The sequence below is a fragment of the Mucilaginibacter sp. OAE612 genome (genome assembly GCF_041806395.1).
GTDB classification, from domain to species: Bacteria; Bacteroidota; Bacteroidia; order Sphingobacteriales; family Sphingobacteriaceae; genus Mucilaginibacter; species Mucilaginibacter rubeus.
Genome location: NZ_JBGMUW010000001.1, coordinates 2,940,665 through 3,171,350, shown reverse-complemented (window position 1 = coordinate 3,171,350; position 230,686 = coordinate 2,940,665). Strand labels below are relative to the sequence as shown.

174 protein-coding genes (2 of these 174 cut by a window edge) are annotated in these 230,686 nt (G+C 42.0%); 115 read left to right on the top strand and 59 right to left on the bottom strand.

Annotated elements, in window-relative coordinates:
* Nucleotides 1-1,017, top strand: the final stretch of a protein-coding gene (pta, locus tag ABID99_RS13150) for a phosphate acetyltransferase (RefSeq protein WP_373613964.1). 1,089 nt of this gene lie to the left of the window's left edge; only the last 1,017 of its 2,106 coding nucleotides appear in the window; the start codon falls outside the window, past its left edge; the stop codon is at nt 1,015-1,017.
* Nucleotides 1,018-1,025: 8 nt separating this feature from the next.
* Nucleotides 1,026-2,237, top strand: a complete 1,212-nt coding sequence (locus ABID99_RS13145; RefSeq protein WP_373613963.1) for an acetate/propionate family kinase — start codon at nt 1,026-1,028, stop codon at nt 2,235-2,237.
* A 48-nt stretch (nt 2,238-2,285) separates the two neighbouring features.
* On the opposite strand, the gene ABID99_RS13140 is transcribed toward ABID99_RS13145, so the two are convergent.
* On the bottom strand, nt 2,286-3,098 hold the full coding sequence (locus ABID99_RS13140) for a universal stress protein (RefSeq protein ID WP_373613962.1): 813 nt from the start codon (nt 3,096-3,098) through the stop codon (nt 2,286-2,288).
* A gap of 489 nt (nt 3,099-3,587) precedes the next feature.
* On the opposite strand from ABID99_RS13140, the gene ABID99_RS13135 reads away from it, so the two are divergent.
* The 18 genes from ABID99_RS13135 (at nt 3,588) to ABID99_RS13050 (ending at nt 20,426) form a co-directional block, all read left to right on the top strand.
* The gene (locus tag ABID99_RS13135; RefSeq protein WP_373613961.1) at nt 3,588-4,403 is read left to right on the top strand and encodes a DUF2249 domain-containing protein; all 816 of its coding nucleotides are present in this window, start codon (nt 3,588-3,590) and stop codon (nt 4,401-4,403) included.
* 2 nt (nt 4,404-4,405) lie between these two features.
* Complete coding sequence (locus tag ABID99_RS13130; RefSeq protein ID WP_139159927.1) at nt 4,406-5,692, top strand: hypothetical protein; 1,287 nt, start codon at nt 4,406-4,408, stop codon at nt 5,690-5,692.
* Nucleotides 5,685-5,822 carry an iron-sulfur cluster assembly protein gene (locus tag ABID99_RS13125; protein ID WP_373613960.1) on the top strand — a complete coding sequence of 46 codons (138 nt, stop codon included), beginning with the start codon at nt 5,685-5,687 and terminating at the stop codon, nt 5,820-5,822. The genes ABID99_RS13130 and ABID99_RS13125 overlap by 8 nt, the downstream gene beginning before the upstream one ends.
* Complete coding sequence (locus tag ABID99_RS13120; protein WP_373613959.1) at nt 5,797-6,018, top strand: metal-sulfur cluster assembly factor; 222 nt, start codon at nt 5,797-5,799, stop codon at nt 6,016-6,018. Before ABID99_RS13125 ends, ABID99_RS13120 begins: the two co-directional genes overlap by 26 nt.
* On the top strand, nt 6,018-7,229 hold the full coding sequence (locus ABID99_RS13115; RefSeq protein ID WP_090525211.1) for a hypothetical protein: 1,212 nt from the start codon (nt 6,018-6,020) through the stop codon (nt 7,227-7,229). Before ABID99_RS13120 ends, ABID99_RS13115 begins: the two co-directional genes overlap by 1 nt.
* Before the next feature lie 41 nt (nt 7,230-7,270).
* Nucleotides 7,271-7,639 (top strand): response regulator, encoded by a 369-nt coding sequence (locus ABID99_RS13110; RefSeq protein ID WP_090525213.1) that lies wholly within the window; start codon nt 7,271-7,273, stop codon nt 7,637-7,639.
* A 233-nt stretch (nt 7,640-7,872) separates the two neighbouring features.
* Nucleotides 7,873-8,835 (top strand): iron-sulfur cluster repair di-iron protein, encoded by a 963-nt coding sequence (gene ric, locus ABID99_RS13105; RefSeq protein ID WP_090525215.1) that lies wholly within the window; start codon nt 7,873-7,875, stop codon nt 8,833-8,835.
* Nucleotides 8,836-8,920: 85 nt separating this feature from the next.
* Nucleotides 8,921-9,130, top strand: a complete 210-nt coding sequence (locus ABID99_RS13100; protein WP_254780056.1) for an Rrf2 family transcriptional regulator — start codon at nt 8,921-8,923, stop codon at nt 9,128-9,130.
* Nucleotides 9,131-9,488: 358 nt separating this feature from the next.
* Nucleotides 9,489-9,995, top strand: coding sequence for a cytochrome c family protein (locus ABID99_RS13095; protein ID WP_229701493.1), 507 nt, complete (start codon nt 9,489-9,491; stop codon nt 9,993-9,995).
* Nucleotides 9,996-10,015: 20 nt separating this feature from the next.
* Complete coding sequence (gene nosZ, locus ABID99_RS13090; protein ID WP_090525217.1) at nt 10,016-11,992, top strand: Sec-dependent nitrous-oxide reductase; 1,977 nt, start codon at nt 10,016-10,018, stop codon at nt 11,990-11,992.
* A 53-nt stretch (nt 11,993-12,045) separates the two neighbouring features.
* Nucleotides 12,046-12,675, top strand: a complete 630-nt coding sequence (locus ABID99_RS13085; RefSeq protein ID WP_217633107.1) for a hypothetical protein — start codon at nt 12,046-12,048, stop codon at nt 12,673-12,675.
* On the top strand, nt 12,611-13,030 hold the full coding sequence (locus ABID99_RS13080) for a nitrous oxide reductase accessory protein NosL (protein ID WP_175489926.1): 420 nt from the start codon (nt 12,611-12,613) through the stop codon (nt 13,028-13,030). The genes ABID99_RS13085 and ABID99_RS13080 overlap by 65 nt, the downstream gene beginning before the upstream one ends.
* Before the next feature lie 8 nt (nt 13,031-13,038).
* A complete protein-coding gene (locus tag ABID99_RS13075) occupies nt 13,039-14,274 on the top strand; it encodes a nitrous oxide reductase family maturation protein NosD (RefSeq protein WP_373613958.1) in 1,236 nt (411 codons plus the stop codon).
* On the top strand, nt 14,262-14,981 hold the full coding sequence (locus ABID99_RS13070) for an ABC transporter ATP-binding protein (RefSeq protein ID WP_373613957.1): 720 nt from the start codon (nt 14,262-14,264) through the stop codon (nt 14,979-14,981). The genes ABID99_RS13075 and ABID99_RS13070 overlap by 13 nt, the downstream gene beginning before the upstream one ends.
* The gene (locus ABID99_RS13065; protein WP_090525226.1) at nt 14,974-15,741 is read left to right on the top strand and encodes an ABC transporter permease subunit; all 768 of its coding nucleotides are present in this window, start codon (nt 14,974-14,976) and stop codon (nt 15,739-15,741) included. The genes ABID99_RS13070 and ABID99_RS13065 overlap by 8 nt, the downstream gene beginning before the upstream one ends.
* Nucleotide 15,742: 1 nt before the next feature.
* On the top strand, nt 15,743-16,138 hold the full coding sequence (locus ABID99_RS13060) for a hypothetical protein (protein ID WP_176624384.1): 396 nt from the start codon (nt 15,743-15,745) through the stop codon (nt 16,136-16,138).
* 38 nt (nt 16,139-16,176) lie between these two features.
* Nucleotides 16,177-18,492: a TonB-dependent receptor domain-containing protein gene (locus ABID99_RS13055; RefSeq protein WP_373613956.1), complete on the top strand. Its 2,316-nt coding sequence runs from the start codon at nt 16,177-16,179 to the stop codon at nt 18,490-18,492.
* 194 nt (nt 18,493-18,686) lie between these two features.
* Nucleotides 18,687-20,426, top strand: a complete 1,740-nt coding sequence (locus ABID99_RS13050) for a thiamine pyrophosphate-dependent enzyme (protein ID WP_373613955.1) — start codon at nt 18,687-18,689, stop codon at nt 20,424-20,426.
* Between the two features lie 153 nt (nt 20,427-20,579).
* Here the strand turns inward: ABID99_RS13050 and ABID99_RS13045 are convergent, their stop codons facing one another.
* Together ABID99_RS13045 and ABID99_RS13040 are read right to left on the bottom strand one after the other, a co-directional pair.
* Nucleotides 20,580-21,107, bottom strand: a complete 528-nt coding sequence (locus tag ABID99_RS13045; RefSeq protein ID WP_139159928.1) for a hypothetical protein — start codon at nt 21,105-21,107, stop codon at nt 20,580-20,582.
* 62 nt (nt 21,108-21,169) lie between these two features.
* The gene (locus ABID99_RS13040; protein ID WP_373613954.1) at nt 21,170-21,664 is read right to left on the bottom strand and encodes a hypothetical protein; all 495 of its coding nucleotides are present in this window, start codon (nt 21,662-21,664) and stop codon (nt 21,170-21,172) included.
* Between the two features lie 94 nt (nt 21,665-21,758).
* Between ABID99_RS13040 and ABID99_RS13035 the strand changes: the two genes are divergently transcribed.
* The 6 genes from ABID99_RS13035 (at nt 21,759) to ABID99_RS13010 (ending at nt 26,666) form a co-directional block, all read left to right on the top strand.
* The gene (locus tag ABID99_RS13035; protein WP_373613953.1) at nt 21,759-23,087 is read left to right on the top strand and encodes an MFS transporter; all 1,329 of its coding nucleotides are present in this window, start codon (nt 21,759-21,761) and stop codon (nt 23,085-23,087) included.
* A 47-nt stretch (nt 23,088-23,134) separates the two neighbouring features.
* On the top strand, nt 23,135-23,479 hold the full coding sequence (locus tag ABID99_RS13030) for a hypothetical protein (RefSeq protein ID WP_090525244.1): 345 nt from the start codon (nt 23,135-23,137) through the stop codon (nt 23,477-23,479).
* An 86-nt stretch (nt 23,480-23,565) separates the two neighbouring features.
* A complete protein-coding gene (locus tag ABID99_RS13025; protein ID WP_373613952.1) occupies nt 23,566-24,090 on the top strand; it encodes a DinB family protein in 525 nt (174 codons plus the stop codon).
* A 118-nt stretch (nt 24,091-24,208) separates the two neighbouring features.
* Nucleotides 24,209-24,541 (top strand): YnfA family protein, encoded by a 333-nt coding sequence (locus ABID99_RS13020; RefSeq protein WP_373613951.1) that lies wholly within the window; start codon nt 24,209-24,211, stop codon nt 24,539-24,541.
* A 60-nt stretch (nt 24,542-24,601) separates the two neighbouring features.
* Nucleotides 24,602-25,924 carry an MFS transporter gene (locus tag ABID99_RS13015; protein WP_373613950.1) on the top strand — a complete coding sequence of 441 codons (1,323 nt, stop codon included), beginning with the start codon at nt 24,602-24,604 and terminating at the stop codon, nt 25,922-25,924.
* 13 nt (nt 25,925-25,937) lie between these two features.
* Nucleotides 25,938-26,666 (top strand): (Fe-S)-binding protein, encoded by a 729-nt coding sequence (locus tag ABID99_RS13010; protein WP_373613949.1) that lies wholly within the window; start codon nt 25,938-25,940, stop codon nt 26,664-26,666.
* Between the two features lie 7 nt (nt 26,667-26,673).
* Here the strand turns inward: ABID99_RS13010 and ABID99_RS13005 are convergent, their stop codons facing one another.
* The gene (locus tag ABID99_RS13005; protein ID WP_373613948.1) at nt 26,674-27,780 is read right to left on the bottom strand and encodes a hypothetical protein; all 1,107 of its coding nucleotides are present in this window, start codon (nt 27,778-27,780) and stop codon (nt 26,674-26,676) included.
* A gap of 3 nt (nt 27,781-27,783) precedes the next feature.
* Nucleotides 27,784-28,392 carry a hypothetical protein gene (locus ABID99_RS13000; protein WP_188831834.1) on the bottom strand — a complete coding sequence of 203 codons (609 nt, stop codon included), beginning with the start codon at nt 28,390-28,392 and terminating at the stop codon, nt 27,784-27,786.
* Between the two features lie 502 nt (nt 28,393-28,894).
* Between ABID99_RS13000 and mtaB the strand changes: the two genes are divergently transcribed.
* Genes mtaB through ABID99_RS12980 form a run of 4 tightly spaced genes read left to right on the top strand, consistent with a single transcriptional unit; the run spans nt 28,895 to nt 32,650 of the window.
* Nucleotides 28,895-30,214, top strand: coding sequence for a tRNA (N(6)-L-threonylcarbamoyladenosine(37)-C(2))-methylthiotransferase MtaB (gene mtaB, locus ABID99_RS12995; protein WP_373613947.1), 1,320 nt, complete (start codon nt 28,895-28,897; stop codon nt 30,212-30,214).
* Nucleotides 30,215-30,242: 28 nt separating this feature from the next.
* Nucleotides 30,243-31,412: a prolipoprotein diacylglyceryl transferase gene (locus ABID99_RS12990; RefSeq protein ID WP_090525260.1), complete on the top strand. Its 1,170-nt coding sequence runs from the start codon at nt 30,243-30,245 to the stop codon at nt 31,410-31,412.
* Complete coding sequence (locus ABID99_RS12985; protein ID WP_090525262.1) at nt 31,405-31,893, top strand: GtrA family protein; 489 nt, start codon at nt 31,405-31,407, stop codon at nt 31,891-31,893. Before ABID99_RS12990 ends, ABID99_RS12985 begins: the two co-directional genes overlap by 8 nt.
* On the top strand, nt 31,859-32,650 hold the full coding sequence (locus tag ABID99_RS12980; RefSeq protein WP_090525263.1) for an inositol monophosphatase family protein: 792 nt from the start codon (nt 31,859-31,861) through the stop codon (nt 32,648-32,650). The genes ABID99_RS12985 and ABID99_RS12980 overlap by 35 nt, the downstream gene beginning before the upstream one ends.
* 13 nt (nt 32,651-32,663) lie before the next feature.
* Here the strand turns inward: ABID99_RS12980 and ABID99_RS12975 are convergent, their stop codons facing one another.
* From ABID99_RS12975 to purB, 4 genes are all read right to left on the bottom strand, one after another.
* Nucleotides 32,664-33,308, bottom strand: coding sequence for a hypothetical protein (locus tag ABID99_RS12975; RefSeq protein ID WP_090525265.1), 645 nt, complete (start codon nt 33,306-33,308; stop codon nt 32,664-32,666).
* A 102-nt stretch (nt 33,309-33,410) separates the two neighbouring features.
* A complete protein-coding gene (locus ABID99_RS12970; protein WP_139159932.1) occupies nt 33,411-33,593 on the bottom strand; it encodes a hypothetical protein in 183 nt (60 codons plus the stop codon).
* A gap of 242 nt (nt 33,594-33,835) precedes the next feature.
* Complete coding sequence (locus ABID99_RS12965; protein ID WP_090525267.1) at nt 33,836-34,387, bottom strand: NifU family protein; 552 nt, start codon at nt 34,385-34,387, stop codon at nt 33,836-33,838.
* 188 nt (nt 34,388-34,575) lie between these two features.
* Nucleotides 34,576-35,919 carry an adenylosuccinate lyase gene (purB, locus tag ABID99_RS12960; RefSeq protein ID WP_090525269.1) on the bottom strand — a complete coding sequence of 448 codons (1,344 nt, stop codon included), beginning with the start codon at nt 35,917-35,919 and terminating at the stop codon, nt 34,576-34,578.
* A 211-nt stretch (nt 35,920-36,130) separates the two neighbouring features.
* Between purB and ABID99_RS12955 the strand changes: the two genes are divergently transcribed.
* The 5 genes from ABID99_RS12955 (at nt 36,131) to ABID99_RS12935 (ending at nt 43,382) form a co-directional block, all read left to right on the top strand.
* Nucleotides 36,131-36,742, top strand: a complete 612-nt coding sequence (locus ABID99_RS12955) for a TetR/AcrR family transcriptional regulator (protein WP_090525271.1) — start codon at nt 36,131-36,133, stop codon at nt 36,740-36,742.
* Between the two features lie 80 nt (nt 36,743-36,822).
* Nucleotides 36,823-38,172, top strand: a complete 1,350-nt coding sequence (locus ABID99_RS12950; RefSeq protein WP_090525273.1) for a TolC family protein — start codon at nt 36,823-36,825, stop codon at nt 38,170-38,172.
* A 30-nt stretch (nt 38,173-38,202) separates the two neighbouring features.
* The gene (locus tag ABID99_RS12945) at nt 38,203-39,306 is read left to right on the top strand and encodes an efflux RND transporter periplasmic adaptor subunit (protein WP_373613946.1); all 1,104 of its coding nucleotides are present in this window, start codon (nt 38,203-38,205) and stop codon (nt 39,304-39,306) included.
* A 25-nt stretch (nt 39,307-39,331) separates the two neighbouring features.
* Nucleotides 39,332-42,754: an efflux RND transporter permease subunit gene (locus tag ABID99_RS12940; protein ID WP_373613945.1), complete on the top strand. Its 3,423-nt coding sequence runs from the start codon at nt 39,332-39,334 to the stop codon at nt 42,752-42,754.
* A 124-nt stretch (nt 42,755-42,878) separates the two neighbouring features.
* Entirely contained in the window at nt 42,879-43,382 is a 504-nt protein-coding gene (locus ABID99_RS12935; protein WP_373613944.1) for a DUF4126 family protein, read from the top strand.
* Here ABID99_RS12935 and ABID99_RS12930 read toward each other — a convergent pair.
* On the bottom strand, nt 43,361-44,488 hold the full coding sequence (locus tag ABID99_RS12930) for a mechanosensitive ion channel family protein (protein WP_354482529.1): 1,128 nt from the start codon (nt 44,486-44,488) through the stop codon (nt 43,361-43,363). The genes ABID99_RS12935 and ABID99_RS12930 overlap by 22 nt on opposite strands.
* Nucleotides 44,489-44,666: 178 nt before the next feature.
* Between ABID99_RS12930 and ABID99_RS12925 the strand changes: the two genes are divergently transcribed.
* The gene (locus ABID99_RS12925; protein WP_091163733.1) at nt 44,667-45,284 is read left to right on the top strand and encodes a TetR/AcrR family transcriptional regulator; all 618 of its coding nucleotides are present in this window, start codon (nt 44,667-44,669) and stop codon (nt 45,282-45,284) included.
* 220 nt (nt 45,285-45,504) lie between these two features.
* On the opposite strand, the gene ABID99_RS12920 is transcribed toward ABID99_RS12925, so the two are convergent.
* The 3 genes from ABID99_RS12920 to ABID99_RS12910 all read right to left on the bottom strand — a co-directional run bounded on the left by ABID99_RS12920 (nt 45,505) and on the right by ABID99_RS12910 (nt 47,787).
* Nucleotides 45,505-45,918, bottom strand: coding sequence for an OsmC family protein (locus ABID99_RS12920; RefSeq protein ID WP_176624422.1), 414 nt, complete (start codon nt 45,916-45,918; stop codon nt 45,505-45,507).
* 132 nt (nt 45,919-46,050) lie between these two features.
* Nucleotides 46,051-46,470 carry a hypothetical protein gene (locus tag ABID99_RS12915; RefSeq protein ID WP_373613943.1) on the bottom strand — a complete coding sequence of 140 codons (420 nt, stop codon included), beginning with the start codon at nt 46,468-46,470 and terminating at the stop codon, nt 46,051-46,053.
* A 69-nt stretch (nt 46,471-46,539) separates the two neighbouring features.
* The gene (locus ABID99_RS12910) at nt 46,540-47,787 is read right to left on the bottom strand and encodes a nucleoside recognition domain-containing protein (RefSeq protein WP_354482532.1); all 1,248 of its coding nucleotides are present in this window, start codon (nt 47,785-47,787) and stop codon (nt 46,540-46,542) included.
* A gap of 83 nt (nt 47,788-47,870) precedes the next feature.
* On the opposite strand from ABID99_RS12910, the gene ABID99_RS12905 reads away from it, so the two are divergent.
* The 6 genes from ABID99_RS12905 (at nt 47,871) to ABID99_RS12880 (ending at nt 53,070) form a co-directional block, all read left to right on the top strand.
* Complete coding sequence (locus ABID99_RS12905; protein ID WP_373613942.1) at nt 47,871-48,305, top strand: DinB family protein; 435 nt, start codon at nt 47,871-47,873, stop codon at nt 48,303-48,305.
* Complete coding sequence (locus tag ABID99_RS12900; protein WP_373613941.1) at nt 48,305-48,721, top strand: DUF3052 family protein; 417 nt, start codon at nt 48,305-48,307, stop codon at nt 48,719-48,721. The genes ABID99_RS12905 and ABID99_RS12900 overlap by 1 nt, the downstream gene beginning before the upstream one ends.
* 91 nt (nt 48,722-48,812) lie before the next feature.
* Nucleotides 48,813-49,241: an OsmC family protein gene (locus ABID99_RS12895; RefSeq protein WP_090525291.1), complete on the top strand. Its 429-nt coding sequence runs from the start codon at nt 48,813-48,815 to the stop codon at nt 49,239-49,241.
* Between the two features lie 28 nt (nt 49,242-49,269).
* A complete protein-coding gene (locus ABID99_RS12890; RefSeq protein WP_373613940.1) occupies nt 49,270-50,109 on the top strand; it encodes a maleylpyruvate isomerase N-terminal domain-containing protein in 840 nt (279 codons plus the stop codon).
* 310 nt (nt 50,110-50,419) lie between these two features.
* Nucleotides 50,420-51,796, top strand: a complete 1,377-nt coding sequence (locus ABID99_RS12885; RefSeq protein ID WP_090525295.1) for an OmpA family protein — start codon at nt 50,420-50,422, stop codon at nt 51,794-51,796.
* A gap of 506 nt (nt 51,797-52,302) precedes the next feature.
* Nucleotides 52,303-53,070 carry a hypothetical protein gene (locus tag ABID99_RS12880; RefSeq protein WP_090525297.1) on the top strand — a complete coding sequence of 256 codons (768 nt, stop codon included), beginning with the start codon at nt 52,303-52,305 and terminating at the stop codon, nt 53,068-53,070.
* 66 nt (nt 53,071-53,136) lie between these two features.
* Here the strand turns inward: ABID99_RS12880 and ABID99_RS12875 are convergent, their stop codons facing one another.
* The 5 genes from ABID99_RS12875 to ABID99_RS12855 form a co-directional block, all read right to left on the bottom strand.
* Complete coding sequence (locus ABID99_RS12875) at nt 53,137-54,000, bottom strand: alpha/beta hydrolase (RefSeq protein ID WP_373613939.1); 864 nt, start codon at nt 53,998-54,000, stop codon at nt 53,137-53,139.
* 4 nt (nt 54,001-54,004) lie between these two features.
* Nucleotides 54,005-55,621, bottom strand: a complete 1,617-nt coding sequence (locus ABID99_RS12870) for a carboxylesterase/lipase family protein (RefSeq protein WP_373613938.1) — start codon at nt 55,619-55,621, stop codon at nt 54,005-54,007.
* Between the two features lie 210 nt (nt 55,622-55,831).
* Nucleotides 55,832-56,635, bottom strand: coding sequence for an MBL fold metallo-hydrolase (locus ABID99_RS12865; protein ID WP_176624438.1), 804 nt, complete (start codon nt 56,633-56,635; stop codon nt 55,832-55,834).
* Between the two features lie 32 nt (nt 56,636-56,667).
* Nucleotides 56,668-57,711 (bottom strand): EamA family transporter, encoded by a 1,044-nt coding sequence (locus tag ABID99_RS12860; RefSeq protein ID WP_373613937.1) that lies wholly within the window; start codon nt 57,709-57,711, stop codon nt 56,668-56,670.
* 33 nt (nt 57,712-57,744) lie between these two features.
* Nucleotides 57,745-58,230 carry a DoxX family protein gene (locus ABID99_RS12855; protein ID WP_373613936.1) on the bottom strand — a complete coding sequence of 162 codons (486 nt, stop codon included), beginning with the start codon at nt 58,228-58,230 and terminating at the stop codon, nt 57,745-57,747.
* Nucleotides 58,231-58,312: 82 nt separating this feature from the next.
* Here ABID99_RS12855 and ABID99_RS12850 point away from each other — a divergent pair, with 82 nt between their 5' ends.
* The 5 genes from ABID99_RS12850 (at nt 58,313) to ABID99_RS12830 (ending at nt 66,695) form a co-directional block, all read left to right on the top strand.
* Complete coding sequence (locus ABID99_RS12850) at nt 58,313-59,806, top strand: PLP-dependent aminotransferase family protein (protein WP_373613935.1); 1,494 nt, start codon at nt 58,313-58,315, stop codon at nt 59,804-59,806.
* A 1,097-nt stretch (nt 59,807-60,903) separates the two neighbouring features.
* Nucleotides 60,904-62,163 carry a DUF5009 domain-containing protein gene (locus ABID99_RS12845; protein WP_188831852.1) on the top strand — a complete coding sequence of 420 codons (1,260 nt, stop codon included), beginning with the start codon at nt 60,904-60,906 and terminating at the stop codon, nt 62,161-62,163.
* 752 nt (nt 62,164-62,915) lie between these two features.
* A complete protein-coding gene (locus ABID99_RS12840) occupies nt 62,916-64,760 on the top strand; it encodes a glycoside hydrolase family 9 protein (RefSeq protein ID WP_373613934.1) in 1,845 nt (614 codons plus the stop codon).
* 18 nt (nt 64,761-64,778) lie between these two features.
* A complete protein-coding gene (locus tag ABID99_RS12835) occupies nt 64,779-65,912 on the top strand; it encodes a redoxin family protein (RefSeq protein ID WP_373613933.1) in 1,134 nt (377 codons plus the stop codon).
* Between the two features lie 24 nt (nt 65,913-65,936).
* A complete protein-coding gene (locus tag ABID99_RS12830) occupies nt 65,937-66,695 on the top strand; it encodes a ThuA domain-containing protein (protein WP_373613932.1) in 759 nt (252 codons plus the stop codon).
* A 102-nt stretch (nt 66,696-66,797) separates the two neighbouring features.
* Here ABID99_RS12830 and ABID99_RS12825 read toward each other — a convergent pair whose 3' ends face one another.
* The 4 genes from ABID99_RS12825 to ABID99_RS12810 all read right to left on the bottom strand — a co-directional run bounded on the left by ABID99_RS12825 (nt 66,798) and on the right by ABID99_RS12810 (nt 72,676).
* The gene (locus tag ABID99_RS12825; protein ID WP_373613931.1) at nt 66,798-69,719 is read right to left on the bottom strand and encodes a triple tyrosine motif-containing protein; all 2,922 of its coding nucleotides are present in this window, start codon (nt 69,717-69,719) and stop codon (nt 66,798-66,800) included.
* Nucleotides 69,720-69,985: 266 nt separating this feature from the next.
* The gene (locus ABID99_RS12820; protein ID WP_373613930.1) at nt 69,986-70,960 is read right to left on the bottom strand and encodes a YeiH family protein; all 975 of its coding nucleotides are present in this window, start codon (nt 70,958-70,960) and stop codon (nt 69,986-69,988) included.
* 96 nt (nt 70,961-71,056) lie between these two features.
* On the bottom strand, nt 71,057-71,911 hold the full coding sequence (locus tag ABID99_RS12815; RefSeq protein ID WP_373613929.1) for a pirin family protein: 855 nt from the start codon (nt 71,909-71,911) through the stop codon (nt 71,057-71,059).
* Between the two features lie 75 nt (nt 71,912-71,986).
* The gene (locus ABID99_RS12810; protein ID WP_373613928.1) at nt 71,987-72,676 is read right to left on the bottom strand and encodes a class I SAM-dependent methyltransferase; all 690 of its coding nucleotides are present in this window, start codon (nt 72,674-72,676) and stop codon (nt 71,987-71,989) included.
* 60 nt (nt 72,677-72,736) lie between these two features.
* Here ABID99_RS12810 and ABID99_RS12805 point away from each other — a divergent pair, with 60 nt between their 5' ends.
* Both ABID99_RS12805 and ABID99_RS12800 read left to right on the top strand, forming a co-directional pair.
* Entirely contained in the window at nt 72,737-73,444 is a 708-nt protein-coding gene (locus tag ABID99_RS12805; protein ID WP_373613927.1) for a TIGR00297 family protein, read from the top strand.
* A gap of 18 nt (nt 73,445-73,462) precedes the next feature.
* A complete protein-coding gene (locus ABID99_RS12800) occupies nt 73,463-74,245 on the top strand; it encodes a zinc-dependent peptidase (RefSeq protein WP_176624459.1) in 783 nt (260 codons plus the stop codon).
* On the opposite strand, the gene ABID99_RS12795 is transcribed toward ABID99_RS12800, so the two are convergent.
* Nucleotides 74,246-75,055 carry an MBL fold metallo-hydrolase gene (locus ABID99_RS12795; protein WP_373613926.1) on the bottom strand — a complete coding sequence of 270 codons (810 nt, stop codon included), beginning with the start codon at nt 75,053-75,055 and terminating at the stop codon, nt 74,246-74,248.
* 112 nt (nt 75,056-75,167) lie between these two features.
* Between ABID99_RS12795 and ABID99_RS12790 the strand changes: the two genes are divergently transcribed.
* Nucleotides 75,168-75,827 carry a YceH family protein gene (locus ABID99_RS12790; protein WP_373613925.1) on the top strand — a complete coding sequence of 220 codons (660 nt, stop codon included), beginning with the start codon at nt 75,168-75,170 and terminating at the stop codon, nt 75,825-75,827.
* A gap of 116 nt (nt 75,828-75,943) precedes the next feature.
* Here the strand turns inward: ABID99_RS12790 and ABID99_RS12785 are convergent, their stop codons facing one another.
* The 3 genes from ABID99_RS12785 to ABID99_RS12775 form a co-directional block, all read right to left on the bottom strand.
* On the bottom strand, nt 75,944-76,480 hold the full coding sequence (locus ABID99_RS12785; RefSeq protein WP_373613924.1) for an NADPH-dependent FMN reductase: 537 nt from the start codon (nt 76,478-76,480) through the stop codon (nt 75,944-75,946).
* Between the two features lie 110 nt (nt 76,481-76,590).
* Nucleotides 76,591-77,937, bottom strand: a complete 1,347-nt coding sequence (locus ABID99_RS12780; RefSeq protein ID WP_090525332.1) for a PAS domain-containing sensor histidine kinase — start codon at nt 77,935-77,937, stop codon at nt 76,591-76,593.
* Complete coding sequence (locus ABID99_RS12775) at nt 77,927-79,285, bottom strand: sigma-54 dependent transcriptional regulator (RefSeq protein WP_090525334.1); 1,359 nt, start codon at nt 79,283-79,285, stop codon at nt 77,927-77,929. Before ABID99_RS12775 ends, ABID99_RS12780 begins: the two co-directional genes overlap by 11 nt.
* A 511-nt stretch (nt 79,286-79,796) precedes the next feature.
* Between ABID99_RS12775 and ABID99_RS12770 the strand changes: the two genes are divergently transcribed.
* The 24 genes from ABID99_RS12770 to ABID99_RS12655 all read left to right on the top strand — a co-directional run bounded on the left by ABID99_RS12770 (nt 79,797) and on the right by ABID99_RS12655 (nt 131,755).
* On the top strand, nt 79,797-81,053 hold the full coding sequence (locus ABID99_RS12770) for an efflux RND transporter periplasmic adaptor subunit (protein ID WP_091163814.1): 1,257 nt from the start codon (nt 79,797-79,799) through the stop codon (nt 81,051-81,053).
* A 132-nt stretch (nt 81,054-81,185) separates the two neighbouring features.
* The gene (locus ABID99_RS12765; protein ID WP_090525339.1) at nt 81,186-81,863 is read left to right on the top strand and encodes an ABC transporter ATP-binding protein; all 678 of its coding nucleotides are present in this window, start codon (nt 81,186-81,188) and stop codon (nt 81,861-81,863) included.
* A 464-nt stretch (nt 81,864-82,327) separates the two neighbouring features.
* Nucleotides 82,328-84,694: an ABC transporter permease gene (locus tag ABID99_RS12760; protein ID WP_373613923.1), complete on the top strand. Its 2,367-nt coding sequence runs from the start codon at nt 82,328-82,330 to the stop codon at nt 84,692-84,694.
* A gap of 251 nt (nt 84,695-84,945) precedes the next feature.
* Complete coding sequence (locus ABID99_RS12755) at nt 84,946-87,336, top strand: ABC transporter permease (RefSeq protein WP_373613922.1); 2,391 nt, start codon at nt 84,946-84,948, stop codon at nt 87,334-87,336.
* Nucleotides 87,337-87,435: 99 nt separating this feature from the next.
* Nucleotides 87,436-89,856 (top strand): ABC transporter permease, encoded by a 2,421-nt coding sequence (locus ABID99_RS12750; protein ID WP_373613921.1) that lies wholly within the window; start codon nt 87,436-87,438, stop codon nt 89,854-89,856.
* 76 nt (nt 89,857-89,932) lie between these two features.
* Complete coding sequence (locus ABID99_RS12745; RefSeq protein WP_373613920.1) at nt 89,933-92,356, top strand: ABC transporter permease; 2,424 nt, start codon at nt 89,933-89,935, stop codon at nt 92,354-92,356.
* Between the two features lie 105 nt (nt 92,357-92,461).
* Nucleotides 92,462-94,837, top strand: coding sequence for an ABC transporter permease (locus tag ABID99_RS12740; RefSeq protein ID WP_373613919.1), 2,376 nt, complete (start codon nt 92,462-92,464; stop codon nt 94,835-94,837).
* A gap of 190 nt (nt 94,838-95,027) precedes the next feature.
* Complete coding sequence (locus tag ABID99_RS12735) at nt 95,028-96,062, top strand: DUF4097 family beta strand repeat-containing protein (RefSeq protein ID WP_373613918.1); 1,035 nt, start codon at nt 95,028-95,030, stop codon at nt 96,060-96,062.
* 201 nt (nt 96,063-96,263) lie between these two features.
* Nucleotides 96,264-98,684 (top strand): ABC transporter permease, encoded by a 2,421-nt coding sequence (locus tag ABID99_RS12730; protein WP_373613917.1) that lies wholly within the window; start codon nt 96,264-96,266, stop codon nt 98,682-98,684.
* 76 nt (nt 98,685-98,760) lie between these two features.
* Nucleotides 98,761-101,178, top strand: a complete 2,418-nt coding sequence (locus tag ABID99_RS12725) for an ABC transporter permease (RefSeq protein WP_090525355.1) — start codon at nt 98,761-98,763, stop codon at nt 101,176-101,178.
* Nucleotides 101,179-101,271: 93 nt separating this feature from the next.
* Nucleotides 101,272-103,740: an ABC transporter permease gene (locus tag ABID99_RS12720; protein ID WP_373613916.1), complete on the top strand. Its 2,469-nt coding sequence runs from the start codon at nt 101,272-101,274 to the stop codon at nt 103,738-103,740.
* Between the two features lie 108 nt (nt 103,741-103,848).
* On the top strand, nt 103,849-106,245 hold the full coding sequence (locus ABID99_RS12715; protein ID WP_373613915.1) for an ABC transporter permease: 2,397 nt from the start codon (nt 103,849-103,851) through the stop codon (nt 106,243-106,245).
* Nucleotides 106,246-106,403: 158 nt separating this feature from the next.
* The gene (locus tag ABID99_RS12710; protein WP_373613914.1) at nt 106,404-108,818 is read left to right on the top strand and encodes an ABC transporter permease; all 2,415 of its coding nucleotides are present in this window, start codon (nt 106,404-106,406) and stop codon (nt 108,816-108,818) included.
* A gap of 320 nt (nt 108,819-109,138) precedes the next feature.
* Nucleotides 109,139-111,556 carry an ABC transporter permease gene (locus ABID99_RS12705; protein WP_373613913.1) on the top strand — a complete coding sequence of 806 codons (2,418 nt, stop codon included), beginning with the start codon at nt 109,139-109,141 and terminating at the stop codon, nt 111,554-111,556.
* 138 nt (nt 111,557-111,694) lie between these two features.
* The gene (locus tag ABID99_RS12700) at nt 111,695-114,055 is read left to right on the top strand and encodes an ABC transporter permease (RefSeq protein ID WP_373613912.1); all 2,361 of its coding nucleotides are present in this window, start codon (nt 111,695-111,697) and stop codon (nt 114,053-114,055) included.
* Between the two features lie 95 nt (nt 114,056-114,150).
* Nucleotides 114,151-116,538, top strand: coding sequence for an ABC transporter permease (locus ABID99_RS12695; protein ID WP_090525368.1), 2,388 nt, complete (start codon nt 114,151-114,153; stop codon nt 116,536-116,538).
* 114 nt (nt 116,539-116,652) lie between these two features.
* Nucleotides 116,653-119,031 carry an ABC transporter permease gene (locus tag ABID99_RS12690; protein WP_373613911.1) on the top strand — a complete coding sequence of 793 codons (2,379 nt, stop codon included), beginning with the start codon at nt 116,653-116,655 and terminating at the stop codon, nt 119,029-119,031.
* Between the two features lie 96 nt (nt 119,032-119,127).
* Nucleotides 119,128-121,494 carry an ABC transporter permease gene (locus ABID99_RS12685; protein ID WP_373613910.1) on the top strand — a complete coding sequence of 789 codons (2,367 nt, stop codon included), beginning with the start codon at nt 119,128-119,130 and terminating at the stop codon, nt 121,492-121,494.
* A gap of 94 nt (nt 121,495-121,588) precedes the next feature.
* Nucleotides 121,589-123,985 (top strand): ABC transporter permease, encoded by a 2,397-nt coding sequence (locus ABID99_RS12680; RefSeq protein ID WP_354482629.1) that lies wholly within the window; start codon nt 121,589-121,591, stop codon nt 123,983-123,985.
* Between the two features lie 99 nt (nt 123,986-124,084).
* Nucleotides 124,085-126,487: an ABC transporter permease gene (locus ABID99_RS12675; protein ID WP_373613909.1), complete on the top strand. Its 2,403-nt coding sequence runs from the start codon at nt 124,085-124,087 to the stop codon at nt 126,485-126,487.
* A 362-nt stretch (nt 126,488-126,849) separates the two neighbouring features.
* Complete coding sequence (locus tag ABID99_RS12670) at nt 126,850-127,527, top strand: ABC transporter ATP-binding protein (RefSeq protein WP_176624504.1); 678 nt, start codon at nt 126,850-126,852, stop codon at nt 127,525-127,527.
* Between the two features lie 13 nt (nt 127,528-127,540).
* Nucleotides 127,541-128,971, top strand: a complete 1,431-nt coding sequence (locus tag ABID99_RS12665) for a TolC family protein (RefSeq protein ID WP_373613908.1) — start codon at nt 127,541-127,543, stop codon at nt 128,969-128,971.
* Nucleotides 128,972-129,143: 172 nt separating this feature from the next.
* On the top strand, nt 129,144-129,734 hold the full coding sequence (locus ABID99_RS12660) for a porin family protein (protein WP_176624508.1): 591 nt from the start codon (nt 129,144-129,146) through the stop codon (nt 129,732-129,734).
* Between the two features lie 251 nt (nt 129,735-129,985).
* A complete protein-coding gene (locus tag ABID99_RS12655) occupies nt 129,986-131,755 on the top strand; it encodes a glycoside hydrolase family 9 protein (RefSeq protein WP_373613907.1) in 1,770 nt (589 codons plus the stop codon).
* Nucleotides 131,756-131,875: 120 nt separating this feature from the next.
* Here the strand turns inward: ABID99_RS12655 and ABID99_RS12650 are convergent, their stop codons facing one another.
* The 6 genes from ABID99_RS12650 to proB all read right to left on the bottom strand — a co-directional run bounded on the left by ABID99_RS12650 (nt 131,876) and on the right by proB (nt 144,854).
* Complete coding sequence (locus ABID99_RS12650; protein WP_373613906.1) at nt 131,876-137,482, bottom strand: alpha-2-macroglobulin; 5,607 nt, start codon at nt 137,480-137,482, stop codon at nt 131,876-131,878.
* 65 nt (nt 137,483-137,547) lie between these two features.
* Nucleotides 137,548-137,952: a hypothetical protein gene (locus ABID99_RS12645; RefSeq protein ID WP_090525388.1), complete on the bottom strand. Its 405-nt coding sequence runs from the start codon at nt 137,950-137,952 to the stop codon at nt 137,548-137,550.
* Between the two features lie 95 nt (nt 137,953-138,047).
* Nucleotides 138,048-140,441, bottom strand: coding sequence for a type I DNA topoisomerase (gene topA, locus ABID99_RS12640; protein ID WP_373613905.1), 2,394 nt, complete (start codon nt 140,439-140,441; stop codon nt 138,048-138,050).
* A gap of 234 nt (nt 140,442-140,675) precedes the next feature.
* The gene (mnmA, locus tag ABID99_RS12635) at nt 140,676-141,764 is read right to left on the bottom strand and encodes a tRNA 2-thiouridine(34) synthase MnmA (RefSeq protein WP_090525391.1); all 1,089 of its coding nucleotides are present in this window, start codon (nt 141,762-141,764) and stop codon (nt 140,676-140,678) included.
* A gap of 757 nt (nt 141,765-142,521) precedes the next feature.
* Entirely contained in the window at nt 142,522-143,769 is a 1,248-nt protein-coding gene (locus tag ABID99_RS12630) for a glutamate-5-semialdehyde dehydrogenase (protein ID WP_373613904.1), read from the bottom strand.
* Nucleotides 143,770-143,774: 5 nt separating this feature from the next.
* Nucleotides 143,775-144,854: a glutamate 5-kinase gene (gene proB / locus ABID99_RS12625; RefSeq protein ID WP_090525396.1), complete on the bottom strand. Its 1,080-nt coding sequence runs from the start codon at nt 144,852-144,854 to the stop codon at nt 143,775-143,777.
* Between the two features lie 340 nt (nt 144,855-145,194).
* On the opposite strand from proB, the gene ABID99_RS12620 reads away from it, so the two are divergent.
* Complete coding sequence (locus ABID99_RS12620; protein ID WP_373613903.1) at nt 145,195-148,143, top strand: TonB-dependent receptor; 2,949 nt, start codon at nt 145,195-145,197, stop codon at nt 148,141-148,143.
* A 332-nt stretch (nt 148,144-148,475) separates the two neighbouring features.
* Here ABID99_RS12620 and ABID99_RS12615 read toward each other — a convergent pair whose 3' ends face one another.
* The 7 genes from ABID99_RS12615 to ABID99_RS12585 form a co-directional block, all read right to left on the bottom strand.
* On the bottom strand, nt 148,476-149,186 hold the full coding sequence (locus tag ABID99_RS12615) for a phosphoadenylyl-sulfate reductase (RefSeq protein WP_373613902.1): 711 nt from the start codon (nt 149,184-149,186) through the stop codon (nt 148,476-148,478).
* A gap of 1 nt (nt 149,187) precedes the next feature.
* A complete protein-coding gene (locus ABID99_RS12610; RefSeq protein ID WP_373613901.1) occupies nt 149,188-150,651 on the bottom strand; it encodes a TSUP family transporter in 1,464 nt (487 codons plus the stop codon).
* 22 nt (nt 150,652-150,673) lie between these two features.
* Nucleotides 150,674-151,459: a uroporphyrinogen-III C-methyltransferase gene (gene cobA, locus ABID99_RS12605; protein ID WP_090525404.1), complete on the bottom strand. Its 786-nt coding sequence runs from the start codon at nt 151,457-151,459 to the stop codon at nt 150,674-150,676.
* Entirely contained in the window at nt 151,459-153,549 is a 2,091-nt protein-coding gene (locus ABID99_RS12600) for a HEPN domain-containing protein (protein WP_090525406.1), read from the bottom strand. The genes cobA and ABID99_RS12600 overlap by 1 nt, the downstream gene beginning before the upstream one ends.
* Nucleotides 153,550-153,789: 240 nt before the next feature.
* Nucleotides 153,790-154,224, bottom strand: coding sequence for an Rrf2 family transcriptional regulator (locus ABID99_RS12595; protein WP_090525408.1), 435 nt, complete (start codon nt 154,222-154,224; stop codon nt 153,790-153,792).
* A gap of 117 nt (nt 154,225-154,341) precedes the next feature.
* Nucleotides 154,342-154,626, bottom strand: a complete 285-nt coding sequence (locus tag ABID99_RS12590) for a SelT/SelW/SelH family protein (protein WP_373613900.1) — start codon at nt 154,624-154,626, stop codon at nt 154,342-154,344.
* Nucleotides 154,623-155,468, bottom strand: coding sequence for an MOSC domain-containing protein (locus ABID99_RS12585; RefSeq protein WP_373613899.1), 846 nt, complete (start codon nt 155,466-155,468; stop codon nt 154,623-154,625). The genes ABID99_RS12590 and ABID99_RS12585 overlap by 4 nt, the downstream gene beginning before the upstream one ends.
* A gap of 191 nt (nt 155,469-155,659) precedes the next feature.
* Between ABID99_RS12585 and ABID99_RS12580 the strand changes: the two genes are divergently transcribed.
* Together ABID99_RS12580 and ABID99_RS12575 are read left to right on the top strand one after the other, a co-directional pair.
* Nucleotides 155,660-157,369: a GMC oxidoreductase gene (locus ABID99_RS12580; RefSeq protein WP_373613898.1), complete on the top strand. Its 1,710-nt coding sequence runs from the start codon at nt 155,660-155,662 to the stop codon at nt 157,367-157,369.
* 140 nt (nt 157,370-157,509) lie between these two features.
* Nucleotides 157,510-158,223 (top strand): ThuA domain-containing protein, encoded by a 714-nt coding sequence (locus ABID99_RS12575; RefSeq protein ID WP_176624535.1) that lies wholly within the window; start codon nt 157,510-157,512, stop codon nt 158,221-158,223.
* Nucleotides 158,224-158,357: 134 nt separating this feature from the next.
* On the opposite strand, the gene ABID99_RS12570 is transcribed toward ABID99_RS12575, so the two are convergent.
* From ABID99_RS12570 to ABID99_RS12555, 4 genes are all read right to left on the bottom strand, one after another.
* The gene (locus ABID99_RS12570; RefSeq protein ID WP_373613897.1) at nt 158,358-159,617 is read right to left on the bottom strand and encodes a nucleoside permease; all 1,260 of its coding nucleotides are present in this window, start codon (nt 159,615-159,617) and stop codon (nt 158,358-158,360) included.
* A 212-nt stretch (nt 159,618-159,829) separates the two neighbouring features.
* On the bottom strand, nt 159,830-160,429 hold the full coding sequence (locus ABID99_RS12565) for a bifunctional nuclease family protein (RefSeq protein WP_091164922.1): 600 nt from the start codon (nt 160,427-160,429) through the stop codon (nt 159,830-159,832).
* A 23-nt stretch (nt 160,430-160,452) separates the two neighbouring features.
* The gene (locus tag ABID99_RS12560; protein WP_090525418.1) at nt 160,453-161,430 is read right to left on the bottom strand and encodes an electron transfer flavoprotein subunit alpha/FixB family protein; all 978 of its coding nucleotides are present in this window, start codon (nt 161,428-161,430) and stop codon (nt 160,453-160,455) included.
* Nucleotides 161,431-161,459: 29 nt separating this feature from the next.
* Entirely contained in the window at nt 161,460-162,197 is a 738-nt protein-coding gene (locus ABID99_RS12555) for an electron transfer flavoprotein beta subunit/FixA family protein (RefSeq protein ID WP_373613896.1), read from the bottom strand.
* Between the two features lie 45 nt (nt 162,198-162,242).
* Here ABID99_RS12555 and ABID99_RS12550 point away from each other — a divergent pair, with 45 nt between their 5' ends.
* Both ABID99_RS12550 and chrA read left to right on the top strand, forming a co-directional pair.
* Nucleotides 162,243-162,584 carry a tetratricopeptide repeat protein gene (locus ABID99_RS12550; RefSeq protein WP_090525421.1) on the top strand — a complete coding sequence of 114 codons (342 nt, stop codon included), beginning with the start codon at nt 162,243-162,245 and terminating at the stop codon, nt 162,582-162,584.
* A gap of 139 nt (nt 162,585-162,723) precedes the next feature.
* The gene (gene chrA, locus ABID99_RS12545) at nt 162,724-163,923 is read left to right on the top strand and encodes a chromate efflux transporter (protein ID WP_373613895.1); all 1,200 of its coding nucleotides are present in this window, start codon (nt 162,724-162,726) and stop codon (nt 163,921-163,923) included.
* Between the two features lie 428 nt (nt 163,924-164,351).
* Here the strand turns inward: chrA and ABID99_RS12540 are convergent, their stop codons facing one another.
* The gene (locus ABID99_RS12540) at nt 164,352-164,747 is read right to left on the bottom strand and encodes a hypothetical protein (protein ID WP_354482677.1); all 396 of its coding nucleotides are present in this window, start codon (nt 164,745-164,747) and stop codon (nt 164,352-164,354) included.
* A 435-nt stretch (nt 164,748-165,182) separates the two neighbouring features.
* On the opposite strand from ABID99_RS12540, the gene ABID99_RS12535 reads away from it, so the two are divergent.
* The 6 genes from ABID99_RS12535 (at nt 165,183) to ABID99_RS12510 (ending at nt 175,166) form a co-directional block, all read left to right on the top strand.
* Nucleotides 165,183-165,713, top strand: a complete 531-nt coding sequence (locus ABID99_RS12535) for an RNA polymerase sigma factor (RefSeq protein WP_176624545.1) — start codon at nt 165,183-165,185, stop codon at nt 165,711-165,713.
* A gap of 37 nt (nt 165,714-165,750) precedes the next feature.
* Nucleotides 165,751-166,896 (top strand): FecR domain-containing protein, encoded by a 1,146-nt coding sequence (locus ABID99_RS12530; RefSeq protein WP_354482679.1) that lies wholly within the window; start codon nt 165,751-165,753, stop codon nt 166,894-166,896.
* A gap of 239 nt (nt 166,897-167,135) precedes the next feature.
* Nucleotides 167,136-170,648: a TonB-dependent receptor gene (locus tag ABID99_RS12525; RefSeq protein WP_188831877.1), complete on the top strand. Its 3,513-nt coding sequence runs from the start codon at nt 167,136-167,138 to the stop codon at nt 170,646-170,648.
* A gap of 19 nt (nt 170,649-170,667) precedes the next feature.
* Nucleotides 170,668-172,644 (top strand): RagB/SusD family nutrient uptake outer membrane protein, encoded by a 1,977-nt coding sequence (locus ABID99_RS12520; protein WP_188831878.1) that lies wholly within the window; start codon nt 170,668-170,670, stop codon nt 172,642-172,644.
* 37 nt (nt 172,645-172,681) lie between these two features.
* Nucleotides 172,682-173,887 (top strand): DUF5000 domain-containing lipoprotein, encoded by a 1,206-nt coding sequence (locus ABID99_RS12515; protein WP_373613894.1) that lies wholly within the window; start codon nt 172,682-172,684, stop codon nt 173,885-173,887.
* Between the two features lie 34 nt (nt 173,888-173,921).
* A complete protein-coding gene (locus tag ABID99_RS12510; protein ID WP_373613893.1) occupies nt 173,922-175,166 on the top strand; it encodes a DUF4998 domain-containing protein in 1,245 nt (414 codons plus the stop codon).
* A gap of 70 nt (nt 175,167-175,236) precedes the next feature.
* On the opposite strand, the gene ABID99_RS12505 is transcribed toward ABID99_RS12510, so the two are convergent.
* Together ABID99_RS12505 and ABID99_RS12500 are read right to left on the bottom strand one after the other, a co-directional pair.
* Nucleotides 175,237-176,445, bottom strand: coding sequence for an MFS transporter (locus ABID99_RS12505; protein ID WP_373613892.1), 1,209 nt, complete (start codon nt 176,443-176,445; stop codon nt 175,237-175,239).
* A gap of 77 nt (nt 176,446-176,522) precedes the next feature.
* Entirely contained in the window at nt 176,523-176,798 is a 276-nt protein-coding gene (locus ABID99_RS12500; protein WP_176624557.1) for a helix-turn-helix transcriptional regulator, read from the bottom strand.
* Between the two features lie 229 nt (nt 176,799-177,027).
* Here ABID99_RS12500 and ABID99_RS12495 point away from each other — a divergent pair, with 229 nt between their 5' ends.
* Nucleotides 177,028-177,336 carry a hypothetical protein gene (locus tag ABID99_RS12495; RefSeq protein ID WP_091162842.1) on the top strand — a complete coding sequence of 103 codons (309 nt, stop codon included), beginning with the start codon at nt 177,028-177,030 and terminating at the stop codon, nt 177,334-177,336.
* A gap of 10 nt (nt 177,337-177,346) precedes the next feature.
* On the opposite strand, the gene ABID99_RS12490 is transcribed toward ABID99_RS12495, so the two are convergent.
* Nucleotides 177,347-177,820: an Lrp/AsnC family transcriptional regulator gene (locus ABID99_RS12490; protein WP_090525447.1), complete on the bottom strand. Its 474-nt coding sequence runs from the start codon at nt 177,818-177,820 to the stop codon at nt 177,347-177,349.
* Nucleotides 177,821-177,968: 148 nt separating this feature from the next.
* Here ABID99_RS12490 and ABID99_RS12485 point away from each other — a divergent pair, with 148 nt between their 5' ends.
* The 8 genes from ABID99_RS12485 (at nt 177,969) to ABID99_RS12450 (ending at nt 188,696) form a co-directional block, all read left to right on the top strand.
* Nucleotides 177,969-178,967 carry an NAD-dependent epimerase/dehydratase family protein gene (locus ABID99_RS12485; protein ID WP_373613891.1) on the top strand — a complete coding sequence of 333 codons (999 nt, stop codon included), beginning with the start codon at nt 177,969-177,971 and terminating at the stop codon, nt 178,965-178,967.
* Nucleotides 178,968-178,978: 11 nt separating this feature from the next.
* Nucleotides 178,979-179,833 (top strand): RNA polymerase sigma factor RpoD/SigA, encoded by an 855-nt coding sequence (locus tag ABID99_RS12480; RefSeq protein ID WP_373613890.1) that lies wholly within the window; start codon nt 178,979-178,981, stop codon nt 179,831-179,833.
* A gap of 279 nt (nt 179,834-180,112) precedes the next feature.
* Entirely contained in the window at nt 180,113-181,969 is a 1,857-nt protein-coding gene (locus ABID99_RS12475; RefSeq protein WP_373613889.1) for a beta-galactosidase family protein, read from the top strand.
* 297 nt (nt 181,970-182,266) lie between these two features.
* Complete coding sequence (locus ABID99_RS12470; RefSeq protein ID WP_373613888.1) at nt 182,267-184,636, top strand: response regulator; 2,370 nt, start codon at nt 182,267-182,269, stop codon at nt 184,634-184,636.
* 241 nt (nt 184,637-184,877) lie between these two features.
* A complete protein-coding gene (locus ABID99_RS12465) occupies nt 184,878-185,483 on the top strand; it encodes an RNA polymerase sigma-70 factor (RefSeq protein WP_090525458.1) in 606 nt (201 codons plus the stop codon).
* 1 nt (nt 185,484) lies between these two features.
* Nucleotides 185,485-186,447, top strand: a complete 963-nt coding sequence (locus ABID99_RS12460; protein WP_373613887.1) for a FecR family protein — start codon at nt 185,485-185,487, stop codon at nt 186,445-186,447.
* Nucleotides 186,447-188,180 carry a carboxypeptidase-like regulatory domain-containing protein gene (locus ABID99_RS12455; RefSeq protein WP_373613886.1) on the top strand — a complete coding sequence of 578 codons (1,734 nt, stop codon included), beginning with the start codon at nt 186,447-186,449 and terminating at the stop codon, nt 188,178-188,180. The genes ABID99_RS12460 and ABID99_RS12455 overlap by 1 nt, the downstream gene beginning before the upstream one ends.
* A 45-nt stretch (nt 188,181-188,225) precedes the next feature.
* Nucleotides 188,226-188,696 carry a RidA family protein gene (locus tag ABID99_RS12450; protein WP_090526214.1) on the top strand — a complete coding sequence of 157 codons (471 nt, stop codon included), beginning with the start codon at nt 188,226-188,228 and terminating at the stop codon, nt 188,694-188,696.
* A gap of 253 nt (nt 188,697-188,949) precedes the next feature.
* On the opposite strand, the gene ABID99_RS12445 is transcribed toward ABID99_RS12450, so the two are convergent.
* A complete protein-coding gene (locus tag ABID99_RS12445; protein WP_229701496.1) occupies nt 188,950-190,257 on the bottom strand; it encodes a sorbosone dehydrogenase family protein in 1,308 nt (435 codons plus the stop codon).
* Nucleotides 190,258-190,533: 276 nt separating this feature from the next.
* On the opposite strand from ABID99_RS12445, the gene ABID99_RS12440 reads away from it, so the two are divergent.
* Complete coding sequence (locus ABID99_RS12440) at nt 190,534-191,337, top strand: hypothetical protein (protein ID WP_373613885.1); 804 nt, start codon at nt 190,534-190,536, stop codon at nt 191,335-191,337.
* 191 nt (nt 191,338-191,528) lie between these two features.
* Entirely contained in the window at nt 191,529-192,542 is a 1,014-nt protein-coding gene (locus ABID99_RS12435; RefSeq protein ID WP_373613884.1) for a LacI family DNA-binding transcriptional regulator, read from the top strand.
* A gap of 57 nt (nt 192,543-192,599) precedes the next feature.
* Here ABID99_RS12435 and ABID99_RS12430 read toward each other — a convergent pair whose 3' ends face one another.
* The 5 genes from ABID99_RS12430 to ABID99_RS12410 form a co-directional block, all read right to left on the bottom strand.
* Nucleotides 192,600-193,286 carry an arylesterase gene (locus ABID99_RS12430; RefSeq protein WP_373613883.1) on the bottom strand — a complete coding sequence of 229 codons (687 nt, stop codon included), beginning with the start codon at nt 193,284-193,286 and terminating at the stop codon, nt 192,600-192,602.
* Nucleotides 193,287-193,306: 20 nt separating this feature from the next.
* A complete protein-coding gene (locus tag ABID99_RS12425; RefSeq protein ID WP_373613882.1) occupies nt 193,307-195,865 on the bottom strand; it encodes an ABC transporter permease in 2,559 nt (852 codons plus the stop codon).
* A gap of 4 nt (nt 195,866-195,869) precedes the next feature.
* Entirely contained in the window at nt 195,870-196,559 is a 690-nt protein-coding gene (locus tag ABID99_RS12420; protein WP_373613881.1) for an ABC transporter ATP-binding protein, read from the bottom strand.
* Nucleotides 196,560-196,664: 105 nt separating this feature from the next.
* Nucleotides 196,665-197,264, bottom strand: coding sequence for a GNAT family N-acetyltransferase (locus ABID99_RS12415; protein WP_373613880.1), 600 nt, complete (start codon nt 197,262-197,264; stop codon nt 196,665-196,667).
* 27 nt (nt 197,265-197,291) lie between these two features.
* On the bottom strand, nt 197,292-197,924 hold the full coding sequence (locus tag ABID99_RS12410) for a MarR family winged helix-turn-helix transcriptional regulator (protein ID WP_090525477.1): 633 nt from the start codon (nt 197,922-197,924) through the stop codon (nt 197,292-197,294).
* A 247-nt stretch (nt 197,925-198,171) separates the two neighbouring features.
* Here ABID99_RS12410 and ABID99_RS12405 point away from each other — a divergent pair, with 247 nt between their 5' ends.
* The 7 genes from ABID99_RS12405 to ABID99_RS12375 all read left to right on the top strand — a co-directional run bounded on the left by ABID99_RS12405 (nt 198,172) and on the right by ABID99_RS12375 (nt 208,713).
* Complete coding sequence (locus tag ABID99_RS12405; protein WP_090525478.1) at nt 198,172-199,926, top strand: ABC transporter ATP-binding protein; 1,755 nt, start codon at nt 198,172-198,174, stop codon at nt 199,924-199,926.
* A 34-nt stretch (nt 199,927-199,960) separates the two neighbouring features.
* Nucleotides 199,961-201,721, top strand: a complete 1,761-nt coding sequence (locus ABID99_RS12400; RefSeq protein ID WP_373613879.1) for an ABC transporter ATP-binding protein — start codon at nt 199,961-199,963, stop codon at nt 201,719-201,721.
* 174 nt (nt 201,722-201,895) lie between these two features.
* Nucleotides 201,896-202,600 (top strand): NUDIX domain-containing protein, encoded by a 705-nt coding sequence (locus ABID99_RS12395; protein WP_090525482.1) that lies wholly within the window; start codon nt 201,896-201,898, stop codon nt 202,598-202,600.
* 645 nt (nt 202,601-203,245) lie between these two features.
* Nucleotides 203,246-206,779, top strand: a complete 3,534-nt coding sequence (locus tag ABID99_RS12390; protein ID WP_373613878.1) for a PKD domain-containing protein — start codon at nt 203,246-203,248, stop codon at nt 206,777-206,779.
* Between the two features lie 2 nt (nt 206,780-206,781).
* Nucleotides 206,782-207,798 carry a type IX secretion system membrane protein PorP/SprF gene (locus ABID99_RS12385; protein ID WP_373613877.1) on the top strand — a complete coding sequence of 339 codons (1,017 nt, stop codon included), beginning with the start codon at nt 206,782-206,784 and terminating at the stop codon, nt 207,796-207,798.
* A 261-nt stretch (nt 207,799-208,059) separates the two neighbouring features.
* Nucleotides 208,060-208,461: a hypothetical protein gene (locus ABID99_RS12380; RefSeq protein WP_090525488.1), complete on the top strand. Its 402-nt coding sequence runs from the start codon at nt 208,060-208,062 to the stop codon at nt 208,459-208,461.
* 18 nt (nt 208,462-208,479) lie between these two features.
* Nucleotides 208,480-208,713: a hypothetical protein gene (locus ABID99_RS12375; protein ID WP_090525490.1), complete on the top strand. Its 234-nt coding sequence runs from the start codon at nt 208,480-208,482 to the stop codon at nt 208,711-208,713.
* 57 nt (nt 208,714-208,770) lie between these two features.
* On the opposite strand, the gene ABID99_RS12370 is transcribed toward ABID99_RS12375, so the two are convergent.
* The gene (locus ABID99_RS12370; RefSeq protein ID WP_090525492.1) at nt 208,771-210,165 is read right to left on the bottom strand and encodes an arginine decarboxylase; all 1,395 of its coding nucleotides are present in this window, start codon (nt 210,163-210,165) and stop codon (nt 208,771-208,773) included.
* A 230-nt stretch (nt 210,166-210,395) separates the two neighbouring features.
* Nucleotides 210,396-211,376 carry a GlxA family transcriptional regulator gene (locus ABID99_RS12365; RefSeq protein WP_176624592.1) on the bottom strand — a complete coding sequence of 327 codons (981 nt, stop codon included), beginning with the start codon at nt 211,374-211,376 and terminating at the stop codon, nt 210,396-210,398.
* A 157-nt stretch (nt 211,377-211,533) separates the two neighbouring features.
* Here ABID99_RS12365 and ABID99_RS12360 point away from each other — a divergent pair, with 157 nt between their 5' ends.
* From ABID99_RS12360 to ABID99_RS12350, 3 genes are all read left to right on the top strand, one after another.
* Entirely contained in the window at nt 211,534-211,956 is a 423-nt protein-coding gene (locus tag ABID99_RS12360; RefSeq protein WP_373613876.1) for a DoxX family protein, read from the top strand.
* A 66-nt stretch (nt 211,957-212,022) separates the two neighbouring features.
* A complete protein-coding gene (locus tag ABID99_RS12355) occupies nt 212,023-212,598 on the top strand; it encodes a dihydrofolate reductase family protein (RefSeq protein ID WP_373613875.1) in 576 nt (191 codons plus the stop codon).
* A gap of 94 nt (nt 212,599-212,692) precedes the next feature.
* On the top strand, nt 212,693-213,016 hold the full coding sequence (locus ABID99_RS12350; protein WP_090525502.1) for an HTH domain-containing protein: 324 nt from the start codon (nt 212,693-212,695) through the stop codon (nt 213,014-213,016).
* Here ABID99_RS12350 and ABID99_RS12345 read toward each other — a convergent pair.
* Nucleotides 212,998-213,783: a hypothetical protein gene (locus ABID99_RS12345; protein ID WP_373613874.1), complete on the bottom strand. Its 786-nt coding sequence runs from the start codon at nt 213,781-213,783 to the stop codon at nt 212,998-213,000. The two genes, ABID99_RS12350 and ABID99_RS12345, sit on opposite strands and share 19 nt — an antisense overlap.
* On the bottom strand, nt 213,741-214,277 hold the full coding sequence (locus tag ABID99_RS12340; protein WP_373613873.1) for a hypothetical protein: 537 nt from the start codon (nt 214,275-214,277) through the stop codon (nt 213,741-213,743). The genes ABID99_RS12345 and ABID99_RS12340 overlap by 43 nt, the downstream gene beginning before the upstream one ends.
* A 156-nt stretch (nt 214,278-214,433) precedes the next feature.
* Between ABID99_RS12340 and ABID99_RS12335 the strand changes: the two genes are divergently transcribed.
* The 5 genes from ABID99_RS12335 to ABID99_RS12315 all read left to right on the top strand — a co-directional run bounded on the left by ABID99_RS12335 (nt 214,434) and on the right by ABID99_RS12315 (nt 221,532).
* Nucleotides 214,434-214,805 (top strand): hypothetical protein, encoded by a 372-nt coding sequence (locus tag ABID99_RS12335; RefSeq protein ID WP_090525506.1) that lies wholly within the window; start codon nt 214,434-214,436, stop codon nt 214,803-214,805.
* A gap of 410 nt (nt 214,806-215,215) precedes the next feature.
* The gene (locus ABID99_RS12330) at nt 215,216-216,271 is read left to right on the top strand and encodes a hypothetical protein (RefSeq protein ID WP_373613872.1); all 1,056 of its coding nucleotides are present in this window, start codon (nt 215,216-215,218) and stop codon (nt 216,269-216,271) included.
* Nucleotides 216,271-217,371, top strand: a complete 1,101-nt coding sequence (locus ABID99_RS12325; protein ID WP_373613870.1) for a S8 family serine peptidase — start codon at nt 216,271-216,273, stop codon at nt 217,369-217,371. The genes ABID99_RS12330 and ABID99_RS12325 overlap by 1 nt, the downstream gene beginning before the upstream one ends.
* A gap of 47 nt (nt 217,372-217,418) precedes the next feature.
* The gene (locus ABID99_RS12320) at nt 217,419-219,518 is read left to right on the top strand and encodes a hypothetical protein (protein WP_373613869.1); all 2,100 of its coding nucleotides are present in this window, start codon (nt 217,419-217,421) and stop codon (nt 219,516-219,518) included.
* Between the two features lie 277 nt (nt 219,519-219,795).
* On the top strand, nt 219,796-221,532 hold the full coding sequence (locus ABID99_RS12315; protein ID WP_373613868.1) for a phospho-sugar mutase: 1,737 nt from the start codon (nt 219,796-219,798) through the stop codon (nt 221,530-221,532).
* A gap of 83 nt (nt 221,533-221,615) precedes the next feature.
* Here ABID99_RS12315 and ABID99_RS12310 read toward each other — a convergent pair whose 3' ends face one another.
* Nucleotides 221,616-222,032, bottom strand: a complete 417-nt coding sequence (locus tag ABID99_RS12310; RefSeq protein WP_090525518.1) for an RNA-binding protein — start codon at nt 222,030-222,032, stop codon at nt 221,616-221,618.
* A 259-nt stretch (nt 222,033-222,291) separates the two neighbouring features.
* Nucleotides 222,292-222,801 (bottom strand): hypothetical protein, encoded by a 510-nt coding sequence (locus tag ABID99_RS12305; protein WP_373613867.1) that lies wholly within the window; start codon nt 222,799-222,801, stop codon nt 222,292-222,294.
* A 479-nt stretch (nt 222,802-223,280) separates the two neighbouring features.
* Here ABID99_RS12305 and ABID99_RS12300 point away from each other — a divergent pair, with 479 nt between their 5' ends.
* The 4 genes from ABID99_RS12300 to ABID99_RS12285 all read left to right on the top strand — a co-directional run.
* Entirely contained in the window at nt 223,281-224,891 is a 1,611-nt protein-coding gene (locus tag ABID99_RS12300; protein WP_090525521.1) for a DUF6377 domain-containing protein, read from the top strand.
* Between the two features lie 508 nt (nt 224,892-225,399).
* On the top strand, nt 225,400-228,441 hold the full coding sequence (locus ABID99_RS12295; protein WP_188831898.1) for a SusC/RagA family TonB-linked outer membrane protein: 3,042 nt from the start codon (nt 225,400-225,402) through the stop codon (nt 228,439-228,441).
* A gap of 10 nt (nt 228,442-228,451) precedes the next feature.
* Nucleotides 228,452-229,990 carry a RagB/SusD family nutrient uptake outer membrane protein gene (locus ABID99_RS12290; RefSeq protein ID WP_188831899.1) on the top strand — a complete coding sequence of 513 codons (1,539 nt, stop codon included), beginning with the start codon at nt 228,452-228,454 and terminating at the stop codon, nt 229,988-229,990.
* A gap of 70 nt (nt 229,991-230,060) precedes the next feature.
* Nucleotides 230,061-230,686: the start of a VCBS repeat-containing protein gene (locus tag ABID99_RS12285; protein ID WP_188831900.1), read on the top strand. 2,677 nt of this gene lie beyond the right edge of the window; 626 of the gene's 3,303 nt are visible here — the first part of the coding sequence; its start codon is at nt 230,061-230,063; its stop codon lies beyond the right edge, outside the window.

The window sequence follows — 230,686 nt, the reverse complement described above, 5'->3', positions numbered from 1 at the left end:
CATTCCAATGTGATGACGCCGCACATGTTTCAATACCAGCTCACTCAATGGGCTAAGCGGGAACGCAAAACAATTGTACTGCCCGAAGGGAATGACGACCGCATCCTGCAGGCGAGCGCAAGGCTGATTGCCCAGCAGTTGGTTAACATCATCCTGCTTGGCGATCCTGCAGAAATAGCCGCGTCGGTGAAACGGTTGGGCATTGACCTTGATCTCAATAAGGTAACCGTTATACCCCCGGCCAGTTCGCCTCATTACGAAGATTATGTTCAAACACTGTATGAGCTGCGTAAAAGTAAAAACGTAACCCTCGAAATGGCGAGGGACCTCATGACGGATGTATCTTATTTTGGAACGATGATGGTTTATAAAGGGCATGCCGACGGAATGGTTTCCGGGGCCGTTCATACCACTCAGCATACCATACGCCCCGCCCTGCAGTTTATCAAAACAAAGCCGGGCATCTCTACGGTGTCATCTGTTTTTTTTATGTGCCTGGCCGACCGTGTTTCTGTATTTGGCGATTGCGCGGTAAATCCCGACCCTACTGCCGAAGAACTGGCAGAAATAGCTATCTCGTCGGCAGATAACAGCCTGCGTTTTGGCATTGAACCGCGTGTTGCAATGCTTTCATATTCATCGGGTACATCAGGTTCAGGTGCCGATGTGGAAAAGGTTAGGCGAGCTACCCAATTGGTGCGTGACAGACGGCCCGATATTAAAGTAGAAGGGCCTATACAATATGATGCCGCTGTAGACCCGGTAGTTGGCAGCCAGAAAATGCCCGGTTCAGAAGTTGCCGGCAAAGCAAGCGTATTGATCTTCCCTGATCTGAATACCGGGAATAACACTTACAAAGCGGTACAGCGGGAAACGGGAGCCCTGGCCATTGGGCCGATGCTGCAGGGGTTGAATAAACCGGTTAATGACCTTAGCCGCGGTTGCACTGTTGATGATGTTTTTAATACCGTTATTATCACTGCTATACAAAGTCAGGATAGCCCGGCCTCATTATAATTTTACATATGGAAATATTTGTTATCAATTCGGGCAGCAGCTCTATCAAATACCAGTTATTTTCTCAGGATTCAAGCAGCCCGCTTTGCAGTGGCCTGGTTGAACGCATCGGTCAGCCAGATGCGCTGGTCACTCATAAATACAGGCATCATGACGAAGAAAAAGTGTTGTACATTCAACAACAGGTACCCGATCACGAAGCCGGCATGCAGGCTGTGGGCGAACTGCTCATCAGGGATGGTATCGCGGTGATCCGCGATTCGGGACAAGTGGGCGCGGTTGGCCATCGTGTAGTTCATGGCGGCGAAAAACTTACCGGTACCACAGTCATTACGCCCGGGGTAAAAGACAAGATCAAAGCACTGTACCCACTGGCGCCTTTGCATAATCCGGGGCATATAAAGGGTATCGAAGTGTCAGAAAAGATTTTCCCCCAGGCTGTACAGATTGCTGTATTTGATACCGCGTTTCATACATCGCTACCCGAAAAAGCTTTTAGGTATGCTATACCCGACTCTTTTTATAAAAACCACGGCATTCGTGTTTATGGCTTTCATGGCATAAGTCATCAGTATGTTAGTGGTGAAGCAATGAAATATCTTAATCATACAGATGCAAAACTCATTACCATTCACCTTGGTAATGGCTGCAGCATGGCCGCTGTTAACGGCGGAAAGAGCGTGGATACAAGTATGGGGCTTACTCCACTTGATGGGTTGATCATGGGAACAAGAAGCGGAAGCATTGATGCCTCGGTATTATTATACCTTTCAGAACAAGAAAATTACAGTACAGAACAGCTTACTACGTTGTTAAACAAACAAAGCGGCATGCAAGGGCTTACCGGTCATAACGATATGCGGGATATCAGCGCGCTTTATAATAATGGGAACGCCCGGGCGGAGCTTGCTTATGAGATGTATGCCTACCGGATTAAAAAATTTATTGGCGCTTATGCCGCTGCAATGAACGGGCTTGATGCAATTGTGTTTACGGCTGGGGTTGGTGAAAATGATGCCCTGGCACGCGACCTCGTTTGCCGGAATATGGATTTTTTAGGCATTAAACTGGATAACGCAAAAAATTCGGAAAAAGGCAATGGGATTCGTGATCTTAGTGCACCGGCTGCCCGTGCCAGAATATTGGTGGTGCCCACCAATGAAGAATTGGAAATTGCGCGGCAGTGCAGGCAATTGCTCGGTGAAACCACCGGGCGGTAACTGATCCCCAGGCAAATATTTTATAATTCTGGGGATCATTACTTAAGTTCATGAACTCATCGGAACAGCAAGTAACGGTATGTTCAGCCCGGTAGCCATTTGGCGGGTTTTACTTCGGTGAAGAAGTGAAGACCAGAAGCCGTGCTTTTTGGGGATCATGATCAACAACTCGGCGCCACAAGTTATAAGCTCTTTTTTTAATTCGGTAACGATTTTAGTTGAATTAGTTTCTCTATAAACACAATCAATACCAGCAGCCTGGAAATTATGCGGTACTGTGTCCTGAACAGGTTTTATTTCAGCTGCTTCTTTATTAACATAAAAAATCTCCACCGGCGATTCGAAAGCAATAACTTCATTCCGAATCATGGAAAGTAACTGTACGGGCTGGTCATTAGCCACATCACATGCCAGCAGGATTTTCTTTAACCCTTTGAACCGGGCGCCAATGGGGACGACCAGCACAGGGAAAGCCAAATTTTTGATGGCAGTTGTAGTTGTATTGCCTAAAACCCATTCCTGGCTTTCAGGGGCCATGCCAAGCACTACCAGCGAAGCATTGTGCTTTTTTACCAGGTTTTGTAATTCGTCGGTAACCGGCGTATAACTGGTTTCACAACTGACAGTGATGTCGTGAATCAGTGCAGTTATTGCTGCTTGTTGTGCAAGCCGGTCTTGATTTTTTGCTTCCAGGTCGCTTACAGTTGAAGCTGGCAGGAGCGTATTCGATTCGTGCAGGGACAAGCTGAAGGCATTAAAAAGCAGGAGCCTGTAGTTGAAATGTTTGGCCAAAGCGGCGGCATAGGTTACCGCGTTTTCAGCAGCCGGCGAATAGTCCGTTGCAGCAATTATAGTTTTCATATGGGTGACTGGTTGTTTTGTTAATATTCATAAAACCATTAAATACGGGCTCGTAAAAGTAGAAGACGCTTTGTACCATAAATAGCTCAGTTATACAGTGCAACCTGTTTTGCTTTTTTATCGGTGGTTTCTTAAAAACAAAGATCAAGAATGGCTTTAAACTTCAACATGACGTTGATCAGCTTAAAAAATGATCACAATTACTAACAACTGCAGGGAAACCAGAAGGCAATCAGGGAGAAGATCAACTGCCATAGCGCCGGGCCATTTTGAAAAGTTTATTTTAGGAGATAGGGCTTTTTAAAAATAGCGTAGATAATGTGGGCAGAAAGAGAACAGGAAACCAATTGTTGGCAGCCATTTGATCGATGGGTGACTGACGCAAAAAATATCGCAGCAGGGTAAACGTAATCTTTACGTCACCTTTCTAAATAATAAAAGATAATTTTATCTTTTATTATTTACATTTGTCCATCAACTCATAAAAAAATGGAACCGTCAGAAATACACATTGTATTGAATGCTAATAGCCTAATAAGTGATCTGCTGAAGTATAACGAAGAGCTGATAATCCAAAAACTTACCGAACTCAATAAAAATTTTAACCGGCTGAAAAACCCTGTGCTCAGAAAGGTTTTAGCCAAACGGGTATCCGTTGCTCAGGCTTGCAGGATAACAGGCTGCTCGCTGAATGAATTTTTTGACGTCCTTAAACCGCTTGGATTTAAAGCGGCGCACGAAGCTGTTGAAGTTGACAGGTTACCGCTTTCGCTTGCTGCTTCTTTTAATAAAATTATCGACCTCGATGTCAGACCGATTTTGGCGGCAGGAAATGACCCTTTAAAAATGATCCTTACTACGGCGGCCGGGCTTAAAAATGGCGAGGTGCTTAAAGTGATCAATACTTTTGAACCTGTGCCGTTAATCAACCTCCTGGAAAATAAGGGATACCGTTCGTTTATTGACATCGCGGGACCGGAACTTGTGAATACTTATTTCCTAAAGAAAGAGGCCCAACCTGATGAGCTTATAATGGATATATCGGAATTATCGGTTGAAGCAGATGGGCTCACGGAACTTATGAAAGCCTATCAATTGCACATTATGGATGTCAGGCCTTTCCAAATGCCTAAGCCTATGACTATGATCCTTGACAAGCTGGAAACGCTGAAGACCACTGAAGCCTTGTATGTCCGGCATCGAAAAGTCCCAGTTCATCTGCTCCCGGTATTAAAAGAAAGAGGTTTTGACTTTCGCGTCATGGAAACAGCGGAAGCAGTTATCCTGTTTATCTATAGGCCATGAATATGATCACTAAACAGCATCCCGAATTATACCCTATTGTAAGGGCTCACTACCTGGCTTCAGCGGTTTGTTTTGTGCTTATCGGCGTCTTGTTTTTCTTTGCCTCGGCAGATTTTGCCGGGCACTATTTTCAGCCGAAATTATTAGCCATTACCCATCTTGCCGCGTTGGGCTGGGTTACCATGGTTATTTTCGGTGCAGCGTATCAACTGGTACCGGTCATACTTGAAACAGGTTTGTCAGGCTATCGTTTGCCCTGGTTATCATTCGTCGCTTTTTTGAGCGGGCTTGTCCTGTTGGTTTGCTCTTTCTGGCGTTTTGAACCAGGTTTATGTATGCAGGGAGGGGCTCTGCTGCTGCTAACCGGCATGCTTGGCTTTTCCATTGTTATTTTTCTGACTGGAAAAAGGTTAAAGAACAAAAAGGAGAACATTCATCAGGAAATGATCAATACTTCTTGTATCTGGTTGCTGGCCACCGGTGTTCTTGGGGTTTTGCTGGTATTCAACCTCCATTACGCCTTTCTGCCACAGGATCACCTTCAGTTTTTAAGGCTCCATGCGCATATGGGAATGGGAGGCTGGTTTTTATTGTTGGTGATAGGGGTAAGCAGTAAATTGGTACCGATGTTCTTGGTGTCCCGCAAACAGAATTTGCGGCTGCTTGATTGGGTTTATTATCTGTTGAATGGCGGCCTGCTTGCATTTGTGATTGATACATACCTGGAAGGTATCAATAACCGGACCTATCTCATCGCACTGCTTCCAGCTGCAGCGTTTATCATATATTTCATTTATTTAATCCAGTGTTACCGGTCAAGAATGAAAAGAAAGTTGGATTTGCCCATGATGTACACTATGTTGTCTTTTATATTGCTGCTGGCTGCATTGCTGATACAGCCGCTCATTATTAACGCGCATGTTCAAAATACCGCACAAGGCATTGCGCTTACTAAACTATACGGGCTATTGGTGCTAATGGGCTGGCTTTCTTTACTGATCCTGGGGCAGGCGTTTAAAACTTTGCCTTTCCTGGTTTGGCTAAAAATTTATGGCCCAGGCACCGGCAAAGAACCTACGCCTTTACCTTCGGATCTATACAGTCAAAAATTACTGATCATCCAGGGTATTGCCTTTACCGGTTTTATATTATCCATGATCACTATGGCGTTATCCGGCCTGGCTGCGCCTGCGCGTATTGCCTCAGGTTGCCTGCTGTTAACGGCGCTTTGCTATCTTTTAAATTTAACCAGGGTCCTTACCCACAAAAAAACAACCGGCCATGCATAGCTTTGACATTACCGATCCTGATACCTACATAGAAATGGAAGCATGGGAGCGCTTACGATCCATTATTGACCCTGAACTTCATGTCAATATCATTGATTTGGGACTTGTTTATACTATCAGGGCTAAATAGCACAGTGAGGATGCTGGTGGTGGTAATGACCTTATCGTCACCCAGTTGCCCGGTGGGTGAAGCCATTTTGCAGGGGGTGGCCAATTGCCTTCAAGCCAGATTTGTGGACTACAAGATAGATGTGCAACTCACCTGGGAACCAGCATGGGGCTTTGACAATATTACCGAAGAAGGCAAAAAACAGTTGTGGGGATAATGGACTGGATAAGTAAAGGCAGGTATCATTATTGGGCAGGAGGCAGCTTTGTGGTGCTTGCTGTTTTTGGCGTGGTGCTCAGGCTGATGCATATCGCCTTTGTGCCTCATTTAAACTATATTTTTTTGCTGCATGCTCACTCGCATTTCGCTTTTGCCGGGTGGGCCTTTCTTGGATTGGCCATGCTATTGGCCGGACGGGTTTCGCCTGTTCAAAGACGCCGGAAGTTCCTGTATGCCCTTAATGCAACACTCGTAAGTGCTTATGGCATGCTGGTTAGTTTCTCCTTTCAGGGCTACAAAACAGTCTCTATTATTTTTTCGACGTTTTTTATTTTAAGTACTTATTATTTTACCCGGCAGTTCCTGAAAAGTTTAAAGGAAACACGGCAACTTTCAAAAGGCGCGCGCCAATTGACCCTTGGCGCTTTGTTTTTTCTCTGCTTTTCCTCACTGGGCCCTTTAGCCCTGGAGCCGCTTATGGTTATGGGATTAAAAGGCACGGCAGTGTACCAGGATGCAATTTATGTTTACCTGCATTTTCAGTTGAATGGCTGGATGCAGTTGGCGGCCATTGCGTTGGTTGAAATCACCTATTTTAATATGTGCCCAACCAATCCGCGGCGTTGGGTATATCAACTATTAATCTGGTCGAACCTGCCGCTGTATTTAATTTTTACCTTGTGGAGCAACCCTGCCGGTTGGGTTTTTCTGATAGCCGGAATTGCGGCTACGGGTAATCTTACCGCGTGGTTTATGATATGCCGGGGTCGGAAAGCGCGGCTGCTGAAACTGCCTTTGCTGTTAAAAGTTGCATTTTTGGCCATCACCTTAAAAACCGTTTTCCAAACCCTGGTATGTATTCCCGTCATTGGCAGATGGGCTTTCAGTGACCGTAATATCATCATTGGCTATATTCATTTGCTGACATTGGGCATCGTGACACCAGTCATACTCGATCAGTTTAAGCAAGCCGGCTTTTTCGGCGCCGGAAAAAAATTGCAGATCATAAACGGAAGTTATATAGTGTTGACTTTCGCATATCTCGTGATATTATTTGTTGAACCCGCCTTAAAACTTGTCGGAATAATAGTTCAGGATGTCGAGCCCCAATTATTGTTGCTATCCATACTGTTGCTGCTATGCGGGGTCGGCTATTTTGGGCTGCTAATTTTAGGTAGTTCAAAAAAAAGCGAGGCAGTTAGCGTATAAAATCAGATTCAAATATTTATTTTTGGATTAACACGCCGGATATGAAAAACAAAGTTCTCCTAATCGAAGACAACCAGGACATTCGGGAAAACGCAGCAGAGCTGCTGGAGCTTTACGGTTTCGAAGTGCTGGTTGCCGACTGCGGCGAGGCAGGATTGGACCTAACTGATTTACACCCGGACTTGATTATTTCGGATGTAGTTATGCCGGGTATTAGTGGATACGATGTGTTCAATCAGCTTCAACAGGATTCCCTTAAAAAAAACATCCCCTTTATCTTTACCACTGCACTTTCCGAAAAGAGGGACCAGGACATAGCAAAAGTGATGGGAATACAAAACTATCTCATTAAACCATATGACGAAGCTGAGCTTATCAACTGTATCCGGAAGTGCCTGGACATAATCTGATTTCTCTTCGGTTGAACGCCCGGTAATTTGCCTCAAATATCGGGTTAACGTGCCATGACTATTTTTTACTGAATTTACGGCAATGCTTTTCAAAGTTTCAGCCGTAGCTAATGAGCGCGGTCACTTTTGCGCTTTAAAAATTGATTGTTATCACATTTACGAAAAAAGAACAGCCTAAAATATACAAGAACAATAATAAAGGATAAATTTGTCTTCTATTAAATTAATAACAAATGGAAACACAAATTTTGGATGTAACGGTCATTGAACCAAAACTAAAACATCCCACTATTTTTAAGAGATTCGATGAACTGACCGGCGGTGAGGAATTGATCATTCACAATGATCATGACCCCAAACCGCTTTATTATCAGTTGCTGGCAGAGCGCGGACAGATCTTTAACTGGGAATATCTGATGAGCGGCCCGGAGGTTTGGAGGGTTCTGATTGGTAAAAAGAACCCGCATAACCAGGAAGAGACAATTGGTGAGATTGTTGCTAAAGACTATAGGAAGGCGATGGTTTTCAAAAAACTCGGCATTGATTTCTGCTGCGGCGGCAAAAAAACATTAACAGAAGCCTGCGTGAAAAAAGGGCTTGCCGTTGAAGAAGTGAAGCTCGCACTGCAGTCGGCGGATAACGGAGAATATGTAAATGCGCATAATTTTCAGGACTGGGCTCTTGATTTTTTAAGTGACTACGTAGTAAATGTCCATCATAAATATGTACGTGACAATATTCCCTTTATTGGTGAACTTGCAACAAAAGTGGCGCGTGTACATGGGGACAAACACCCCGAACTGGTTAGGGTGGCTAACGTATTCGCTACGGTGGCACAGGAACTGAGCATGCACATGATTAAAGAGGAGCGCATCCTTTTTCCTTATATCAGGGATATGGTGACAGCCCGGGAATTAGGTACCGCTGTGTTGCCGGCGCCGTTTGGAGGGGTTATGAATCCCATTCAAATGATGGAGATGGAGCACGAAGGAGCGGGAGAAGAACTCGAAGAGATCAGGCAAATGACAAATAACTATACGCTTCCGGAAGATGCCTGTACCTCGTATCGTATCCTTTTCCAAAAGTTGCAGGAGTTTGAAAATGACCTGCACACACATGTACACCTCGAAAATAATATTTTGTTTCCGAAGTCGGTTCAACTCGAACAGCAGTTAAAAGATAATTCTCAATTATAGGTTTTAAGTTGAAAGGATAGTAGTGTTATTATCTAAATCATGTGAATATGCCATCAGGGCGGCAGTATATGTTGGTTATAAGACCTTGACCAAAGAAAAGACCGGCATCTCAGAGGTCGCTGAAGCGATAGGTGCACCTGTCCATTTCACTGCCAGGATCCTGCAGGGGTTATCCCGAAAGCGCGTCATTTCCTCCAGCAAAGGTCCGCACGGTGGTTTTTATATTGAAAACTCCGCCAAGGTTTACCTGATTGATATTATCCGGGCTATTCAATGCCTGCATACTTGGACTTAAAAACTGTTCCGACACGAAGCCTTGTCCGGTGCATGACGAAATCAAGACGGTACGGACACAACTGCTCCTCGAATTTAACAAAAAATCCCTTCGAGACCTGGTAAGCGATTACCAGCAAAATAAGTTCGTTTTAAAATAAAAAAAAATTATTCAACAAACAGGAGGGGACAAGTTTAAAATAATAAAAGATAAAAATGTCTTTATTTATAGGGGTGCTTTGGGGCAGAAGCTATATAGATATATTATATATCATATAAAATGCTATTTAAATGAGATATATCACTAAAAAAACATGATTTGAATCATGAAATAGTCAAGATTAATAAAGCAATTTCGAAGTATTATAAATATGAAAATAATGAAAATTTCAACCAGCTTTATCCGGGCCGCCTTTATAGGAGGTATGGCCCTTTTGGCCGCTTGCGGCCCTTCCAATGGGGGTGATAAACAGGCAACGGAATCTGCTCCGGCTGCCAATGCCGAAAATAGTTCGGCCGCATCTTCAGCAGATGTTGACCCCGCCGCCAAAAGTGACAGCAAGGGCGTAGGTAAATTCACAAGCGTGGAGATCGGCACAATTGACAATGCAATGGCCGACAAAGGCAAAGGAGTTTTTACTGCCAAGTGCTCCGCCTGTCACCAGATCACCGATCAGAAGGTGGTTGGGCCCGGTCTGAAAGGGGTAACCAAACGCCGTACGCCGGAATGGATCATGAACCAGATCACCAATCCGGTAGAAATGGAACAAAAAGACCCCGTGGGTAAAGCACTTTTAGCAAAATATCTGACTCAGATGAGTTTTCAGAATGTAAGTGACGATGAAACCCGACAGATACTTGAGTATTTGAGAAAAAACGATCAATAACCTCTTTATATGTTTAAACCATGAAACGAATTACACAAACTACCCTGTTGTTAGCGGGACTGGGGGCGATTGCCATTGCCAGCGGTTGTAAAGCAGGTAAAACGGGGCAGGCAGCCACCGATGAAGATGCTGCCAAAAAAGTATACGTAGCGCCCGGCAAGCATGATGAATTGTACATGTTCGCTTCCGGTGGCTTCAGCGGCCAGATTGCAGCGTATGGCATTCCTTCCGGCAGGTTGCTTAAAGTGATACCTGTGTTTTCCCAGAACCCGGAAAATGGTTATGGCTACTCAGAAGAGACCAAACCAATGCTCAACACCTCGCACGGATTTGTGCCCTGGGACGACACGCACCATCCTGAATTTTCCAAAACCAATGGCGAAGATGATGGCCGCTGGCTTTTTATCAACGGTAATAACACGCCACGCATTGCCCGTCTCAACCTGGCAACTTTCAAAACGGAAGAAATTCTGGAGTTACCAAACGTTGCCGGTAACCACGCCTCTCCATTTTGTACAGAAAATACCGAGTATATAGTAGGTAACACTCGTTTTAGCGTACCGCTTGATGGAGATAAGGATGTATCGATAGGTGATTTCAAAAAGAAGTTCAAAGGTGCCGCGACTTTTATCAAGGTAGATAAGAACACGGGCCGCATGAACATTGCCTTTCAATTGATTGTTCCTGGCTTTAACTATGACCTGGCACATGCCGGCAAAGGCCCCTCACATGATTGGATCTTCTTTACCTGTTATAATACAGAGCAAGCTAATACCTTACTTGAAGTTAATGCCAGTCAACGTGATAAGGACTTTATCATGGCGGTGAACTGGAAAAAAGCAGAAGAGTTGGTGGCCCAGGGCAAGGGGCATAAAGCGCCTGCTAAATACGCGCATAATCTCTATAACGAGCGCACCCACTCAGCTACTTCAACCATGGAAAACGACGTGACCATGCTGGATGTAAAAGATTATCCGGGACTAATCTATTATATTCCCTGCCCAAAATCACCTCACGGTGTTGACGTGGAACCCAACGGCGAATACTTTGTAGCCAGCGGTAAACTGGCCGCGGTGATTCCTGTATTTTCGTTTAAGAAGATGCTTGGTGCTATTGACCAAAAACAATTTGAAGGGGACTTTGACGGTATTCCGGTATTGAAATATAATACTGTATTGGAAGGTGAAGTGCAAAAGCCGGGTTTAGGTCCGCTGCATACCGAATTTGACGGTAAAGGTTATGCTTATACGTCCATGTTCGTGTCTTCAGAGATTGTAAAATGGAAAGTGGACACACGTGAGATCATCGATCGTATTCCAACTTATTATTCTATTGGCCACCTTTCTGTACCGGGCGGCGATTCCAGGCATCCATATGGTAAATATGTGATTGCATTGAACAAGATCACCAAAGACCGTTATCTGCCCACCGGTCCTGAGCTAACGCAATCTGCCCAGTTGATTGACATTACCGGCAACAAGATGAAACTATTGCTTGACTTCCCGACCATTGGTGAGCCGCACTATGCACAGACCATACCGGCGGAGAAAATAGAGAAAAATTCTGTGAAGTTTTTTAAACTGGAAGAGAATGATAATCCATACGCTGCCAAATCAGAGAAAGAAGCCCGCGTAGTAAGAAAAGGCAACCGGGTGGATGTATACATGACTGCTATCCGGTCTCACCTGGCCCCGGACAATATAGAAGGCATAAATCAGGGTGATGATGTGTATGTGCATGTGACCAATCTGGAGCAGGACTGGGACGTTCCGCACGGCTTTGCCATCAAAGGTTCCAATAACTCAGAATTATTGATCATGCCGGGCGAGACCGCCACACTGAAATGGACACCTGACCGGACTGGTATTTTCCCATTCTATTGTACCGACTTCTGCTCTGCATTGCACCAGGAGATGTCTGGTTACTTTAGGGTATCGCCTAAAGGCTTAAACGTACCACTTACTTTCCACCTGGGAGAAAACCTCGCGGCAAGGTAATAGATCTTTTATTCAACGGGAGGGCCCTGTGTCCTCCCATTAATACCAATAATATGAAAACCGGTTCAAGAATAGCAATAGCTGCAGCCATGGTGCTGCTGCTAACAGCGTATTTTCTTCCTTTATGGGAGATTACCTTGTCCGCACCACAATACCCTGAGGGCCTGAGTATGGATATATGGCTGAATGGTATCACAGGAAACGTGCTGCAGATCAATGGGCTTAACCATTATATCGGCATGCAGCATATCGACCCGCAGAACTTTGCCGAATTTAAGATTGCCCCCTATGTGTTCGGGTTACTAATCCTGATCGGGTCGATTGCTTCAGTAAAAGGCAGCAGAAAACTGCTGATTGGCTTGCTGGCGCTGATGATCGTTTTTGCCGCCGCCGGATTTATTGATTTTTACCTATGGGAATACAACTATGGGCACAATCTTGATCCTCATGCAGCCATTAAAGTTGAAGGCATGTATTATCAACCTCCGCTGATTGGGTATAAACAACTTCTGAACTTCCTGGCAGGGTCTTTTCCTGCTACGGGGGGGATGCTGATCGGCCTGGCCGGAATAATTACCGCCGCTACATTATACATCGAAATAAGAAATGGTAAAAGAAATGAAAAAGAGAGGAATGATCGTGCTGCTGGCACTTTGGATCACCGCCTGCAGTCAAAAGCCTGAGGCCCTGCAATATGGAAAAGATGCCTGCGTACACTGTATGATGACAATTATGGACCGTAAGTTCGGTGCAGAGATCGTAACTTCCAAAGGCAAGATTTATAAGTTCGATTCTGCAGAGTGTATGCTGGGTTACATCAGCGAAAAACGTGGGCAGTTTGGCGATGCAGATACTTACCTTGTTGTAAACTACAAGTCAGGCGGTACACTTATGGATGCCCGCAAATGTGCCTATATACATGACCAAAAGATCAGTTCTCCGATGGGCGGTAACCTCGCGGCCCTTGCTTCCGAACAAGAGGCGAAAACCTTTCTTGGAAACGGGAAACTGCTGACCTGGAATGAACTTGTTAAATAAAAGATTGCATGAAAAGGGTCTCACTCATTTGTCTTTTTGCCGTGGCGGTAACTGTTGTTTCGCATGCACGTACACTTGTAGTGGCCGTGGATACTGCCTTGCCTGATTTAAAGGCAGCTGTTGCTGAGGCTGCCGATGGTGATACGATCAAGGTGAAGAAGGGGTATTATTATTCGTACAATACACTTATCACCAAAAGACTGACCATCATTGGCGATGGGTATCCTGTGCTGGACGCAAATTATAAAGAAGAGGTAGTGACTATCCTGACGAATGGTGTTACGTTCAGCGGCTTTGTGCTCAAAAACTCTAGAACCGGTTCGATGCGCGACTATGCCGGTATCCGCCTGCATAAGGTACACAATGTTACAATCAGTAATAACAGGTTAATCAATAACTTTTTTGGGATTTACCTGTCCGATTGCGATCATGTGTCTGTTATTGGTAATACAACCAGTGGCACTGGTACCGAGCTTACGGCCGGTAACGGCATTCATGCCTGGCAATGTCATGATGTTATCATTATGAATAATTATTCTACCCGCCACCGCGACGGTATCTACTTTGAATTTGTGAAAAAGAGCAGGATCATCAGTAATACCAGTGAACGGAACTTTAGATATGGGCTGCACTTCATGTTTTCGGACGATGATCTGTATCAAAAAAACACTTTTCGCGATAACGGATCAGGTGTCGCGGTGATGTATTCCAAACGGATACGAATGTTTGATAATTTGTTTATTGAAAACTGGGGAAGTTCCATTTATGGTTTGCTGCTGAAAGATATTACCCGGTCCCAAATTGTTGGCAACCGTTTCGTTAGGAATACGACGGGTATTTATATGGAGGGTTGCAACCTCATGACCGCTAACGATAATACCTTTATCAATAACGGTTGGGCTATGCGTATACTGGCCAATTGTGAAAACGGCACGTTTGAGCGGAATAATTTCGAGTCGAACTCTTTTGATGTGACAACCAACGGGGTGCTCAACCTTAATAAATTTGATCAGAACTACTGGGACAAGTATGAAGGTTATGATTTGAATAAAGATGGCACCGGTGATGTACCCTACCGCCCGGTTAGCCTCTATGCGCAGATAATGGAGCAAATTCCGCAAAGCGTGATGTTGATGCGGAGTTTTATGGTCAATCTTTTAGATAAGGTTGAACGGGCTATCCCATCTCTTACCCCTGAATCTGTTAAAGATATAAACCCTAAAATGAAACCATGGACACGTTAATTGAACTAAGCCACATTAAAAAGGCATTCGGCAAATTACAGGTGCTAAAAGATATTAGTTGTCATTTTGAAAGCGGCAACATTGTGTCTGTTTTGGGGCCAAACGCCTCCGGAAAAACAACCATGATCAAAAGTATACTCGGTATGGTTATACCTGACGAAGGCGACATCCGGTTTCGCGGGGCCAGAGTCAACAAGACTTTTGATTACAAAAAATATATCGGCTATATGCCACAGATCGGGCATTACCCGGATAATATGAAGATTGGCCAGTTGTTTGACATGATGCTTGATATTCGTAACTGCAACAAAATACCTGATACAGACCTGATTGAGGCTTACCGGCTCAAAAGTATGTACCATAAGCCTATGAGGACACTTTCCGGAGGTACCAGGCAGAAAGTGAGCGCCGCCCTTGCTTTTATGTTTAATCCTGACGTGCTGATACTCGACGAACCCACAGCGGGCCTTGATCCCTTTGCCACCGAAATTTTAAAACAAAAGATCCTCGCCGAAAAAGCAAATAACAGGCTTGTGATCATTACCTCACATATCCTTTCAGAGTCGGAGGAGTTAGCCGATACCGTGATGTACCTTTATGAAGGCAAGATCAAATTTTATGAGCCGCTGACTGCGCTGCAAATGGAGACAGGTGAGCAGAAACTGGGTAAAATATTGACCCGATTATTAACTGAAGAACATGTTTAAGATAGCCAAATATATTATTCTCGACATCATACGCAGTAAGGTACTCATTGCCTACACGTTGTTGCTCGCTACCATTTGTACAGTGATCTTCCTGTCAGACAGCGATGTGATTAAAGGACTGGTAAGTATTACAACCATTGTGATGATCATTGTGCCGCTGGTCAGCATTATCTATGCAACCACCTATTATTTCAATGCAGCGGAGTTTACCGAATTGCTTGTTTCCCAGCCTATCAAACGCAGGGACATTTTATTGGGAGAATACCTCGGCATCAGCAGCTCTATCCTCGGGGCTTTTGTGCTCGGAGTTTGCCTGCCGGTTGCTTTGTTTGCACTCTCAGCTACAGGCATCACCTTAATGGTTGCGGGAGGTTTGGTAACCTTAAGTTTTACTTCACTCGCTTTCTGGGCTTCCACCAAAACCAGGGATAAATCAAAGGGGATTGGGCTTGCGCTAATGATTTGGTTCTATGCGGCCATTATTTATGATGCTTTGGTGCTGTTGTTCCTGTTCACCTTTAGCGATTATCCGTTGGAAAAAGCCATGATTGTGCTCACGGCTTTAAATCCCGTAGACCTGGCAAGGATCATGATCTTGTTAAAACTGGATATTTCTGCTCTGATGGGTTACACCGGCGCGCTTTACCGACAGTTTTTCGGAAGCGGTACAGGCATTGCCTTCAGTGTTTCGATGCTATTTATCTGGTCTGTTTTACCCGTACTACTGGCGCTTAAAATTTTCTCCAAAAAAGATCTGTAAGATGTTCCGCCGTTTCACCGCCATATTACTCCTGTTCTCGGTACTGGTTATGAACCTGAACTCGCTATGGCTTTATGCGGGGTTCCGGCTCAACCAGGATTATATTGCGGCAAAACTTTGCGCCAATAAGTCAAGGCCCATGCTACACTGCAACGGCAGGTGTTTCCTGAGCAAACAGCTTAAAAAGGCTAATAGTGAAGAGAAAAGCAACGAAAACCGAACCACTAAAGAAATCATTTTTGAGGCTTATTATCACGGCGTTAATCAATTTACTGTACACATCAAACTGCTGGCCATTTTTACCTCCCTGGTAAGCTTCGCCCTGCTGCTTCGCCCGCTCGGAGCTATCTTTCGGCCCCCCGCTACGTCTTCAGTTTACCGCTACATGCTCTCCTGAGCAAATTCAATTTTGGTTTAACAAGAAGATGTTTAAAAATGAAATACTTTATCGTGTTCTGCTTTGCTATTGCCTTTACTTTACAGGCATCAGCGCAAAAAATATGGGGTGTTGTTGTCGATGCCCAAACCCAGGCACCCGTTGTCGGTGCCAGTATCCGTGTCAAAGGAAGCAAGCTGGGTACCTCAACTGATTTATCAGGCAAATTTATATTGGCGCATAAAAATAAAGCTGACTCCCTGATGGTTAGCTGTACCGGTTATGGTACTTGCTGTATCAGGTGCGATAGCTCGCTCACTGTTCAACTAAAACCGGTGATTGCCGGCCTGGAGGAGGTGGTGGTAACGGCGGGCCGCCAGGAGCAGCCCCGCAAGGATATACCGGCCGCAATCAGCAAGATAAGTTCAAATACTATCCGCGAAGCGCATGCAACCGCTCCTTATCAATTGTTGAATAAAGTTGCGGGGGTATATATGGTGAACCTCGGTAATGAGCAGCATACCATGGCCATTCGCCAACCGATTACTTACAATGCGCTTTATCTTTACATGGAAGATGGTATCCCGATCCGACCAACGGGCATATTCAATCATAACGCTTTGTACGAGATCAATACCGATGGTGTCCGGGATATTGAGGTGATTAAGGGGCCAGCTTCGTCTTTATATGGCAGTAACTCAATAGGTGCGGCTGTTAACTTCAATACGGCAAAAGAGTCCGTAACCCCGGCAGGGCAAATCAATGTACAGGGAGATAAATACCATTACCTGCGGGCTGGTATTCAGGGAGGCCTCACGGCAGGAAAAGTTGGGTTTTATATGGCAGGTTATGCCACACACCAGGAAAAAGGCTGGCAGGATTATACTGATTTTGATAAGTATTCGCTTTCTGCTAAAGTTAGCTATCCGCTGGGGGCCGACAGTAAGCTAACAGTATATGGTACCTATAATTATCTTAACACACAAACACCCGGAAACCTTGACAGTGCACGTTTCTATAACCGATCTTACAGTAGTAATCAGCGTTTTGCCTACCGTAGGGTGAACGCATTCCGGGCCAGCAGTCGTCTTGATCATAATTGGAATGATGATAATCACACCTTTCTAACGCTTTTTTACAGAAACAATTCCACCGGGCAATTACCCAGCTATTACATTTCTGATGTCCGCAACAATAAGGGTCAATACATAAAGTCAGCAGGTCAGTTAAATGAGCTGAGTTTTTACAGCTTTGGCTTGCTTGCCCAGCATACCGTAAAGTTAAATTTTATGCACTCACAATTGATCGCAGGCATTTACCTGGATAATAGCCCAAGTTCGTTTTATGCTAACTTCCTGAATATTAAAAAAGATAATACCGCTCAGTATTATACCGGTTATATCAATACTGATTCGCTGATTGATAATTATAAGATTCACCTGTTTAATGCCGCATCCTATGTACAGTATATGGCAGAGCCGGTTAAGCGGATAAAAATTACTACCGGACTGCGTTATGACCTGCTCGTTTACAATTTTGACAACCAGCTTCCTCCTTTAAAAACCAAGTACAAACAACAGGAGCATAATCGATATGATGTATTGGCGCCCAAGCTTGGCGTAACTTATGACCTGCAGAAGGGGCGCGGCATTTATGCCAATTTCAGTATGGGCTTTCAGCCGCCTGAAACTAATACCCTTTACAATTCCAGGCAATTAACACCGCTTAAACAGGCCACTTACAACAATTATGAACTGGGCGGCTGGACATCATTGTTCTCTCAAAAGATCAGGTTTGAGCTAACTGCTTATTACCTGCAAGGGAAAGATGAGATCATCAGCTTGCTCCAGGCAGACAATACTACACAATATGCCAACGCTGCTGCTGCTACCCACAAAGGCTTAGAGTATAACCTACTGGTTGGCTCCGTAAAAAACCTTGCCTTTCGCATCGGTGGAACGTTTGCGTCCCATACCTTTAATAAATACAGTGAAATTAGTGGCGGAAAATCCATCGGCTATAACGGTCATCAAATGACCAATGCACCAAAATGGATTGCTAATTCGGAGATTACCTGGAAACCCACTTTTATCGCTGGCTTCAGAACCGGTGTTGAATGGCAACATTTGGGTAAATATTTTACAAATGCAGCTAATACCAAAACCTACAGTGGTTATGATCTTTTGAATTTACGCACTGCCTATCGCATCAGCAGCGGCAGCGCGAAGGGACTGGAGGTTTGGTTCAATGTTATGAACCTGACCAATAAACTATATGCAACTACTGTTACTGGAAATAGCTATGGGGATACTTATACGGCGGCCCCTCCGCGCACCTTTTCATTAGGTATCAGTCATTCTATTTCAAAACTATGATCATGAAAAAAACATCCATTGCGAATCCGGTTAGATTGCGATATATCATTCATTATCGTGAAATCACGATATATCAAAAAGCTTAAAAAAACATGTTAATTACAAATATTTGACGGTTAATTCCTTAACAAATGGCATGAGTTTGGTGTTATGGATAGTAAATTACAACATCCCTAACGCTAAACAACCATAACATGTCAAAAAAAGTAGCCGAACAACTTGTTGAAATGTTGATACAGGCCGGTATCAAACGTATTTACGCCATTACCGGCGATAGTTTAAATGAGCTTAATGATGCGGTACGCAGAACGCCCGAATTAAAATGGATCCATGTACGGAACGAAGAAGCAGGCGCTTTTGCAGCTTCGGCCGATGCGCAACTGAGCGGGCTTGCCTGTTGTGCAGGAAGCAGTGGTCCCGGGCATGTGCACCTGGTGAATGGCCTTTATGATGCTCACCGGTCAGGAGCACCTGTTTTAGCCATAGCATCTACCTGTGCTACTAAAGAGTTTGGCAGTAACTACTTCCAGGAAACCAATGTTATCAAGCTTTTTGATGACTGCAGTTACTATAACCAGGTGGCTGCCAACAACAAGCAAGTACCCCGTATGGCACAGGCGGCTATCCAAACCGCTATTCAGCGCAAAGGGGTTGGCGTATTGGGTTTACCGGGCGATGTGGCAGGGGAGGATGCTGTTGAAATCGACTCGTCGGTAAATAACTTTTTTTGCAAGGCCAACATTACCCCGGTATGGGAAGAGTTAGTAAAACTGGCCGACCTGATTAACCGATACCCCAAAGTTTGCATTTTTGGCGGGATAGGCTGTGCCGATGCTCATGATGAAGTGGTTGAACTGGCGGCACTGATCAAAGCGCCGGTTGGTTACTCGTTCCGTGGTAAAATGTTTTTGGAGCATGATAACCCATACGAGGTAGGCATGACCGGCCTGCTTGGCTTGCCTGCTGCGTATCATAGCATGCATGAAAGCGATTTGGTTATCCTGCTTGGCACCGATTTTCCTTACACGCCTTTTTATCCCCAGGATAAAAAGATAGTGCAGATTGACATCAAGCCCGAAAATCTTGGTCGCCGCGCAAAACTAACGATGGGGCTTTACGGTGATATAAAATCTACAATTAAAGCGTTGATCCCTTTAATTAAAGAAAAAACCGACAGCAGCTTTTTAGATGCGCAACTTCATGTACATGCTAAAGTAAAAGAACAGCAGCAAGCTTACATTAAGGATTTTGGTGAACATGATGCTATTCATCCCGAAGCTTTAGCAGCTATCGTAGACGAATATGCATCTGCTGATGCCATTTTTACCTGCGATACCGGGATGTGTAATGTTTGGAGTGCCAGGCATATCAGCGCTAATGGGCGGCGTTCTATGATCGGCTCGTTTGTTCATGGATCTATGGCCAATGCTATGCCGCATGCTATCGGCGCGGCGCTGGCTTGCCCCGAAAGGCAGGTTGTGGCTATGTGCGGCGATGGCGGTATTTCTATGTTGTTGGGTGACTTAGCCACTATTAAACAATATGATCTGCCTATAAAGATCATTGTATTTAATAACAGGAGCCTTGGCATGGTAAAGCTGGAAATGGAAGTAATGGGCCTGCCCGATTTTGAAGTGGACATGCACAATCCTAATTTTACCATGGTCGCGGAGTCAATGGGTATAAAGGGGATCACTATTAATGACCCGCAGGACCTTGAGCAGGGCATAGCCGAAGCTTTTGCACACACAGGACCAGTTTTAGTAAATGTTTATACCGACGGAACTGCCCTTGCCATGCCGCCGCATATCGAACTTAAAATGGTTAAAGGAATGGCCGTCTCCATGACCAAAATGATGCTTGGCGGTAAATTTGATGAGGTTTTGGCTACCGTAAAAGGTAATTATAAGCATCTGCCCGAAATATTTGATTGAATTATTATACGAATACCTTGCAAATTCAACACAATTAAAACGAATTACACGAATTCCTAATCAATTCGTGTAATTCGTTTTAATTAGCGAAAATTAGTGTGGAAATTATTTTGCCCCCGAATGCCTGATTACCATAATGGCCCGAAAGTGATACTACCTGTTACGAATTGATTTTTGATTGATTTTTTTTACTATACCCATCGTAAGGTTGATGATAAATAATAGCTGCCCCAGTATAAAAGCAGCTGTCATTATTAAAGCGCCCTGCTGCTTTTTTTGAAATTCTGAAACCGCGTAATACCTGCGTGGGACACCATCCAATCCTATAAAATGTATTTGCTTACTTAGTAAAAGAATAACAACGGTTGTGGTGATCAATATATGCGCCCAGCTTAACCAAAGGGATGGCAAAGCATTCATCGCCAATGTATAAATTGTCCATATCAAAATAAGTATAAGCGCTATTAGCCGGTAAACTACAGGATATGAGATTACAAAATATGTATCATGCAGATTAATATCCAGGGAGCCGTTTGTAAACAGGAACGAAATTACAACTGATAGCAATGCAGTAATGGGCAGTAAGTGATATGGCTTAGTTCTAATATTAAAAAAAGTATAAGGTTTCAAGGCGTTGGTAATATTTGTTGCTGCTATAAAATTATAGATAAGTTGAAGCATCTCCATACTTATTTTGAAGTTAATTTAATAGCAAGTCCTTTTTTTTGTGCAATGCTTGATACTTACAATTTCAAATGCGCTATGATATTATTATCCCTGAGCTGTATAAAGTTGATATGTTCATCCAGCGGATCGTAATCGATACTTAATACAAGATTGCCTATCTTGAAATGATCTACCAGGAACGGTTTATCCAAAATGAGAGAATCTCCGTGTTTGGTTTGTGTTGGCTCACCTGCTTTTTTGAAGACTTCTTCACGGGTATCGTCGAATGAAATCTCAAATGGGAGTATATATTGCAGATCCGGGTTAGGGTAAATATTCAAATGAGAAAATACCGGTTGGCCGGGTTCCAAAACGATCAGCTCATCTTCGTCAATAACCGCATCTTCGTTAGTGAAACCTAAATCAATATGCAATAATTCTGATCGCATATAATCGCTTTTCAGGATATCGTATGAGCTGAGATCAGTAAATGTATCGGCTAAAAACGCCTGGAAATTATCATCATAGAGATAGGAGCCGAATTGATTTGTAAAATGGAGGTGGGTGAACATACTATAATCTTCTGTTCTTAAAGCTACAATAAATTTTATAATGATGTTTCCCTGATATGCAACTCAACCAAATTTCCCTACTTTTAAGCCCGTAATGGAAGCAAAAAATAACAAAAAAACCATTTGGGCCTGGTGCATGTTTGACTGGGCCAATCAGTCATATAACATCGTTATCACCTCTACTATTTTCCCGGCATACTTTGTGGAGGTTACCAAGTTCAATTCAAAAAATACCCAAATGGTAACCTTTTTGGGGCACAGGTATGTTAATACGGTTTTATCAAATTATATATTGGGTTTGTCATATCTTGTGGTGGCCGCCATCCTGCCTATCCTTACTTCCATAGCCGATTACCGGGGCAATAAAAAATCATACCTGCAATTATTTACCTGGTTGGGTAGCCTGGCCTGTGCCGGTTTGTTTTTCTTTAAGCCTGGCGGTGGATTGGAAATTCCGATGCTTTGCTTTGGATTGGCTTCTATAGGTTATTGCGGTGGCTTTGTATTTTATAACTCTTATCTCCCTCAAATAGCCACGCCCGATAAGCAGGACGCTGTAAGCGCCAAAGGGTTTATTTATGGTTATGTAGGCAGTATTGTAGTGCAGGTATTATGCTTTATCGTAGTGCTTGAACCTAATTGGTTTGGCATTACCGACGACTGGCTGCCAGCCCGGATCTCGTTCCTGATGGTTTTTGTATGGTGGATAGGTTTTTCTATTATCCCGTTCCGCATGTTGCCGAAAGGGCAGCCCAATGCGGGCAAGCATAGTTATAACGTGCTTACCGGCGGCTTTAAAGAACTGGCAAAGGTTTTTGGCAAAGTGCGCAAAATGCCGCTTCTCAAACGCTTCCTGGTGTCGTTTTTCCTTTACTCGGTTGGTGTACAAACCATTATGCTGGCTGCGGCTAACTTTGCTGCCAAAGAATTGCACATGCCCGATGCTGCCCTGATCTCTATTGTGCTCATCATCCAGGTGGTTGCTGTGCCGGGGGCATTGATCGCCTCCAAATCATCGGAGAAATTCGGGAATGTGCGTACGCTGGTAGGTTTGGTGGCAATCTGGTCGGCCATTTGTTTGTATGCTTACTTCATCACCAATTCTACCCAGTTTTATGTTGCCGCGGTGATCATTGGTATTGTAATGGGAGGGGTACAATCCTTGTCGCGTTCAACCTATTCCAAATATTTGCCCGAAAACATCCCGGATACGGCTTCATATTTCAGTTTTTATGACGTTACCGAAAAGCTGTCGATTGTGGTAGGCCTGTTTTGTTTTGGCTTTGTGGAAGCTGTGACTAATGAGATGCGCGACTCGACACTTGCCCTTGATGGTTTTTTTGTGTTGGGCCTTATTATGCTCATCGTGCTGATGTTTAAAGAAAATAAACTTAGCAAACAGCGGGTTGAAGTGGAGGCTTAAACAATTTGGCGGCAGGCTTGTACTATCAATAAATAAAATCATAAGCCATGATCCACACAGTTAACCACAACGTTACCGGCGATAACGGCACACAAAGAAATATCATTATTGAGCCGGTACTGCATCAATCAACAAATCATGAATTAAATGCCACCGGCTTGTACAAACTTTATAAAGGTGGGGCCGATGGGGAAGCTACGCTTTTTGAAATTCAGGAGATAGCTCCCGAAATTGGTGAAAGCAAGCCGCTGCTGGATGACAATAAGAACCCGGACTATTTAGGACAGATCCGCTTTGAGGGTGATGTTACTTCTAAATGGCATTATTCGGAAGGCACTTTATCGAATTATGAACAGCAACAGGTGGTAGAGTTTATCCAAAATACAAATTAGTTAGTTTTTCTTTTTTCCTGCTGACATAGGGCTGTCACCACGGTGTGGTTACTTTGTATTGTAATCAAAAACAAAACATCAAAACAATGGAAACTAACACAAATCAACAGTCAACAGAAACTGCAGCAGCATCTGTTTATACACCCGATCAACTTTTACAAAGCTGGCTTGGCCAGCGCCGGGTAACCCGCAGGGTTATAGACGCTTTTCCGGAGGAAGCCTTATTTAATTATTCGATAGGTGGTATGCGCCCCTTTGCCGATATGGTAAAAGAATTTATTAGTATGGGCGGGCCTTGTGTAAGAGGCGTTGTAACAGATAACTGGACACCAATTGCAGGTCTGGATCACCATACAGGTAAAATAGCAGCAACTACAAAGGCCGAACTGCTGCAACTTTGGGATGAGGCCACTGAGGAAATCAAAACCTATTGGCCCCAGATTACGCCCGAGCGTTTCCAGGAAACAGTACTGGCATTTGGCCAATATGAAGGATTGGTCAATTATATTTTACAGTACGTTATTGATAACGAGATCCATCACCGCGGCCAGGGCTATGTTTACCTTCGCACTTTGGGTATTGAGCCACCCGCGTTTTATGACAGGAGCTAAACCCGTTTTATAAAAAATAATCAAGGCTTTCCGAAAGGGAGGCCTTTTTTTATAATTGCCCCGGGCCAATATTGGCGTTTTTATATCTTTAACGAAGTGGTTACTTCAAATTTTAATAATGGCAATTATCCGCTCTTTTGCTCTTTTTTTGCTGGCCGGTTTATTTGAAATAGGCGGCGGCTATTTGGTTTGGCTTTGGTTAAAAGAAGGTAAGCCGCTTTGGTTTGGTATAGCGGGCGGGGTGATCCTGGCGCTTTATGGTATAGTAGCAACGTGGCAAACCGCCAATTTCGGCAGGGTGTATGCGGCTTATGGCGGTATTTTTATTGTAATGGCATTAATCTGGGCCTGGAAGGTGGATGGATTTAAGCCCGACCGTTATGATATTATCGGTGCTTTGATTGCATTGATAGGCGCTTGTATCATTGTTTATGCACCGCGCGGGCATTGATAAAGTACTATTGTTGGACTTTTTTGCAGTTTGTAAAATTTGCATACATTTAGTGAGCAAATGGAAAATAAAAACAACAAAAAAACCATCCGCGCCTGGGCTTTCTTTGATTGGGCCAACTCAGCGTATAACCTTGTCATCACTTCAACCATTTTTCCGGCATACTATGTAGCCATCACAACTAACCATGCCAACGGCGATAGGGTCAACTTTTTTGGTAAAAGCTTTGTAAATACTGCCCTTTCTGATTATGCCTTATCTGCTGCTTACCTGGTGATGGTATTGCTGCTGCCTATATTGTCATCAATAGCCGACTATAAAGGCAATAAGAAGATCTTCATGATGTTTTTTACCCTGCTTGGTTCGGCCGCCTGCTGTGCTTTGTTCAATTTTGACAAAGACCACCTGGAGTTAGGTATCATTTGCTTTGCGCTGGCGGCTATAGGTTATAGTGGTGGCTTTGTGTTTTATAATTCATACCTGCCCGAAATCGCCACTGTTGATATGCAGGATAATGTGAGTGCCAAAGGTTTCACCTATGGCTACATCGGCAGTGTACTGCTTCAGCTTATTTGTTTTTTATTTGTGCTGAAAGGGGAGTGGTTTGGTATTGTTGACAAAACCTTCGCGCCCCGATTGTCGTTTTTGCTGGTAGGCTTATGGTGGATAGGTTTTGCTATGATCCCGTTCAGCGTGTTGCCTAAGGGCAGCCCAAATGCGCAAAGCCACAATCATCATATTATAAAAGGCGGTTTTATCGAATTAGGGCACGTTTGGAAAAAGGTTAAGGAAATGCCGTTGTTAAAAAGGTTTTTACCATCGTTCTTTTTTTATTCCATGGGTGTGCAAACTATTATGCTGGTGGCAACCGGTTTTGCTGCCAAAGAGCTTAAAATGGAAACCCCGCAGTTGATCACTATCATTTTAATTATTCAACTGGTTGCTATTTTGGGTGCTACGCTGATGTCACGCCTGTCGGGTAAATATGGTAACGTAAGGATTTTAATTAGTGTAGTGATCCTGTGGATCGCGGTTTGTATAGCTGCTTACTTTACCTATACACAAACACAGTTTTACATCATAGCAGTGGTTGTTGGTTTGGTGATGGGCGGTATCCAGTCCATGTCGCGCTCAACGTATTCAAAATATCTGCCCGAAAATATCCCCGATACGGCATCTTTCTTCAGTTTTTATGATGTTACCGAAAAGCTGGCCATAGTAGGCGGGGTATTTAGCTTTGGCTTTTTTGAAGAAATAACCGGCAGCCCCCGCAATTCTGTTTTAGTATTGGGAGTATTTTTCATTATCGGCCTAATTTTATTGTTTTCTTTATTGAAGGCCGAACAAAACATTAATAAAAATTCGGATTTTAGCGCCCGTTAACTAATTTGTGCCGATGAAGGTTGAGTTGTTCATACCGTGTTTTATAGATCAGTTGTTTCCGGCAACTGCTTTTAATACCGTAAAATTGTTGGAGAAAGCAGGCTGTAAGGTTAGTTATAACCCGGCGCAAACCTGCTGCGGTCAGCCGGCTTTTAATGCCGGTTTTTGGGATGATGCCAAAGAGGTGGGAAGCAAGTTTTTAAGCGATTTTTCGGAAGACAGCGTTATTGTTTCGCCCTCAGCTTCATGTACGGGCATGGTAAAAAATTATTATAACGATCTGTTTACCAATACGGCTGTACACAATAAATGCAGGGCCATTCAAGGAAATATCTACGAGCTATCAGACTTTTTGGTAAATATCCTGGAGTTTGACTATTTCGGTGCCGAGCTTGATGGCAAGGCTGTGTATCACGATAGCTGTGCCGGCCTGCGCGAGTGCAAAATAAAGGATGAGCCGCGCCAGCTGCTCTCCAAGGTACTTGGTCTCGAACTGCTTGACCTGAAAGACGGTGAAACCTGCTGCGGTTTCGGCGGTACCTTTGCCGTTAAGTTTGATGGCATTTCAACCGCCATGGCGCAGCAAAAAGTAAATAACGCCCTTGATGCCGGTGCGGAATACATCATATCTACTGATGCCTCATGTTTAATGCACATGCAGGGGTATATCGACAAAAATAACCTGCCCATCCAAACCATGCACATTGCCGATGTTTTGGCTTTGGGCTGGGGGAATGTGTAAGAAGCAGCTATTCTTTGATTAGTTTCAACTTCAAGGTATCATCATATACTTTGGTATCCCATTGCATTTGCTTACCGTTGTAGTTGCTGATCTTTACCTTTGTTGTATCTCGTTTTGTACCTCCGTCAAAAACAATGTCGAACTTTTTTTCTCCTGTCTGGTATATGTATTGACCAAACCATGCGCGGTTAGCCTCAAAAACATAAGGGTTGGCACAAAATGCAATCCGGCCGCCGTCTTCTATATAAACGTAGCACCAGTTTTGCGCACCGTTCATCCATTCGTTTTTACCCACGAGTTTGCCGTTCCTGATAAGCTCATCTATTTTCCATTTTCCTGTAAGGGCCGATGGAGGGACGGCTGCTACATAACGGTAAATACTATAAAACGCAAGACCGATTACTAAAAGTTTTAAAACTGGTTTTGCAAAACTTAGCCTTAAGGGCGGTATTGTTACGTCTTTAAATAAAACAGGTTTAATATCCGGCCATCGTAGTAGTAAAAGGTATAACAATCCGGTAGTTATAATGATTGAGTTCATAAATGCTCCCACGGCTATATTATAAAAAGCATTGATTAGTACAATGTTTAACATTATGGGTAATAATATGCAGGTGCCCAGCAAGGTAGTACGCCTGAATAAAAGCATGATGGCGCCACCAATCTGAAGTAAACCGAGTATGACCGCGAAAGTGTAAGAGTGGCCAAAATAATTCCAGGTGAGGTCGAAGCCGTTTAACTTGCCTACAGGCGTGTTATCCCTCATGTAAACGTGTCCAAACTGCGTTTTCAGGATCTTGGCAAAGCCATAAGCCGACACTTGGAAGGCAAGGAAGTACCGCATAACGCCCCGCAGAAACGCGTGCCTTATTCCTGAATTAAATCCTTCCTTTTTACTTTTTTGATGCCAATAAATGGAATAAATCACCGAAAGGATGCATATTCCAATAATGATCCAGGTGAAAATCATTGCGAAGGACAGGTCACCAAAAGAACTAAACAGCTTATAAAGCAAAGTGCCCCACATTATCATTAAACAATCGTAGATAGCTACGAGCAGATACAGGCATTCAAGGAACTTGGCAAACCAATAGGAGCGGGGTGTGGTATTCATAGCTTATTTGCGTTCAATATCCAGGATAGATCCTTCTTTGGCCATCTCTACAAGAAATGGTTTGGCAATACCTTGCTGGGCGTTATCATAGGCGGTATCACCCTTTGCCGCGATATCATCAAGGCCCTCTTCACGGTCCGATTCATATTTGTTTAAGGCCAGGTAAACAGAATCGCCGGAAACCTTATTTACCCTGTAAAGGGTATAGTGATCGTTTTTAAGTTTGATATGAAATATATCGTTCTTTTGTGGCGATAAAACCCATTGGTTTACTTTTTTTGCTTTCTGCTTTTCGCTGATATAAAAAAATATCGAACCAATAACGATCAGGAAACAGCCTGCAAATGTCCACACAGGTATTGTAGTTTGAGATTTTATATTATCATAGCTTAATTTAAGCGAGGCGGGCATTTCCTTAAGCTTCAAAACCTGCCTGCAATGGAGGCATTGGGATACGCCTGTTTTACCTATCGGGAAAAACGGGATCCAGAAAATATGCGCCCAGCGTTGAAATACATTCATCTGGATACTGTTGGTTGTATTGCAGTTTGGGCAGATGTCGCTTGTTATTTCAGCTTTTAATAGTTTCGCTTTGGTGCCGTATATGATCATGGTATGGGTGGTTTAGGGTTTACGTTTATCCGCACTGAAAATAGGTAAATTACCAGGATTATGAAAATACCGGGACTATAAGAGGCTCTTGTTTATAGAAAAACTAAAGCAACGATGGTGGCACTGTTTTGTCAGCGGGTATTGGCAATAGGCCCTGCAGGTTAAAAAAACTCAAAAAAACATCAAAAAAAAGCCGAAAATAAATGCACGTTCTTAAGTGTTGATTTCGTACTCCTTAAAGTTTTAATTGTTGATAATCAAATATTTATCGATGTTTCAGGTGAAATGTTAAAGCTTTGATTATCAATATGTTTCATAAAAAGCATGTTTTGCGTTTCAGTCTCAAAAAATGGGACATTTTAAAAAATCGGCAAAGACAAAACCAATTTTATTTGGGGAATCGCGATTTTGGGACACCCATAATTTTACAATTACTTTTTACCTTGAAGTGAAATTGCTGAAATAGGCATTTCTTTAAAAAACTGTATCTTTGCCGTTTGAAATGAACAAGAAAGTCGCTTTTTACACTTTAGGCTGCAAGCTGAATTATTCAGAGACCTCATCCATTGGTCGGCTGTTTAACCAGGCCGGTTACGATACGGTAAATTTTACCGAAACACCGGATGTTTTTGTGATCAATACCTGCTCGGTAACTGATAATGCCGATAAAAAGTGTAAGAAGATCGTTAAAGAGGCCCTTAAGATTTCGCCTAACGCCTATGTAACTATAGTAGGTTGTTACGCACAGTTAAAACCACAGGAAATTGCCGAGATTCCCGGCGTTGACATGGTGCTTGGCGCTGCCGAAAAATTCCAGATAGTTGATCATATTACCGACTTAACTAAAAGGCCAAAGGCATTGGTGCTTAATCAGCCCGTGTCTGAAGCTAATGAGTTTGTGCCCGCATATTCTTTTGGCGACCGTACCCGTACTTTCCTGAAAGTACAGGATGGCTGCGATTATTCATGTACTTTTTGTACCATTCCGCTGGCCCGCGGTGCCAGCAGGAGCGATACCATTGAAAACGTTGTTGCTCAGGCAAAGCAAATTGCTGAGTCGGGCGTAAAAGAAATTGTGCTTACCGGCGTAAACCTTGGCGATTTCGGCATCCGCAATGGAAAGCGTGAGGATAAATTTTTTGATTTGGTTAAGGCCCTTGATGAGGTAGAAGGTATCGACCGTTTCAGGATCTCATCCATAGAACCTAACCTGCTTACCGACGAGATCATCGCTTTTGTAGCTGCTTCAAAACGTTTCGTACCGCATTTTCATATCCCGCTGCAATCGGGTTCGGATAAGATCCTGGGCTTGATGCGCCGCCGTTACAAACGCGATTTGTATGTTAACCGTGTTGCCAGGATAAAAGAGCTGATGCCCGATTGCTGCATTGGCGTGGATGTTATTGTTGGTTTCCCCGGCGAAACAAGGGAGGATTTTATCGATACCTATAACTTCCTCAACGAACTTAATATATCGTACCTGCACGTATTTACTTATTCGGAAAGGGAAAATACTTTGGCCGCTCAGATGACGGGCGCGGTACCCGGCTCGGCAAGGGGCGAGCGGAGTAAAATGTTGCATATCCTGTCGGATAAAAAACGCCGTGCTTTTTATGAAAGCCAACTCGGTAAAAACCAGGAAGTTTTGTTTGAGGGTGATATCAAAGATGGCTTCATGCACGGCTTTACCCGTAACTATGTAAAGGTACGTACCAAGTATGATCCTGTACTGGTTAACGAATTGAAAACGGTGCACCTAACAAATATTTCACCTGATGGTGATGTTGAAATAACAGAAGGCGAAGAAATATTAGTGCATTAAATTCTATATTCGCCTTAAAATATAACCTATGTTTCCAACGCTTACATCGTTATTGAAATACCTTTTTGGTTTTAATCTTCCTTTGCCTATACAAACCTTCGGCTTTTTTGTGGCGATAGCTTTTGTTGGCGCTTATTGGGCATTTGGCCAGGAGTTTAAACGTAAAGAAGCGTTAGGCGTAATCCATACTTTTAAAAAACGTGTTACTATCGGGTTGCCGGCTTCAAATGCCGAGCTTGCGGGAAATGGTGTTTTTGGCTTCATATTAGGCTATAAAATTGTTGACTGTATCCTTAATTACCAGGCTCTTATAGATAACCCGCAGGAGTTTTTGTTATCCCTGCGAGGCAACTGGATAGGTGGGATCCTTGGAGCTGCAGCGTTCGCGTACTGGGCATGGCATGAAGCTCAAAAACAAAAGCTTGATAAACCGGTGACCAAAGATGTAGATGTACATCCCAATGAATTGATGGGTAGTATATTGTTATGGGCAGCCGTGTTCGGCTTTGCTGGTGCCAAGCTGTTTAATGCGTTGGAAAACTGGGGCGACTTTATGAAAGACCCGGTTGGCATGCTGATAGGCTTTAGTGGTTTAACCTTTTATGGCGGTCTGATCTGCGGTGGCGCGGCAGTACTCTATATTGCTAACAAACACGGCATTAAACCGCTGGATATGCTTGATATCGGTGGCCCGGGCATGATGCTGGCTTATGCTTTAGGCCGTATCGGATGCCAGATGAGCGGCGATGGTGATTGGGGTATAGTTAACCTGGCGCCGAAGCCTCATTGGTTAAGCTGGGCACCTGATTGGATGTGGAGCTTCAAATTTCCGCACAACGTGAACGACGAAGGTGTGCAGATGATGGATTGCGTGGGTAAATTTTGCCATGAACTTCAATATCCGGTTTATCCAACCTCGTTTTACGAATCTGTAATTTGTTTATTACTGTTCTTTGTATTGTGGAAAATAAGGCACATTTTTAAAGCTCCGGGCGTTTTGTTTGGTATATACATGATATTAGCAGGCGTTGAGCGTTTCTTTATTGAGCTCATCAGGGTTAATACAAAGTATGTTGTTGCGGGTGTTTCATTTACCCAGGCCGAAATGATCTCTGTGATCATGGTTTTAGGTGGTATTACACTTATTGTAACCGGATTAAACAAAGAAAAGAAAGCGCTGGGCACAACAAATGGCTGATAACAAATCAAAAGGCAGTTTAATTCATAACCAGGTATTCAGATTTGTAGTTTCGGCCGGTGCCGGTTTTTTGGTGGATGTTTCGGCATTTTATCTTTTTTACCACAACCTTTTAATACAGCATACTTATAGGATATTCGGGCTTACCGTTCGTAACTATACCGTATCATTGGCATTATCGTTTTTTATGGGCGTAGTAGTTAATTTTTTAATTACCCGTTACATGGTGTTCAATGAATCTAAATCCGCGCCGCGCAAGCAGTTTTTTCGCTTTGTAACGGTGGCTATAATCGGTTTCTTCGCCAACTTATCAGTTGTAAAAATATTGATCCAAACTTGCAGCTTTAACCCTACAGTAGCACGGATCTCGGCTGCATTAAGCTTGTTCTTCGCCAGCTTTTTTATCCATAAAGTTTTTTCATTTAGCTTATCATTAAAACGTAACCATGCAAACAGCGAACATCATAAACCAGGTAATTGAAGTTTCAAAACAGGCGGGTGATTTCATCAGGCAGGAACGTAAAGCATTTGATCCTGATAAGATAGAATATAAAGGCCTCAACGATATGGTATCCTACGTTGATAAAACCGCCGAAGAAACTATAGTAAAAGGCCTGAGCAAGATTTTGCCTGAAGCAGGGTTCATCACCGAAGAAAAGACAACAACCAAAATAGGCGAGCGTTACAACTGGATCATTGACCCTCTGGATGGTACTACCAATTTCATTCATGGAGTACCCGCGTTTTCGGTAAGTATTGCTTTGAAAGAATATGATGAACTGATAGCCGGTGTTATATATGAAATAAACCTTGATGAATGCTTTTACGCCTGGAAAGATGCGCCCGCATATCTGAATGGCAAAGAAATCAGTGTAAGTAAAAACAAAACAATAGGCACCAGCTTATTGGCAACCGGGTTCCCATATTACGATTTTACCAAGCAGGCCGCCTATATCGAATTGTTTACGGAACTGATGCGCAGCAGCCATGGCTTACGCCGTTTAGGTTCTGCAGCAGTAGACCTGGCTTATACCGCCTGTGGCCGTTTTGATGCTTTTTATGAGTATAACCTTAACGCCTGGGATGTGGCCGCCGGTATTGTGATTGTAAAACAAGCAGGAGGCGAAGTGGTGAACTTTAAAGGCGGCTCTGAGGTATTGGATACCCGGGAACTGTTAGCTACCAATGGGAAGATCACGGGGGAGATGTTGGGGGCGATACAGAAGTATTTCAGGTAATACTTTTACACCTTTATTCCTTAGCATATCCCAAAAGCAATCCTTTATAAAATTGCAATTGCCTCTTAAGCGCATGTTGCTGATCTTTTGGTAATATTATTTGATCGTGGCCTTTGTTACCGTTAAAACGAACAATGACCTTATCTGCTGTTACAAGTTTTAATAATATTGAGATTTTGTCGTCGTAAATCGTCTCCTCGCTGTATTCGTTTATCCAATGCTGTAAAGAGTCTGTCGCAAAATCGGGTTTGTACAGGAGACGTTTACCATTTATAACAAATGTCAAACTCTGTAATCCTAAAGGTTTTTTATTTATATGTTGACAACCAAAATAAATGTTGCAGCCTGTTATGTCATAACAATTTATATAGGCGTATAAACCGGTGACTGGCTTACCGACTATTGAATTTTTATCTTTGAAATACGTTGCCTGAACCGCAGACTCTCTTGTGATATTGCTTGAATCTTTAATTAACTTTTTAAAGAGTTTTTTATCCACATTGATTGCGGCTAATTTTTTGAGACTCGCTTGCGCTGTTTCTGACAATTCAACAGATTGAGTTGGAGTGTTTAATATTGAGGTGTCAATAACCATGCTACCACTATAAGTAGTCTTCTGCTCCGATCCAATCATTTTAGCTATGAATATTACCACCATGATGGCGACCGAAGCTATCAGAGCGATACTACATCCAAGATTTGTATTTTGCTTATCGGTAGGAAAATCATCTGACTGGAGTGTTTCATTGGCATCACCATTTTACATGCCTTCCAATTGATTTTCTGCATATTCTGTTACGATTTCTGTAGATGATAACGTATTATTTGTCTGCGGTTTTTGATGGTAAGTTGTTCCGCAGTATGCGCATTGAATTGTTTGATTTGCGCTTGCAGTTAATATTGCACCGCAATTCTTACAATTTAGTAATTCATTAACTTTCATAATTTAGAAAGTTAGAGTAAACCAAGCATTTATCGACTGAAATTAAAATGTGGCAGTTGGGAATATCAATCAAATTAGGCATTGTGGTAACGTTTAAAGATTGGGTAGCTAAAATAAAAACTTATAGACAGATAACCTCATTTAATTATAAACAGGATTGGGGGTAAAAAAGCAAAAAGCCTCTCATTTTCATGAAAGGCTTTCGGGTAAGCAATGGGGCTCGAACCCCAAAATCAATATCATTATAACGCTTCAGAAACCACCTCGGTAACTTCAGGCACCATTCGTTTAAGCAAGTTTTCGATACCGGCTTTAAGGGTTACGGTTGATGATGGGCAGCCGCTGCACGAACCGCGAAGTTCAACAGTTACAACACCCTCGTTAAATGAGCGGTAAGAAATAGCGCCGCCGTCCTGCTCTACAGCCGGGCGAACGTAGTCATGCAGGATCTGCTGAATTTTAACTTCAGTTTCAGTGCCTTCAAAGTTTCCGGCTTCGGCTTCTTCCTCTAACTGGATCTTTAATTCTGACTCGATTGCACCTTTAACAAACTCTTTCATTATCGGTTCAACATCTGCCCATTCGCTGCCTTCAGTTTTGGTAATGGTAACAAAATTGCTGGCAAAGAAAACGCCGTTTACAAATGAGAACTTATACAGTTCCTTTGCAAAAGGTGAATGTTCGGCACTTTCCTTAGTAGGAAAGTCAACACTGCCGTTAATAAGCAGTTTGTTAACTATGAATTTCATAGTTGCCGGGTTAGGCGTTAATTCGGTATATACGTTGATATTCATCGTTTCGTGTTTTTATTCAATCTAATTAACAAATTTAACTACCTTTTTTATTAAAAGCTACCCTAAACTTTGTTATGACATTTCTTTGATGTGCAGATTTTAAATTTCAGATGTGCGGATGTGCAGATATGAAAATTGCTTGGACAATTAAAGCATCAAAAAATCATAATAAAATTCGCACATCTAACTCAAATCCCTGTATAGTTCAACGGCGTTATCTTTTTAATCTCTTCTTTAATGGCCGCACTTACATTTAACGTATCAACAAACTCGGCTATTGTGTTGGCGTTGATTTGGTGGTTGGTTCGGGTAAGGTCTTTCAGGGCTTCGTAAGGATTAGGGTAAGCTTCACGCCTTAAAATGGTTTGGATAGCTTCTGCAACAACAGGCCAGTTAGCTTCTAAATCAGCATTGATAGCATCAGTGTTTAGCAATAGTTTGTTTAATCCCCTTACGGTTGATTTAATGGCGATCAATGTATGTGCAAAAGGTACACCGATGTTCCTTAATACGGTCGAGTCGGTAAGGTCGCGCTGTAACCTTGAAATCGGCAGTTTGGCTGCAAGATGCTCAAATAAAGCATTAGCGATACCCAGGTTGCCTTCCGAATTTTCAAAATCGATAGGGTTAACCTTATGCGGCATGGCCGATGAACCAACTTCGCCGGCTTTGATCTTTTGTTTGAAGTAATTCATGGATATGTAAGTCCACATATCACGGTCAAGATCAATCAGGATATTGTTAATGCGTTTCAAAGCATCACATTGTGCGGCAAAATTATCGTAGTGCTCAATTTGGGTAGTAAACTGCGAGCGTTTTAAACCCAATATTTCGTTCACAAAATGATTACCGAATGATTTCCAGTCCTTATCAGGATAGGCGATAAAGTGAGCGTTAAAATTACCGGTAGCGCCACCAAACTTGGCTGAATTTGGAATAGGTTTTAGCAACTCAAGCTGGGCTTCCAAACGTTCAACAAATACCAGGATCTCTTTGCCTAACCGGGTTGGAGAAGCTGGCTGGCCATGCGTATGCGCCAATAACGGAACATTTTCCCACTCGGCAGCAAATGCTTTCAGGATACTAATCAGGTTATTAATGGCAGGGTAGTAGCTGTTATTCAGAGCAAGCTTAAAGGTATATGGAATAGCAGTGTTGTTGATATCCTGAGAAGTAAGGCCAAAGTGGATAAACTCTTTGTAGGGCTCCAAACCTAATTTATCAAACTCTTTTTTAATGAAATATTCAACCGCTTTAACATCGTGATTTGTCGTTTTTTCAATCACTTTAATGCTTTCAGCGTCATCTTCCGAAAAATTCCTGTAAATATCGCGTAACTTTTCTGATAGATTTTTATCAAATGATTGTAACTGAGGTAGTGGGTATTCGGCCAGTGCTATGAAATATTCTATCTCAACAAGTACACGGTACTTGATAAGGGCAAATTCTGAAAAGTATCCGGCAAGATCGCCGGTGGTGTTTCTATAACGGCCGTCAATAGGCGAGATCGCTGAAAGTGAAGTAAGCGTCATATATTAAAAAGAGAGTGGGTAATAATTTTTTGCAAAGGTAATCATTTTTGGGGTGCCAGCGGCAGATTAAAAGCTTCACAATTAAACCACAGGATAAAAAGCATAAATTAAATGGATTTTAAAAATGAACAAGTATTTGTAATGAAAAAGTAAAAATGAATGGAAACTTTTTATTCAAAAAATGTTTCCTTAGTTTTGACCCGGAAAGTCAATGAGTCAAACAGAAAGAATTATAAAAGGTGCTGAAGACCTGTTTTTAACCGCAGGTATTAAAAGTATCACCATGGATGATATAGCCAGGCACCTTGGCATGTCAAAAAAAACGATCTATCAATTTTTCAAGGACAAAAACGAATTAGTTGTTGCCCTTACAAAAAAGAAATTGAAGGAAGATGAGGATCAAATGAATGAGATTATCAGTAAATCAGCTAATGTGATTGAAGAGATGATCAACATGACCAAATGCTCAGAAGAGATATTTTCAAGGATCAACCCGATTGTTATTCATGATTTGCAAAAATATCATGCTGAAGCCTGGGAAGACTTTCAAAGATTCAAGGCCGGGGTACTGATCCAAAAAATGGAAGAACTTTTAACTAAAGGCATGGGTCAGGGTTACATTCGTAAGGATATTGACGTAAAGATAATGGCACGGATGCGGGTTAACCAGGTGGAGTTGGGTTTTAATACTTCAATATTCCCGGTAACTGAATTTAGCCCCTGGAAGGTACAAGTTCAGTTTTTAGATCATTTTAACTATGGCATTTGTACGCTTGAGGGCTACAAGCTGCTTAACGAATATAAAAATATTAATAATGAATAACCGGCTGCTGACACAAGGTTGTCAATAGCTAAAAGAAATTTGTATCAGTTTAAGTAAATCACTCAACCACAATATATATAATGAAATATCTATTTTTTACGGCAACTGTATTTTGTGCCGTAGCCTTTAAAAGCTACGCGCAGGAGGCAACGTCAAATGGACAAACCTATAACTTTACAGTTCAGGATTGTGTCAATTATGCTTACGAGCACCAAAGCGCAGTTGTGAACTCGGGTCTTGATATCAAAAGTGCGGAGTATAAGGTTAAAGAAACAACCGGCATTGGCTTACCACAAATCAGCGGCTCAGCCTCATTCCAGGATTATCTTAAAATACCAACCACGTTATTACCGGGTGAGTTTTTTGGAGCCCCTGGTACCTTTGTGCCGGTTAAATTTGGCGTAAAGTACCAATCAAACCTTGGTGTTAGTTTAAACCAGATCCTTTTTAACGGGAGTTATCTTGTTGGTTTAAAGGCTTCAAGAACATATCGTGAGCTTTCACAGCGTAATTATACCCGCTCAAAAATTGAAGCCAACGTTGCTGTCACCAAAGCATATTATCAGGTTTTGGTTAGCGACGAACAAATTAAACTATACGATGCTAATATAACCCAGTTAAAACAGCAGGTTGACCAAACCGTAGCACAAAATAAGCAAGGCTTTGTTGAAAAAATTGATGTAGACCGCATTACTGTGCAATACAATAATTTAATAACTAACCGCGAAAACGTTGTACGTTCATTGGCTTTGAACTATCAAATGCTGAAGTTTCAGATGGGAATGCCTGTTGATGAAAACCTTGTGTTGAAAGATAAGCTAAGCGACGTTAGCCTTGATAATAACGTTGCAGAAATGTCGGTAGATACAGGCTTTTACCATAATCGTATAGAGTACTCCTTGCAGGAAACTCAGAAAAAACTAAATGAGCTTGATCTGCAAAACAAAAAAACAACTTATTTGCCAACATTAAGCGCGAATGGCAGCTATGCGGCATCATATCAGAATAATAATTTTAGTAAGCTTTACAGCCAGGTTTTTCCTTCAAGTTATATCGGTTTAACGCTCAACGTTCCTATTTTCAGTGGCGGGCAAAGACTAAACCAGGTAAGACAGGCAAAAATTGAGGTGCAAAAATCAACAAACGACCTCGTAAACCTTAAAAATACGATAAATCTTGATGCAAAGGTGGCAACTGTGTCATACATTAATGGCTTACAATCACTTAATAATCAAAAACGTAACCAGGAGCTTGCACAGGAAGTACTGCGTGTATCAAAAGTAAAATATCAGCAGGGGGTAGGCTCAAGCATTGAGGTTACACAGGCTCAAACATCTCTTGAAGATGCCGATAACAAATATATACAAGGTCTTTATGATGCCCTGGTTAGTAAAGTTGACCTTGACAAAGCTTACGGACGAATTAAATAACAACACTAAACTCACTATATAACAATGAAAATGAAAAAACTCATATACATACCTTTCCTGGTTTTACTGGCTGCATGCTCAAGTAAGCCCAAAGATAAAAAGGCCGAACTGGCCGATCTGCAAAAGCAACAATCGGATATCAATTCAAAAATAGCGAAGCTGCAGGCTGAAATGGGTACTACCGATTCGGCTAAAACAACTGATGTAAGTGTTAAAGAAGTGAAAAACGGCAGTTTTACTAACTATGTACAGATCCAGGGTAAAATAGATGCGCAGGATAACGTTACTGCCTATCCGCAGGCATCGGCTGTTATTACTGCGATTTACGTGAAACCAGGCCAGCATGTAACTAAAGGCCAGGTGTTAGCACAACTGGATAATAGTGTTATGCAACAAAATATAGCACAAGCCGAAGCACAGGTTAGCTTAAGCCAACAGTTGTTTAATCGTCAAAAAAACCTTTGGGATCAGAAAATTGGCACTGAAGTACAATATCTGCAAGCTCAAACCGCATTGCAAAGCAATCAGAAAGCTTTGGCTTCATTAAAAAGGCAATCGGGTTTATACCGCATCATATCGCCAATTTCTGGTACGGTAGATCAAATGGACCTGAAACTCGGACAGGGTGCCACGCCGGGGCAAACAGGGATCCGTATTGTGAATGCCGACGTTTTAAAAGTTAAGGCCGATGTCCCCGAATCATATGCAAGTAGCGTAAATACCGGTAACGATGTTAAAATATTAATTCCGGATGCTAAGGACTCGTTGGTTACTAAAGTTACTTTTGCGGCCAAAGCCATCGACCCAACATCGCGTAGTTTCGGTGTGGAGGTCAAATTACCTCAGCGCAGCACACTTCGCCCTAATATGACTGCAATTTTAAAAATTGCTGATTATTCAAAAACAAATACCATAGCAGTACCGGTTAAAGCTATACAGAAATCAGAGAATGGCGACCACGTTTTTGTTAATCAGAATGGTATTGCCAAACAGGTGAATGTAAAATCGGGTGTTACCTATGGTGGCCAAACAGAGATATTATCAGGCTTAAAAGCCGGCGACCAGCTGGTTGTTGAAGGTGCAACTGAAATAGAAGACGGCGATAAGATCAAAGTTGTTCAGTCGGCCAATTAGTTATTAATCAATTGATCTGTTCATTATGAAAGATGTAAAAAAAGAATTTGGCCCTTCAAGCTGGGCCATTGATAACAAAACAGCCATTTATGTGCTCATGTTCCTGATCACAGCGCTTGGCCTGATAAGTTATAATCGCTTGCCTAAGGAAAACTTTCCGGACATAGCACAATCAAAGGTGTTTATAACTACAACCTTTGCTGGTCAGTCTCCCCAAAATATTGAGAACCTGGTAACACGCCAGATTGAAAAGCAACTGAAATCTTTAAAGGGATTAAAGAAAGTAACCTCAAACTCGGTTCAGAACGTTTCTATTATCACAGCTGAGTTTCAAGCCAATATTGATATCAAGGATGCAAAAATAGACGTAAAGGACAAGATTGACCAAGCTAAGAAAGATCTCCCGCAAAATGATAATAATTATACCGATCCCGTTGTTTCGGATATCAATGTTGCGGATCTTCCTATTTTATATATAAATATATCCGGTAATTATGACCTGAAAAAGCTAAAGGAATATGCTGATATATTAAAAGATGAAATTGAAAGTTACAAGGAGATTTCAAAAGTTGATGAAGTTGGCGCTTTAACACCTGAAATTCAGGTTAATGTTGATATGAACAAAATGGCTGCCGCACAACTCAGCTTGCCAGATATTAGTACGGCTATTGGTTACGAAAATATTTTATCGTCAACGGGTACCGCTAAAACTGATGGCGTTCGCAGGACTATCGACATTAAGCAGGATTTCAAAAATGCCGATGAGGTAGCTGCGATGGTGATCCGCAACCCAAAAGGGCAGGCTGTTTATTTGAGGGATATTGCTGAGGTTAAAGATTCATTTTTAGAACAGGAAAGTTACGCAAGATTGAAAACCAATGATAATCCTAACTTCAAAAATGTAATTACCCTCAACGTTAGTAAGAGGGCCGGAGAAAACCTGATTGAGGCTTCTGATAAAATCAATGAGCTGATTAAACTAAAACAGAGAACAGTATTCCCTAAAGGCCTGGATATTGTTGTTACAGGCGATCAATCAGATAAAACGCGTACAACGCTTAACGACTTGATTAACACCATCGTTATTGGCTTCTTGCTGGTTACCGTTATCCTGATGTTCTTTATGGGCACAACCAATGCCATTTTCGTAGCATTGTCGGTACCATTGTCGTGTTTTATCGCGTTCCTTGTGATGCCCGCAATTGGCTTTACGCTTAATATGATCGTGTTATTTTCGTTCCTGCTGGCACTTGGTATTGTGGTGGATGACGCCATCGTGGTTATCGAAAACACACACCGTATTTTTGCAAATGGAAAGGTGCCTATTAAGGAGGCAGCTAAAATGGCTGCAGGAGAAGTGTTCCTTCCTGTATTTTCGGGTACCATGACCACTTTGGCTCCTTTTGTGCCGCTGGCTTTCTGGAACAGTTTGATCGGGCATTTCATGTTCTTCCTGCCAATCACATTAATCATTACCTTACTGGCATCGCTGGTAGTTGCTTATATCATTAATCCCGTATTCGCGGTTGATTTTATGAGGCCTCACCATGATGGTGAACATGATAACCCGAAATTTGACAGACCGACAAAACGCGCCATGATATTTTTGGCGATTGCTACAGTTATCGGTTATTTGATTAACGTGGGCTTTGGTAACCTGATGGTGTTGATCATGGTATTATACCTGATTAACCATTTCTTTCTGTTGCGTGTTATCGATAGGTTTCAGAAAAATGCCTGGCCTAAATTTCAAAACTGGTATGCCAAATGGCTTGAACGTGCCGTACACCGACCAATAACCGTTTTGGCAGGTACTATAGGCTTATTTATTTTTGCAATTTTTCTGATGGCTGTGCGGGGTAAAACACCAGAGTTTTTCCCATCGGGCGATCCTAACTTTGCTTATGTGTACATTACTTTACCTATCGGTACCGATCAGGCTTATACCAACGAAGTAACTAAACAGATAGAAAAGCGCGTTGCCCAGGTAGTTGAACCCGACAAAGATATTGTGTCGTCAGTTATTTCAAACGTAACAAAAGGCGTTACCGATCCTACTGATGAAGATCAGGGCGATTATGAAAATAAAGGTAAGGTTACAGTAGCGTTTGTAGAGTTTGGTAAGCGTAACGGTAAGGATACAAAAAAAGTATTGGCCAATATTCGCGCGGCGGTACAGGGAATTCCAGGGGCCAAAATAGCTGTTACGCAGGAAAATAGCGGTCCGCCGGTACAAAAGGACATCAGCATTGAAATTGTAGGCGATAACCTGGATACACTGGTGGCTACCGGTAACAGGCTTAAAAGCTACCTGGCTAAACAAAACATTGCAGGTATTGAAAACCTGATTGCCGACGTACAAAGTGATAAGCCGGAAATTGTGTTTGATGTAGATCGTGAACGTGCCAATCGAGAGGGGGTGTCTTCTCAGCAAATCAATCAAAACCTGTTTACCGCTATTTATGGTTGGAAAGCGGCTGACTTTCGCAATACACGCGAAGATGATTATAAAATTATGGTAAGAACATTGCCAAGTCAGCGTAGTAATATTGACGAGATCAAAAACCTGAAGATCACCTACCGTGATATGGCGATGAATGGTGCTATACGCCAGGTGCCTATTTCAGCCTTTACCGATGTTCGCTACACAACAACTTACAGCAACATCAAGCGTAAACAACAGCGCAGGGTATTAACACTTGGTTCAAATGTTATCAAGCCTAATAATCCCAATGAGGTTAATGCTAATATCCTGAAAGCGATAAATAATTTTAAAAAACCGGATAATGTTATCATAAGGCAGGGAGGTGGCCAGGAAGACCAAATGGAAGCCATGACCTTCCTCCTTTCTGCCCTTGGTGTGTCATTCGGGCTTATTCTTGTTATTTTAATGATCCAGTTTAACTCTATCGGCAAAACGCTTATTATTATAAGCGAGATCCTCTTTAGTATTATTGGTGTATTGCTGGGCGTTACCGTATTCGGCATGACAATGTCTATTGTAATGACAGGTATCGGTATCATCGCGTTGGCAGGTGTGGTTGTTCGTAACGGGATCTTATTGGTTGAGTTTACCGATATGTTGTTGGAGCAGGGAGTGAGCATCCACGATGCAGTAGTTGAAGCTGGGCATACCCGTATGACTCCTGTATTGTTAACCGCAACAGCTGCTATTTTAGGTTTAATACCTTTGGCAGTTGGTTTCAATATCGATTTCGTTGGCTTGTTTACCCATTTTGAACCGCATATCCACTTTGGTGGTGATAACGTTGCTTTCTGGGGCCCGCTGGCCTGGACAATGATCTTCGGTTTAGGTTTCGCTACCATTATTACCCTGATCCTTGTACCGTGTTTATACCTGATCCGCTATAACCTGAAAGCAAGGTTGTTCGGCAAAAAATCGGTTGAAGCTAAACATGTTGAGGTATTAGAAACTGAAACAGTTTAAAATAAAGAGCCATTAGTAACAAACAGCCGCTGTCGAAAGATTGCGGCTGTTTGGGTTTATGACAGTTTTTAAATAAAACATAATAATGTATTTATGGTTCTTTAGGCAAACGTTTATCACAGCCATGAAACTTAAAATATCAAAACCGTTTTGGCCGGTAATAGGCCTCGGTACGTTAGCCGGTATGCGTACCTTATCTGCCCCTGTTGTAACCACGCATGTATTAAGTCATCATCCATCAAAGCAACTGGAAACATCACCGTTAAGGCTCATGCAATCAACAACGGTGGCTGCTGTTTTAAAGATCGTATCCGTTACTGAACTCATTGCAGATAAATTACCCTCCACTCCAAACCGTATAGAACCCGCAGGGGTAGCGGCAAGGTGTTTATCTGGTGCCCTGGCCGGCGCCAGTATTTATAAAGCGGTTGGCGGCAAAGCATTAACCGGAGCGTTGATAGGAGGGGCAGTGGCAATAGCAGCCGCCTACGGAAGCTACTTTTTACGAAAAAATACGGTTAAGGCAAATCATATCGCCGACCCGGTAATTGGCGCAATTGAAGATGCTTTGGTAATAGGATCGGGCTTTGGCTTAAGTAAGCTAACCTATGCCCCGGTTGCAGGCTGAACATATTTTTCAAGTTCGCCCAGGTTGCTGATCTCATTACGCGACCGGGGCAGGCTGTCAGGATAGTTCTTTTGAATAAAGGTTACCAGGTTTTCGCGGATATAGCAGCGCAGGTCAAAAGCATCTGATGAGGTTCGGGAGCTCATTAACACCCTGATCTCAATGGTATGTTCTTTAACATCAGTTACCTGTACTACTTTAACCCGTTTATCCCATAAGTTTGATTTAACTATCAGACGTTCAAATTCTTCGCGTATAGCATCAATAGGGGCGGTATGGTCCATGTATAAAAATACGGTGCCCAAAATGTCGGCAGATGTCCTTGTCCAGTTCTGAAAGGGTTTTTGAATAAAGTAATTGATGGGAAGTATCAGCCTACGTTCGTCCCAGATCTTTAAAACCACATAAGTAAGCGTGATCTCTTCTACGCGCCCCCATTCGCCCTCTACAACCAAAACATCATCAATACGAATAGGCTGAGTAAACGCTATCTGGAAGCCGGCCAGCAAATTACCTAATGAGCTCTGTGCTGCAAACCCAACTATGATACCGCCTATACCAACGCCGGTAAGTAAACCGGTACCTATCTTGCGCATACTTTCAAAACTGAGCAAGATAATGGCAATTGTTAAAAAGATGATGGTCACTACAATGATCTTACGGATAAACTGGATTTGGGTGCGTACCTTACGTTCCTTCAGGTTATCCACTTTATTAAGGTCGTAAGTGTGATAGATGTAATCTTCCAGGATCCTTACCGAACGTACAAGCAGGCCCGCGAAAGATATGGTAAGTAAAATCTCAAAAGTTTTGTCAAGAGGTTTGTAATAAACCGGATTCATTCGCATTAATGGCGAAAGGATATTGAATAGAAACAGTGGGATGAAATAAGCTACAGCCGGCCCAAGGTTAACCAGTATCGATCTTAAGATTGAGTAGGATGTATCTGCTTTTTTTGCATAAAATTTAAATAGACGGGTTATTATGAATTTTATAATAAGGCCAACAAGTACGGCTACCAGCGCGATGATCAGGTTCCAGGCAAATGACGGTATGCGCTGTGAAAATGTAAGCAGGTCGGGGGGTAAGCTGTTTTCAATATTCATAGCAAGGCAAATGTTTTCTACAGTAAAATAGTTGGAATGTAAAATTGTTTTAGCAAATGCCGCGGTACCGGGTGTTGTTACATATGTTTAATGAATTTTTGATAGTTTTGTTAAAAAAGTCAGGAAATCGATTGTCTTAACTTTTTGTTTACCTGTTTAAATAAAACTTAACGAGCACATGGCAGCAGTGAATGACCAGCAGGATATTAAAAGAGAGAAAATTTTAGAAGCCTCGCACCAACGCTTTTTACATTACGGTTATTCAAAAACTACCATGAACGAAATAGCCGGCGACCTCTCTATGTCAAAGGCCCTGCTTTATTATTATTTCCCGGATAAAAGCCAGTTGTACATTGCTGTAATGCGTAAGCTTGCTACTGATTATCTTAAAACACTTGAAAACAGGCTAAATACATTTACCAATTTAAAAGAAGCTTTCACCTTCCAGGTAAATACCCATCATGAGTTTATAGTAAACAATTATAACTTTTTTGATTTTTTCAGGCTTAACGAACAAAACCTCCCCGAAACCATTTGGCAAATAGTTAGCGAAGTTCACAGTGCCGAGCTAAACTTGTTAAGCAATGCTATTAAATCGGAAGTTGAAAAAGGAGCCATTAAGCCTGTAGAAAATCCTGACGAAGTTGTTGATGTATTGATGGATGCTTTGCACGGCATCAGGGTGGGGGCGATATCTCAAAAGAAAACTAACTTTCCGCGCAAGGAACACCTGGAAGAAATTCATCATAAAAAACTACTCCTGCTTGATATTTTTATCAAAGGATTGATGTACTAAAGTCATCTTAAGGTATAAATACTCCATACTGTCAGTTAGCCGTCAAATGAATTGGCTGTTAAATATTATGGCTATTATTTATGGGTACATTTGTACTTACAAATAATTTAATAGCCAGGTAATTACCTCCCTGTTTAGTTGTTTATAAAATACTTCTTTTTTAAGAGGTGATTGTTTTAGAGTGATTTAGCCTGCATAGCTTTTTGCCGTGCGGGCTTTTTTATGGGTTGATATTTGTACGGATAGCAATATTGCCGGTCAATATTTTATGTACCGGGCATGCATTTGCTATTTTCAATAACCGGTCTCTTTGTTCGTCATTTACTTCACCTTTAAAGCTAATTTTAGTTTCAATGCGTGTACCACTTAAAGTCTTAAACATTTCAACATCGGCTTTAATTTCCTCTATAGGCCACATTTTACGGTTAATGTACATGCGCAGGGTGATTGCAGTGCAGCTTGCGAGGCTCGCCAGTAACAAACTAAATGGGTTCATGCCTGTATTGCTGCCTTCGGCCTCAAGGGGTTCATCGGTTATAAGGCCATGCCCACCGCTGTTAACTACTGTTTGATATTGAGTGAGTCCTATAAGTGCAGTAGCTGTTTCTATCAATTCAATTCCGGTTTCTTCCATAAGGCGTTTAAATAGAGTATTGTTATTAATAAATTAAGCTTAGTCCTTAGTCCTAAGGCATGAGTTCTAAGTATAGAAAAGCAAAAAAACAGATTGGCGACTTCCGACTCAATACTATCGACTTAATTTTCTTTATTCGGGTGTTTCATTAATATCAACCAGGTTCCAGTTCTTTTTCAGAAATTTGGGGCCGCCATTATATTTCAGTATCACTTCAAAATTGGTACGGTTTGTTTCACCCTGGCTATCTGTTGAAAGAACATACGATTTGATAATAAAAACAGAGTCGGCCTTTTTGCCAAATTGGTATCTGCCGTCAGGAAAAGAGGTATTTCCCGAACGTATGGTTGGGATTACAAATTCCTTCGCAATTTTATAAGCATCATCGGCATTAGGCATTTTGCTAAATGAAAGCACCTCCGTAACATCACCGGATATGGCAAACTTTACCATAATAAAAATAAATACTACACCAGCGATGATAATAGCGTAGACGCCTTTCATAGCGCGCTTTTTTTTTAGCTGCTTTTCTTTAAGATAAGTTTGAGTCATTAGTTTATAAAGGGTGCGATAAAATTAGCAATTAATTTGATGAATAAACACCCCTTTGTTAAGCGGTAATTATGGCTGATGGCCGAAGAACAAATAAGCAATAAAAATAGCCGCAATAACGCCGGCTAAATCGGCAATAAGTCCTGCCGGAATAGCATAACGCGATTTTTTAATACCCACCGAACCAAAGTATAAAGCAACGATGTAAAAAGTAGTATCGGCCGAACCGTTAAAGATCCCGGCAAGCCGCCCCGCAAATTTATCGACACCAAAATTTTGCATTACCGTTATCATCATACCTTTTGAGCCCGAACCGCTAAGTGGTTTTAAGTAAGCCACGGGCATAGCATCTACAAAGCGTGTATCTAAATTAAACTGAACACAAACCCAGCGTAAGCCTTCATTCATATAATCCAACGCGCCGCAATTCCTGAACACGCTGATCCCAACCAGCATAGCTACCAGATAGGGAATTATCTTTACTGAGGTTTCAAAGCCGCCTTTAGCGCCCTCTACAAAAACTTCAAATACGTTTACCTTTTTTATAAGGCCGCCCACGATAAATATTACCGGTATGGTAAACAACATCACATTGCTTATAACTGATGATACCGTACTGATCTGCTCTTTGGTTAGCTGCGTGGTAAAGTACCATACCACCAATGTAATGAAAGCGGTAACGCCGCCAAGCCAGCCAATAATAACCCTGTCAAAAAGATTGATTTTTTGCTTAATAGCCACTGCCATTAAGCCAACTACCGTGGCTACATAGGTAGCAATGATACAAGGTAAAAATACTTCGGCCGGATCTTTTGAATTAAGGATGGCCCTTTGTGCGATGATGGTAACGGGTAATAACTGCAAGCCGGATGTATGCAGCACCAGGAACATGATCTGGGCATTTGAAGCTGTTTCTTTATCTGGATTCAGCTCCTGCAGGCTGCCCATCGCTTTTAAGCCAAGCGGTGTAGCTGCGTTATCGAGGCCCATTAAATTGGCCGAAAAGTTCATCATCATCTGGCCCGTAGCGGGGTGATCTTTAGGTACATCGGGAAACAATCGGCTAAAGAAAGGTCTTACTATCCGTGATAAAAAATTAATAGCTCCAGCTTTTTCGCCAATGTTCAGAATGCCGAGCCAGAATGCCATAGAGCCAATCAGCGGCAAAGCGATATCCATTACCGACGATTTTGACGAATTAAATAATCCTTCAACCAATAATTTGAAAGCTTCTGTATCGCCAAAAAAAACTAATTTTATGAGTGAAACTACAAATGCAATTACAAAAAAAGCTATCCAGATATAGTTAAGCGCCATAGTAATGTTTAAGGCTTTGAAGTTAGTGCTTTTGCTGTTTAATATGAAATACTGATACTTTTATACTATCGATAAACCAATAAATGAACGACACTATCCATAAACTCAACGGAATTATAGATAATGTAAGGCAACTAAAAGGCCGCGACATTGACTGGGCCTATAAGGTATCGCCCGCTAAATGGTCAAAAAAAGAAGTGATTGGCCATTTGATTGACAGTGCTCAAATTAACCTGCAGCGTTTTGTGCGTTGCACCTATGAAGAAAACTTCAGACTTACCTACCAACAGGTAGAATGGGTTGCTGCCGCACGTTACCAGGATGCTGATATTAACGAATTGATTGAACTTTGGGCCTTGCTGAACCTGCAGATTGTACGGGTGTTAGAGAATTACCCTGCCGACAGATGGAGTGCCCGCTGTGACAACAGCAAACAGGAACCAAACCTGCAAACTGTAGAATGGCTTGCCGCCGACTATGTTGATCATATGCTGCATCATCTAAAAGATATATTGTAATGGCTGGCTATTCGGGTACACCACTGGCAAAGAAACTGGGTATAAAAGCAGGCGGGAAGCTGTTGCTTGTTAATGCCCCTGACCATTACCTTGATCTGTTTAGCGACATGCCTCCTGATGTTTATTTTACAGATGATATTTCATTTGAAATTGATGTGATCCATTTCTTTAGCAAAAGTGCGGATGAATATCGAGTTAAGCTGCCTGAACTGATAAAGCAAATTAAACAGGACGGCATGATTTGGGTATCCTGGCCCAAAAAGGCTTCAAAAGTAGTTACTGATATTACAGAAGATTTGATCAGGAACTTTGCTTTGCAAATGGGGTTGGTTGAGATCAAGGTTTGCGCGGTTGATGAAGTGTGGTCGGGTTTAAAGCTGGTGATCCCCGTTAAAAACAGGAAATATGTGGTATAGGTCATTTTTGGTTAAAACCAGTTAAACAAACGGCACTGCGTTTTAGCATAAGCACTTAATTGTATAACTTAGCGCAATAATACCCGATAATATGGCTCAGATTGAATTAAAACGTGTACATGGCGATTTTGGCTTTGAAGCTGTTGACGCTAACGGTCACACCGTAAAAATGGACAGCAGTCCGGAAAGTGGCGGCCAGGATTTTGGCATTCGCCCAATGCAAATGCTTTTAATGGGCCTGGCTGGTTGCTCGGCAATTGATGTGATCAGTATCCTGAAAAAACAGCGCCAGGAAATTACCGACTATAAAATGGTGGTTAATGGCGAGCGGGAAGCCGGTAAAGAACCTTCATTATGGGAGGATGTGGATATTGAATTTCATATTTACGGCAATGTTGATGAGGATAAAGCTGTACGGGCTGCCGAGCTTTCTATCAATAAATACTGCTCAGTTGCTGCAACACTTGCAAAAGCCGGTGCTGAAATTAACTGGAAAGTAATTGTTCACCCTGCTCAATAACATAGTTATTACTCGTTGAAAATACCAGATGGCGGAACAGGAAGTACCTATTAAAACAGTTCACCTGTTCCCCCTGTTGGACCAAAAGCTAATAGAACTGCTTAGATCCTTATCGACCTACGACTGGAACAGGCCTACATTAGCAAAGCTTTGGACTGTAAAGGATATTGCCGCTCATTTACTTGATGGTAACATGCGCGTCATTTCTTCCGCTCACCAGTTTGCCGGCGACCCTCCTTCAAATCCCATTAATAACTATAGTGATTTAGTTGATTTTTTGAACGGATTAAACGCCACCTGGGTAAACGCTATGAAGCGTGTAAGCCCGCAGTTGCTTACTGATCTTTTAGAAACTACAGGCAAACAATACAGCGAAATAATGACTGCTGCTGATTTGTTTGCGCCTGCACCATTTTCAGTAGTCTGGGCAGGTGAAGATGAATCTGTTAACTGGTTTCACATAGCCCGCGAATACACCGAAAAGTTTCATCACCAACAACAGATCCGTGAAGCGGTAGGCAAACAAGGTATCCTAACTGCCGAATTATTTTATCCCTGCATCGATACCTTTATGTGCGGACTGCCGCATGCATATCGTACGGTCAGCGCAAACACAGGTACGCTAATTCAAATTACTGTAACTGGCGAAGCCGGCGGTAACTGGTACCTGTTTAAAATGGCTGATGGCTGGACACTCATAAAAAATGCCGAATCTGTGCCGGATACTATAGTAACTTTATCGCCTGATATTGCCTGGAAGGTTTTCACCAAAGGCATCGATCCGCAAACAGCATTGGGGGCATCTAATATCAGCGGCAATATTAACCTTGGCGAAAACTTGTTTAATATGGTTGCCGTGATGGCTTAACAACTATTTTGTTTAATTACTCTTTAACTGTACAAAACTGTATTCTTTTTAACTCATTAACCAGTTTGTACAAAAGGTTAAAAATTTGGCTGTTATTGCTTGTTTAAAGCAACCTTAATCGCATTATAAAAACATAAGCGCTTGACTTAGTTAATCAGCATTTTATCTCAAATTTCATATGCTTTTCTTGTTTGATTAGCCTGCCTTTTGGCCATGGGCTTTCTGGATTAACAAATATTGATGGCATCAATGTTGGATTAACCAGTGTACGTTTTACTTGAATGTTAAACGTATAATTAAACATATAAATATGAAAACAAATTTAAAAAAAGCCTCATTGCTTCTTACGGGAGTTATGATTGGCAGTAAATTATTCGCTCAGTCAACAGATACCTCAGCTACAGCAAAAGATTACGTGAGGCCCTTTTCGGGTGGTGGTGAATTGCGCACATGGTCAATAGGTGTACATGGTGGTTTGTTAACCCCTTTTACCATATTTGGACGCAATAACAGGCAGGATTTTACCAGCCCAACCGAACAGTTTGGTTACGGCGGATACATTAAAAAACAAATATTGCCATCCTTGGGCTTACAGGCCGACTTCCTTCGCGGTAAATTAACTTCATCAAACAGTCAACCTAACGCAGCAGGTACTTCTCCCTATGATTCATACTCTACTAAATTAAACTGGTCGGCAGCTTTAAGTGCTAATATTACGCTGGCTAACATCAATTGGCGCCATGAAAAGCCGTTTATTCAGCCTTATTTAACCGCAGGTGTTGGTAATTTGAACTACACACCAAGGATTACCCCGGTTGGCGGGCAACAGGAAAACTTTAAGAAAACCGATAACGGCCATATCAACGAATTGTTTATCCCGGTTGGCTTAGGTTTGAAATTTGACCTTGCACCAGGTATAAACCTTGATTTAGGTTACCAGGTTAACTTTGTACAGGCCGATAACCTTGACGGATATAAGTATGGGGCGGGTGATGACAGGTTTTCATACGCGCATATTGGTTTAGAGTTTGCCCTTGGTAATAAGAAAAAACACCAGATGGCAACTCATAATCCCGTATCGTCAATGCGTACAGAGTACCAATGGGAAAACCAGCGTACCCGCGCCGAACTACAGCAACAGATTGATGCTGAAAAAGCAAAAAATGCGCAGCTGGCCAGCGACCTTGCAACAACCAATGCCAATCTTGCTAAGTTAACTGCCGACAGCGACGGTGACGGTGTTGTGGACGTAAACGATAAATGCCCTAACACACCAGCAGGCCAAAAAGTTGATGGCTCAGGTTGTCCTTTGGCTAAACCGGTAGTTTATGTTACTGAAGAAGATAAAAAAGTGGTTAAAGACGCTATCAAAAACCTTGAGTTTGATTTGGGTAAAGCTACCATTCGTGCGCATTCATATCCAAGTTTGGATAGGGTAGCACAGTTATTAGTTGATAAAAACTTTAGCCTGAAACTTGCTGGCCATACTGACAATACAGGTTCGGCTGATTTAAACATGCGTTTATCAAAAGATCGTGCTGAATCGGTTAAATCATACCTCGCAAGCAAAGGTGCAAATCCATCGCGTATTGAAGCAACCGGCTATGGTCAAACACAGCCAATAGCTACAAACAAAACAGCTGCAGGCCGTCAGGCTAACCGCAGGGTTGAATTTACCTTGTATTAACAAAGGTTGTTAAACCTTAAATAAGTAAAAAGCTGCTCAATTGAGTGGCTTTTTTGCTTTCATATTTAGCAACCAAACCAGGGATTGGTTGAATAGGCAGGATTTTAATCGATTCGCCAATACCATCATCCCGTGTAATTTCTTGTAGCAGGAGCGGGTAACGGTTGTGATACGAGGGAATCGTTAACAGCGATCAAGTGTTGAGTATGTGCGCTCAATTTTGTTGCAAATTGATCTGTATTTATTTATCCGTGACATTTATAAGCAACGTTATTTAATATCAGTGTAAATTAAAACAAAGTAATTTTAAAGATTACTCAACATAACCGTTTATTGCAGCGGGTGGTGAATAATATCCGCTTTTTAGTTAAGGTTAAAGGTTATATGCTGCCGGTAACTCTTGAGCGTATCAAACTGACTTTTTTATGACTTTTTTAATTACAAATTAAGAAACAGCTCTTGTTATCACTTGTTCAAATCATACATCTCATTATTATAAATTAGCTATGAAAGCAATCCTGGTAGTTCACAATCTCAAAAAAGAAAGCAATTATGCACTTACTTACGCCGGTAATTTAGGTGATAAATTAAAAACCAAAGTAATTGTTATGAACACGGTACCGGAGCCGATGAGTGTTCAGTTATCTGATACTACCAAGCAGGATATATTTGATAATGAGGAATTCAGTTTTAAAGATCAAAATAAAGGCATCGAAAAGATAGTTTTCCTTAACTATCTGGATACTTTGGGGATGTCGCTCCACGCAATTATAGCTAAATATGATATAGGTTTAATTATCAAAGGGGTTGGCGGAACTGCAAAAGAAATTAATGAACAGCTTGTGCCTGTTTTAAATCATTCATGCTGCCCCTTACTGGCCGTTCCGGAAGGTGCCTCATTCAATATTACGAATATGGGATACCTTGCCGATCTTCGTTATGCCAAAAAGGATATCGTAAGCCTTTTAAGTAAAATGAGTGAAGCAATGGATGTAAAGGCATCACTTTTTAATATAACTGAATCGGGATTACCCCATATGCATAATGATTATGCTGATGCTGTGTTCAGGCAATTGTTCTCCGGTTCAAGGCTGAACCTGGTGAATATCAAGGAGCGGGATATCATGAAAACCGTTGATGTACTGGCCAATATAATGCGGGTTGATTTTTTTGTATTGAGCAACCGCAGCTCACAATTAAATGGGTTATGGGATTGGGAGAATATGGAGAATGAAGAACATGCCCATCTACCGGCGCTTATCTTTCCATGCTGAAAATAGCGTAAATATAAAGGGAAGATACTGTGATCGATCTTCCCTTTATATATTCAATTTGGTCTTTTATAAAACGTAAACACCATTTGCTTTCAGAACTTTGCTGAAAAACAACAAATGCCCCGGCAAGGCGTTTTGCCAAAACTCCCAGGTATGGCCTCCTGGTTGTTCGGAATAATCATGTGGAGTATGGTTATAAACCAATCTGCGGTGTAATTCACGGTTGGGCTCAAGCAAAAAGTCATCAACTCCTATATTAATAACCAATGGCAGCCCGTTTTTACGGATCTGATCTGCCATGTTCACAACAGAATATTGCAGATAAGTATCGGGCGTCATAGGCCCCCAAATCTTATCAAGCATTTTGCTAAGCATCTCAAACCTGTCGGGCGGAAGTTTCCAGGTTGTCATGTTGGGGTCAAGGGCTCCGCTCATGCTCCCTGCTGCTGCGAAAAGGTCAGGATGCCTGGTTGAAAGATACAACGAACCAAAGCCCCCCATGGATAAACCTGTGATAAGCCTGCCTTTTTTATCATTGATAGTGCGGTATTTGCTATCGATAAAAGGGATCACCTCTTTAATAATATAAGTTTCAAACTTGCTGTTAGGATCAATCGGGCTATCAACATAGTAGCTGAAGATTTCACCTTCCGGCATTACAATAATGATATTATACTGATCGGAGAGATCTTTCACCAGTGATTTATCCGGTGTTTTCGACAGCCAGTCGTCAAAATGGCCGTAGCCGCCATGCAGAAGATAGAGTACCGGGAAACTGGCTTTACTTTTTGCATATGCCTTCGGAAAGACAATCGCCGCTTTGTAAGTTTTGTTCATAGCTGCGCTGGGGATTTGTACCGTGTCAACTTTGGCAGCAAATACCCATACGCAGCAAAACAACAGCGTAAATGTTAGAACTATTCTTTTCATATACTTAGGGTTTAGGGGCAGCTGCTACTATTTTTAATAATTCATCATCAGGGTGGTTTTTAACTACGCATTGGTTGTCCAATATCATTGTTGCACCATTTTCGGCAGTATATGCCGGCCAGTTAGGTAATGATGGCGTATTCGGGTTGCCGGTTTTGGCAAAATTTATCCATGCGCTGCTTATTTTATCGGCAAGGGCATATGCTTCCTTACCGCCGCCGGTCATTTCCTGGCAACGGGCTATGTTATTAAACTGAAAAGCAATATCCATACAGTGCATGGCTTTATACATACCTCCATTTACGGGCGATTGCCAGGTAAACAGGTACATATACACCGGGGCCGCGCCACTAACAGCCTTTTCATTGGCCTGTTTAATGGCTAATGAGCGGAAGTTAAATTCAATGTCGGTATATTCTGATGGTTTTGAGATTGTTGGATACGCTTTTTGAGCAGCAGCGATATAAGCGTCGGTTTTATCGCCGTATTTCTTTTGCAGGGCAGTCTTTAACTCATCCATTGTTTGGCTTTTGGGGCCGGGAACAAATGGAGCAAACTCGTTTTTGGTAGTGCCTACCAGCAGCGGAACATTTTTAGACAATGCCTTGGCGGCAGCATCAGAGGGCTGATAAGGCAGAAAATTGCCGTCTAAAGCAGGGCCCCAGCCGTTCATGGTTCTGCCTTCTTTCTTTAAATCGGCTGAAACCTTGCGCATTGCTTTTTTACCCGCTTCGTTCAGTACATCATAAGGCAGTTTTTGAAGAGAATCAACCTGTGAAGGCTGCAGGTGAAGTTCTTCCAATAATGCAGCGGCAATTTTTTGGGTAACCGGTTTTTCATTAAAATCGGTGATATAGCTGCCGCTTTCAACAATGGCATTTTTAAATAAACCTTTTACTGATGGCGCGTTCATTAAACAGGTAACCTTGCCGCCGCCGCCCGACTGCCCAAAGATGGTCACATTATCAGGATCGCCGCCAAACTGGGTTATATTTTGTTTTACCCATTCCAGGGCCAATTTCAAATCGAGCAGGCCCGCGTTTGCAGAGCCCTTATATTTATCACCATAGGCTGAAAGATCAAGAAAGCCCAAAATGTTTAACCGGTGATTTACCGACACCAGTACCACATCTCCCTTTTTAGCCAGGTTTTCACCATCATACGATGGAAGCTCAATTGATGAACCGGCAGTAAAGCCGCCACCATGCAGCCAAACCATTACCGGGCGTTTTTTGCCATCGTTCAGTTTCTGTGTCCATACATTGAGCGACTGGCAGTGTTCATTTGAATAACCCAGATCATGCTGAAAGGCAAATTCAAATTCGTCGTTAACAGTTGTAGTTGGATCGGTAGGACAAACCGGACCGTAAGTTTTTGAACTGCGTACATCTGTCCATGGCGCAGGTTTTTCGGGCTCCATAAACCGGTCGGCTTTGGCGTAGGGGATACCTTTAAATGTAAAAATGCCATTGTGAAGATAGCCTTTTACTTTTCCGCTTTCGGTTGATGTTACAGCCACATCGTTCCCGGCGACAACTGGTTCGTTGCTGCTTTGGCAAAACGCCGTTACGGGTAAAAAGCAAATGAGTAAAAGCAGCATGAGGGTACTGTTTTTTTTCATGATTGTATTTGGTTAAATTGGTTTAAACTTCGTGATCCGAAACTGGCTTCCGGAATTGAAAGATAGCTAATTACCAATAATTGGCGAGGATCTTTATCCACTGGTAATAGCTATTGTGTAAATATAACACAATGGATTAGCCAAATACAACTATATCATACTTTTTACTTTAAAAAAATTTCAGCTGAAAACGTAGTTAATTTAATATAATTATAATCCATAGCTATCCTTATACCGCTGCATCGAAGTTTCAAATATTTCCATCGCGTTGCCCTCGATATCCTGGTTTTCAAATGCTCCATACACAGTATCAAAATTAAGCATGGATGCTTTTTGATATGCTTTGACAAATTCTTCCTTGGCGAGTAATATAATATTAGGATAGCTGTACATAATAGCCATATGCCGTTTGCTTCTGGCTATATTAAATGTATCACCACAAAGCATAGTTCCATTAGGTGTAAAGCCTGCAATGTGCAACACACAGCTGCCCGCAAAATGACCGCCGATATGTACTACGCTTATGCCATCCCAAAGTTGTGTGGTGTTACCACCCCATAAGTAGATATACGGAGAATTAAAAGGTATCCATTCGGCGTCATTTTGGTGTATATAGATTGGGCAGCCAAATTCGGCGGCCCAGTCATTCATATTACTATAATAATGCGGATGTGAAAACGCGATAGCTTTTAATCCGCCTTTAGCCCGGATAAATTCAATTGTAGCATCATCCAGGTACGGAATACAATCCCACAAAATGTTACCTCCCGGAGAGATAAGGAGCAGGGCCCTTTGGGCAATTGCAAAGTCTGGTTGTATTTTGAGTGCATACAGATGTTTATTTAACTGTGTTATTTTAATGGTGCGGTTCTTAAGTTCGGCTGGCGTATTCCATTGCTGTCCACTCTCCGGAACGTATTGTCGATCATCGGTACAAATTGGACAAAATTGGGGTGTTACCGGCCCGGCTAAAAGCTGGGTGCCGCATGTGCTGCATATGATGGTTTTATTCATTGTTTTATAAAGTGTTATTTAGGGAGATGATTTTAGATCCGGTAAGCTATTTTAGCCAATGCTTTGATCTGTTCCAAATCGGAAGCAGGGTTGAGGTGGTTGCAGTTACCTGTTTGTTCAACTGTTTCGGTCACAGGTTTTTTAAACGTAAGCTTCCCATACTTTGAAAGATTTACAAGCAATACGCTGAGCAAGATCACAATTAACCCCAAAAACTGCATTAACGAAATACTTTCATGTGCAAAGCAAACCCCAAGTAATACGGCGATAACCGGATTTACATACGAATGGGTGCTCACCTGCGTTGCAGGCCTTACCTGCAGCAGCCATACATAAGCGCTGAATGCCCCAATTGATCCGAATATGATAAGGTAAACGATAGCCATCCATGACTGAGCCGGAACAGTAGCGAGATCAAATCCGTTAAACTCCTGGTGAATAATGGCAGCCGGTACAAAAGCCAAACCGGCAATGATCATTTGCCAGGAAGTATTTACCCTTGCCGGAGCTGTACCGCCCCGCTTTTTTGAATATAATGATCCTGCCGACCATGCGACAGGACCAGCCAGTAACAATAGTAATCCTGTTAATTTTGCATGGTCCATAGTACCGGTAACTGATTTTAGGAAGGCTTCACCAAAAAGGAGCAGGATTCCTGCAAAGCCGATGATGAGGCCGAATATGGTCGATTTATTTTTTAGGTTTACCCGCCAGTTAGCTTTATCTAATATGATGAACCATATCGGGTTCACGGAAACCATAATGGCAACCATGGCACTGGGGATATTGCGCTCGACCCAGATCACTATACCTGTAGCTATGAATAGGGTAAGCAGCCCGCAGATACCGGAGGTAATGATATCGCGCTTAACAAATATGTTGTCGCCCTTAATGTAGCACCAGTCAAGTAATAAAATACCCGCGGTAAAAAAACGAAATGCACCCATCAGCATGGGAGGGAAGCCCTGAATTGCCATTTGTATAAAGAAATAGGTTGACCCCCATACTATATAAACAGTAGCAAAGGCTATGATCACTAAAAGGGGGGATGCTTTTGTATTTGCTGTAATTGCCATGATTATTTTATTGGTTAAAGATGTTTGCTGATTTTAATTGGTTTGCAATGATTGGTAAGCCGTAAGCTTTTTGTTCACAATACGTGAGGCGAACCATTTATCCAAGCTCCATGAATATTGGGACGTCCCGGCCAGCAGAAAACTTGCGGCGCTCAAAGTAAACACTGAGTAACCTAAAGGCGATTCGACGCCGAAGGAAATTGCCATCGCGATAGCAAAACATAAACTAAGGATACCGCTGCCGATAGCTGCCACGCGGGTAAATAAGCCAAGGATGAGTAATATGCCAAAACCGCCTTCGCCAATGGTTGCAATAGTTGCCAGCGGATTTATGATGTCATTGGGCAGGAAACTCATTACCTGTTTGGCATAGGCAATAAAATGTTTCCAGTCGCCCCAGCTAACGTGTGCGTGACCGTTTGGGCCAAATAAGCCGAGGCGGTCGGCTACTTCCCACAGGTAGCTTACTCCAATGGCTAACCTTAGGTATATGGATGATATTTTTTGATTGAGTTGCATAAGTTTTATTTTTTGATGATCAAAAATACCATGCTTTTGGACTATACTTGTAGTCCAGAAAATAGATTAAAGATAGTCCAGTATGATGCTCATCGAAAGTTTACTAAGTATAAATAAAAGCAGCCAGGTGCCCGTCTATTTACAAATTAGCAACGGTATTATTAATTATATCAGGCAGGGGACCTTAAAACCAGGCTCTGCGCTTCCTGCCAGTCGTGCATTGGCGGCATCGTTAAACGTACATCGTAAAACAGTAGTAGCAGCTTATGACGAACTTTATGCGCAAAGCTGGGTTGATGTTATAGCGCGTAAGGGGATTTACGTAGCTAAAAACCTGCCCGATGTTGCACCCCGGCCTATTGAAAAAGCTGTTCTGAAACATAGCCTGGCAAATGAAACTTCGTTCAATGTTGATGATAACAGGATCAACCCTCAGCGCATGTTTGTGGATATGCCTGATGGCAATATTACGTTTACCGAAGGGTTTCCAGATACCCGCATTGCGCCTGTCGACCTGATGGTGCGCGAATACAGACGGATGGCAGGTTATCATTTTACGCATAAATACCTGATGTACGGGCTGGAGCAGGGTTCCGAAAATTTAAGGAACGAACTTGCCCGTTTTTTGGGTGAAACCCGTGGCCTGCATGTAACACCTAATGATATTTTAATAACCAAAGGCGTTCAAATGGCACTTTACCTGTGCGCACAGGTACTGATTAATAAAAATGATATTGTAATTGTAGGTAACCCAGGCTACAGTGGTGCAAATGAGGTGTTTGAGCAAGCGGGCGCCAGGTTGGAATTTGTTCCTGTGGATGACTACGGTATTGATATTAATGCTGTTGAGACTATTTGTAAAGCACAAAAGGTACGTATGCTTTATGTGGTGCCGCATCATCATCAGCCTACTACAGTAACGCTGAGTTCGGAGAGGCGTATGCATTTACTCGAACTGGCAGCAAAATACCAGTTTGCCATTATTGAAGATGATTATGACTTTGACTTTCACTATACAAGCGGCCCTATTTTACCGCTGGCCAGTGCCGATTATTATGGAAACGTAATATATGTAGGTTCATTTTGCAAAACCATTGCGCCGGGCATCCGCATTGGTTTTATGGTTGCGCCGGCAAATTTTTTACGCCAGGCCACCCGCTTACGCAGACTGATTGACCGCCAGGGGGAGCACCTGTTAGAAGAAGCTATGGCAAGTTTATTAAAGAACGGAGACATTAGCAGGCACCTGAAAAAAGCCAATAAGCTGTATCACGAACGGCGGGATATTCTTTGCAAATTACTGCAGGAGCAATTAGGCGATTATATTTCCTTTAAAATACCATGTGGCGGTTTTGCCATATGGGTTAAATACCTCCATGATCTGGACACTGCCGTTGTTTCAGAAAAAGCTAATGAACTGGGGCTGTCTATAGGTGCGGGACATGATTATTATTATGATAAAACATTTAAACACAGCTTTGTACGAATAGGGTTTGCCTCATTAAACGAAAAAGAAATGCATGAAGCGGTAAATATCTGGAAAAAGGCCATTCTTAAATGCCTTCCAAAAGTTTAAAAGTTTGGCATAGGGGGTTAAACGCCATAATAGGATGAATTTGTTAATATCATGTTATGCTTTGGCAGTTACTGTCATGCTTTTAAGTTAGAGATTTTCTGCCAAAATTTGCGTTTGTCATGCCGGTGACAAATTGTCGGTTAATTTTTTTAAAAAAGCTAAGACCTATAATATGTAAAAATCAGGGAATAGTTTTTTTACAAAAAAAAGTTTGGCGATGAGTTTTTATAGCCGCAAAGCAGGCTAAGAAATTAATGAGCGAAATAATTTTCTCCAAAAATAAATTTGTGCTTGTTTGCCCGCTTTTTTTTAAATAATTCGGCAAAAAACAATTTTTCGGCTTTTTTTGCCTCGATTTAAGCCCATTTTTTTTCGTTATGCGCAAAACTCTGGGTTAAATTTAATAAACACCAGTTTTTGAAGGTAGTTTCAAAGAAAAAATCCATTTTGAAAATGACGTTTTTGAGCTTAAAGTATTGATTTATAGGGCTTATTTTTTAATGGCATGTTTTTAGCCGAACCGGTGACAGGAATGATACAATTGTTCTTGCATCCCTGCCACAGCATACCTGTAGGAACGGTTGTATTTCCTGAAAACATTGTTAGTTCAGTAATTAAAACATTAAAAAAATTAAAGTTATGTTAACCGTATTAGAAGTTGCCCTTTTCTTAGCTGTTATTATCGTTCCATTAATCCCTGCAAGAAAAACTGCAAAATAATTGGACATTAAAACCAGTTAATGAATGGGCGGCCTTTGGTTGCCCATTTTCGTTTTTATAACATTTGTGATCAGTCGTACTCATTGCTAACCAATCTGCTCCGCGTTTTTTCCGTCGCTTCCAAAACCCCCTTCTTTCCCAATTTGCTGAATTTTTTATTTATATATAATGTTACCTGTGGTAGTAGTGATGTAGTGCTATAATAAAAGCATCAGATCATGCTATCGGATAGATTTGTGCATCAATGATCCATTGGATTTATACCAGTGCTTTATAAACGAGGTTGGCATTTGGCATGCACGGCGATAATATTTTATATACCGCAAGCCATAATTCACTATTTTCCAGAAAAATTAAATGAAAACTCTTAAATAAGCATGCAGCAATTACCCAAACGCCTTTTATCAATAGATGTATTGCGTGCGATTACTATGCTCCTGATGATATTTGTTAACGATGCGGGCGGTGTACAGCATATTCCCGAATGGATAGACCACGCCAAAGGTCTTGAAGACAGGATGGGTTTTGCTGATACTATTTTCCCGGCGTTTTTGTTCATTGTGGGCTTGTCGTTACCATTTGCCATTAATAACAGGATCAAAAAGAGTGATAGTACGAGACAGGTGTTATTTTATATCCTGGTGCGCAGTGCGGCGCTGCTCATTATGGGTTTTTACCATGTAAACCTTGAAGAATATAATTCATCGGCGGCATTAATTCCGAAGGCTGCATGGGCACTGGTTATTACTATGGCATTCTTCCTGATCTGGCTTGACTATCCGGAATCTATGGCAAAGACTAAAAGATATGCCTTGCAGACATTGGGAATTGCTATGCTGATAGGCATGGCGGTGATTTATAAAGGTGGCGAAGATGGCGAGGTACGGGGTATGGAGCCTTCATGGTGGGGGATATTGGGTTTGATAGGATGGGCATATTTGGTTTGTGCTTTGATATTTTTCGCAGTTAAAGGCAAATTGAATAGCCTTATCGTAGCATGGATAATGTTTGCCGCCATTAATATTTTGGCACACTCTATATTAAAGATAGAGGTGTTGCACGACGAAACGATGGTAGCCATCGCAGGAAAAGATGTTACAGGCGGTTTCCTCGGCAATGCTATTATCTTTTTAAAACCGTTTTGGATAATCAACGACGCGTCAACAATGACTTTAACTATGGGAGGCGCGGTAATATCGGGGATCTACGCCAAATTGGTTGAGCAGGGTAAAACGCAACATATTTGGGGCACACTGATTGTCGTCGTTATTTTATTCCTGATAGCAGGTTTTGCTTTAAGGCCTTATACCGAAGGTGTTTCCAAGATCCGTTCAACACCTGCATGGGTATTCATTTGTTCCGGAATTACCACGTTAGTTTTTTTGATGCTGATATATATGGTAGATGTTAAAGGAAAAATAGATGCCTTTAACTGGATCAAACCGGCAGGTACCAGCACACTAACCTGCTACCTGATCCCGTATTTTCAGGTGTTTACACTGGAACTGTTCCAAATTAACTATCCCGGCGTTATCAATAACGGATTTCCGGGACTATTGCGCTCTTTTCTGACGGCTGTGATCATCGTTTTATTTGTTGGATTACTTGAAAAGAAAAGATTGCGCTTAAAAATTTAATTATTATACATACCTAAAATGTCATGGCAACAATTTCATCATTATTGTAACCATGGCTGGTGAAATATGCCGGGAGATGTTGGTGAAAAAATGAGTGCTTACTTGATGCGGCTATCAGAAACTTGGATTAAAAGAACCTTGAAAGCATCTTCAAAAGAGGCCCCCTGAAATCAGGCGGCCTCTTTTAGGTTTAGGCTGATTATAATAAAAGCTACTAATTATAATTGCGTTCTTTGGCATAATCGGCAATCAATGTGCCCGCATTGGCGTCAGGCAAAACCTCGCAATTACGCTGCAGCTATACTAATGATGTAGGGATGTCCGTACTTACACGGCCGGGAATAGCCTGTTTAACAATTTTAATTTTACGGCAGTCCGGTAGACTATATTTCATGTTGGATTTATATAAGAGATGAAATTTTATATTCTGCAATTATCAGGCAAACCTTACTCAATTGCTATTTTAAAGCCACTACAAAACCACTACTATCGTGTTATCGATAAAGTGCTACGTGGTCATTAGCCCCAAGTCGTAGTTTCTAAGCACAGAATATTAAAAACGACCTTGTACACCTCACTTAGCATTTGACGGGTAATCGGCGAAGGTAAGTTTGTAACAAATTGAGGTGTTTAATCACGGTAGAGCTAATGTAGTGGCACAAAAATATCTGGCCGAAAATTAATCTTTTAGCTTTGACCTGCATTGCAAAACCATCATGCTTAAACCGCAGGGCAATTCCTTAACTTTATATATGAGTCGGAAAAAACACATCAATATCCTGTTTAAGGTCACTGCCTTGTTTTGGTTCGGTCTGCCGTTTTTTGCACAGGGACAAAATATTAAAGTGGTAACCAATCATGTTGGTTATGAAGATAACAAGGCAAAACATGCCGTTATAGTTGCCGACAACCGTCTTACATTTACATCATTTAACCTCATTGATGCAGATAAGGGTAAAGCTGTATTTACCGGAAAGATCTCTTACAGCGGCCCGGTTGGCAAATGGAAAAAATTTGAGTTTTGGACGCTTGATTTCAGCAGTTTTACCGTGCCGGGGACTTATAAAATTCAATTCGCTTCACCTAAAGGAATAATTTCATCATACCCTTTTACCATTGGCAAAAATGTGCTTGAAAAAGCAACTATATCCGATGTAGTATATTATTTTAAAGGGCAGCGCAGTTCGGGCCTGCTGGATAAGGCCGATCATCATCTGGTATTACCGGGCACAACGGATACTATTGACGCGCACGGTGGCTGGTATGATGCCACCGGCGATTATGGCAAGCATTTGTCGCATTTATCATTTTCCAATTATTTTAACCCGCAGCAGATCTGTTTAACAGCCTTTAGCCTGTTTAAAACATATGAGCTGCTAAACGCCCGCCCGGGAACTGATTTCCGCCAGTTTAACCGGAGAATTTTGGATGAAGCCATGTATGGCGCTGATTATTTAGTGCGGATGCAGGCTAAAAATGGCTCATTTTATCGCTCTGTGTCATCGCCCGGCCCCGGGAAATTGCCTAAGGATAGGGTGATCCAGGCAGATGAAGGCAATTACCGGATTAAACAAACCAAAGACCAGTCGTTTACCAAAACCACCGGGGGCAAAAACTGGCGTGCTTATCAGGTCAGTTACCGATCGGGCGGGGGGATTGCTATTGCGGCGCTGGCTATGGCTTCGGCTTATCAAGCGTCGGGTGAGTTTAGTAACGCCGATTATCTGAAAGCTGCCGAAAATGCCTTTGCTTTTCTGGAAAAGGAAAACCCGCAAATGGACTATGATAAAAAAGAAAATATCCTTGATGATTATTGTGCGCTGAGTGCCGCTACCGAATTATACAAAGCAACTCACAAGGATATATATAAAGCTGCTACAGAAAAGCGTGCTAACAACCTGCTTAACCGCCTAACCTCATGGAATAAATACCAAAATTTTTGGCGCGCTGACGATCGCGACTGGCCTTTTTTTCATCCATCAGATGCTGGCTTGCCTGTAGTAAGCCTGTTGTATTATTATCCCTATGCTTCTGCGGATCTGCAGGCAAAGATCAAAACAGCAGTAAGAAAGTCAATGGAATTTGAATTGGCTATTACCCACGAAGTGAACAATCCCTTTGGTTACAGCCGCGAACTGGTGCAGGATACATTGGGCAACCGGCACAGCGCTTTCTTTTTCCCGCATGGCAGTGATGCTTCACCCTGGTGGCAGGGCGAAAACGCGAGATTAGGTTCAGTAGCCACTGCTGCACGAATGGCTGCCAGCCTGTTTAAAGATGATAAGACTTTCCATGACCAGCTCTCCGGCTTTGCGATAGATCAGTTGAACTGGATCCTGGGCCTGAACCCCTTTGACGCCAGTATGCTGCAGGGCACAGGACATAACAATCCGGCGTATGGCTTTTTTGGCACGTTTGAATATACCAACGCACCGGGCGGTATTGTAAATGGCATTACTTCAGGGTTTGATAATGAGGATGATATTGATTTTAATATCCCTTATGTAGTGTCAGGTAAAGATTCCGACTGGCGCTGGGCCGAGCAATGGCTTCCACACACGGCCTGGTACCTGCTGGCAGTATCGACGAGTGATTAATTGTAAACCATATCTACTATGAAGGAGTTTAAGATCAGTTTGTGTTTCATCTTCGGGTTACTGTTGGTTTTGCCGATGTTTTCTTTCGCCTTTGATGAACATAAAACACTGGCGATAGGAGCAGCGGCACCCGATTTTAGTCTGCCCGGTATTGATGGCAAAACTTATACTTTGCAGTCGTTCAGAAATGCTAAAGTGTTAGTTGTGGTTTTTATGTGCAACCATTGCCCTACCTCGCAGGCTTATGAAGACAAGGTAATCAAACTAACCAGCGACTATGCACCAAAGGGAGTTGGTGTGGTAGCAATCAATCCTAATAATCCTGCCTCATTGCGCTATGATGAATTGGGCTACAGTGATTTAGGCGATTCATTTGAAGAGATGAAAATACGTGCGAAAGATAAAGGCTTTAACTTCCCATATCTGTATGATGGCGAAACCGAATCAGCTTCCAATAAATATGGCCCGGTTGCTACCCCTCATATTTTTGTTTTTGATAAAGACAGGAAGCTGCGTTACAATGGACGAATAGATGATATGGAAAACCCTGCCAAAATACCTAAATCATTGGATGCTCGTAATGCTATTGATGCGGTACTTGGAGGCAAAGAAATAGCAGTACCGGTTACCAAAACCTTTGGCTGCTCAGTTAAATGGGCGGAGAAAATGAATTGGATAGATAAGGCGCAAATTCAATGGGCAAAGGAGCCGGTAAAACTTGATACCATTAGCGCCAGCGGAATTGCAATAGTGGTAAAAAATCATTCGGATAGGTTAAGGCTTATCAACCTTTGGGCTACCTGGTGCGGCCCCTGCGTTGCGGAGTTTGACGATCTGGTTACCCTAAACAGGCTTTACCGCGACAGGGGACTGGAATTTGTAAGCATCAGCGCTGATGACCCGGCTAATAAAGATAAAGCTCTGAAGTTTTTACAACGCAAGCAGTCATCAGGTATCAACTACATTTATACAGGCGATGACAAATATAAAATGATAGAGGCAGTAGACCCTAAATGGGATGGAGCTTTACCTTATACCATGCTGATTGACCCGGATGGGAAGGTTGTATACAGCCATCAGGGCGCTCTCGATCTGGAGGAAGTTAAGAAAGTGATCTGGAATAACCCGATGATGGGCAGGATCTATAAATAAATCATCAATGCAGAAATTATCGATATGAAAAAAATAGCCCTGATCTTCAATTTTTGCCTGTTAACTGTCATCAGCGCGTGGGCACAAAACGCCCCGCGTTTTAAAGTAATAGCTCTGTATGAAAACGGGGGGCATCATATTGAGTATTCAAAAGTGGCAAAAGTATGGCTGGATAAGCTGGCTGCTGACAGTAATTTTACTGTCGATTATATTCAAAGTGCTGATGGGATTGATGATGCTTTTTTATCTAATTATCAATTATTTATCCAGTTGGACTACCCTCCGTATGCCTGGAAAAAAAAGGCCGTAAAAGCCTTTGAAAAATACATTGATGAAGGCAAGGGAGGCTGGATAGGTTTTCATCACGCAACCCTACTGGGCGAGTTTGATGGTTACCCGATATGGAACTGGTTCTGGAATTTTATGGGGGGGATCCGCTATAAAAACTACATAGCTACCTTTGCCAAAGGTACCGTCAATATTGAAGATCAAAGCCATCCGGTAACGCGAGGCGTTTCACCGTCTTTCCTGATTCAGAAAGAAGAGTGGTACATTTATGACAAAGATCCAAGGCCTAATGTACATGTGCTGGCCTCGGTAGATGAATCAACCTATGAACCTAAAGACGGTATTACCATGGGTGACCATCCTGTTGTGTGGACTAACCCCGGGAAAAAAGCCCGTAACGTTTACATCTTTATGGGACATTCGCCTGCGCTTTTTGATAGTAAGGATTACACCAGGCTTTTCAGCAATGCTATATTCTGGGCCGCCGGAAAATAAATACAGAGTTAGCCGGGATTGAATAAAACAAGATGCCTATGGGGGCAGCACTTTGTTCGATGTTTGATAGTAGCTGGAAAGTAGTGAAATCTGGATGCAATTTTACCCGGATTGTTTAGTAACCTCCATCAAAAAGTCGTATAGATTAGTTTCGGTACTTAATTGCAGTTTTTTGCGTACCCGATAACGGCTGATTTCCACGCCTTTCAGCGAAATATTAAGTAGCTGCGCTATCTCCTTTGATGAAAGGTTTAACCGCAGGTAAGCACACAGCTTCAAATCGGTTGAGCTTAAACCGGGGAATTTGGCTTTCATGGTGACTAAAAAGTTATTATGCACCTGATCAAAATATATAGAAAAGTTGTCCCAGTCATCATCACTTTTCCCAGTATCGCTCAATAATTTAAACACACTCCTGAATTGGTATGATGCGTCAGGAATGTTAAGTTTTTTGATTAATACCATCAGCTCGTCCTTAATATTGAGCAATAGTTTTCCCCTGTCAACCATTTGCATGGTTAAGGTAGCCAGCTCCTTATTTTTATAAGATAGTTCGGCTTCAAGTTTTTCGTTTTTAAGAGCTATGATCTCTTTATCATTCCTGTCAAGTTCAAGGCTATGGAGGTAGCTTAGTCTTTTTTGCTCATCTGCATGGCGTTGCTGATATAGCTTGAAACGTTTTTGCTGTGCCTTTATGCCGATATACACAGTGCAGGCAATGATCAGGAAATAAGCCAGGTAGGCCCAAACAGTTTGATACCATGCCGGTTCAACAATAAAACTATAATTGACAGGAGAAGATGCTGTGCCCAAATTATTACGGGCCTTTACCGAAAACGTGTATTTGCCATAAGGAAGGTTGGTGTAATCCTTCTCTGTTTTAGCCGACCATTGCGACCAATCTTTATCAAAACCTATCAATTTATAGCTAAACTCCTCGTTGCTTTTTTGTGCAAACAGGGTAGAGGTATATTCAAAATGAAAGGAATTCCAGTGGTTGGGCAGCGAGGCAATAAGTTGCGTGTTTTGTGCTGATGCGATCCGGTTGTTTTTAACAAAATATCCTCCAAAAATAAGGCTATCTTTTTCGGCTATGGCTTTTACTGTAGTAAGTAATACATTGAGTTTGTTCTCCGATGAAACGTATTGGCGATAATTTAAATGGAAAACACCATTATTTGAGCCGATAAAGATGTTCTCCATATCGTGCGGATAAATATACTCTGCCCCCTTTACCGTTTGCCCGGCCAGTTCAGGGAAATAGATCACCTTATAGGACGCGTTAGATGATCTTTTGCCAAAATCAATTACGCCAACCCGCTGGTTGCTGATAAACCATATATTGCCCTTACCGTCTTCTGTAAGGAACTCGATTTTTGCTTTGCCAAATATAGGTTCGTAAAAAACAGACCGGGTAAAGTCACCTTCGGTGGCATTATACTCATAAACACCTTTTTCGGTGGCAGCTATTACTTTGTTTTTAATAGAATATATACGATTATTCAGCGCCGATGGCAAACCACTTTTTTCGGTATATTGCGTATAACTAACTATCTTTTTTCTATCAGCGGATAGTTGCACTTTAAAAATACCCCTGTAGGGGTGCGTTGCCCACACAAAATTACTCTTATCTACCGCGAGGTTTCCTAATGATTCATAAATACCATTTATTTTTCCTTCAAAGCTAAATCCGGCACCATTGTATTTTAAGAGCTGAAAGCCGGTGTAAGTCCCCGCTATCACATCCTGCGAAGCAGGGAAAGCTTTCATCATCCACGCCCCCGGGCCGGGAGTAATCAGTTTAGCCTGGTTATCGTCTACCTGTAAAACACCATCCTGATGACCGGCCAATAAATGCCCGTTAATTTGCGTTAGGCTTAAAACCTGTCCTTTAGTGTTTGGCACTTCTGTAAAAGCACCTGTGGCCGTGCTGATATCTTTTTGCTGCGCGCCTATCGGTACAGTATATAAGCCGTTTGATGTTCCGATGTACAACTTGTTGTTAAAAATGCTTACCGAATTACTTTTTACCAGGTTTTCGCGATTAGGATAAATATTTTTAACGGACGTGTTATAATTGATAAAATCGAGCCCGTTTTCCAGTCCAAGCCATAAATTATGATCTTTGTCTAACAATATACCATGCACATTATTGTTTTGTAACCCCTGATTGTTGGAGAACTGGCCTATCGGCTTGCCTTTGCCATCAATAATAATCAGCCCTTTTGCTGATGTGCCAACGGCGTACCTGTCGGCACCAATTTTTTGAATGAAGTTTATCAGGTCCGTGAACAGGACGCCATCAATAGCTGTAGTTTTTTTTACCAGTGATGAGCCAGTCATGATAAAGAGGCCATTTTTGCGGGTGCTTACCAGTAAGGTGTCTTTATTAAACTCCGTGATGCTGGTGACGCTCAGCGCCGTTGTGAGTTGTTGAACGGAGGCTTGCCAGCGTGAATCTTTAAAAATAACCAGTCCAATAGCTTTATCATAAGCAAACAATTTACCGCCGGCCTGGCTTAGCAGCATCCAGCCCCCGGGTGCATCGAAAGTGCGCATGGTATTATTCTTTAGCTGAAATATGCACTCTATGGTCCTGAAGAATACCTCATTATTATGGATAACAATATCCCAGATATCGGCAAACTGCCTTGCTTTTTTGGGCAGGAGTTGTTTAAGCGAATGAAATTTGAGGATGCCTGCATCGTTGGGAAAAAAGTATCCAATTTCATCCTGTCCGCCAACATAAATACGACCCCAGGCGTCAATAGCCACAGACTTTATAGCGCTTTTGTTAGGAAGCGCATACGTTTTCCAATAACTCCCGTCGAATGTCAGCAGGCCTTCATCATTGGCAAAATAAAGAATCCCATTCTTATCTTGTTTAATATTCCAAATCTCGCTCCCTGCATTATATTCATTATGCGTGTAGCTTTTGATAGCGGGTGTCCCAATGGTTGTTTGAGCAGAAGATGCGCAGATCGACATGCGCAGAACAATAACAAATAGTATACTTTTTTTCATTAACGGTTTTCCTGGCGAGGGTTAAAACCCATTGATAATTAGTATTGCCCGGCAAATGCGAGCCTAATTAACAGCCGTAAATTAATCAACATTTTACATATAATATGTAGTTCGCTAATATTGCTAAGCGAAAAAAACGCATATGTGGTAAACCTGCAATAGATTGCGTAGTGGTATTGTAGAGGCATAGACTATCTATAAAACCAAAATAGCATTGCTCCATTGTGTGGCTGTCAAACATCTGCAGCGGCATAGAATAGCATGACCTAAGCTAAATGCATAACTGCATACAATGCTGCCCCTGATATCGCAATCCAAAGCGCTACTCCCTGCAGAAGTGGCTTCAACCCAACCGATGCCAATACCATGCGTGAAAGGCCCGCACCTATTAAAAACAAGGTAAGTGTTAAACCAGCCTTTGCTATGTTGATTATAAACGGGCTTACCAACTTTATAACAGGCACGTAAGTATTAGCAATCATTGCCAATATAAACAAACCGATAAAATAGGGGATACTCACTTTTTTTGATTTGTTTTTGAACAGAATGGTAGATAGAAATGCTACCGGGATGATCCACAGGGCCCGGGCCAGCTTGACAGTAGTTGCTACTTCCAACGCATGAGCACCATATTTACTTGCTGCACCCGCTACTGAGCTGGTATCATGTACGGCAATCGCACACCATAAACCAAATTGCGTTTGTGATAAATTAAAATAACTACCAATCACTGGGAAAACGAATAAGGCTATTGAATTGAGAATGAATACGCAACCTAACGCTACGGAGATCTGCTTTTCTTCAGCTTTGATAACCGGTGATATGGCTGCAATTGCGCTTCCTCCACAAATAGCAGTTCCTGATGAGATCAAAAATGAAGTCTTTTTTTCGATGCTCAACCATCTGCCCATCAGCGTGCCAAATAGCAGTGTTCCGGTGATGGAAGCAATGGTAAACAGGACACCTTCTTTGCCGGCTTGCAATGCGCTGTGCACATTCATGCCAAAGCCTAAGCCTACCACTGAAACTTGTAATAAAATATGGGTTGCCCTGTGATTAAGGTGCAGATAGGGATGACCGGAACATTGCGCTACTATTAAGCCTAATAATAAGGCAACGGCCGGGCTCATGAAGGGCATTAAACATAGCACTATACAAATTGCGAATATAACCTTGCGGGCGTTTTCATTGATGTTTAATAAAAGGCCGCCGGTATTGTTTAGTTGATGTTGGGTATTCATTTTTCCTTTGTTTTAATGATACAAAGGTGTGAGGAATTACCGCTGGTTTTTTATCATAAAACGCAATCTGTGATAACTAAAAGTTATTATGAACTCTTAATAATTTAATGTGCCAAATACGCCGTTTTGATAATCGGATAATGCCTGCTCAATTTCTTCGGGTGTGTTCATCACAAAATTATCCTTAGCTGATACGGGTTCGTCAATAGGTTCTGCTGAGAGGAATAATACCTGCGAATCTTCGGTAGCCATCACTGAAATCTCTTCGTTATTTTTTTCAAATACGATTAGATTATATTGGTTGATGGTTTGTTCATTTACATTAACACAGCCATTTATAATATAAAGTAATGCCCAGTAGCCGGGTATGGCTTCAAAGTTTGCCTTTTTACCTTCGGCTATTTTTCCAACTATAGAAATAACCGGGGTGAAGTTTTTGATAGGTCCGGTTTTGCCCTCATAATCTCCGCTGGCCAAACTGAAGCCGAGGCCTTCACCAATAAGTACTTTCGGTAGTTCGCTTGCTTTGGCCGACTGGTAAAAAGGCTCATCCCACTTTTTACTTTTAGGCGCATTGATCCAAAGTTGAATAAGTTCCTGAACGCCACCCTGCTGCAGTAATTCGGCAGTGGGGCCCTCGCTGTGCATAATACCTTTGCCTGCAAACATCCATTGTACATCGCCGGCTTTGATGATCTCATCGTTACCCGCATTGTCTTTATGGTAACCTTCGCCCTGCAGCATAATGGTATATGGGCTAAAACCACGATGCGGATGCGGATGGATCCGTAAGGTTTGGCCGGCTTCTATTACTTCGGGACCCATGTGGTGCAATACAATAAAGGGATTTGCAAAGCGGAAATCCTTGTGCGGTAAAGGCTGGCGAACAGTTTCTTCGGCAGTGATCTTCTTTTCCCTGCCGGCAAGAATATGGGTGATGGCTTTTTTCATTGGAGAATATTGATGGGATAAAATTAGTTTATTCTGCAATGCGTAGGGGCTGCCAATAAGAAAATTACGATTACTTTATTTACTAAGCGTTAATCTAACCAGGTATTGTTTAAACTCATCCTCCAACAAAACTTCCATGTCAAAGCCAGCTTGGTTGACAATGGGCTCCAATGTTTTTTCATCAACATATAACCAATGGAACCAGTCCGTTTTTTGACGGTTGTATTGGTATTGGTAAAGCAGTTCTCCGTAATAGCCTTTCTCGGGCAAGCCATCTTCGTACAAATAAGCAATATCCGATGAGTCAAACATGATCAGCCCGCCAGGATTAAGCAATAGTTTAATATGTTGTAAAAATACTTTCAGGTTTTCAAGTGTTCCGGTAAGGCCTATGCCGTTCATGAGCAAAAGCAAGGTATCGTACTTGTTTTCGTCATAAACAAAAATGTCACCTTTGATTACTTTGTTCACATTGCGCAGTTTCATTACCTCACAGGCTAACGGGGAAATATCAAGCGCGGTGCAATCAAATCCACGTTGCTGCAATACTAAAGCATGGCTGCCTGCACCTGCGCCAATATCTAGCACCCTTCCGCGGCATTCGTTCATAGCCAGCCATTCAATATCGGGCATATCATCCTCATCCCTGAAATAAACGTCAATTGGCATTTCTTCTTTTGGGCCATATTGATTATTGATCCAGAGCTTGTGATTAGCTGATTTATGATAATGATCATGTATGGCCTGGCCCAGTATGTCTTTCATGTGCCCAAAAGTATGAATTGAAAGTTTAATTTAGCGCTACATTAATCCCTTTGATCGACTATGTGGTTAAGTTATGGTTTGCTGGCACTTATTTTAGTAGCTGGTGTAGCATACAGTATATCGGCCCGTAAGCTAACTGTTATAGCAGCATTAACCGGTGCCGCAGTTGCCATCCTGGTATTTGCCGGTGCCGGCTTTACAGGTTTGGCCATGATGACTACCTTTTTTATTTTAGGTTCGGTGGCTACCTCAGTGCAAAGCAAAGTTAAGCAGGATTTAAATGCGGCGGAAAAAGGTGGAAGAACAGCCGGACAGGTTTTGGCCAATGCAGGTACCGCTGCCTTATGCGGAATTTTGATCCTCGTTTTTCCGGCCCAAACTCAAGTTTTACGATTGATGATTGCCGCCAGCTTCGCTTCGGCAACAGCCGATACACTGTCATCAGAGTTAGGGATGGTTTACGGAAAACGTTTCTTCAATATTATAACCCTAAAGCCGGATTTACGCGGACTTGATGGGGTGATCAGCTTAGAGGGTACTTTAATTGGCGTAATTGGCTCAGTTATCATTGCTGTTGTTTATGCCATAGGAATGGGTTGGACAGCGGACCTCATCTTGATAGTTGTTGCCGGCATATTGGGGAATGTAGCCGACTCTGTTTTAGGTGCTGTATTAGAAAGAAAAAATCTGATCAACAACAATACCGTTAATTTTTTAAATACCCTGATAGCCGCTTTGTTTATGTTGTTGTTGTACTTTGTTTTATAATTTAATCTCTAAATAAAAATGGTTCCTATCCTGATATTGATCGTTGTTGCGTTGGTGGTGTTCGTTTTCCTCAATAAAAAGAAAATGGTAAATGAAACGCCTGCTGCCACATTGAATTATAAAGCGCTTTTAGAATTGCACATTCCATATTATCAGCACCTTGATGCTGATCGAAAACTGTTGTTTGAGAGAAAGGTTGCCGGACTTTTAGCGGATATTACTATCGAGGGTGTTGGTACAACGGTAAGCGATGCTGATAAAGTAATGATAGCTGCCAGTGCCGTGATCCCGATATTTGGCTTTAACGATTGGAAATACCGTAACCTCACCAACGTGATCCTTTACCCAGATACTTTCGACAGCGAGTTTCAGTTTGAAGGAGAAAACAGGAACATTTTAGGAATGGTAGGCTCAGGATATATGAACGGGCAAATGATCCTGTCGAGAGCGGCGTTGACAAAAGGTTTTAGTAAATCGGCAGGGAAAGGGAACACGGCTATTCATGAGTTTGTACACCTGCTTGATAAATCGGACGGGGCTACTGACGGTGTGCCCGAAAATCTGCTTGCTCATGAATATGTAATGCCGTGGCTGAAGATGATTCACCAGGAAATTCACAAAATAGAAGCGGGTCGTTCTGATATTAATCCATATGCAATAACCAATGAAGCCGAGTTTTTAGCCGTTGTTTCCGAGTACTTTTTTCAAAAGCCAAACGAGTTGAAACATAAACACCCCGAACTTTATGATATGTTAAGCACCATCTTCTTGCAGGACCTGGCTGATAATGATGTTGCCTGATCAAAAGCCCAGGCCAAGCTGCCCTAACGGCTCATGTTGAACAACCGTACTGCTGATATAGTAAACCGGAGTTTCTTCATGTCTTGACGCCACAATAATATTGATCCCATCGGCACAATTGGTAAACAAATCCTCTACCAGCTTGGGGTCGTTGTTGTTTTTGGAAAGATGCGAAAGTAGCAAGTGGGTCATGTGCGGCGGGCGGTGCGTAGTAAATAAACCCAAAGCTTGTTTGTTTGATAAATGCCCTTTTCCCCCGCGGATGCGTTGTTTTAAATAATAAGGGTAACCGCCTTTATCCAGCATGTCATCATCGTAATTGGCTTCCAAAAAAGCGGCGTGGCACTGACTAAAGTAGCGGATGAGTTGGTCGCACACTATTCCCAGGTCGGTAAACACGCCTACCTTAACATTGCGGCAACTTACAATAAAGCTATGCGGCTCAGATGCATCATGCATTTTAGGGAAGGATGTTACTTCGAGATCTCCAATAACAACTGTTTGAAATGCGCTAAGGTGATGGACTTTAAAATGATCAACACCGCTAAGGTGCATCAACGTGCCGGGGGTGATGTAAACCGGCAGCTGATATTTTTTGGCTAGTACCGGTATACCACGAATATGATCAGAATGTTCATGCGATACAAAAATGGCTTTTACCTTTTGCATGGACAAGCCCAGCCGGGTCATGCGTTTTTCAGTCTCGCGACATGAAATGCCTACATCAACTAATACCGCTTCCTGATCGTTCCCCACGTAATAGCAATTGCCATTACTTCCCGAATTTAATGATGTAATGAATAAAGACATTGAAATGCAAAGTAAACTATTTTGGCGTTATTATTTTAATCCTAATGATTTTAGCATTTAGAAAATTAGCAATTTTTTTTGACGCTATAAAAACCTGCTTATATTTAGCCCCATGGATTCACCGCAAACTTTACCCGTACTTGATGCCGAAGAACTACGCGTGCTCGGTACTTTAATGGAAAAGGCCAAAACCACGCCCGATTATTATCCTATGACCCTTAACGGATTGGTGGCCGCCTGTAACCAGAAAACATCGCGCAAACCTGTTGTTAATTATAATGATGATACGGTTATCAATGCCCTAAATTCCTTGAAAAGGCGCGGTTTGATCTCTACCGCTACCGGTGGTTCTATTCGTAATATTAAATACAAACATAATTTCGCCATAGTTTTCCCGGTAATACCTTCGGAAGTAGCTTTGATTTGCCTTTTGATCCTTCGTGGGCCTCAAACGCCAGGTGAATTGAATACCAACAGCGGTCGCATGTACGAATTTGATTCGATAGAAGATGTACAGGAGATCCTGGATAAACTGGCCGGAGGTGAAATGCCTTACATTTTACAACTACCTAAGCGCCCCGGCCAAAAAGAAGTTAGATATGCCCATCTATTAAGCGGAACACCCGAAATTAACGATGATGATTTTGCAGATGAGCCAAGCGGTCGCCCATCTTCATCAGTAATGGAGGCCCGTTTAACAAAAGCCGAACAGGAAATTGCCGAATTGAAAGAAACCGTGGGCAGGTTGATGAGGGAATTGGGAGTGGAGTGAAAATTATGGTTTATGGAACTTGTTTCAACACCTCATTTGCTAAGCCGCCTGCTAATCTGGGCGTCTGCCTGTCCTGTGTGGTGCTGAAATAAATTCAGCATGACGTGCTGTTTTTTTCACGACGGAATCTCCGTTAAAAACACATTCATCACCTCCCGCAAAGCCCTTTCAGTTTCCTGATCGGTAATATTTCCATCTGCGTCTATTTTGCTCCTGATAAAAGGAATAAGCAAAGTTGCTCCTTCAGTTACTTTTGCCGAAAGCGCCCCAAGTGTCAGGAGCAATGCCTCATGTGCATGACTGCCAACTGATGACGCGGTAACTAAAGCTACAGGTTTATCAACCAACGAACCGCTCGAAACCATCCAATCCAACATATTTTTAAGCTGACCGGGAACTCCAAATGCATACTCAGGTGTACAAATGATAATGCCTGATGCATTTTTAATTAATTCTCGCAATTCTGCAATTGCTTCTGGTGGATGTTCATGATCCAATCCCGGATCAAATGGCGGGATATCTGCCAGTTTACCGTACACAAAAAAGCTTATATTAGTTGGAACCAATCCGCTTAAAAATTGAAGGATTTTATGATTAGATGATCCCGACCTTAAACTGCCGGAAATGGCGAGGATATTACCTTTATAATTCATGAAGCAGGCGTTATTAAACCAAACTTACGAAGTTTTGGAAACTTCGTAAGTTTTCGGAATGTCATATAAAGGATGCTAATCAAAAGCTCCCCCTTCAGGGGGCTGGGGGGTTATACGAATGACAAAATAAACGCCGAACCTTTACCTTCGGTTGATTGTACCTGGATATTGCCCTTGTGCAACAGCATGATCTGTTTACACAGGCTTAGGCCAATACCGCTGCCTGTTTTACGAGTACTGAAGAAAGGGATAAAGATTTTGTCGAGCAGTTCGGGTGGCATGCCTAATCCGTTATCGATAACTTTTACAAAGGTTTTTCCACCCTGAATCTCAGCTGTAAGCGTTATGCGCGGTGTTTCGCGGTCTTTTACAGCTTCAATAGCGTTGACCAGCAAATTGATCATCACCTGTTCGATGAGGTTAATATCGGCTTCAATGGCAAGTGTCGGATCGCGCAGGATGATCTCCAGTTCTATCTTCTTTTTCTCCAGTGTAGGCGTCATCAAGCTGTTGAGGTTTTCAAAGATATTACGCACCATGATCTTGTTCAGATCAAGTTTGGTGATCTTATTGAGGCTGCGGTAGCTTTCGGTAAACTTAAGCAGGCCTTCGCTGCGGCGCTTGATGGTATCGATACCGAGCTCAATATCTTCCAAATCGCTATGAGGCAGGCTTTCGGCAATATCAGGGCTTTGCAGGCGGTTCTTGAGCGTATCCGCCAGTGAGGAAATAGGAGCTACGGAGTTCATGATCTCATGCGTCATTACATTAAGCAATTTCGACCACGCTTTCGACTCCGTTTCATCCAAGGCTTCGTTTACGTTTTGAAAAGCGATGAGTTTGTATAGTTTATCATCGCTGCGCATCAGGCTGGCGTTCACCAGTATTTTAACCTGTTGTTGGTTACGGGTTACAGTGATGATCTTACTATCGCCCGGCTTAAGTTTAATCAGTTCGGCATATAATGATGGCTCTCGTTTTTCGAGAGAGTGTACAGTCTTAAGATAAGGTACACCTATAATGGTTTTAAAAGCTTCATTGATCCAGCCGGTTTCGCCGGTTTCCTCTTCGTAGGATAAAATACCGGTATCAACCAGTTCAAGAATCTTTTGCAGGTAGTGATATTGTGTTTCGCGTTCGCGGCTTATTAGTTTGAATGTGGTATTGATGTCGTTAAAGCCTTTACGCAAGGGCTTAAGCTCATTGGGTGCCTTGCGTACATCAAAATGGCGGGAAAAATCACGGTAATGGATCGACTCTACAAATTGATTTACTTCGTCCTGTGCTTTTTTCTGAAAACGGATCATATCCACCACCGAGTAGGCAACCAGCGGCAACAGGATCACGAGATACAACAGCTGATTAAGGCTTACTATAACAAAAGCCGTAACGGTAAGTACAATCAGCAATAAAAATACACGCAGCAAAAGCCGCCACTCGTAACGGTTAAATATCATATTTGCTTAGTCTTCGGTATAAGGCGGTGCGGGTGAGGCCAAGTTCTTTGGCTGCGCGGGTAATGTTGCCATTGTGTTTTTCAATAACCCTTAATATAGCGTTCTTTTCAAGGGCGCTTAACGGAATATTGTCGGCATCAACCACGCTCTCTGTTGATGTTTCCAGTATTGAAAAGATCAGGTCGTCGGGCCTTAAGGTATTGTCGTCGGCCATAATCACTGCACGTTCAATAGTATATTGTAATTCACGAACATTGCCCGGAAAATTGTATGATTTAAGCTTGTTAATAGCTGCCGTATCAAAGTCCATTGATGGCTTAAGATATTTACTCGCGTACAATTTCGCAAAATGGCGAGCCAATATTACAATATCCTCATTACGACGGCGTAGCGGTGGCATATTGATCTCGACAGTATTGATACGATAGATCAAATCCTTACGGAACTTGTTTTCGTTTGCCAGTTCGCTCAAAGGCACATTGGTAGCGCAAATGAGCCTGATATCCACATCAACAGGTTTGTTGGTGCCCAAACGGGTTACCTGGCGGTTTTGTAAAATGGTAAGCAGCTTGGCCTGTTGCTGCAAACTGATGTTGCCAATTTCATCTAAAAATAAAGTACCGCCCTGGGCTTCTTCAAAACGCCCCATACGGTCTTCCCGGGCATCGGTAAAGGCGCCTTTCTTGTGGCCGAAGAGCTCACTTTCAAACAGGGTATCTGTTAACGCGCCAACATCTACTTTAATAAAAGGTTTATCAGCGCGGAGCGAACGTTCGTGGATAGCCTTTGCCATAAGATCTTTACCGGTACCGTTCTCTCCAAGGATCAGGATATTGGCATCGGTAGGGGCTATCTTGTTCACCTTATAAAAAATATCCTGCATCACGTCCGATTCACCAAGGATAGAAGTGTCTCCCGCGGTGCTTTTTACAGGGGTTTTGGTGGTTTTTGTTCCACCTTCTTTTTTATCCAAAAGATCTTTTATCGTATTTATGAGCTTTTCGTTGTGCCATGGCTTTACCACAAAGTCATTTGCTCCTTCTTTAAGCGAACGGACAGCCAGGTCAATATCACCATAAGCCGTTATCATAATAACACAAACGTCAGGCTTCCATTCTTTTACCTTGCGCAGCCAGTAAAGCCCCTCATTGCCTGTGTTAATTGCGCTGTTGAAGTTCATGTCAAGTAAAATCAGATCAACCTCGTTACGTTGCAGCAGCCAGTTCAGGTTTTCGGGGTTCTTTTCGGTGATGATTTCACGGGCTTCGGGTTTTAGCAAGAGCTTAACCGCGGTAAGTACATCCGGATCGTCATCAACAATTAAAACGGTGGCTTTTTTTAGTATCATTTATTTTTAGTTAATAGTTCATAGATAATTGTTCATGGCCTTCAAAACGATGACACATGATCATTTAAGTTCAAAATAAAAATAGCATCTTATTTATTGACGATGTCAATTTAATAAAAGTTATAAATTTAAATTAAATTGTATCTCTTTACCGAAGCTGCCTAAATAAACTTTTAGCATTGTTGCCATCAATTATGAACTATACGCTAAAACCATTTAACTATGAACAATAAATTAAAGACTCGCTAATTATGCCACATGTTACAATTTTTGTGCTAAATACCCGCACTTTATGCAGTATATGATATAAACACTTCACAATGAAGTGCTAACCTGTATTTGCATATAACAGGCTATTAATACGTAAAAAAACATTGTATCAATACCGTACACCTGATGTAACAGAAGCGTACGCTCAAATATGGTGTTTTGTGTTTAAGTTATTGAAAAACAGTATCTTAATTTGTGGCATATCTTTTTGTTATAACATTCAAAATATTATAGAAATACAGTGGACAGAAAAATTGAGAAAAAGACCTGGAACAGCAAAAAGATACTTACCATTGCAGGTATTACAGGCATTATTTTACTAATAGGCGGCAGTATTTATCTTACATCGGGTAAAAGCAAGCTTGATGTTGATACTGAACGCTTAACTATAAGTACTATTACTAAAGGTCCTTTCCAGGAGTTTATACCGGTTAACGGCGTGGTTATGCCGCTAACTACCATATTTCTTGATGCATCTGAAGGCGGTGTTGTTGAAGAAAAATACGTTGAAGACGGAGCTAACCTTAAAAAAGGCGACCGGATTCTGAGAATGTCTAATACCGATCTTGAGCTTACTTTAGCTAACCAGGAAACCGCCGTTTATGCCGAGCAAACCCAAATGCAGATCTCCCATAACAATGCACAGCAAAACACTATCAGCAAGCTAAATACTATGGCCGATGTGGAGAACGCATATAAAGAGGCTGAAAGGATTTACAAGTTGGACAAACATTTATATGATCAGAAAGCCATTGGCCTGCAGGAATATCAATCAGCGAAAAATACTTATGATTATCAGGTAAATCGTTACAAACTGGCTAAACAGATTCTTAGGCAGGATACAGCGCTGGTTAAGCAACAGGCTTCACAATCACAGGAACAATACGCCCACATGAAAACTACGCTTGAACTGATGCGAAAAAAAGTGGCCGGTTTGGTATTGGTGGCGCCTACCGATGGCCAGTTAACCTCAATGGATGCCGAAGTAGGTCAGAGCAAAAATAAGGGCGAGCATTTGGGGCAGATAGACGTACAATCGGGCTTTAAAGTTAGGGTTGATATTGATGAGCACTATCTGTCGCGTATTTACACAGGCCTGAAAGGTGATTTTCAGTTTGCCGATCAAACATATAACCTGGTCATAAAAAAGGTATATACCCAGGTTAAAACAACAGGTAGTTTCCAGGTTGATATGCAATTTGTTGGTAAAGTGCCTACAGGGATCCGTAAAGGGCAAACACTGCAGGTGAGGTTGGCGTTGAGTGATCAGATGCAGGCGGTATTGGTGCCTAAAGGTGGTTTCTTCCAGCAAACAGGGGGTAACTGGATCTTTAAGGTAAGTGAAGATGGTTCAAAAGCATACAGGGTAAACATCCAGCTTGGACGCCAGAGCCCTGATTACTTCGTGGTAACAGAAGGCTTAAATCCGGGCGATAAGGTTATTACCTCAAGTTATGAAACCTATGGTGATATTCAGGAGCTTGTGCTAAAAAAATAACGTAACCAAGCTGCAACGCCTGGCACTGTTTAAGCGTCATATATAATATATAACAGAGCTAATTAATAAATTAAAATAAACAAAAAATAAAATCATATCGCCATAAAGGCGGGATGAATAACGGAGGCACCAATGATAAAAATTTCTAATCTTGAGAAATTCTACCGTACCGAAGAGGTAGAAACCATCGCATTAAACAAGCTATCTATGGAAGTGGCTACAGGTGAGTTTGTAGCCATTATGGGCCCATCGGGCTGCGGTAAATCAACCCTGCTTAATATTTTAGGAATGCTTGATGACCCGGATGCCGGCAGCTATGTTTTTAATGAAATTGAAGTAGCGCATTTTAATGAGCGTAAACGCGCCGATCTGCGTAAACACAACATCGGTTTCGTGTTCCAGAGCTTTAACCTTATTGATGAACTTACTGTGTTTGAAAACGTTGAATTGCCGTTGATTTACACAGGAGTGGCTGCTTCAGAGCGTGTTAAAAGGGTGGAAGAGGTGTTAGACAAAATGCAGATCATGCACCGTCGCAACCACTATCCGCAGCAGTTATCAGGTGGTCAGCAACAGCGTGTGGCCATTGCCCGTGCAGTTGTTAATAAACCCAAACTGATCCTTGCGGATGAGCCTACCGGTAACCTGGACAGCAGCAATGGTAACGATGTGATGGAACTGCTTACCGACCTGAACGAACAGGGAACTACCATTATCATGGTTACCCACTCTGAACATGACGCCCGTTACAGTCACCGCATTATACGCCTGCTTGACGGACAAACGGTTATGGAAAATATCATGGTGTAGTTTGTTGAGTTCATAGCTGATGGTTTTATAGCTCTCTTGGTAAGAAAAGAACTTCCGGTTTAAAACTGACGATTTTGACTTAGACCAACGCCCCCGAAATCAGTTTATAGATAAGTTAATAATTGCCTCTGCTGCCCTTCTCTGCATTTGTAGAGAAGGGCATGTTAGAGAATTTTTTTATTCAGAGCTATTCCTATGTTTAAAAACTACTCGAAAACCACATAGCAAAATTTAGTTAACGCCAAGCTTTAGCGCCTTAAGTATCACCGGCCTTACCGTTATTATAGCTTTTGTTATATCAGTTTCCAAGCATTGAAGGCGGCGTTGACTAACCCGGTGAAGAGTTTACGATCTGAATAATTATTATTAAGTCATTAGCTACGCGTCATAAAGTCATTTTGATTGGCTAATTGCGCAAGTGACAGGTAATGACTTAATGGCCAATGACTAATGAAATAAAACATATGTTTAAGAACTATTTAAAAATCGCGTGGCGAAGTTTGATTAAAAACAAACTTTATTCGACCATCAACATTGGAGGTTTGGGTGTAGGCATGGCAGTGAGCTTTATGTTGCTGTTATATGTTTATAATGAATTTACTTACGATGGGTTTCATGAAAATAAAGACAGGTTGTATAAGGTAATGCGTAACCAGCCTTCAAATGGCGAAATAAACACGGGGGATGCCACGCCCGTGCAGATTGCTGCCGCGCTGCAAAAAGACTATCCGGAGGTTGAGTATGCAGCCCGTGCAAACTGGTCATATGATCAACTGTTTAATTACAACAACAAACCGTTAAAAGTTAATACAATTGCGGCCGACGAGTCATTTCTGAACATGTTTACACTTGATTTTGTGAAGGGTAACAAAAAAGATGCTTTTAGGGATATGTCGTCAGTTATCATGTCCGAATCGGCAGTAAAGGCCGTTTTTGGCGATGTCGATCCTATAGGTAAAACTGTTAAGTTAAATGGTTCGCGGCTGGTAAAAGTGAGTGCTGTTTACAAAGATCTGCCCCGGAATTCTACGTTCAGGTTTAATGCACTAATTCCATGGAAACTTTATGAAGCTGATAATGGTTGGGTGAAAACATCGGGCTGGGGTAATTATTCATTTAAAACTTATGTTATGCTTAAGCCCGGCGTTAATGTAGATAAGCTTAATCTGGAAATCAAAAAGTTAATTGGTCACTATGACGATCATAATAAAGAAAATCAGCTGTTTTTGTTTCCATTTGCTAAATGGCACCTGCACAGCGAGTTCAAAAATGGAGTGAATACAGGTGGCGCAATCGAATACGTGCGTTTATTCCTTTTTCTGGCAATAGGTATTTTGCTTATTGCCTGTATCAACTTTATGAACCTTTCTACCGCGCGGTCTGAGCGCCGCTCCCGTGAAGTTGGGATCCGTAAAGTTGTGGGTGCACGGAGAATAGCCATTGTCCAGCAGTTTTTAGGCGAATCAATCCTCACCGCTATAATTTCGCTTGTTGTTGCACTGGTAATAATAGCATCAACGCTTGGTTATTTTAACGAAATCATACATAAGCAACTGACAATTCCTTATAACAATGCGTGGGCATGGGGTGCCGCTATATTGGTAACGCTGATAACTGGTTTATTGGCAGGTAGTTACCCGGCTTTATTCTTGTCATCGTTTAAACCGGTAAAAGTTTTAAAGGGCGCTAACAAAATGGGAAGAAAGACACTGCACTCAAGACAGGTATTAGTTATTGTACAATTTGTATTTGCTACATGTCTTATACTTTCAAGTATCCTGATTTATAAACAAATCAACTACATTAAAGATCGCCCGGTAGGTTATTCACAAAATGGACTTATCGAAATCTCATTAGATGGAAATTTATATAAAGAGTATGAAAACTTCAGAACGGATATAATTAACGCGGGAGCCGCTGTTGATGCTGCAGAAACATCGGGCAGTATAGCCAGTAATGGCAGCAGCAGCTGGGGCATTAACTGGCCCGGACAACTACCTGGCGAGGATAAAATACCTATCGACCAGATTGTTACTTCATTTCATTTTATTTCAACTTATAAGCTTGAATTGATAAAAGGGCGTGATTACATACCTGGTCGTATGGCCGACTCATTGTCGCTCATTATGAACGAATCGGCTGTTAAACTGATGCGGTTAAAAGATCCGCTTGGGCAGATAGTGAAATGGCAGGGCCGTAATTGTACCGTGGTTGGTATTGTTAAAGATTTTGTTTGGGGATCGCCATATGAGCCTGTCAAGCCTGCCATTATTGGTTTTGATAAAGGTTGGGCAGGTCAGCTTGGTATTCGTTTAAATCCGAATGCTCCTGTATCAAAAAGCCTTGCAACAATTGGCGACATTTACAAAAAATATAACCCCGAATATCCTTTTGAATACAAGTTTGTTGACGAAAACTTCAGCGGCAAATTTGAGAATGAAAAGCTGCTTGGTACGTTGTCGAGTTCGTTTACTGTGTTGGCCATTATTATATCCTGCCTCGGCTTGTTTGGTTTAGCTTCGTTCTCGGCCGAGCAGCGTAAAAAGGAGATCAGTATCCGTAAAGTATTAGGCGCAAGCATCAGTAGTTTGTGGTTCAACCTGTCGAAAGAGTTTTTAATACTCGTGTTTATTTCATTTATTATTGGTTCGGCTCTGAGCTGGTACAACATGAGCAAATGGTTACAGCACTATACGTACCGTACAGATATAAACGCCTGGGTATTTATAGCTACCATCAGCATTAGTATGATAGTTTGTTTACTCACCGTGAGCTGGCAGGCTATCAAAGCAGCGTTGAGTAACCCGGTTAAGAGCCTAAAAAATGAATAAATCTGCATTGGGTCACTGAGTCATTAAGCCATTGAATGCTGAATAATGACTTAATAATATAAAGTCTAAAGTAAAGAATAACTTTGATTCTCTACTTTAGACTTCTGACTTAAACAAACGTTCACATTCGCACTGTAAGTGTTCCATTACCGAACGGTTTTATATTGATTGTATTTTGTTAATTGATTGATATTTAATTAATTGTGTAATTGGTATGGGTTTTAATATTTTAGTGGTATAAACCATTTGCCATGTTACGTAATTACATCAAAATAGCCTGGAGAAACCTTATCAAACACAAGGTTTTTTCGTTTATCAATATCTTCGGTTTAGCTACAGGTATTGCTGCTTTTTGGCTCATTAGCCTTTATGTGGTTGATGAATGGAGTTACGACCGTTATAACCTTAAAGCCGATCGTATTTTTCGCGTGGTACAGCACGGCACATGGAACGGCGGCAAATTCAATCTCGCGGTTACTTCACCGCCATATGCCCCCGCTTTAAAAAATGATTATGCCGAGATAGAAGACGCTATCCGCATTGATGCTGAAGGTGGCGGTAAAATCACTTATGGCGAAAAGCAGATTAACGAGGGTGCGATGTTGTTTACAGATAAAGGCTTCTTTAATCTTTTTACCCATCACTTTTTATCCGGCGATCCCAATACTGCTTTAACCAAGCCACAAAGCATTGTACTTACTAAAACCCTATCCGAAAAAATATTCGGTAACGCTGCGGATGCACTCGATAAAACTGTGCTCATCGAAAATAACCCAAGCACAGTTACCGGTGTAATTGATGATATAACTGCAAATTCGCATTTTACTTTCAGCGCCCTTCGCTCATTGCCTGATGGGTATACCGATGGTTGGGCTAATTCACACGTTTATACCTATGTGCTGCTGAAAAATCATGATGATTTTAAAAAGGTCCAGGCTGGCTCCGATGTGTTTTTTAATAAATACCTAAAAGGGCCGCTTGGAGCTATACAATACAGCATGGAACTGCAGCCGCTTACATCAATTCACCTTAACTCTAATCTTGATTACGAGCTGGGCAGCAACGGCAACATAACCTATGTATATGTATTTGGCATTGTAGCACTACTGATACTGGCTATCGCAGTTATTAATTACGTAAATCTTACAACAGCACGTTCATCCATAAGGATTAGGGAGATAGGTGTGCGCAAGGTAATTGGCTCCAGCAAAAAACAGCTGATCATAATGTTTTTTGCCGAATCAGTTTTGTTTACACTCATCGCTGCCTTGATAGCATCAGTGATGGTGCAATTTTTATTGCCTTATTTTAACCTTCTCTCCGGTAAAAGCCTTGTACTTATGCAGTTTGGATTTAGCAAAACGCTTATCTTATTCAGTCTGTTTGCGTTTGTTACCGGTATTTTAAGCGGTTTATATCCCGCATTGTTCTTATCGGGGTTCCGCACCATTGCTGCTATGAAGGGGCAAATGGGCAGTCAGGCTGCTACTATCATGTTCAGGAAATCATTGGTAATATTTCAGTTTGTTATTACCATTGTTATGATAGCCGGTTCATGCATCATTTACAGGCAACTACGTTATGTGATGAATAAGGACCTCGGCTTTAATAAAGCCCAAACGCTTACCTTTCATATTAGCGATAAATCGGCACGGACAAAAATTGCCGCTATTAAAAGTCAGCTTTTACAAAATCCGGCTGTTGAAGCCGTGGGTGTAGCCGGCAATCCAATTGGCAATAATGATATCGGTTCAAGTAATTTCAATATCGGCGCCGATGGGAAAGCCAATTCCGATTCAAAAATGGTGGAGAACCTTATAATCGATGAGGATTTTATACCAACCTTGCAGGTAAAGCTCGCCAAAGGGCGTAATTTTTTATCAGAGATGAGTACCGACCGGCTTGAATCCATTATTGTAAACCAAACGTTGGTTAACGAAATGGGCTGGAAGGATGCCATCGGCCGCTCTGTGAGGGTTGGAGTAGATGATAAGGGCAATGTGATCAGCCGGAAAATAATTGGTGTGGTTAAAGATTTTAACACCTATTCGTTACAGCACAAGGTTGCACCAATGATGTTGTACCTGCCTTTTACAGCCAATGATGAGGATAATATGTATATCCGAATTGGCAGGAATAATATTCCAGCCACGCTCGACTATATCAGCAAAGTTTACAGCCGTTTTGATATCGAAAACAAAGTTGAGTTTCATTTCCTCGATCAGAATTTTGCCAAACAATACCAGTCCGAACAAAAGCAGGGCAACATCCTGCTTATATTCACCATACTGGCTATCAGCATTGCTTGCCTGGGCTTGTTTGGTTTGGTGACCTTCACTGCAGAGCAAAGGGTAAAGGAAATTGGCATCAGGAAAGTTTTGGGTGCAAGTGTAACCTCTATAGTTACCCTGTTGTCAAAAGATTTGATGAAACTGGTGTTGATTGCTACACTGATAGCGTCGCCGCTGGCCTGGTATGGCATGCGGAAATGGTTACAAAGCTTTGCTTATCGCGTAGATATTAACTGGTGGATCTTCGCTATAGCAGGTGTTCTTGCAGTAATTATTGCCTTTGTAACGGTGAGCATACAATCGGTAAGGGCGGCAAATGCTAACCCGGCTAAAAGTTTAAAAAACGAATAAACCTCACCAACCCTCTCCAAAGGAGAGGGCTTAATGTGGGGACTATGATATAAAATAATTAATTAAAATTCCTCCCCTTGGGGAGGTTAGGAGGGGTTTATGTTTAAAAATTACTTAAAAACAGCATTCCGTACCCTGCGTAAAAACGTGGGGTTTACGGTTATAAATATATTGGGGCTGGCCCTTGGCCTGGCTACCTGCCTTATGATTGTGCTATATGTAGCTGATGAACTGAGCTATGATCGGTTTAATGAGAAAGCCAGCCGCACCTATCGGGTTAATGAAGACCTTAAATTTGGTAATAATAATGTACTTTATGCCGTTGCGATGCCACCGTTGGCTCAGGCTTTAAAGACGGATCTCCCTGAGGTGGAAGAAGCGGCCCGGCTTAAAGCAGCGGGAGGGTTTCATGTTAAAAAAGGTAATGAAAGCATCCTTGAGTACGGTACCGTTTATGCCGATCCATCGGTTTTTAACGTGTTTACGCTGCCCATGATTAATGGTAACCCGGCTACGGCTTTGAAGGAGCCTAACACCGTGGTTATTACCGAAACTATCGCCAAAAAGTACTTTAACAGTACCAATGTTGTAGGACGAACACTTACCATCGATAACAATCAACTATTAAAGGTTACAGGGGTGATCAGGGATTTACCGAAGCAATCGCACTTTCGTTTTGATTTTTTAATGTCGATGATAAGCTGGCCTGATAGCAAATCTTCTGAATGGTTGAGAAGTGATTATAATACTTACGTGGTGTTGAAACCGGGCACAGATTACAAGTTATTTGAGAAGAAATTAACTGCCCTCCTAAAAAAATACAGCGAAGGGCAAATGCAAACGGCCTTACACGTCAACATTGCCGATTTTGAAAAAAGCGGCAGTTATTTCAGGCTTAACCTAACTCCGTTAACCGATATCCATTTACACTCAAACCGTACCGGCGAGTTAAGCAGCAACAGTTCGGTGCAGTATGTTTATATATTTTCGGCCATTGCCATATTTATATTACTTATAGCAGGCATCAACTTTATGAACCTGTCAACAGCACGTTCGGCCAACAGGGCAAGAGAGGTAGGAGTACGTAAAGTTTTAGGTTCCCCACGTAAATATTTAATAACTCAGTTTTTAACAGAATCGGTATTGGTGACCCTGGCATCAGCAGTTATCGCTTTTTTTGCCGTTTTACTTTTATTGCCGCTATTTAATCAAGTGTCCGGAAAAGAATTGGTTGTAGATTCGCAAACCTTAACCTGGTTGTTGCCGGCCTTACTATTAATTGTACTGGTGGTAGGTTTTGCTGCCGGATCATATCCTGCTTTTTTTCTTTCAGCATTTCAGCCAATTAATGTGCTTAGCGGTAAACTGGCCGGTGGTTTCAAAGGCAGCTGGCTCAGGAGTGTACTGGTTGTCTTCCAGTTTTCTATTTCAATATTCCTCATCATTGGCACCATTGTTATTTATAATCAGCTCAATTATATTCAAACCAAAAACCTGGGTTATAACCGTAACCAGGTGCTTATTATTAATAATGCGTTTGAGTTGGGCAGCCATGCCAAAACCTTTAAAAATGAGGTGAAGCAATTACAAGGCGTGGTTAACGCTACATTGACGGGTTATTTACCAACCGGTAAAAACAGGGGAACGTCCATTTTTTACAAAGAAGCGGCAGCCGATCAAAAAACTGCTTTGTTTCCACAAAGCTGGCGGGTAGACGCAGATTACATCAATACCCTGGGTATGAAGATCTCAGCCGGGCGCGATTTTTCCGCAGGCATGCCAACGGATTCCACCGGATTAGTGATAAACGAAACAGCGGCCAAGTTTTTAGGCTTTACCAATCCCGTTAATAAAATCCTGTACCGCAATATGGATGGCAATCGTGATCATGTAAAAGCTTATCACATCATTGGCGTGGTTAAGGATTTTAATTTCAATTCGCTGAGAGAAAATATCAGTCCGATGATTTTTTTAATGGACGAAGACAGTGGAAATCTGAGTATCAGGGTAAACACAACTAATTTACCGGCTCTCGTCGATCAGATAAAAAGCAAATGGCAGGGCATGACCCAAAGCCAGTTTAGCTACTCTTTTATGGATCAGGACTTTGACGCTAACTATCGGGCCGAGCAGCGTACCGGCACCATATCTATCATATTTACCGTATTAGCCATCTCCATTGCCTGCCTTGGCCTATTTGGCTTAGCTGCGTATGCCGCCGAGCAACGTACCAAAGAAATCGGGATCCGTAAAGTACTCGGTGCAAGTGTATCTGCCATAGTAAATACCTTATCCAAAGATTTTATAAAGCTGGTATTGATCTCCATAGCCATTACAACCCCTTTAGCCTGGTATTTAATGAACAAATGGCTGCAGGATTTCGCTTACCGCATCAGTATACAATGGTGGGTGCTGGTGCTGGCAGGTGCAGGCGCCATGTTAATAGCTATTGTGACAGTAAGTTTCCAATCTATAAAAGCAGCATTGGCAAACCCGGTTAACAGCCTTAAAAATGAGTAGGCAGTTTGTAGTGGCAGTTAGCAGTTATGTAACAGGAGGATACCAATGAACTAACGAACAATTGAACCAATGAACCATGTTTAGAAATTACCTTAAAACTGCATTTCGCACATTGAAAAAAAATGTGGGTTTCACCGCAATTAATGTATTTGGTTTGTCCCTTGGGCTGGCCACATGTTTACTCATTATATTTTATGTGGTTGATGAGCTAAGTTATGACAAGTTCAATGTTAAGGCCGACAGGATCTATCGCGCCAATATGCAGATTAAATTTGGCGGTATCGATCAAAGCTATGCATCGTCTCCGGCGCCGCTGGGGGCTGTATTTCAAAACGATTATCCCGAGGTTGAACGTGCCTGCCGTTTGTTGCAACGCGGCGGTTATAACGTGAAAAAAGGTAACCAAACCATTCACGAAAACAGAATGGTACTTGCAGATTCGACATTGTTTGATGTATTCACTCTGCCTATGATAGCCGGCGATCCCAAAAAGGCGCTGGTTGAACCGAATACCGTGGTTATCACTGAAAGTACGGCCAAACGTTATTTTAACAACACGCAGGTAGTGGGCAAAACCTTTACGTTTGATGAAAAGCTGCTTTATAAGGTTACGGGTGTAATGAAAGATCTGCCCAGGCAATCGCATTTTCGTTATGATTTTTTCCTGTCGATGGCATCAAATGCCGAAAGCAAAGATGGGGCATGGTTTAGCAATAATTTCAATACCTATGTGCTGCTAAAACCTGGTGTGGATGCCAAAAAATTTGAAGCAAAGTTTCCTGCATTGATGCACAAATATGCGGGTCCGCAATTGCAGAGTATCTTACATCTTACTTTTGATTCGTTTGAAGGTTCCGGCAACAAATACCAATTGAGCCTTATGTCATTGAAGGATATCCACCTTAAATCAAACCTCGTGTCGGAGCTCGACCATAACGGGAATATCCAGTATGTGTACATTTTTGGCGCGGTGGCAATTTTTATCTTATTGATAGCCTGTGTAAACTTCATGAACCTTTCAACCGCCCGTTCTGCAAACCGTGCCCGGGAGGTAGGGGTACGCAAGGTGCTTGGTTCAAGGCGTCGGTCGCTCATTGCCCAGTTCCTGTCCGAATCTATCATAGTAACATTTATTGCTACGGTGATAGCTATGCTGATGGCATATTTTCTGCTGCCGGTATTCAATAATATTGCGGGTAAAACCATGGAGCTTAATATGGGGTCATTGGTTTGGCTGATTCCCGCTTTGCTTGTTATAGTTTTGGTGATAGGCTTCATGGCCGGTTCGTATCCTGCATTTTTTCTTTCGGCATTTCAGCCAATTGATGTTTTGAAAGGCAAGCTTTCCTCTGGCTTTAAGGGTGGTATGTTAAGGAGCTCGTTAGTTGTGTTCCAGTTTTTTATATCGATAGTGCTCATCATTGGTACGCTGGTGATCTATAATCAGCTTAAATATATTCAGAATAAAGACCTTGGTTATAATCGCAGCCAGGTATTGGTGATTCATGGCGTGTATGACCTTGGCGACAAGAGCAAAGTGTTAAGAGATGAAGTAAAGCAGTTGCCCGGCGTAATAGGTGTAACCATGACAGGCTTTTTGCCAACTTCTGATTACCGGAACAGCAGCAGCGTTTTCCAGGAACGTGCGCTCGACCCCAAAAAAGCAGTGCTTGCACAAACCTGGGTAGTTGACGACAACTACCTGCCAACCCTCGGCATAAAACTGACCAAAGGCCGTAATTTCTCAAACCAGATGCCTACCGATTCGGCGGCTATGATCATTAACGAAACGGCGGCGAAACTGATGGGCGTACGTGACCCGCTTAACAAATCCATGTTTTTACCTATGGACAATATGGCCAAAACGTTTAAAGAATATCATATAGTAGGCGTTATTAAGGATTTTAATTTCGCTTCGTTGCGTAATAATGTAAGCCCGGTGATATTGATGTACGGGCAGGATACCGGCGCCTTAAGTGTAAAAGTAAATACCGCTAATATTACCGCACTTATGGCCATGATCAGCGACAAATGGAAATCCATAAAACCGGGTAAGGAGTTTGAATATTCGTTTATGGATGACGATTTTGATTCATCGTACCGTGCGGAACAGCGGATGGGCACCATATTCATCATATTTACAAGTTTAACAATTGTGATAGCCTGTTTAGGTTTGTTTGGCCTTGCTGCATATGCGGCCGAACAGCGCACTAAGGAGATAGGCATCCGTAAAGTACTTGGCGCTAATGTAGGCGCTATAGTAGGTATGCTGTCAAAAGATTTTATCAAACTGGTAATGATAGCAATAGTAATAGCCATTCCGGTTGCCTGGGTCGCCATGCAGCAATGGTTGCAGGGCTTTGCGTACCGGCAAAACATACAATTGTGGGTGGTAGTATTGGCTGCGGTTTTGGCCGTGTTGATCGCTTTTGTAACCATCAGCTTTCAATCCATCAAGGCGGCACTGGCCAACCCGGTTAGGAGTTTGAAAAATGAATAATTGTCATTAGGTCTTTAGCTTCGCCTCATTAGGTCATTAAAAAGAAAATGACAAAAGTGGCCAAATGACTTAATGACTATGCAGTAATGACACAATGATATAAATATGATACGTAACTACATAAAAACAGCATGGCGAAACCTTTATCGGAATAAGGGATTTTCGCTGATCCACATTTTGGGGTTAACCATGGGGATAACCGTTTGCCTCATGATATTCCTGTACATTATGAATGAGTTTAGCGTGGATAATTTTCATAAGCAGGGCAAAAATATTTACAGGGTAATGCGCGGTTTTGATAAGTCGAAAGCGCCTACATCTTACCTCTCGGGGCCTTACGGTCCTGCCATGCTGAATGATTATCCGCAGGATATCAAGATGGCAGTGCGGGTTTCTCCGCGAAATAACCTGGTTTCTTTTGGCGAAAAATCGTTCAATGAGAAAAAGGTTTACGCGGTTGACTCCAACTTTTTTAGCCTCTTTACCTTCCCGTTACTGAGGGGGGATGCTACTTTGGCACTAAACCATCCGGGCAGCGTGGTGCTAACTGAAACCACGGCCAAAAAGTATTTCGGCAATATTGATAACGCTATGGGCAAAGTGGTACAGATGGATAAACGCCTGCAGTTAAAGGTAACCGGTATTGCCAAGGATGTGCCTTCCAACTCGCACCTTGATTTTGATTTGGTGATGCCAATAGCCAATTACACCCACGACCAGGGTTTTAATGTATGGATTAACAATAGCCTGTTTGTTTACCTGTTGTTGAATGAGCATAGCAACCCTGCTGCATTGGAAAGCCGCTTTCCGCAATTTATGGATAAATACATGGGCAAGGATATGCAGCGTTTTGGTACTAAATTTAACCTGAGTTTAAGACCGTTAAAGGATATCTATTTTGAAAATGCCTCGTCGTTTGATAATGTAAAACATGGGGATAAAACCGTGGTATTCATCTTTATTTCGATAGCAGTGCTCATCATGATCATTGCCTGTATCAATTTTATGAACCTGGCCACTATCCGCGCTGTCGAACGTTCAAAAGAAGTAGGGATGCGCAAGGTTTTAGGCGCGTTAAGAAACCATTTGGTATGGCAATTCATAGGCGAATCTATTTTGCTGGCGCTAATTTCATGCGCGCTTTCTATTGGTTTGTTACTCCTGCTGATGCCATCATATAACAGCCTGCTGGGGTATGAACTCACTGTATCATGGAACAGTGTGCCGATTTACCTTTTTCTTTTAGGAGTTATTTTATTTGTAGGTTTCCTTGCCGGAAGCTACCCGGCTATATTCATGTCGGCGTTTTCGCCCATTGAGGCTTTAAAGGGTAAGCTTAAATTAGGCAAAGGCGGGTCATTTTTCAGGCAATCGCTGGTGGTGTTCCAGTTCAGTATTTCGGTGTTGCTTATTATTGGCACTATCGTGATAGTTAACCAGATGCGGTATGTCAAAAACAAATCATTAGGTTATGACAAAGAGCAAACGGTTATTGTGCAGATTGATAATAACGATATCTATGATCACAGGCAAACATTTAAACACCAGCTGCAAAATTCGGACTATGTGAAGTCGGTATCCCTGATGTCGGGCGAACCGGGCGGCTTTTTTGATATGCAGGGCTTTGAGGTTGAAGGCCAGCACGAAACGTTCAAATCCAGGTCGGAATTTGCCGACTTTGAATATGTAAAAACATTTGGCCTGAAAATTATTGCCGGCAGGGATTTTTCATCAGGGTTTGCTACTGATACTACGAACTCGGTATTGATCAACCGTACAGCGGCTAAAGAACTGGGCTTTACGCCGCAGCAGGCTATCGGTAAATGGATTAAAAATACAGTGCGTGATAGTAGCCGCCGCACTATCATTGGTGTAGTTGAAGATTTTAACTTCCTTTCACTTAAAGAAAACATGGATGCCCTGGTGATATCGCCAAGCGAAGACAGGCGTGTAGCAGTAATCAAATTAAAATCCGGGAATATCCAGGCTGGTTTGGCGGCTATCAAAAACATTTATGCCGAAGTTGCGCCCGTTTATCCGTTTGAATACAGCTTTCTTGATCAGCAGTTTGATACTACCTATCGCAACGATGTCAGGCAGCAAACCATGTTAAGTATATTTTCAGGCTTGGCAATCTTTATAGCCTGTTTGGGCTTGTTCGGTTTAGCCTCATTTACCGCGGCGAAACGTACCAAGGAGATCGGGGTCCGTAAAGTATTGGGTTCATCGGTACAAAATATCCTTATCCTGATATCAAAAGATCTACTTAAACCGGTGTTATTAGCTACAGTGATTGCTATCCCCCTGGGTTATTATAGCATGGATAAATGGTTGCAAAGTTTCGCTTACAAAACACCTTTGCATTGGTGGATCTTTGCTTTGGCGGCTTTGCTTACATTTGTTATAGCAGTGGTTACTATTAGCTTTCAATCGTTAAAGGCGGCACTTGCAAATCCTATCCGGAGTTTGAGAAGCGAATGAGATCAGTTTGCAGATAGCAGTGGCAGTTTGCAGTAGCAGTTGAAGAAATAGAATATACCCTGAGCCCGTGTCCCCACGGGCTTTTTTATGACGTTCTGTCATTATTAGGTAGCCTGAATTTATTTTCAGCACCATGCAACGTATTTGCTAAACGCCTGGTCTTATTATATATAAACCAAAGATCATTATTATGAAAAAGTATTTACTCGTGTTATTTGTTGCCTGTGCAGGCAGCGCTTTTGCGCAAAATAATCAGAAAACACCATACCTCACCAAATCATTGTCAGGACAGGCTGTGAAAAATGTATTTGTTAATACATCGGGCGGCAGTATTACTGTTAGCGGCGCATCGGGCGAAGAACCGAGAGTTGAGGTTTTTATACAAGGTAATAATGGTAATAATGACCTTTCCAAAGAAGAGATCAAAAAGCGCCTCGACGAAAATTACGACCTGAGCATTGATGTTAACGGCGGGGAGCTGCATGCCAAGGCTAAAAGCAAGCACGATGGCAACTGGGACTGGAAAAAATCGTTAAGTATCTCGTTCCGTGTGTATGTACCCGGCAGTGTGGCAACTAATCTAAATACCAGCGGAGGCAGTATCCATTTGGATAATCTAACAGGTGCACAGCAATTTGAAACCAGCGGCGGCAGTTTACATCTTGATAAAATTACTGGTATAATTAAAGGCCGTACTTCTGGCGGCAGCATTCATGTAAGCGATTCAAAAGAAAATATCGATCTGCAAACCTCAGGCGGCAGTATTGAAGCCCGTAATTGCATGGGGCATATCAGACTTGAAACATCTGGCGGTTCGTTGCATCTCGATGGTTTAAAGGGAGATATCAAAGCTACAACCAGCGGCGGCAGTATCAGCGGCAGTAAAATTGATGGCGATTTCATTACCGGCACATCAGGTGGTAGCATTAACCTTACTGATTTGTCGTGCAGCCTCGATGCTTCAACAAGTGCCGGCAGCTTTCATGCGCAATTTGTAAGCGTTGGTAAATCTGTTAAAATTGATGTAAGCTCGGGTCATATCGATCTGCAGTTACCGTCAAAACAAGGTCTTAACCTCGATTTGCGCGCCAACAAAATAGAAAGTAACCTTGCAGATAACTTCTCTGGTAACAAGGATAAAGAAAGGGTAGAAGGCAAACTTAACGGCGGCGGATCCCTCGTTGAAGTACGTGGTAATGGGCGAGTTAATCTTACCGTCAATTAATATAAGTGTAAGGAATATTACAAAGGCCTGTTGCTCAAATAGTGACAGGCCTTTTGTGTTGCCTGGGGTGTATCATAACCGAACACATGGTGTTACGTCTTCGTACAGTTTTTATATGAAATAAATCGTAATTGATTGATACTTAGAGATTTGATTTATTGGTATGGCTTTTAAACCTGTATTAAGGTTAATCGTACACTCATGTTCAGAAACTACATCAAAACCGCCTGGCGAAACTTAAGGCGGAACAAAATATTCTCTTTTATTAATGTGTTTGGCCTGTCTGTAGGCTTAGCATGCTGTATGCTCATTTGTGCTTATGTATATAGTGAATTAAATTATGATCAATATCCGGCACAGGCCAAACAAATGTATCGTGTTGGTTTACGTTCCATTGAAAATAATGGCGTAAGCGAATACCCGATGGTTGACATAGCGGTAGGACAGGGGATAAAAAATATGTTTCCTGAAGTTCTTGAAACCACAAGGCTTGCCGGTCGTGGTCCGGTTTTTATAAAATATAACGACAGGCAGTTTAAGGAAGAGCATGTGCAGATGATAGATGCCAATTTCTTTCGCCTGTTTTCGATACCATTGGTTGATGGTGATAATAAAACCTGCTTTACTGAGCCTAACAGCATGGTAATCACGAGGGCCATGGCTACCAAATATTTTGGCAACCAGGAAGCTGTAGGAAAAGCTGTTACAATAGACGGGAAGCCTTATAAAGTAACAGGAGTAATTGACAAAATACCCGATGATTCGCACTTTCATGGCGATGCATTTTTAAATATGGCCCCTTTTGTTGAAAAAGCAAAGCAAAGCTGGAGCAATATTGGTTATTTTACTTATGTGGTATTAAATAAAAATGCCGACGCAAAAAAACTGGAGGCTGCTTTCCCTGAAATGGTGCGGAAATTTGTTGTGCCCGAAATTGCCCATGATATGGGTACGAGTTTGGCACAGGCAAGCAAATCGGTGAACACTTTCCTGTTTTTCCTGCAGCCTTTAAGCGATATCCACCTGCACTCGGCAACTAAATACGAATTGGAGCCCAATGGCGATATTCATTATGTATATATATTTGGTGCATTGGCCGCTTTTATATTGATATTGGCCTGCATTAATTTTACTAATCTTTCAACGGCAAGTTCGGCCAGGCGCTCAAAAGAAGTGGGCATCCGTAAGGTGCTTGGTTCTGAAAAGAGCGGACTGGTTTCCCAGTTCCTCACCGAATCGGTTATGCTAACCTTAGGGGCTTTATTATTGGCATTAGGTATTGTATATCTGCTGTTACCGCTGTTCAATAATTTGGCGGGGAAACATATCGAACTTAGGTTTTTCCTGAGCCCTATGGCTTTGCTTATCGAACTGTTTACAGCTTTTGGCGTTGGAATTCTCGCAGGTATTTATCCGGCATTCTTCTTGTCCTCGTTCCAGATCATCGCTGTGTTAAAAGGCAACAGCGCTACCAAAGCAGAAGGAAAAGGGATTTTACGTAGCGGATTAATCATTTTTCAGTTTGCGGTATCTACAGCACTTATTATATCAACTTTTGTAGTGTACCAGCAATTACACTATATGCAGAACAAAAAGTTGGGTTATGATAAAGATCAGGTATTGGTAATTAATGATGCCTATACCCTAGGTCATAATATTGATGCTTTTAAAAATCAGCTTCTGCGTAATCCACTGGTATTAAATGCCACCATATCAAGTAGTGTGCCGGGCAAGTTAACAGGTGTTGACGGCACCCAGATAGATGCTAAAGAATTTGATGACAAGGGCGGCCATGCCGAGATTCACACCAATATTTACCACGTGGATGAAAGTTATATACCTACTTTAGGGTTACAGGTCATCAACGGGCGTAATTTCTATCAGACCTTCCCCGGCGATTCGATGTCGGTTGTCGTGAACGAAGCTTTGGTAAAAGGTTTGGGATGGGAGAACACTAACCCGATAGGTAAAACCATCGTGCGCTCGGCCCGTACGCAATATAAAGTTGTAGGTGTGGTTAAAGATTTTCACTATGCTTCGGCCAGGCAAAAAATAGCGCCATTGATGCTGTTATCGGGGCATAGTACAGGGACACTAATTTTAAAGGTTAAAACTGCCGATGTAAAATCGGTTATTGCCGGCATCAAAGCCGAATGGGATAGTTTCAGGCCGGAAGCGCCTTTTAGCTACTCGTTCCTTGATGAGCAATACGCATCACTTTATGCGTCCGAACAGCAAACGGGTAAAATATTCACCGTGTTTTCATGCATCGCCCTCATTATAGCAAGCCTGGGCTTGTTCGGTTTAGCCGCGTTTATGATCAGGCTAAGGGTTAAAGAAATAGGTATCCGTAAAGTATTGGGTGCATCGACAGGCAGTATTACGGTGATGCTATCAAAGGAGTTTTTGCGGTTGATTGTGATTGCTTCGATCATATCGTTCCCGGTAACATGGCTTGCCATGAACAAGTGGCTGCAGGATTTTGCATACCGGATCAGTATCCAATGGTGGGTATTCCTGTTAGCAGGTGGCATTGCCCTGCTGGTAGCGGGTATCACAATAAGCTTTCAATCGGTTAAAGCGGCTTTGGCTAACCCGGTGAAAAGCTTCAGAAGTGAGTAGCAGTTGGCAGTGGCAGTTTACAGATCATTGCCCAGGGACTAATAATTAATGAATAAGTGAACTAATGAACTAAATCATGATAAAGAATTATTTACGAAGTGCCTTTCGCAATATTGCCCGGCATAAATTTATTTCGTTCATCAACATATTTGGCTTAACCATAGGGTTAACCTGTTGCCTGCTTATTTTAACTTACATAGTTAAAGAGCTCAGTTATGATAAATTTAACCATAATGCGCCCAATATTTACAGGGTGAGCCGGAGTTTTAATACAGCTGATGGTATAGTCAACCTGCATTTGGGGGCCGTGGCGCCCCCCTTCGGTCCGCTGCTGAAAAACGAATTTCCGGATATAAAAAAGGTTACCCGTTTATTCCCCAACGGCGATGTGGTTTTGCGTTATAAGGATAAATTATTAACCGAAAAGGGCTCTTATTTTGCTGATGAAAACTTCCTTAGTTTCTTTGATCTTAAAACAGTAGCAGGCGACCCCAAAACTGCCCTTAGTGAGCCGTATACAGTAATGATGACCGAGGATATGGCGCGCAAGTACTTTGGTAACGAAGATCCTATAAATAAAGAAATCAGGCTTGATAATACAGCCAATTTTAAAGTTACAGGTATTTTTAAGCCATTTCCGGCTAACTCGCAGATGCACCCTCAAATGTTGCTGTCATTCAATACACTGAACGATGACAAGGTTTACGGACGCAATCAACTGGCAACCAATTGGGGGAACAACTCATTTTTTACCTACCTGCTATTGCCCGATCATTATAATATTGATCGAATCAGCTCACAGTTTCCGGCTTTTATAGATAAATACATGAATTCTCCCGGGCAACCCCGGCAGTCAAAATTTACCCAGCTGCATATTCAAAGATTCCTGGATATTCACCTGCATTCACATCTTGATGATGAAGTAGAGCAAAATGGCGATATTAAAAGGGTTTACATTTTTTCGGCTATCGCCCTGTTTATTTTGCTGATCGCCTGTATCAATTACATGAACCTATCTACTGCCCGCTCAACGCTTAGGGCTAAAGAGATCGGTATCCGCAAGGTGATCGGCGCACAACAAAAAGAGATTATTACCCAATTTTTAAGCGAATCTGTGTTGATCACTTATTTTTCGCTTGTACTGGCCTTGACTTTGACGTGGTTGCTGCTGCCACTTATTAACCGGCTTTCAGAACTTAGTCTTTCTATCAATAGTTTATTTCAACCGATAATTTTAATATCGGTGTTATTGCTGCCGCTGATTATCGGACTTATCAGTGGTATTTATCCGGCTATTTTTATGTCGTCATTTAAACCGATAAAAGTTTTAAAAGGTATCCTTAAAGTTGGATCTGGAAATATCTCGTTCCGTAAGGTATTGGTGGTGGTGCAGTTCTCCATCTCCATCATCCTGATTGTTGCTACGACGATAGTTTTTCAGCAATTGAGGTATATTCAAACCAAATCACTTGGCTTTAATAAAGATCATTTAGTAACATTGGGCGGTATCCCTGCTAACCAGTTTGAAGCTTTCAGGGCAGAGGTATTACGGGATCCTGCTGTAAAAGATATCGGCCGTTCATCGCGGATTCCGTCGGGGAGATTGCTGGATGATCAGGGTGTTTCTGTTTTTGACGGGGATAAACCGCTGCCGGTTAAAGCAGATATCAAATGCATCAATGCCGATTATGGCTTTATTCCAACCTACGGTATAAAAATGGCAGCTGGCAGAAATTTCAGTCGCGAGTTCGCCACCGACAGTAATAATTTTGTGATCAACGCATCGGCAGTAAGTGCATTAGGATGGAAATCGCCTGAAAACGCTATAGGCAAGGATATGAGCTATGGTGGCGTTAAAGGAAAAGTGATAGGGGTGGTTAATGACTTTCATTTCGAGTCATTACATCAAAATATCATCCCGCTTTTAATGGAGATGCCCTCATTCGTCAACAATAGTTATAGAAGAATAACGGTTAAGATCGATGGTAATCGCATCAATTCGGCATTGGCAACCCTTGGGCAAACCTGGAAAAAATATCAACCCGAAACACCTTTTGAGTACAGCTTTTTAGATGAACGCTTCCAAAAGCTATACAACAGCGAACAGGAGCAGGGTAACCTGTTTACCATATTCTCGTGCCTGGCCATATTCATTGCCTGTTTAGGCTTATTCGGGCTTTCGGCCTTCACCATATCACAACGGGTAAAAGAAATAGGTGTGCGCAAAGTACTTGGCGCAAGCATACCGCAAATTGTTACCGAACTATCAAAAGACTTTTTGAAGCTGGTGATCATAGCATCGGTAATTGCTTTACCAATAGCGTGGTACGCAATGAGTAAATGGCTGCTTGATTTTGCCTTCAGAATTAACATACAATGGTGGGTTTTTGTGATGGCCGGCGTAATAGCGCTGATCATCGCTTTTGCAACCATAAGCTATCAATCAATAAAAGCAGCTATGGCTAACCCGGTGAAGAGTTTACGTTCTGAATAAATTCGTCATTATGTCATTTTGCTTCGCGTCATAAAGCCATTTTTTGATTAGCGCGAGGCAAAAATGACTTAATGACCTAATGATGACTTGACAATGTTTAAAAACAATTTCAAAATCGCGCTGCGTAATTTTTGGCGGCATAAATTTTTTACATTCATCAATGTAATCGGTTTATCTATAGGGATCAGTTCGGCGCTGGTTATTTACCTGATAGTTCATTTTGATTTTACTTTTAATCAAAACTTTGATAACGGCGACCGCATTTACCGGGTAGTATCAAACTATACCTTTTCCGGCGAAGAAGCGCATAACCGCGGCGTATCAGGCCCGGTGCCCGAAGCTGTAAGAAATGGCGTGAGTGGGGTGGAACTTACCGCGCCATTTTTCTTGTTGAATCAGCCTAATGTGTTTATTCCCGAAAAAGGGCGCGTTCCTGTTAAGTTTAAACTACAGGATAATGTGATCCTTGCTGATGGCAGGTATTTCAGCATGTTTAAATATAACTGGCTTGCGGGCTCGGCCAACACTGCTTTGAATTCTCCCAATCAAACGGTGCTCACTTCAGATCAGGCAAAAAAATATTTCCATCAACTGTCATATAGCCAGATGATGGGCCGGGTAATCACTTATGATACTATTAGTGTGGCCGTTAGTGGCATTGTTGAACCATTAAAGGGGAATAACGATTTTACTTTTCACGATTTTATCTCTTATTCAACGGCAAAAGCTAATAAAGCGCTGTCTGACGAACTAAGCCTTACCAGTTGGGGAGGTACTACTTCATCATCTATACTTTTTGTTAAGCTGGCGCCCAATGCCACTGCAGCTAATTTTGAAAAGCAACTAAATATTATTCTTAAAAAGAATGATCCTCCAAAACCCGAAAACAAGGGCAACACACGTGATTTTGCCTTACAGCCTTTGAGCGATCTGCATTTTAACAGTATATACGGAACATTTGATTCCGGTAATCCGGCTAATAAAACAACACTTTACGGTTTACTGGTTATAGCTGCCTTCCTGTTGTTATTAGGCTGTATTAATTTTGTTAATTTAACTACCGCGCAGGCTACCCAAAGAGCCAAGGAAATTGGCGTACGTAAAACAATGGGAAGTAGCCGTACCCAGCTTATTACGCAGTTTCTGAGCGAAACATTCATCATAACCCTTTTGGCAGTTATCATTTCGGTGGCGTTGGCACCCGCTATATTAAAGCTGTTTAAAGATTTTATATCCGCAGGTGTTAAACTTGACCTGCTGCACCAGCCCCATCTTTTTGTGTTCCTGTTTTTATTGATAATAGTGGTAAGCTTATTGTCGGGCTTTTACCCCGCAGCTTTGCTATCAGGCTACAAACCTGTTTTAGTGCTTAAAAATCAGGCATCGTCAAACACGGGTAAAACACGTAATGCGTGGCTACGTAAATCATTAACAGTAACTCAATTTGTTATTGCCCAGTTTTTTATAATGGCTACTGTGCTGGTAAGCAAACAGATTCATTATGCGCTCACAAAAGACCTGGGTTTTAAAAAGGATGCCATCCTGATCATTAACTCGCCCTGGAAAAATAGAACGCTTAGTAAGAACCAGGTATTTATGGACAAACTCAAGGCAATACCACAGGTTGAGTTGGTAAGTGCAGGTAAGGCCGCTCCATCATCAACCAGTACCAATTCAACGGAAGCTACGTATATCGATGGCAAAAAGGAAATAAAGATTGAGTTGTACGAAAAGTACGGCGACCCTAATTATATTAATGTATACAAGCTTAAACTTTTGGCCGGACGTAATATACAATATGGCGATAGTACCAGGGCATTTTTAATTAATAATACTTACGCAAAACTAATGGGGTTTAAAAATCCGGCTGATGCTGTAGGTAAATACATTGATAAATTTAATGGCGATAAAAGAATGCAAATCATAGGTGTAGTGGCCGACTTTTATTCTGAATCATTGCATTCGGCAATTAAACCTACCTGCATTCATATAAGTAACAGTTATTACAACAATGGTACCTTTCATATAGCGCTTAAGCCGCAAACTGCCGGAGCCAACGAATGGAAAAAAGCTATCGCATCGATGGAAAAAGCGTGGAAAGAGATTTATCCTGAAGACGATTTTGAATATAGCTTTTTTGATGAAAGTATCGCCAAATTTTATGATTCCGAGCAACATACATCAACGCTGTTAACCTGGGCAACGGGCCTATCCATATTTATCAGCTGCCTTGGTTTGTTAGGCTTGGCCATTTACAATACCAATCAGCGTACTAAGGAGATAGGCGTACGGAAAGTACTTGGTGCTACGGTAACGCAGATAGTAACCCTGCTTTCAACTGAGCTGGTAATGCTCATTGTGCTGGCCTTTGTTTTGGTAACTCCACTGGCCTGGTATGCCATGAACAAATGGATGGAAAGCTTTGCCGACCGTACAACCATCAGTTGGTGGATATTTGTAGTAAGCGGCGGCGGAATGTTGCTAACTGCGCTGATCACTTCAAGTTTTCAAACTGTTAAAGCTGCGTTGGCTAATCCAACGAAGAGTTTACGTTCTGAATAATTGGTCATTTGAGTCAGTTGCTTCGCGTCATTAAGTCATTTTGATAAATGATTTAGAAAAGCAAAATGACTTAATGACCATGCAATAATGACTAGATGACTAATTAATATGCTCAGAAATTATTTTAAAATAGCATTTCGTAATTTAGGCAAGCACCGCACTATCAGTATCATTAATATTGCCGGACTTACTATTGGCATTACCGCAGCGGTATTTATAATGTTGTGGGTACAAAATGAGTTTAGCTTTGACAATTACCATCCTGATGTTGATAACATCTACAGGGTAAAAACCAAACTAAGCCTGACTAAAGACGAAGTGTGGGACTGGGAATCATCTCCCTATATGTTAGGCCTGGTTGCCAGGCAGGAAATACCGGGTTTAAAGAATTATACGTTTTTGTGGCCGGGTTATATGATGACGGTGCATCATAATAACCAACTGATATCGGAAAAAAAGTATGCATATATAGATGCTAATTGGTTCAAAGTATTCCATTACGATTTTATCGACGGAAGCGCCGATAGCTTTTCGAAAAATCCATTTAGTTTAATCCTGACAGAATCAACAGCAAAGAAATATTTTGGTAATGGCGAAGCTGTCGGCAAAATGCTGAAAGTTGACTCCATGAACTACCAGGTGCAGGCAGTAGTTAAGGATAATCCTGCAAATTCAAGCTTTCAGTACGATATATTGATGCCGGTAGAGGCTAAACTCAGCAATGCACATGAAAAAGAACAGGCGAGCAATTGGGGTAATTACAGCGGCCTCACATTTTTAAAGCTGCAGCCGGGCGTAAATATTAAAGAGGTAGGCCAAAAGCTAACCCAAATTATCAGGAAAAATAACAAGGGCAGCGAAAACACAACCATGAGTGTGATAGGCCTCAAGGATATCCATTTTGAAAGTGGTTTGCTAAGTACTTCATTTGAAAACGGCAACCGAAAGTTGGTTAACATCTTCCTGATCCTGGCTTTTTTACTTTTATCAACGGCATGCATTAATTATGTAAACTTAACTACGGCAAGGGCAAGTGTGCGTTCAAAAGAGGTGAGCGTACGTAAAATTGTTGGTGCCGGCAGGAGGCAGCTTTTCGCCCAGTTTATGTCCGAATCATTGGTTGTTAGTTTCTTATCATTATTATTTGCCATTTTATTTATCCAGATCTGCCTGCCCTGGTTTAACCAGGTTACCGAAAAGCACTTTGTACAGCCACTAACATCCAGCACAACATGGTTGATATTGTTGGGCACACTGGTTGTTTGTTTTGTTTTTAATGGCATATATCCTGCTGTATTATTATCATCATTTAAGCCATTAAGTGTGTTTAAGGGCAGGACGTTATTGAGTTTTAAGGACGGCGGCATTCGTAAAGCCCTGGTTGTTTTGCAATTTGGTATCTCGGTGATGCTTATCATTAGTACAATGATCATTTACCGTCAGCTTAATTTTATGAAAAATGCTGATTTGGGGTATAAGCGCGAACACGTTTTTGTAATGACTATACCATGGCAGGTGCTTGGCTTAGACGATAAGATAAGGGAGTCGAAATTAAAAAGTATCGCCAGCGAGTTAACACAGCAAAGCGCGATAGCTGAGGTCTCTCAATCGGCCAACGATGCCTTTTTTAATAATAGCAACAAGGTTTCAGGATCAATGGATTGGGAAGGTCGGCCACTGGATTATAAACCTTCGGTTTCCACCATATCGGCCGACGAAAAATTTCAACATATACTAAGCCTTAAAATGGCCGACGGGCATTGGTTTGATAAAAATGGCTCCGATCAGCATAATGTAGTTTTGAATGAAACCGCAGTAAAACAGCTTGGTATCCATAGGCCTGTTATAGGGCAGCGGTTTAAGTTTAATGGGGATTCGGGCGTTGTTGCCGGTGTGGTGAAAGATTTTAACTTCAGGAGCCTGCATGAAAAGATAGGTCCTATGGTTATAAATAATCATACTGATTGGGCGCGTAGTTTTTATATCAAAACTGCTCCCGGCAATACGGCGGCAGCCATCAGGATAGCCCAAAATGTATGGAATGAATTTGTTCCCGACCAGCCGTTTGATTATAGTTTTATTGATGACGGTTATAATAAACTTTACCATGCCGAACAGCGTTCGTCAACATTGATAGCCGCTTTCGCCATTATAGCCATTGCAATATCGGCCATGGGTTTACTCGGCCTGGCCGCCTTTGCCGCCGAACAGCGGGTAAAAGAAATAGGTATTCGTAAAGTGCTTGGCGCCAGTGTCCAAAATATAATAGGATTGCTATCTGCCGAGTTTTTAAAAACAGTTGTCATAGCCAACGTCGTTGCTTTCCCGGTGGCTTGGTACATGATGAACAAATGGCTGCAGGATTTCGCATACCGTACAAATATCACATGGTGGATCTTTGCTGTTGCCGCGTGCATAGCACTTTTAATAGCATTGATAACCGTAAGCATCCAATCTATTAAAGCTGCACTGGCCAACCCGGTAAATAGCTTAAGAAGCGAATAGATTTTTGAGGTGAAAGGTTAAAGGCGAAAGCTAAAAGGTAGTTGTCAATTTATGAAAACGTCCGATGTTAGAGACCTTCCGCCTTTCACCTTTCACCTTTAACATATTTTAACTACTCATCTACAGGGTTTTGCGTATCATCGTATAAAGTATTTGATATGATAAAAAACTACTTTAAGATAGCCTGGCGTAACCTTTGGAAGCATAAGTTTTACACCTTTATCAATATGTTTGGCCTGGCGCTGAGCATAGGCTGCAGTATTATACTTTTTCAGTTTATTACCTATCATTTGAGTTTTGATACTTATCACCATGATGCCAAACAGGTATATAGGGTTGTTCACCAGCTTACTTTTGATGATGGCATGCCGTTATATGACCAGGGAGCCCCTTTGGCTTTGGCAAGAGATGTGAAAGCGAACAATGCGCAGGTGAAAGATGTAGGTGTGTTATTACGAATGCATGATATCAATGTCAGCATTCCTCAAAATGATGGGGCTGGTAAAAAAATGTTTGCTGAGCATGAAAATATCAGCATAACCGATGGCCATTTTTTTAATTTATTTGATTACGGGTGGGAGCAAGGCAATCAGAATATCGCTCTTACCGAACCTAATACCGTAGTTTTAAGTCACCATCTTGCCGAAAAATATTTTGGCGGCCAGGACGTTATCGGAAAAACCATCAGGGTTGATAATAAGAATACCTTCCGGGTGACAGGTGTTGTTAAAGATCACCCGGCTAATACTGATATCAAAGCAGATCTGTTTCTTTCTCTCGCCACATTAAAAAATATCTATCCCGATGTTGCCAATGGCCTTCAAAATGACTGGGGCTTTATCAATTCAACTAACTCAATTTATTTAGAACTTAAGGATGGAGCAAATCCGCAATCGGTAGAAAAAGATATCAATCGGTTGAATGTGAAATTACATGGTGCGGAAGTCGCAAAACCATACCATTTTATGATGCTTCCGCTAAGCGAAGTGCATTTCGACGGTCGCTTTGCGGGTGTTATCCAACGCTCTTTATTGGTAACCCTTGGTATAACTGGTTTACTGCTCATTATTATTGCTTGCGTTAACTTCATCAATATGGCTACAGCCCAAAGCTTTAAGCGGGCCAAGGAGATAGGTACCCGCAAAGTTTTAGGCAGCTCACCGCGGGCAATATTCATTCAGTTTATTTCCGAAACATCATATATCGTAGTTTTTGCGGCATTGTTATCATTTGTAATGGTGATTACAGCCATCCCGGTGTTGAATAATTGGCTGCAAACTCAACTGAGCTTTAAGCTTTTTAATGACTATCGCCTTGCTGGTTTTACTGTAGTTGCTTTAGTCATTATCATAATAGCTGCCGGTTCATATCCCGCACTGATATTAAGCAGGTTAAAGCCTGTAAACGCTTTGAAAAACCAGCTTGGCGGTAAAACGCACGCTGCTGGTTTTACCCGTAAAGGTTTAATTGTGGTTCAAAACATAATAGCCCAGGTGCTTATCATTAGCACGATATTGATAACCATGCAGGTTAAATATCTTAAAACTGCTGACCTCGGTTTTAATAAAAATGCCGTTGTAATGATTCCGGTGCCAGATAATGATAAAAGTAAAACCAATTATTTGCGTAACCAGTTGCTGGCCGATCCAGCGATAAAAAGTATTTCATTTTGTTATCGCGCGCCATCTTCTACAGCTGATAAAGGCGGATCAATTAAATTTGATACCCGCGACTGGGAAAAATTTGTTGGGTATACGCAGATAGGTGATGCCGACTATGTTAAAACTTTTGGAATGCAGTTAATTGCGGGCCGCAATATTGTTGAAGCCGATACCGCCCGTGAATACCTGGTTAACGAAGTGTTGATACATAAATTAGGTTTAAAAGACCCGAAACAAGCTATCGGCAGGTTTTTTACCGCCGGGGATTTATCCAACAATCCGGGAATTATAGTAGGTGTGGTTAAAGACTTTCATGCCAAATCATTATATACAGCTATAGCACCTGAATATATTTCCACCTTCAGAAAAGGATATCAATATGCAGGCGTAAAAATCGGTTCGAATAACCCTTCAGCTGTTATCGACCGTATTAAGAAAGAGTGGCAGGAGATTTATCCGGATAATGTATTTGAATACCGCTTTCTCGACCAGCAAATAGCCGACTTTTATCAAAAGGAAGATTTGTTAAATAAGCTGATCACCTCAAGCGCGATAATCGCCATTTTTATCAGCTGCCTCGGTTTGCTTGGCCTGATATCGCTGTTAACGCTTCAGCGTACCAAAGAGATTGGCATCCGTAAAGTGCTTGGTGCATCGGTAACCAATATAACAGGTTTGCTTTCTGTTGATTTTCTGAAATTGGTACTGATTGCTGTTATTGTGGCATCGCCTATTGCCTGGCTTATGATGAGCAAATACCTTCAAAATTTTGCTTACCGCATAGATATTCAATGGTGGGTATTTGTGCTGGCTGCTTTTGTAGCGCTGCTGATAGCATTTATCACAGTAAGTTTTCAATCCATTAAGGCAGCGATGGCAAACCCGGTTGAAAGTTTGAGGAGTAGAGATTAGAGATTAGTTTATGATGATATATGAATAAACTAATAATGTGTTGAAGGCACAAGTGAGCCTTACAATTGCTCACACACAACACTTGCGCCTGCCGGGCGCAGGAAACAAACTTCTAAATCCGAAATCGAACTTCCGAAATTCGAGTTATAACTAATCTCTAACCTCAAACCACTAATCTCCAAAACCACTGTATCAATACCGTACACAAGGTGTTACACTTACGAACAGTTGATGTTTTTTATTTGATTTAAATAATTGATATTCAGTTGATTTTGGTTTTGGTATAGCTTTTACATCAATTTCGAAAATTACTGTACGATATGCTTAAAAATTACTTCAAAATAGCCTGGCGCAATATCGTGCGTCATAAAGGCTATTCTGCTATAAATGTTGCGGGTTTAACAGTTGGCCTGGCTGCCTGCCTGCTCATTTTTGTGATTATTCAGTTTGAACTTAGTTTTGACACTTTCAATCCTAATTATATAAGCATTTATCGTATAGTTACCCAGGAAAAGCACGAGTCGGAAACTACCACCAATCCAGGAGTTGCTGTTCCTGCTACAGATGCCCTTCGTTTGGATATACCTCAGGCTAAAGTGGCAGCTTTGAACAGCAGTTATGGTAGCCAGATAACAGTCCCGCAAACTGCAGGAAGTAATGGCAGCGATAAGAAATTTACTGAAAATATTGGCGTGCTATTTATTCAGCCTCAATTCTTCGATATTTTTAGCTACAAATGGCTGGTTGGTAATCCTGCTGTACTGGCGAGTCCGGATATGGTCGTGTTGGATAAAAGTTCGGCCATTAAGTATTTTGGCGACTGGACAAATGCTGTGGGCAAAATTCTTAAAATGGATAATGTTTTGACGCTGAAAGTATCCGGCATTGTAGAAGATGCCCCGGTTAACAGCGATTTTCCATTTAAGGTAATGGTATCTTTTGATACCTGGAAACAGCATCCGAAAGATTACAACTACAGCGCCGAATGGGGATCAACCAGCAGCAGCCATGAGGTGTTTATGTTGTTCCCGGCAAGCATGTCAAAAAACAGTATCGACGCACAGTTAAAAGCATTTTCGACCAAGCATTTTAAAAAGGGATCGGCACAAACTACGCTGTTACCACAGCCGCTTGCTGATATGCATTTTGATACCCGGATAGGTAACCCGCTTGGTGATCATAGCACCAGCAGGGCTACCTTGCGTACCCTGTCATTCATAGCTTTGCTCATCATCATTATGGCTTCTATCAATTTCATCAACCTTTCAACAGCACAATCTGTCGGACGGTCAAAAGAAGTTGGTATCCGCAAGGTGTTGGGCAGTACCCGTCCACAATTGATTTTTCAGGTAATTGGCGAAACAACAATCATCGTTATTGCTTCGGCTTTAATTGCCTTGGCAGTTGCCCGGCTGGCCATGCCTCAATTGAAAAATATAGCCAATGTGCCTGATAGTATCAGCTTATTTACTACTGGGAGCTTATTTTTTTTAGCGGCCAGTACAGTTACTATCGTTTTATTATCGGGCATTTATCCTGCATTGGTAGTATCAGGTTTTAAACCTGTGCTTGCACTTAAAAATAAAATAACAGCAGCTTCTATTGGCGGTATCCCGCTTCGCCGGGGATTGGTGATTGCACAGTTTGCCATATCACAATTGCTCATTATTGGTACCATCGTAGCGGTAAACCAGATGGACTTTGTAAATAAAGCCGATCTCGGTTTTAACAAAAATGCGTTGCTCATTATTCCCGGCTATACCGATAGTTTAAGTCTCCGTAAAATGGAATCATTCAAACAACAGGTGTTGCAGGACCCTAATGTTAAAGCAATCAGTTTCTCTTCGGATGTACCATCATCAGAAAATAACTGGGGTACAAATTTCGATTTCAATAACTCAACCAAGGACGTTGGCTTTAATACCTACCTTAAATTTGGAGATGTTGATTACTTCAAAACTTATGGGTTAAAGTTTGCAGCGGGCAAAGGATATGACGTAAGCGATACCGCAAGGCAGTACGTGGTTAACGAAACATTTATCCATAAATTAGGTATCCAGAATGCTAATGATGCCATTGGCAAAACACTACGTTTGGGCGGCGGCAAATGGCTGCCGATAGTGGGGGTAGTTAAGGATTTTAAAACCAACTCACTTCGTGAGGCTATAAAACCAATAGTAATCTCGCCCGCGAAGAAGTTTGAAGGGCAGATAGGCATCAAGATCCAAACTGCTGATTTGAGCAAAACTGTATCTCAGTTGCAAAAACTATGGGAGAATACTTATCCCGAATATGCTTATAACGGTTATTTTCTGGATGATAATATTGCTAAATTTTACGAGCAGGAGAACAAGATGGCCCTGGTGTACAAAGTATTTGCCGGGATAGCCATTTTTATATCATGCCTTGGTTTGTACGGACTCGTATCATTCATGGCTGTTCAGCGCACAAAAGAGGTTGGCATTCGGAAGGTATTAGGTGCATCGGTAAGCAGCATCGTATTCCTGTTTTCAAAAGAGTTTATGATACTTATCGGTATCTCGTTCCTGATAGCCATGCCCGCCGCATGGTATATTATGAACGGATGGCTGCAAAACTTTGTATACCGTATTTCGATGAGCATCTGGATCTTTTTACTGGCAATAATATCATCGCTGATAATAGCCTGGGTGACAGTAGGGTATAAGGCTGTTAAAGCGGCACTTGTTAACCCGGTTAAAAGCCTGAGGTCGGAATAGTATTTCATTAGGTCATTTGCTGCGCGTCATTGCGTCATTGACAAATACGCAAAGCAAAAAATGACGTAATGACCCTATGATGTAATGCAAATGACGCGAAGCAAATGGCACAACGTAAATGACCTAATGACTAAACCTATGATAGGAAATTACATTAACACCACAGTGCGCGGCCTGATGAAAAACCGGGCCTACAGTTTCTTGAACATTGCCGGTTTGGCTATTGGCGTTGCTTGTGCATCCATGATATTTTTGTGGGTGCAGGATGAGCTTACGTTTAATCAAAATTTTGTAAAGCGCGATAATCTGTACACAGTTCGTGAAAATCAAACCTATGATGGTAAAACCTCCACATTTCGCGCTACGCCGGGGCCAATGGCCGCTGCACTAAAAGCAGATATTCCCGGTGTAAAAAATGCGGCACGTATGGCCGGCTCTGATAATATAGTATTTGCATTGGGCGACAAAGTGATCAACGAAGATGGCTCCTATACTGATGCTGAGATTTTTCAGATGCTGAAACTGCCGTTTTTACAAGGTGATGAGGCCAATGTTTTTCATGAACTGCATTCGGTAGTAATCAGCTCTACTATGGCTAAAAAGTTTTTTGGTGATGTTAACCCGGTAGGTAAGGTCCTGAAGATGAACAATGAGCAGGATTTTGCAGTTACCGGGGTGTTTGCAGATTTTCCCAAAAATTCAACATTCCAAATGCAATGGTTTGCACCATTGAAAAATATCGATCACATGCAGCCCTGGATGCAGGACTGGGGAGCAAACTGGGCTCGTACCTATGTGGAGCTGGAACCATCAGCAGACGTTAATGCCGTTAACAAAAAACTGGCTAACTACATCGGTACTAAGAAAAATGGTAACAAAACCGTTTCGTTCCTGTTCGGAATGAACGACTGGAACCTTCGTGATAAATTTATTGATGGTAAAATGAATGGCGGTCGCATTGAGTATGTTCGTCTGTTTTCGGTAATTGCCTTTATTATACTTATTATAGCTTGCATAAATTTCATGAACTTGTCAACCGCAAGATCTGAGAAAAGAGCTAAGGAGGTTGGGGTACGCAAAGTGATGGGAGCCGGTAAAGGTAAGCTTGTAGCCCAGTTTATAGGCGAGGCGGTGATTATGGCGTTTATAGCGGTAATTGTAGCTGTGTTTTTAGTTTACGCAGTTCTGCCATCGTTCAATAATATGGTTCAAAAAGAGCTTACTATCGACCTTTTGCAACCACTCCATTTGTTTTATTTACTGTCGATAGGTTTGGTTACCGGTTTGCTGGCTGGCAGCTATCCTGCGTTTTACCTGTCGTCATTTAACCCCATTGCCGTATTAAAAAATATCAAATTACCATCTGCAGCTGGCGCGGGCTTTATCAGGCAAAGTTTGGTGGTGATCCAGTTTTCAATTTCGATAATATTGATCATCGGTACGGTGATTATCTACCAGCAAATTCAACACGTTAAAAATCGTGAGCTGGGTTATCAAAAAGATAACCTTGTTTATATCGATACTAAAGGCAAACTGACAGATCATTTTGCTGCGGTAAACAATGAATTAAAACAAACCGGGGTTGTAGCCGATGCTTCATTGAGTGAATATCCAATTTTACAAATTTGGAGTAACACGGATAATTTTTCATGGGACGGAAAAGATGCCTCAAAAAATCCACTGATCACTATCGAAAGCGTAAGCCCTCAGTTTGTATCAACTATGAATATGAAACTGCTTGCCGGCAGGGATTTTTATGCCAATGCAAAGCTCGATAGCAGCAATGTGATTATTAATGAAGCCTTTGCCAAACAAATGGGAAAGGCTGGTCACGTAGGTGGCATTATCAGGGATGGTGGCAGTAAACCATACCAAATTGCTGGAATCATTAAAGATTTCCTTTATAATGATATGTATGTTTCTGGCGCACCGCTGATGCTGTTTAGCCGTCCACAAAACAATAACATTTTAACTATCCGCTTTAAAGAGGGCGTTAATTTAACCGAGGCGCTGGCAAAAGCAGGCGAAGTTTATAAACGCGCCAACCCCGGTTATCCATTCGAATACAAGTTTGTTGATGCTGATTTTGATGAGCTTTTTAAAACGGAGGCCCTTACCGGTAGGCTGTCGGGCATATTTGCATCGCTGGCTATCGTTATTTCATGCCTTGGTTTGTTTGGCTTAGCAGCTTATACTGCCGAAAGAAGGATCAAAGAAATAGGCATTCGCAAGGTACTTGGTGCTTCGGTAGCTGGTTTAACCGGGTTGCTATCCCGTGATTTTTTAAAGCTGGTTGCAGTTTCATGCCTGATTGCCTTTCCGGTTGCCTGGTATGCAATCAATAACTGGCTGCAAAGTTATCAGTACCGGGTAACTGTACAATGGTGGGTATTTGCTGTCGCCGGCATTGCCGCTATTGTTATAGCGCTGGTAACTGTGAGTTTTCAGGCTGTTAAGGCGGCATTGAACAACCCGGTGAAAAGTTTGAGGTCTGAATAGCCTCGCCCAACCCTCTCCAAAGGAGAGGGCTTTAAATGAAATTGAAACAATAATATAAAAAGGTCCCTCCCCTTTGGGGAGGTTAGGAGGGGTTTATGATTCGTAACTATTTAAAAATCGCGTGGCGCAACATCCTGAACAATAAGGTTTATAGCGCAATTAATATATTGGGGCTTGCCGCAGGCATGGCGGTTGCGCTGATTATTGGTCTTTGGGTAGCCAATGAATATTCATACGACAGGTTTTTACCCAACTATGAGCAGCTTTACCAGGTTGAACAGCATTTTACTACCCAGCATGATGGGGAGCACACACAAACGGCGGTTTCATTGCCATTGGCCGGGGTTTTGCGCAAGGAAATTCCGGGCATAAAACGCGTGGCCGAAACAGATTGGGTAGGCATGCAATGGCACGATCTGTTAGTAGGTGATAAAAAGCTCTACGTTGCCGGAGGCGCAGCTAACCCCGATTTTTTACAGATCTTTAAATACGCCTTTGTAAAAGGTAATGCTAAAGATGTGTTTACACAACCAAATTCCATCATCCTTAATGAATCTACCGCGAGAGCACTTTTCGGCGATGCCGATCCGATCAATAAAGTAATACGTTACGATAATAGTCAAAATTTGAAGGTTACGGGCATAATAAAAGACATCCCTAAAAATGCCACGCTGCAATTCAGCTTCCTGACTCCTTTCAGCTTTAAAGAAGCAACCGAGGGCTGGATGAAAGGAGCCCGCACTACATGGACCAACAACTCCTTTAACATGTACCTGGAGCTGCAACCCGGTGTTACTATGGAGCAGATTGCACCAAAAATTAAAAACATAGTATATGATCATAACGAACAGATGCGCCCGGCAAAACCTGAAGTAATTATTCATCCATTAAAAAAATGGCATTTGTATAATGATTTCAAAAACGGTAAGGCTGTTGGCGGTTTTATTGATTATGTGCGTATGTTTAGCGTGATAGGTGTTTTGGTGTTGCTTATTGCCTGCATCAACTTTATGAACCTTTCAACCGCCAGGTCTGAAAAACGGGCTCGCGAAGTAGGGGTACGCAAAGCCATTGGTTCGCAACGCGGCGATCTGATAGCCCAGTTCCTCGCGGAGTCGATAATGATCACTTTCATTTCATTTTTGTTGTCGATAGTGATGGTGCAGCTGGCTATCCCGTCTTTTAATGCTATCGTAGGTAGCGCTATTAGTATCCCATATACCAATGTTTTGTTTTGGGCTATGATGATAGCCTATGTGCTGCTTACTGGTTTGTTAGCAGGTAGTCGTCCTGCATTTTATCTATCGTCATTTAACCCTGTGCAGGTATTAAAGGGTACTATTAAGGTTGGCAGGTCGGCTTCATTGCCGCGCAAGGTGTTGGTAGTAATGCAGTTTAGCTGTTCTGTTGCTTTGATTATCAGTACTGTTATTGTTTATCAGCAAATACAATATGCTAAAAACAGGCCTACCGGTTATAGCTCAACCCGTTTAATGATGACCGACATGAGCGGCGATCTTGAAAAAAACTACAGCGCTTTAAAAAACGACCTGATAGCCAGTGGAACGGTGGAGGGCGTGGCCTCTGCGTCAAGCCCGGTTACCAATATTTATAGCCATATGGGTATTGATAACTGGCCCGGAAAAGGAGGGGGTGAAACAGGGATAAACGTTGGAGCTATCTCTGTATCTCCTAATTACTTCAAAACAATGGGCATGACCATGAAAGAAGGCCGTGATTTTTCGGCCGAATGGGCATCTGATACAACAAATGTTATCATCAACGAAGCTGCCGTAAAACGCATGGGCTTAAAAGATCCGATTAACAAAGTGATAAATTATAGCTTTATGGGTCGGGTTCATATTATAGGTGTGGTTAAAGATGCCCTAATGGAATCGCCATTTACACCTGTGCAGCCGGCTGTATTTAATCATGGCAGGGGAGGTAATAACATCATGTATCGCCTGGCACCTAACGTAAATATGCAGGATGCCATTAAGAAGATAGGGAAGATCTTTGATACCTATAACCCGGCGTATCCTTATATCTATCAGTTTGTTGATGAGGAATACAATCGCAAGTTTAGCCTCGAAGCCTTAGTTGGCAAACTTGCCGGCGTTTTTGCCGGATTAGCTATTTTCATTTCATGCCTTGGTTTGTTTGGGTTAGCTGCGTACGTAGCCGAGCAACGCACCAAAGAAATTGGTATACGAAAAGTATTGGGTGCTTCAATAGCACAAGTGTGGCTGCTGCTATCAAAAGAATTTATTTTACTGGTGATGTTAAGTTGCATAATAGCAACGCCTGTAGCTTTTTATTTTTTGAAAGACTGGCTGCAGAAATATGATTACAGGATAACAATAGGTCCGGGAGTGTTTGTGCTTTCGGCAGTGGCAGCAATCGTTATCACACTGGTTACGATAAGTTTCCAGGCTATAAAGGCAGCGTTGACAAATCCGGTGAAAAGTTTGAGAAGTGAGTAACCTCACCCAAACCCTCTCCAAAGGAGAGGGCTTTAAGAAGATTAAAATACATAACTAATAACTAAATATATCACAAGTACAATTCCTCCCCTTTGGGGAGGTTAGGAGGGGTTTATGATCAAAAACTACATAAAAATTGCATGGCGAAATTTGGTGCGTAACAAGGCTTACGCAACCATCAGTGTTATTGGTTTGGCTTTGGGTATAGCCTGTGGCGTACTAATATTTACGCTGATCACTTACCACCTGAGCTTTGATACCTTTCATAAGGATAAAGACAGGATCTACCGTTTTTATACCGAGTTTCACGATCAGGGTGTAGACCGGGTAGGCGCTATTCCGCAACCGATGGCCAAGGGTTATCGAAATGACTTTGCTTTTAGCGAAAAAACGGCGAGATACATCAGCTTTAATAAAACGCTGATCACGATTACCAAGGGAAGTGAAGTGAAAAAATTTGGTGAGGATGATGGCGTTGCGTTTGTTGAGCCCGAGTATTTCAATATCCTGAATTTTCCGTTGCTCAAAGGTGATAAGAAAACCATGCTTGTTAACCCCAATGAAGCTTTAGTTACCGAAAAAGTGGCCCAAAAATATTTTGGTAATGATAACCCCATAGGCAAAGTTTTCAAGCTGGATAACAACATCAACGTTACTATAACCGGTGTACTGCAGGATTTGCCAAATAACACCGACCAAAAGCAACAGATTTTCATTTCGTATGCAAGTATGGAAGCGTACGCAGGTAAAGGCCGTGAAAATAACTGGGGCGGCGTTTACAGCGGCTGTCAGGGCTTTACCCGATTAAAGCCAGGCGTAACAAAGGCACAGGTTGAAACTGCCATGCTGCAATTGGTTAAAAAGAATTACACCGGTCGGGATTTGCAGGTTTGGCGCTTTAAATTACAGCCTATTGCCGAAATGCACTTTGACCGTGAACTCGGCGGCTACGCTGATAAGAGCTATTTATGGGCACTGTTCTTTATCGGCGTGTTCCTGATCATTACTGCTTCGGTGAACTTTATAAACCTAGCTACGGCTCAGGCACTAAACCGCTCAAAAGAGGTAGGCATCCGTAAAGTATTGGGTAGCCAGCCTTTTCAATTATTTTGGCAATTTATTGCCGAAACGGCTATCATCAGCATTATTGCTGTGGGAGTTGCTATTGGCTTATCAGAGATTGCTTTGACGCCATTAAACAATCTCTTCCATGCAAGGATGACCTTTAACTGGGCCGAATTGAGCGCTTTTATAGTTGTTATTACTATTGTTGTTGTATTTCTTTCGGGTTCATATCCTGGTTTGGTACTGGCAAGGTTTCAGCCAATTAAAGCGCTTAAAAGTAAACTGTCCCAAAAAGATGTAGGTGGTTTTTCGTTGCGCAGGGTACTGGTAGTTACCCAGTTCACTATATCGCAGGTACTTATCATCGGTACTATCATCGTAGTATCGCAATTACATTATTCACAAACTGCCGATCTGGGCTTTAATAAAAATGCCGTAGTGCTTGTGCCGCTTCCTCAAAACGATAAGATGAAAATGAGCACGATGCGTAATCGCCTCAGCGAAATTAAGGGTGTTGAAAATGTATCTTACTGTTATAACCCGCCGGCGTCGCGTTCAAATAGTAATACCGGTATTCAATATGATAATCGTGCCGAAGACGAGCATTGGAGCATCAACACCAAACAGGCCGACGAAAATTACATTTCCACTTTTGGCATTAAACTGATTGCAGGCAGAAACTTCTTCAAAGGCGATTCGGTTAAAGAGTTTTTGGTGAACGAAACCTTCGTTAATAAACTGCACCTTAAACCGCAGGATGTGATAGGTAAACAAATGGCAGTTAATGGCCGCGACTATAAAGGCACCATTGTAGGGGTGATGAAAGATTTTTATAATTACTCTTTCCATTCGGAAATTTCCCCATTGTGTGTGATGCCTAATTACCAGGATTTGGGTACCGTTGCTGTGAAAATAGACATGCGTAATGCTAAGGCTACGTTAGCTGCAATTGACAAGATCTGGAACCAAACCTTCCCGGAAGAATTATATTCATACCAGTTTTTGGACGATACTATTGCCCATTTTTACGAAATGGATAATATCCTGTTAACATTGGTTGAAGCGTTTGCCGGTATAGCGATCATCATAGGTTGCCTCGGTTTATACGGCCTGGTATCGTTTATGGCCGTGCGTAAAACCAAGGAGATTGGTGTGCGCAAAGTATTGGGAGCAAATATCAGCAGTATTCTTTGGTTGTTCGGTAAAGAGTTCAGCATATTGTTGCTTGTTGCATTTGTAATTGCCTCTCCGCTGGCCTGGTGGGCAATGCATAATTACTTAAAGGATTTTCAATACCGGATCAGTATCGGCCCTCAGATATTTGTAATGTCCATACTATCCACATTTATAATAGCCTGGATTACGGTAGGTTACCGCGCTGCAATGGCGGCGCTCGCCAACCCGGTTAAAAGTTTGCGTTCCGAATAAATAGTCATTGAGTCATTTGCTTCGTGTCATTAAGTCATTGAAGAATGAGCAAAGCAAAAAATGACCTAATGACGCATTGACCTAATGATATAGAATATGATTAGAAATTATCTGAAAATAGCCTGGCGAAATATCGCAAACAACAAAGCTTATACAGCTATCAACGTTTTAGGATTGGCAGCTGGGATGGCTGTTGCCTTGATGATAGCGCTTTGGGTTGCCCATGAATATTCATATGACAGATTTTTGCCCGATGCCAACAGGGTATACCAGGTTCGCCGTAATTTTAATAGTAATGGCGAAACATTAACGTTTAGTTCAACCTCGCTAAAACTGGCAGATGTATTGAAAACTATGCCAGAGGTAGAATATGTAGCACCCACGGATTGGGGTGGCACACACGGGTTAATGGTAGGCAATAAAAAGTTATCTATTGATGGTGTGCAGGCAGGTAGCGATTTCCTGAAAATTTTTCAATACAATTTTTTACAGGGAAGCCGCACAACAGCTTTGAATGATCCATATTCGATTGTATTGACCAAAGCTACTGCTCTCGCTTTATTTGGCACTGGGAATGTAATCGATAAGGTAGTTAAGGTTGATAATAACTACAATTTAAAAGTTACCGGCGTGATTCAGGATGTACCGTTGAATTCTTCGCTTCAGTTTAAATATGTTATTCCATTCAGTTTGATGGAGCAACAGCCTTACATGAAAGGCGCGCACGATAGCTTCGGTAACAATAGCTTCGAGCTATTTGCAAAGCTAAAACCAGGTGTAACGTACGCACAACTGGCCCCAAAGATCCTTCATATCGAAAAAGGCGAAAAAAATATAAATGCCGAAAACTCTGACGTAATTATGCAGCCGATGGTCGACTGGCATCTGTTGTCCGATTATAAAAATGGAGTTGCTGCAGGTGGTTTTATTGATTATGTACGCACCTTTAGTATTGTTGGTGTACTGGTACTACTGATAGCTTGTGTGAATTTCATCAACCTCACAACTGCCCGGTCTGAAAAACGCGCGCGCGAGGTCGGCATCCGTAAAGCTATCGGATCACAACGTCAGCATCTGATATTCCAGTTCTTGACAGAATCTACATTGATCACACTGATCTCCTTTATATGCTCAATGCTTTTTGTTCAAATAGCGCTCGGGCCGTTTAACTCGCTCACCGGTACTACTATTGCCATCCCTTTTAACAGCGCAATTTTTTGGCTGATTGCCATAGTGTGTGTGTTGCTTACAGCCTTGGTGGCTGGTAGCCGTCCTGCATTTTATCTTTCGTCATTTAATCCGGTTAAGGTATTAAAAGGTGCTATTCAGGTTGGCCGCTCAGCATCGTATTCGCGTAAAGTTTTAGTAGTGATGCAGTTTAGCTGTTCAATAGCCTTGATCATAAGCACAGTTGTTATTTACAGGCAAATTCAATATGCAAAAAACCGCCCGGCGGGATACGATATTAATAGGTTAATAGCCACTAATGCCAATGAAGATTTGGGTAAGCACTATTCAGCTTTTAAAAATGAATTATTGCAAAGCGGCGTGATTGAAAGTATCTCCACAGCATCAAGCACCATTACAGATATTAACATGCACAACAACCTTGACCAATGGCCTGGTAAATTTGCCGGCGAAACCGTTGAAATGGGCGTAATAGCTGTAGCTAATGATTATTTCAAGACTGTGGGCATGAAAATGCTTGCCGGCAGGGATTATAATAACGTTGTGTCCGATTCATTGAATATCATTTTTAATGAAGCGGCGGTTAAGCGCCTGCGCCTTAAAGGTGATCCGATAAGCCAGGTAATAACTTATGGAGGTAAGCAGCGCAAGATAATTGGTGTAGTTAAAAACGCGCTGATGTTATCGCCGTTTGCACAGGCCGACCCAACCATGTTTGTGTATAATAATGATCCGCATCAAAACATGATTTACCGCCTCTCGCCCAAAGTGAACCCGCATGATGCTATTGATAAAATTGGGCAGGTGTTTTCAAAATATAGTCCGGCCTATCCCTATACCTATCGTTTTGTAGATGATGATTATAACCGCAAGTTTGGTCAGGAAGTGTTGGTGGGTAAGTTGTCGGGCATATTTGCCGGTTTGGCTATTTTTATATCCTGCCTCGGTCTCTTTGGCTTGGCTGCATATATCGCCGAACAACGCACCAAAGAAATTGGTGTGCGCAAGGTATTGGGTGCAACTGTAAGTCAGCTATGGTTTTTACTGTCGAAGGATTTTGTGCTGCTGGTGCTCATCAGTTGCGTGATAGCATCACCTATAGCATTTTACTTTTTGCAGGGATGGCTACAAAAATATGATTACAGGGTAAGCGCAGAGCCAGGTGTGTTTATCATATCGGCAATAGTTGCGATAGTGATTACGCTGGTAACTATCAGTTTTCAGGCTATTAAAGCGGCAATTGCCAACCCGGTTAAAAGTTTAAGAAGCGAATGACCTCACCCAACCCTCTCCAAAGGAGAGGGCTTTAAGTGATACTAATTAATCAATATTAATAATTCCTCCCCCTTGGGGAGGTTAGGAGGGGTAAATGATAAAAAATTACTTCAAAACCGCCTGGCGGAATATCTGGAAAAGCAAGGTTTTTTCGGCTATTAACATTTTTGGATTGGCTGTAGGTATGGCAGCTTGTATCGTCATCGTGCTGTTTGTTTATTACGAAAAAAGCTTTGATAGCCTGCATACTAAAAACATCTATCGCTTAAACGAGGTGCAAAAGTTTGAGGGAATGGGCGCCACACAAAAAGTTGCCTTATCTATGTTCCCTATGGGGCCAACGCTTAAAGCCGATTTCCCGGAAATAAAAAACTTTACGCGTGTCCGCTGGCAACAAAAGTTTCCGCTCAACAACGGCCTTAAACGTGTGTACATGCCACAGGTGTTCTTTGTAGACTCGGTTTTTTTAAAGATGTTTGATTTTAAACTGTTAAGGGGGGACCGGGCGACCGCTTTGTTAAAACCCCGCAGTGTTTTATTAACAGAAGATGCAGCCAAACGCATGTTTGGTAATGACGACCCGATAGGTAAAACCGTAACCAATTACGGACAGGATACCATAACTTATTCGGTTACCGGTATATTAGCTAATGTGCCCAAAAACTCACAATTGCAGTTTGACTGCCTGTTTTCATTCAGCAGTATTTATAAGAAATGGATGTTTACCAACTGGGGCGGCAACTGGTTAAATACCTATCTTGAACTGGCCCCTGGTACCAACGTAGCGGCGCTTGAAAAGAAGTTTCCAGCCTATCTTCAAAAATATAAAGGTAAAGACGGCCCTAAAAATTATGAGCTATTCTTGTTATCCCTGAAAGATGTTCACGCTAACTCGGCTGATATAGGGCTGGATTATATCAACTATCAAAAATTTGATAAACATATCACCAACCTGTTTACAGTTATAGGGATCATTGTTTTGGTAATAGCCTGTATTAATTTCATTAACCTTTCAACCGCGCGGTCATCGGAGCGGGCAAAAGAAGTTGGCGTACGCAAGTCTATTGGTGCAGGGCGTATTCAGCTGGCCATGCAGTTTTTGGGCGAAACGGTGTTACTTTCCCTGATAGCTTTAGTTTTTGCATGTGTTTTGGTGACCCTTGCCATTCCGTTTATCAATAGTTTGAGCCAGCGCGATATCAGTTTGCCGCTGCATGATAACAAAATGCTTATCGGAGTGGTGTTTATAAGCACAGTGCTTGTCGGTATTATATCCGGTATATATCCTGCACTCTTTCTGTCGTCATTTCAGCCGGTCAAGGTATTAAAAGGGGCTTTAACTTCAGCAGGAGGTAATAAGGTGCCACTGCGTAATATTTTGGTTGTTGGCCAGTTTACGAGTGCTGTAATCTTAATGATAGCTACGGTTTTGGTTATCAGGCAACTTAAGTTTATGCAGAAAAAAGATCCCGGTTTTAATCGCGATCAGATTGTTAATGTTCCTTTGGGTTTGATCCCGCAAAACAAATATGATTTGTTTAAACAGGAGTTGCTTTCCAACTCGATGGTGCAGGGAGTTACTGCATCGCAGGATATTTTGGGTAGCCACCTTGACCAAACAGGTATCTCATTTAAACTTGGTGATTCGCCGTTGCGCCAGCTTACTTCAACATTGCTGGTGGTTGATAATAACTACCTTGATCTGTATAAGATCAAACTGCTGATGGGTAAAAATTTTTCTACCGATACTTCTGCGGTTTGGAAACAATATATCATCAATGAAGCGCTGGCTAAGGAGTTGTTGAAAGATCATAAAGGGAAAAATATGGAATCCTTATTGGGGCAAAGATTTGGTTTTGATTCGTTGGGCGTGATTACCGGAATAGCCAAGGATTTCAATTTCAATTCCCTGCATTATAAAATTGAAACGCTGTTCCTGGTAAATGGTAAAGGGTTTAACCAAATGTCAGTTAAGATCAACGGCGGCAGGGCTAAGGAAGCGGTAGCATTCATCCAGTCAACCTGGAATAAAGAGTTTCCGGGTGTGCCTTTTGAATACCAATTCCTTGATGATCATTTTAAAGAAGTTTACAGCGTTGACAACCAAATAAGTACCGTAGTAAGTATCTTAGCTGGACTTATCATTATCATATCCTGTTTGGGGCTGTTCGGCCTTGCATCTTACTCAGCCGAAAAACGAATCAAAGAAATCGGAGTACGCAAAGTATTGGGGGCATCGGTACAAAACATTGTGATGCTGCTTTCGGGCCATTTTGTAAAACTAGTGTTGATTGCCAATGTCATTGCCTGGCCTATCGCATTTTATGTCATGAGCAAGTGGCTGCAGGACTTTGCCTATCGTATTGATATCAGTTGGTGGATATTTGGTATTGCCGGGCTTACTTCGCTGGTTATTGCCTTTGCAACGGTAAGTTTCCAGGCAATTAAAGCGGCGGTAGCTAACCCGGTTAAGAGTTTAAGGAGCGAGTAACCTCACCCAAACCCTCTCCAAAGGAGAGGGCTTTAAAAAAAATCAAAGCTTATAAAAGATATAACAATTCCTCCCCTTTGGGGAGGTTAGGAGGAGTTTATGATAAAAAACTATATAAAAACAGCATGGCGTAACCTGGTTGTTAACAAGGTTACTTCACTCATAAGTATTGCGGGATTGGCAGTTGGAATAGGCTGCTTTATATTGCTGGCTACCGACCTGTTAAATGAATTACGGTACGATAGATTTCATGTAAAAGCCGATAGGATAGTCCGTGTGGTTTATAATTATAAATCATCAGACGATGCTGAAGCTAAATCAGTATCGGTAACGCCAACTGCGCCTGTGCCCGTATTTAAACAGCAATTACAGGAAATTGAGGATGGTGTACGGATTTACCGGTATAACAACCCGGTGCAATACCAGGACAAATTATTTAACGAAAAACGGTTCTTTTTAGCTGATGAGCCTTTCTTTAAGATCTTCAGCTTTAAGTTTTTGAAAGGTAATGCCGCTACCGCGCTTAGAGACCCGTCGGCTGTGGTGATCACCGCTTCTACGGCAAAAAAATATTTCGGCAACGAGGATGCCGTAGGCAAGGTTTTGAAGGTTAATAACAAGCAAAACATGATGGTTAGCGGTGTGGTGGAAGATGTGCCCGAATACTCGCAGATCAAATTTGATATGATCGGCTCCTATGCCGGCTTAGAACATGCTAAAACACGCAAATGGGATTCGGCTAATGATTATTCGTACCTGCTGTTAAAACCGGGTGTTAATATGGCCTCGGTTGAGCAAAAAATGAACAACTACGTAGCCGAGCTGTTTAAAGATGATTTTAGGCAGGGGCATAAAATGTGGTTCAAGCTTGAACCTTTGACTAATGTTCACTTGAAATCGGCGGCTACATACCCGCTAACACCATCCGGCAATATCAAATACATTTACATTTTGGGTGCGGTTGCTGTTATTTTATTGCTGCTGGCTTGCGTAAATTTCCTGAACCTGGTAACTGCTAAAGCTATAGAGCGTGGCCACGAAATAGGGGTAAGAAAGGTAATGGGCGCAGCCCGTACCCAGCTTTTTGTTCAGTTCATTATTGAGTCGGCGATGATCACCCTGGTATCGCTGTTAGGTGGTTTGTTTTTAGCCGATGTAAGTTTTAAATGGTTCAGTGATTTTTCGGGGCAGCAATTGGGTTTTCAAACATGGAACATTTCATGGCTTGTCATGGCCGTGGCCGCCCTGTTTGTAGCGGTAACTTTTTTAGCTGGGACATATCCATCGCTATATTTATCTTCATTTAACCCCATCGTCACTTTAAAGGGAAAACTTACAAATACAACTGGTGGTAAAGCTTTACGCAGATCGTTGGTTATAGTTCAGTTTGTTGTATCTGTGTTCTTTATGATCTGTACGGTTATAGCCGGCAGCCAGCTGCGATACATTCAGCATTTGAATATTGGTATCGACCGGTCGCAGGTAATGGTACTGGATCTTGGTGGCGAATCGTTAAAAGAGGTCCAATCATTTAATAATGCGGTAACTCAATTGCCGGGAGTGCTTGGTGCTACCGCGTCGTATGACTCGCCGGTTGATGTTCACGGCGGATATAGTATTAACAAGGCCGATGGCAAAAACAGCGACTATAATCTTTCGGTAACCGCGTTGCCGGTAGAAAAGAATTTCTTGAAAACACTCGGCATCAAACTGGTTCAAGGCATAGATTTTACTAATGCCGATGAAACACGCGCTACCGATCCCGATCAAAACAAGCGCTATTATGGTTTTATCATCAATGAAAAGGCTGCTGAAGCTTTGGGCTGGAAAGCCGAAGAAGCGATAGGCAAACACATTGGGCTAAACGGCCGTACTGGCGAAGTCAGGGGCGTTGCACAAAATTTCAACTTTGCATCCCTGCATCAGGAAGTTACCCCAATTGTAATGTTTACTGAAGATTATTTTGGTAAAATACTCGTCAAAACCTCTGGAAATAATATTGGTAAAACCATAGCTGCAGTAAAAGAGAAATGGGCCGCCTTTAACCCGGCCACACCGTTTGAATATCACTTCCTCGACCAGGAATTTGATGACATGTATAAGGTTGAGCAGCGCATAGGTTCAATACTAACTGCGTTTACTTTGGTTACAATTTTTATTTCCTGTTTGGGTTTATTTGGCCTGGCGGTATTTTCAACCAGGCAAAGGGTAAAAGAAGTTGGGGTACGTAAGGTTTTAGGTGCAAGCGTTTTCAGTATAGTGAAACTTGTTTCAGGCGATTTTTTGAAACTGGTAATTATATCGGTTATCATCGCCTCACCAATAGCCTGGTATGTCATGCACAAGTGGCTGCAGGACTTTGCTTATAAGATCAGCATACAAATATGGGTATTCATAGCTGCAGGCACAGTGGCCATACTTATCGCCTTTATTACCGTGAGTGTGCAATCACTTAAGGCCGCGCTTGCTAACCCGGTTAAGAGTTTGCGGTCTGGAGATTGATTATTTAGGTGAAAGGTAATAGGCGAAAGCTGAAAGGTTTATTAACGTTGATGTAATGTTAAAAGTACCTTTTCAGCTTTTTGTTTTAATTAAGCCCTGTAGAGCACCGAAGTTTTGGATCCCGCGGCCACTACCTGGTTACGATAAAAAAAAACCTTTAACCTTTCGCCTCAAAAAAACACTGTATCATAACCGAACGCATCTTGTTACATAAGCGTACAGTCATGTTTTGATAAGATGATTTAATATGTTGATAATTAATTAGATATAACTTTGGTATGTTATTGATATGTTAATCGCAAAATGATGAGTATTATTGTTTAACTCATTTATTTACTAACAAACTAATTCAATAACTAAAAATGTTATCACTGCAGCATATTTCAAAGTATTTCCAGGTAGGGGGCAACAGAAACATCATTCTTAATGATCTTAGCCTTGAGGTTGACGAGGGCGAATTTATTTCGATCATGGGCCCTTCAGGTTCGGGCAAATCAACATTACTTAATATCATAGGTATGCTCGACGAACCATCAGACGGTTACCATTATTTTGAAGGTCATGCGGTGCATCAGCTTAAAGAAAAACAACGCTCGGCTTTATACAAGCAATATATTGGTTTCGTTTTCCAGGCTTATCATTTAATTGACGAGCTTACCGTTTATGAAAACATTGAAACCCCACTTATTTACCAGGATTTTAAAAGCGCTGAGCGTAAAGCCATGGTTGCCGATATGCTCGACCGCTTTAACATTGTTGGCAAAAAAGATCTTTTCCCGGCACAGTTATCGGGCGGACAGCAGCAGCTTGTGGGCATAGCGCGCGCGCTTATTGCAAAACCAAAATTGTTATTGGCCGATGAACCAACCGGTAACCTCAACTCAAAACAAGGGGAGGAGATTATGGAACTGTTCCGTAAGCTGAATAAGGAAGATGGTGTGACCATTATACAAGTTACCCACTCCGAAAAAAATGCCGAATACGGTTCGCGCATTATCGATCTGCTGGATGGCAGGATCGATTCATCAAGAAAACTCTGAACTCAATAATAAAATGCGATACTATAAATTACTATTTCTCGGTCTTGTTACGTTGTCGTCGGCAAAAGCGTTTGGCCAGTCTGATACATCCCTTTCGTTGCAGAAATGCATTGATATTGCTATAAAAAATAACCTTGATGTAAAGCAAAGCGAATTAAAGGCCCAAAGTGCCCGCATTGATTTTATGCAGGCTAAAGAAAACATGCTGCCAACTTTAAATGCTAATATAAACCACGGTATAAACCAGGGGCGTAATATTAACCCCTTTACAAATACCTATGTAAATCAATCATTAACTTACGGCAACTACAGTCTCGAATCAAACCTTACGCTTTTTGGTGGTTTACAAAACGTAAATGCTATCAAACAAACTTCGCTGGCTTACCAGGCCGGTAAAATGGATTTGCAGCAGGCTAAAGATCTGGTTACTATAAATGTGATTACTGCCTATTTGCTTGTACTGGATAATACGGAATTGTTGGCACAGGTTAAAAACCAGGTTGATGTTTCGGCAAAGCAGGTTGAAAGGCTAACTGTTTTAGAAAAGGATGGTGCTAATAAATTGCCATCTGATCTATATGATTTGCAGGGTACACTGGGCGATAACAAGTTGAACGTTGTTGCGGCTAACAGCGCGTTGGAAAGTGCCAAACTGAGCTTATTACAAATACTTAATATCCCATATAATAAAAATATTGTATTGCAGCCCATTAACGCACAGGACGTTTCAAATCAAACTGCGCTCACGTCCGATCAGGTTTACGATACAGCGTTGCAGCAACTGGCCTTAGTTAAAGCCGCCACGCTTCGCCGGCAAAGTGCCGAAAAGGCTGTTAGTGTAGCTAAAGGGGCTTTGCTGCCAAATGTTTCGTTATATGGCGGTTTGTATACCAATTACTCAAGCGCTGCGCAAAGCTCAGTGTTCACCGATTCATCGACTGTAAATACCGGTAACTTTATAAATACGCCAGGTGGTAAGCAACCAGTTTTAACTACGCAGGCCAATTATGTAAATAAAGATATCGGCTACTATGACCAGTTTAAAAATAATTACAGTACACAGTTTGGTGTAAGCCTAAAGATCCCGATCTTAAATTATTTCCAAAATCACAATAAAGTGGCGAAAGCAAAGATCGATTTGCTCAATTATAAATACATAGAAGAAAATACTAAAATTAAGCTAAAGCAAGATGTTGAACAGGCTTATCTTAACATGACATCGGCCTATAACAGGTATACTGTGCTCCTTGAGCAGGTTAAAGCTTATGCCGAATCATTTCGTACTGCCGAAATACGGTTCAATGCGGGTGTTTTAACCTCGGTTGATTATGTAGTAGCGAAAAATAACCTTGATAAATCAAAGATAAACATGATCAATGCCCGGTATGACTGTTATATTTATAACAAAATACTTGATTATTACCAGGGCAAATTAGCGTTGTAAATGCGATAAGACTACCAAAGCTTATACTTTTATTAAAGATTATAAGTTAAATATCCGGTTATACTTTACTGAATTATCAGTTGGGTTTAGCCGGATATTTCTAATTTAGCAGCGGTTTTGCAAACAATAAGGTTTGCCGACACTTAATACCTCATTCAAACACCTAAAAAAAATGAAAAAAGCAATTTTACTCTCCTTATCTATTTTTTTACTGTCAGTCGGCGTTTCAAAAGCCCAGGTAATCCCGAGCTTTTCTTTCGGCCTTAAAGGCGGTTTAAACTATTCAACATTTCCCTCAAACGGCGTTTTTAACAACGATAATAAAGCAGGCTACCAGGCCGGTGCATGGGCACGGATAGGTGGCCTGGGCTTAATTTTTCAACCCGAACTTTATTATACTAATAAAAGCGTAACTGTAAATAATGGAGGTGTTTCAAATAAACAAAGCTTTAAAAGTTTTGACGTTCCATTGCTTGTAGGTGCTAAAGTTGGTGCCTTAGGTTTAGGTGGAAGGTTTTATGGTGGGCCGGTGCTTTCATTTACTACCGGAAGAGATAGGGATGCATTTAATGATGCAACAGCGTTAAGATATAAAGATGCGAACTACGCAATACAGGTAGGTGCAGGTGTTGATATCAGTAGCCTGTCTATCGATCTTCGTTACGAAGGTGGTTTAAATAAGATAGCTTATGGCAACGATAATTCACACACACGTGTTAGCTTGTTCAGCCTTGCTGTAGCTTATAAATTGTTCTCGTTATAATTTCCCAGTCCCTCAAAAAATACTGAAAGACCTGCCGGTAACAGCGGGTCTTTTTTGCGTTAGATCGGAGTATAAACTTTCCTATTATTCAAGTTACGCAATCGATTGCATATATAGTATTATATTTTAGCTTTTATTTGATAGAATAGTATTATACTTATTGTACAATTCACACCTATATTTATCTGCCATTTATGCGCCAGTTATCTGGTTAAACGCGGGTTTCGGACGTTTCCTAAAATTCAGGGCAGATGAAAAAATACCTTTCAATCTCATTTTACAAATTTTTGTTTGCGCTATCGCTGATAGGAAACAATGCTTCTGCTCAAACCGATACAACTTCGAGGCCTATCCGCCTCAATCAAATTGGCTTTTACCCCGGTGCCATTAAAAAGGCCATTGTTTTAAGTGACAGAGGGGGGGATTTTTTTATCCAAACCATTCAAAAGCAAACAGTATTTACCGGTAAGCTTAAGCCATCGCTTAAACCAAACTTCGCCGGTCATATTGTTCAATTTGCCGACTTTACCACGTTCGGCAAACCCGGCAGGTATGTGCTTTATGTCCCTTCTGCAGGTTATTCTTATCCCTTTCAAATTAAAGTCTCGGTTCATAAAGCTGTGGCAGCCGCTGCTCTCAAAGCCTATTATTTTATGCGCTCGGGCACACCATTACCCGAAAAGTATGCCGGCAAATGGCAGCGGGCCGAAGGTCATCCCGATACTGTTGTACTAATCCATCCATCTGCCGAAAGTGAAGGGCGGAAGGCTGGCTCAATAATCTCATCACCGCGCGGTTGGTATGATGCCGGCGATTATAACAAGTATATTGTGAACAGTGGTATTACAACAAGTACGTTGCTTTCTTTATATGAGGATTTTCCCGCTTACATGAAAACAGTTAACCTTAATATCCCCGAAAGCAGCAACAAAATTCCGGATGTTTTGGATGAGGTGCTTTGGAACCTGCGTTGGATGCTGACTATGCAGGATCCCGCCGATGGCGGCGTATACCATAAGCTTACCAATGCTGCTTTTGATAAGTTTGAAATGCCCGATAAAGACACATCGCCACGTTATGTGGTACAAAAAGGTACTGCGGCCACGCTTGATTTTGCCGCTGTTATGGCGCAAGCTTCCCGCGTTTTTAAACAGTATCCTAACGAGCTACCGGGCTTAGCCGATTCATGTATCAATGCTGCTCAAAAAGCCTGGAGTTGGGCTGGTAAAAATCCGATGGTCGCCTACCGGCAGGATGAAATGAACCAAAAGTTTGAACCGAAGATCACTACAGGCGGTTATGGCGATAATAACTTTACCGACGAGTTTATCTGGGCGGCATCCGAGCTGACAGTCAGCACCGGTGAGGTTGACTATCTTAAAAATATTAATCTTTTGCCTGATAGCCGGATGCCGGTAGCTACATGGTCGCAGGTTAGGCTGTTGGGGTATTATACGCTGATCAAAAATTATATAACAGGGAAAACCGTCCCCGCGTTACCGGAAATAAGGAAGCGGCTTATCAACACGGCCGATGATATGATTAATGGGGTTGATTCAAACGCTTATCAGACAGTGATGACTAAATCCGCCAGGCGTTTTGGCTGGGGCAGCACATCCGAGGCCGCAAACGAGGGAGTTCTGCTTATCCAGGCTTACAAGTTATCGGGCGATAAAAAATACCTGGATTATGCTTTAGCAAATCTTGACTACCTGCTTGGCCGTAACGGCACGGGTTATTCCTTTGTAACAGGGTATGGTACTAAAACGCCAATGCATCCGCACCACAGGCCTTCTGCAACTGACGGTATAGTTGACCCAATACCAGGCCTGCTTGTTGGCGGCCCCAATCCTGGTATGCAGGATGGTGTCAAAGTGCCGTCAAAAGTGCCCGATGAGGCTTATATTGATGATGAGCACGCTTACGCCGCCAATGAAATAGCCATAAACTGGAATGCGCCGCTGGCTTATCTGGCTAATGCGTTAGAGGCTTTGCAACAAAAGTTAGCAAGCCAACCTTAGAGATAATGAAACATTAGCCCATATCTGTAAAAAGAAAGCGCTTCCAGAATTAAATAGAAGCGCTTTTTGTTTTTTAAGAACTTACGAGGTCTCTAAAACTTCGTAAGTTTGAATTTATCGTTACTTCACCACCTCAACCCATTGTCCTTTCAATAAGCTGCTGATTTGGTTATTATACATCGCCTCGCAATAAATAGCCGGTAAATAATATTTACCGGTGTATGCTGCATTAAGCATTACATAATAGGTTGATTCCTGCCCTTCGTATAAACTGAAATATGTGTTCACCCTGTCATCACGGATGTCGCGGTAATCAGATGGTGATGATTTAAACGCTTCGTCGCCAAGCAGCCGGGTATTCAGGATCTCCCAGCCCGACGGAAAAATCTGGGTGAGGGCCAGGTTATCGTACCTGCCGCGTTTACCGGGGTTTTTGATGTTTACCTGTGCTACAAAATCGGTCCCTTGTTTTAATGATGATGGGTCAATAGGCTTACCTTTAAGCGAGAAATAACCGACACGCATCTGTAATACATCCAGGTTAAGGATTGATTTGGTATCCTGCCCTGATGATGGCTGTCCTTTTTGTATCAGCCTAATGTACAGTTTGTTATTGCTGTTATTCTTAAGGTATACTTTACTGCCATTGCCGGCCAGCGCCCCTTGCCATAAATATGAACTTGTACTAATGGTGGCTTTGGCGCTTCCTGCTGCATAGTTAAATTCAAGTTTGCCTGCAGGTTTGTTTTGCCCGTAAAACTGGGCCAATGCTATCAGCGAGTATGCTGTAGTTTGGGTGCTGTACCAATCATCCTGTGACAAACGCGCAGCAACGGTGTGCACCAATCCGGCCGCTTTTTGTTTTTGGCCTAACAGGGTAAGGGTTTCCAGTATCATTGCCTCATCCCTTAAATCAGATCCATAAGTGCCATAAAGACTATTGTATGGTTTAACGGTAGTTGATAATCTCGCAATCATTCTTAAACCAACTTCGGGCTGTCCTGCAAGCTTATAAGCCGCTGCAAGTCGCCAGGCCGCTGCATCACTCAGCAACGCAAACTCACGCAGTCGGTTCATTGCGCCCATTTCGGGCGAGCGGGCCAGTGCCAGCAGATATAAGCGGTAGGCTTGGGTAAGGTCATCCTCGTAATAATATGGTTGCTTGCGTGGCGCCCAGCTAAGGGCCTTTTCTTTCTGGTATTTCTTCCAGCGGTCAATAAAGCTTATCGGCATGCTGAAGCCTTTTGCCTGTGCCGCTAACATGAAATGCCCCGCATAATTGGTTCCCCACTCATCGGCTTCGCCGCCATAAGGCCAGTAGCTTAAACCACCACCCTGTACCTGGAAGCCATTGAGCCTGTTAATGGTAGATTTAATATTCCGGTCGGTTTCGGCCCTTTGTTTTGGTGAAAGGTCAAGCAACTGGTTCAGGTATAACTGGGGGAACGCCGATGATGTGGTTTGTTCCACACAGCCATGCGGATATTCAATCAGGTACTCCAAACGTTTTGAAAGGTTCAATGGCGGGATGTAAGCTACTTCAAGCGTGGCTTTATTAGTACCGTTGATGCCAACCGGCTGATAATCGGTATTCCATACTTCGCCCGGCGCAAGCTCTTTCTGAATAATGCGGGTAACCGGCGGATTAGGGTTGCGAACGTTAAGATCAACATCATAAGCAGCTGTTTCCGAAGCGCTTTTGGCAATTATTTTTACTTTACCTACGCCAACAAAATCCTTAACATTTAAATCAAAAGTTACCATTTGGTCACCGGGCTTGTCAAAAGTGAGAGTCTTTTGATTATTACCGCCCAAATTGCTGAAGGCATTACTTTGCACCTGTATGTTAACGGTTTTGATATTGTTCTCCATAGCAAATACTGTAACCGGCAATTGAATGCTTTCGGATGGGCCAAGTACGCGCGGTAGGGTAGCCAGGATCATCAAAGGCTTTTTAACTGCTACAGCTTTTTCGGCAATGCCATAAGCACCGTTATGCCCGGCTACTATCATTGCCTTGACAGAACCCACGTATTGCGGCAATATAAAGCGTTGTGTTTGCTTTTCACCAGCATCGAGGTGGAAAGGCCCAAGGAATTTCACAACAGGCTTAAAACGGTTTACAGATACATTTTTGTTGGTACCGAGGTTTCCGTCGCCGCCGATGCTTAAAATGCGCTCCAGTCCTCCGCCAAACGCGCCTATCACATAGTCGAACAGGTCCCAGGTTTTTACGCCTAAGGCTTCATGAGCATAAAAGGTATCATGTGGATTCGGCGTTTTGTAATTGGTGATATCAAGCAGGCCTTCATCAACAATAGCAATGGTATAGGTCATTTCCTTGCCCGATGCTTCGGATACGGTAATGGCCGACTGTGTTTCCGGCCTGATCTTATCAGGCATGCTGATGATCGGTTTCAGGACCGTTTCTGGATCTTCGACCTGCAGCGGAATGGCGCCGTACATACGGATAGGAAGGTCATTAACCGTTTGCGAATGTTTTTGAAGCAGGGTAACGTTAACAAAAACGTTCGGTGCCATTGTTCCATCAACAGTAAATGTATATCGGGTTTGTCCCTTTTTCGTATCTATCCAGGTTGTTTTTAAAACCTTGCTGCCGTTTTCAAAACTAATCAGTGCTCGACCCGCTTCTCCTGTTGGAATGGTCAAAGTTGCCTCTTCTCCAACTTTATAAGCAGGTTTATCTGAAGTGAAAGATAACATCGCGGCCTCGGTAGGATTGGTGGATTGTAACCTTTCCGACCAGTTTGGCCAATCCACATAAATGATTTTACCGGTTGAATGTCCGGTTTGTTCGTCTTTAACTTTAATGAGGTAGCGGCCCCAGTCGGCTTTGTTGATATGCAGCTTCCATTTCCCTGCGCCATTGGTCAGATTTACACTTTCGGTTTTAATGAGCTTGTTGTATTTATCCTGCGTAAAGTTGCTCATTTCATTGCCGGTTTGGTCCCACCACCAGCGCCATTGTACCTTATATAGTTCAACCTGCACATCGCGGCTACCCGGCAGGGCGTTTCCATTCACGTCCACATCGGCAATGTCAACTAAATGATCTTTATCGGTAACAAGCATACCTGATAAGTCACTGCCTTCAGGTGTCTTGATCCCTACGTAGCCTGGGTAAACGTTGTAAGGCATGCTCACCTGGTTGATGCTGAAATTACCGCCCGGCTCAAATACCTTAACCAGGAAATTCGCACGAAGCTGCCCAGGGGCCTGTTTCTCCACATTTACATTGGCATCGACATCGGCCGTGCCTGTTTCGCTTAGCTTGCCATCAAAAACGGTTTGAACCTGCGTATTAAAGGCCAGTGTAGGATCATCAAAAACATAATCCTTATATTTTTTGAAGTTGGTATTCTGTGCCGATAAATAAGCATCAACTTTGGCTTTTAAGTTTTGGGCCGCACCACCAAAAAGCCATTGTGCACTTAGTTTTCCATTGGCGTTGTTTCCTTTGGTCAATTCAGCAGCCCCGCCGAAAGACAAGCTAAGCTTAAGCCGGTTAGGCATTATGGTTTCAACTTTTATTTTTTTCTCAAAAGTAGCGCCTCCAACTTTAACCTTAGCTGTCCAGTTACCGGTAGGGGACGAGGTTTCCGTCGCTGTATGGAAACTGTAAAATCCATCTAAGCTTTTGGTTTGGGTAATGCGCCTGTAAAGCTTATCACTTGGGTCATATAATTCAAACTCAACAGGGTGATCGGCAGGAAGAGTTTTTAATTTATCCTCCAGAATAAAGGATGTATAAATAGAATCACCAGGGCGCCAAACGCCGCGTTCGCCATAAATAAATCCTTTGAGGCCATTCTGCACTTCTTCACCGCCAACGTTAAATCTTGACAGAGGTAAAGAGCTTCCGTCATCCAGCTTTAGGTAACCGCGCTGTACGCCTTTTTTGGCTACCAACAGGTACGGTTTACGCTTCAGGTCGAATTTGGCAAGCCCATCGCCGTCGCTGGTTGTTTTGTAAATCACCTGTTTTTGGTAGTCAAGTAATTCCAAATCCACGTTATTCATCGGCTGGGCACTAAGTATATCAGTAACAGCTATCAGCATACTGTTATCATTGCCACGTTTGGCAATAAGACCAATGTTTGAGGATATGATGTTTCGGGTAGCCCAGCGTTGCTTACTATAATACGAATCTGTGCACGCATCGTCGCGTTCCTGCCAGTTATACCCTTCGGGATAGTAATTGTCGTAGCGTTTCCAGAAGTCGTCGTCCTCGTCGCTTACTTTTGATGAATTGTCGCTGTATTCACCGCCATAGTATTCGCCTTCGTCACTATCACCGTTATCTTTTTGAACTTTACCGCTATAAACCTTGCAGTTGAACAACGAGTACGATCGCCTGAAACCGATTACCACGCGATAGATAGCGCCGGGTTCAGTTCGGATCATCTGGTCAAGATCAAGCATAAAGCGGTTTTTCTTGTGCGGGTTAAGACCTTTATCATTATCCAGGCGGATAGTTTTTTGCACTATTGGCTTACCAACCTGCCTTAATTCGGCACTGCCGTCAAAACCATTGCTTTGAAAGTATTGAGGTACGTTGTTTTCGTAGATCTTGATGATGGTGACATCAACCGCGTTCAGGTTAATTGCTTCAAACGGCATCATAATGCGGCCCGAATCGGGGAGGATCACACCCTTGCCGGGGATAGTAACTGCAGGCAAACGATTTTCAAAGAATAAATTAGCGGTATAACCCTTCGTGATCCTTTTAAGGAGCGTGTTTTTAATGCCTTCGTTCACCGATATGGTGTAATCCCCCTGCAAACGATCAGGTGCGTAAACTTTGACCAGGCTGCCATCTATGCTATAAGCAGGATCAGTTATATTATTGATTGTGATAAGCCCGTTAAGCTCCTGGCCAACCAAAATATTATCCGAAAATTGTACTTCAACATACTGATCATTGTCCTGCACAGCGCGGATATTCAGTACCTTAAAATCGCCAATGGCGGGCACTTCAAAATTCTGGTTACCTTTTTTATCTACGCCAATGCTGCTGCCATCCCATTTAATAGTAAGTGGATTGGCTTTGCCTGCGATACGGGTTAAGCCGGCTATGGTAAAATGATGGTTTTTGTGGGCAGCGTCATGCTCCCAGTTTATTTTTACCGGAGATGCGTAGTTGGGTGTGAGGATCTTATCAACAGCCGATGGATCTTCTGCATCGGCTGTTTGAACATCGCCAGTCAGTTTCATTTCGGTGTTTGAAGTGCTGCTTGCAGTTTGCATGCCAACAAATGAAACCGTAAAATCGGGCTTAATAACCTGGAAATTAAATTTAAAGTGCTCAAAATGATCCGACACTTCAATAAGCTTGCCCAATTTAAAATCGGCAGTATAGTTTTTACCGGGGTCGAGCTTTTCATCGGGCCTGAACTCGATGGTTCGTGCATCCGTCCAAATAGCCTTTCCTTTTATAGCCGGTGAAAAGTTGAAAAGATCTTCGGTTATTTCCTCATTTTGTTGGTGCGTTACCTGCACGTCATTGGCCAGCCTGATACGAATGGGGCTCTGTTTGGAAATAACACCAGTTGTATACGACTCGATATACTTGCTGAAAGCAGGATCAACTATTGTTTTTTTATGGCCATGAGCTACCAGGTATACGATGAGTAATGCAAGAGCAATGGTAGTGACAACAGTGATTAAGGTTCGGCGTTTGCGGAATTGATTGTATCCGTTTTCCATGAATAGGTTTATTTATTATCAGGTAAATTATGAAATTTATGACAATAAATAATTTAAAGCGAAAATTATTTTATCATAACCCCGGGCTTATTTAAAACCGGGATCTTGATAAAATTCATCTCCACAATACTTTCAGGAAGGAATATAAATTTCTTGTCGAAAATGTCTTTGCCTATATAATAGCTGAGCCAATATTCGTTATTAAGGCCGAAGGTTTGCTCATCAATAGGCTCAATAAGCTTATATGCTTTGCTGTCAACAACAGGGATCATATGCCTCAGGGTAGAGGTTTTTACCTGTTCGCCGTCCTTTTCCCCATAGCCTTTTGAGGTTATGAGCACGTTTTCGATCGGCTCGTTTTTAAGGTTAATGAGATATACATACCATACCTTACTTTCCACGCTCTCGCTCTCTAATGCTACCGCGATAGCAATATCCTTTACATTATTTTCGGGCAGGTCTTTTTTCATTCTTTTGGTTGATTGGGTTAATTAGGCTGATTAGGTGAGTGGTTTAGTAAAGATGCGATTAGAACCATTCCCTAATCAACCCAATTAACTATTCACTACTTCTTCTTAGTTGCCGCCTTTTTCCTGGCCGGTGCTTTAGTTGCAGTAGGTTTAGCTGAGGCAGCAGTTTTACCAAAGCGGCCTTTTTTTGCATCCTTCGGTGTTGCATCGGCGAGTGCCTTGCATTCCTCGTAGGTCAGGGTCAAAGGATCTTTATCTTTAGGGATCTTAACGTTCAGTTTGCCGAATTCAATATAGGGCCCCCACCGGCCGTTCAATACTTTTACATCCGGATCTTCATCAAAAGCTTTGATTAACTTTTCAGCATCTTTTTTTCGCTTAAGGTTAATGAGCTCAATGGCTTGTTCCTCGGTAACATCATGCGGGTCGATCTCTTTAGGTAGAGATACAAAAGCGCTGTTGTGGCTGATGTAAGGCCCGAAACGGCCGATGGCCACTTTCATTACCTTGCCTTCATACTCGCCCACAACTTTGGGAAGCTTGAATAGCTCAAGTGCTTCTTCAAGGCTGATGGTCTCGATACTCTGTCCGCTCCGAAGACTTGCATAGAGGGGTTTCTCTTCGTTTTCGTCTGTAGCGCTCTCTCCAACCTGTACAAATGGCCCGAAACGGCCTATCCGAACAGAGACTTTTTTTCCGCTTTCCGGGTGGATGCCTAATTCGCGTTCGCCGGTTGCTTTGTCGGCCTTTTCGATGGTGCTTTCAACTTCTTTATGGAATGGATTATAAAAATCATGGAGCATTGCAGTCCACTCTTTCATTCCTTGCGCTATCTCGTCAAATTGTTTTTCAACGCTGGCGGTAAAGTTAAAATCAACAATATCCTTGAAGTATTGTACCAGGAAGTCGTTAACAACTGCACCAATATCAGTAGGGAACAGTTTGCCACGTTCGGCTCCGGTGTTCTCTGTTTTTTCCTCTTTGGTGATGCTGCCCGCCTTCAATGTTAACACCCGGAAATTACGCTGTTTACCTTCGCGTTCTTCCTTAACCACATAACCACGGTTTTGAATGGTTGAGATAGTTGGAGCGTAGGTTGACGGACGCCCGATACCAAGCTCTTCCAACTTTTTCACTAAGCTCGCCTCAGTGTAGCGTGCCGCCGGACGTGAAAAACGCTCTGTAGCCGACATTTCCTGTAATGCTAAACGCTGACCCTTGGCTAAAGGAGGCAGTATGGCATTTTCACCATCCTGTTGTGGTTCGTCTTCCTCATCTTTCGATTCGAGGTAAACTTTCAGGAAGCCATCAAATTTCATTACCTCGCCGTTTGCCACTAAATCTTCATTACGGGTTGAGATGCTGATTTTTGCTGTGGTTTTCTCAAACTGGGCTTCGCTCATTTGCGAGGCGATGGCGCGTTTCCAGATTAGCTCATATAAGCGCTTTTCTGCCGATTCACCATCGATAGAATGATTATTGAAATATGTTGGCCTGATCGCTTCGTGCGCTTCCTGTGCACTGGCATTTTTGGTTTTATATCTTCTTTGCTGATGGTATTTTTCGCCATAGGCCGATACGATTTCGCTTGCAGCCGAATTTAAAGCCAGTTCAGACAGGTTTACCGAATCGGTACGCATGTAGGTAATGTAACCAGATTCGTATAGCCTTTGTGCAACCTGCATAGTCCGCGCTACTGAGTAACCAAGTTTACGGCTTGCTTCCTGTTGAAGGGTAGAGGTAGTGAACGGCGCAGCTGGCGAACGCTTTGTTGGGCGGGTATCTAACGATTTTACATCGAAATCGGCCGCAATACAATCCTGTAAAAACTTTTCAGCATCTTCCTGTTTTGCAAAGCGCTCTGGCAATTCGGCTTTAAATGCTTCTTTGCCTTTACCAAATATGGCTACAATTTTAAATGACGCTTCTGATTTAAATTTATTGATTTCACGTTCACGATCAACAATAAGCCTTACCGCAACTGATTGTACGCGACCCGCTGAAAGCGACGGTTTTACCTTTTTCCATAAAACCGGGGAAAGCTCAAAACCTACAAGCCTGTCCAAAACACGGCGTGCTTGCTGGGCATTAACCAGGTTATAGTCAATTTTACGTGGTGTATCTATTGCTTTTAAAATGGCCGGCTTGGTAATCTCATGGAATACGATGCGTTTGGTATGCGCATCTTTTAGGTCCAGCGTTTCAAACAAGTGCCAGGATATTGCCTCACCCTCGCGGTCCTCGTCCGATGCGAGCCAAACCATTTCGGCTTCCTTAGCTAACTTCTTTAATTCGCTAACTACCTGCTTTTTATCTGCGGGTACCTCGTATTTTTGTTTAAAGTTATTAGCTATATCAATTGCATCTTCCGACTTAACCAGATCACGGATATGCCCATAGCTGGACTTTACAGTAAAGTCCTTTCCAAGGTAACCCTCAATGGTCTTAGCTTTCGCAGGTGATTCAACTATCAGTAAGTTTTTGGCCATTTAATCAGTTTTAGTTTTTGCAAATAAAACATAAAGTAAGCGAAACACCAATTAGTTTTTAGTAAAAGGTGTAAAAGTTGGAGGCGAATTATGTTTTAAGTTGAGATTTTTACGCGAAAATGCCTGTGAAAATTATATTCTTGCAAAATAACTAAACTGATTTTAACAAAATGATAACGAGCCGCTAAGGCGGTTCATGTTGTTAAGTTCAAAAGATTGCAGTAAAAGGGCTCTTTACATCAGGAAACCGCCGCCAACAAGGTCATCTCCTTCATAAAATACAGCTGATTGGCCCGGCGCTATGCCCGATACATTATGATGAAAATCAACTTTCATATGTTCGCCCATCTGAAGAATGGTACTTTGAGCACCGGCGTCCTTGTAGCGTATTTTGGTAATAGCTTCGAGCGGCTCATTTATATTTTCATATTTAATGAGGTTGAGGTTTTTTACCCAGGCTTGTTTGCGTTCAAGCTCGTCGGCGGTGCCTAAAACAACTGTGTTGGTAGCCGGATCGATTTTTGTAACAAACATAGGATGACCTAATGCCACGCCCAAGCCTTTACGCTGGCCAATGGTATAAAAAGGATAACCCTGGTGTTTGCCTACTACGGTGCCGTTGGTAAGTACAAAATTACCCGGACCTATGCGCTCGTCAAGGTCTTCTACTTTATGGCGCAGAAATGAGCGGTAGTCATTATCGGGTACAAAACAGATCTCGTAGCTTTCACTTTTGCCGGCAAGCTCTATTTGCCCCATATCAAGTGCCATTTGCCTGATCTCGGGCTTTGAAAAACTACCCAACGGGAATTTAGTACGTGCAAGATTTTTTTGAGACACCCCCCACAATACATACGATTGATCTTTATTGGTATCCTTACCTTTTGATATCACGTAACGGCCGTTATCCTGCAAACGGATATTGGCATAGTGACCGGTAGCAATAAATTCACAATCGAGTTTATCAGCACGTTTTAGCAATGCTTCCCATTTAATATGGGTATTGCACAAAACGCATGGGTTAGGGGTGCGGCCGGCTAAATATTCATCAACAAAGTTATCGATCACAAAATCGCCAAACTCATTACGGATATCTAATATATAATGAGGGAAACCGTAACCAACAGCAAGGGCACGCGCGTCATTGATGCTATCTAAACTACAACAGCCGGTTTCTTTTGAGCTGCCGCCCGATGAGGCATAGTCCCAGGTTTTCATGGTTAAACCAATAACTTCATAGCCCTGTTCATGCAGCATCACTGCCGCCACCGAACTATCAACCCCGCCGCTCATTGCCACTAATATCCTGCCATGCTTACTCATAATGCTGCAAAGATACCTATTTGATTTTTATGTTAACACAAGCTTGGTCAGTATAGGGTAAAATGTGTTGAGATAACTATTACTTTGTATTAATTAATAGTTAATTAATGCTGTATTCCAGTATTTTATATAGATTATATTAAGCAAAAGGGATGATCATATTCAAAACAAATTCGGGATAAATACTGCTCATAAATCCTGATTGCGTCGTCTTTAGTTTTATTGTTTCTTTAATATAAGTTAAAATACCCCAATAGCTATTTCCTTAACATACTATTAATATTGTATAATAATTGATAAAATTTAATCTACTTAGTGTAAAAAGGGTGATTAAAAAAAGGAATTAAACGCGCGCTCCGGGAGTTCATTTCGTTGTAAAAAGTGTGTTTGTAACAGGTGTAGGTGATACACTAATTTCAACATTAAAAGACATTTGTTGCTAAAATTTTAAATAATAAATGTAGAGTTGACTATTATAAAAACAAGCAACATTATTTATTAAAAATAACGTAAAAGTGATGCTGCCTATTGTAACGGACCTATTACATTATAAATTTGCTATATCCTAATTAATAAAACAATGTTAACTCAATTGACTTTAGAACAAAAATTACAGGGCGTAATTTTAGTGATTATTTGCTTTATTGCAGCAGCCAACTACTTAATAAAGTAACGCTTAACAATACGAATAAACACGTTGAGGTGCTTACTACACAGAGTAAGCACCTTTTTTATGCATATGGTTTTACAGGATGTCTTACGGATTACGTGTTTGTCCGTTGCCTTTAACTATCCACTTGTAACTGGTAAGTTCTTCCAGGCCCATAGGACCGCGGGCATGAAGTTTTTGAGTGCTGATGCCAATCTCGGCGCCAAGACCAAATTGGGCGCCATCAGTGAACGCTGTTGATACGTTTGCATAAACAGCTGCAGCATCCACATCATTTAAAAATTTAGCAATGTTTTCTGCATTTTCAGAGATAATGGCTTCACTATGTTTTGAACTGTTTACAGCGATATATTCTAACGCTTCAATAAATGAACTTACCGTTTTAATAGCCATCTTCATCGAAAGAAATTCGGTACCAAAGTGTTCTGGGCTGGCTTTATGCAAAAGGTTGGAAGGATAATTACTTCTTAGTGCTTCAAAGGCCCGTTCATCGGCAAAGATCTCTACTTCTTTTTCCTTTAGGATGTGTGCCAGTTGCGGCAAGTCATTTAAGCGTGCCGAATGGACTATCAAACAATCCAAGGCGTTGCAAACACTTACCCGGCGGGTTTTTGCGTTGGCAATAATTTCAGCACCTTTCTCTACGTTGCCCGATTCATCAAAATAAGTATGCACAATACCGGCACCTGTTTCAATAACCGGTACCTTGCTATTATCCCGCACAAAATCAATCAGCGACTGGCTTCCCCTTGGGATGAGCACATCGATATAACCAATAGCTGTCAATAAGGCGGTAGTGGCTTCACGGTCGGCAGGGAGCAGGGTAACTACATTAACATCAACGCCATGCTTTATCAATACCTTATGGATAACGGAGATAATGGCCCGGTTGGAGAAATCGGCATCACTACCACCTTTTAATACACTGATGTTACCTGTTTTAAAGCAAAGAGCAAAAACATCAAAAGTAACATTGGGGCGGGCTTCATATATAACACCAACAACGCCAAGCGGTACGCGTATCTTTGATATCGATAAGCCATTAGGCATTTCGGTAGCCGAAAGTTGTTTTCCAAGCGGACTATCCAATTTTGCGACGCTTATCATATCGCTTGCAATACCTTTTATCCTATCGGCGGTAAGTTTCAGGCGATCATATTTAGGATCAGCCGGATCCATTCGGTCAAGATCTTTCTGGTTTTCGGCCAGGATATATTCGGTTTGAGCTATCGCCTCGCCAGCAACATCCTCCAAAATTCCGTTGATTACGGAAGGGGCGAGGGGGGCTTTGCGGCTTGCTTCACGTGCTTTATCAAAATAGCTGTTATAATTCATGGTGTTTAGCCTTGTAAGTAAAGATAATCATAATGTACCAGTGCCTTTTGGTTTTTTTGGCCTACACGTTCGCGGGCCTTATCGGCACCATATTCGGCAATGCCTAAACCAATAAGCTTATCGGTATCATCTATCAGTTTAATAATATCGCCTTTTTTAAAGTCGGTTATTACTCCCACTATGCCAACCGGCAATAAGCTGGTTGCCTTGTTTGAGATGAGCGCGGCTTTTGCGCCGGCGTTAATGAGTACACTGCCCGTTGCTGATTTTTCGGAATGGGCAATCCACTTCTTTTTGCCTGATGCTGTTTTATTGGGAATGAAGCGGGTATGTGTAACCTGGTTTTCCAAAACATCGGTTAAAATCTGGTCCCGTTTACCATTGGCGATGTGCACCGAAATACCAAGCTGGGCGGTTTTTTGCGCCATGGTTGACTTCGTGATCATGCCACCTCTGCCAAATTGCGAACGTCCCGATGATACAAAGCTTGAAAAATCGAGTTCATTACCGCTAACCTCGTCTATTACTGCCGAACCTGCTGCTTTGGGATCGCCATTGTAAATACCATCAACGTTGGTGAGGATAATGAGCGCATTAGCGTTTAGCATAGATGCTATAAGGCCTGCCAATTCATCATTATCGGTAAACATAAGCTCGGTTACCGATACCACGTCGTTTTCGTTTACCACAGGGATCACCTCATATTGCAGCAACGCCTCAAGGCAGTTTTTCATATTGAGGTAATGCATCCTGTCCCTGAAATCCTCGCGGGTAACCAAAACCTGCGAACATAATATCTGAAACTGCTCAAACAAATGTGAATAGGTATTGATCAATTTTACCTGCCCAATGGAGGCCAATACCTGCCGGGCCGCAACAGCATCTGATTTTTCGGCAACCGTAATTAGGCTGCGACCGGATGCTACAGCGCCTGATGAAACTAGTATCACTTCAATGCCTTGCTTTTTTATCGCAGCTATCTGGTCAACCAAATGGGTTATTCGCGGAAGGTCGGGGAGCCCGTTTTCCTGGGTGATAACATTTGAGCCGATTTTGATAACGATGCGTTGATAATTGAAAGCCATTAGTGCAGTACAGATTGAGGCTTCAATATTACAAATTTGGGAGAAATTAGGCGTTGTTTATTTTGAAATATCCAGTAAAGTGATGGATTTTATAGTGAAATGATGCGAAAGCCATCAAAAATTTAAAAAACCAAGCAGAAAAGCTTGACAGTTAGTATTAAATTCATATTTTTGTCGACTAATTCTATAGACAATGTATCACTTTAGTGCAATTGCCGCTCTGTCCAAGTTAAAAATGCAGCTCCTAACTGCAATGTGTTGTTGTTGAGCCATAACCTCCATCAACGATAATACACAACCCAAAATCACAATTTTAATTACCACCACCACAAATTACTTCATGAAAATTTTTACAAACTTAGTTAGAATACTTGTGCTCTTCCTGGTACTATTGCCGGGTATAAGTTATGCACAGCTTAACGGCTCATATATATTGAGCGGAAAAGTGAACGACGATCAGGGTAAGCCGCTGATAGGGGCAACCGTATCTATTAAAGGCACAACCAATAAAACATCAACAGATACTACCGGTAAGTTTTCATTAACTACCAGTGCCAAATTGCCCTATACACTTGTTTTTACCGCGATCGGTTATCAGCCGCAGGAGTTTTACATTAAAAATGCCAATAGTGCCGTAAATATTACGCTTACTACGCAATCATTGTTGGTTAATGAGGTGGTAGTAACGGCATCCCGTAAGGAGGAAAAATTGCTTCGCTCGCCCGTAGCTATCGAAAAATTGAGTATCACGGCGTTAAAACAATCGCCCGGCCCAAGTTTTTATGATGCTTTGGAGAACGTGAAAGGCGTACAGATGACAACCACCAGTATCACCCTCAAAGTGCCTAATACCCGTGGCTTCAACAGTCCCAACAACTTCAGGTTTATGCAACTGGTTGATGGTGTTGATATGCAGTCGGCTACATTAGGTGTACCGCTTGGCAATGCCATTGGGCCGACTGAACTGGATATTGCCAGTGTGGAGATCACCCCGGGCGCTGCTGCTGCCCTTTATGGTACCAACGCTATCAATGGTTTATCAAATCTGTTTACTAAAGATCCATTCAAATACCAGGGCTTAAGCTTTTACCATCGCCAGGGTTTAAACCATGTTGGTAAAGACCGCTTAGGGGCAAGTTCACTTACCGAGGATGCTTTGCGCTATGCCAAAGCTTTTAACGATAAGTTTGCGGTGAAAGTAAACTTTAGCTATATGCAAGGTCAGGACTGGCAATCAGATACCCGTAATGATCAAAACCCAACCAACCTTAAATCAGCTAATCCTGCTTATCCTGAATTAACCGGTACCAGTAACGCTGCTTATGATGGCTGGAACAAATATGGTGATGATGCCCTTGCAGGTAGTAATACCGTATCAATAAAAGGTATCACCGTTGATGGTAAAGCCCGCCCTAATCTTACCGTTGCCCGTACAGGCTACAATGAAGTTGACCTGGTTGACCCACACGTGAAAAACTTAAAATTGGATGGAACTTTATCTTATAAATTATCGCCAAACACCATCTTGTCGTATACTTATCGCTATGGCAGACTTGATGGCGTGTTTCAGCGCGGTAACAAAATCTCGTTACAAGGCGCAACAGTTCAGAATCATAAAATTGAGTTAAAAGGAAAAGATTTCCTGGTTCGTGGTTATGAATCAATAGAAAATACCGGCAACTCATTTAACGTAAAACCGCTTGCTGATAACCTTGATCTTAAACATGCAAGTAACTCGGCCTGGGCCACTCTATATGGTAATGCTTTAAAAGCCTACAATGGCGGTGTGCTTACTTCCGCAAATCTTGCTGCGGCAGAACAAGCTGCACGTGCTGCCGCCGATAAAGGCCGGGTTGAACCAGGCACTCCTGAGTTTGACGCGTTACGCAAAACCATCATTGGTATCAATAACTGGGATATTAAGTCGAGCCTGATCCCCAACGCCCCGGAAACAGGCGGTGCAGCTCTATGGCAAAAAAGCCATATGTACAACGGCGAGGCCCAGTGGGACCTGAGCAGGAAGGTTAAATTTGTTGACCTGTTGGTTGGTGCTGATGTACGTGTGTACAGTATTACACCTGATGGCAATAACTTCGTTGATTTCAGCCGTCCTATTGCAGACAGGAATACCCCATTGGCTGATGGCTCTTTCGGTAAAGACGTTATCTATAAAAAATACGGTGCATTTACCCAGGTTACCAAAACCTTTTTTGACGAAAAACTGAAAGTATTCGGCTCTATCCGTTGGGACCGCAATCCATACTTCGATCCTAAGTTTACACCGCGTTTAGCTGCTGTTTACACCGTTAATCAAAACCATAACTTCAGGTTTACATTCCAGAATGGTTATCGTTTCCCTTCATTGTTTGAGGCTTTATCATATGTAAATAACGGTAGGGTAAAACGTGTAGGCAGTTTGCCGTTCATTAACGAAGGTTTAGGTTATCTTGGTAACAGCTATACCCAAACATCGGTAGTGGCATTCAATGCTGCAGTAAACGCTGCAGGCGGCTCAGACCAGGCAGCTTTGGCTAACCGCAACCTGTTAAAAGTAGCGGACTTGCCACCTGCCCGCCCGGAGCAAATTACTTCTTTCGAGGTAGGTTATAAAGGTATCGTAGCCGACAATAAAGTGTTCATTGATATTGACGCTTACACCAACCGTTATGATGGTTTCCTCGGCCAGGTACAAGTTTTTGTGCCAAATGGTGTTACCGTAGGTTCAGACGCAGCTGTATTAGCCATGCTTGACATTAACCGTGATCCCACAACAGGCACATCAAGTAACGCAGCCAGCCAGGGGCAAAGCAGGTACCGCGTTTATACCAATGCTAAAAACATCTATCATAATTATGGTTCTTCGGCAGGTATCACTTACAATTTCTACCAGCACTATACAGTATCAGGTAACGTGAGCTTCAATAAGCTGAAAGCCCAAACAGCTTCAGATATTTTTGTTACCGGCTTCAATACCCCTGAGTGGTCGGGCAATGTATCATTCGGTAACCGTGAGGTGGTTAAAAACTTCGGCTTCAACGTGGTTTACAAATGGCAGCAGTCATACCTGTGGGAGAGTCCGCTGGTTACAGGTACCGTGCCTTCAATTAAAACAGTTGATGCACAGGTTACTTACCGCGTACCTTCATACTACGCAACATTTAAGTTAGGCGCTACAGATATCTTTAACAAAAGGTATTATCAATATGCTGGTGGTCCAACTATTGGTGGCTTGTACTATGTATCTGTTACGCTTGACGGTTTATTAGCAGGTAACAACACTAACAAGTAATAGCTTTTAAACGTTTTATATAGTTTGTAAGGGGATGGGATGTAAAAACTTCATCCCCTTTTTTACCGTTGATTTTTCTGTGATTACGCTGATCTTTTTGCGGTAGTATACATTGAAGCCAAAAGGAAAATAGTTACCGACGCTAAAAAAACATCAACGAAATCAGCGCAATCACCAAAATCAGCGGTAAAAAAAGGCCAACTGATTTTTCAACCAATTGACCTACGTATAAAAAAAAGCATCTTGAACTTGATCTGCCTGATTAAAGGATTTTCATGATTGGGATTAGCGCAGTTTGTACATTTTTCAAGCTAATTCCTAAATCCTATTCATCATGGTTTTGCTGTCTCATGCAAACCGCATTCTTTTTTCGATTGATCTTCCCACCACCACCGGCCGGCACGGAAGTCTTCGCCTTCGGCTACGGCACGGGTACATGGCATACAGCCGATGCTCGGGAAGCCTTTATCATGCAGTGAGTTATATGGAATGTTGTATTGTTTGATATAGGCTTTTACTTCATCAAGTGTCCAGTTGAAAATAGGATGGAACTTTACCAATTGGTTTTGTTCGTCCCATTCCAGGTCATGCATGTCATGACGGTTAACCGATTGCTCGGCGCGGATGCCGGTGATCCAAATTTTGTTGCCTTTTAAAGCGCGTTTGAGCGGTTCTATTTTACGGATCCCGCAGCACTCTTTGCGGTTTTCAACCGACTCGTAAAAGCTGTTTGGGCCTTTTTTGCTTACCATCTCTTCCAATAGTTCATTATTCGGATAGTAGGCATGTATAGGTTTTTGATATCTGTTCATGGTAGCCGCCCAAACCGAGTAAGTTTCGCGGAAAAGCCTGCCGGTTTCAAGCGTGAAAACTTTAATTGGCAGGTTATTGGCAAAGATCATATGACTGATCACCTGGTCTTCCCAACCAAAGCTGGTTGAAAATATAACTTCACCGGGGAAAAGCTCTGCCAGTTTAGTGAGAGCTTCCACGGGGCTAAGTCCGGTGGTTACGCCTTGTATTTGTTGTAATGCAGTGCTCATTTTATATAACCTTAGTAATAAACATTATAATAGAACGGATACTGATGAGGATAACGATTACCGATACCGCCACCATGATAGTTTTCGCAGAGATCTTATTAGAAATCTTAGCTGCGATTGGCGAAGCAAGCGCACTGCCTAAGATAAGCCCTCCGACAGCCTGCCAGTGATCGCTGCTTACCATGGCAATAAAGGTTATTGATCCCATCATTGCCACAAAAAAACGTGAAAGTTTAACGGTGCCTAATGAAAAACGTGGGCTCCGGCCACCGGCTATCAGGGTTGATAGCACGATTGAGCCCCAGCCGCCGCCACCAACGGCGTCGATAAAACCACCGCCTAAACCCAGCAGCGAAATGCGTTTTACCTTATCGGCCGATTTTTTCTTTTGCGTATTGAATGCCTTCCTGAATATCACTATACCCAATATCAGGGTATAAACCGATACAACAGGTTTGGTGTACATGCTGTAATGCTCAAGCGAAGATAGGAGATAAGCACCTGTTACCGCTCCTATTATACCTGGAATAACTAATAACTTAAATAGTTTCCAGTTGATGTTGCCCATGCGATAATGCATCCAACCGGCTATACCGCAACTCATGATCTCGGAAAGGTGTACGCCCATGCTGGCCGAGGCCGGAGGGATACCCATAGAAAGAGAGAATGTGGTTGAAGTAACTCCGTATGACATGCCAATGGCGCCGTCGATCATTGCAAATACAAACCCGGCACCTAAAAAATAATAAAAGATAGGATCGATGCCGGTTACGAAGTGCTTAAAGTTCGGCTCCTTGAAATAAAGTGCCGTTATACCAATGGCCAGCGATATGATAATGGTTGACCAAATTAGCCAAATGAAATTTTTCCGGTTAACAGGTTTTGGTTCAACCAATACGGAGGTTACGCTATTTAGTTTTTTTACCTTGTCTGCGAAATCGCCTTCAAGGGTATTTCTTAGTGCGCTCATTTGCTGCAAAGTGATGTCAAGCTCCGCAGGGAGGCTTTCATTTAATACTTCTTTTAATCGTTTTGCCACAGTGGGTGATTTTCCATTGGTAGATATGGCTAATTTCAGGTCACCCTTTTGCACTATCGATCCCAGGTAAAAATCACATAATGCAGGCTTATCGGCTACATTGATCAGTAGCTTTCGGTCGTGAGCTGCGCTGCGGACATAGCTGTTAAGCTCACTATCGTTAGTAGCGGCAATAACAATATCTGCATTGTTCAGGTCGTCATCTGTAAATGATTTTTGTACAATACGGATACCGGGATATTGCGATGCAAGCGTATGTACCTCGGGCAAAAACTCGCGCGAAATAACGGTTACCCTCGCGCTGTTGCTGTTATTAAGCACAGCGGTAAGTTTTTCCAAACCAACATTACCGCCGCCTATAAGCACAGTATGCAAGTCATTCAGTTTTAAAAAAACAGGGAAAAGCTGATTGCCTTCCTGTTTCATATCCTGAATATTGGTTAAACTCCTATCCCCGGGCAACAACGTCATAAACTTCTTGTATCAGTTGGAATTTTGGATGAAGCGACACTACCTCGCCTAAAACAATAATTGCGGGCGATGAGATCTTGCTTTCTTCAACAGCATTAACAATTGTATCTACTGTAGCAACAGCTATTTTTTCATCATCTGTCGATCCGCTTTGGATAACGGCTACAGGTAGTTTGTTCCTGCCTTGCAGCTTAAATATTTCAGCGATCTCGGCCAGCTTATGGATCCCCATCAATACAACCACTGTAGCATTTGAGCGTGAAGCATCAATAAGATCGTTAGAGATCTTGCCGTTTGCAGTAGTGCCTGTAACAACCCAGAAACTTTCGCTTAAACCACGATGCGTAACAGGGATCTGCTGTAATTCGGGCACGGCTATCGAGCTTGAGATGCCAGGAATAACTGAAGCCGGTATCTTATGCGCTGCAGCAATAATGAGTTCCTCGTATCCGCGACCGAATACAAATGGATCGCCGCCTTTTAACCTAACCACATGGCCATAGTTTTTGGCATAATCAACCATAAGGTTGTTAATAGCTTCCTGCGAAAAGGTGTGATCGCCTGAACGTTTGCCAACGTAAACTTTTGTTGATGTTTCGGGAGCGTATTCAAGCAGTTCTTCATTAACCAACGCATCGTATAAAACAACATCAGCTGTTTTTAAAGCTTTGATGGCTTTCACGGTTATCAGGTCGGCGTCGCCGGGACCGGCACCCACCAGTGTGATGCGTGGTTCTTTTATATTTTTATTAGTTTCAGTCATTATTGTACAAGCGCCTCTCTCTTATCCTTGCTTCTGCTTAAAAATTCTGTAGCCTGTGCTAAATATGTTGTGGCAAATTCTTGTGACGGCTCATTTTGGTTGAGTTGTAATACCAGATCATTAAAGCTCCCGTTCAATTCAAACTCGCCTTTTTCAACGTATTGTGCATCAAACTCGCGGATCACACCTATTTGTGTACTGCTATTAACACCTTTGTCAAGCAATAGCGCTTTTGCTGAGCTAACAAAGACATTATAAGCATGATAAATAGCGTCAGCCCAGCGGCCATCAGCATAAGCTTCGTTAGCCCAGCCTAATTTTTCTTCCGATTCAAACAGGAGGGTAGCTACCAGGTCGATGATCACACCGGCGCATTCACCTACGCCTATAGCGGTAACAAATGTTTCCTGGTGGCCCCAGTCAATGTATTCGTCATCGGTAAGAGTAGTTAAATCGGCAAGTGGTTTCAGCAAACGGTAAAAATAATCTTTACCCTGCCTGTCGTAATATTCGTGGTAGGTTTCGCCCTCCGGTGAAAACTCTTTATAGTCGTTCAGTAAATACCTTAAAACATCTGTAGCACGTTTGGTTGGCACTTTGATCACCCTTTCGGCAGCGCGGCCAACGCCGTCGCCAACGGTACCGCCGCCTAACATTACCTGTACCGAAGGTAATACTTTGGCACCTGCTTTAAGCGAGCTGCCGTGGAAACCAATGTGGGCTAAGCCGTGCTGACCACAAGAGTTCATACAACCGCTTATTTTGATTTTGATTTCGCGGTTATAAATAAAATCCTCGTATTCGTTATAAATCAGATCTTCCAGTACGCGCGCCATGGTCATGCTGTTGGAGATACCAAGGTTGCAGGTGTCTGTACCCGGGCAGGTGGTAACATCAGCAATGCTATCAAAGCCCGGCGCAGCCAGTTCAAGCTTAGCGAGGCCTTCATATAAAGCAGGCAATGCTTCTTTTTGAACATATTTTAAAAGCAATCCCTGGTTTTGAGTAATGCGGATCTCGTGACCAACCAATGGCTCCAGTGTTTTAACCAGTGCACGGGCAGTATCTGATGAGATATCACCTACAGGCACTTTAATATACACGCCGTAAAAACCTTTTTGCTTTTGCTCAAAAACGTTGGTAGCCAGCCATTGCTCATAGCGCAGCGGGTTGCTGATGGTTACTTCAGGATAGCTATCAGTTGGTGGTAAAGCCGGGGCATCAACAGTATCCCGGTTGATAGGGTATGATTTTACTTTGTTGGCAGTACGCTCGATTTTGGTTAAACGCAATACTTCATCCAGACCTAATTTTTGGATAAGGTATTTCATACGGGCTTTGTTGCGGTTATTGCGTTCGCCGTAACGGTCAAAAACACGGATCACTGATTCGATATAAGGGATCAGCTGATCTTCTGGTAAGAACTCTTCAACAATACTGGCTAAAATTGGCTGTGCACCTAAACCGCCGCCAAGCATGATCTTAAACCCACGTTCGCCATTGGCGTTTATTTTAGGGATAGCACCGATATCATGAATGTATGAAAACGCTGTATCCTCATCGCTTGACGAGAAAGATATTTTAAATTTGCGGCCCATTTCCTGGCATATCGGGTTACGCAGAAAATAATCAAACGTAGCATATGCGTAAGGGGAAACGTCAAATGGTTCTTTTGGGTCGATACCTGCAGTAGGAGAGGCTGTAACATTACGCACGGTATTGCCACATGCTTCGCGCAGGGTGATGTCATCCTGTGCAAGCTTAGCCCAAAGCTGGGGTGTACGGTCAAGACTTACATAGTGGATCTGGATGTCCTGGCGGGTGGTAAGGTGGAGATTACTGCTCCCAAACTCGTCAGAAATCTCGGCAATCTTCAATAGTTGCTTAAAGCTAACTTTACCAAAAGGTAGTTTAATCCGCACCATTTGCACGCCCGGCTGACGCTGCCCATACACACCACGAGCTAAACGTAAACTTCTGAATTTTTCATCATGAATTTTACCTTCACGAAAAGCATGGATCTTTTTTTCAAGATCTATAATATCCTTCTCAACAATAGGGTTCTCCAGTTCCGTTCTGAAGCTCTGCATATTCTATGTATTAATCTTTTATAAAAAAGCCCCTTTGGCTGTGGCTAAAGAGGCATATATGGTTAAATATTACGTTTACAGCCTCGTTTTCTCATTGCACATATAGCAATAAGCCAGCTGGTTAAGACAAGTAATATTAATGCTCTCACGATTCATTTCCCAAATATATATATAGTATACGGAAAAAGTAGCATTTAATTTAAAAAAACTGTGTTATGACAGTTTTATGAAGTTTTAAAATTAAACGCTGATGAGGGTGGTTTCGCGTTTGATTATATCGGCGATGCTGGTTTCGCTTAATATTTTAAGTGTGGCATCTCTTACATCAACAAATACATCCCTTATGCCGCAAGTGCTTTCCTGGTGGCATTCATCGCATTTGTGGTAAAAGTTTAAGCTGGCGCAGGGCACCATGGCAATAGGTCCGTCGGTTATACGCATGATACTTACTAGGAATATTTCTTTGGGATCGCGGTTAAGGCTGTAGCCACCACCTGCTCCTTTTTTGCTGTAAAGAAACCCCGCATTGCGCAGATCAAGCAGTATCTGCTCAAGAAACTTTTTAGGGATTCGTTCAATTTCGGCAATCTTCGAAATTTGCATAGGCGGCTGGTCCATGTTCTTGCCAAGAACCACAAGTGCCTTTATAGCATACTTAGTTTTTTTTGAAAGCATTTTCTAAAATAAAACTCACAAAGGTAAATAAAGATATTCTCTAAATTAACTATTTTTTCGAGTAATATTATAGATTATATAGAAAGGATATTTTATACAGACATTGTTATATAAAAGTTACAACTGATGCCTGTCTGAATGACCGAGGCTTTTACCCGGGTTAACTTTATCACGAACGGCCTGTTTTAACTCTTTGATTTCTGGGAAATGGCCATCAAGCTTGCGGTCAAACAGCGTTTCTCCATCAATGCTTATCGTATATCTGCCGCTCACTTCGCTTGGTTTTAAAGTAACCCCGTTTAGGTCATCGGTAAAGGTTGTAAGCAGTTCCTGGGCCATATAAGCGGCACGCATCATCCAGTTGCATTTTGGGCAATATTCAATAATTATAGTTGGTTTCATGCTGTTGTGATTGGTTGCTTTGCTACAATAAATCTATCCTCAGTATGGGTACTTAAAACCTTAAGTTCGTCACCCAACGAAATTATGCCTGTATTTTCATGTACCAGGTTTTGTCCAAACATGATCTTATTGTTTTTCATACGGTAAGAAGCCAGGGTTTTTAGAGGCTCCTTAGCTTTCACGGCTGTTTGCTGATCGATGGTGGTTAACACACAACGTGCGCAAAGTTTTGCCCCGTAGAAGGTTATCCCTGCTATTGTTATCTGGTTCATCAGGTCCTCGCTATAAGCATCACCGCCGGTAAAAACTATATTGGGACGAAAGCGGTTCATTGGCAAAGGCAATGGCATTCGTTTGTTAAGGTCATTAAGCGAAGCCTGCCCAATAAGCAGGAAAGGATAGGCATCTGCAAATGAAGTGATAATGCCGGGTTTGGCGTAGCGCTGGTCAACTTCGCGTTCACTGTCATCGGGCATGTAAACGAGGCGGCATTTCATATTGAGTGCTTCGCTGAACCATTCGTCGAATTCTTCGCTTACATATTGTCCAAAACAGGTGTCTTCCCAAACTGCAAACTGTTGCAAAGGTTTTCTTTCGCAATTAAACGGAATTAATAACGACCCACTTGACTGATGATGTACTGTTATCCCATCCGATTGGATTGATGCCTTCAATAAGGCCATTTGCGGAAACTCCCGCTGGGTTATAAAGTGCCCGTGTTCATTAACCAGCATCCAACGCCTGTCGTGTTGTAAACCGCGACGGGTAACCTCCGCGTTTTGTACCGCAACGCCGCCCAATGATTTAATAGGGTAGATGTATAATTCGCTTACTTGTAGCATGGGGTAAAAATAAATAAAAGAACCATGATTTTCAGGATTAGAGGATTTCATGATGGCTGAATAAAACTTATTATCAAGGTAATCCATCAATCCCATAAATCGTGGTTCACACTTTTCTTCACAATCGATTGCTATATCGATTTTTAATTAATATAATTGTTTTATCCAATCTCAAAACCAATTTATAAACTATGCCATTAAGTAATATAAACGGCAAGGCTAAGGCTAATAATACCTATGATGCCATTGTAATAGGGTCAGGCATCAGCGGTGGCTGGGCAGCAAAAGAGTTATCCGAACTTGGCTTGAAAACCATTATGCTTGAACGGGGCCGAAACTTTGAGCACATTAAAGATTATAAAACTGCTAATCAGGACCCCTGGGACCGACATCATGCCGGTTCGCCAACCCAAGCCCAGCGCAAGCAACGCCCGGTGATCTCACGCAACTGGGGAGCGACCGAACCCATTATGGATTACTGGACTGACGAACAGGCCGCACCATATACCGAGATTAAACCGTTTAACTGGTGGCGTTCATACCAGCTTGGCGGTCGCTCCATTTTATGGGGCAGGCAAAGCTACCGCTGGAGTGATTTTGATTTTGAAGCAAATGCCAAAGATGGGTGGGCCATTGACTGGCCTATTCGATATAAAGACCTTGCACCCTGGTATGATCATGTAGAGAAATTTGCAGGAATCAGCGGCTCATTGGAAGGCTTACCGCAACTGCCCGATGGTCATTATTTACCGCCGATGGACATGAACGTGGTCGAAAAGGATGTTGCTGCCCGGATCAAGAAAAACTATAACGGAGCAAGGCATATGATTATTGGTCGTTCCGCGAATTTAACAGCCGCAATTCCGGGACGTACGGCCTGCCAATTCAGGAACCGGTGCTGGGAGGGTTGCCCTTTTGGAGGATACTTCAGCACGCAATCATCAACTTTGCCTGCTGCTTTGGCAACCGGCAATTTAACGGTCAGGCCATTTTCTATCGTTACTAAGATATTGTATGATAAGGATACAAAAAAAGCCAAAGGGGTAGAGGTGCTTGATGCCGAAACCAACCAAACTTATGAGTATTATTCAAAGATAGTTTTTGTAAACGCCTCTGCTTTGAACAGCGCCTGGGTTTTGATGAATTCTGCTACGGATATTTGGCCGGATGGCTTAGGCAGCAGCAGCGGTGAACTTGGGCACAACATTATGGATCACCATTACAACCTTGGCGCAAGCGGCCTGGTTGAAGGTTTTGAGGATAAATATTATTACGGTCGCCGGGCTAACGGTATTTACGTTGTGCGCTTTGCCAACCTGTTTGGTGATAAACGCGATTACCTGCGTGGTTTCGGTTATCAGGGCGCGGCAAGCCGTATGGGATGGAGCCGTGAGATTGCTGAATTAAACATTGGTGCCGATTATAAGGACGCACTTACCGAGCCAGGCCCGTGGACTATAGGCTTAAGCGGTTTTGGTGAATTGCTGCCTTATCACGAAAATAAGATTACCCTTGATAAAACCCGCAAGGACAAATGGGGGTTGCCTATTTTAGCGATGGATGCTGAGATCAAAGAAAACGAAAAGAAAATGCGCTTTGATATTGTAAGAGAAGCCAAAGCGATGCTTGAAAGTGCTGGTGTAAAAAATATTGAAACCCATGACCGCGGCCACAATGTTGGAGATGGGATCCATGAAATGGGTACAGCACGGATGGGGCGCGATCCTAAAACTTCGGTGCTTAATGGTAACAACCAGGTATGGGACGCCCAAAATGTTTTTGTTACTGATGGTGCTGCCATGACCTCATCAGCGTGTCAAAACCCATCATTAACGTACATGGCAATGACGGCCCGCGCCGCTCATTTTGCTGTAGATGAATTAAAGAAAGGGAATTTATAATTTGGTGATTAGTGAGTGGTTAATTAGGTGAATGGTTTGGCACGAATTGTCAAGTTTTAATTAACCACTCACTTGATCAACCATTCATCAAACATAAAACTCAATACTCACTTAATCAATATATCAACCACTCACCAACTATGAAAAAACTACTTACCATTTGCCTTTTAATAGGCGCACTAATAAGCCAGGTACTTGCTAAAGATAAGGTACTGATATTTTGTAAAACCGCAGGGTTTCATCATAATTCCATAGCGGTAGGTGTGCCTGCAATAATTAAACTCGGGCAGGAGAATAATTTTGATGTAGACAGCACCACCAATGCCGCAAAGTTTACTACCGATAATTTAAAACAATATAAGGCGGTAATATTTTTAAACACCACCGGCGATGTTTTAAATGATGCCCAACAAACTGCATTTGAGCAATATATTAAGGCCGGCGGCGGTTTTGTTGGTGTTCATTCCGCAACAGACACCGAGTATGAGTGGCCATGGTATGGTAAACTGGTAGGGGCTTATTTTAAAAGTCATCCAAAACAACAGGAAGCAACATTACATGTGGTCGACCGTAATTTTATTGCCACTAAACATCTGCCCGAAACCTGGAAGCGATGGGACGAATGGTATAACTATAAATGGATAGGCGATGATCTGCACGTACTGATTAAAATTGATGAGAAAAGTTACACCGGCGGCGAAAATGGTGACAATCACCCAATGGCATGGTATCATAACTTCGATGGCGGCAGGGCTTTTTATACCGAATTAGGTCATACTGATGAATCATATGCTGATCCATTATATTTGAACCATCTGTTAGGTGGTATCAAATATGCAATGGGTTGGAAATGAACCATGATTTTAGGATTTAAGGATTTCTTGATCCTATTATATTATAAAAAGAGAAGGCCTGCGAATTCGCGGGCCTTCTCTTTTTATTTGTTGTGTACTATCATGGCAAACCAAAATCCTAAAAATCATGGTTCCTAGGCATGTTGAATCGCTTCAACGAGTGCCTTATTGTGCTTATATCTGAATACAAAAGGGAACACAATCGCTATTACCAGTGCGTAGCCTGCAAAGCTAAGCCAGATGCCATGCCAGTCTTTACCACCGCCCGGCAGTAAAAAGAAATTATCAATGATAAGGCCACTTGCTATACTTCCGAAAAAAGCCCCGAAGCCGTTTACCATCATCATAAACAAACCTTGTGCACTTGCTCTGATGTTGGGAGTAGCCTGGGTTTCAACGAAAAGTGAACCAGATATATTGAAGAAATCGAAAGCCATACCGTAAACAATGCATGATAAAACAATCATCCATAAACCACCTGCCGGATCGCCAAAGGCAAAAAGGCCAAAACGCAGCACCCAGGCGAGCATGCTGAACAGCATTACATACTTAATACCAAACTTACGCAGGAAGAATGGGATCAGTAAAATGAAAAACGTTTCAGAAAACTGGGAGATGGACATGATAATGGCCGGATATTTTACACCGAATGAACTTTTATAAGCAGGGATTTTTGAAAAATCATGAATGAATGGATCGCCATAAGCATTTGTGAGTTGGAGCGCGGCACCAAGCAAAAGCGAAAACGCAAAGAATATCGCAAATTTAGGGTCTTTGAATAACGCAAAAGCATTAAGACCCAATGAATCGACCAATGACTTTTTGGGTGCTTTTTCCGAAAGTGGTGGACATTTGGGAAGGCTAAAGGAATAAATTCCCAATGCTAAAGCTACCGCTGAAGCAATATAAAATTGGTTTGAAGAAGCTTCGTTATGAGTTATACTTACCGTCCATAATGCAACTATAAAGCCAACCGTTCCCCATATTCTAATAGGGGGATAGTCTTTTACGATATCTTTATTGTTGCTTTTTAACGCTGAGTAGGCCACGGTTATAGATAACGAAAGGGTCGGCATATAAAAGACCATGTTTAGTAACATCACCCAAAAAAATGCTGATGGGTTGGTAGTTTGCGGCAAGGTAAACAGTGTGCAGGCACCGAGAATATGCATAATGCCATATAGTTTTTCCGCGTTGATAAATCTGTCGGCAATGATGCCAGTGAGAGCAGGCATAAAGATGGCTGAAATCCCCATTGTGCTAAATATAGCCCCAAATTGAGAGAATGACCAATTTTTTGTAAGCGAGCAGTATGTGCCTATTGTAAGCAACCAGGCACCCCAGATAAAAAATTGCATAAAATTCATCAGTATTAAGCGGAACTTAATATTCATACGGTACCTTGTTTAAATAATTTTAGTCAGTGTTAAATTAAAAGTGGAAAGTAGTGAAATAAATGTAAACCAGAAAGCTACAAGTGTAGAAATTACGATTGTTAAACAGAAACCCAGGGGTGAGTTTCTGTTCTATGTCATTCACGATTAAATTATATTCTTTGAAAAAGTACATTCGGCTAAATCCGAAATAGAAAATCCGAACTCCGAAATCAGGAAGCTTTACGCTTGTTCAGTTCATCGCGGATCTTCGCTGCTTTTTCGTATGACTCTTCGGCCAGGGCTTCCTGGAGTTTAGTTTTCAGCTCCTCGGTACTGATAGAAGCATAACCGCTCACCGATGCACTAACAGATTTTTCTTCGGGTGTTTCGTTGATATTTTCCAGATAAACAAAATCGTTGCCTTCTATAACAATGCCCGCAGTTGAAAGAATAAATTCATAAGTGAAGATAGGGCAGTCAAAGCGTACAGCTACCGCAATAGCGTCAGAAGTGCGGGCATCTATTTCTACAGAACGCTTTCCGTCGCTGCAAACCAATTTGGCATAAAATATCCCATCAACCAAATTATAGATGATCACTTCCTGAACTTCAATCTGGTAAGCCTGGGCGAAACTTTTAAACAAATCGTGCGTAAGCGGGCGGCTTGGGGTCATTTTTTCTATTTCGATAGCGATAGCCTGAGCTTCAAAGCTTCCGATGATAATAGGCAAGCGACGACGGCCGCTAACCTCGCCTAAAACAAGTGCATAGGCGCCCGATTGAGTTTGACTGTATGATAAGCCGACAATATCAAGCTTTATTTTTTTCATGTTATTCCCCATCACACCTGTATTTATGCTGAAGCTTTATATTCTTTAACGGCTGCTATTAATTTAGGGAGTACTTCAAACGCGTCGCCCACAATTCCGTAATCTGCCACCTTAAAAAACGGTGCTTCCGGATCTTTGTTTATGACTACAATAACTTTTGATGAACTTACCCCGGCCAGGTGTTGAATTGCACCTGAAATACCGACTGCAATATACAAATTTGGACTGACAGCTATACCGGTTTGTCCAACGTGTTCGCTATGCGGCCTCCAGCCAGCATCTGATACAGGTTTTGAACATGCAGTAGCTGCGCCTAAAAGTTCGGCAAGTTCTTCTATCATGCCCCAGTTTTCGGGGCCTTTTAAACCGCGACCGCCCGAAACAACGATTTCAGCATCAGGCAATGAAACTTTATCCGTTGAACGAACGATTTCTTTAATCATCGCCTTAAAGTCTGAAGCTTTAGTTTCAACACTAAAGTCCTCAACCTGGGCAGTACTGCCAGTTTCAACAACTTTATAAGAGTTGGGTACAAGCGCAATAACTTTTATGGCGGAGGTAAGCTCGACAGTTGCGAAAGCTTTACCTGAAAATGCTGTCTTTTTTACTTTAAACGAGCCGCCTGTCTGTTCAGGTAAAGCAACCGCTCCGTCGGCAACACCGGCTTCCAGTTTAACACCTATCCGGGGCGCTAAACCACGACCCGAAAATGTGTTTGATAGTACCACAACAGCCGAACCTTCTTTTTTGGCCGCCTCGGCTATGACAGAGGCGTAGGCCTGGTTTACAAATTCCTTCAATTTATCTCCTGATACATTAAGCACTTTATCTACACCGTATTTACTTAATAAAGCTAATTCGGTGGCGTCAACGTTGCCTATTGAAACAGCAGTAAGGGAAGTATTATTTTGATCGGCAATGGCGCGGGCATAAGAAACGGCTTCAAAAACTGATTTCTTGAATTTGCCCCCGGTATTTTCCGCATATATTAAAACTGACATATTTATCTGTTAATGATTTAGATCATAATTTATATAACACGCGCTTCGGTATGCAGCAGCTCAACCAGTTTAGCAGTATCATCAGCAGGTATAAGCTTCACCTGGCCGCGTGGAGCAGGTGTTTCATAACTAATGATCTCCGAAAATGTTTTTATCTCAAACGGTTCAACAACTGTAAGTGGCTTGGTTCGGGCAGACATAATGCCGCGCATATTGGGTATTTTGGGTTCGGCCACACCTTCGGCCGTACCGGCTACAAAAGGATAGGGAATAGTTAAAACCTCTTTACCACCTTCAATCTCACGCTCAACGGTTGCCTCTGTGTCAGCGGCATCTAATTTTTTAATGATGGATACCGATGGCAGATCAAGCAGTTCGCCAAGCATACCAGCAACTTTTGATCCATTATAATCAATAGATTCACGACCTGTCAGGATCAGATCAAAAGGATTTGATTTTACATATTGCGCAATCTGATATGCTACATACCAGGCATCGTGCGGTTTAGCGTTTATTCGTATCGCGTCGGTAGCGCCAATGGCCAGGGCTTTAAGTATAGTGGCTTCTGTATTTGCTTCCCCAACATTTATTACAGTTACTGTACCTTTACCGCCGTCGGTTAGTTCAATGGCGCGGGCAAGTGCAATTTCATCATAAGGGTTAAGTATAAACTGAACGCCGTTTGTATTAAATTGCGTGTTATTATCAGTAAAAGTTATTTTTGTGGTGGTATCAGGAACATTACTTATACATACCAGAATCTTCATATCAATAGGTTTTTGCAAATTTAGTTAAAAAAGATAGAGTTTAAAATGGAGTTAAGCAGATTGAATAAGCTGTTGGAATTTATAAAAAATGAACCGGATGATGAGTTTCTGAAATATGCCCTGGCAACAGAATATCTGCGTTTGAATGAGACAGATAAGGCTCTTGCTTATTATGAAGACCTGGTAAATAACCACCCCGGCTATACAGGTACCTATTATCATTTGGGTAAGCTTTATGAAGCGCTAAACCGAAAGGATGACGCCATTAAAACTTATGAAGCCGGTATGAAAGTGACAAAAGAAAAGCGCGATAACCATGCTTTTTCTGAATTGCAGGCAGTATATAGGCAGGCAATGGGTTTTGAAGAAGACGATGACGATTATTAGTAGTTCATAGTTAATGGTTAATAGTTCATGGTAGCTCCGCAGTATTGGCTCGTCCATTTTTCGTGAACATATCTATGATCTGCCTGCTATGAACCATGATCTATGAACTATCTGCAAAAAACTATCTGCGAATATACAAATGAAGAAACGGCAACTATTATTTCTGCGGGATGTGCTAATTTATACTTCTACCGCTTTTGGCGGACCGCAGGCCCACATTGCTGTTTTGCTGCGCGAATTTGTTGAAAAACGAAAATATATTACCGAAGATGAGTTGATGGAGCTTAACGCCTTATCGCAGGTATTGCCCGGCCCTTCGTCAACCCAAACGCTGGTTGGGATAGCCTGGAAAGTGGGTGGACTTAGGCTGGCTATTATTACATTTTTAATTTGGATCCTGCCCTCGGCTACTATTATGTGTATGGCGGCTATCAGTTACAGTATGGTTGCTAATAAGGCCAAATTTGCTCATGTAATCAGTTATGTACAGCCTATAGCGGTAGGCATAGTTGCTTATGCCACTTATACATTTGCCAATAAATTTTTGAAGACCAGGGTCAGCACCATGCTGGCTATTGGTTCACTGATTGTGACACTCATCCTTCAAAATGCTTATGCCTTTCCGATACTCATATTGCTTGGCGGCATTATATCGTCGGCCATGGAAACCCAGCAGCATGAAAACGAATTGAGGGTAAAACTATATTCAAATGTAAATCCTAATAAAGTAGCATACTTTATAGGGATTCTGCTTTTTTTCGCTGCTTTAGGTGCGGTTGTAAATCAAACGTCCCCATTAAGTTTACCAATCCGTTTATTTGAAAACTTTTACCGCAACGGCATCCTTATTTTTGGAGGGGGACAAGTGCTGGTACCACTCATGTATACCGAATTTGTTGAGGTTAAGCATTACTTAAGCCGGTCGGAGTTTTTGTCGGGATATGCTTTGCAGCAGGCTTTGCCGGGGCCTACATTTTCATTTACTTCGTTTTTGGGCGGCATAACGCTTGGCAACAAAGGAAACAGCATTTGGGGGCAGGTAATTGGGAGCCTGGTAGCTGTTATTGGCATCAATACACCAGGCCTTATCCTGATCCTCTTTATTGTGCCGTTTTGGGAGGATCTGAAGAAGATTACACGTATAAAAAACTCACTGAGCGGTATAAATGCAGTAGCTGTAGGTTTTATGGCTACTGCGCTGATTTTACTGGTAAGGCCTTTTGGCTTAAATTGGACAGCCTATGCCTTAATGATCGGTACGTTCCTGGTGCTGCATTTTACCAAAATAAAAACACCGATAGTGATCATTATCGGCGTGGTTTTAGGAATAATATTTTAGCCTCCTGGCCCCCTAAAGGGGAGGTTAGGGAACCCAGGGATTACTTTTAACGGCATCATATTCCACAATCAGCAATTGAGAATTACCTTTAAATCCTTTCTCCAACTGTTTTATCAATTTTGGTTTATCAGCTACAAAATGCAGTGAATTTGCCATAAGCACCCCATTCAGCAACCTAACGCCGATCTGCTCATTTACAAAATCGACTTTTCTGAAATCTATTTTGACGTCATCACTAAACGCAGGAAAATGTTGTTGTGTTTTGTTGATGGCTGTAATATAACTTTCCGGAGGCAGCAAGCTTGCAAAGGCAAACCTAAATGTGCCGTTTTCGTAACCCGAATCTGCACAGCATTGTGGATGTTCACTTGTTATTCCTTTTTTATAAGCGCTATAGCTCCGGGCTGTTGCAGGCCTGAAATGAGGATCTAAAACTCTTCGGCCGTGTTACGGCTGTCAATAAAGGGCGAACTATAAAGATTTATAATTAAAAGCTTGTAATCAACGATGAAAGTCCATTCTGATGTTTGATTTTTTTTATGGGTAACAACATCTTCGCAACCAAACGAGTAGTTAACGTCGAGCACTATGCGGAAACTTCCCTGCCCCGTGTTCTGATCAAATTTGATCCTGTCGAAATTTAAACGGGTCACTTCCGGCGAACCTTCCGGCCTGAATTCGCGCTCAAGCGCATGTTTAAGCTGTTCGTAGTTTGCCGAAAGCGGCTCAAACATAACATTCAGAAAACTTAACAAGCTTGCAGGTTCATTCTTTAGCTCATCAAGCTGACCTTTGTTGAGTTTAATTTGTAAGCTATTCATCATCAATACAAATTTAAAAACAAAAGCCGGATTAAACGAAATGCGAAATACAAGGGGGCGTTTTGTAAAAAAAGCACCGGATAAATTTTGATCCTGAACTGGATATCCTAAGTTAAAAAGAATTAAAAGAGAAAGCAGTATTTTATTTTTTAATTGTTTTTATTACAATAATTGCTGCACGAAATCGATTGCTTTTTGAATTTTTTTCAAAATCAAGATATTTCCCGTTTTTTATGATGTATCAAGAATATCTCCGCTATAAATTATAATTTTTAAGTGACCAGTTTAGTAAAGAAAGCTTGTTAGAGATTCACGTTTTGAATAAAGTGACGATTTTTAATTTTTTTTAATAATTGTTGTTTTGACAATAAAAGTTTTTACATTTAGCTTTCTATAGTAGCCCAACCTATTTAATTATAAACCAGTTAATACCAATTCATGGAGATTTTGAACGATGCTCATATTATTGAGCAATTAAAATTGGGGAACAAGGAGGCCTTCGAAGCAGTATTTAAAAAATACTATAAGCTGCTTAATGTATCGGCCTTTTATATTTTACGGGATGAAATGGAAGCTGAAGATACCGTTCAGGGTTTTTTTGTTGATCTTTGGGAGAGACAATTATATACCAATATTAATTCGTCATTAAAAGCTTATTTAACTACAGCAATCCGTAACAGATGCCTCAAAAAAGTTGAAAGCGAAACACGAACGCAAAAAAAATTGGTAGATTATAAATATACACTTACCGAAATAGAGGAGGAAGAAACACCTGTACCGGAAATTTATCCTGAAAAAGTGCTGGCTGATTTGTCGATACAACGGATGCAGGCTTTTACGCTGGTGCATTATGAGCATAAAAAGTATAAAGATGCAGCCCTTGAAATGGGCATTAGCATAAATTCTTTGAAAACTCATTTAAAACTGGCAATAAAAACTTTAAAAGAAGGGTTAAAGAGTGCCAAATAAGTTCACCCTTTTTATCCATAATGAGGTCTTATAAATAATGACATACAATAAAGCGTATTTTCAGGAACTGATAATTGAGCAAATTACAGGCGTAATAAGTGAGGAAGACAGTCATTTGCTTGAACAGGCTATACAAAATGATCCCCGGATTAAACAACTGTGGGATGAAATGCAACAGGTACTTACTTCAAATAAAGCTCAAACCTTCTTTAATAATATTGATGAAAATAAAGCCTGGGATACAATCCAGGCCGAAATAAAGCCGGTGCGATCGATCAGGCCTAGCTGGGCAGGCGCAGTAAAATGGCTTTCTGTAGCAGCTTTATTATGCATCGCGTTTACCGCAGGATATTATTGGCGGCAAATGCCTGTTAATGCTCTTGTTGCTGCAAAAAAGAATCTTAAAACACCGGCCATTGAGCTACGATTGGCAAACGGGCAGCATATCAACCTGTCTGATACCAGCAAAAAGGTGATCAATATGTCGTTTGCTCATTTAAAGAAAAGTGTTAACGGTTTAAGTTACCAGGTGGATAATAGTAAAAGTGAAGAGTGGAGCACACTCGTTATTCCTTCAAAATTAAACTACCGGATAGTACTTTCAGACGGTACACAGGTTTGGTTAAATTCTGTATCAAGCCTGCGCTTCCCGTTTTCATTTTTAGGCAAAACCAGGGAAGTGTACTTAACAGGCGAAGCTTTTTTTAAAGTTGCAAAAAATGCTGCCCACCCGTTTATAGTTCATACAGGCCAAACTGATGTAAAAGTTTTAGGTACTGAGTTTAACGTAAATACTTATCATGCCGGTGAAACAGTAACTTCGTTGGTTGAAGGCTCGGTATCAACAAGCGGTCAGGATAAACAAAAAATGCTTTTACAACCTGGCTACCAAGCTGTTTATACATCGGGGGCTGGGTTTCGGGCCCAACCATTTGATTCTGCTGTTGAACTGGCCTGGATGAATGATATTTATTATTTCCATAACATTAAACTTCACGATATAAGCGATGTGCTGCTCCGCTGGTTTGATGTAAAAGTGGTTTTTGACGATCCAGCGAAAGCCGACGAAGCATTTAGTGGTGCTATTCAAAAAAACAAACCAATTGAAGTTTTCATTCAAAATATTAAAGCATCTGCAGGAGTTTCGGCCCTTTTAAAGGAAGGGGTTTTACACATCAGGTAAGAAAACGCCGCGGTTAAACCACAACCTGTTTCCCGGTTATTTAATGCCTGGCCCTTAAGCGCCATGGGAATCATTTGCCCTTGTTTGTCAAATGGGTAGCATTAGTAATGCATTGAAATAGTGTTGATTAACAATGTTTGTTTTTCATTGTAATAAAAAAAATACAATTTTTCTTGTTTCCGTTCACCCGTTTTAGCAGGAACAGGTCTTAGAGAAAACCAATCGTAAACCCAATAAATATGGAGAGAATTCTATTCAGCCGGCGGCTTATACTGCCCTTTATTTTTCTTTTATTGGTAACCCGGTATAGCGCCGTACAAGCGCAGGGTACCGGACCAATAACACTTAAAAAGGCTAACATCAGTTTGGCCGATGTATTTAAATCAATCAAAAAGCAAACGGGCCTAACCGTTTTTTACAGTAACACTCTTTTGAATGACAAAGAATTGGTTACTGTTGATTTTAAAAACGCTGAACTGAAAGAAGTGTTCGGCGTTCTTTTGAAAGGAAAAAACCTGAATTATGTAGTGCGTGACCAACTCGTTGTTATTGAAAAGAGCGAACCCGCGCCCGTTGTAAACCCTCCCAAAAAAGAACCTGCAGGAGCCGTCGTTCCTAAAAAAGTGCAGGGGATTGTTTCTGACGACAAAGGCCTTACTTTACCAGGTGTAAGTGTTAAGGTTAAGGGAACCATGAACGGCACACAGTCAGACATGGATGGAAAGTACACTCTTAATTTAAAGGAAGGCGGAGGGTCAATTATTGTATTTTCATTTGTGGGATCAAAATCGCAGGAATTTGATCTTGCAAACTATTCTCCATCAGCCGGCGGCGTTTATAAAATTAATGTGCAAATGGGCGCTGATAAAAATGGCCTTGAAGAAGTTACCGTAGTTGCCTACGGTACGCAAAAAAAGGCGAGCCTTGTTAGTTCGATTACCTCTATAAACCCTAAACAGCTCAAGGGGCCGTCAAGTAACCTTACCACCATGTTGGCAGGCGTTGTACCGGGGATGATCTCTTACCAAAGAAGCGGTGAACCGGGTGCTGATAATGCCCAGTTCTTTATCAGGGGCGTGGGTACGTTTGGAGCTGGTAAGGTTGATCCGCTGATATTGATCGATGGTATTGAAATGGGCACCACCGATCTGGCAAGGCTTCAACCGGATGACATATCGGGCTTTTCGGTGCTGAAGGACGCTACAGCCTCATCACTATATGGTGCAAGGGGGGCAAACGGTGTAATATTGGTTACAACTAAGCGTGGTGAGACGGGGGCTGTAAAATTCAATATCCGCGGTGAAAATTCAACATCATCAAACGTTAAGAATATTGATCTGGCCGATAATATTAGTTACATGACATTGGCTAATGAAGCGGTACTTACCCGTAATCCGCTGGGCATCTTGCCTTATTCGCAAAATAAAATAGACCATACTGCAAAAGGTGATGACCCGCTGTTATATCCCAGTAATAATTGGATCAAGCAGTTGATCAAAACCAAAACCAATAACCAACGGTTTAATATGAACGCCAGCGGCGGGTCAGAAAAAGCTAAGTACTATCTGGCCATGACCTATAATATTGATAATGGCAACCTGGCCGAGAACAGCCTTAACAATTTCAGCAACAACATTAAGCTGCAATCATATTCTCTTTTATCAAATACAACTTTAAACCTTACTAAAACCACTGAGGCGGTGGTGAGCTTAAAAGGCCAGTTTGATAGTTATCATGGGCCTATCGGCGGTGGTGGTTACACTTTTTTAAACGCCCTTTGGAGTAACCCTGTCGCTTTTCCGGCAATTTATCCGGGTAATTTGCTGCCATATGTAAATCACCCGCTTTTCGGTAATGCCATTATACCTGGTGGTGGTTTGTATATGAATCCTTATGCGCAATCCCTGTCTGGTTTCCAAAGCTCAAATACCAGCACACTGACAGCGCAATTAAGCTTAAGTCAAAAGCTTGATTTTATAACGCAGGGTTTATCGGCAAGGGCAATGGCGTATACTACGCGTTATTCATACTTCACTGTTTCACGTCAGTATAGTCCTTATTATTACCAATCGGATGTAGTTAACGGAACGTTTAATGGCTTAACGCTACTTAATAACGGTTTGGCAGGCAGCAGCATTGGCAATACGCCAACCGAATATTTGACTTATAATCAAGATCCGGCGTTAAATGTTTCTAATTCCATAGCTTACATTGAAACGGCGGTAACCTATAACCGCACCTTTGCTCAAAAACATGCTGTTAGCGGGTTACTGATCGGGACTATGCGTAACTATCTTACAGGTAATGCCAAAACATTACAATTATCATTGCCGTCACGTAATCAAGGGGTATCGGGCAGGTTTACCTATGGTTATGATAACCGGTATCTGTTTGAGTTTAACTTTGGTTACAATGGGTCTGAGCGTTTTGCAAGTAATCATCGTTTTGGTTTTTTCCCGTCTGTGGGTGCGGGTTGGGTAGTGTCGAACGAGAAGTTTTTTGAGCCATTACTTTCAACTATTGATAATCTTAAATTCAGGGTTACCTATGGTTTAGTAGGTAATGATCAGATCGGAAAGCCGGAAGATCGGTTTTTCTATTTGTCTGACGTTAGTTTAAATAATGGCGCCTATGGCCAGTTTGGTACCAACTACCTATATAGCAGGCCGGGCGTAGCTACCAGACGTTATGAAAATCAGAATATTACCTGGGAGCAATCAAGGCAAACTAACCTCGGTATGGATTTAACTGTGGCCAAAAACTTCACCTTAACAGTTGATGCCTACCAACAAAAACGTGACAATATTTTAATGGTACGCAGCACCATCCCAACCTCTATGGGTTTGCAAGCTGATATATCTTCAAACGCAGGTAAATCATCCAGTAAAGGTGTGGACATTGCTATGGATTACAAGAAAAACTTTAACAACTCTTTCTGGATCCAATCGCGCGGTACGCTTACTTATGCTAAGAGCAAGCTGTTGAAAAATGAAGAACCTGTTTACCCAAATAACCTTCAATACCTGAGCAAAGTAGGTAATTCCTTAAGCCAGATATATGGCCTTATAGCCGAGCGGTTATTTATTGACAATGTAGAGGTAGCCAACTCGCCCGTCCAAAGCTTTGGCGACTATAAAGCCGGCGATATTAAATACCGCGACATGAATGGCGATGGAAAAATAACCAGTTCGGATATAGTGCCGATAGGGTATCCGCAAGTGCCGGAAATCATCTACGGTTTCGGTTTTTCTGTTGGGTATAAAAACTTCGATATCAGCGCGTTTTTCCAGGGCTCGGCAAGGTCTTCTTTCGTCATCAATTCAGCAGATATTTCTCCGTTTTATTTAGTGAGCGGCCTGCAGAACAACGGCCTTAACACAGGTAACCAAAGCGGTCTGTTAAAATCAATTGCCGATGATCACTGGTCTGAAGATAATCGTAACCCTTACGCGTTTTGGCCACGCTTAAGTAATACTATACAAGCCAACAACAGCGCAACCCCAAATTCTCCAACATCAACATGGTGGTTAAGGAATGGCTCGTTCCTGCGCCTGAAGTCGGCAGAACTTGGATACAATTTCAATAAGAGTCAACTCAAGTTTATCCATTTGAATAGCGCACGTATCTATCTAAACGGCTTAAACCTGTTAACCTTCAGTAGCTTCAAGCTTTGGGATCCCGAAATGGGAACCTCAGGATTGGGTTACCCGATTCAAAAAGTATTTAACGTGGGCCTGCGGGTAGAATTTTAAAAGCTTTCAAATTAATTATATGAAAAGTAATTTTATACAAAAAATTAAGCAATCGGTATTAAGTCAAACACCAAAGAGGAATATCTCCCTGGTAATAATGACCTTAATAATGATTGTACCGGTAACATCTTGTAAAAAATCATTTTTGGATGTTGTTCCTGATAACGTATCAACAATAGCCAACGCCTTTGTTTCACAAACCGAGGCAGAGAAGTATTTGTTTACCTGCTACTCATACCTGCCAACGGAAACAGATCCCACTTATAATGTTGGGCTTACCGCCGGTGATGAAGTTTGGGTGGAAGACCCTGCAAATCACATACGGTCAACAAACGTACTGCAACTGCCCAGAGGATTCCAAAACTCGTCTGACCCTATAGCCAATTATATGAATGGTACCAGGGACGCGGCTGCGAATTATAAGGCTATACGGGATTGTAATGTCTTTATTGAAAATGTCAGCGACAAAAGCAAAGTGCTGGATTTGGATATTGACACACGTGAGCGTTGGATAGCAGAAGCCCAATTCTTAAAAGCTTTCTATCATTTTCAACTTTTCAGAGCTTATGGGCCAATACCCATTATCGATAAAAATCTGCCCATTGACGCGTCCATCGACGATATACGGGTAAAACGCAGGCCGGTTGATGAAGTAGTAAATTATATAGCCGGATTATATGATCAGGCTGCTGCAAAACTACCTTTAACAATCAGGAATGAAGGAAGTGAACTGGGTCGTGTTACCAAGGCGGCTGCTTTGAGTATGAAAGCCAAATTGCTGGTAACGGCGGCAAGTCCGTTGTTTAATGGCAACCCGGATTATAATTCATTCAAGAATAAGGATGGCGAGCAGTTGTTTAACCCTACTTTTAGTGTCGAAAAATGGCAGCGCGCTGCCGATGCCTGCAAAGCAGCCATTGATTTTTGCGAATCCCAAAATATACGCCTTTATACGTTTCCTACACCTACTAATCCACTTAGTCAAACTACTATGACTCAAATGGGTATCAGGAACGCGATGAGCGAAAAGTGGAATGAAGAACTGATATGGGGGCTAACTGCCAATAATAACATCAACTATAATTCATTCTTCCAGTCGATGTGCGCCGGGCAATATGATTTTAACAATGCCGATGCCGCAAAGTCAGCCAATCGCCCGTTACTTGGCCCTACCTTAAAAATGGCTAAGATGTTCTACACTAAACACGGGGTGCCGATTAACGAAGATAAAACGCTTGACTTTAGTGATATAGCTCAGCTAAGGGTTGGTACACATGACGAGCGTTTTAACATCAAAGAAGGGGAAACAACTGCAAGGCTTAATTTTGACCGGGAGCCACGTTATTATGCCGACCTTGGATTTGACCGCGGTGTTTGGTATATGGCCAACAGCCCAACTAAAACCGATGAAGATACCTGGTGGATGAAGGCCCGCGGTGCCGAAGTTGGGCAATCGTCACCTATACCAATTGCTGGTTTTTATATGAAAAAAGCCCTTAACTGGCACTACGAATGGGCAACGGTTACCTATATCAATTACCCTTGGCCCGAAATGCGTTTGTCTGATCTGTATTTGCTTTATTCAGAGGCATTAAATGAAGCTCAGGGGCCTGTAGCTGATGTATATACCTACGTAAACCGCGTGAGAGCGCGGGCCGGCCTGCCTACGGTTCAGGATGCCTGGACTAATTACAGTATTAATCCAACCAAATACACTACAAAGGATGGAATGCGGTCAATCATTCAGCGTGAGCGCAGCCTTGAACTTTGTTTTGAAGGCCACCGGTTTTGGGATCTATTGCGCTGGAAAACAGCCGGTATTGAACTTAACGGAAACGTAACAGGATGGACAATAAGCGAAAATTCACCTCAATTGTATTATCGCGAACGGCTGATTTTTTCGCGGCATTTTGTGATTCCGCGCGATTACTTATGGCCAATAAAAGAAAGCGATTTACTGGTTAACCAAAACCTGGTTCAAAACCCTAACTGGTAGATATAGCGACAATATGTTTAACAATAAAAACATTCACATGGAAACAATGAAATTACGGGCTGCTTTTTGGATCGGGTTGTTAGCAATAATAATAACAGGCTGTAAGCAGGAAACACTTAATAAACCTACTATAACTAATAACAACCCGCCTGGAGTTGTTACCAACGTGCAGGTACAAAACGAAAACGGTAAAGCCAGTTTAACTTATACGTTACCCGGAGATAATGATCTGTTTTACGTAAAAGCAGTTTACGAAACCTCTCCGGGTAAAACACGCGAGGTAATTGCATCACGCTACACTAATACATTAACTGTTGATGGCTTTGGCGATACTCTGGCACATGTGATAAAGCTTTACGCGGTAAATTCAAGCGAAAAGGTTTCGGCACCTGTTAGTGTCACAGCAAACCCTTTAACGCCACCATATCTTCTTGCTTACCGATCACTTAAAATAACTGCTACTTTCGGTGGTTTTAACATTGCTTGTGATAACCTTACCCAGGATAACCTGGTTATTGTACCAATGGTTGATACCGCTAACAATGGTTTATATGTGCAGCCAAAGGGTATGGATAATGTTTACAGTAACAGTATTTCAATAAAGGCCGCTGTAAGAGGCCAGCCGGCTATTGAGCGTAAGTACGCATTCTTTGTAAGGGATAGATTTTTAAATAAATCCGACACTTTATTTTTAAATCTTACACCTTTTTATGAGGAGCAGTTTTCAAAATCGGATTGGTCGGTTTACAAGCTGCCAGGCGACGCAACCAACTTGTATTCATATACCGATGTAACCAAAATTTTTGATGGAAACTTTACCGGCGGTTGGCCAAATTGCCTCTTCACGGTTGAAAGTGCCGGAAGCCCGCAAATGGTAACAATCGATCTTGGTAAACAAAGGGTATTCAGCCGCTTTATTCTCAATCCATTCATCGAGATCGGTAATGTATATTATGTAAGGGGTAATTTGCGTGATTTTGAAATATGGGGATCAAATTCGCCAAATGTGAATGGCTCGCTGGATGCTTCGTGGACAAAATTGTTAACCTGTAATATAGTAAAACCATCTGGTTCACCTTCAGGTACGGAAACAGCTGCTGATTACAAATATGCACATGATGGATGGGGCTTTGATTTCCCGGCCGGATTAAGTGCTTACAGATACATCAGGATCAGGAGCTTGCGTAATTGGACAGGATCGTACTTTATGAGTATCAGTGAATTTACCATGTTTGGAAAGTAACAAGGCCGATGCATTTATCAATTTAATTACAATTATGAAACTATATAAAATAACATCATGCTATCTTTTAGTGCTGGCCGTTTTCATTATGAGCGCCTGTACCAAAATGGATGATTATAAAAAGAAATATGAGCCCAATGGGGCAATAATATATCCGGGCAAACTGGATTCCGTTCAGGTGTTTTCTGGCCGGAACCGTGTTTTGCTAACTGGTCTGTTTACATCTGACCCTAAAATTGTGAAATACCGGGTATACTGGAACAGTAAACAAGATTCGATAGAAACGCCTGTAACCCGTACATCAGGGGTTGACACGGCTAAATTGGTCATACCTAATTTACCTGAAGGTACAATGACCTTCGAGGTCCGCACTTTTGATAACGGGGGCCATATTTCCGTTCCGGTTACATTGGCTGCTAATGTATATGGTACTCTTTACCAAAGTTCACTTATCAACAGAGGTATAATCGCGGTCAAATTACAAACAGATGGCTCCGCGTTAATTAACTGGGCTGACGTTAATGCTGATGACGGGTTGGTTTCAATGGAACTAAAATACACAGACGCTGCCAACAAACAACGTGATACAGTAATTGTATCGCAGCCAACTGGTTTAACCACATCTCTCCCTAAATTTAATGCTGGAAAAACGCTTAGTTACCGCACAGGTTTTAAACCAAATAAAACGGCCATCGATACTTTTTATGCAGATTACGTAGATCAGAAAGTAATCGATGTAACTAATGCGTACCTTTTAAACACAGGGCCTTTTCAAAGAAACACCTTTGATGGCCGTTGGGGAACCCTCGCTGCGCCATGGGTAACTAATGCGGCGGCCAAAAATAAAGATGGCGGTACCAATGGGGGCTATAGTTCTGATGGCGGCGGTACCATTAACTGGGAAACATGGAATAATACCCCGGTAGTGAACGGTATCGTATATCAGGTTACTTCTTCGCAGCTATCGGCAGGAAGTTATACTGTGTCATTTGATGCCTATTCGGAAGTGCAATCAAATTCATCGGTTTACTGTGTGGCAGCCGCCGGAGGGAACGGCATCCCGATACTCGCAGATCTTTCAACAGCGCTGGGATCTGTAAAGATGTATAACGGCGCAAAGGCTGGTACAACCAGTCCGAGTTCAAGGGATGTGAAAACTTTTACTTTTACACTTTCTTCACCGCAGGTTGTGTCCATAGGATTTCTGGGTAACCTGGTTGGTAATGGAAACCCAGGCAATTATTTTACGGTGTTTAATATTAAACTGTTTAAAAATTAAAAGTGATAAAAAGTCCCTGGTGTTAGCCAGGGACTTTTTACTTTAATATAGCTATCGTTTACAATTGAGCTTATTCATAAATGGCTACTTGTACGGGTTCGTCCTCTGGTATTTCGTCAATTTGAGCTGATATCGATTTTTTTGTAGCATTTGAGGTAATAAAACTCATGCCAAATGCAAGTAAAAGCAGGGGTACTGTCATCCAGATTACCTGATGGATACCATAATGAGCAATCACAAAACCACCCAGTAAAGTGCCCAATGTAATACCGGCGTTAAAGAAGGAGGGAAGCAGGCTGTTTACAAAGTCAAGCGCTGGTTCCTGAATGCCATGGGTAAGCTGTATATTTGCCGCTAAAAATCCTCCGGTGTGTATAAATCCCCAAACTGAAAGAATAATAACCATTGGAATAAAATGCCCGCCAAACAGATATGCCAAAACATGGGTTGCAACTAAAGAAAGCAAAAACAGCCGCGTTGTAAGCGTTACATTTTTACTAAGCGCTATACCCATAAGCCAGTTGCCGGCTATCCCTGTACCTCCAAATACCAGCAGCATGATGCTAATTTGAGCTCCGCTCATACGCGAAACTTTATCCAGGTATTCGGCAAGATAACCATAGGTGGCAAACATGCCTGCCAGGATAATGGTTGAAGCCAGTAGCTTAATCCATAAGTGTACACTCCGCAGCAGCTTTACCTGGCTTTTGGGACTTGCCTGTTCCTCATTAACCGGCATTGAAGGTGCAAATAGCGTCAACGCGCCAAAGGCTAATAAGTTAATAACGGCTGATAAGATAAAAGATGCCCTCCAACTAAAAAGATCTGCCATGTAGGTGGTGAGAGGCACCCCCAATACGGTAGCAACGCTAAGCCCGGCCATTACTATCGAGATGGCTTTTGGCGCATCTTTTGGCCCCGCTTGTTTTGCAGCCGCAGTCATGGATACTGCCCAGAACACCGGGTGCAAAAATGCCGGTAGTATACGGGCAATCATAAGTACGGTGAAGTTCGGCGCTATTGCCGATAACAGGTTAGAAATAACAAATATCCCTAATACCAGGCACATCACAAATTTGCGGTTAAGACGTGCTGTTAGCATATTGGTAAACGGTCCTGCAAGCGCCACCGTTAACGCGAAGGCACTAAGCAGCCAGCCTGCCGTATCAATGGAAATATGAAATTCTTTCACCAGGTCGGGAAGGATACCGATAACTCCGAACTCTGTGGTTATGATGCCGAAGGCACCAAGGGCCATAATGTAGATTAATTTATTCATGAGTAGATGTATTTAAATATTTGAATGTTTCGATGTTTTATATTGAAGTAACCAGTCAAATCAGAAGATGTCAGTACTTAGCTTTTCAGTTCGTTCAGGCAGGCAATGTATTCATCAAGTACCTGCTGGTTCAATACATATTTAAGGTTGCGGCCTTCTTTTTGTGATAACAATAAATCGGCATCAACCAGCTGTTTAAGATGGTGTGATACGGAAGGTTGGGTAAGGTCAAGGAGGTCGTTTACCTCTGCACAGTAAAGGCAATCTTTCCTTTTTTTAAACTGTTGTAAAATAGCTATCCGGTTTGCATCGCTCAGCGCCCTGGATATTTTCTCTATTTTTTTGTTGTCCATTTTTTGCCGTCAATTATATGTATTCAACGTTATAGTGTAAAGGTAAAATAATATTAACATATAGGAATGTTTCTATGCATTTAAAACGCATAAATGACAATAAAAGGATATATGGGCAAGCCTTATGGGAGAGAGATGCTTCTCCGATATTCGATTTTGTCACAAACACACCCGTTTGTTGGCACATTTGCCTGTTTAATAGTGATGGTGCTGATCTTAATTTTATGGTATGAAAGTAGTAAGAGTACAATACACCACACGCGCAGAGTTTGCGGCCACCAATCAGCGGAACATCGCTGCCATTGTTGAAGAGTTGAAAACTTTAAATCATCCCGGTATTAAATATACAGCATGGCTATTGCCCGACGGTAAAACATTCATGCATTTCGATCAGCTCGAAAATGAAGAAGCCCACCTTGTATTACAAGGGCTGGCTTCGTTTCATAAATTTGCTGACGAACTTGAAGCCAGTGATTTAGAAGTCGAACCCAAGCTTGAGCTGCTTTCGCTTGTGGCGTCTACGGAGACCTATTTTTAATGCACTAAAACTACTGTTTGCCGATTGGTAATGCCGTTTCTGTTTTCGCAGCTTTCATCACGAGTTTGGTTTCTACCTTGCCAATAGCAACAACCGCGAAAAGCCGGTTCATCAAAAAATCATAATACTCTTTGCGGTCTTTTACGGTTACCTTAAGTATAAAGTCAAAATCGCCGGTGAGGTGATAGCATTCCAGTACTTCCGGAAGTTTAATGATCTCACTTTCAAAATGACTTAAACTGTGCTGACTGTGATCTTTCAGTTGCACATGCGTAAAGGTCATGAAATCCAGCTCGAGCTTTTCATGATCAAGCACCGCAACGTATTTTTTAATATAGCCTCGCTCCTGGAGCGAACGGATCCTGTTATTGATAGGAGTAGTGGTTTTGTTAAGCTTAAGGCCTATCTCCTGGCCGGTAAGGCGCGCATTTTCCTGTAAAAGCTGGAGTATGCGGATATCTGTTTCATCGAGTTGGTTGAGCATGAGAGTTATAAAAACTAAAATATAAGCTTTAAATATTTATCAAAAGTTTTAAAACCTGTTTTTAAGAAGATTTTTAGTCTTAAAAACCAAATTTTAAGTGCTGTGTGGATTATGAGATTGTGAATATACAATTTTACATCGTAATACTATGAAGCACGACAAAAAACAACTATCGCCGGTAATCCTTGTTACGGGCGCCCGGGGGCAGATCGGTACCGAACTGGTTGCCGCTTTAAGAAATGTTTATGGCAGGGAACAAGTAATTGCCACCGACTTACATGATGCTATGGCAACCCCGGATTTAGAGGGGCCATATCATCAGTTAAATGTATTAGATAAAGATGAGCTGGAAAACCTGGTTGCTACATATAGAGTAACTCAAATTTATCACCTTGCAGCTACTTTATCTGCCAAAGGAGAAGAGGCCCCGCTAAAAGCATGGCACCTGAACATGCAAAGCCTGCTCAATATATTGGAAGCAGCCAAAGATCATAAATTGGATAAAGTGTTTTGGCCAAGCAGTATTGCTGTATTCGGGCCTTCAACAGCACGTAAGATCAGCCCCCAGAATGCTTTGCTTGATCCGCAAACGGTCTACGGTATCAGTAAGGAAGCTGGTGAACAGTGGTGCGCCTATTACAGGGAGCATTATGGGGTGGATGTACGCAGCTTGCGTTATCCGGGATTGATCAGCTACAGTGCTCCTGCTGGCGGGGGCACTACAGACTATGCAGTAGCTATATTTCACGAAGCTTTGCAGAATGGATCTTACGAATGCTACCTGAACCCCGACACCGCATTACCTATGATGTATATGGATGACGCGGTAAGGGCTACGCTTCAACTGATGAACGCGCCTGTAGAAGCACTCAAAGAACGCGGAGCATATAATATCGGTGCTTTAAGTTTTACACCTGCTCAGCTTGCCGTAGAGTTGAAAAATCACTTGCCCGATTTTACCATTAGTTATAATACCGACAAGCGCCAGTCCATTGCGAACTCATGGCCCGCCGGTGTTGAGGATGCTGAAGCAAGGCGCGACTGGAACTGGCGTCCTGAATATGATCTTGTTACTATGACTGCAGATATGCTCGGTCATCTCACACCTGTTTATAAAAATAACAGCAATACTGCTGCAGTGAGTTAATTAAGGGTTTAATGAGAGACCTGAATATTACCCAATCGATCACAGCCCGGGATGCCGCTTCGTTGGAGAAGTATTTTAGTGATATTGCCCGCGAGCCAACTATCAATACGGAAGAAGAAGTTCTGTTAGCTCGGAAGATCCGGCAGGGAGATCTGTCGGCTTTGCATAGGTTGGTAAAGGCCAATCTGCGTTTTGTGGTTTCCGTGGCAAAAAAGTATCAGCACCAGGGCATTCCCATGGGCGACCTGATAAGTGAAGGTAATTTGGGTTTGCTTGAAGCCGCGAAACGGTTTGACGAAACCCGCGGCTTCAAGTTTATATCTTATGCAGTTTGGTGGATCAGGCAGCGAATCATGGAAGCACTGTTAGATAAAACGCGGATGATCCGCCTGCCTGCCAACCAGGTGGATATGATTGTTCATGTTAACAGGGCCACAGGGGTTCTGGAACAACGACTTGAGCGACTGCCCGTTCAGGATGAAATAGCGGCATTCCTGGAAACTGCTGAATGGAAAGTGAAAGAAGCTTTGCATGCGGCGCCTTTTACACATTCGTATGATAAAGCCGATACACCCGGCAATGACGGATACAGCCTGCTTGATCGTTTACATACAGATGAACCCGGAATAGAAGGCCTTTTGGAAGCTTACCAACTTAAACAACAGCTCGATGATTTGCTTAATAAGCTAAACGATGCTGAACGATCTGTTGTGTTTTATCATTATGGTCTGGACGGGCACAGTGAACTCTCGGCCCCCGAAATCGGTAACCGGCTTGGTATTAGCGCAGAAAGGGTGAGGCAGCTAAGAAACCGGGCTATTGACAAGCTTAGGGAAAGTGCTAATTTGAAAAAGCTTGAAATTTAAAATAAGCAGGTAGGGATTTTATTTTTTTCTGCGTCTTAATTTCTTTCGATACTTTATCCTGCATTAACTTCACCAGTCCATTATTCAGGGCTAATTTGCGATTAAAATGAGCTGCTGAACTATTTATCTTGCATTCGCTGAATTAAGCAAACGTTTGCGCTAAATTAAGATCGCAGGAAATTAGGCATTCCTATTTAACCTTTATAATTTAGGAACTTGAAAACATCATGGTCGGTACACTTAATATACGGTCAATCATGTTCAACCCTACAAATGCAAATGAAAAAAATACTCCTCTCTTTATTATTGCTAACCCTCATAATTTCACAGGTTTTTAGCCAGGCGAAACATAGTTTTAAAATTGCTGATGGCAATTTTATTTATGATGGAAAACCCATCCAAATCCACTCAGGCGAAATGCATTTTGCAAGAATCCCTAAAGCTTACTGGAAGCAGCGCCTGCAAATGCTCAGGGCAATGGGTATGAATACGGTTGCTACTTACGTTTTCTGGAACCATCACGAGGTCAGTCCGGGTGTATGGGATTTTAAAACGGATAACCGCGATATCCGCGAGTTTGTAAAAACCGCACAGCAGGAGGGCTTAATGGTAATATTAAGGCCGGGGCCCTACGCTTGTGCCGAATGGGAATTTGGTGGCTATCCTTGGTGGCTCCAAAATGATAAACAATTGGTTATCCGCAGTAAAAACGAACGCTTCCTTGATTCATGCAAAACTTATATTAACCAGTTGATGGGGCAGGTTAAAGACCTGCAAATAACCCATGGCGGGCCAATAATCATGGTTCAGGCCGAAAATGAATTTGGATCATATGTAGCCCAGCGTAAGGATGTGCCGCTTGCCGATCATAAAATTTACAGCGCAGCTATAAAAGATCTGCTTTTAAAAGCGGGCGTTGATGTGCCATTGTTTACTTCTGATGGCGACTGGTTGTTTGAAGGCGGCGTAATTAAAGGGGCATTGCCAACTGCCAATGGCGAAGGTGATACCAAAAATTTGAAGAAGCTCATTAACCAATATAACGGAGGAAAAGGCCCTTATATGGTGGCCGAATATTATCCTGGCTGGCTTGACCATTGGGGCGAGAAATTTGAAAAAGTATCAGAAACCTCGGTAATTAAAGACCTGGAGAAGTACTTGAAAGATACCGTATCATTTAATATATACATGGCACATGGTGGCACCAATTTTGGTTTCACAAGCGGTGCTAATTATGACAAGGAACATCAAATTCAGCCGGATATTACCAGCTATGATTATGACGCCCCTATCAGCGAGGCAGGATGGGTAACTCCCAAGTTTACAGCTATCCGCAACCTGATGAAAAAGTATGCAGCTTATGCTGTTCCTGAAGTGCCCGCGCAGCTTCCGGTGATCCGCATTCCGGCTATTAAGCTTACCAAAACGGCCGATTTGCTGGAGATGGCGAAAGACCAGCCCGCTGTAGAAAGCGATACCCCGCAAACATTTGAAACGCTTAAGCAAGGTCATGGCTATGTATTATACAGCCGTAAATTTACCCAACCTGTCAGCGGCACTTTAAACCTGGAAGGCCTGCGGGATTATGCGACCATATATGTAAATGGCGGAAAAGTTGCAGAGCTTAACAGGCAAAGTAATAAATTTAGCTGCCCTATAAATATTCCTTTTAATGCGCGTTTGGATATTTTGGTTGAAAACCTTGGCAGGATCAATTACGGTGGCGAGATCATTCACAATCTTAAAGGAATCATTAGCCCGGTGAAGGTTGACGATCATGAAATTACAGGCAACTGGCAAATGTATAAGCTACCTATGGATAAAGTACCGGCGCTCGGGGCAGGCACAACAAACACAGCGGGCCATCCAGCACTTTACCAGGGGACATTTGACCTGACTAAAGTGGGAGATACCTTTTTAGACATGAAGAATTGGGGTAAAGGTATAGTATTCGTAAACGGGATCAACATTGGTCGCTATTGGAAAATTGGCCCGCAGCAAACGCTTTATTTGCCAGGCTGCTGGCTAAAAAAAGGTACAAACAGTATCGTTGTACTTGATCAGTTGAATGATATCCAGCAAACAGAGATCGCTACGGTAACCGTGCCGGTATTAGATGGCCCGGTAAGTAAATAATATAATTTAACTTAATGAATGACGGCAGGAGACTATCCTGTCGTTTTTTTATGGCTGTTATTTAACAGGATTGGGTTTTAATATTTAACTATTACTATTTAAAAATAAGAGGTAATTTAACCTATCGTTTATATCAATAGATAAGCCTTAATAATAGTTCTAAATATTCGTACGGGTTGGTATATTCACACTTAATTATGAAATCCTTAAGTTAGATTAAGGAAAATAAATCCTGTTTCTTATTCCCGAACGAAACAATTTGTAAGCTTTTGGTTTGATAATAAGTGCCGTAAATCGATGAAGATCAGTAAGGTTCTATATGTTATATTTATATTATTGATCGGAACCATAGCGAGGGTATCTGCCCAAAATACCTATGTAGCAGCGGTGCACGGCGTACTCGATCTTCGTAATCAGCCTGTCAATGATAAAATTGAACTGACCGGAAACTGGCTGTTTTATTGGAACCAATTAATAAATCCCAATGACACTACTGCTATTAAGGACAGGCTTTTGGTTGAGTTTCCATTTAAATGGAGTGGATATGCCTGGCGGGGCAAAAAGCTACCTGCGTTTGGCTATGGTACATACCGGCTTAAAATTTTACTTCCCCAAAAACATGGCGAATTAAAGCTGGGCATGCCTGATGTTTACAGCGCGTACAGGCTGTATATTAACAAAAAGTTAGTATCATCAAACGGGAAGGTAACTACTTCCGGAAAGGGATTTGAAGCACATTGGGAATATCATGCTGTTGCCCTGCCCAACAGTGATACCATCAATATTACATTACAAATTTCCAATTTTATACACAGTAAAGGAGGAATCAGTAAACCCATTTTCATAGGGCCTGCGGAAAGAATTGACCTGGCCCGGCATCGCGCCGAAGGTATTGATCTGATGCTGACGGGCTGTTTACTGATGGGGGGATTATTTTTTCTTGGTTTATATCTGCTGGGCAGCCGTGATAAAGCCATTTTACTTTTTGCCTTGTTCTCGATAGTTTATAGTTACCGGATCATAGGTACAGATAACTATGTGCTGCACACCTTATTGCCTGATATTAACTGGTACATAACGGCCCGGTTGGAATATATGAGCTTATTTTCGGGGATAGGTCTGTTTGGGCTTTACACGTTATACTTATATCCGGCAGATGTAAATCCGCGGGTTGTAAATATTATTAATGGCATTTGCTTTTCGTTCACTTTAATGACATTATTTAGTCCTCCGTGGATTTTTACCCAGCTCGTGAACCCATTTTTAGCAGTGATGCTGTTTTGCCTCGTTTATATTCCATATGTATACTCAAAAGCCTGGCGCAATAACAGGCCTGGATCTGTTTATGCTTTAATGAGCGCGTTTGCTTTAATGTCGGTATTTGCGATATCGCTTTTTCATTACTGGGCATTAATACCTCCGTTGCAGCTGGTTAGTTTTTTAGGATATATCGCTTTTTTCTTTTTGCAGTCGCTTGTGTTAGCGCACCGGGTATCATTTGTATTGAAAAAGGCGAGGGCTGAAGCCGAACAGGGTTTAAAGGTTAAAAGTGAATTTTTGAGCACGATGAGCCACGAAATCCGGACACCGCTTAATTCGGTAATAGGGATGAGCCATCTGCTGCTTAAGAACGAGCCACGCAAGGATCAGATCGAACATCTCAACGTCATGCTTTTTTCGGCTAATAACCTTTTGGCAATAGTGAATGATGTACTGGATTATAACAAGATAGAAGCCGGGAAGATAACTTTTGAAAGCATTGAAATGGACCTGGCTGCACTTGCCCGTAATGTAGTAGGTGGTTTGCAAACAGTAGCACATGATAAGGATATAACCCTACGCCTTGATTTTGATAAGAAATTGCAGCATAAACTGCTTGGCGATCCCACCCGCTTATCGCAGGTAATTACTAACCTGGTTCATAATGCTATAAAGTTTACCCCAAGCGGGGAGGTTGTGTTAGGGATTGAGGTGAAAGAACAAACCGAAACTACGGCCACATTAATGGTGTTTGTTAAAGATACCGGTATCGGTATCCCCCGTGGCAAACAAAAACTCATATTTGAACGCTTTACCCAGGCCGATTCGTCCATATCACGCAGTTTTGGTGGGACAGGTTTAGGTCTCGCAATCAGTAAAAAAATATTGGAGTTACAAGAATCGTCCTTGCAGTTGATTAGTGAGGAAGGAGTAGGCTCGGTATTTTATTTTATTAAAACCTTTGAAAAAGCTGGTAAAATATCAGAGGCGGTTAATGTTAACGTTAAACCCGATGCAAATGATAAGCTTCTGAACGGGATCTCTATCTTGCTGGTTGATGATAACCCGATGAATGTGCTGGTGGCGCAAACTTATTTAAAACGCTGGGGGGCTGCTACCGATGTGGCAACCAACGGACAGGAAGCACTTGACAAGCTGGATACGTCAAAACATCGTCTTGTGTTGATGGATTTGCAAATGCCTGTGATGGATGGGTATGAATCCACAAAAAAAATGAGATTGAACGGTATAAATATCCCCATTATAGCGCTTACCGCCAATCTTCCCAAAGATGTAGAGGACGAAGCTTATAAAACAGGTTTTGACGATATTGTGATGAAACCTTTTTTACCCGATGAACTGCATAGTAAAGTATTGCACCACGTTTTTAAGCAGGAGCATGTGTAAGATGTTCCTGAATCAAACTTCCTGTTTATTTTCTGAATGAAAATTTCATTTACTCATAGGGGTAAAATGATCCTGGCGTGTTTCAGGATAAATTTTACTAAAATGAACAGATTAGCTTCCTTATTACTTCTTATTACTTTTATTTACCCTCCCGATAATAATTGGGCCAGGCGGATAATGGAGGAAAATAAATGGATAAACATCCTTACAACCATTAATTACCGCGTTAAGATTTAATTGAATGTTAACCCAAACTGATGATATTTTGGATATAAATAGCGAACAATTGATCCCGCTACTGCTCTCGGGCGATGAGCCGACCTTTGAAAAGGTATATAAGCACTTCATCAGGCCGTTGCATGTGTACGCTATCTCTATTTTAAGAGATGAAGATACGGCGAAGGGGATGGTACAAAACGTTTTTATGCGGCTGTGGGAACGAAAGGAACGGCTGAATTTTACCGGCTCGATAAAGGCCTACTTGTATGGCGCGGTTTATAACGAATGCCTTAACAACCTCAGGCACCAGAAAGTAAAGGTTAATCACCAGCAGCACGTACTGTATATGACAAAGGATAAAGTTGATAGGGGCGCCGGTATGGAACTGCTTGACCTCAAGGAAAAATTACAACAGGCATTGAATGACCTCCCCGAAAAATGCCGCACAGTGTTTCAGTTGAGCAGGTTTGAGGATTTAAAATACCAGGAAATTGCTGATGAATTAGGCATCTCCATAAAAACAGTAGAAAACCAGATGGGCAAGGCCCTGAAAACATTACGGATCAAATTAGTTGATTACCTGCCGTTGATCATTTGGGTTATCAGCCGGGCTTTTAATATTATTTAACATGATGGACGATTTATTAACCAAATACATGCTGAACGAGACCACGCCGGCTGAGAACGAAACCATCAGCCGCTGGCTTGGCGAAAATGACGATAACCGGAAATATTTCGATCATTTTAAACTGATCTGGGATACCAGCCGCGAACTTAAAATAGAAAGTAAGCTTGATCCCGAAGCTTCATGGGCCGAATTTAAACAGCTGGCGCAAAACAGGGATGAAGCACCGACTACAATTAAATCTTTAAAACCGGTAAACCGCTGGCTTAAAATGGCTGCTATGTGGCTGGTGATATTGGGAAGTGCGGGGATCTTGTACACCGTATTCAAACCGGTCAAAGTCAATATGCTTACACTGCAAAGCGGCAAAATAGTACGCAAGGTTACGTTATCTGATGGGTCATCGATCACCATGAATAAAAACTCGGTGTTGAATTACCCGGACAGATTTACCGGCGGTACCAGGGAGATATCATTAAAGGGAGAAGCCTTTTTTGATGTGGCTCATGATAAATCAAAACCATTTATGATCCACGTAAATGATGTAGTTGTGAAGGTGGTAGGCACATCGTTCAATATCAAAACTACCGGCGCCAATACCGAGGTTATTGTTGAAACCGGCGTTGTGCAGGTAATTCAGCAGGAGATAGTGGTGAAACTAAAACCTAAGGAGAAAGCATCGGTACAAAGTGGCCGCCTGCAGAAAGGCAGCAGCCAGGATGAGCTATATAATTATTATCGTACCCAAAAGTTCGTAGCCAATAAAACACCACTGTGGCGGCTTGTGGATGTGCTTAATGAAGCCTATCACGCAAATATTGTTATAGATAATAAAAAGCTGGCTAACAGGACTATAACAACCACATTTAAAGCAGATTCACTTGATGGGATATTAGAGGTCATAAGCAAAACCCTTGGCGATGTCAAAGTGGTCAAAAAACCTCATCTCATCATAATCAAAAACTGATGGAAAAGAAACTAAGCATATTATTTTATGTAATGCTCGTGTTGGCGGGCTGCCTGCTCATTACCAATGCGCTGGCGCAGGATAACCTGAACCGTACTGTAGCGCTCAATGTTAAACAAAAAAAGATAGCCGAGATCCTCACCATTATCGGCGAAAAAGGGAAGTTTTATTTCTCGTACAGCAATGATGTCATCAAAACCGATAGTGTGGTGAGCATAGTATCATCCGGGCAAACGATCAAAAACTTACTTGATGAGCTGTTTCATGGCAGGGTTGATTATAAGGAGTCGCCGGGATATATTATTCTCCGGCCTACCCCGTACAGGTTAACCCTTGTGCCTGATACCCTGGCCGGGCCAGGCAATGTTTATTACATCAGCGGGTACGTGTATGATGATATCACCGGTAAAAAACTTTACAATGCCAGTGTTTATGAAAAAAATTCGCTGGAATCAACCCTTACCGATCAGAACGGTTACTTCCAGCTCAAGATAAAAGCCAATGGTATGATTACACTTAATGTAAGTAAGGAGCTATATCGTGACACCAGTATCAATTTTTTAAATAATGTAAACGTATCCATAAAGTCACGCGAATATTATTACAGCGCCGATGCCGCAAATTCAAAATCAGACAGGAGCTGGCTGGGCAGAATGTTCCTTTCATCCGGCCAGAAAATACAGAACCTTAATTTAGGTGGATATCTTTCAACGGTTCCGGTACAAACCTCGCTTTTACCAAGTTTAGGAAGCCATGGTATGATGAGCGGGCAAATAGTCAATAACTTTTCGCTCAATATTTTAGGGGGATATAACGGTGGCGTTAATGGCGTTGAACTTGGCGGACTGTTTAATATCAACAAACAGGAAGTTAAATATGTACAGGCCGCCGGGCTCTTTAATATTGTTGGGGGTAACAGCAAAGGCGTTCAACTGGCCGGCATTAATAATAACGACCAGAAAAACATAGAAGGTATCCAGGCGGCTGGTATATATAATATGGTAAAAGACAGTCTTAAAGGCGTTCAGCTTGCCGGGATCTTTAACCACGTGAGCAATAGCAAAGGCATCCAGGCGGCAGGTATTTACAATTACACCCGGAAAAACAACAAAGGTTTTAGTATCGCAGGGATAGCCAATGTTACAGGCAACGAAGCAAGCGGAATACAGGTAGCAGGAATTTTTAATAAAGCCCGGGTGATAAAAGGCGTGTCATTTGCTATGGTAAATATTGCCGATACGCTTGATGGTTATGGCATCGGCTTATTGAATATTTCGCGTAATGGATATGCTAAAATTGAAGTGTACAGTAACGAGATCACTACAACAAACATCGCCTTTAAATCGGGGAATGCTAAACTGTATTCCATCATATCAGGCGGCGTTAATTTTACAGATAAGCATGTTTATTATAGCACAGGTTTTGGCTTAGGTCACGATTTTATCTTCAATAACAATATGTCACTGTCAGCTGAAGGTTCGACTCACTTACTATTGGCAAAAGGATGGAAAAACCAAAATCAGATAAACCGGGTAAGCGCGTTGCTCAATTTCAGGGCAGGTTCAAAAGTTAGCTTCTTTGCAGGGCCGTCGTTTAATGTTTACACTAATTATGGCAATCATCCCGGAGACAGCGATATTCAGCAGATCATAAAAAACAAACCCGGTTTGATTGATTGGGGTAACCGCACAAAAGGTTGGATCGGTTGGTCGGCCGGTATCACGATATTGTAAGTGTGCTTTAATATGTCCAAATTTGTGCAAATCAATAATCACCTGATGAAAAAACTCCTTTATCTCATTTTGTTCTGCGCATCGTCAGCTTGTTTTGCCCAGGATTCGAATAAAGACGTAACTTTCTTAAACCCATCTACAGTTGGTAAGCCATTTGGCTATTCTCACGCTGTAATTGTTGATCTGGGTAAAAATAAAATGGTGATCATGTCGGGTCAGGTTGGTTTGGATCAGGCCGGCAAGCTTGCCGGCAAAGGTGATCTCGCGAGCCAAACTGAGCAGGTTTTTGCCAATATCAAAAACATTGTTGAGGCTGCAGGCGGGACCATGAATGATCTGGTTGAGTTGAACTACTATATCATAGACGCATCGCAGGTGCAGGTAGTTCGTAATATCAGGGATAGATATGTGAATACAAAGCAACCACCGGCAAGTACACTGGTGCAGGTAAGCAAGCTTTTCAGGGATGATATTTTAATTGAGATAAAAGCGACGGCTGTTATCAAAAAGAAGTGAGGTTAATATTAAGCCTACGAAGTTTTAAAAACTTCGCAGGCTGATTTACGTGTTACCATTTTTTATTGACAACCCTTGCTGCCTTTACCTGTGCAGTAGTTGCCGTATTTGCCTTATTGCCAAAGGCCATTAATTTAAAAAAAACCGACGACAGGTTTCCTTGTCGCCGGTTTTTATGCCTTGTTTATGCCTGTGAGGCAATACTTGTAAGTGAGATTATGAATAATAAAATGAGAGCTTTTTTAGTCCGTTATTATTTTTTATAGGTGATTTTATAAATATTTCCAGCTACATCATCGGTAACGTAAAGTGAGCCATCCGGGCCTTGCGCCAAGCCGCATGGACGGTGGGCCGCAGCACCTGAAGCTGTATTAGCAGCAGAGCCAGAAAAGCCGTTGGCAAAAACTTCCCACTGACCATCAGGCTTGCCATCTTTAAATGGTTGAAATACCACGAAGTAACCAGCCTGCGGTTCAGGTGCGCGGTTCCATGAACCATGAAAAGCGATGAATGCACCATTTTTATATTTCGCGGGGAACTGATCGCCGGTATAAAATAACAGGCCGTTAGGGGCAAGGTGGCCCGGATAAGCAGCTGCGGGGTCGATAGCATCTTTTCCGCCTTCAATCTTGCCGTCGCCGCCATATTCAGGCATCAGCATTTTTTTATGTTGTTCCTGGTCGTAATACATATAAGGCCAGCCTGCATTATCTCCTTTTTTAAGCGCATACATACACTCGGCAGGTAATATGGCCGATTGTTTAGCAGTGAAATATTGTGGATAGAATTCAAAAAGCTGATCGCGGCCGTGCTGCATTACAAAAAGCTGGTTGTTTTGCTGATTCCAGGTGATACCTACAACATTACGCAGACCGGTAGCATAACGTACACCATCGCCATAATGCTGGTTCAATTTATCTGCTTTAAACTGCCAGATGCCGCCGGCCGAATCTAAAATAGGGCAGCCTTTTTGGCCCGGGGAACCCTTTTTTCGGTCTTCAACCTGGCAGGCATTTGAGTAAGCGCCAATGTTTACGTAAATGTTGCCATCGTTATCAAGCGTTATGGCCTTAGCTTCGTGCTCGTGGCGGCTAATAAGGCCGGTCACTATTTTTTCGGGCTGATCAGGATTGATCACCTCGCCCTTATCGTTCAGTTTATAACGAAAAACCTCTTCATCCGACGATGCATACAGGTATCCGTTTTTAATCGACATACCTGTGCCGCTATAAGCGCCAAAGCTGTTCTTTACGGTAGCCTTGCCGCCATCTTCGTGAAGCATTAATATCCCCTTGTTGTTTTTAACATTGGTAAGCTTTACATAGATGTCGCCTTGCGGTGTAATGGCAATATGGCGGGTACCACCAAGTTTTTCAGCAATAATACTGGCGCTAAAGCCTTCTGGAGTTTTAATACCCGCGTTTTCTGTTGATGGAGCAGGGGTAGAAGTGCTATCAGCAGTTTTCTTTGAGTCGCTATTACTTTTGCAGGCTGTAATAAACATAATACCTGCCATAGCAACTACAGGCAGTATGGAACGTAATAATTTGCGGTTTTTCATGGCAAAGATTAATGGTTATCAAATTAAGTAAATATACCGATAATCCTAAAATCTGTTTTGTAGTAATCGAGTGACATTGTTGTTTTTTTATCTAAGCATATCAATTAATAAAATTTGGCAACAATAGATTGCGGCCTTAATTGTTTAAAATAAAATTTGGTTAAATGGTTTGCGGGTAAAACATAGTATCAATCAACTAATGTTGTGACATATAATGCTGTGTTTGATTAAACCATTGCTGATAGATATTGTCCTAACTGTATAAAATTTACAATTATGAAGAAGTTAGCCATATTATCAGCAATAGCAGCCGGAAGCTTATTTATCAGTAAAGCCAACGCACAGGTATCTATACAATTTGGTATCAATATCCCCGCTCATCGCGTTTACGTACCTGCCCCTCCTCCGCCCGTAGTAGAAGAAGAGCCTGTTTATGATGATAACGTAAATGTTAGTGACGACGATGATTATTACTATTTACCGGAAGTAGAAGCTTACTATAATGTAGGTGCAGGATGCTACTACTACAATGACGGCAGCCGCTGGGTAAGCTGTGCTTATCTGCCAGGCGCTTACCGTGACTATAACTGGCGTACTGCTGTACGATACGAGGTAAGAGCGCCACGACCATACTTGCGTCACGATTTTTACAGGCAAAGGTGGGGCGGTTACATGGGCGACCGTGGTAACTGGGGGCACCGTTTTGACAGAAGGCCGGCAGGCGGCTATGCTTATCGCCCGGGCTGGGGTGGTGACCGTGGAAACTGGGGCAGAAGACCTAACCCATATGATAACCGTGGTAACTGGGGAAGTGGCAGAGATAATCATAACTGGGGCAACGGTAATCATGACCGTGGTAACTGGGGTAATGGAAACCAATCTGACAATGACAACCATGGTAACCATGGCGGATGGGGTAACGGACAGCCTAACAATGGCAACAATGATAACCATGGCGGTCATGACAATCGCGGCAACTGGGGTGGCCGACCATCAAACGGCGGCGGTTATGACAGGGGCAATGGTGGTGAGCGTTTTTCTCAAAATGGAAATTACGGCCGGGGCATGCGCAGGTTTTAATATTCTAACTCCCTATATATTAACTGAAAGGTCGCCTGTTATGGGCGATCTTTTTTGTGTTATATATTGTTGTGCATTTTTGAGTTATCCTACATGCATTAATTAATAAGTAATATAAACCATTTATTATCTACTAAACCTGTTTAGCATTACTATTTATATTATATATTTGGTTTTAAAATATTAAATCCTTGAAGAAGAAATTATCTATAGTTGACATTGCCAATAGCCTTAATATATCTAAAACTACGGTATCTTTTATCCTTAATGGTCGCGCGCAGGAAAAACGCATCAGCGATGAGTTGGTGAAGCGCGTACTTCAATATGTGAAAGAGGTTGGTTATAAACCCAATTCGTTAGCCAAAAGTTTACGCACTGGCAAATCAAATATCATCGGCTTGCTGGTGCAGGATATTTCCAATCATTTTTTTGCCACAATAGCCCGCCGCATAGAGGACCTTGCTTACCAAAACGGTTATAAGATCATTTACAGCAGTACAGATAACGATACGCAAAAAACGCGCGAACTGATAGCTATGTTTCGCGACAGGCATGTTGATGGGTACATTATTACCCCGCCCGATAATATTGAAGAGGATATCAGCGATTTGATCAAAGATGGTTTCCCTGTGGTACTTTTTGACCGCTACCTGCCTAAAGTAGCTACCGACTATGTAGTGGTTGATAACCTGTTCAGCACCTTTAACGCCACACAGTACCTTATTGATAAAGGACATAAAAATATAGCTTTTATAACTTACAGCTCTATCCAAACTCAAATGATAGAAAGGCTTGACGGTTATGTAAAAGCCATGCACCAAAGCAAATTAAAACCCAATATAACCGAGGTCGATTTTCACACTACTGTTCAGGAACTGCTTAAGTTAATGACAAACTTCCTGGAAAAAAATAAAGATGTCGATGCCATTCTGTTCGCCAATAATCATTTGGGCAAATGCGGCTTGAAGGCCATCCGTAAGGCAGGTAAAAATATACCGGCTGATATTGCTTTGATCGCGTTTGACGATTACGAACTTTTTGAATTGTATACCCCAGCTGTTACCGCTATAGCTCAGCCAATTGACGAAATAGCCGACAACGTGATCAAGCTGCTGATGGAAAGACTTAACGCAGCTGTCCCCGAAGAAAAAAATCAACACATAACATTAGCAACCGAACTAATTATCAGGGATTCATCAAACTAATAGACTGTTTTGCAGGATAAATTCAGGGTGATGATGCACCACGTCCTGAACGATTGATTATTTCAATTCATCTTTCAATATAGCCCAAACATTATTGGCTACAATCTTTGCACCCTGAGCGGTAGGGTGGATGCCATCGCCCTGGTTAAGTGAGGGTACGCCTCCAACGCCTTGCAATAAAAAGGGGACAAGGGCCATATTGTTTTTTTTAGCCAGATGGGGAAAAACGTTTTTAAACTTAGCGGTATAATCGGCGCCCATGTTCGGCGGTACCTGCATGCCCAGCAAAACAAGTTTAGCATCAGGATATTTGGCTTTTACCTTATCTACTATGGACTGAAGATTTTTGGCGGTTTCGCTTACCGGGATGCCACGAAGGCCATCGTTGGCGCCAAGCTCTAATACAAAAACGTCTACTTTTTGCTTTAACAGCCAGTCTATGCGGCCATTGCCGCCTGCGGTAGTTTCGCCGCTTAGTCCGGCATTTATTACTTTATACGGTAATTTTAATGAATCAACCCGGCGACTGATAACGCCGGGAAATGCATCTGCAGGATCATCGAGGCCGTACCCGGCAGTGAGGCTATCGCCAAAAAACAAAACAATTTTCTTTGATGCCGAATCGGTTTTGGCATTTTCAGTGGCAGCTTGCGTCTGATCATTGTTTGATGATTTAGCACGGTCGCCGCAACCTGCCATTGTGAGGGCTGCAAGCAAGATACCGCTTAATGTAACTTTGTTCATATAAAATAAATACAATGCGTTCAGGCGTTTGTTCTCAAAATCTCAAGCGGCGGCTTGTTTAACACTCCGCGGCTGTTCAGTAAGCCAATAACAACAGTCAACAAACTTACTATTAAAAATAGTACAAGTGCCGGTAACATGTTCACACTGTACGGTATTTCAAAACTATATTTTGCCAGGAAATAAGTACCCGCAAAAGCTATCAGGATTCCGGTTAAGGCCGACAGGCTGCCCAAAAACCAATACTCCAACGCTGTTATAGTGAATATTTGTTTACGACTTGCACCAAGCGTACGCAATAAAACACTTTCCTGGATGCGCTGATATTTGCTGATCCGCACAGATGCTATCAGTACCACAATACCTGTTATAATACTGAACGCGCTCATGAAACGTATAACGTAGCTGATTTTACTTAACAGCTCATCAACAACACTTAAAATTAGCCCCAGATCAATTATCGAAACGTTAGGATAAGCCCTTACTACAACCTGCTGAAAAGCTGCTGATACCTTGTTTGATGGCACGTGTGTCATCAACACATGAAATTGCGGTGCACCCTCAAGTATTCCCTTCGGAAAAACCACCTGAAAATTGGTTTGTACCTTACCCCAGTTAACCTTGCGGATACTGGCAACATATGCCGGCATTTGTACGCCCTGCACATTAAATACTATTTTATCACCTATTTTAAGGTTTCCCCGTTTAGAGAGGTTTTCTTCAACAGATACCGGGATTTCTTTTGAAGGATCGGCTTTGCCAATCCATTTGCCATCCAGCAATTTCTCTGATGATGTTAACGAATCTCTGAACGTTACACGGTACTCCCAAGCAAACACACCATGCTGTATTTTAATAGTAGTGTCTTTTGTAAGATCGGCGGCCGTTTTACCGTTGATTTGTTCAATACGCATCGTAACAATAGGCACTTGTTGCAGCACAGGAAGTCCCTGTTGCTTTGTTAATTGAACAACCCCTTTTTCCTGGCTGCTCTGAATATCAAACAATATCATGTTTGATTGATTGCCGCTTGTAGAAAGATTGACTTGCTGTACCAATAATGTCTGCACAAAATAAAGTGTACAAATAAACATGGTACTTAAACCAATGGATACGATAAGAATAATGGTTTGATTATTGGGCCGGTATAAGTTGGCAAATCCCTGTCTCCATAAGTAGCTCCATGAGCCTTTTACTATTGCTTTTGTGATGCGCATTAATAGCCAGGCTGTTGCCGTAAGGATCATAAAGGCAATCAGGATTCCTAACGTAAACAGGATACTGCCAATGATGCTGTCTAATTGTAAATATGTAAATGCTATCACAAATACCAGTATCAGCAAATACACGAGCCAACGCAAAGGATCACGCCTGTTGCCACTTTCATCAAACGAGATACGAAGCGTATTAAGCGGCGAAATATTTCGAACGGAGATTAAAGGTAACAGGGCAAATAGTATGGAGATAATCACCCCGAGTAAAATACCCTGGCCAATAGCCATCCACGAAATTTGTACGGAAATGGTAAACGGTAAAAAGTCTTTGAATACAAGGGGGAGTAAATGTTGAACAGCGGTACCCAATATAGCGCCAGTAACAGAACCGATAATCCCGATGCCTATAATTTGTATCAGGTAAATCAAAAATGCTTCGGATGATTTAACACCAAGACAACGCATAATAGCTATTGACGCGATTTTCTCTTTTACATAAATATGAATAGCACTGGCTACCCCAACACAGCCCAGTAATAAGGCTACAAAACCAACTAAGGATAAAAAGCGGCTTAAGTCACCGAAGGCTCGCCCCGTATTGTCTTTTTTTGTTTCGATGGTTTCAAAGCGCATCCCTGCCTTGTCAAGCATAGGATCGATCTTTTTCCCGATCTTATCTACATTAACCGACGAATTAAACTTATAATAAAAACTATAATTAACCCGGCTGCCAATTTTTACAAGCCCGGTTTGCTCCAGGTATTGCATGGGGATATAAACTACGGGGGCTATACCCGCCATTACACCGCTTTGGCCTGGTGCTTTATTCAGGATACCGGCAATCTGGAAGTTGAGGTTACCTACTTTCACAGAATCACCCACTTTAGCATTAAACTGTAGCATCAGGGTTTTATCAACCAACGCCATTCTGCCTTTCTTGAAGGTAAGTCCGGCTACCTCGGGTGTGGTTTCTAAAGTGCCGTAGTAGGGGAAATCTCCCTGTAAAGCCCTGATCTGCACCAACCGGGTACCATTGGTGCGCGGAAAATAAGCCATGGACGCAAAGCTTCGTTCCTGTGAGCGCTCGTCGCCTAATGAATCGAGCATATGCTTTAATTTATCGTCGACCGGTTTGTTGCCGGAAATAGATAAGTCGGCACCAATCAGCGTAGCGGCCTGATCGTTCACATCATTCTGTACATTGTATTTGAACGAATAAATAGCCACCAGCGCAGCAATCCCAAATACGATGGCCGATATAAAAAGGAACAGCCTTGACCGGTTGCGCCGGCTATCGCGCCAGGCCATCCGAAACAGCCAGGGGATATTTATTTTTCTTTTGAAATCAATAGCAGTATTATCCATTAGCTTATCCGTTAATGGTTTTTTCGTCGGCAATCAGTTTGCCGCCTTTGATCCTGATGATGCGCTGGGTTTTGGCTGCCAACTCAAGATCATGGGTCACCACTACAAGTGTAGTACCCGCTTCCTTATTCAGGTCGAAAATGAGTTTGATCACCTTGTCACTGGTTTCTGCATCGAGGTTTCCCGTAGGCTCGTCGGCAAAGAGGATCCGGGGGGCATTTGAAAAAGCACGAGCCAATGATACACGTTGCTGTTCACCACCCGAAAGCTGGAGCGGGTAATGATGTCCGCGCTCTGATAAGCCCACTTTATCTAAAAGATCCAAAGCCCTTGCTTTGATGTTTTTTTCGCCTCTAAGCTCAAGTGGCACCATGACGTTTTCGAGCGCAGTAAGTGTAGGTAGCAACTGGAAATTCTGGAATATGAAACCTACATGCTGATTCCGCACTTGTGCACGCTGATCTTCAGTAAGCTTATTAAGGTTAATACCATTAAGCTCAACAGTGCCTGAAGTTGAGCGGTCGAGCCCGGCACAAAGGCCAAGCAGGGTGGTTTTTCCGCTGCCTGATGGCCCAACTATAGCATTGGTTGAACCTGCCGCCACCGAAAAATTTATTTGATCGAGCACGGTGAGCGTACGACCGGCACTTTGGTATGTTTTACTTAAATCAGAGATATTGAGGATATTGTCCACAGATGTTTTTTTATGGTATAGATACAAAAAAGCCGGGGTTGTTACCACGCCCGGCCATTGAATGTCCAAGTATTATGCCATCTTTACTTTTAGCTGACATTGAGTTTAAAGGCGGCTTTTCAAGCTGTCTCTTAGTTTATTTTCCCATTCGTCTTTTAAAATACTCAGCACAATCGAGTCACGGCGGCTGCCATTGGCAAGAGGCGTATGATTTCGCAAAACGCCTTCAACTGTACAACCAATGCTTTTCATGGCAGCTATGCTTCGCTCGTTTCGAGCATCGGCCCTGAATTCCACACGCTCTATTCCCAGTTGGTCAAAAGCCAATTGAAGCAGCAAAAATTTACAATGTTTATTAAGTCCCGTACCCCTGAACTTTTCGCCATACCAGGTATAGCCTAACTGTAAGGTTTGATAGGCAGGCTGAATATCATAGAAACGGGTACTGCCTGCATACTCGCCGCTTGCTTTATCAAAAATTATAAAAGGATATTCCCTACCTGTAGTGCGGCCATTAGCAGCTGCTTTAATATAAGCTCGCATGCCATCCTCGCCGGCAGCACTTGTGAGTGAGTAATTCCAGGTGTCGGGTTCATTGATGGCAAAAGGGAGCAGGTGGTCAAGGTCAGTTTCCTGTAAGGGGCGTAATAGTACCCTGTCGTCTTCTAAAACATAGGTTGCTTCGGGGTGGAATGCAGTGCTCATCGTCAATTGTTGTTACTGGTACTGAAGTTAAGCTTTATCTGCCATTGCAAGCTCATACATCTGGTCAAAAGGTTTATTTTTTAGTTCGATGGCAACAGCCGAGTTCCGCTGCTCACAATATTTTAGCATTTCATAGCAATCGGTTAAAATATCATCATCGATACCTTTAAAAGTCATTTCCACCACTTTTCCAGAGATCTTATAATATTCGTCAAGAGCCGCAATACCCTTCTCGGTTATTTTGATCAGCTTAGCCCGTTTGTCATCGGGGGAGGTTCGTTCATCTATCTTGTTTTCCCGGATGAGCCGGTTAATGACTTCCATGCCGGTTGTTGTTTCGGCAAACATATAGTTGATCAGGTCGCTTTTTCTTACCTCCCCAAGGTGAAGTAAACCATTTAGGTAATAGAAACTTTCGGCAGGAGGGATGCCGATGTGGTTAACTGCCGACCGGAAATAAAGTGAATAAGCGCTCAGGATGCGGCCGAGGGTTTTAAGCAAGTATGCGCCGTTCATGATGCGCTCACCTTTTTTGCCGGCTTGTTTAGGCTTTGGGCGTTGCTTTTGCAGGTAGTATCTGCAAAATGCTTCTACAGTAGGTTGTTCGCTTACTTCTTCAAAAGCAGTCCATTCCTCAACTAATTGCACTATTGGTTTCATTTTATTCCGGTTTAGGTGTAAAATTATAAATTTATTTCCAAAATGTTTTAATTATTCCCAAATAGAAATATATTTGTCAAACTATATCGAAATAGAAATATATGGAAAATGAGAATGGCTTACCGTTCCGTTCTGATTTATTTCGATAATTTTAGATTGAAATAAAAATGTTTTGCAGGTTCAGACGTCAACTATAATAAAAGCGCGATTTGATACCCGCAAAAGAGAATTATAAATCAAGATCACTATGCAACCTGATCCTACAAAAAAAACAAACAATAAACCTCCCGGCGTATTTAGTTTGCTGAAACCATATAAAGGGCTTGTGGCGCTGTTACTGTTATTTGCTTTACTGGGCAACGCCATGAACCTTTGGCTGCCTAAAATTATAGCTAACGGTATTGATGCCTACTCCAATCATCATTTTGTGATAAACGAGGTTATGGCCAAATTTCTGACGGCGACAATTGTGGTATTTTTGTTTGCAGGCTTACAGGCAATTGTGCAAATATATGCATCTGAAAAAGTAGCGCGTGATCTCAGGCAGCAACTGGCTGATAAAATATCCCGCCAAACCCATGCTTTTATCGAGCAGGCAAACCCTTCAAAACTGTTAACCAACCTTACTTCGGATATCGATTCGATCAAACTATTCGTATCGCAGGCTTTGGTTTCTATTGTATCGTCGCTATTTATCATTATTGGCTGCAGTGTTATGCTGCTCACCATTAACTGGAAACTTGCGCTGGTTGTGATCACTATTATTCCCATCATTGGCGGTACTTTTTTTTACGTTTTGAAAAACGTGCGCGCGTTGTTTATGAAAAGCCGCGGCGTTATCGACCAGCTTAATAAGGTAATTAACGAGAGCATACTCGGCGCAGCACTCATCAGGGTGATCAACTCGCAGCAGTTGGAATACAATAAATTCCTCGCCGCCAATACCGAAGCAAAGGATTACGGTTTAAAGATCCTTGGTTTTTTTGCCGGGCTCATTCCCATTGTAACGTTTACCGCTAACATGGCAGCATTTACTATTTTGGTAATGGGCGGGCATTTCGTAATCAGCGGCAGCATGACCCTGGGTAGTTTCGCGGCTTTCAACAGCTACCTGTCGTTATTGATATTCCCGATATTCATTTTAGGTTTCATGAGCAACCTGATAGCCCAGGCTACGGCTTCATTTACGAGGATCAGCATGGTTTTGAATGCGCCGGATGTTACCGACGGTGGCCCGTTGAAGGATACTTTGCGCGGCGATGTGGAACTGAGGAACGTTACAATAAGCTACGGCCAAAAATCGGCGCTGAAAAACATCTCATTTAAAGTTAAGGCAGGTTCAAAGATCGCCATCATCGGGCCTACATCTGCCGGTAAAACGCAATTATTGTACCTGCTCACCGGCTTGATCAATGCTACCGAAGGCGAAGTGTTGTTTGACGGCAAAGCCCTTGCCGAATATGACAGTGAAACCTTTCACCGGCAGGTTGGCTTTGTTTTTCAGGACAGTATCATCTTTAACATGAGCATCCGTGAAAATATAGCTTTCAGCGATACGGTAACTGATGAATCGCTTCAAAAAGCTATTGAAACGGCCGAGTTAAGTACGTTTATCGATAACCTGCCCGACAAATTGAGCACTATTGTTTCTGAACGGGGCTCAAGCCTTTCGGGCGGACAAAAGCAACGCATTATGCTTGCCCGGGCACTTGCAGTTAATCCAAAGGTTTTGCTGCTTGATGATTTTACTGCCAGGGTTGATAACAATACCGAAAGGAAGATCCTGGCAAATATTCAAAAGAACTATCCGGGTTTAACACTGATATCGGTAACCCAAAAGATTGCCTCTGTTGAACATTACGACCAGATCATTTTGCTGATGCAAGGCGAAATAGTAGCCAGCGGCGTGCATGATGAGCTGATGAAAACCAGTCCGGATTATGTACAGATCTTTAATTCACAGCAAAGCACCAGCAATTACGAACAGGGTGTTAGCCATTAAACATAAAGTTAGCGCCTGAAAAATATTGATTATAATGAACTACGATCTTAACCAATTAGGTAAAAATCAGCCAAAAACTTCTACGCTGGCCGGGTTAAAAAAGCTGCTGCAGCTGATAGCCCATGAAAAGCGTACACTCATCATTGCTTTTTTTGCCATCCTTGTTAACTCTACACTTAACCTGCTCGGGCCGCTCATTATTGGTCATACTATTGACAAATATGTGCAGCACAAGGATTTTAGCGGAGTTTTACATAATGCGGCTATTTTATTTTGTATGTACCTGGTAGCTTTATTTACCAGCTATAAGCAAACCACGCTGATGGGAGGGGTAGGGCAAAGGATGTTATTTACACTACGCAATTCTATCTTTAATAAGTTACAGCAGTTGCCGGTAGCCTTTTTTAATCAGAACAAGGCCGGCGACCTGATATCGAGGGTTAACAACGATACCGATAAGCTTAATCAATTCTTCTCCCAGTCATTGATGCAGTTTATCGGCAATATCTCTATTATGATTGGTGCCGGTATTTTTTTGCTGGCTATCAATATTGAGCTGGGAGCAGCTGCTTTATCTCCGGCCTTGGTCATTCTGTTTTTAACGCTGGTATTATCACCATGGATAAAAAGGAAAAATGCAGCAAATTTGAAAAGTACCGGTGCATTGAGCGGCGAGATCCAGGAGAGCATTAATAATTTTAAAGTGATCATCGCTTTTAACCGGCGCGATTATTTCAGGAAGCGTTTTGACATAGCTAACAATCAAAACTATAAAACAGCCATTGGATCGGGCTTGGCTAACAACGTCTTTGTGCCGGTATATGGTTTACTTGCCAGTATGGCCCAGCTTACCGTACTATGCTTTGGTATCTACCTGATCAGTAAAGGTATGTTCTCTATAGGATTGCTGGTGAGCTACTTATCATATGCTACCAATTTTTATAACCCGTTAAGGCAATTAGCTGCCTTATGGACAAACTTTCAGCTGGCGATGGCGGGCTGGGACAGGATCTCGCAGATCTTATCCCTTGAAACCGATTTACCCGTGCTGCAGGCAGGCATTAACGAACCAGATGCTGCTTTATTAGAGTTCAGACATGTGCACTTTAGTTATGATGAAAGCCGGGAGATCCTCCATAATATCTGCTTTAAATTAGAGTGTGGCAAAACCTATGCCTTGGTTGGCCCCACAGGTGGCGGCAAAACAACAACGGCTTCATTAATAGCACGTTTGTATGACCCTACTAAAGGGTTGGTGTTACTTGGCGGGAAAGATATCAGGAGTTTTACGGCCGAGGAACGCAGCCGAAAAATAGGCTTTATTTTACAGGAGCCGTTCCTGTTTACAGGCACGGTAAGAGATAATATCCTTTATGGCAACGAGCTTTTTCAAGATCATACCAACGAAGAAATGGAACAGGTGATCAGGGATGCCAACCTGGGCAGCCTGCTGGCAATTTTTGAAGAAGGGTTGGACACCAAAGTTCTATCAGGCGGCGACAGCATTAGCTTGGGCCAGAAGCAGCTTATTGCCTTTATGCGGGCTGTTTTACGCAACCCGGAAATTTTGATATTGGATGAGGCAACAGCCAACATTGATACCATTACCGAAAAATTGCTGAGCGACATTTTGGATAACCTGCCAAAAACTACTACAAGGGTAATCATAGCACATCGTTTAAATACGATTGAAAATGCTGATGAGATCTTTTTTGTAAACTCGGGTGAGGTGATCAGGGCTGGATCATTTGATGACGCTATGGATTTATTGTTGCAAGGAAAGAGGGTAAGCTGATCTTTCTTGGGATATGGATATGCAGTATCACGGTTTTGCCTTGTTTTTTATCCGGACTTGATAAATCGTTTTAAATTTTTGGAGATAAATTGCCGGTATATAAAATAGTTGTCCGATCAACACTAAATAATTGCTAAATTATTTTTACAATTGCATATAAACTTAACCTAAGTTATGCATAAGTACAGCGGCGAAACGCGCATTTTAGTTGCAACAGATTGTATCATATTTGGATTCGACGGGGCAAATATTAAGTTATTGCTTGTTCAGCGTGGCCTTGAGCCCGAAAAACACAAGTGGAGCCTGATAGGTGGTTTTATAAAGCCAACCGAATCACCCGAAGATGCTGCAAACCGTGTGCTTGAACTGCGCACCGGGCTTAAGAATGTGTATATGGAGCAGTTCCAGGTATTCGGTAAACCGGAACGTGACCCGGTAGAAAGGACCCTTTCCGTTGCTTATTTCGCGCTTATCGACATCCATAAATATGAGGCCCAACTAAGTGAAGAATATCACCCCGAATGGTTTTTACTGGATGAGATGCCCGATTTGATCTTTGACCATAATGAAATGGTGCGCCTCGCTAAAAGACAACTGCGCTATAAAGCCGCGCTTCACCCGATTTTATTTCAATTGCTTCCGGAAAAGTTCACCATTCCGCAATTACAGGCCCTTTATGAAGGAGTTTATCAAACCAAGTTTGATGACAGGAACTTTAGCCGTAAGCTGCTTTCAACAGGTTTGCTTGTAAAGCTCCCTGAAAAGGATAAGCTTTCATCAAAAAAAGGTGCATTTTACTACAAACTTGATCAGTCACATTACGAGGAAAATTTTGAAAAGTTCCTGAACCTGGTGCCCAACCCTGATAAGTTTTTTTAACATGCAGGACAAATGCGTTTTAATATTTTAGTGACAACGCCTTGTTGTTTATATAGCTGACGAGATGATGTCGGTTAGCTATTAGCATCAAATGACCCTTGTTTTATGACCTGATGCGGGTTAAATTCGTCGGGGTCTTATCAGCATGCTTTTACCAATGGCAGGCAACATTCGAATGTATGGGACTACTCAGAAAATCTGTTTAGTGTTAACCCTGTAAAATATAAATAATTGATTATTAGGTATTTGAATGCTTGGTATTTAAAATGTGTTAAGTCGTGTTAACCCCTGTTAGTTGCGTGTGTCCGGTTTTAACATGTGTTTTTTATTATCATCCGGACCTGCTGGTGGGGTTTTATAGATAGCCATGTTGCTGACACTGTTAACACGGAGATAGTTCCCAAAACCATTGCCAAACGATGGCAACACGACGATCAGAAATACACCATCCAAAATGCTCTTGAAGTTTATGATCCGCGGAAAAGCAACTTGAGCTTAGTTATAAATTAAACGCAGCTAATTATAAAATTGACCGGGCAAATAACGGCATGGTTATTTTATATAATCATATACCGTATCAATTAAAGGTTTTTGTATTTTTAAAGGGTTAGTTTAATACTATCAAACCAATTCAACTAAACACTTTTGAGCAAGATAATTTTTTTGCGGTCGTTAAGCCTCTCTTTTATTTTCATATGCATTGCTATTTGCACTAACGCGCAAGGTTCAAACCAGGGTACGGAGTTTTATACTGCATATATTGATCACGTTGATGGTGCAGCAGGCAGTCCTACCGCGTTGGGCAGGGGTAGTCAGATGGACCTTTACATAACTGCCGACGTAAATACCACTGTAACAGTTGAAGTTGCAGATGGTAGCTTTTCAAGTACCTACCAGGTTAAGGCGAAGGATATATTAACGGTAGCTATTCCCCCCGAAGCCTTTGTAGGAAATCAGGGGCAGTTTTTAAAGGGGATTCATATTAAGTCGTTAAAACCTATTGCAGTTTACGCGCATATTTTTGCAGAGAATGTATCGGGCGCAACGCTTCTGCTGCCCGTCAATACGCTCGGTAAAGATTACCTCTCCATTAACTATAAACAAATATCAAACTCAAACAACGGTACGAAAAATACTGAAGGCGTACCCTCATATTCAACCTTTGCGGTAATAGCTACAGAAGATAATACCACGGTTGAAATAACACCCTCGCAACCACTGCTAAACGGGATCCCTGCAAACCAACCATTTACCGTAAATTTAAAAAAAGGCGAAGTATACCAGGGATTATCAGCTACTGACCTTACCGGTACCCGCATCCACTCAATTGTGAGCGCTGCCGGGGCCTGTAAAAAAATCGCTGTTTTCTCAGGTAGCTCAAAAATAAGCATAGGGTGCCAGGGCGATAAGGGATCATCAGATAACCTCTTTCAGCAGGTCTATCCTTTAGCAGTTTGGGGTAAGAACTATGTGACCGCACCTTTAAAAGGGCGCTATTATGATATCTTAAGAATAGTGCTTAGTTCGCCCGATACAAAAGTTACAGTAAACGGTGCCGCGCCAACGGGAGGGCTAAACAATGGTTTGTATTACGAGTTTACATCAACTACGACTAATGTTATCACTGCCGATAAACCAATCCAGGTAGCGCAATATGCGGTAACCCAGGGCGAAGGTTTAAATTGCCAGTTTATTCAAGGTGATACAGGAGATCCTGAAATGATCTATCTGACCCCGATTGAACAAACACTCGATCACGTTACGCTAAACTCAACCGGAAACTATCGGATCCTGGATAATTTTATTAATGTTATTATTAAAACAACTGCAGTGCCAACGTTTTCACTCGATGGAGAACCTTATACCCAGTTTTCTCCTGTGCCGAACAGTATTTACTCCTATGCACAAATCAGTGTAAACGCAGGCGTGCACAATATCAAAGCTTCAGACGGGTTCAACGCAATTGCCTATGGGTTTGGCAAAACGGAATCATACGGTTATGCTGCAGGCACCAACCTTAAAAACCTGAATGAGTTCATTGCCTTATTAAATCTTTCGGATAAGTCGGTACAGGCCAATGGCTGCGTCGATACTCATTATAAACTGCAGCTTACGCTGCCATTTCAAACCAATAAAATAAGCTGGGATTTTAAGGATGGTAGTGCTGCTGTTGTTGTAGACAACCCAATACCAACCGGTTCTATCATAAAGGATTCGAAGGTGCTTTATACTTATGAATGTCCGGGAGATAAAACCTATATTGACGGTGATTATAGTGTAGTAGCGACTGTATTTAACCCTATTGCGGATGAATGCGGATCGAACGAAGATATAGAGTTTGATTTTAATATATCATTGCCACCGGTTGTAAAGTTCAATTTTGCAAATACCTGTTTTGGCAGCGATGTTCAATTCACCGACCAGTCAACCTCAGGTACACGGCAAATTAAAACATGGCGATGGGACTTTGGCGATGGGTTAACTGATGTTGTGCAAAACCCTGTACACAAATATGCCCAACCCGGTTATTACCTGGTTAAACTTTTTGTTACCAATGAAAATGGATGCGGCGCTGCATCTGATCCAATAAAGATCCATATATCAAAACCACCTCTTGCATCTTTTAGCTATTCGTCGCCAAGCTGTACAGGTCAGGATGTTACATTTACGGATAAGTCCACATCTGCCGAAGGAAGTATCATTAGCTGGCAATGGGACTTTGGTGATGGCACACCGGTTGAAATTCTTAAAAGCAAGAACCCATTTAACCATACATTTAGTGAACCGGGAGATTATTTAGTTAAGCTAACCGTCACAAATGATAATGGTTGTACAAGTAATATAGCCCCGCTGCCTGTTAAAGTTTATCCTGTGCCGGTAGTGGATTTTTTATTGCCCGATGCCTGTGAAGATGACTTTGTTCAGTTTACTGATCGAAGCACAATTGCTGATGCCACAGAAGCTGACTTTACCTACGATTGGAATTTTGGTGACCCTAATGCAACACCAGCTAACCCGAATATTTCCCACGGGAAAAACCCGAAGCACAAGTTTTTAGCCGGCAACTATCAGGTTACACTTAAGGTTACTTCAAAAAATGGATGCTCTTTTACATCGGCTTCAAAGTCATTAACAATTAACGGTAGCAAACCAAAAGCTAAAGTAATTATTAAGGATCCGGCTGGTTTGTGCAGCGCTCAGGAAGTATTTTTTGAAAACCAATCCTCGGTTAATTTCGGCGAGATTACCCGGCTGGAGGTTACTTATGACATCAACGACCCATCAACTACGGTAGTTTATGACCATCCGGTATATGGAATGCAACTCAGGCATAAATACCCTTTATTTACATCAGGATCGCGGCAGGTTACCTTGCGAGTAATTGCATATTCGGGTACATCATGCTCTGATGTCGCAGAAATCCCGGTTAATTTAAAAGCATCGCCTGTCGTCACCTTTGATCAGGCGCCTGTTCTTTGTATCGAATCGGAGCCCCAAAAATTGTTGCCAAAACCTCAGGGCCCTGTTGGCTCCGGTGTGTTTTCAGGAACAGGGATTAGTACAGATGGTGTGTTTAACCCTGCTGTTTCGGGTGTCGGCGAATTTGATATCATGTACATTTATACCACCCGGGACGCGTGCGCTGATACAGTTATGCAGCAGGTGAAGGTAGATGCATCGCCTGTTGTAACGTTGGGGCCGGATTTTACTATGCTTGAAGGTACAAAGCACGTTTTAAAACCCATAGTAAACGATAATAACTTAAGTTATAAATGGATCCCCTCAACGGGCCTTGATCATGATGATGTAGCTAATCCTGTTGCAAGCCCGTCGCAGGATATTACCTATCAGGTAGTGGTTACATCGGCACATGGATGCCAGGCTATGGCCAGCGTATCGGTAAAGGTTTTAAAGTTTTTAGTCGTTCCCAATGTGTTTACGCCTAATGGAGATGGGATAAATGACATTTGGAATGTTAAATATTTAGAAAGTTATCCAAATAATAAGGTTGACGTATACAACCGATTCGGAGAAAGGGTATATTCGTCAATTGGTTATAGTGTACCTTGGGATGGGAAATATAAAGGTTCGTATTTGCCGCCCGGGACTTATTATTATATTATTGACCCCAAAAATGGCCGGGAGGTTATTGCAGGTAATGTGACCATTATCAGATAAAAATGAAGCGAATTTTATATACTCTACTTATTATTGCTGCAACAATTCAATTAACAAAAGCACAGCAACGACCGCAGTACACTCAATACGTATTCAATAATTATCTTTTAAATCCTGCGTTAAGCGGTATTGAAAACTATACCGATGTGAAACTGGGTTATCGCAGCCAATGGACAGGGCTTGAAGGCGCGCCGGTAACATCCTATTTTTCAGTAAACGCGCCTATAGGTAACCGGTTTTTACAGGGCGATGCTACTGCATTTCCTGCGGGTGGAGGTTTAAACCCATCAAGCAGGTCATATACACAAAATTACATGGCTGCGGAGCCGCATCATGGCGTGGGCTTAATGGTGGTGTCTGATAAAACAGGCCCGATAACACAAACCAATATTGACGCTACTTACGCTTATCACCTCGGCCTTACCGAAACATTGAATTTAGCGGTAGGGGTGTCTGCCGGGGTAAGTCATAATATTATTGACAAAAGTAAACTCACTTATGTTGACCAAAATGATCCAACTATTAATAGCATCGCGGGCGCGCAGTGGAAACCTGATTTGGGAGTAGGCGTATGGGCTTATTCATCTAATTATTTTTTTGGTGCGTCGGTACAGCAAATCCTTCCGCAAAATTTATATGTAACTACTTCGACAACTGCTGTACAAAACAAAACGGTACCGCATTATTTTGTGACCGGCGGTGTTAAGCTTTTTGTATCTGATGATATTACGCTTATGCCTTCAGCCTTGTTGAAATTTATAGCACCGGTTCCGGTAACTTTTGATGTGAACATGAAAATGTCATTCAAAGACAGGTTCTGGATTGGAGGTTCATACCGCCGCAATGATTCATATGCCGCATTGGTTGGATTTAACCTGAGTTCGCTTATTAATGTTGGCTACTCATACGATTTTACAACATCTGCCCTAAATACGGTGAGTCATGGTTCGCATGAAATTGTGTTAGGCATCCTGCTTAATAATCGATATAAAGTAACTTGCCCTCAGCATACTTTTTAATTTTAAAAAGCGTTTTTAATATACTGGCGGATAAACTGCTGTATCGTTCGAGATTAGTCCGAATTATGCTCTGTAATCCGGTTCGGCTCGCGAAGGCGCAATTATGCCATGCTGCATAACATTTATAAACTATTTTGAAGCTTCCTAATAATTACAACTATAATAGTTTTAATTTACGATATTTAATTTCTTAAAAGGATAAAAAATAAAACAATACAATTGTTTCATAGGTTTATTAAATAACAACTAAAATTAAAACCTATGAATACCAATAATGAAAACTGGGGAAACCAGGATAATGATCGTAATGATTTTGAAAACAACACCAACTCATTTTCTGTGAATGGTGATGAAGCCTATCCAAACCGTGATCTTGAAAACGATGATGATGATCTGGATGAGGTAGACGATATAGTAGACTATGATGAACAGCCTGAAGTAGAAAAACCCGAAGACGAACAGGTGGGTACCCATAGTCAATCGGAGATTGACCAGCCCAACAGAAGCGCCGACACCTCATTTAGCGAGCAAACAGATGTAACACCGCCGAATAAAAAGGAATTTCCATCGGTAGGCCCCGCTAAAACTGATTTTGAGAGCCGCCCGCAAGGACGCACCACCGGCAGGATGGTTGGTCATGAACCAGGAACTGAAGGAATTTAGTAAAAGGAGGGTATAATCATGAATGATTATAAAAATGACTATCCTGCTTCCCGGCAGGGTAATATTAAGGAGACCAGGGAAAGTAACATTAAAGACAGCTATAACTATGCTGCCCGAAACAACCCCTGTCTTGAAACAAAAGGTCCTCAAAGAAAACACTTTAAAGTTTTACATGAGGATGGGAGCCTGGCTGATCTTCCGGATCCAAATGTTGAAGGAGCAGGTGTCGGAGATGGCACAATAGGCCGTTAAGCAAAAAAGGTGACCGAAATGGCCACCTTTTTTATGCTGTTATGATTAGATTTACAATTACGTGGTATAACCCAGAATTTTCAATACTTGCTTGCTGTTTTGCTCTTCTCCAAACACCTCAAAGTTAAACGTTTCGTCCCTGTTACGGCGAATGATCACATGCTTGGGTGATGGCAGTAGGCAGTGGTGGATACCGCCGTAGCCACTTAATACTTCCTGGTAGGCGCCGGTATTAAAGAAGCCTAAATATTGCACCTTACGGGTTTTAGGCATAAATACGCTGTTCATATGCGCTTCCTGGTTGTAATAATCCTGCCCGTCGCAGGTGATACCCCCAAGGTTTACACGTTCGTATTCCGAATCCCAGTTGTTAACCGGCAACAGGATATATTTTTGGTTCAACGCCCAAACGTCAGGCAGATTGGTAATAAACGAGCCATCAAGCATCAGCCAGCGTTCGCGGTCGTTTTGTTGTTTACGGCCTAATACCTTGTATAGGATACCAGAAGCTTCGGCTACAGTATACTTACCGAATTCGGTAATGATATCCGGTTCCATGGTATCATGCTCAGCACATATCTCTTTGATCCGGCTTACTATTTCGTTGATCATGTATTCATAATCAAAATCGAAAACCAGTGAATCTTTAAATGGCATACCACCGCCAATATCAAGCGTATCCAGATGCGGGTTTACTTTTTTGAATTTGCAGTAAAGAGTTACATATTTTTCAAGCTCGTTCCAGTAGTATGGTGTATCGGATATACCGGAGTTGATGAAGAAATGTAACAGCTTAACCTGGAAGTTAGGGTTATCCTCAATTTTGTTATGATAAAAATCAATAACATCTTCCATACGCACACCCAAACGTGAAGTATAAAACTGAGAATCAGGCTGTTCTTCAGCTGCGATCCGGATGCCCAGATTGCAAGGGGTGTCCATCTCAATTTCGTCGTCGTAAAGGTTAAATTCTTCTTTATTATCCAATACCGGAATGATGTTTTTAAAGCCATCATGCAGCATATCAATAATATATGTTTTGTACTGGAAGGTTTTAAAGCCGTTGCATATTACGGTTATATCCTTTGTTACAGTACCTTTTTTCTCCAACGCATCAATCATCGGCATATCAAAGGCCGATGATGTTTCCAGGTGGATCTCGTTTTTCAGGGCTTCTTCAACAATGTGCTTGAAATGCGAGCTCTTGGTACAATAGCAGTATTTATAACTGCCGCGATAGTTGTTTTTGATGATGGCCTGTTGAAACAGCAGTTTAGCTTGCTGGATCTTTTTGGATATCATAGGCAGATAAGTAAAGCGTAAGGGAGTACCGTACGTTTCAATCATCTCCATCAAATTTAGGTCCTGAAAGTATAGTTCATCGTCGATGATCTCAAAACCATCCTGTGGAAAGCCTACACTTAAGTCAAGAAATTCCTGATAACTCTGCATCCTTAAAAATTTTGGGGCAAAAATGTAATTTTTAAACGGAATATTTGGCTATTTGTTAGGATTAATTTTATTGACAGAATGTAATGTTTTTGAGGTAGAAGCCGGATTGGCCAGTACTTACTGCAATACAGCAGGTTCCGGTTGATAATCAATAGATATTTTCGATAATAACAAACCTGGAGTATAGGTGACCGAGGGTTAGCAGAAATCCAAAATTCTGATGGACATACCTATGCTACAGCTGCTTCTTTGTTATATTTATTACGGTAATCAATTGGCGAGAGCCCGGTGATCTTTTTAAAAACTGTACGAAATGCCTTGGCATCGGTATACCCAACATCATACATTACCTCATTGATGTTTTTGGGGGTACTTTCCAATTGTTTTTTGGCTGCTTCAATTTTTACGCGCTGTATATATTCGACCGGGGTATTGTTGGTGGCTTTTTTAAACCGGCGTTCAAAATGCCTGCGGCCAATAGCATACATTGATGATAGGTCTTCAACTGAGATTTTTTCGGTAACGTTATTTTCTATGTATTCCTGGGCTTGCTTTATAGGATTGTCCTCGTGTTTTTTTTGCCCCGTGAACATCGCAAATGGAGACTGACTTTTTCGGTCTATCTCCAGGGCATAGATCTTAGCGGCCATGATGGCTATGTCCCGCCCGGCATACTTTTCAATCAGTAATAGCAACAAACTCCAGTATGAAGTAGCGCCGCCACTTGAATACAAACCCTGTTGTTCGGTAACAATACGCCCGTCAACCAGCTTCACTTCCGGGAACATATTTCTGAAGGCATCAGCTGTAATCCAATGGCTGGAACACTCTTTACCGTTCAATAACCCTGTAGAGGCCAATATAAATGAGCCGATACAAAGACTTGCTATTTCGGCGCCATTATTGTACTGGCTGATGATCCACGGTACAAAATCCCGATTTACGTTTACAGCGTTTTGAAGATCGCCGCTTATGGCAGGAATGATCACCATATCGCTTTTTTGCAGATCGCTTAACAAAATATCCGTATGAACCGAAAACATGCCGCCATGCACCTTAACTTCTTTAGAAAGCCCAACCATCTGTACGTCAAAAACAGGTTGCCTCCCCATGGATTGTAAAAAATCGTTGGCGCCTGTAAAAATGGTTCGGGCGTCAACTATGCTGGCTAAAACTGCTTCGTTGGGTATCAGGATGGCAACATGTTTCATTTTATTATTGTATAACTGGTTATCTGGGATAAAGATAGTGAACACTAAAGTCGCAAACAACCCCTTAACAAGTCCTTTCTACGTGCTACACAACTTTATCGCTCCAGATAACTTTGTATTGTTAACAAACATTCAATCACACAAAATAAATGTCATCATGAAACCAAAAACAATTAAAACCCTGTACTGGATCTTTACCGTCCTTTTTTTATTAGCCATGCTCGGCGATGCTTATGGGGGAATCACTATGCAGCAGGCGGGCAAAGATTCATTAGCTAAACTTGGTTACCCTTTTTACCTCATGGTTATTATGGGGTGGGCAAAAATAGCAGGTGTACTGGCCATAGCTCAAACCAGGTACCAGGTTATTAAAGAATGGGCTTATTCAGGCTTTACCATCAGCTTTATCGGTGCATTTTTATCATGGCTTGCTATTGGAGCCGGGGCTGCCATGCTCATTCCGCCGGTAGTTATGCTGCTTGTTATGTTCTTTACCTACTATTTATGGAAAAGATATGAGCAAGTAAAAGAACTGGGCTTAACTAACACTAAACTTGCCGGAAACACCGAACTGGCTTAATGTTATTAGTTTAATTATAAATCCCGGGTTTATCAATAAACCCGGTTTGTTTGTTTATTTGTTACCATGCGCAAACTGATCGTATCCTTAAACATCACGCTAGATGGTTTTGTAGCAGCAGAAGATGAGGGCCTGGATTGGCACTATCAATACTGGACGGATGAAATAGCCGAGACAACAACAGAACTGCTTAGCCGGGCCGGTACTATTTTATTGGGTAAAAACACGTATCAGGCTATGGCTGCCTATTGGCCTTTTCAGGCTAAGTGCATGAATTTTCCTCGTACGGATATTGCTTATGCAGATATGATGAACAACTACCAAAAAGTGGTTATGTCCTCAACAATGAGCTCTGCATTGTGGAACAATTCATTACTGGTCAAAGGAAATCTAAAGAGAGTTGTTGAACATTTAAAAAAGCAGCAGGGCCGTGATATTCTTACTTATGGGAGCATCAGTGTGGTCAAAAAGCTGGTGGCCGCGAATTTGGTTGATGAGTACCAGTTTTGGATCCACCCGGTAATTTTAGGCAATGGCAAGTCGCTTTTCAAGGAGGTAAAAAACAACTTGCCTTTAAAACTGGTTTTAAAGAAAGTTTTTTCATCGGGTGTTATTTTGATGGTTTATCAATTAGCTAATTAACTTAGGTAACCGACTGGGTTAAAACGAATCTTTACTGCTGACACACTGTTGTCAATAGCGCGTTACACCTTTGTATATAAAAATGTGATCCGTTATGAACAGAGCCGACAGGTTGCTCAGAGTATTGGTGCTGCTGCAAACCAGGGATGTGGTTTCTATCGACCTGCTGAAATCACATTTTCATATCAGTACCCGCACAGCCTACCAGGACCTTGAGTGCCTGAAGCAATTAAAAATAACAGTGACCTTTGAAGCTGAAAAGGGGTGTTTGGTTTTAGTCGCAAGCTGCCCTTCACCCGATAGAAAAAATGACATCATTTCTCAGCCTATGCTGGTTATTCCGGCGGCCATAAAAAATGAAATGTTATCAATTATCCCGCGTGTGGTAAATAATGATCCTCAAAACTCATCGTCGTAGTTTACCTTTCCATTTTTTAACCGCACATAATCTACCGATCCTGTACCCTGGAACCGGAAAACAATCCCGATTATTTTAGCCCGACTGATTCCTTTATTCACTGTGTAAATAGGTTTGTTATCAATGAAAATCAGTGCCTTTCCATTGTGTGATTCAATTTTAAGCGATACATATTTTTCAAAATCTACCCCAAAGGCTGATAGATCATGTTTTTTACCGGATGCCTCATAACCTGCAAAATACATGTCGAGATCAGATACACAGCCTTTAGTACTTAGTGGAATCCAGATAGCAGTGCCTTTACACAGTATATAAACAGTACTTAGACGGCAAGCAGCCGCGCCCTCGTTATAGTTGTTTTTTACGGATGTTTCAAATGTGAAATCATCGCTGTAAATCTCGCCGTAATCGCTTACATTGGTATAAACCACAAAAGGAGGGGCAGGCTGCAGGGCAATATTTCGCTCTTTGATCTTTTCGGGCGATAGGGAAAGCTTACCATCGCCTAACGCATCCCTTATTTCATAATAAACGGGAACAGGCTGCTTTTCAACTACGGGTAACCATCCGTTCGATTCAACAAACAACTCATGCTGTTTTACAATTTTTCCACCGACAATAAGCTTGGCGTAATAAAAATCGGGGAAATAATAAATGGACGTATGCTGGCGGTCGTTTTTGGAAACGTTAACCCGTAAATGCCGGTCCCATGATTGCTGAATAGCTACCGAATCATATGGAGATTTACTTGCATCAAAATCAAACACAACTGAATTAGGTAATCCTGAGTGATCACCTTTTTACTGCTGAAAGTATAATCCTTAGGGTTGATAGCCGGTGTTGTTTTCGAATGTTCGGTACGTGAAGCTATTATCAAAACCAATAAAATACCCGTCAGCGTTAAAGCGCCCAAAGCATAGCGCATTGATCTGAACTGTTTTTTTACAGGCCGGGGTTTCGGTTGAGAGAGATTGACCGGTATATCAGTAGGAACAAACCGCATACCGAATACCCTGAAGTTTTCATAACCTAAAAACTGAGCCAGCGTATCCATGGTATAGGTATTGGGCAGGCTGTCATATTTAACTTTGCCCCAGATGCGTTTCAGCGTAACGTGGCTAATGGAAGCGCCGGTCTTCTCCCTTATCTTTTCGCTAAGGTTTATAAAATCCTGGTTCTTCCAGTTACTACTGTCGCCCCAGCCGATAAAGGCCTCGTATTGTTTTATCAGTTCGGTAATAAGCAACGCTTGTGCAGGCATATCCATTGGTCAAAAATAGCCGGTAAATCAGTTCAAATATTATTTGTACGGGCTTGTACCAACTTGTACAGGCTGTGAATTGCAATAGCCTGGCGGGCAAACTAATTTTATCAGCAATTCGAAATTAAGCCTAAATATACCATAACCTAACCAACAATGAAACAAATACTAAGCAGGATCAGTGCATACATTTATGCCACAGTAATGTTCATATTCGGTATCCAGCATTTTATGTATGCCGATTTTGTAGCAACGCTTGTACCCGGCTGGATCCCATTCCATCTATTTTGGGTATATCTTACGGCGGTTGCACTTATAGCCGCTGCAATTAGTATCTATGTTAATCTGTATGCCCAATGGGGATGTTTTTTATTAGGATGTATGATATGGGTGTTTATTTTAACGATCCATATCCCGCTGCTGATCGACAGTCATTTTGATGCGGGTAAAATTACTAATGCCCTTAAAGATACCGGTCTTGCATCATGTGCCTTTATACTTGCGGCTATCTACGATCGGCAGGGGTAAAATTAATATCCTATCGTATGTAATATGAATGCGTTTGTTGTATGAACGAAACCAACTCTTATCTCATGAACAAAAAAAACGGCCGATACAATTGCTGTTTGAATAAAGTAGATAACCCTAAAAAGATCATAACTGAACTGGATAAATAGGGAAGCCGAATTGTGCAAACACTTACCAACAATTATATATATCCACCTGTTAGCCGGCTTGCACAAGCAAGCCGGCTAACGGTCATTAAAAGCATAAATTATCCAGCCTCACACCACCTGTCTGGTACAAGTTTAAAACGAGGGAACCTCTGGTTTTTGCGCAAAATTACGTATGAAAATACCGTATTTTAACGGATTGATATTTGGCCGATTGCTTTGTAAATTGGGAAACATTTTTATGTCTGTTAAACCCGCAACCTTATGTTTAATTCCCCAATTATCGATCTTGCGCTCACGCTGTCGTTCACCTATTTTTCGCTCAGTCTAACTGTTAGCACAATTCATGAGTATCTATCCGCTCTGCTTAATAAGCGGGGAGAGTATCTGAAAAATGCTATTGACTGTTTACTTTCTGACCAGGACTGGAAAAAAATAGCTGAAAAGCTTTATAACAATCCGAACATTACATCTTTAAAAAAGGATTTAAACAGTTTGCCATCATATATCCCAGCGGGCAATTTTGCCGCGGCTTTAATGGATCAGTTTAAAGACGATAAAAATATTATCCTTGATATGAATAAGATCAGGGACGTTTTAACAGATGATGGAATAGCGGCACAGGTTGGTATCTCTGCCGGGATCAGGAAACTTCTTCTTAATTTTTATGAACGCGCCCAGGGCGATCTTCAGAGTTTTCAAAAACAGATCGAAACATTTTATAATTCGGCCATGGACAGGGCCTCGGGAGTTTATAAACGATCGTCTCAGCTTATTGTATTTATTATTTCGGTGGTAATCTGTGCCTCCTTGAATGTTGATACCATAAATATTGTGAACAAGCTTTGGGGTAACCAGGAAGCACTGAAACATACAGCCGATAATTTACAAACCGTAGTTAAACAAGTAAACGAAAAAGGATATAATCCTAAAACTGATACGATAAAGTTTGAAGCCAGCAAAGTAACGGTTATTAAAAACATACCTGCCGATACGAGTAAAAACGCACCTAACGGGAAAAAAGTCGCCCAACAAATCAGCACAGTTAGTACGTTTCTGGTAAGCTCTGGTATCCCTGTTGGTTGGACGGCACAAAACACGCCAGATTTGAAGGGTAAAACATTTTGTCAAAGCCTTTTGTCGCTTTTAATCAAGATAACGGGTTTGTTATTAACAGCTGTAGCTTTAATGTTAGGCGCTCCCTTTTGGTTCGATTTGATCAATAAAATTGTAAGTTTACGTGCGGCAGGCAAAAAGCCTGAAGAAGAAGCAACCACACCAACTAAAAATACCACCATAACCGTAAAACCAGTAGGCTAATGCGCATTAAAGTAACCAAGCTGCTTAATACCAGGGTAGGAGGCGCTCATACAACCTATCAAACCGGTGCTGTAAGAGAGCCGGGTGACATTATAGAAGTAACGGGCACTGTGCAGGGAGAGGAACTTGATGGAAACAATACCTGGTATAAAGTGGGTGACGATGCTAATAGTCATTATTGGAGCGGCGGGGCCGAACAAATAGAAGGAGCTGGGAGCAATTATCAGCAATGGATGATTGACTTGAGCCTGCCGGAGATTTGGGGCCGGTATGCAGGTACAGGCGTTGGTGTTGCTGTGGTTGACACCGGTATTGCGCCAGGCATAACAGACCTGTTTTATAATCAGAGTAAGTATTATGTTTATGGCGATAATGTTGAGATAAAAGATAACGCCGGTCATGGTACATTTTGTGCTTCCCTTGTTGGGCTACGAAATACCAGCGGCAACTATGTCGGTGTGGCTCCGGGATGTAATTTATTCGCCTGTAAAATATCCGAAAAAAGAACATTTGAAAACACGGAGAGAGATGCCCAAAGATATGCTGGCGCGATTAATTGGTGTGCAAAAAATCCCGATATTCATATAGTGTCAATAAGTTGGTCGTCAGGTATAAGCAATGCAGCTACTCTAAGTTTAATTCAGGAGGCTATAAACAATGCCGTAGCTAACAATAAAATAATTGTTTGTTCTATCGGAAATTCGATAGTATTTGGAGATACAAGTAAATATTATCCGGCCTGTTTGAAAAATACAATCGGGGTCGGCATGGTTCCGGATAAGGAGAATGGCTATCCTTGTATAAATGAGTTCCTGTCGCTGGTGATCAATGGCTCGCAAATAAAATCATATGATCAGAATAACGAATTGATAGCTGATAGCGGGAGTAGTTTTGCGACGGCTATTACATCGGGCATAATTGCGCTGATGATTCAAAAAATGAATTTTAGTTATTCATTTGCTACGATCATTGAAAAATTGGCGGCTATGACGCAGAAAACAACCTTCATTATAACCGAAGATGGAAACCCGCCAGCATCCTTCGATCTTCCACTGCTAAAACCCGAACTTTTATTGAATTTTTTTAATGATGTTGTATGAAATATAAATACGCCCCCCTTTTTTTGTTCTTGCTTCTGTCTTGCAAAATGTTTGCACAACAACCCGAAAGGCGCGTTTTTTATGATGTGTTATATTTGAAAAGCCTTTACGACAAAGACGGGAAAATAAGGATCAGCCCGCAAAATAAGCCGCTGTTTGCTTATTATTTTAATCTCAAGAACACCACTAATGTAGATACTGTTATCAAGAAAAACCCTTTTTTTAATTTGAACGGGATTTATGAAGCTGGCGGTGCAAGCGGAGGGACAATACCCAGCCCATCCGGATTACTACAATCCATAGGCTCACTTGATGTTACCAATCTTGCCGACGGTCTTGCAAAGTTTTTAGTGGAACGAACAAAGCAGGAACTTTCCACTGCCTTTTTTTCACGGTTTAAAAAGGAGCTGGACAGTACCAGGCAGTTGCAGTTATTATTCCCGGTTACTTACAAATCACTTACAGCTATAGATGTTGAGATCTATAATTACGCCGCCTATACGGATTTGCTGCGGGAGTCATTTCAGAAAGACCTGGCACTATTACTTCCCAATGTTTCCAATTTGATTGACGACCCGTGCATGGATCAATTGTTTGCTGCCATGCCCCACGTCAGGATAATCTTCATCGATGCCTTGTATATAGCCAACGAGTTTCATGAGGGTTCGCATCCGGGGGATATTTTTCATAACTACCTGGTTAATAAAGCAGGCAATGGCACCTTAAAGCTTGTAAATGAAAATGTATATCCGGCATTGCAAGCTTTTGATCTTTTTTCACAATCATTACGGTCAAATCAGAGAGATAAATACTGGGTCGATGCCGATTCGGCGAAGATGCTGTTTAGTAACCCTGTAACTTTCCAAATCTACCTTGGTTTGCTTTATCAGCAATTGGAAAAAAAAGACATTAATTTTAAAGAGGGGTCAATGAAGCAGTTTCTGAAAGATCGTAGTGGTGACTTTTTAAAGTTTGAGGAAATTTATCAGAGTTATAACATTGAATTTATCCAAAAAGCAACAATAGTAAACAGGTATTTCATTAATTTAAAGCAACTTCAGCAAAAAGGTGAAAATACTTTTAATTACCAGGATTATTACGCGCTTTATAATTCATCACTTAATCTTTTTGAGCAATTATTGAAATCACCATTGCTTTTAAATGTCGACCCGGCCAATATTACTATACCAATGATTGACCGGAAAGACACAAAGATTGATCAGTACCTGTCATCAGCCAGGAGTCTTGGCAACGTTTACATTGATGTTTACGAAAAACAGTACCCATCGGCCATAGTTGAGCTTGGCGGCGTTTACGATAACCTGTTTATTAATAAAGTCGTCACCAACCCAATAAAACAGGATTTAGTTAGAAATCTTGCAGAAAAAAAAGCAGAATATGATAAACTGCAGGATGCAGTCGCCAAAACTGCCATAAAGAAAGAAATAAATGAACTTGAAGCGAAAATTGCAGCGTTAACCGAGTGGCCGGCAATAAATAAAATGTTTATTAAATATGCCAATTTCGCCGCTGAGGTATCAAAAGCGAAAAACAGCGACGAAGTAAAAAATGCTATTGAAGCAATTGCTTTACCGGTAGGCAGCTCAACCGTTAAACGCGAGGTTATTTTTAATGTCGCTCTAAACGCCTATGTTGGCCCTTATGTAGGTAAAGAAAAAGTGCACGGCATTGATGAAAAGTATAAAGGCACATACGGGCTCTCAGCACCGGTAGGAATTTCATTTAGCTGGGGGCACCGTTTATTATTTGTTCCCACGGGCGATAAAAAATGGTCGACTTCTGTTTTTGTTTCTTTAATTGATATCGGCGCACTTGCTTCATACCGTTTTACATCCGGAAGTACCCCGGTAGCAAAAGATACCAGCGCCACTGTAGCGCAGGTGCCTAAAATTGAGCTGAAGAATATCATAAGCCCGGGTTTGTTTTTATCTGTAGGCATACCATCCACACCAATTTCAATTTCGGGTGGTTTCCAGGTTGCGCCAAATTTGCGTAGCGTTAGTTTAACAGGAGCCAATAAAGATGTGATAACTAACACTTACGGCGATAATAAGTTATATACACGTTGGTCGGTGGGGGTTTTAGTTGATATACCGATACTCAATTTGTTTACTAAAGGACGTTAACAGATTTGATGAACGGTTCGTCGGCCAACGATAAATCGAGGGCGAAGGATGGCAGCGCCATTTATAGCTTGAAATTGATAAAACTTTTACTGGAGTATCTTGTTCAGATAACGGTTCGGCGGCCGCCGCTCTTGCCGTGCATTATATTTAAAAGTTATTGCATATTGGGCTGGCATAATTAAAAAGATGATTTAACTTTAAGGCGTTCTGTTTTGATTATTTATTATCATATTTAAAACAAAACCGAATCTGATAAATTGAAAATATACAACCACTTATGCAGGAATTAGACCCCACCATTCTTCAAAAAGCAAACTCATGGCTTCAAGGAAATTATGATGCTGATGTAAAGCAGGAAATTCAAAAATTAATTGACGATAAGGCATATACCGAACTGACGGATTCATTTTATCGTGATCTGGAGTTTGGTACCGGTGGCCTTCGCGGTATTATGGGGCCGGGTTCAAACCGTATCAATAAGTATACTATAGGCGCCGCCACACAGGGATTAGCTAATTATCTGAAAAAAACCTACCCCGGCGAAAAAATCAAAGTAGCTATTGCTCATGACAGCCGTAACAATGCCGATTTCTTTTCGACTATTACGGCCGAAGTTTTTTCAGCTAATGACATTTATGTTTACTTCTTTAAGGCATTGCGTCCTACACCCGAGCTTTCATTTGCCGTGCGCCATTTAGGTTGCAAAAGCGGCGTAATGCTTACAGCATCGCACAACCCAAAAGAGTATAACGGTTACAAAGCTTATGGGGCCGATGGTGGGCAATTTGTTTCTCCGCACGATAAGGCCGTAATGGACGAGGTTGCTGCAATCAGCAGCATTGATGACATCAAATTTAACCGCGTTGATGCTAATATCGAAGAAATAGGGGAGGACATTGACGAGCTTTACCTGAGCAAGATCACTGAGCTTTCTGTTTCGCCTGATGCTATTGAACGTCAAAAAGATCTTAAAATAGTTTATTCGCCCATCCATGGTACAGGCATCACGTTGGTACCCCAAGCCCTGAAACGGTTTGGTTTTGAGAATGTGATCCTGGTTGACGAGCAAATAACTCCCGATGGAAATTTCCCAACAGTAGTTTACCCTAACCCCGAAGAAAAAGAAGCGCTTACACTTGCTCTTAAAAAAGCCCAGGATACTGATGCCGATCTGGTATTGGCAACGGATCCGGACGCAGACCGTGTGGGTATTGCTGTGAAAAATACCGATGGCGAGTTTATTCTGCTCAATGGTAACCAAACCGGCGCTATGCTGATCAATTATTTATTAAGCGCATGGGAAGAAAAAGGCAAGCTTACCGGTAAAGAATACATTGTTAAAACCATTGTTACCACAAATCTTATCGAACGCATAGCCGAAGCCAAGAATGTTACTTACTATAACACCCTTACCGGCTTCAAATATATTGGCGAGTTAATGACCCATTTTGAGGGTAAACAAACTTTTATAGGTGGCGGTGAAGAAAGCTATGGTTATTTGATAGGCGAACTGGTAAGGGATAAGGACGCTGTAGTTTCAAGCGCATTCATTGCAGAAATGACCGCTTATTACAAAGACAAAGGAAGCAGCCTTTTTGAAGCATTGATTGATACTTACGTGCAATATGGGTTTTATAAGGAAAAGCTGATCTCCCTGACTAAAAAAGGTAAAACCGGTGCGGAAGAAATTAAGGAAATGATGGAGAAATTCCGTACCAATCCTCCGGCCACCTTAGGCGGATCAAAAGTAAGCACGCTTAAGGATTATGAAAAACGTATTGAAACTGATTTAGCAACCAATACAAGCAAACCAATTGAATTGCCTGTATCTGATGTTTTACAATTCATTACCGAGGACGGCAGTATCATCTCGGCCCGTCCGTCAGGCACGGAGCCTAAAATTAAGTTTTATTGCAGTGTGAACGGCAAACTTGAAAGTAAAGAAACATACAGTGAAACAGACAAAAAACTTGACGCTAAGATTGCCTCAATTATGCAGGATCTCGGTGTTTAACTACGGATAATGATGTTTGAAAAAATCCCGGCCGATTGAGATCTGGCCGGGATTTTTTTTAGTATGACCCTATCAGTGGTTTGTTACATCGTTTTTCTGGGGCGCCTTGGTCTGTCACCTCCAGGTGACTGATCATTATTGCTCCGGTAATTGCTTGGGCTATTATAGCTTCGGGTATTGTTAGTTCTGTCACCGGTGCCTCTATTATTGTTGTTGCCGTATCCAAATGACTTACGTGGCGGAGGAGTTTTCTTAACAAAGTCGTCGTTTATTTTTACACTTAATACCCGATCGGCAATGGGCGTACCGTCTAAGGCAATCACCGCGTTCTCGGCCCCGGTGCGGTCCTTCATTTCAAGAAATGCATATCCTTTGCATATCCTTGTTTTTTTGTCGCGTACAATTTTAATCGTTTCCACATCGCCATGTGGACCTATCATTTTAACAAGTTCCAGCTCTGTCATTTCCAGAGGAAAGCCGCCTACAAATAATTTGACCATTTATAAATTGAGATTAAGATGATAGATAACCACCGTACACAAATTTCGTTTGATTTTTTTTAAATAAAGGATGTTTTCGCGTTAAAACCAAAGTTTATTTAATAATTCGTTGTTTTCAAGTCAGTAATGGTCCTGAAGAGGCATTTTGTGACCCTTAATAACAGAACGTCATCAATACAAAACAGAAAACGACTGATATGCATCTTTAAGGAGTACTGAAGGCCGGTTGGCTGCAATTTCGTTTTCAAGGTTTTTATTGCTAAATATAGCTACCCCCATCTCCGGTTTTTACCTGGTATCTCAATGACAAATTCAGTGCGGTTGTATCCCAGTTATAAATATCAGCATAAGCGTTCGGGCGCCCTGTAAATGGCCCATATGCTTTTAAGAAATAGTCCAGTATTTTATAAGCGTCAGTCATCTTAAAGAAAAGATAAATGTTCACTATTTTGTTTTTGTAAGCGCGGAAACCTATTGCATCTAATAACAAACTATCTCCCTGTATCAATGAGCTACTGTCTTTATATTGATAACGGATACAGCTGTCTGCATCGGGTTTAGCATCATTATCTAAATAGGTAAACTTACGGGCCGGAATTTGGCTAATGTCCTCACCAAGTGTCAGTCCGCTAATTCCATTGCAAAATTTTAAATACTCAACCGATCCTGGTGTTTTAGACTGTGAGAAAACCAGCGATGGTAAAAGGCAGACTGTTGCAATCAATAGGGTTTTGATGCCTGTTGTTAGAGATTCATAATATGCTTTCATAAGTCAGGTTTTACAATAATAAAAACAAGGGAGATGCCATCTTCGCCCTAAAAATTAGTTTGTATTAATTTTTACTTAAATTTTGAAAATTTGAGTTTATATAATTGAATTTATTGCAATACTTTAATTAGTTACGCACTTCTTGTATAGAAAAGAACGCAGTAATTGAAAATACTGTCTGCTTTTGTTAACTATAGGTTAAAAATAAGGCCCGTCGTTTGAGGGGCATAGTCTCAATCTTTTTTCGGTTCGGACAGTGTAATCTCTGTTGACCAAAAAACAAAACTAAAACGCATTAGCAATGCCGTAAATCCATATATTTGAGAATATAAACCGGGGATAGGTGTGCAATTTATCTCCTAAAATGATAGCCTTGTTGGTTGCAGTTTAATTAATTTATTGCCGCATTTGATTTGCAGAAATTGTGTGTTTGATTAATCATCGGATCGGTACGCTATTTAGAAACCGTTATAACAAAAATGAAATATATCTTCTGTTTGTTTTTTTCATTAATTATTCTTTCGGCAAATGCATTCACTGATCCTAATACCTTACTCGAAGAATTAAAAACTGAAATCGCAAAAAAAAATATATATGATAGCAGTAAAGAAGCAAGGATCCGAAAATTAAAGGCATATCAATCAAATCTTTCGCAAACCAATTATGATGCGCGGTTTGATACCTGGGACAAGCTTTACACCGAATACAAATCATATCAGTTTGATTCAGCGTATGTTTATGTCGATAAAATGATATCGCTAAGTAAGGTAACAGGTAATAAACCAAAGGAGTATTATAGTTATGTAAGGATGGCTTTTATTCTCCTGTCGTCGGGGATGTTTAACGAAACCTTTGACTATTTACGAAAAGTAAATGTAAAAGCCCTAAGCAATGCCGATAAAGTTGATTACTATTTCTTTTTAGGCAGGTGCAATTATGACCTGGCGAATTACAGTAATGACAAATATTTTAGCCCCGATTATATTAAGGCCGGCAATAAATACATTGATTCGGCGGTCTCGTTTTGCGGCAACGACCATATAATGCATACTTATTTACTTGGTTTGAAGGATTACCAGGAAAAGAATTACGGAGAAGGACGCTTACGGTTTAAAAAATTACTGGAGAAAGATATGCCAATTTCCATGCACTTGCGGGCAATGGTGTCATGCTCGTTAGGAGCAATCTGTCTTGAAGATAACGAAAGGCAGGAAGGCCTTAATTTGATGATGAGGGCTGCCATAGCCGATATCAAATCATCAACCCGTGAAACGGTTGCGCTTTATACGCTGGCAGAACTGTTGTATAAACAGGGCAACATCAAAGATGCTTACAGTTTCATTCAATTGGCAAAAGCTGATGCCGACTTTTACGGAGCCCGGCAGCGTAAAATACAAATTGCTTCAATTTTACCATTAATAGCAGCAGCCGAGCTTAATAATACCGAGCATCAAAAAAACCGCTTCCTGGTGTTCCTGTTAATTATTACTGCGCTTGCATTGCTGGTTGTCTTTTTCCTGGTGATGATCATTAACCAATTAAAAAAGTTGAAGGTTAAAGAAGCAATAATTGAAGGGAAAAATGTGCAATTAAACCACATAAACGCGAAACTAATTGAAGATGCAAAAATTAAAGAGGAATATATCGGGCAGTTTTTTAAAGCCATTTCGGGATATATCGTTAAGCTCGAAAATTTGAAAATCTCTATTGATGCCAAGCTCTCGATGAAGAAGTATGACGCCATTCATACTTTTGTAAATAATATTGATATTAAAAAAGAAAGGGAGAGCTTGTATTACAGCTTTGATCATATTTTTTTAAAGATCTTCCCTAACTTTATTACGGTGTTCAATAGCTTGTTTGCCGAGAAAGATCAGATCTGGCCTGATGAAGACGAAGTATTAAATACCGACCTTCGCATATTCGCGCTTATAAGGATGGGTATTGCTGATAATGAAACTATTGCCAAAATATTGGAATATTCTGTCAATACAATCTATGTTTACAAAATGAGGATCAAAGCCAAATCGTTGCACCCTGATCAATTCGAACAACGGATTATGGATATTAAGGCTTTTGATTACGAGTGATTTTTTTTGAAGATACATGCTAAAAACCCTGTAAAGTAGCCAAACCTTACAGGGTTTTTAGTAAAAAAAGTATTATAAATAATTAAAAAAACATTATATTTTTTGTCGGCATTTTTTATATAAATATCTGTTTTTCAATGTTTTAAATTTAAAAAACATCGAAAAAAATTATAAAATTATTAAAATAAGCCTTTTTCGCGTTTACCGCAACGCATAAGTCTTTTTCTGAGTTTATTTATAAGTAAATTGCATCAGAATTTAACCTGTAATAATTGTAAACCATTACATTTTTAAACGATCGGTCATTGTTAACCTTTTCCTGTGCTCACCTGCCAACCTATCGGTACGGGCGATGTTTGCATGGCCATTATGCGTATACTTCGGGTATTATTTATTATGATAACCCGAAACCATATTAGCATGACTTCGTATAAAATGTTGGGGATCTCTTTTACGGATTGAAAACTAAACCCAAACAACAACCAATTTCAACTAAATCTCAAGTTTTATGCAAATTAAACATTTACTCAACGTATGTTTCTTTGCTGTTTTTCTCTTTTTGATGGAGCCTGCTATGGCCCAAAATAAGATAATAACAGGTAAAGTAACCGACAAAAAAGATGGCTCCCCTTTAATAGGAGTATCGGTAGTAACTGCTGTAGGTGCCCAGGGTGGCGCTATAACAGCAACAGACGGATCATACAAAATTTCCGTTCCGGCAAATACCGCGAGCCTTACTTTTACTTATGTTGGTTTCCTCAACGCAACTGTTCCATTAAACGGTCGGACTTCTGTTGATGTACAGATGGAAGAAGCGAATCGTGCACTGAACGAAGTTGTAGTGATAGGTTACGGTACCCAGAAAGTTAAGGATGCAACCGGTTCTGTAGCTACTTTAGGTGCCAAAGACTTTAACAAAGGCGTTATCGCTACACCTGAGCAATTGCTGCAAGGTCGTATAGCCGGTGTTCAGGTAACTCCTTCGAGTGGTGAGCCTGGTGCAGGTGCTACCATTAACATCCGCGGCGCAAGCTCAATCAGGTCAGGTACGAGTCCGCTATACGTTGTGGATGGTGTTCCTCTTGACAATGGCGGTACTTCAGGTGGTTTTGACAGCGGTGCAGGTAGTTCATCTGCGCGTAACCCGTTAGCATTTATTAACCCTGCCGATATCGAAAATATTTCGGTTTTAAAAGATGCGTCGGCCTCTGCTATTTATGGTTCACGTGGTGCTAATGGTGTAATCCTTATCACTACAAAAAAAGGTAGAAAAGGGCAAGGTATACAATTTGGGGCAAGCACAAGTATTGCAAATGCAGCCAAAAGATATGATTTGCTTGATAAGGCTGCATTTTTAAAAGGCGTAGCCAGTGTTGGGTCAAACGCGGGACCTCTTGCCGATGGAGGTATTGATTATGGCGGTAATACCGATTGGCAAAAACAGGTTTTCCGTACCGCTGTATCACAAAACTATAATTTAGGTTTTGGTGGTGGAAACAATACGGGGAGCTACAGGGCAACGTTTGCTTATGATGATCAGCAGGGTATTGTAAAAAGAAGTGAGTTGAAACGTTTTACAGCTCGTATAAATGCTTCACAATCGTTTTTCAATCAACGTTTAAAGTTTGATCTGCAATCATTGTTTTCAAATGTAAAAGACCGGTTTGCGCCAATCACTAATAACGCAGGCTTTAACGGTAGTTTGATAGGGGCAATGATCCAAACCAATCCTACCATCCCTGTATTTGATTCGGAAGGCAGATATTATGACATCAATGGCTATGAAAATGGTTTCCCCAAGGGCAATAGTTTCAGAAACCCGGTTTCAATGCTTAACCAGATAGATGACACTGATAATATCAACCGGTACCTGAATAATTTAACCATGACCTTAAAGCTGTTTGAAGGTTTATCATACAAAGGCAACTTCGGCGCAGATATATCAAGGGGGCAAAGGGAAACTTATTATGACTCAAAAATTGTGGGCTATACCGATGAAGCTAATATTGGCGATTTTAAAGTGCCTTCTGCAACCGGAAACGGTCGCGGGATCCTGATCCACAACAAGCTTACCAATTTAACCACAGAACATACCCTGAATTATGATAAAAAGTGGGCTAACAATAATGCATTAACAGCATTGGTAGGTTATTCATATCAAACCTTTAAAAACTTCAACAGGGGTAATCTTGCCTGGGGAACACCAACGCCGGGCCAATTTTTGCATGATTTTAATCAGTTTAAAAATCACATGCCGCACGATTTTAGTAACCGTAATGGTTTGGATAGCAGTAGCTATACACTTCAATCTTATTTCGCGCGTGCTCAATATACTTATAAAGACAGGTATATCATTACCGGTACTATCAGACGTGATGGTTCATCTCGTTTTGGCGAAAATCACCACTATGCTAATTTTCCTGCTGCTGCGTTTAAATGGCGTATAAGCCAGGAAAGTTTCGGCCCTAAGGGTGTGTTTGATGATTTAAGTCTTCGTTTAAACTGGGGTAAAACAGGTAACCAGGATTTCCCTTCTTACGCATCTAAAAGACTTAGGCAAACAAACTATGCAGGTACAGCAAATTCGCAGTTGAATGCCGAAAACCCTGATCTGAAATGGGAAACGCAAACCGCTTATGGCGCAGGTATCGATTTCTCGATGTTTAAAGGGCGTTTAACCGGTACATTGGATTATTATAACAAATCACAAACGGATATCTTGTTTTACCAGGATTTAGCGCAACCTGCTCCTTTCCCAAGAATATGGATCAACTTACCTGGTCAGGTGGTAAACAAAGGCATCGAGTTGGGTTTAAATTTTGCTGCGATAGATCATAAGAGTTTTAGCTGGGATGTGTCATATAACATGACAACAATCAATAACCGTGTCAGAAATTTTGGAAGCCGTAATATTATTACCGGTAATATTGATGGGCAGGGCTTATCAGGCGCTTATGCACAGTTTATTGGAGATGGTTATCCGCTTTACTCATTTAACATACCTAAATACTCGGGTCTTGATGCCAACGGTTTTGGTATCTACCCTCAAGGTATTGACGTCGCTACGCCTCAAGGCAGCCCGCTGCCAACCTTCGTGGCAAGCTTAACTAACAGCTTCAGTTATAAAAACTTTAGCTTAAGTTTTCTATTGAATGGAGCAACCGGTTTCTATATATATAACAACACAGCCAACGCATTTTTCTACAAAGGTAATCTGGTTAGCGGTCGTAACGTAACCAAGGCAGTAGCTGAAACCAACGAAAATCCGCTTAACTCGGGCGAGGTATCAACCCGTTTCCTTGAAAAAGGCGATTTCATGCGCTTAAGCAACGCTACGTTAGGTTATACCGTACCATTAAAAGGTAAAACCATTAAAACTTTGCGGGTTTCGTTAACCGGTCAAAACCTATTCCTGATTACAGGATACAGCGGTCTTGATCCGGAAGTAAATACCAACAAAGAGAGGAATGGGGTGCCTTCACGTGGTATCGATTACACACCTTATCCAAATGCACGCACATTTACTTTAGGTTTAAATGCAGGTTTTTAAAAATATTAACATGAAAAGAAGAGCATCAATAGCCGCGATAAGTGGGATAATTCTGTTAACCGCTGCAGGCTGTGCAAAATTAAAAGAAACTCCTTATGGTTCCGTATCCGTGGATAACGGAGGAGCTTCGTCACCATCAGATCTAAATGGTGTATATTCTCAATTATTTGGTCAAACGGACCAGGCTAATACTTATGCTCTGCAAGAGCATCCTACAGATGAAATGATGGGCCCAACCCGCGGTACGGACTGGGGCGATTTCGGAACATGGCGTAAGCTCCATACCCACACCTGGACACCCTCACACAATCAGGTGAGCGATACCTGGGACCAGTTGAATATCGGTGTGTACCGGGCAAGTCAGGTTATACAAAGGGCTACAGATAACAAGATCAAGGCTGAAGCAAGCTTTTTACGCGCTTATTTTATGTTCCAGGTAGTTGATTTATATGGACAGGCTCCTTATCGGGATCCAGAGGCACCAAATTCGGCGATACCTATCGTATACAACAGGGCGGATGCTACAGCTTTTATTATCAAAGATCTTGAGTTTGCTGAAGCTAATCTTACTACATCAGCGAATATCGGGGTGGCCAGTAAAGCCGCAGCACAGGCACTGCTTGCTAAAATATATCTTAATAAGGCTGTTTATACTGCTACAACCGTAGGTGGCCCTTTTACTTTTGCCAAAGCCGATATGGATAAGGTAATCGAATATGCCAATAAAGTTACAGCGGCTGGATATACATTGGAACCTGCAGGTAAATATTTCCAGGATTTCGCCTGGGATAATACTGAAAAATCACATGAAAATATTTTTGGTATCTACAATACACCTACGAATGTTCCGGCATCAGCAAAAAATCGTTGGAAAATGGGTTTGCATTATAATCAGACGCCTGATGGATGGAATGGTTTCACCACTTTGGCCGATTTCTATAAATCATTTGAAGCTACAGATGAACGCAGAGGGGTAGATTATCCGGGCTTAACTGATAAAGTTGGCTTACGTGCCGGTTTTGCAATTGGTCAGCAATACGGTCCGGGTCACGTTGCTTTGAAACAAAGGGGTGGCCAGCCGCTGGTGTTTACAGAGAATGTTAACCTTAATTATTCAACAGAAGCTCAAGGTATCAGGGTGTTCAAATATTTTCCTCATCCAAATGCAGACGGAACTGTGACCGATTCTGGTGAAGATAATGACTACGTGATCTTACGCTATGCCGACGTGGTGCTTGAAAAAGCCGAAGCCATTTTGCGTGGAGGGACCGACCCATTAGGCCAAACAGCCCTGCAGCTTGTTAACTCTGTCCGCGTTCCACGTGGTGCTACTGCCATGGCAACAGTTGATCTGACCGCTATGCTTGCCGAAAGAGGTCGTGAGCTATATTGGGAAGGCTGGAGAAGGAATGACCTGATCCGCTTTGAGAAATTTAATGATCCGGTTGATCAGCGTCCCGCAAAAACGGATAAAAGCAAAACAGTTTATCCAATTCCTCAGCGCGCGGTTGATACCAACCCCAACCTTAAACAAAACGCAGGTTATTAATATTTGAGATTTATTTGATTGAAAGGAACGTAGCGGAAATTTCCGCTACGTTTGTTTTTTCGCAAAGTATATGCAACCAAAAATACCCCTGTTTCTGCTTATCTTAATCCTTACTATTTTTTGCGCCTGTAATGGTGGGGATAAACAAACCTTGTTTACCGAGCAAAATAATGAATCCATCGGCATCAATTTCGCTAATCGGCTCAATGATCAGGACCGTACCAATGTGTTCACCTTTCGTAATTATTACAATGGAGGCGGGGTTGCCATTGGCGATGTAAATAATGACGGGTTAAATGATGTTTACCTGACATCAAACATGGGCGGCAATCAACTCTATATCAACAAGGGAAATTGGAAATTTGAAAACATAACTGACAAAGCGGGGGTGAAGGGAACTAAATACTGGAGCACCGGAGCTACCATGGTTGATATCAATGGCGACGGCTGGCTTGATATTTACGTTTGCCACAGTGGTAATGCCCGCGGCAACGAAAAGGGTAATGAACTGTTTATTAATCAGCACGATGGTACGTTTAAGGAAGAAGCCCAAAAGTATGGCCTGGTAGATAATGGGTTATCCACCCAGGCCATTTTTTTCGACTATGATAATGACGGCGATCTGGACTGCTTTGTACTAAATAATTCTTTCAGGCCTATAGAGTCGTTTGATTTTAGTAAAAATCTGCGTGCTGT

Bases quoted from the DNA above. Each gene is read 5' to 3' on its own strand.
- ABID99_RS12885 (WP_090525295.1), top strand. From the start codon at position 50,420: ATGAAAACAAATTTAAAAAAAGCCTCATTGCTTCTTACGGGAGTTATG.
- ABID99_RS12455 (WP_373613886.1), top strand. From the start codon at position 186,447: ATGGAAAAGAAACTAAGCATATTATTTTATGTAATGCTCGTGTTGGCG.
- ABID99_RS12920 (WP_176624422.1), bottom strand. From the start codon at position 45,918: ATGGAAGAAACCGGAATTGAATTGATAGAAACAGCTACTGCACTTATA.
- ABID99_RS12480 (WP_373613890.1), top strand. From the start codon at position 178,979: ATGAGAGACCTGAATATTACCCAATCGATCACAGCCCGGGATGCCGCT.
- ABID99_RS12840 (WP_373613934.1), top strand. From the start codon at position 62,916: ATGAGTCGGAAAAAACACATCAATATCCTGTTTAAGGTCACTGCCTTG.
- ABID99_RS12870 (WP_373613938.1), bottom strand. From the start codon at position 55,621: ATGAAAAAAAACAGTACCCTCATGCTGCTTTTACTCATTTGCTTTTTA.
- ABID99_RS12375 (WP_090525490.1), top strand. From the start codon at position 208,480: ATGAATGATTATAAAAATGACTATCCTGCTTCCCGGCAGGGTAATATT.
- ABID99_RS12485 (WP_373613891.1), top strand. From the start codon at position 177,969: ATGAAGCACGACAAAAAACAACTATCGCCGGTAATCCTTGTTACGGGC.
- ABID99_RS12935 (WP_373613944.1), top strand. From the start codon at position 42,879: ATGAAACTTAAAATATCAAAACCGTTTTGGCCGGTAATAGGCCTCGGT.
- mtaB (WP_373613947.1), top strand. From the start codon at position 28,895: ATGAACAAGAAAGTCGCTTTTTACACTTTAGGCTGCAAGCTGAATTAT.
- purB (WP_090525269.1), bottom strand. From the start codon at position 35,919: ATGACGCTTACTTCACTTTCAGCGATCTCGCCTATTGACGGCCGTTAT.
- ABID99_RS12555 (WP_373613896.1), bottom strand. From the start codon at position 162,197: ATGAAGATTCTGGTATGTATAAGTAATGTTCCTGATACCACCACAAAA.
- ABID99_RS12680 (WP_354482629.1), top strand. From the start codon at position 121,589: ATGATAAAAAATTACTTCAAAACCGCCTGGCGGAATATCTGGAAAAGC.
- ABID99_RS12335 (WP_090525506.1), top strand. From the start codon at position 214,434: ATGAAACAAATACTAAGCAGGATCAGTGCATACATTTATGCCACAGTA.
- ABID99_RS12835 (WP_373613933.1), top strand. From the start codon at position 64,779: ATGAAGGAGTTTAAGATCAGTTTGTGTTTCATCTTCGGGTTACTGTTG.
- ABID99_RS12410 (WP_090525477.1), bottom strand. From the start codon at position 197,924: ATGAAACCAATAGTGCAATTAGTTGAGGAATGGACTGCTTTTGAAGAA.
- ABID99_RS12685 (WP_373613910.1), top strand. From the start codon at position 119,128: ATGATTAGAAATTATCTGAAAATAGCCTGGCGAAATATCGCAAACAAC.
- cobA (WP_090525404.1), bottom strand. From the start codon at position 151,459: ATGACTGAAACTAATAAAAATATAAAAGAACCACGCATCACACTGGTG.
- ABID99_RS12710 (WP_373613914.1), top strand. From the start codon at position 106,404: ATGATAAAAAACTACTTTAAGATAGCCTGGCGTAACCTTTGGAAGCAT.
- ABID99_RS12760 (WP_373613923.1), top strand. From the start codon at position 82,328: ATGTTTAAGAACTATTTAAAAATCGCGTGGCGAAGTTTGATTAAAAAC.
- ABID99_RS12655 (WP_373613907.1), top strand. From the start codon at position 129,986: ATGAAAAAATACCTTTCAATCTCATTTTACAAATTTTTGTTTGCGCTA.
- ABID99_RS12895 (WP_090525291.1), top strand. From the start codon at position 48,813: ATGGCTCAGATTGAATTAAAACGTGTACATGGCGATTTTGGCTTTGAA.
- ABID99_RS12405 (WP_090525478.1), top strand. From the start codon at position 198,172: ATGCAACCTGATCCTACAAAAAAAACAAACAATAAACCTCCCGGCGTA.
- ABID99_RS12575 (WP_176624535.1), top strand. From the start codon at position 157,510: ATGAAAAAACTACTTACCATTTGCCTTTTAATAGGCGCACTAATAAGC.
- ABID99_RS12360 (WP_373613876.1), top strand. From the start codon at position 211,534: ATGAAACCAAAAACAATTAAAACCCTGTACTGGATCTTTACCGTCCTT.
- ABID99_RS12765 (WP_090525339.1), top strand. From the start codon at position 81,186: ATGATAAAAATTTCTAATCTTGAGAAATTCTACCGTACCGAAGAGGTA.
- ABID99_RS12880 (WP_090525297.1), top strand. From the start codon at position 52,303: ATGAAAGCAATCCTGGTAGTTCACAATCTCAAAAAAGAAAGCAATTAT.
- ABID99_RS12730 (WP_373613917.1), top strand. From the start codon at position 96,264: ATGTTCAGAAACTACATCAAAACCGCCTGGCGAAACTTAAGGCGGAAC.
- ABID99_RS12865 (WP_176624438.1), bottom strand. From the start codon at position 56,635: ATGAATAAAACCATCATATGCAGCACATGCGGCACCCAGCTTTTAGCC.
- ABID99_RS13065 (WP_090525226.1), top strand. From the start codon at position 14,974: ATGTTTAAGATAGCCAAATATATTATTCTCGACATCATACGCAGTAAG.
- ABID99_RS12735 (WP_373613918.1), top strand. From the start codon at position 95,028: ATGAAAAAGTATTTACTCGTGTTATTTGTTGCCTGTGCAGGCAGCGCT.
- ABID99_RS12645 (WP_090525388.1), bottom strand. From the start codon at position 137,952: ATGAAAAAAGACCTGCCCGAAAATAATGTAAAGGATATTGCTATCGCG.
- ABID99_RS12910 (WP_354482532.1), bottom strand. From the start codon at position 47,787: ATGGCGCTTAACTATATCTGGATAGCTTTTTTTGTAATTGCATTTGTA.
- ABID99_RS12700 (WP_373613912.1), top strand. From the start codon at position 111,695: ATGATAGGAAATTACATTAACACCACAGTGCGCGGCCTGATGAAAAAC.
- ABID99_RS12350 (WP_090525502.1), top strand. From the start codon at position 212,693: ATGAACAGAGCCGACAGGTTGCTCAGAGTATTGGTGCTGCTGCAAACC.
- ABID99_RS12370 (WP_090525492.1), bottom strand. From the start codon at position 210,165: ATGCAGAGTTATCAGGAATTTCTTGACTTAAGTGTAGGCTTTCCACAG.
- ABID99_RS12845 (WP_188831852.1), top strand. From the start codon at position 60,904: ATGCAGCAATTACCCAAACGCCTTTTATCAATAGATGTATTGCGTGCG.
- ABID99_RS12425 (WP_373613882.1), bottom strand. From the start codon at position 195,865: ATGGATAATACTGCTATTGATTTCAAAAGAAAAATAAATATCCCCTGG.
- ABID99_RS13070 (WP_373613957.1), top strand. From the start codon at position 14,262: ATGGACACGTTAATTGAACTAAGCCACATTAAAAAGGCATTCGGCAAA.
- ABID99_RS12980 (WP_090525263.1), top strand. From the start codon at position 31,859: ATGCAAACAGCGAACATCATAAACCAGGTAATTGAAGTTTCAAAACAG.
- ABID99_RS12970 (WP_139159932.1), bottom strand. From the start codon at position 33,593: ATGAAAGTTAATGAATTACTAAATTGTAAGAATTGCGGTGCAATATTA.
- chrA (WP_373613895.1), top strand. From the start codon at position 162,724: ATGAAGAAACGGCAACTATTATTTCTGCGGGATGTGCTAATTTATACT.
- ABID99_RS12815 (WP_373613929.1), bottom strand. From the start codon at position 71,911: ATGAAAAAAGCCATCACCCATATTCTTGCCGGCAGGGAAAAGAAGATC.
- ABID99_RS12755 (WP_373613922.1), top strand. From the start codon at position 84,946: ATGTTACGTAATTACATCAAAATAGCCTGGAGAAACCTTATCAAACAC.
- ABID99_RS12860 (WP_373613937.1), bottom strand. From the start codon at position 57,711: ATGGCAATTACAGCAAATACAAAAGCATCCCCCCTTTTAGTGATCATA.
- ABID99_RS13130 (WP_139159927.1), top strand. From the start codon at position 4,406: ATGATCACTAAACAGCATCCCGAATTATACCCTATTGTAAGGGCTCAC.
- ABID99_RS12600 (WP_090525406.1), bottom strand. From the start codon at position 153,549: ATGCAGAGCTTCAGAACGGAACTGGAGAACCCTATTGTTGAGAAGGAT.
- ABID99_RS12535 (WP_176624545.1), top strand. From the start codon at position 165,183: ATGGAGATTTTGAACGATGCTCATATTATTGAGCAATTAAAATTGGGG.
- ABID99_RS12590 (WP_373613900.1), bottom strand. From the start codon at position 154,626: ATGAAACCAACTATAATTATTGAATATTGCCCAAAATGCAACTGGATG.
- ABID99_RS13020 (WP_373613951.1), top strand. From the start codon at position 24,209: ATGGCAATTATCCGCTCTTTTGCTCTTTTTTTGCTGGCCGGTTTATTT.
- ABID99_RS12955 (WP_090525271.1), top strand. From the start codon at position 36,131: ATGAGTCAAACAGAAAGAATTATAAAAGGTGCTGAAGACCTGTTTTTA.
- ABID99_RS12785 (WP_373613924.1), bottom strand. From the start codon at position 76,480: ATGAATTATAAAGGTAATATCCTCGCCATTTCCGGCAGTTTAAGGTCG.
- ABID99_RS12525 (WP_188831877.1), top strand. From the start codon at position 167,136: ATGGAGAGAATTCTATTCAGCCGGCGGCTTATACTGCCCTTTATTTTT.
- ABID99_RS12725 (WP_090525355.1), top strand. From the start codon at position 98,761: ATGATAAAGAATTATTTACGAAGTGCCTTTCGCAATATTGCCCGGCAT.
- ABID99_RS12660 (WP_176624508.1), top strand. From the start codon at position 129,144: ATGAAAAAAGCAATTTTACTCTCCTTATCTATTTTTTTACTGTCAGTC.
- ABID99_RS13135 (WP_373613961.1), top strand. From the start codon at position 3,588: ATGGAACCGTCAGAAATACACATTGTATTGAATGCTAATAGCCTAATA.
- ABID99_RS12825 (WP_373613931.1), bottom strand. From the start codon at position 69,719: ATGAAAAAAAGTATACTATTTGTTATTGTTCTGCGCATGTCGATCTGC.
- ABID99_RS12795 (WP_373613926.1), bottom strand. From the start codon at position 75,055: ATGTCTTTATTCATTACATCATTAAATTCGGGAAGTAATGGCAATTGC.
- ABID99_RS12900 (WP_373613941.1), top strand. From the start codon at position 48,305: ATGGCTGGCTATTCGGGTACACCACTGGCAAAGAAACTGGGTATAAAA.
- ABID99_RS13110 (WP_090525213.1), top strand. From the start codon at position 7,271: ATGAAAAACAAAGTTCTCCTAATCGAAGACAACCAGGACATTCGGGAA.
- ABID99_RS12495 (WP_091162842.1), top strand. From the start codon at position 177,028: ATGAAAGTAGTAAGAGTACAATACACCACACGCGCAGAGTTTGCGGCC.
- ABID99_RS12875 (WP_373613939.1), bottom strand. From the start codon at position 54,000: ATGAAAAGAATAGTTCTAACATTTACGCTGTTGTTTTGCTGCGTATGG.
- ABID99_RS12325 (WP_373613870.1), top strand. From the start codon at position 216,271: ATGCGCATTAAAGTAACCAAGCTGCTTAATACCAGGGTAGGAGGCGCT.
- ABID99_RS13005 (WP_373613948.1), bottom strand. From the start codon at position 27,780: ATGAATACCACACCCCGCTCCTATTGGTTTGCCAAGTTCCTTGAATGC.
- ABID99_RS12780 (WP_090525332.1), bottom strand. From the start codon at position 77,937: ATGATATTTAACCGTTACGAGTGGCGGCTTTTGCTGCGTGTATTTTTA.
- ABID99_RS12580 (WP_373613898.1), top strand. From the start codon at position 155,660: ATGCCATTAAGTAATATAAACGGCAAGGCTAAGGCTAATAATACCTAT.
- ABID99_RS12930 (WP_354482529.1), bottom strand. From the start codon at position 44,488: ATGAATATTGAAAACAGCTTACCCCCCGACCTGCTTACATTTTCACAG.
- ABID99_RS12595 (WP_090525408.1), bottom strand. From the start codon at position 154,224: ATGCTTTCAAAAAAAACTAAGTATGCTATAAAGGCACTTGTGGTTCTT.
- ABID99_RS12585 (WP_373613899.1), bottom strand. From the start codon at position 155,468: ATGCTACAAGTAAGCGAATTATACATCTACCCTATTAAATCATTGGGC.
- ABID99_RS12965 (WP_090525267.1), bottom strand. From the start codon at position 34,387: ATGAATATCAACGTATATACCGAATTAACGCCTAACCCGGCAACTATG.
- ABID99_RS12450 (WP_090526214.1), top strand. From the start codon at position 188,226: ATGAAAAAACTCCTTTATCTCATTTTGTTCTGCGCATCGTCAGCTTGT.
- ABID99_RS12810 (WP_373613928.1), bottom strand. From the start codon at position 72,676: ATGAAAGACATACTGGGCCAGGCCATACATGATCATTATCATAAATCA.
- ABID99_RS12720 (WP_373613916.1), top strand. From the start codon at position 101,272: ATGTTTAAAAACAATTTCAAAATCGCGCTGCGTAATTTTTGGCGGCAT.
- ABID99_RS12855 (WP_373613936.1), bottom strand. From the start codon at position 58,230: ATGCAACTCAATCAAAAAATATCATCCATATACCTAAGGTTAGCCATT.
- ABID99_RS12385 (WP_373613877.1), top strand. From the start codon at position 206,782: ATGAAGCGAATTTTATATACTCTACTTATTATTGCTGCAACAATTCAA.
- ABID99_RS13145 (WP_373613963.1), top strand. From the start codon at position 1,026: ATGGAAATATTTGTTATCAATTCGGGCAGCAGCTCTATCAAATACCAG.
- ABID99_RS13125 (WP_373613960.1), top strand. From the start codon at position 5,685: ATGCATAGCTTTGACATTACCGATCCTGATACCTACATAGAAATGGAA.
- ABID99_RS12550 (WP_090525421.1), top strand. From the start codon at position 162,243: ATGGAGTTAAGCAGATTGAATAAGCTGTTGGAATTTATAAAAAATGAA.
- ABID99_RS12315 (WP_373613868.1), top strand. From the start codon at position 219,796: ATGCAGGAATTAGACCCCACCATTCTTCAAAAAGCAAACTCATGGCTT.
- ABID99_RS12925 (WP_091163733.1), top strand. From the start codon at position 44,667: ATGGCAGCAGTGAATGACCAGCAGGATATTAAAAGAGAGAAAATTTTA.
- ABID99_RS12715 (WP_373613915.1), top strand. From the start codon at position 103,849: ATGCTCAGAAATTATTTTAAAATAGCATTTCGTAATTTAGGCAAGCAC.
- ABID99_RS12475 (WP_373613889.1), top strand. From the start codon at position 180,113: ATGAAAAAAATACTCCTCTCTTTATTATTGCTAACCCTCATAATTTCA.
- ABID99_RS12675 (WP_373613909.1), top strand. From the start codon at position 124,085: ATGATAAAAAACTATATAAAAACAGCATGGCGTAACCTGGTTGTTAAC.
- ABID99_RS12460 (WP_373613887.1), top strand. From the start codon at position 185,485: ATGATGGACGATTTATTAACCAAATACATGCTGAACGAGACCACGCCG.
- ABID99_RS12665 (WP_373613908.1), top strand. From the start codon at position 127,541: ATGCGATACTATAAATTACTATTTCTCGGTCTTGTTACGTTGTCGTCG.
- ABID99_RS12820 (WP_373613930.1), bottom strand. From the start codon at position 70,960: ATGAATACCCAACATCAACTAAACAATACCGGCGGCCTTTTATTAAAC.
- ABID99_RS12505 (WP_373613892.1), bottom strand. From the start codon at position 176,445: ATGAATAAATTAATCTACATTATGGCCCTTGGTGCCTTCGGCATCATA.
- ABID99_RS12290 (WP_188831899.1), top strand. From the start codon at position 228,452: ATGAAAAGAAGAGCATCAATAGCCGCGATAAGTGGGATAATTCTGTTA.
- ABID99_RS12610 (WP_373613901.1), bottom strand. From the start codon at position 150,651: ATGAAACAGGAAGGCAATCAGCTTTTCCCTGTTTTTTTAAAACTGAAT.
- ABID99_RS12395 (WP_090525482.1), top strand. From the start codon at position 201,896: ATGCATAAGTACAGCGGCGAAACGCGCATTTTAGTTGCAACAGATTGT.
- ABID99_RS12465 (WP_090525458.1), top strand. From the start codon at position 184,878: ATGTTAACCCAAACTGATGATATTTTGGATATAAATAGCGAACAATTG.
- ABID99_RS12705 (WP_373613913.1), top strand. From the start codon at position 109,139: ATGCTTAAAAATTACTTCAAAATAGCCTGGCGCAATATCGTGCGTCAT.
- ABID99_RS12950 (WP_090525273.1), top strand. From the start codon at position 36,823: ATGAAATATCTATTTTTTACGGCAACTGTATTTTGTGCCGTAGCCTTT.
- ABID99_RS13055 (WP_373613956.1), top strand. From the start codon at position 16,177: ATGAAATACTTTATCGTGTTCTGCTTTGCTATTGCCTTTACTTTACAG.
- ABID99_RS12560 (WP_090525418.1), bottom strand. From the start codon at position 161,430: ATGTCAGTTTTAATATATGCGGAAAATACCGGGGGCAAATTCAAGAAA.
- ABID99_RS13030 (WP_090525244.1), top strand. From the start codon at position 23,135: ATGATCCACACAGTTAACCACAACGTTACCGGCGATAACGGCACACAA.
- ABID99_RS12985 (WP_090525262.1), top strand. From the start codon at position 31,405: ATGGCTGATAACAAATCAAAAGGCAGTTTAATTCATAACCAGGTATTC.
- ABID99_RS12305 (WP_373613867.1), bottom strand. From the start codon at position 222,801: ATGAAAGCATATTATGAATCTCTAACAACAGGCATCAAAACCCTATTG.
- ABID99_RS12945 (WP_373613946.1), top strand. From the start codon at position 38,203: ATGAAAAAACTCATATACATACCTTTCCTGGTTTTACTGGCTGCATGC.
- ABID99_RS13040 (WP_373613954.1), bottom strand. From the start codon at position 21,664: ATGTTCACCCACCTCCATTTTACAAATCAATTCGGCTCCTATCTCTAT.
- ABID99_RS12890 (WP_373613940.1), top strand. From the start codon at position 49,270: ATGGCGGAACAGGAAGTACCTATTAAAACAGTTCACCTGTTCCCCCTG.
- ABID99_RS12620 (WP_373613903.1), top strand. From the start codon at position 145,195: ATGAAAATTTTTACAAACTTAGTTAGAATACTTGTGCTCTTCCTGGTA.
- ABID99_RS12300 (WP_090525521.1), top strand. From the start codon at position 223,281: ATGAAATATATCTTCTGTTTGTTTTTTTCATTAATTATTCTTTCGGCA.
- mnmA (WP_090525391.1), bottom strand. From the start codon at position 141,764: ATGAGTAAGCATGGCAGGATATTAGTGGCAATGAGCGGCGGGGTTGAT.
- ABID99_RS12750 (WP_373613921.1), top strand. From the start codon at position 87,436: ATGTTTAAAAATTACTTAAAAACAGCATTCCGTACCCTGCGTAAAAAC.
- ABID99_RS13015 (WP_373613950.1), top strand. From the start codon at position 24,602: ATGGAAAATAAAAACAACAAAAAAACCATCCGCGCCTGGGCTTTCTTT.
- ABID99_RS12695 (WP_090525368.1), top strand. From the start codon at position 114,151: ATGATTCGTAACTATTTAAAAATCGCGTGGCGCAACATCCTGAACAAT.
- ABID99_RS12490 (WP_090525447.1), bottom strand. From the start codon at position 177,820: ATGCTCAACCAACTCGATGAAACAGATATCCGCATACTCCAGCTTTTA.
- ABID99_RS13045 (WP_139159928.1), bottom strand. From the start codon at position 21,107: ATGCTTCAACTTATCTATAATTTTATAGCAGCAACAAATATTACCAAC.
- ABID99_RS12340 (WP_373613873.1), bottom strand. From the start codon at position 214,277: ATGCCTGCACAAGCGTTGCTTATTACCGAACTGATAAAACAATACGAG.
- ABID99_RS12540 (WP_354482677.1), bottom strand. From the start codon at position 164,747: ATGATGAATAGCTTACAAATTAAACTCAACAAAGGTCAGCTTGATGAG.
- ABID99_RS12530 (WP_354482679.1), top strand. From the start codon at position 165,751: ATGACATACAATAAAGCGTATTTTCAGGAACTGATAATTGAGCAAATT.
- ABID99_RS12915 (WP_373613943.1), bottom strand. From the start codon at position 46,470: ATGACTCAAACTTATCTTAAAGAAAAGCAGCTAAAAAAAAAGCGCGCT.
- ABID99_RS12850 (WP_373613935.1), top strand. From the start codon at position 58,313: ATGATGCTCATCGAAAGTTTACTAAGTATAAATAAAAGCAGCCAGGTG.
- ABID99_RS12415 (WP_373613880.1), bottom strand. From the start codon at position 197,264: ATGAGCACTGCATTCCACCCCGAAGCAACCTATGTTTTAGAAGACGAC.
- ABID99_RS12745 (WP_373613920.1), top strand. From the start codon at position 89,933: ATGTTTAGAAATTACCTTAAAACTGCATTTCGCACATTGAAAAAAAAT.
- ric (WP_090525215.1), top strand. From the start codon at position 7,873: ATGGAAACACAAATTTTGGATGTAACGGTCATTGAACCAAAACTAAAA.
- ABID99_RS12380 (WP_090525488.1), top strand. From the start codon at position 208,060: ATGAATACCAATAATGAAAACTGGGGAAACCAGGATAATGATCGTAAT.
- topA (WP_373613905.1), bottom strand. From the start codon at position 140,441: ATGGCCAAAAACTTACTGATAGTTGAATCACCTGCGAAAGCTAAGACC.
- ABID99_RS12800 (WP_176624459.1), top strand. From the start codon at position 73,463: ATGGTTCCTATCCTGATATTGATCGTTGTTGCGTTGGTGGTGTTCGTT.
- ABID99_RS12295 (WP_188831898.1), top strand. From the start codon at position 225,400: ATGCAAATTAAACATTTACTCAACGTATGTTTCTTTGCTGTTTTTCTC.
- ABID99_RS12690 (WP_373613911.1), top strand. From the start codon at position 116,653: ATGATCAAAAACTACATAAAAATTGCATGGCGAAATTTGGTGCGTAAC.
- ABID99_RS12355 (WP_373613875.1), top strand. From the start codon at position 212,023: ATGCGCAAACTGATCGTATCCTTAAACATCACGCTAGATGGTTTTGTA.
- ABID99_RS12400 (WP_373613879.1), top strand. From the start codon at position 199,961: ATGAACTACGATCTTAACCAATTAGGTAAAAATCAGCCAAAAACTTCT.
- ABID99_RS13085 (WP_217633107.1), top strand. From the start codon at position 12,046: ATGAAAACCGGTTCAAGAATAGCAATAGCTGCAGCCATGGTGCTGCTG.
- ABID99_RS13095 (WP_229701493.1), top strand. From the start codon at position 9,489: ATGAAAATTTCAACCAGCTTTATCCGGGCCGCCTTTATAGGAGGTATG.
- ABID99_RS12310 (WP_090525518.1), bottom strand. From the start codon at position 222,032: ATGGTCAAATTATTTGTAGGCGGCTTTCCTCTGGAAATGACAGAGCTG.
- ABID99_RS12775 (WP_090525334.1), bottom strand. From the start codon at position 79,285: ATGATACTAAAAAAAGCCACCGTTTTAATTGTTGATGACGATCCGGAT.
- ABID99_RS12940 (WP_373613945.1), top strand. From the start codon at position 39,332: ATGAAAGATGTAAAAAAAGAATTTGGCCCTTCAAGCTGGGCCATTGAT.
- ABID99_RS13025 (WP_373613952.1), top strand. From the start codon at position 23,566: ATGGAAACTAACACAAATCAACAGTCAACAGAAACTGCAGCAGCATCT.
- nosZ (WP_090525217.1), top strand. From the start codon at position 10,016: ATGAAACGAATTACACAAACTACCCTGTTGTTAGCGGGACTGGGGGCG.
- ABID99_RS12565 (WP_091164922.1), bottom strand. From the start codon at position 160,429: ATGAAAAAAATAAAGCTTGATATTGTCGGCTTATCATACAGTCAAACT.
- ABID99_RS12515 (WP_373613894.1), top strand. From the start codon at position 172,682: ATGGAAACAATGAAATTACGGGCTGCTTTTTGGATCGGGTTGTTAGCA.
- ABID99_RS12670 (WP_176624504.1), top strand. From the start codon at position 126,850: ATGTTATCACTGCAGCATATTTCAAAGTATTTCCAGGTAGGGGGCAAC.
- ABID99_RS12570 (WP_373613897.1), bottom strand. From the start codon at position 159,617: ATGAATATTAAGTTCCGCTTAATACTGATGAATTTTATGCAATTTTTT.
- ABID99_RS12975 (WP_090525265.1), bottom strand. From the start codon at position 33,308: ATGGTGGTAATATTCATAGCTAAAATGATTGGATCGGAGCAGAAGACT.
- ABID99_RS12905 (WP_373613942.1), top strand. From the start codon at position 47,871: ATGAACGACACTATCCATAAACTCAACGGAATTATAGATAATGTAAGG.
- ABID99_RS13010 (WP_373613949.1), top strand. From the start codon at position 25,938: ATGAAGGTTGAGTTGTTCATACCGTGTTTTATAGATCAGTTGTTTCCG.
- ABID99_RS12740 (WP_373613919.1), top strand. From the start codon at position 92,462: ATGATACGTAACTACATAAAAACAGCATGGCGAAACCTTTATCGGAAT.
- ABID99_RS12445 (WP_229701496.1), bottom strand. From the start codon at position 190,257: ATGAAAAACCGCAAATTATTACGTTCCATACTGCCTGTAGTTGCTATG.
- ABID99_RS12615 (WP_373613902.1), bottom strand. From the start codon at position 149,186: ATGAGCACTGCATTACAACAAATACAAGGCGTAACCACCGGACTTAGC.
- ABID99_RS13115 (WP_090525211.1), top strand. From the start codon at position 6,018: ATGGACTGGATAAGTAAAGGCAGGTATCATTATTGGGCAGGAGGCAGC.
- ABID99_RS12440 (WP_373613885.1), top strand. From the start codon at position 190,534: ATGAAGAAGTTAGCCATATTATCAGCAATAGCAGCCGGAAGCTTATTT.
- ABID99_RS12990 (WP_090525260.1), top strand. From the start codon at position 30,243: ATGTTTCCAACGCTTACATCGTTATTGAAATACCTTTTTGGTTTTAAT.
- ABID99_RS12330 (WP_373613872.1), top strand. From the start codon at position 215,216: ATGTTTAATTCCCCAATTATCGATCTTGCGCTCACGCTGTCGTTCACC.
- ABID99_RS12630 (WP_373613904.1), bottom strand. From the start codon at position 143,769: ATGAATTATAACAGCTATTTTGATAAAGCACGTGAAGCAAGCCGCAAA.
- ABID99_RS12320 (WP_373613869.1), top strand. From the start codon at position 217,419: ATGTTTGCACAACAACCCGAAAGGCGCGTTTTTTATGATGTGTTATAT.
- ABID99_RS12365 (WP_176624592.1), bottom strand. From the start codon at position 211,376: ATGAAACATGTTGCCATCCTGATACCCAACGAAGCAGTTTTAGCCAGC.
- ABID99_RS13080 (WP_175489926.1), top strand. From the start codon at position 12,611: ATGAAAAAGAGAGGAATGATCGTGCTGCTGGCACTTTGGATCACCGCC.
- proB (WP_090525396.1), bottom strand. From the start codon at position 144,854: ATGGCTTTCAATTATCAACGCATCGTTATCAAAATCGGCTCAAATGTT.
- ABID99_RS13075 (WP_373613958.1), top strand. From the start codon at position 13,039: ATGAAAAGGGTCTCACTCATTTGTCTTTTTGCCGTGGCGGTAACTGTT.
- ABID99_RS12510 (WP_373613893.1), top strand. From the start codon at position 173,922: ATGAAACTATATAAAATAACATCATGCTATCTTTTAGTGCTGGCCGTT.
- ABID99_RS13050 (WP_373613955.1), top strand. From the start codon at position 18,687: ATGTCAAAAAAAGTAGCCGAACAACTTGTTGAAATGTTGATACAGGCC.
- ABID99_RS13035 (WP_373613953.1), top strand. From the start codon at position 21,759: ATGGAAGCAAAAAATAACAAAAAAACCATTTGGGCCTGGTGCATGTTT.
- ABID99_RS13000 (WP_188831834.1), bottom strand. From the start codon at position 28,392: ATGATCATATACGGCACCAAAGCGAAACTATTAAAAGCTGAAATAACA.
- ABID99_RS13140 (WP_373613962.1), bottom strand. From the start codon at position 3,098: ATGAAAACTATAATTGCTGCAACGGACTATTCGCCGGCTGCTGAAAAC.
- ABID99_RS12430 (WP_373613883.1), bottom strand. From the start codon at position 193,286: ATGAACAAAGTTACATTAAGCGGTATCTTGCTTGCAGCCCTCACAATG.
- ABID99_RS13060 (WP_176624384.1), top strand. From the start codon at position 15,743: ATGTTCCGCCGTTTCACCGCCATATTACTCCTGTTCTCGGTACTGGTT.
- ABID99_RS12805 (WP_373613927.1), top strand. From the start codon at position 72,737: ATGTGGTTAAGTTATGGTTTGCTGGCACTTATTTTAGTAGCTGGTGTA.
- ABID99_RS12500 (WP_176624557.1), bottom strand. From the start codon at position 176,798: ATGGACAACAAAAAAATAGAGAAAATATCCAGGGCGCTGAGCGATGCA.
- ABID99_RS12650 (WP_373613906.1), bottom strand. From the start codon at position 137,482: ATGGAAAACGGATACAATCAATTCCGCAAACGCCGAACCTTAATCACT.
- ABID99_RS12830 (WP_373613932.1), top strand. From the start codon at position 65,937: ATGAAAAAAATAGCCCTGATCTTCAATTTTTGCCTGTTAACTGTCATC.
- ABID99_RS12470 (WP_373613888.1), top strand. From the start codon at position 182,267: ATGAAGATCAGTAAGGTTCTATATGTTATATTTATATTATTGATCGGA.
- ABID99_RS12520 (WP_188831878.1), top strand. From the start codon at position 170,668: ATGAAAAGTAATTTTATACAAAAAATTAAGCAATCGGTATTAAGTCAA.
- ABID99_RS12790 (WP_373613925.1), top strand. From the start codon at position 75,168: ATGGATTCACCGCAAACTTTACCCGTACTTGATGCCGAAGAACTACGC.